The 226,485-nt window shown below is 63.3% G+C and carries 211 protein-coding genes, 1 pseudogene and 1 riboswitch (2 of these 213 running past the window's edge); of the genes and pseudogenes, 115 read left to right on the top strand and 97 right to left on the bottom strand.

Annotated elements, in window-relative coordinates:
• Positions 1-328, top strand: partial view of a hypothetical protein gene (locus NKJ00_RS02810; RefSeq protein WP_352609417.1) — the 3' portion only. Its footprint begins 155 nt before the window's first position; the window shows 328 of its 483 coding nt (coding positions 156-483); the start codon falls outside the window, past its left edge; the stop codon is at positions 326-328.
• Positions 329-507: 179 nt separating this feature from the next.
• Positions 508-897, top strand: coding sequence for a hypothetical protein (locus NKJ00_RS02805; RefSeq protein WP_352628609.1), 390 nt, complete (start codon positions 508-510; stop codon positions 895-897).
• A 160-nt stretch (positions 898-1,057) separates the two neighbouring features.
• Here the strand turns inward: NKJ00_RS02805 and NKJ00_RS02800 are convergent, their stop codons facing one another.
• Positions 1,058-1,285: a hypothetical protein gene (locus tag NKJ00_RS02800; protein ID WP_502895878.1), complete on the bottom strand. Its 228-nt coding sequence runs from the start codon at positions 1,283-1,285 to the stop codon at positions 1,058-1,060.
• 109 nt (positions 1,286-1,394) lie between these two features.
• Positions 1,395-3,770: a glycine--tRNA ligase subunit beta gene (gene glyS, locus NKJ00_RS02795; RefSeq protein ID WP_128302475.1), complete on the bottom strand. Its 2,376-nt coding sequence runs from the start codon at positions 3,768-3,770 to the stop codon at positions 1,395-1,397.
• Between the two features lie 195 nt (positions 3,771-3,965).
• On the opposite strand from glyS, the gene NKJ00_RS02790 reads away from it, so the two are divergent.
• Positions 3,966-4,142: a hypothetical protein gene (locus tag NKJ00_RS02790; RefSeq protein ID WP_164755492.1), complete on the top strand. Its 177-nt coding sequence runs from the start codon at positions 3,966-3,968 to the stop codon at positions 4,140-4,142.
• A gap of 3 nt (positions 4,143-4,145) precedes the next feature.
• On the opposite strand, the gene NKJ00_RS02785 is transcribed toward NKJ00_RS02790, so the two are convergent.
• Positions 4,146-5,066, bottom strand: a complete 921-nt coding sequence (locus NKJ00_RS02785) for a glycine--tRNA ligase subunit alpha (RefSeq protein ID WP_056581147.1) — start codon at positions 5,064-5,066, stop codon at positions 4,146-4,148.
• 218 nt (positions 5,067-5,284) lie between these two features.
• Here NKJ00_RS02785 and NKJ00_RS02780 point away from each other — a divergent pair, with 218 nt between their 5' ends.
• Positions 5,285-5,746, top strand: coding sequence for a GNAT family N-acetyltransferase (locus tag NKJ00_RS02780; RefSeq protein ID WP_023808656.1), 462 nt, complete (start codon positions 5,285-5,287; stop codon positions 5,744-5,746).
• Positions 5,747-5,824: 78 nt separating this feature from the next.
• Here the strand turns inward: NKJ00_RS02780 and NKJ00_RS02775 are convergent, their stop codons facing one another.
• From NKJ00_RS02775 to NKJ00_RS02755, 5 genes are all read right to left on the bottom strand, one after another.
• Positions 5,825-7,600 (bottom strand): tetratricopeptide repeat protein, encoded by a 1,776-nt coding sequence (locus NKJ00_RS02775; RefSeq protein ID WP_352609415.1) that lies wholly within the window; start codon positions 7,598-7,600, stop codon positions 5,825-5,827.
• Between the two features lie 256 nt (positions 7,601-7,856).
• A complete protein-coding gene (locus tag NKJ00_RS02770) occupies positions 7,857-8,300 on the bottom strand; it encodes a DUF1284 domain-containing protein (protein ID WP_352628606.1) in 444 nt (147 codons plus the stop codon).
• Positions 8,297-8,890 (bottom strand): biotin transporter BioY, encoded by a 594-nt coding sequence (locus NKJ00_RS02765; RefSeq protein ID WP_352609411.1) that lies wholly within the window; start codon positions 8,888-8,890, stop codon positions 8,297-8,299. The genes NKJ00_RS02770 and NKJ00_RS02765 overlap by 4 nt, the downstream gene beginning before the upstream one ends.
• A gap of 107 nt (positions 8,891-8,997) precedes the next feature.
• Positions 8,998-9,666 carry a GntR family transcriptional regulator gene (locus NKJ00_RS02760; protein WP_127272279.1) on the bottom strand — a complete coding sequence of 223 codons (669 nt, stop codon included), beginning with the start codon at positions 9,664-9,666 and terminating at the stop codon, positions 8,998-9,000.
• A 75-nt stretch (positions 9,667-9,741) separates the two neighbouring features.
• Positions 9,742-10,344 (bottom strand): TetR/AcrR family transcriptional regulator, encoded by a 603-nt coding sequence (locus NKJ00_RS02755; protein ID WP_128302473.1) that lies wholly within the window; start codon positions 10,342-10,344, stop codon positions 9,742-9,744.
• A gap of 100 nt (positions 10,345-10,444) precedes the next feature.
• Between NKJ00_RS02755 and NKJ00_RS02750 the strand changes: the two genes are divergently transcribed.
• Positions 10,445-11,881: an MFS transporter gene (locus NKJ00_RS02750; RefSeq protein WP_352628603.1), complete on the top strand. Its 1,437-nt coding sequence runs from the start codon at positions 10,445-10,447 to the stop codon at positions 11,879-11,881.
• Positions 11,882-11,902: 21 nt separating this feature from the next.
• Here the strand turns inward: NKJ00_RS02750 and NKJ00_RS02745 are convergent, their stop codons facing one another.
• Complete coding sequence (locus NKJ00_RS02745; RefSeq protein ID WP_352628601.1) at positions 11,903-12,919, bottom strand: polyprenyl synthetase family protein; 1,017 nt, start codon at positions 12,917-12,919, stop codon at positions 11,903-11,905.
• A 221-nt stretch (positions 12,920-13,140) separates the two neighbouring features.
• Here NKJ00_RS02745 and NKJ00_RS02740 point away from each other — a divergent pair, with 221 nt between their 5' ends.
• From NKJ00_RS02740 to NKJ00_RS02710, 7 genes are all read left to right on the top strand, one after another.
• The gene (locus NKJ00_RS02740) at positions 13,141-13,365 is read left to right on the top strand and encodes a putative signal transducing protein (RefSeq protein WP_127257011.1); all 225 of its coding nucleotides are present in this window, start codon (positions 13,141-13,143) and stop codon (positions 13,363-13,365) included.
• Complete coding sequence (locus NKJ00_RS02735) at positions 13,365-14,165, top strand: tRNA1(Val) (adenine(37)-N6)-methyltransferase (RefSeq protein WP_352609407.1); 801 nt, start codon at positions 13,365-13,367, stop codon at positions 14,163-14,165. Before NKJ00_RS02740 ends, NKJ00_RS02735 begins: the two co-directional genes overlap by 1 nt.
• 79 nt (positions 14,166-14,244) lie before the next feature.
• On the top strand, positions 14,245-15,108 hold the full coding sequence (locus tag NKJ00_RS02730; RefSeq protein WP_023808666.1) for a S49 family peptidase: 864 nt from the start codon (positions 14,245-14,247) through the stop codon (positions 15,106-15,108).
• Positions 15,109-15,236: 128 nt separating this feature from the next.
• Entirely contained in the window at positions 15,237-15,422 is a 186-nt protein-coding gene (locus NKJ00_RS02725; RefSeq protein ID WP_023808667.1) for a membrane protein, read from the top strand.
• Between the two features lie 20 nt (positions 15,423-15,442).
• Complete coding sequence (locus NKJ00_RS02720) at positions 15,443-16,342, top strand: 4-(cytidine 5'-diphospho)-2-C-methyl-D-erythritol kinase (protein ID WP_023808668.1); 900 nt, start codon at positions 15,443-15,445, stop codon at positions 16,340-16,342.
• Positions 16,329-16,883, top strand: a complete 555-nt coding sequence (gene moaB, locus NKJ00_RS02715; RefSeq protein WP_023808669.1) for a molybdenum cofactor biosynthesis protein B — start codon at positions 16,329-16,331, stop codon at positions 16,881-16,883. Before NKJ00_RS02720 ends, moaB begins: the two co-directional genes overlap by 14 nt.
• Before the next feature lie 137 nt (positions 16,884-17,020).
• Positions 17,021-17,443, top strand: coding sequence for a GFA family protein (locus NKJ00_RS02710; RefSeq protein ID WP_023808670.1), 423 nt, complete (start codon positions 17,021-17,023; stop codon positions 17,441-17,443).
• 7 nt (positions 17,444-17,450) lie between these two features.
• Here NKJ00_RS02710 and NKJ00_RS02705 read toward each other — a convergent pair whose 3' ends face one another.
• A complete protein-coding gene (locus NKJ00_RS02705) occupies positions 17,451-18,425 on the bottom strand; it encodes a hypothetical protein (protein WP_023808671.1) in 975 nt (324 codons plus the stop codon).
• A gap of 143 nt (positions 18,426-18,568) precedes the next feature.
• Positions 18,569-19,093, bottom strand: coding sequence for a glycosyltransferase (locus tag NKJ00_RS02700; RefSeq protein WP_023808672.1), 525 nt, complete (start codon positions 19,091-19,093; stop codon positions 18,569-18,571).
• Between the two features lie 149 nt (positions 19,094-19,242).
• On the opposite strand from NKJ00_RS02700, the gene NKJ00_RS02695 reads away from it, so the two are divergent.
• Positions 19,243-20,397 (top strand): PA0069 family radical SAM protein, encoded by a 1,155-nt coding sequence (locus NKJ00_RS02695; protein WP_352609466.1) that lies wholly within the window; start codon positions 19,243-19,245, stop codon positions 20,395-20,397.
• A 151-nt stretch (positions 20,398-20,548) separates the two neighbouring features.
• Positions 20,549-21,244, top strand: coding sequence for a ribonuclease HII (gene rnhB, locus NKJ00_RS02690; protein ID WP_127290952.1), 696 nt, complete (start codon positions 20,549-20,551; stop codon positions 21,242-21,244).
• A gap of 131 nt (positions 21,245-21,375) precedes the next feature.
• On the opposite strand, the gene NKJ00_RS02685 is transcribed toward rnhB, so the two are convergent.
• The 7 genes from NKJ00_RS02685 to NKJ00_RS02655 form a co-directional block, all read right to left on the bottom strand.
• The gene (locus NKJ00_RS02685; RefSeq protein ID WP_023808675.1) at positions 21,376-21,867 is read right to left on the bottom strand and encodes a F0F1 ATP synthase subunit B; all 492 of its coding nucleotides are present in this window, start codon (positions 21,865-21,867) and stop codon (positions 21,376-21,378) included.
• 10 nt (positions 21,868-21,877) lie between these two features.
• Positions 21,878-22,477, bottom strand: a complete 600-nt coding sequence (locus tag NKJ00_RS02680; RefSeq protein WP_023808676.1) for a F0F1 ATP synthase subunit B — start codon at positions 22,475-22,477, stop codon at positions 21,878-21,880.
• A 63-nt stretch (positions 22,478-22,540) separates the two neighbouring features.
• Complete coding sequence (locus NKJ00_RS02675) at positions 22,541-22,765, bottom strand: F0F1 ATP synthase subunit C (RefSeq protein WP_006206606.1); 225 nt, start codon at positions 22,763-22,765, stop codon at positions 22,541-22,543.
• A gap of 85 nt (positions 22,766-22,850) precedes the next feature.
• A complete protein-coding gene (locus NKJ00_RS02670; protein WP_023808677.1) occupies positions 22,851-23,609 on the bottom strand; it encodes a F0F1 ATP synthase subunit A in 759 nt (252 codons plus the stop codon).
• A gap of 59 nt (positions 23,610-23,668) precedes the next feature.
• On the bottom strand, positions 23,669-24,076 hold the full coding sequence (locus tag NKJ00_RS02665) for an AtpZ/AtpI family protein (RefSeq protein WP_023808678.1): 408 nt from the start codon (positions 24,074-24,076) through the stop codon (positions 23,669-23,671).
• Between the two features lie 254 nt (positions 24,077-24,330).
• Positions 24,331-25,515, bottom strand: a complete 1,185-nt coding sequence (locus tag NKJ00_RS02660; RefSeq protein WP_352609405.1) for a cell wall hydrolase — start codon at positions 25,513-25,515, stop codon at positions 24,331-24,333.
• Between the two features lie 144 nt (positions 25,516-25,659).
• Positions 25,660-26,958: an MFS transporter gene (locus NKJ00_RS02655; RefSeq protein ID WP_352609403.1), complete on the bottom strand. Its 1,299-nt coding sequence runs from the start codon at positions 26,956-26,958 to the stop codon at positions 25,660-25,662.
• Positions 26,959-27,077: 119 nt separating this feature from the next.
• On the opposite strand from NKJ00_RS02655, the gene NKJ00_RS02650 reads away from it, so the two are divergent.
• Positions 27,078-28,001: a LysR substrate-binding domain-containing protein gene (locus NKJ00_RS02650; protein ID WP_352440007.1), complete on the top strand. Its 924-nt coding sequence runs from the start codon at positions 27,078-27,080 to the stop codon at positions 27,999-28,001.
• A 28-nt stretch (positions 28,002-28,029) separates the two neighbouring features.
• Here the strand turns inward: NKJ00_RS02650 and der are convergent, their stop codons facing one another.
• Positions 28,030-29,466, bottom strand: coding sequence for a ribosome biogenesis GTPase Der (gene der / locus NKJ00_RS02645; RefSeq protein WP_352609401.1), 1,437 nt, complete (start codon positions 29,464-29,466; stop codon positions 28,030-28,032).
• Positions 29,463-30,128, bottom strand: a complete 666-nt coding sequence (locus NKJ00_RS02640) for a tetratricopeptide repeat protein (RefSeq protein ID WP_023808683.1) — start codon at positions 30,126-30,128, stop codon at positions 29,463-29,465. The genes der and NKJ00_RS02640 overlap by 4 nt, the downstream gene beginning before the upstream one ends.
• 214 nt (positions 30,129-30,342) lie before the next feature.
• On the opposite strand from NKJ00_RS02640, the gene NKJ00_RS02635 reads away from it, so the two are divergent.
• Positions 30,343-31,341 carry a polysaccharide deacetylase family protein gene (locus NKJ00_RS02635; protein WP_352609464.1) on the top strand — a complete coding sequence of 333 codons (999 nt, stop codon included), beginning with the start codon at positions 30,343-30,345 and terminating at the stop codon, positions 31,339-31,341.
• A 22-nt stretch (positions 31,342-31,363) separates the two neighbouring features.
• On the opposite strand, the gene sbmA is transcribed toward NKJ00_RS02635, so the two are convergent.
• The 3 genes from sbmA to NKJ00_RS02620 all read right to left on the bottom strand — a co-directional run bounded on the left by sbmA (position 31,364) and on the right by NKJ00_RS02620 (position 34,235).
• Positions 31,364-32,626 (bottom strand): peptide antibiotic transporter SbmA, encoded by a 1,263-nt coding sequence (sbmA, locus tag NKJ00_RS02630; RefSeq protein ID WP_352609399.1) that lies wholly within the window; start codon positions 32,624-32,626, stop codon positions 31,364-31,366.
• Between the two features lie 113 nt (positions 32,627-32,739).
• Positions 32,740-33,900, bottom strand: a complete 1,161-nt coding sequence (locus tag NKJ00_RS02625) for a YbfB/YjiJ family MFS transporter (protein WP_352628599.1) — start codon at positions 33,898-33,900, stop codon at positions 32,740-32,742.
• A 113-nt stretch (positions 33,901-34,013) separates the two neighbouring features.
• A complete protein-coding gene (locus NKJ00_RS02620; RefSeq protein WP_128302464.1) occupies positions 34,014-34,235 on the bottom strand; it encodes a hypothetical protein in 222 nt (73 codons plus the stop codon).
• A 94-nt stretch (positions 34,236-34,329) separates the two neighbouring features.
• Between NKJ00_RS02620 and NKJ00_RS02615 the strand changes: the two genes are divergently transcribed.
• The 3 genes from NKJ00_RS02615 to NKJ00_RS02605 are packed head-to-tail and all read left to right on the top strand — an operon-like array spanning position 34,330 to position 36,951.
• Positions 34,330-35,322 carry a LysR substrate-binding domain-containing protein gene (locus NKJ00_RS02615; RefSeq protein WP_128302463.1) on the top strand — a complete coding sequence of 331 codons (993 nt, stop codon included), beginning with the start codon at positions 34,330-34,332 and terminating at the stop codon, positions 35,320-35,322.
• On the top strand, positions 35,319-36,575 hold the full coding sequence (locus NKJ00_RS02610) for an aminopeptidase (RefSeq protein ID WP_352628597.1): 1,257 nt from the start codon (positions 35,319-35,321) through the stop codon (positions 36,573-36,575). Before NKJ00_RS02615 ends, NKJ00_RS02610 begins: the two co-directional genes overlap by 4 nt.
• A 19-nt stretch (positions 36,576-36,594) precedes the next feature.
• On the top strand, positions 36,595-36,951 hold the full coding sequence (locus NKJ00_RS02605) for a DUF488 domain-containing protein (protein WP_352628595.1): 357 nt from the start codon (positions 36,595-36,597) through the stop codon (positions 36,949-36,951).
• A 224-nt stretch (positions 36,952-37,175) separates the two neighbouring features.
• Here the strand turns inward: NKJ00_RS02605 and NKJ00_RS02600 are convergent, their stop codons facing one another.
• Positions 37,176-37,523: an ArsC family reductase gene (locus NKJ00_RS02600; RefSeq protein WP_023808691.1), complete on the bottom strand. Its 348-nt coding sequence runs from the start codon at positions 37,521-37,523 to the stop codon at positions 37,176-37,178.
• A gap of 159 nt (positions 37,524-37,682) precedes the next feature.
• Here NKJ00_RS02600 and NKJ00_RS02595 point away from each other — a divergent pair, with 159 nt between their 5' ends.
• Entirely contained in the window at positions 37,683-38,039 is a 357-nt protein-coding gene (locus NKJ00_RS02595; RefSeq protein ID WP_023808692.1) for an ArsR/SmtB family transcription factor, read from the top strand.
• Positions 38,036-38,515 carry an SRPBCC family protein gene (locus NKJ00_RS02590; protein WP_023808693.1) on the top strand — a complete coding sequence of 160 codons (480 nt, stop codon included), beginning with the start codon at positions 38,036-38,038 and terminating at the stop codon, positions 38,513-38,515. The genes NKJ00_RS02595 and NKJ00_RS02590 overlap by 4 nt, the downstream gene beginning before the upstream one ends.
• A 103-nt stretch (positions 38,516-38,618) precedes the next feature.
• On the opposite strand, the gene NKJ00_RS02585 is transcribed toward NKJ00_RS02590, so the two are convergent.
• The 8 genes from NKJ00_RS02585 to NKJ00_RS02550 form a co-directional block, all read right to left on the bottom strand.
• Positions 38,619-38,972 (bottom strand): nuclear transport factor 2 family protein, encoded by a 354-nt coding sequence (locus tag NKJ00_RS02585; RefSeq protein ID WP_023808694.1) that lies wholly within the window; start codon positions 38,970-38,972, stop codon positions 38,619-38,621.
• 112 nt (positions 38,973-39,084) lie between these two features.
• Entirely contained in the window at positions 39,085-39,693 is a 609-nt protein-coding gene (locus tag NKJ00_RS02580; protein ID WP_128302459.1) for a 2'-5' RNA ligase family protein, read from the bottom strand.
• A gap of 97 nt (positions 39,694-39,790) precedes the next feature.
• Positions 39,791-40,876 (bottom strand): ABC transporter ATP-binding protein, encoded by a 1,086-nt coding sequence (locus NKJ00_RS02575; protein WP_128302458.1) that lies wholly within the window; start codon positions 40,874-40,876, stop codon positions 39,791-39,793.
• Positions 40,866-41,474, bottom strand: a complete 609-nt coding sequence (locus NKJ00_RS02570) for a cupin domain-containing protein (protein WP_128302457.1) — start codon at positions 41,472-41,474, stop codon at positions 40,866-40,868. Before NKJ00_RS02570 ends, NKJ00_RS02575 begins: the two co-directional genes overlap by 11 nt.
• A gap of 69 nt (positions 41,475-41,543) precedes the next feature.
• Positions 41,544-42,614, bottom strand: a complete 1,071-nt coding sequence (locus NKJ00_RS02565) for an ABC transporter substrate-binding protein (RefSeq protein WP_023808698.1) — start codon at positions 42,612-42,614, stop codon at positions 41,544-41,546.
• The gene (locus tag NKJ00_RS02560; protein ID WP_023808699.1) at positions 42,599-43,468 is read right to left on the bottom strand and encodes an ABC transporter permease; all 870 of its coding nucleotides are present in this window, start codon (positions 43,466-43,468) and stop codon (positions 42,599-42,601) included. Before NKJ00_RS02560 ends, NKJ00_RS02565 begins: the two co-directional genes overlap by 16 nt.
• Positions 43,465-44,349, bottom strand: a complete 885-nt coding sequence (locus NKJ00_RS02555) for an ABC transporter permease (protein ID WP_023808700.1) — start codon at positions 44,347-44,349, stop codon at positions 43,465-43,467. Before NKJ00_RS02555 ends, NKJ00_RS02560 begins: the two co-directional genes overlap by 4 nt.
• Before the next feature lie 102 nt (positions 44,350-44,451).
• Positions 44,452-45,732 carry an NAD(P)/FAD-dependent oxidoreductase gene (locus tag NKJ00_RS02550; RefSeq protein ID WP_023808701.1) on the bottom strand — a complete coding sequence of 427 codons (1,281 nt, stop codon included), beginning with the start codon at positions 45,730-45,732 and terminating at the stop codon, positions 44,452-44,454.
• Positions 45,733-45,968: 236 nt separating this feature from the next.
• On the opposite strand from NKJ00_RS02550, the gene NKJ00_RS02545 reads away from it, so the two are divergent.
• From NKJ00_RS02545 to NKJ00_RS02525, 5 genes are all read left to right on the top strand, one after another.
• On the top strand, positions 45,969-47,126 hold the full coding sequence (locus tag NKJ00_RS02545) for a fumarylacetoacetate hydrolase family protein (RefSeq protein WP_023808702.1): 1,158 nt from the start codon (positions 45,969-45,971) through the stop codon (positions 47,124-47,126).
• A gap of 328 nt (positions 47,127-47,454) precedes the next feature.
• Positions 47,455-48,390, top strand: coding sequence for a substrate-binding domain-containing protein (locus tag NKJ00_RS02540; protein WP_023808703.1), 936 nt, complete (start codon positions 47,455-47,457; stop codon positions 48,388-48,390).
• 114 nt (positions 48,391-48,504) lie between these two features.
• Positions 48,505-49,491 carry an ABC transporter permease gene (locus tag NKJ00_RS02535; protein ID WP_128302453.1) on the top strand — a complete coding sequence of 329 codons (987 nt, stop codon included), beginning with the start codon at positions 48,505-48,507 and terminating at the stop codon, positions 49,489-49,491.
• A gap of 3 nt (positions 49,492-49,494) precedes the next feature.
• On the top strand, positions 49,495-50,286 hold the full coding sequence (locus NKJ00_RS02530) for an ATP-binding cassette domain-containing protein (RefSeq protein WP_023808705.1): 792 nt from the start codon (positions 49,495-49,497) through the stop codon (positions 50,284-50,286).
• Between the two features lie 190 nt (positions 50,287-50,476).
• Positions 50,477-51,499, top strand: coding sequence for a LacI family DNA-binding transcriptional regulator (locus tag NKJ00_RS02525; protein WP_128302452.1), 1,023 nt, complete (start codon positions 50,477-50,479; stop codon positions 51,497-51,499).
• 329 nt (positions 51,500-51,828) lie between these two features.
• Here the strand turns inward: NKJ00_RS02525 and NKJ00_RS02520 are convergent, their stop codons facing one another.
• Positions 51,829-52,419 (bottom strand): TetR/AcrR family transcriptional regulator, encoded by a 591-nt coding sequence (locus tag NKJ00_RS02520; protein ID WP_023808707.1) that lies wholly within the window; start codon positions 52,417-52,419, stop codon positions 51,829-51,831.
• 243 nt (positions 52,420-52,662) lie between these two features.
• Here NKJ00_RS02520 and NKJ00_RS02515 point away from each other — a divergent pair, with 243 nt between their 5' ends.
• Genes NKJ00_RS02515 through NKJ00_RS02505 form a run of 3 tightly spaced genes read left to right on the top strand, consistent with a single transcriptional unit; the run spans position 52,663 to position 57,254 of the window.
• Positions 52,663-52,917: a hypothetical protein gene (locus NKJ00_RS02515; RefSeq protein WP_352628593.1), complete on the top strand. Its 255-nt coding sequence runs from the start codon at positions 52,663-52,665 to the stop codon at positions 52,915-52,917.
• Positions 52,911-56,087 (top strand): efflux RND transporter permease subunit, encoded by a 3,177-nt coding sequence (locus tag NKJ00_RS02510; protein WP_352628591.1) that lies wholly within the window; start codon positions 52,911-52,913, stop codon positions 56,085-56,087. Before NKJ00_RS02515 ends, NKJ00_RS02510 begins: the two co-directional genes overlap by 7 nt.
• Before the next feature lie 15 nt (positions 56,088-56,102).
• Positions 56,103-57,254, top strand: a complete 1,152-nt coding sequence (locus NKJ00_RS02505) for an efflux RND transporter periplasmic adaptor subunit (protein WP_352440018.1) — start codon at positions 56,103-56,105, stop codon at positions 57,252-57,254.
• A gap of 22 nt (positions 57,255-57,276) precedes the next feature.
• Here the strand turns inward: NKJ00_RS02505 and NKJ00_RS02500 are convergent, their stop codons facing one another.
• Positions 57,277-58,209, bottom strand: a complete 933-nt coding sequence (locus tag NKJ00_RS02500) for a LysR substrate-binding domain-containing protein (protein ID WP_352628589.1) — start codon at positions 58,207-58,209, stop codon at positions 57,277-57,279.
• A gap of 102 nt (positions 58,210-58,311) precedes the next feature.
• On the opposite strand from NKJ00_RS02500, the gene NKJ00_RS02495 reads away from it, so the two are divergent.
• The 8 genes from NKJ00_RS02495 (at position 58,312) to NKJ00_RS02460 (ending at position 68,063) form a co-directional block, all read left to right on the top strand.
• Positions 58,312-59,100 carry a HalD/BesD family halogenase gene (locus NKJ00_RS02495; RefSeq protein ID WP_352628587.1) on the top strand — a complete coding sequence of 263 codons (789 nt, stop codon included), beginning with the start codon at positions 58,312-58,314 and terminating at the stop codon, positions 59,098-59,100.
• 106 nt (positions 59,101-59,206) lie between these two features.
• The gene (locus NKJ00_RS02490) at positions 59,207-59,899 is read left to right on the top strand and encodes a GntR family transcriptional regulator (RefSeq protein WP_023808713.1); all 693 of its coding nucleotides are present in this window, start codon (positions 59,207-59,209) and stop codon (positions 59,897-59,899) included.
• A gap of 34 nt (positions 59,900-59,933) precedes the next feature.
• Positions 59,934-61,040 carry a mandelate racemase/muconate lactonizing enzyme family protein gene (locus tag NKJ00_RS02485; protein WP_352628585.1) on the top strand — a complete coding sequence of 369 codons (1,107 nt, stop codon included), beginning with the start codon at positions 59,934-59,936 and terminating at the stop codon, positions 61,038-61,040.
• A gap of 1 nt (position 61,041) precedes the next feature.
• Positions 61,042-62,226: a mandelate racemase/muconate lactonizing enzyme family protein gene (locus tag NKJ00_RS02480; RefSeq protein WP_352440021.1), complete on the top strand. Its 1,185-nt coding sequence runs from the start codon at positions 61,042-61,044 to the stop codon at positions 62,224-62,226.
• 237 nt (positions 62,227-62,463) lie between these two features.
• Complete coding sequence (locus NKJ00_RS02475) at positions 62,464-64,128, top strand: ABC transporter substrate-binding protein (RefSeq protein ID WP_352440022.1); 1,665 nt, start codon at positions 62,464-62,466, stop codon at positions 64,126-64,128.
• Positions 64,129-64,199: 71 nt separating this feature from the next.
• Positions 64,200-65,153: an ABC transporter permease gene (locus tag NKJ00_RS02470; RefSeq protein ID WP_352440115.1), complete on the top strand. Its 954-nt coding sequence runs from the start codon at positions 64,200-64,202 to the stop codon at positions 65,151-65,153.
• The gene (locus tag NKJ00_RS02465; protein ID WP_352440023.1) at positions 65,150-66,028 is read left to right on the top strand and encodes an ABC transporter permease; all 879 of its coding nucleotides are present in this window, start codon (positions 65,150-65,152) and stop codon (positions 66,026-66,028) included. The genes NKJ00_RS02470 and NKJ00_RS02465 overlap by 4 nt, the downstream gene beginning before the upstream one ends.
• Positions 66,021-68,063 carry a dipeptide ABC transporter ATP-binding protein gene (locus tag NKJ00_RS02460; RefSeq protein WP_352609385.1) on the top strand — a complete coding sequence of 681 codons (2,043 nt, stop codon included), beginning with the start codon at positions 66,021-66,023 and terminating at the stop codon, positions 68,061-68,063. Before NKJ00_RS02465 ends, NKJ00_RS02460 begins: the two co-directional genes overlap by 8 nt.
• A 24-nt stretch (positions 68,064-68,087) precedes the next feature.
• Here NKJ00_RS02460 and NKJ00_RS02455 read toward each other — a convergent pair whose 3' ends face one another.
• Positions 68,088-68,990 (bottom strand): LysR family transcriptional regulator, encoded by a 903-nt coding sequence (locus tag NKJ00_RS02455; protein ID WP_352628583.1) that lies wholly within the window; start codon positions 68,988-68,990, stop codon positions 68,088-68,090.
• Between the two features lie 114 nt (positions 68,991-69,104).
• Between NKJ00_RS02455 and NKJ00_RS02450 the strand changes: the two genes are divergently transcribed.
• The 6 genes from NKJ00_RS02450 to NKJ00_RS02425 all read left to right on the top strand — a co-directional run bounded on the left by NKJ00_RS02450 (position 69,105) and on the right by NKJ00_RS02425 (position 77,037).
• The gene (locus tag NKJ00_RS02450) at positions 69,105-70,760 is read left to right on the top strand and encodes an ABC transporter substrate-binding protein (RefSeq protein ID WP_352628581.1); all 1,656 of its coding nucleotides are present in this window, start codon (positions 69,105-69,107) and stop codon (positions 70,758-70,760) included.
• Positions 70,761-70,777: 17 nt separating this feature from the next.
• Positions 70,778-71,647 (top strand): DUF427 domain-containing protein, encoded by an 870-nt coding sequence (locus tag NKJ00_RS02445; protein WP_502895876.1) that lies wholly within the window; start codon positions 70,778-70,780, stop codon positions 71,645-71,647.
• A gap of 89 nt (positions 71,648-71,736) precedes the next feature.
• Positions 71,737-72,501, top strand: coding sequence for an SDR family oxidoreductase (locus NKJ00_RS02440; protein ID WP_352628579.1), 765 nt, complete (start codon positions 71,737-71,739; stop codon positions 72,499-72,501).
• Positions 72,502-72,921: 420 nt separating this feature from the next.
• Positions 72,922-73,896 (top strand): ABC transporter substrate-binding protein, encoded by a 975-nt coding sequence (locus NKJ00_RS02435; protein WP_352628578.1) that lies wholly within the window; start codon positions 72,922-72,924, stop codon positions 73,894-73,896.
• Positions 73,897-73,972: 76 nt separating this feature from the next.
• Positions 73,973-75,058, top strand: coding sequence for a quaternary amine ABC transporter ATP-binding protein (locus NKJ00_RS02430; protein ID WP_352628576.1), 1,086 nt, complete (start codon positions 73,973-73,975; stop codon positions 75,056-75,058).
• On the top strand, positions 75,055-77,037 hold the full coding sequence (locus tag NKJ00_RS02425) for an ABC transporter permease (protein ID WP_128302439.1): 1,983 nt from the start codon (positions 75,055-75,057) through the stop codon (positions 77,035-77,037). Before NKJ00_RS02430 ends, NKJ00_RS02425 begins: the two co-directional genes overlap by 4 nt.
• Before the next feature lie 11 nt (positions 77,038-77,048).
• On the opposite strand, the gene NKJ00_RS02420 is transcribed toward NKJ00_RS02425, so the two are convergent.
• On the bottom strand, positions 77,049-78,407 hold the full coding sequence (locus NKJ00_RS02420) for a trimethylamine monooxygenase (protein WP_352628574.1): 1,359 nt from the start codon (positions 78,405-78,407) through the stop codon (positions 77,049-77,051).
• A 259-nt stretch (positions 78,408-78,666) separates the two neighbouring features.
• On the opposite strand from NKJ00_RS02420, the gene NKJ00_RS02415 reads away from it, so the two are divergent.
• Positions 78,667-79,383 (top strand): helix-turn-helix domain-containing protein, encoded by a 717-nt coding sequence (locus tag NKJ00_RS02415; protein WP_352628572.1) that lies wholly within the window; start codon positions 78,667-78,669, stop codon positions 79,381-79,383.
• 313 nt (positions 79,384-79,696) lie between these two features.
• Here the strand turns inward: NKJ00_RS02415 and NKJ00_RS02410 are convergent, their stop codons facing one another.
• The 4 genes from NKJ00_RS02410 to NKJ00_RS02395 are packed head-to-tail and all read right to left on the bottom strand — an operon-like array spanning position 79,697 to position 83,480.
• Positions 79,697-80,737, bottom strand: a complete 1,041-nt coding sequence (locus NKJ00_RS02410; protein WP_352628570.1) for a heme-dependent oxidative N-demethylase family protein — start codon at positions 80,735-80,737, stop codon at positions 79,697-79,699.
• Positions 80,738-80,746: 9 nt separating this feature from the next.
• The gene (locus tag NKJ00_RS02405; RefSeq protein WP_352628568.1) at positions 80,747-81,712 is read right to left on the bottom strand and encodes a PDR/VanB family oxidoreductase; all 966 of its coding nucleotides are present in this window, start codon (positions 81,710-81,712) and stop codon (positions 80,747-80,749) included.
• Positions 81,709-82,305 (bottom strand): dimethylamine monooxygenase subunit DmmA family protein, encoded by a 597-nt coding sequence (locus NKJ00_RS02400; protein ID WP_352628566.1) that lies wholly within the window; start codon positions 82,303-82,305, stop codon positions 81,709-81,711. Before NKJ00_RS02400 ends, NKJ00_RS02405 begins: the two co-directional genes overlap by 4 nt.
• 41 nt (positions 82,306-82,346) lie before the next feature.
• Positions 82,347-83,480, bottom strand: a complete 1,134-nt coding sequence (locus NKJ00_RS02395; RefSeq protein ID WP_352628564.1) for an aminomethyl transferase family protein — start codon at positions 83,478-83,480, stop codon at positions 82,347-82,349.
• A 286-nt stretch (positions 83,481-83,766) separates the two neighbouring features.
• On the opposite strand from NKJ00_RS02395, the gene NKJ00_RS02390 reads away from it, so the two are divergent.
• The 16 genes from NKJ00_RS02390 to NKJ00_RS02315 all read left to right on the top strand — a co-directional run bounded on the left by NKJ00_RS02390 (position 83,767) and on the right by NKJ00_RS02315 (position 101,346).
• A complete protein-coding gene (locus NKJ00_RS02390; RefSeq protein WP_352628562.1) occupies positions 83,767-84,054 on the top strand; it encodes a hypothetical protein in 288 nt (95 codons plus the stop codon).
• 12 nt (positions 84,055-84,066) lie between these two features.
• Entirely contained in the window at positions 84,067-84,444 is a 378-nt protein-coding gene (locus NKJ00_RS02385; protein WP_023808734.1) for a hypothetical protein, read from the top strand.
• A gap of 36 nt (positions 84,445-84,480) precedes the next feature.
• Positions 84,481-84,642: a hypothetical protein gene (locus NKJ00_RS02380; RefSeq protein ID WP_013532900.1), complete on the top strand. Its 162-nt coding sequence runs from the start codon at positions 84,481-84,483 to the stop codon at positions 84,640-84,642.
• Between the two features lie 14 nt (positions 84,643-84,656).
• Entirely contained in the window at positions 84,657-86,060 is a 1,404-nt protein-coding gene (locus NKJ00_RS02375) for an APC family permease (protein WP_352628560.1), read from the top strand.
• Positions 86,061-86,105: 45 nt separating this feature from the next.
• A complete protein-coding gene (locus NKJ00_RS02370; protein WP_352628558.1) occupies positions 86,106-86,795 on the top strand; it encodes a hypothetical protein in 690 nt (229 codons plus the stop codon).
• On the top strand, positions 86,792-87,115 hold the full coding sequence (locus NKJ00_RS02365) for a hypothetical protein (protein WP_127291046.1): 324 nt from the start codon (positions 86,792-86,794) through the stop codon (positions 87,113-87,115). Before NKJ00_RS02370 ends, NKJ00_RS02365 begins: the two co-directional genes overlap by 4 nt.
• Before the next feature lie 103 nt (positions 87,116-87,218).
• A complete protein-coding gene (locus NKJ00_RS02360; protein WP_023808738.1) occupies positions 87,219-88,115 on the top strand; it encodes a class II glutamine amidotransferase in 897 nt (298 codons plus the stop codon).
• Between the two features lie 4 nt (positions 88,116-88,119).
• Positions 88,120-88,845 (top strand): GltB/FmdC/FwdC-like GXGXG domain-containing protein, encoded by a 726-nt coding sequence (locus tag NKJ00_RS02355; protein ID WP_352628556.1) that lies wholly within the window; start codon positions 88,120-88,122, stop codon positions 88,843-88,845.
• A 6-nt stretch (positions 88,846-88,851) separates the two neighbouring features.
• On the top strand, positions 88,852-90,180 hold the full coding sequence (locus NKJ00_RS02350) for an FMN-binding glutamate synthase family protein (protein WP_023808740.1): 1,329 nt from the start codon (positions 88,852-88,854) through the stop codon (positions 90,178-90,180).
• A gap of 62 nt (positions 90,181-90,242) precedes the next feature.
• Complete coding sequence (gene glnT, locus NKJ00_RS02345) at positions 90,243-91,550, top strand: type III glutamate--ammonia ligase (protein WP_352440034.1); 1,308 nt, start codon at positions 90,243-90,245, stop codon at positions 91,548-91,550.
• Between the two features lie 36 nt (positions 91,551-91,586).
• A complete protein-coding gene (locus NKJ00_RS02340) occupies positions 91,587-92,840 on the top strand; it encodes a sarcosine oxidase subunit beta family protein (RefSeq protein WP_127270293.1) in 1,254 nt (417 codons plus the stop codon).
• Positions 92,841-92,857: 17 nt separating this feature from the next.
• Positions 92,858-93,133 carry a sarcosine oxidase subunit delta gene (locus NKJ00_RS02335; RefSeq protein ID WP_352440035.1) on the top strand — a complete coding sequence of 92 codons (276 nt, stop codon included), beginning with the start codon at positions 92,858-92,860 and terminating at the stop codon, positions 93,131-93,133.
• Positions 93,133-96,114 (top strand): sarcosine oxidase subunit alpha, encoded by a 2,982-nt coding sequence (locus NKJ00_RS02330; protein WP_352440036.1) that lies wholly within the window; start codon positions 93,133-93,135, stop codon positions 96,112-96,114. Before NKJ00_RS02335 ends, NKJ00_RS02330 begins: the two co-directional genes overlap by 1 nt.
• Positions 96,107-96,736 carry a sarcosine oxidase subunit gamma gene (locus NKJ00_RS02325; protein WP_023808744.1) on the top strand — a complete coding sequence of 210 codons (630 nt, stop codon included), beginning with the start codon at positions 96,107-96,109 and terminating at the stop codon, positions 96,734-96,736. Before NKJ00_RS02330 ends, NKJ00_RS02325 begins: the two co-directional genes overlap by 8 nt.
• A gap of 142 nt (positions 96,737-96,878) precedes the next feature.
• On the top strand, positions 96,879-99,248 hold the full coding sequence (locus NKJ00_RS02320) for a trimethylamine N-oxide demethylase (protein WP_352440037.1): 2,370 nt from the start codon (positions 96,879-96,881) through the stop codon (positions 99,246-99,248).
• Between the two features lie 388 nt (positions 99,249-99,636).
• Entirely contained in the window at positions 99,637-101,346 is a 1,710-nt protein-coding gene (locus NKJ00_RS02315; protein ID WP_352628553.1) for a trimethylamine N-oxide permease, read from the top strand.
• Positions 101,347-101,414: 68 nt separating this feature from the next.
• On the opposite strand, the gene NKJ00_RS02310 is transcribed toward NKJ00_RS02315, so the two are convergent.
• The 4 genes from NKJ00_RS02310 to NKJ00_RS02295 all read right to left on the bottom strand — a co-directional run bounded on the left by NKJ00_RS02310 (position 101,415) and on the right by NKJ00_RS02295 (position 108,400).
• On the bottom strand, positions 101,415-104,561 hold the full coding sequence (locus NKJ00_RS02310) for an efflux RND transporter permease subunit (RefSeq protein WP_352628552.1): 3,147 nt from the start codon (positions 104,559-104,561) through the stop codon (positions 101,415-101,417).
• 199 nt (positions 104,562-104,760) lie between these two features.
• Entirely contained in the window at positions 104,761-105,912 is a 1,152-nt protein-coding gene (locus NKJ00_RS02305) for an efflux RND transporter periplasmic adaptor subunit (protein WP_352628549.1), read from the bottom strand.
• Between the two features lie 56 nt (positions 105,913-105,968).
• On the bottom strand, positions 105,969-106,574 hold the full coding sequence (locus tag NKJ00_RS02300; RefSeq protein WP_352609368.1) for a TetR/AcrR family transcriptional regulator: 606 nt from the start codon (positions 106,572-106,574) through the stop codon (positions 105,969-105,971).
• Positions 106,575-106,759: 185 nt separating this feature from the next.
• Positions 106,760-108,400, bottom strand: a complete 1,641-nt coding sequence (locus NKJ00_RS02295; RefSeq protein ID WP_352628547.1) for an acyl-CoA synthetase — start codon at positions 108,398-108,400, stop codon at positions 106,760-106,762.
• A gap of 191 nt (positions 108,401-108,591) precedes the next feature.
• On the opposite strand from NKJ00_RS02295, the gene NKJ00_RS02290 reads away from it, so the two are divergent.
• From NKJ00_RS02290 to NKJ00_RS02275, 4 genes and pseudogenes are all read left to right on the top strand, one after another.
• On the top strand, positions 108,592-109,557 hold the full coding sequence (locus NKJ00_RS02290; protein WP_127291072.1) for a sugar-binding transcriptional regulator: 966 nt from the start codon (positions 108,592-108,594) through the stop codon (positions 109,555-109,557).
• A 90-nt stretch (positions 109,558-109,647) separates the two neighbouring features.
• Positions 109,648-111,702, top strand: a complete 2,055-nt coding sequence (locus tag NKJ00_RS02285) for a bifunctional aldolase/short-chain dehydrogenase (protein WP_352628545.1) — start codon at positions 109,648-109,650, stop codon at positions 111,700-111,702.
• A 121-nt stretch (positions 111,703-111,823) separates the two neighbouring features.
• The gene (locus tag NKJ00_RS02280) at positions 111,824-112,084 is read left to right on the top strand and encodes a type II toxin-antitoxin system ParD family antitoxin (RefSeq protein ID WP_023808753.1); all 261 of its coding nucleotides are present in this window, start codon (positions 111,824-111,826) and stop codon (positions 112,082-112,084) included.
• A gap of 13 nt (positions 112,085-112,097) precedes the next feature.
• A pseudogene (locus tag NKJ00_RS02275) lies at positions 112,098-112,364 on the top strand (type II toxin-antitoxin system RelE/ParE family toxin); the annotation flags it as partial.
• Between the two features lie 70 nt (positions 112,365-112,434).
• Here NKJ00_RS02275 and NKJ00_RS02270 read toward each other — a convergent pair.
• The 3 genes from NKJ00_RS02270 to NKJ00_RS02260 form a co-directional block, all read right to left on the bottom strand.
• Positions 112,435-113,487: a substrate-binding domain-containing protein gene (locus NKJ00_RS02270; protein WP_023808755.1), complete on the bottom strand. Its 1,053-nt coding sequence runs from the start codon at positions 113,485-113,487 to the stop codon at positions 112,435-112,437.
• Positions 113,488-113,538: 51 nt separating this feature from the next.
• On the bottom strand, positions 113,539-114,534 hold the full coding sequence (locus tag NKJ00_RS02265) for an ABC transporter permease (protein ID WP_127291078.1): 996 nt from the start codon (positions 114,532-114,534) through the stop codon (positions 113,539-113,541).
• A gap of 78 nt (positions 114,535-114,612) precedes the next feature.
• Entirely contained in the window at positions 114,613-116,124 is a 1,512-nt protein-coding gene (locus NKJ00_RS02260) for a sugar ABC transporter ATP-binding protein (RefSeq protein ID WP_352609365.1), read from the bottom strand.
• A gap of 135 nt (positions 116,125-116,259) precedes the next feature.
• On the opposite strand from NKJ00_RS02260, the gene mtnK reads away from it, so the two are divergent.
• Both mtnK and mtnA read left to right on the top strand, forming a co-directional pair.
• Positions 116,260-117,534: an S-methyl-5-thioribose kinase gene (gene mtnK, locus NKJ00_RS02255; RefSeq protein ID WP_352609363.1), complete on the top strand. Its 1,275-nt coding sequence runs from the start codon at positions 116,260-116,262 to the stop codon at positions 117,532-117,534.
• Positions 117,531-118,625, top strand: a complete 1,095-nt coding sequence (gene mtnA, locus NKJ00_RS02250; protein ID WP_352609362.1) for an S-methyl-5-thioribose-1-phosphate isomerase — start codon at positions 117,531-117,533, stop codon at positions 118,623-118,625. Before mtnK ends, mtnA begins: the two co-directional genes overlap by 4 nt.
• A gap of 8 nt (positions 118,626-118,633) precedes the next feature.
• Here mtnA and NKJ00_RS02245 read toward each other — a convergent pair whose 3' ends face one another.
• Positions 118,634-119,173 (bottom strand): Lrp/AsnC family transcriptional regulator, encoded by a 540-nt coding sequence (locus NKJ00_RS02245; protein WP_023808760.1) that lies wholly within the window; start codon positions 119,171-119,173, stop codon positions 118,634-118,636.
• Between the two features lie 49 nt (positions 119,174-119,222).
• On the opposite strand from NKJ00_RS02245, the gene NKJ00_RS02240 reads away from it, so the two are divergent.
• The 3 genes from NKJ00_RS02240 (at position 119,223) to fba (ending at position 122,380) form a co-directional block, all read left to right on the top strand.
• Positions 119,223-120,392: an MFS transporter gene (locus NKJ00_RS02240; protein WP_352440046.1), complete on the top strand. Its 1,170-nt coding sequence runs from the start codon at positions 119,223-119,225 to the stop codon at positions 120,390-120,392.
• Positions 120,393-120,457: 65 nt separating this feature from the next.
• Positions 120,458-120,602, top strand: a riboswitch (FMN riboswitch).
• A 77-nt stretch (positions 120,603-120,679) separates the two neighbouring features.
• On the top strand, positions 120,680-121,153 hold the full coding sequence (locus NKJ00_RS02235) for a 6,7-dimethyl-8-ribityllumazine synthase (RefSeq protein ID WP_352609359.1): 474 nt from the start codon (positions 120,680-120,682) through the stop codon (positions 121,151-121,153).
• 162 nt (positions 121,154-121,315) lie between these two features.
• A complete protein-coding gene (fba, locus tag NKJ00_RS02230; protein WP_013532928.1) occupies positions 121,316-122,380 on the top strand; it encodes a class II fructose-bisphosphate aldolase in 1,065 nt (354 codons plus the stop codon).
• Positions 122,381-122,440: 60 nt separating this feature from the next.
• Here fba and NKJ00_RS02225 read toward each other — a convergent pair whose 3' ends face one another.
• The 6 genes from NKJ00_RS02225 to ftsZ all read right to left on the bottom strand — a co-directional run bounded on the left by NKJ00_RS02225 (position 122,441) and on the right by ftsZ (position 131,087).
• Positions 122,441-123,667 carry a VWA domain-containing protein gene (locus NKJ00_RS02225; RefSeq protein ID WP_352628542.1) on the bottom strand — a complete coding sequence of 409 codons (1,227 nt, stop codon included), beginning with the start codon at positions 123,665-123,667 and terminating at the stop codon, positions 122,441-122,443.
• Entirely contained in the window at positions 123,660-125,909 is a 2,250-nt protein-coding gene (locus tag NKJ00_RS02220; protein ID WP_352628540.1) for a DUF5682 family protein, read from the bottom strand. Before NKJ00_RS02220 ends, NKJ00_RS02225 begins: the two co-directional genes overlap by 8 nt.
• 4 nt (positions 125,910-125,913) lie before the next feature.
• Positions 125,914-126,993 carry an ATP-binding protein gene (locus NKJ00_RS02215; RefSeq protein ID WP_027036087.1) on the bottom strand — a complete coding sequence of 360 codons (1,080 nt, stop codon included), beginning with the start codon at positions 126,991-126,993 and terminating at the stop codon, positions 125,914-125,916.
• 30 nt (positions 126,994-127,023) lie between these two features.
• Positions 127,024-128,451 carry a DUF5691 domain-containing protein gene (locus tag NKJ00_RS02210; protein WP_352628538.1) on the bottom strand — a complete coding sequence of 476 codons (1,428 nt, stop codon included), beginning with the start codon at positions 128,449-128,451 and terminating at the stop codon, positions 127,024-127,026.
• Positions 128,448-129,833, bottom strand: a complete 1,386-nt coding sequence (locus NKJ00_RS02205) for an SWIM zinc finger family protein (protein WP_352628536.1) — start codon at positions 129,831-129,833, stop codon at positions 128,448-128,450. The genes NKJ00_RS02210 and NKJ00_RS02205 overlap by 4 nt, the downstream gene beginning before the upstream one ends.
• Positions 129,834-130,052: 219 nt before the next feature.
• Positions 130,053-131,087: a cell division protein FtsZ gene (gene ftsZ / locus NKJ00_RS02200; RefSeq protein WP_023808769.1), complete on the bottom strand. Its 1,035-nt coding sequence runs from the start codon at positions 131,085-131,087 to the stop codon at positions 130,053-130,055.
• 386 nt (positions 131,088-131,473) lie between these two features.
• On the opposite strand from ftsZ, the gene NKJ00_RS02195 reads away from it, so the two are divergent.
• From NKJ00_RS02195 to fhuB, 6 genes are all read left to right on the top strand, one after another.
• Entirely contained in the window at positions 131,474-132,172 is a 699-nt protein-coding gene (locus tag NKJ00_RS02195; protein ID WP_023808770.1) for a GntR family transcriptional regulator, read from the top strand.
• 247 nt (positions 132,173-132,419) lie between these two features.
• Positions 132,420-133,775 carry a glutamine synthetase family protein gene (locus tag NKJ00_RS02190; protein WP_127268594.1) on the top strand — a complete coding sequence of 452 codons (1,356 nt, stop codon included), beginning with the start codon at positions 132,420-132,422 and terminating at the stop codon, positions 133,773-133,775.
• A 129-nt stretch (positions 133,776-133,904) separates the two neighbouring features.
• Entirely contained in the window at positions 133,905-134,789 is an 885-nt protein-coding gene (locus NKJ00_RS02185; RefSeq protein ID WP_023808772.1) for a helix-turn-helix domain-containing protein, read from the top strand.
• Between the two features lie 152 nt (positions 134,790-134,941).
• Positions 134,942-137,101, top strand: coding sequence for a TonB-dependent siderophore receptor (locus NKJ00_RS02180; protein ID WP_502906401.1), 2,160 nt, complete (start codon positions 134,942-134,944; stop codon positions 137,099-137,101).
• A gap of 22 nt (positions 137,102-137,123) precedes the next feature.
• Positions 137,124-137,999, top strand: coding sequence for an ABC transporter substrate-binding protein (locus tag NKJ00_RS02175; RefSeq protein WP_352609460.1), 876 nt, complete (start codon positions 137,124-137,126; stop codon positions 137,997-137,999).
• Positions 137,992-139,998 (top strand): Fe(3+)-hydroxamate ABC transporter permease FhuB, encoded by a 2,007-nt coding sequence (fhuB, locus tag NKJ00_RS02170; protein ID WP_352628532.1) that lies wholly within the window; start codon positions 137,992-137,994, stop codon positions 139,996-139,998. The genes NKJ00_RS02175 and fhuB overlap by 8 nt, the downstream gene beginning before the upstream one ends.
• A 36-nt stretch (positions 139,999-140,034) precedes the next feature.
• Here the strand turns inward: fhuB and cuyB are convergent, their stop codons facing one another.
• The 4 genes from cuyB to NKJ00_RS02150 all read right to left on the bottom strand — a co-directional run bounded on the left by cuyB (position 140,035) and on the right by NKJ00_RS02150 (position 143,927).
• Positions 140,035-140,832 (bottom strand): cysteate racemase, encoded by a 798-nt coding sequence (gene cuyB, locus NKJ00_RS02165; protein WP_023808776.1) that lies wholly within the window; start codon positions 140,830-140,832, stop codon positions 140,035-140,037.
• Positions 140,829-142,190 (bottom strand): dicarboxylate/amino acid:cation symporter, encoded by a 1,362-nt coding sequence (locus NKJ00_RS02160; protein ID WP_352628529.1) that lies wholly within the window; start codon positions 142,188-142,190, stop codon positions 140,829-140,831. Before NKJ00_RS02160 ends, cuyB begins: the two co-directional genes overlap by 4 nt.
• 2 nt (positions 142,191-142,192) lie before the next feature.
• On the bottom strand, positions 142,193-143,032 hold the full coding sequence (locus NKJ00_RS02155; protein ID WP_352628527.1) for a substrate-binding periplasmic protein: 840 nt from the start codon (positions 143,030-143,032) through the stop codon (positions 142,193-142,195).
• 205 nt (positions 143,033-143,237) lie between these two features.
• Complete coding sequence (locus tag NKJ00_RS02150) at positions 143,238-143,927, bottom strand: SDR family NAD(P)-dependent oxidoreductase (RefSeq protein WP_352440057.1); 690 nt, start codon at positions 143,925-143,927, stop codon at positions 143,238-143,240.
• A gap of 371 nt (positions 143,928-144,298) precedes the next feature.
• Between NKJ00_RS02150 and NKJ00_RS02145 the strand changes: the two genes are divergently transcribed.
• On the top strand, positions 144,299-145,414 hold the full coding sequence (locus NKJ00_RS02145) for an anhydro-N-acetylmuramic acid kinase (RefSeq protein ID WP_352628754.1): 1,116 nt from the start codon (positions 144,299-144,301) through the stop codon (positions 145,412-145,414).
• A gap of 58 nt (positions 145,415-145,472) precedes the next feature.
• Here NKJ00_RS02145 and NKJ00_RS02140 read toward each other — a convergent pair whose 3' ends face one another.
• The 3 genes from NKJ00_RS02140 to NKJ00_RS02130 are packed head-to-tail and all read right to left on the bottom strand — an operon-like array spanning position 145,473 to position 149,244.
• Positions 145,473-145,901 carry a GNAT family N-acetyltransferase gene (locus tag NKJ00_RS02140; protein WP_352628525.1) on the bottom strand — a complete coding sequence of 143 codons (429 nt, stop codon included), beginning with the start codon at positions 145,899-145,901 and terminating at the stop codon, positions 145,473-145,475.
• Entirely contained in the window at positions 145,898-147,289 is a 1,392-nt protein-coding gene (locus NKJ00_RS02135; protein ID WP_352628523.1) for a sigma-54-dependent transcriptional regulator, read from the bottom strand. The genes NKJ00_RS02140 and NKJ00_RS02135 overlap by 4 nt, the downstream gene beginning before the upstream one ends.
• Positions 147,286-149,244, bottom strand: coding sequence for a sensor histidine kinase (locus tag NKJ00_RS02130; RefSeq protein ID WP_352628752.1), 1,959 nt, complete (start codon positions 149,242-149,244; stop codon positions 147,286-147,288). The genes NKJ00_RS02135 and NKJ00_RS02130 overlap by 4 nt, the downstream gene beginning before the upstream one ends.
• Before the next feature lie 167 nt (positions 149,245-149,411).
• Between NKJ00_RS02130 and NKJ00_RS02125 the strand changes: the two genes are divergently transcribed.
• Entirely contained in the window at positions 149,412-150,740 is a 1,329-nt protein-coding gene (locus tag NKJ00_RS02125) for a dicarboxylate/amino acid:cation symporter (RefSeq protein ID WP_023808783.1), read from the top strand.
• 69 nt (positions 150,741-150,809) lie between these two features.
• Here NKJ00_RS02125 and NKJ00_RS02120 read toward each other — a convergent pair whose 3' ends face one another.
• The 12 genes from NKJ00_RS02120 to NKJ00_RS02065 all read right to left on the bottom strand — a co-directional run bounded on the left by NKJ00_RS02120 (position 150,810) and on the right by NKJ00_RS02065 (position 162,406).
• The gene (locus NKJ00_RS02120) at positions 150,810-151,838 is read right to left on the bottom strand and encodes an ROK family protein (RefSeq protein ID WP_352628521.1); all 1,029 of its coding nucleotides are present in this window, start codon (positions 151,836-151,838) and stop codon (positions 150,810-150,812) included.
• A complete protein-coding gene (locus NKJ00_RS02115) occupies positions 151,835-152,557 on the bottom strand; it encodes a ribulose-phosphate 3-epimerase (protein ID WP_352628519.1) in 723 nt (240 codons plus the stop codon). The genes NKJ00_RS02120 and NKJ00_RS02115 overlap by 4 nt, the downstream gene beginning before the upstream one ends.
• Positions 152,554-153,387 carry an alpha/beta fold hydrolase gene (locus NKJ00_RS02110; RefSeq protein WP_128302403.1) on the bottom strand — a complete coding sequence of 278 codons (834 nt, stop codon included), beginning with the start codon at positions 153,385-153,387 and terminating at the stop codon, positions 152,554-152,556. Before NKJ00_RS02110 ends, NKJ00_RS02115 begins: the two co-directional genes overlap by 4 nt.
• Positions 153,387-154,205 carry a sugar phosphate isomerase/epimerase family protein gene (locus tag NKJ00_RS02105; protein ID WP_352628517.1) on the bottom strand — a complete coding sequence of 273 codons (819 nt, stop codon included), beginning with the start codon at positions 154,203-154,205 and terminating at the stop codon, positions 153,387-153,389. The genes NKJ00_RS02110 and NKJ00_RS02105 overlap by 1 nt, the downstream gene beginning before the upstream one ends.
• Complete coding sequence (locus NKJ00_RS02100) at positions 154,205-155,281, bottom strand: Gfo/Idh/MocA family protein (protein ID WP_023808788.1); 1,077 nt, start codon at positions 155,279-155,281, stop codon at positions 154,205-154,207. The genes NKJ00_RS02105 and NKJ00_RS02100 overlap by 1 nt, the downstream gene beginning before the upstream one ends.
• 11 nt (positions 155,282-155,292) lie before the next feature.
• Entirely contained in the window at positions 155,293-156,114 is an 822-nt protein-coding gene (locus NKJ00_RS02095; RefSeq protein WP_023808789.1) for a sugar phosphate isomerase/epimerase family protein, read from the bottom strand.
• Positions 156,115-156,177: 63 nt separating this feature from the next.
• A complete protein-coding gene (locus NKJ00_RS02090; RefSeq protein ID WP_023808790.1) occupies positions 156,178-157,020 on the bottom strand; it encodes a carbohydrate ABC transporter permease in 843 nt (280 codons plus the stop codon).
• A 5-nt stretch (positions 157,021-157,025) separates the two neighbouring features.
• Positions 157,026-157,922 carry a carbohydrate ABC transporter permease gene (locus NKJ00_RS02085; RefSeq protein ID WP_023808791.1) on the bottom strand — a complete coding sequence of 299 codons (897 nt, stop codon included), beginning with the start codon at positions 157,920-157,922 and terminating at the stop codon, positions 157,026-157,028.
• 137 nt (positions 157,923-158,059) lie between these two features.
• Positions 158,060-159,307 carry an ABC transporter substrate-binding protein gene (locus NKJ00_RS02080; RefSeq protein ID WP_352440061.1) on the bottom strand — a complete coding sequence of 416 codons (1,248 nt, stop codon included), beginning with the start codon at positions 159,305-159,307 and terminating at the stop codon, positions 158,060-158,062.
• A 110-nt stretch (positions 159,308-159,417) separates the two neighbouring features.
• Entirely contained in the window at positions 159,418-160,563 is a 1,146-nt protein-coding gene (locus NKJ00_RS02075; protein WP_352628513.1) for an ABC transporter ATP-binding protein, read from the bottom strand.
• Between the two features lie 88 nt (positions 160,564-160,651).
• Complete coding sequence (locus NKJ00_RS02070; protein WP_352440062.1) at positions 160,652-161,602, bottom strand: PfkB family carbohydrate kinase; 951 nt, start codon at positions 161,600-161,602, stop codon at positions 160,652-160,654.
• A 3-nt stretch (positions 161,603-161,605) separates the two neighbouring features.
• Positions 161,606-162,406: a beta/alpha barrel domain-containing protein gene (locus tag NKJ00_RS02065; protein WP_127255183.1), complete on the bottom strand. Its 801-nt coding sequence runs from the start codon at positions 162,404-162,406 to the stop codon at positions 161,606-161,608.
• Between the two features lie 161 nt (positions 162,407-162,567).
• Between NKJ00_RS02065 and NKJ00_RS02060 the strand changes: the two genes are divergently transcribed.
• The 3 genes from NKJ00_RS02060 (at position 162,568) to NKJ00_RS02050 (ending at position 165,697) form a co-directional block, all read left to right on the top strand.
• Complete coding sequence (locus NKJ00_RS02060; protein WP_023808795.1) at positions 162,568-163,329, top strand: DeoR/GlpR family DNA-binding transcription regulator; 762 nt, start codon at positions 162,568-162,570, stop codon at positions 163,327-163,329.
• Positions 163,330-163,596: 267 nt separating this feature from the next.
• Positions 163,597-164,745, top strand: a complete 1,149-nt coding sequence (locus NKJ00_RS02055; protein WP_352628512.1) for a Gfo/Idh/MocA family protein — start codon at positions 163,597-163,599, stop codon at positions 164,743-164,745.
• 10 nt (positions 164,746-164,755) lie between these two features.
• Positions 164,756-165,697, top strand: a complete 942-nt coding sequence (locus NKJ00_RS02050) for an alpha/beta hydrolase (RefSeq protein WP_352628511.1) — start codon at positions 164,756-164,758, stop codon at positions 165,695-165,697.
• A gap of 10 nt (positions 165,698-165,707) precedes the next feature.
• Here the strand turns inward: NKJ00_RS02050 and NKJ00_RS02045 are convergent, their stop codons facing one another.
• Positions 165,708-166,742 carry a LacI family DNA-binding transcriptional regulator gene (locus tag NKJ00_RS02045; protein WP_352628510.1) on the bottom strand — a complete coding sequence of 345 codons (1,035 nt, stop codon included), beginning with the start codon at positions 166,740-166,742 and terminating at the stop codon, positions 165,708-165,710.
• Positions 166,743-167,154: 412 nt separating this feature from the next.
• Between NKJ00_RS02045 and rsgA the strand changes: the two genes are divergently transcribed.
• Positions 167,155-168,165, top strand: a complete 1,011-nt coding sequence (gene rsgA, locus NKJ00_RS02040; RefSeq protein WP_352628509.1) for a ribosome small subunit-dependent GTPase A — start codon at positions 167,155-167,157, stop codon at positions 168,163-168,165.
• Between the two features lie 26 nt (positions 168,166-168,191).
• Here the strand turns inward: rsgA and NKJ00_RS02035 are convergent, their stop codons facing one another.
• Positions 168,192-168,725 carry a sterol desaturase family protein gene (locus NKJ00_RS02035; RefSeq protein ID WP_023808800.1) on the bottom strand — a complete coding sequence of 178 codons (534 nt, stop codon included), beginning with the start codon at positions 168,723-168,725 and terminating at the stop codon, positions 168,192-168,194.
• 173 nt (positions 168,726-168,898) lie between these two features.
• Between NKJ00_RS02035 and NKJ00_RS02030 the strand changes: the two genes are divergently transcribed.
• Positions 168,899-169,369, top strand: coding sequence for an NUDIX hydrolase (locus NKJ00_RS02030; RefSeq protein WP_023808801.1), 471 nt, complete (start codon positions 168,899-168,901; stop codon positions 169,367-169,369).
• Between the two features lie 10 nt (positions 169,370-169,379).
• Here the strand turns inward: NKJ00_RS02030 and pobA are convergent, their stop codons facing one another.
• From pobA to pcaD, 6 genes are read right to left on the bottom strand one after another with little or no spacing between them, the layout of a single operon-like run.
• Positions 169,380-170,552 (bottom strand): 4-hydroxybenzoate 3-monooxygenase, encoded by a 1,173-nt coding sequence (gene pobA, locus NKJ00_RS02025; RefSeq protein WP_023808802.1) that lies wholly within the window; start codon positions 170,550-170,552, stop codon positions 169,380-169,382.
• The gene (locus tag NKJ00_RS02020) at positions 170,552-171,604 is read right to left on the bottom strand and encodes a 3-carboxy-cis,cis-muconate cycloisomerase (protein ID WP_352628508.1); all 1,053 of its coding nucleotides are present in this window, start codon (positions 171,602-171,604) and stop codon (positions 170,552-170,554) included. The genes pobA and NKJ00_RS02020 overlap by 1 nt, the downstream gene beginning before the upstream one ends.
• A 19-nt stretch (positions 171,605-171,623) precedes the next feature.
• Complete coding sequence (gene pcaG / locus NKJ00_RS02015) at positions 171,624-172,238, bottom strand: protocatechuate 3,4-dioxygenase subunit alpha (RefSeq protein WP_352628507.1); 615 nt, start codon at positions 172,236-172,238, stop codon at positions 171,624-171,626.
• On the bottom strand, positions 172,238-172,990 hold the full coding sequence (gene pcaH / locus NKJ00_RS02010) for a protocatechuate 3,4-dioxygenase subunit beta (protein ID WP_023808805.1): 753 nt from the start codon (positions 172,988-172,990) through the stop codon (positions 172,238-172,240). Before pcaH ends, pcaG begins: the two co-directional genes overlap by 1 nt.
• Positions 172,980-173,387 carry a 4-carboxymuconolactone decarboxylase gene (gene pcaC / locus NKJ00_RS02005; protein ID WP_127291158.1) on the bottom strand — a complete coding sequence of 136 codons (408 nt, stop codon included), beginning with the start codon at positions 173,385-173,387 and terminating at the stop codon, positions 172,980-172,982. Before pcaC ends, pcaH begins: the two co-directional genes overlap by 11 nt.
• On the bottom strand, positions 173,380-174,189 hold the full coding sequence (gene pcaD, locus NKJ00_RS02000) for a 3-oxoadipate enol-lactonase (protein ID WP_352628505.1): 810 nt from the start codon (positions 174,187-174,189) through the stop codon (positions 173,380-173,382). The genes pcaC and pcaD overlap by 8 nt, the downstream gene beginning before the upstream one ends.
• 92 nt (positions 174,190-174,281) lie before the next feature.
• On the opposite strand from pcaD, the gene pcaQ reads away from it, so the two are divergent.
• Complete coding sequence (gene pcaQ, locus NKJ00_RS01995; protein ID WP_352628502.1) at positions 174,282-175,199, top strand: pca operon transcription factor PcaQ; 918 nt, start codon at positions 174,282-174,284, stop codon at positions 175,197-175,199.
• Positions 175,200-175,217: 18 nt separating this feature from the next.
• Here pcaQ and NKJ00_RS01990 read toward each other — a convergent pair whose 3' ends face one another.
• Positions 175,218-176,144, bottom strand: coding sequence for an aldose 1-epimerase (locus NKJ00_RS01990; RefSeq protein ID WP_352628500.1), 927 nt, complete (start codon positions 176,142-176,144; stop codon positions 175,218-175,220).
• A 60-nt stretch (positions 176,145-176,204) separates the two neighbouring features.
• Between NKJ00_RS01990 and NKJ00_RS01985 the strand changes: the two genes are divergently transcribed.
• The 8 genes from NKJ00_RS01985 (at position 176,205) to NKJ00_RS01950 (ending at position 184,465) form a co-directional block, all read left to right on the top strand.
• Positions 176,205-176,996 (top strand): FadR/GntR family transcriptional regulator, encoded by a 792-nt coding sequence (locus NKJ00_RS01985; RefSeq protein WP_128302383.1) that lies wholly within the window; start codon positions 176,205-176,207, stop codon positions 176,994-176,996.
• On the top strand, positions 176,993-178,720 hold the full coding sequence (locus tag NKJ00_RS01980; protein WP_352609330.1) for an IlvD/Edd family dehydratase: 1,728 nt from the start codon (positions 176,993-176,995) through the stop codon (positions 178,718-178,720). Before NKJ00_RS01985 ends, NKJ00_RS01980 begins: the two co-directional genes overlap by 4 nt.
• Before the next feature lie 11 nt (positions 178,721-178,731).
• Positions 178,732-179,508 carry an SDR family NAD(P)-dependent oxidoreductase gene (locus NKJ00_RS01975; protein WP_128302381.1) on the top strand — a complete coding sequence of 259 codons (777 nt, stop codon included), beginning with the start codon at positions 178,732-178,734 and terminating at the stop codon, positions 179,506-179,508.
• A 34-nt stretch (positions 179,509-179,542) separates the two neighbouring features.
• Positions 179,543-180,541, top strand: coding sequence for an AraD1 family protein (gene araD1 / locus NKJ00_RS01970; protein WP_352609329.1), 999 nt, complete (start codon positions 179,543-179,545; stop codon positions 180,539-180,541).
• Positions 180,542-180,593: 52 nt separating this feature from the next.
• Entirely contained in the window at positions 180,594-181,619 is a 1,026-nt protein-coding gene (locus tag NKJ00_RS01965) for an ABC transporter substrate-binding protein (protein ID WP_352609328.1), read from the top strand.
• A gap of 76 nt (positions 181,620-181,695) precedes the next feature.
• Positions 181,696-182,799 carry an ABC transporter ATP-binding protein gene (locus tag NKJ00_RS01960; RefSeq protein ID WP_352609327.1) on the top strand — a complete coding sequence of 368 codons (1,104 nt, stop codon included), beginning with the start codon at positions 181,696-181,698 and terminating at the stop codon, positions 182,797-182,799.
• Entirely contained in the window at positions 182,796-183,668 is an 873-nt protein-coding gene (locus NKJ00_RS01955) for an ABC transporter permease (RefSeq protein ID WP_352609326.1), read from the top strand. The genes NKJ00_RS01960 and NKJ00_RS01955 overlap by 4 nt, the downstream gene beginning before the upstream one ends.
• Complete coding sequence (locus NKJ00_RS01950; protein ID WP_128302376.1) at positions 183,665-184,465, top strand: ABC transporter permease; 801 nt, start codon at positions 183,665-183,667, stop codon at positions 184,463-184,465. The genes NKJ00_RS01955 and NKJ00_RS01950 overlap by 4 nt, the downstream gene beginning before the upstream one ends.
• 15 nt (positions 184,466-184,480) lie before the next feature.
• Here the strand turns inward: NKJ00_RS01950 and NKJ00_RS01945 are convergent, their stop codons facing one another.
• From NKJ00_RS01945 to NKJ00_RS01915, 7 genes are all read right to left on the bottom strand, one after another.
• Complete coding sequence (locus tag NKJ00_RS01945) at positions 184,481-185,884, bottom strand: FAD-binding oxidoreductase (RefSeq protein ID WP_352440071.1); 1,404 nt, start codon at positions 185,882-185,884, stop codon at positions 184,481-184,483.
• Between the two features lie 145 nt (positions 185,885-186,029).
• Positions 186,030-187,289, bottom strand: coding sequence for an ABC transporter substrate-binding protein (locus NKJ00_RS01940; RefSeq protein WP_127327037.1), 1,260 nt, complete (start codon positions 187,287-187,289; stop codon positions 186,030-186,032).
• A 48-nt stretch (positions 187,290-187,337) separates the two neighbouring features.
• The gene (locus tag NKJ00_RS01935; protein WP_023808818.1) at positions 187,338-187,766 is read right to left on the bottom strand and encodes a DUF4440 domain-containing protein; all 429 of its coding nucleotides are present in this window, start codon (positions 187,764-187,766) and stop codon (positions 187,338-187,340) included.
• Complete coding sequence (locus NKJ00_RS01930; protein ID WP_128302375.1) at positions 187,763-188,818, bottom strand: aldo/keto reductase; 1,056 nt, start codon at positions 188,816-188,818, stop codon at positions 187,763-187,765. The genes NKJ00_RS01935 and NKJ00_RS01930 overlap by 4 nt, the downstream gene beginning before the upstream one ends.
• On the bottom strand, positions 188,815-189,168 hold the full coding sequence (locus tag NKJ00_RS01925) for a TIGR04076 family protein (protein ID WP_128302374.1): 354 nt from the start codon (positions 189,166-189,168) through the stop codon (positions 188,815-188,817). The genes NKJ00_RS01930 and NKJ00_RS01925 overlap by 4 nt, the downstream gene beginning before the upstream one ends.
• A gap of 1 nt (position 189,169) precedes the next feature.
• On the bottom strand, positions 189,170-189,652 hold the full coding sequence (locus NKJ00_RS01920) for a DUF3830 family protein (RefSeq protein ID WP_352609325.1): 483 nt from the start codon (positions 189,650-189,652) through the stop codon (positions 189,170-189,172).
• On the bottom strand, positions 189,649-190,383 hold the full coding sequence (locus NKJ00_RS01915) for a GntR family transcriptional regulator (RefSeq protein WP_127327034.1): 735 nt from the start codon (positions 190,381-190,383) through the stop codon (positions 189,649-189,651). Before NKJ00_RS01915 ends, NKJ00_RS01920 begins: the two co-directional genes overlap by 4 nt.
• Before the next feature lie 126 nt (positions 190,384-190,509).
• Here NKJ00_RS01915 and NKJ00_RS01910 point away from each other — a divergent pair, with 126 nt between their 5' ends.
• From NKJ00_RS01910 to NKJ00_RS01890, 5 genes are read left to right on the top strand one after another with little or no spacing between them, the layout of a single operon-like run.
• On the top strand, positions 190,510-191,307 hold the full coding sequence (locus NKJ00_RS01910) for an ABC transporter ATP-binding protein (protein ID WP_352609324.1): 798 nt from the start codon (positions 190,510-190,512) through the stop codon (positions 191,305-191,307).
• Positions 191,304-192,053, top strand: coding sequence for a branched-chain amino acid ABC transporter ATP-binding protein (locus NKJ00_RS01905; RefSeq protein ID WP_128302371.1), 750 nt, complete (start codon positions 191,304-191,306; stop codon positions 192,051-192,053). Before NKJ00_RS01910 ends, NKJ00_RS01905 begins: the two co-directional genes overlap by 4 nt.
• Positions 192,050-192,958, top strand: coding sequence for a branched-chain amino acid ABC transporter permease (locus NKJ00_RS01900; protein ID WP_128302370.1), 909 nt, complete (start codon positions 192,050-192,052; stop codon positions 192,956-192,958). Before NKJ00_RS01905 ends, NKJ00_RS01900 begins: the two co-directional genes overlap by 4 nt.
• Positions 192,955-193,938 (top strand): branched-chain amino acid ABC transporter permease, encoded by a 984-nt coding sequence (locus NKJ00_RS01895; RefSeq protein ID WP_352628750.1) that lies wholly within the window; start codon positions 192,955-192,957, stop codon positions 193,936-193,938. The genes NKJ00_RS01900 and NKJ00_RS01895 overlap by 4 nt, the downstream gene beginning before the upstream one ends.
• Positions 193,935-195,239 carry an NAD(P)/FAD-dependent oxidoreductase gene (locus NKJ00_RS01890; RefSeq protein WP_352628498.1) on the top strand — a complete coding sequence of 435 codons (1,305 nt, stop codon included), beginning with the start codon at positions 193,935-193,937 and terminating at the stop codon, positions 195,237-195,239. The genes NKJ00_RS01895 and NKJ00_RS01890 overlap by 4 nt, the downstream gene beginning before the upstream one ends.
• Here NKJ00_RS01890 and NKJ00_RS01885 read toward each other — a convergent pair.
• Genes NKJ00_RS01885 through NKJ00_RS01870 form a run of 4 tightly spaced genes read right to left on the bottom strand, consistent with a single transcriptional unit; the run spans position 195,236 to position 199,579 of the window.
• Complete coding sequence (locus tag NKJ00_RS01885; protein ID WP_352628496.1) at positions 195,236-195,904, bottom strand: GntR family transcriptional regulator; 669 nt, start codon at positions 195,902-195,904, stop codon at positions 195,236-195,238. The two genes, NKJ00_RS01890 and NKJ00_RS01885, sit on opposite strands and share 4 nt — an antisense overlap.
• 13 nt (positions 195,905-195,917) lie before the next feature.
• Positions 195,918-197,228, bottom strand: a complete 1,311-nt coding sequence (locus NKJ00_RS01880; protein WP_031212279.1) for an aspartate aminotransferase family protein — start codon at positions 197,226-197,228, stop codon at positions 195,918-195,920.
• Positions 197,229-198,287, bottom strand: coding sequence for a phosphotransferase (locus NKJ00_RS01875; protein WP_023808830.1), 1,059 nt, complete (start codon positions 198,285-198,287; stop codon positions 197,229-197,231). It abuts the gene before it with no gap.
• Positions 198,284-199,579 carry an ArgE/DapE family deacylase gene (locus NKJ00_RS01870; protein ID WP_164892806.1) on the bottom strand — a complete coding sequence of 432 codons (1,296 nt, stop codon included), beginning with the start codon at positions 199,577-199,579 and terminating at the stop codon, positions 198,284-198,286. Before NKJ00_RS01870 ends, NKJ00_RS01875 begins: the two co-directional genes overlap by 4 nt.
• Before the next feature lie 168 nt (positions 199,580-199,747).
• Between NKJ00_RS01870 and NKJ00_RS01865 the strand changes: the two genes are divergently transcribed.
• From NKJ00_RS01865 to NKJ00_RS01830, 8 genes are all read left to right on the top strand, one after another.
• Complete coding sequence (locus NKJ00_RS01865) at positions 199,748-200,449, top strand: GNAT family N-acetyltransferase (protein WP_245273050.1); 702 nt, start codon at positions 199,748-199,750, stop codon at positions 200,447-200,449.
• Positions 200,446-203,172, top strand: coding sequence for a winged helix-turn-helix domain-containing protein (locus NKJ00_RS01860; protein WP_352628492.1), 2,727 nt, complete (start codon positions 200,446-200,448; stop codon positions 203,170-203,172). The genes NKJ00_RS01865 and NKJ00_RS01860 overlap by 4 nt, the downstream gene beginning before the upstream one ends.
• An 82-nt stretch (positions 203,173-203,254) precedes the next feature.
• A complete protein-coding gene (locus NKJ00_RS01855) occupies positions 203,255-204,376 on the top strand; it encodes a histone deacetylase-like amidohydrolase (protein WP_023808834.1) in 1,122 nt (373 codons plus the stop codon).
• A complete protein-coding gene (gene urtB, locus NKJ00_RS01850) occupies positions 204,321-205,238 on the top strand; it encodes an urea ABC transporter permease subunit UrtB (protein WP_352628490.1) in 918 nt (305 codons plus the stop codon). Before NKJ00_RS01855 ends, urtB begins: the two co-directional genes overlap by 56 nt.
• Positions 205,235-206,221: a branched-chain amino acid ABC transporter permease gene (locus NKJ00_RS01845; RefSeq protein ID WP_023808836.1), complete on the top strand. Its 987-nt coding sequence runs from the start codon at positions 205,235-205,237 to the stop codon at positions 206,219-206,221. The genes urtB and NKJ00_RS01845 overlap by 4 nt, the downstream gene beginning before the upstream one ends.
• Positions 206,218-206,922, top strand: coding sequence for an ATP-binding cassette domain-containing protein (locus NKJ00_RS01840; protein WP_023808837.1), 705 nt, complete (start codon positions 206,218-206,220; stop codon positions 206,920-206,922). The genes NKJ00_RS01845 and NKJ00_RS01840 overlap by 4 nt, the downstream gene beginning before the upstream one ends.
• Before the next feature lie 2 nt (positions 206,923-206,924).
• Positions 206,925-207,626 (top strand): ABC transporter ATP-binding protein, encoded by a 702-nt coding sequence (locus NKJ00_RS01835; protein ID WP_023808838.1) that lies wholly within the window; start codon positions 206,925-206,927, stop codon positions 207,624-207,626.
• A 42-nt stretch (positions 207,627-207,668) separates the two neighbouring features.
• The gene (locus tag NKJ00_RS01830; RefSeq protein WP_023808839.1) at positions 207,669-208,838 is read left to right on the top strand and encodes a substrate-binding protein; all 1,170 of its coding nucleotides are present in this window, start codon (positions 207,669-207,671) and stop codon (positions 208,836-208,838) included.
• A gap of 44 nt (positions 208,839-208,882) precedes the next feature.
• On the opposite strand, the gene NKJ00_RS01825 is transcribed toward NKJ00_RS01830, so the two are convergent.
• A complete protein-coding gene (locus NKJ00_RS01825; RefSeq protein ID WP_128302363.1) occupies positions 208,883-210,529 on the bottom strand; it encodes an acetolactate synthase large subunit in 1,647 nt (548 codons plus the stop codon).
• Between the two features lie 86 nt (positions 210,530-210,615).
• Positions 210,616-211,953, bottom strand: a complete 1,338-nt coding sequence (locus tag NKJ00_RS01820; RefSeq protein ID WP_023808841.1) for an aromatic ring-hydroxylating oxygenase subunit alpha — start codon at positions 211,951-211,953, stop codon at positions 210,616-210,618.
• 128 nt (positions 211,954-212,081) lie between these two features.
• Between NKJ00_RS01820 and NKJ00_RS01815 the strand changes: the two genes are divergently transcribed.
• Positions 212,082-212,975: a LysR family transcriptional regulator gene (locus tag NKJ00_RS01815; protein ID WP_352440074.1), complete on the top strand. Its 894-nt coding sequence runs from the start codon at positions 212,082-212,084 to the stop codon at positions 212,973-212,975.
• A 2-nt stretch (positions 212,976-212,977) separates the two neighbouring features.
• Here NKJ00_RS01815 and NKJ00_RS01810 read toward each other — a convergent pair whose 3' ends face one another.
• Positions 212,978-214,249 (bottom strand): NAD(P)/FAD-dependent oxidoreductase, encoded by a 1,272-nt coding sequence (locus tag NKJ00_RS01810; protein WP_023808843.1) that lies wholly within the window; start codon positions 214,247-214,249, stop codon positions 212,978-212,980.
• 196 nt (positions 214,250-214,445) lie between these two features.
• Here NKJ00_RS01810 and NKJ00_RS01805 point away from each other — a divergent pair, with 196 nt between their 5' ends.
• From NKJ00_RS01805 to NKJ00_RS01775, 7 genes are all read left to right on the top strand, one after another.
• Entirely contained in the window at positions 214,446-215,438 is a 993-nt protein-coding gene (locus NKJ00_RS01805) for a dipeptidase (protein WP_023808844.1), read from the top strand.
• Positions 215,439-215,748: 310 nt separating this feature from the next.
• Positions 215,749-217,308, top strand: a complete 1,560-nt coding sequence (locus tag NKJ00_RS01800) for an ABC transporter substrate-binding protein (RefSeq protein ID WP_023808845.1) — start codon at positions 215,749-215,751, stop codon at positions 217,306-217,308.
• Between the two features lie 52 nt (positions 217,309-217,360).
• Positions 217,361-218,308, top strand: a complete 948-nt coding sequence (locus NKJ00_RS01795) for an ABC transporter permease (protein WP_352440076.1) — start codon at positions 217,361-217,363, stop codon at positions 218,306-218,308.
• Between the two features lie 28 nt (positions 218,309-218,336).
• The gene (locus NKJ00_RS01790) at positions 218,337-219,176 is read left to right on the top strand and encodes an ABC transporter permease (RefSeq protein ID WP_352628486.1); all 840 of its coding nucleotides are present in this window, start codon (positions 218,337-218,339) and stop codon (positions 219,174-219,176) included.
• Positions 219,173-220,156, top strand: coding sequence for an ABC transporter ATP-binding protein (locus NKJ00_RS01785; RefSeq protein ID WP_023808848.1), 984 nt, complete (start codon positions 219,173-219,175; stop codon positions 220,154-220,156). The genes NKJ00_RS01790 and NKJ00_RS01785 overlap by 4 nt, the downstream gene beginning before the upstream one ends.
• Positions 220,153-221,130, top strand: coding sequence for an ABC transporter ATP-binding protein (locus NKJ00_RS01780; RefSeq protein WP_023808849.1), 978 nt, complete (start codon positions 220,153-220,155; stop codon positions 221,128-221,130). Before NKJ00_RS01785 ends, NKJ00_RS01780 begins: the two co-directional genes overlap by 4 nt.
• Positions 221,131-221,179: 49 nt before the next feature.
• A complete protein-coding gene (locus NKJ00_RS01775; RefSeq protein ID WP_352628483.1) occupies positions 221,180-223,207 on the top strand; it encodes a CocE/NonD family hydrolase in 2,028 nt (675 codons plus the stop codon).
• A gap of 19 nt (positions 223,208-223,226) precedes the next feature.
• On the opposite strand, the gene NKJ00_RS01770 is transcribed toward NKJ00_RS01775, so the two are convergent.
• Complete coding sequence (locus NKJ00_RS01770) at positions 223,227-224,129, bottom strand: LysR family transcriptional regulator (RefSeq protein ID WP_352628481.1); 903 nt, start codon at positions 224,127-224,129, stop codon at positions 223,227-223,229.
• Between the two features lie 102 nt (positions 224,130-224,231).
• On the opposite strand from NKJ00_RS01770, the gene NKJ00_RS01765 reads away from it, so the two are divergent.
• The 3 genes from NKJ00_RS01765 to NKJ00_RS01755 form a co-directional block, all read left to right on the top strand.
• A complete protein-coding gene (locus tag NKJ00_RS01765) occupies positions 224,232-225,221 on the top strand; it encodes a zinc-dependent alcohol dehydrogenase family protein (RefSeq protein ID WP_023808852.1) in 990 nt (329 codons plus the stop codon).
• Positions 225,222-225,415: 194 nt separating this feature from the next.
• Positions 225,416-225,715 carry a TFIIB-type zinc ribbon-containing protein gene (locus NKJ00_RS01760; RefSeq protein ID WP_023808853.1) on the top strand — a complete coding sequence of 100 codons (300 nt, stop codon included), beginning with the start codon at positions 225,416-225,418 and terminating at the stop codon, positions 225,713-225,715.
• 68 nt (positions 225,716-225,783) lie between these two features.
• Positions 225,784-226,485: the 5' portion of a Tim44 domain-containing protein gene (locus NKJ00_RS01755; protein WP_128302361.1), read on the top strand. 285 nt of this gene lie beyond the right edge of the window; 702 of the gene's 987 nt are visible here — the first part of the coding sequence; it begins with the start codon at positions 225,784-225,786; its stop codon lies off the right edge, out of view.

The raw sequence follows: 226,485 nt of genomic DNA, 5'->3' as shown, positions 1-226,485 counted from the left end.
CAGCGATGCGCGGTCGGTGGTGGCAATAGGGGAATCGCAGCCCGACGTCACCGATGAAAAGGTAGCGGCGATCCCGGACAAGCCCGCGACCGGGCACGGCTTCCAGCCAGGCCCGATGGTCATTCGTGGCGGCGTTACCGGTCCCGACTTCCCGGCACCGGCGCCAACCGCTGCACCAGCGACAGGTACTGCGCCGGCCGCTGGCACGGCGCCGGCAACGGCCACCGCCTCCGCAGCCCCCTCGGGGACCGAGAACCAACCCACCCCGCCGAGTCCCCCGGCGCCGGCTGCAGGTCAGCGCATGCCTCCCAACGGCTACACCAAATAGCCCCGGCTTGAAGACAGGCTGACATCGATGGCGTGACTTGACGGCGGTCTGGCGCCCGGCGCACCATTGCCAAGCAAACCCCGTTTCGGTTTATGTCAGCCGCAGGACGCCATCGCCTGTATTTCGCCAGGCGGTTTTGGCAGACGGGATTTCATCACTAGGGGGTAAAGGGGGGGACCATGAGACAAGCTGGAATCGTAACCGGGGCTGGCCTTCTGCTGGCGTCACTGCTTGGCGTCGTCGCAGCTCACGCCGACGACATGCTGGGATCTTATGTCGCGCGCATTTCCGATCGCGACCATCAGGCGAGTGACGGCTATGCGCTGGACAATGCCGCGCAGATGGTGCGGCAGGACCGCGCCAACTGGCACAAATTCCACCGCCGTGACAGCGACGACGAGGGTGATGGCTGGTTCAGGACCAACGGCCAGCGCGCCGACCTGCAACGCATGCTGGAACGCGGCGGCGCGATGAGTTCCTCGACCAAGCGCGCCATCGTCAATGGCGAACCGCTGATCCAGGTCGATGTCTACGAAAACAGCGTGCGCGTCAGCATTCTCGAGAACTGACCGGGCCGTCGCCCGGGGCGGCTGACAGTCGGCTTCGGGGACGACTGACAGGGAAAGGCGGCGCCTCAGCACCGCCTTGCCATCGATGGAACCGGCGGCTGAAAAAATCAGGCCGCTTCTTCCTTGTCGTCATCTTCTTCGGACTCGTCGCCTTCAGCCTTCACGCTATCCTCGGCGTCGTCTTCGTCTTCGTCCTCGTCGTCTTCATCTTCGTCGTCATCCGAGAGCGTGGCAGTTTCGGTGGACTCTTCGCGTCGTCATCAGACAGGTCAGCGGCTTCGACCGCTGCGGCGGCGGCATGATCGAGGATGGTTTCGGAAGCGGATTCAAGCGCCTCGGCGGAAGCCGGGGTTTCTTCTGTCACTTCGATGTCGTGATCGGAATTCATAGAAGCCTCCGTGGGGTTGGGGAACATGTCCCTTTTGCCACGGAGAGATCATCGCCATATGCCTGTAAGCCGGCTCGAACGGCCGGCGGCAAAGAATATTTTCTTCGCCTTAACCTGCGATCTTCGAGAAATCCGCGACCTGGCCGGTGGCCGCGCGGATGCGGGCGAGCAGCGCCAGGCGGTTGGCACGCACCGCCTGATCCTCATCGTTTACAAGAACATGCTCAAAGAATGAATCAACCGGTTCGCGCAACACGCTAAGCGCCAGCAAGGCGGCGGAAAAGTCATCGTTTTGAATCGCTTCGCCGGCTTGCTTCTCAGCCTGATTCACCGCCGCAAACAGCGATTTCTCGGCATCCTCGCGCAAGAGTGCCGACTCAACGGTTTCGGCGACCACCGTTTTCTTCTTCTCCTCGGCGGCCAGAATGTTGGCCGCACGCTTGGTGCCGGCGAGCAGGTTCTTGCCATCCTCGGTGTCGAGGAAGGAGCCCAGCGCCTCGACCCGGCGCACGATCTGCAGCAGGTCGTCATTGGACGATTGGCCAATCTCCCCCCTTGTGGGGGAGATGCCCGGCAGGGCAGAGGGGGGTACTTGGCGCTGAGAGGACGGCGGGACAGCGCCCCCCTCTGTCGGCTTCGCCGACATCTCCCCCTCTAGGGGGGAGATCGGGCGCGAACCTGTCGCCAGCACCGCATCGATCAGGTCGTGCCGAGCGCCTTGATCGCGGAGGTAGACCTTTAGGCGATCGTGGAAGAAGGCCAGGAGGTCGCGATCCCCAGACTTTCCGTCGCCGGCGTGCGCCCGTGCACTCACATAGTCGCCACCCAACTTGACCTGCTCTTCAGCGTGCCGGCGGTCGATCTGGTCTTCAATGATTCTTCGATGTTCAGCTACGATCGAAAGAAGGCTTACCGGCGTCTCGTTATCCAGCACCAGCCTCACCACCCCAAGAGCAGCTCTGCGCAGTGCGTAGGGATCCTTCGACCCGGTCGGCTTTTCATCGATCGCCCAAAAGCCGACCAGCGTATCGAGCTTGTCGGCGAGCGCGACAGCGACCGACACTGGATCGCTCGGTACGCGATCGGACGGGCCCTGCGGCTTGTAGTGTTCCTCCGCTGCAGCGGCGACCGATGCATGCTCGCCCTGAAGCAGCGCATATTTGCGACCCATAGCGCCTTGCAGTTCTGGGAACTCGCCAACGACTTCGGTGGTGAGATCGGCCTTGGCCAAGACGGCAGCGCGCCGCGCCAGTGCCGGATCGGCGCCGATGATCGGCGCCAGTTCCTCGGCAAGCCGCGCAATCCGCTCCACCCGTTCGCCTTGCGTGCCGAGCTTGGCGTGGAAAGTCACGCCGAGATGGTCGAGGCGGGCCATGCGCTGGTCGAGCGGCTTCTTGAGATCAAGCCCGAATTTTTCCGCCGATGCCTCGAGCTCACGCAGGTCAGGCAAGTCGCCCTGGTCGGTCGTCCAGAAATAGAGCGCATCGGACAGGCGGGCGCGCACCACCTTGCCATTGCCGTGGGCGATCTCCTTGCCGCCATCCCTCGCTTCGATATTGGCGGTGAGGATGAAGCGATTGGAAAGCGCGTCGTCGAAACCCTGCGGCCGCGTCACAAAGCACTTCTGGTTGGCGCGAATGGTCAGCCGGATCACTTCGGCTGGAATGGCGAGGAATGCCTCCTCGAACTCGCCCATCAGCACGACCGGCCATTCGACCAGCCCGGACACTTCCTCCAGCAGCCCTTCGTCCTCAACCAGATCAAGCCCGTTGGCGAAGGCGAGATTGCGGGCATCGGCAAGGATGATCTCCTTGCGCCGGTCGGCATCGAGCACGACCTTGGCCGCTTCCAGCTTGGAGACATAGTCGTCGAAGCGGCGCACCGTGATGGCATCCGGCGCATGGAAGCGGTGGCCATAGGTGATGTTGCCGGAGCGAATGCCGTCGATCTCGAAATCGACCACGACAGGCTCCTCTGTTTCCGGGCCGAAGGTGCACAGGATCGATTGCAGCGGCCGTACCCAGCGCAGTGAACCGGGCTTGGCCGAGGCCGGCCCCCAGCGCATCGATTTCGGCCACGGAAAATTGCGGATGATGCCCGGCACCAGTTCGGCGATGATCTCCTCCGCCGCCCTGCCCGGCTTCGAAATGTGGGCGACATAAAAATCGCCTTTCTTCGGATCGGAATGGACATGCGCCTCGGCGATCGAGGAAAGTCCGGCCTTGCGCAGGAAACCCTGGACCGCCTGTTCAGGCGCCGATGTCGAAGGCCCCTTGATCTCTTCGCTTATATCCTTCGAGCGCGCGGTCAGGCCCCTGATGTCGAGGGTCTGCCGCCGCGGCGTCCAGTACTCGCGCGCCGCCTCATAGGTCAGTCCCGCCTCGACCAAACCGTCGGTCAGCATCTTCCTGAGATCACCCGCCGCCTTGCGCTGCATGCGCGCAGGGATTTCCTCGGAGCGAAGTTCTAGAAGCAGGTCAGGCATCGGGGTCAGCTCATGCGGGAGAGTGGTCCGGGCGGGGCATAGCAACTCGGCTGGCTGCTGTCACCCTTTACACAAATTTTGACCGCCCTGTCGGGACGAGACCACGCCACCCGTCCTTGGATCAAAGATTTCCATGAACCGAACGCAGCGCTGAAGCGACCCACGCTCAGGCAGGGAACATTTGGCTCAACGATCATGAAAACGGCATCCAGACTTCTGCAGATCCTCGCACTCGGCGCCTGCTTCACCGCGCAGGCTCACGGTGCCTTCTCGATGCCAGGCGTTCGACAGGCATTGCGCACGATCGACGGTGCCAGCAGCCAGAACATACTGCCGATCAAAGCTTCCTTCGAGATGATGAAGCGGGCCTGAGACTCAGGCCGCCAAGCCACCCGCCTGCGTCTTCAAAAATGCCTCACCGCAAGCCTTGGCCAGATTGCGCACCCGCAGGATATAGCTCTGCCGCTCGGTGACCGAAATCACGCCGCGTGCGTCGAGCAGGTTGAAGACATGGCTGGCCTTGATGCACTGGTCGTAGGCCGGGAAAACCATGCGGTGCATCGGCAGATTGTCGTTCGATGCCGGCGCGCCGGCGTCGAGCAGCGCCTTGCACTCGGCCTCGGCGTCCTCGAAGTGGCGCAGAAGCATCGCCGTGTTGGCGTATTCGAAATTGTGGCGCGAATATTCCTGCTCGGCCTGCAGGAAGACATCGCCATAGGTGACCTTGTCGGCGCCTTCGCGGCCGTTGAAATTGAGGTCGTAGACATTGTCGACGCCCTGCACATACATGGCCAGCCGCTCCAGCCCGTAAGTTAGTTCGCCGGCCACAGGCGCGCATTCGATGCCGCAGACCTGCTGGAAATAGGTGAACTGCGAGACTTCCATGCCGTCGCACCAGCATTCCCAGCCGAGACCCCAGGCGCCCAGCGTCGGGCTTTCCCAATCATCCTCGACGAAGCGGATGTCGTGCAGCAGCGGATCGACGCCGATCGCCGCCAGCGAGCCGAGATAGAGCTCCTGCAAATTGGGCGGGTTCGGCTTCAGGATCACCTGGTACTGGTAATAATGCTGCAGCCGGTTCGGGTTCTCGCCATAGCGGCCATCCTTGGGACGACGCGAGGGTTGGACATAGGCAGCGTTCCAGCGTTTTGGGCCGAGCGCGCGCAGCGTCGTTGCCGGATGAAACGTGCCGGCGCCGACTTCCATGTCGTAGGGCTGCAGGATGACGCAGCCATAGGCCGCCCAATAGTTGTGCAAGGTCAGGATCAGCCCCTGGAACGAGCGGCTGGGATGCATATGGGCGGGGATTTCAATTGTCACGGGTGGCCTCGACAGCACAGGCTAGCTTGCCGGCACGTCCTAGAGACCCAGCAGCAAAGCGTCAAGCAAAGCACGCCGATGCCGTCACCCCGACATTATGGACAATGTTGAAAGCTTTGCAGGGGCTGGCCCATTGCCCATCTCTCGGGCCTACGCTCTGTTTGCCTGTGCAGCAACGACAACAGGTTTCAGCCATGCCCAGCCCGATCGTCATCCGCCCTGTCGCGCGACAGGATTTCGAGCAATGGCTGCCGCTGTGGGATGGCTACAATGCATTTTATGGCCGCTCGGGCGAAACGGCCCTGCCGGGTGAGATTACCCAGATGACATGGTCTCGTTTCTTCGATGCCTATGAGCCGGTCCACGCGCTGGTGGCCGAAGGCGAGGGACAGCTTCTCGGCCTCGTGCACTATCTCTTCCATCGCAGCACCACGGCGATCGCACCGAATTGCTATCTGCAGGACCTTTTCACCACGCAGGCATCGCGTGGCAAAGGCATCGGACGGGCGCTGATCGAGGGCGTCTACGAGCGCGCCCAGGCGGCCGGCTCGGGCCGCGTGTACTGGCTGACGCATGAGACCAATCACACGGCGATGAAGCTTTACGACAAGGTCGCCGAACACTCCGGCTTCGTCGTCTATCGCAAGCTCTTCTGAGGCAGCCGGCCTAATACGGTTCAAACGAAAACGGGACTCCGAAAGAGCCCCGCTTGCGTTGAATTCAAATGGCTGACTTCATCCCTTCGGGGCGGGCACCGGCTCCGGCTTGACCTTCGGGGTCTCCTGCGCCGTGTTGGATTCGATCGGCGGCAGGCCCTTCATCAGCTTCTGCTGCAAGTTGGCCAGCACATCGGGATCCGGCTTCAGGTCGCGAGCCTGGTTCCACTGGAAGGTGGCTTCCAGCTTGCGGCCGACGCGCCAGTAGGCGTCGCCGAGGTGATCGTTGAGAACCGGATCTTCCGGCTTCAGCGACACGGCGCGTTCCATTTCGCGCACCGCGTCATCGAACCTGCCGAGGCGGAAATAGGCCCAACCCAGCGAATCGACGATGTAACCGTCGCTCGGCCTGAGGTCGACGGCCTTTTGAATCATCGCCAGGCCTTCCTTGAGGTTCATGTTCATGTCGACCCAGGAATAGCCGAGATAGTTCAGCACTTGCGGCTGGTCGGGGAACAGTTCCAGCGCCTTGCGGAAGTTCGGCTCGGCCTTGGGCCATTCCTTCAGGCGCTCATAAGCGATGCCGCGCTGGTAGAAGATGTTCCAGTTGGCCGCGGTCGGCGCCTTCAGCACCTCGACGGCCTTATCGTAGAGAGTGGCGGCCGAACGGAAATCGTCCTTCGAGGAATAGACGCCACCGAGCGCCAGATAGGCGCGCATGTCATTGGGATGGGCGTCGACCAAGGCTTTCAGATGGGTGATCGCTTCTTCGTGACGGTCGAGATCGGCAAGATTGAGGCCGAGTTGCAGGTCCGAAAGCTCCTTCAGCGGCGAAGCGGCGGGAATCCGGCGATAGAGCGCGATGGCACCTTCGCCGTCCTTCAATTGCTCGGACACGGCGGCGAGTTGCACAAGGGCAGCGTCGCTATCTGGCTTCAAAGCAAGCGCATATTGCAGATAGAGGCGGACGAAGGGCTCGCCGCCACCACGGTTGAGCGCGGTGGCGAGGTCGAGCAGGATTTCGGAGGCGCCATCGGATGGACCGGCAACCAGCGGCGCAATCTTGTCGCCTTTTGCAATTCGGTCGCGCAAGGCGACGATTTCCAGCTTGCCCGGCGAAAACGCCTCGGCCTGGTCGAGCACCGACAGGGCCTTGGTCTTGTCGCCCTTGCGAGCCAGGAACGAGGCGTAAGCCTGGGCGTTGCGCATCCAGGTTTCGGGAGCGGCACCACCGGCGGCGGTGTCCTGCATGGTCGCGGCATAGATCGCCTCGGCCTTTTCGGGCATGCCGGATGCATCAGCGATCAGGGCACGGTGGAACGACTTGAACAGGCCGAACCAATCCGGCCCCTGCAGCTTGTCGATGGACGCCATCGCATCGGCAGGCTCGCCGGCGCCTTGCTGCGCCCAGCCGGACATCACCCCGGAGATCAGCCGGTCGAGATCGGATTCCAGCGACAGCTTGAGCCAGTACTGCGCCTTGGTGAAATCCTTCTTGTGGAAGGAATCGACGGCGAGCGCCAACCGCGAGAAACGCTCGACGTCAGGCACTTCCTTGAGCTTGTCGGCATAGACCAGGGACTCGTCGAAGCGCCCTTGCGCGATCAGCGACAGCATCAGGCTCTGCTGCAGGCCGGTGTCGCTCGGGTCAAAGGCCAATGCTTGCTTGTAGTAGGCGATGGCGCTGTCGAGGTCGTTATCGCCTTCGGCGATCCGGGCTGCCAGATAGGCGCCCGAAAACGACGTGATCTTGACCGGTTCGCTGGTCTGCTTGGCATAGGCCGGCAAAGCCGAGATCGCCATGCCTGTCACAATTGCCAGCCTTGTCAGCCAGCGCGCACATCCTTGCCGCATCGTATCCCTTTCAGCCAGGCGCCATCTCCGCGTCAGCGGGATCGGCGTAGACTCGATCTTTCCAGGCAAAGCATGGCCTTTTTGGGGTCGCGCTTCAATCCGCCTCGAATTCACAATCCGGGCACCCGATTAACAAACCATGGCGACAGGGGGCAGTTTTCCGATTTGAATTTCGGCCATGGCCCTGCGCAGCGCCGAATATATCACAGCTTCGACCCTTGAGCTCGGCTTCGACCGCTAAGGCTCGGGGCCAATATCAGCCCTCGGCTGGCGACGCGGACCGCTGCACCAGCGCGTCGCTATATCCACCGGCCGCTATCGTGCTGCACAGTTCGTTCCATTCGCAGCCGCCGCAGGCCTTGCGTACAAGGCCAGCCGAAAACGCCTGCCGCATCCGGGCTAAGGTCCCCGTGTCGAGATCGAGGTGGGTGCCGACACGGATTGGCCGCGCCAGCAATTCCTCTACATCCAGCGCGGCGAGCCGGTCCCGCTCGACGACGCTCTCGTTGAAGCAGTGAGGTTCCGGCTCGTCGAGCAGTGGAGCGCAGACATCGTCGGGGCCGGAAACGAGGAGGATGTCCTCGCCCCGGCTCAGGCGCTCCGCGACGCGATCATAATTGGCGATGAAGGCGGGGCCGTATCCCTTGCCCACATAGGTGAGCAGGCAAAGAAGGTGATGGGCGCGCAGCCTGATCGTCACGGATTGGCCGGCTTCGCCTTGCCGCCGGGAAGGGCCATGAGGGTCGCGGCACCCAGCGCTGACTTGAGCAAGCCGCCGACGATGAACGGCAGGAAGCCGAAGGCAACGGCCTGTTCGGCTCCAATCATGATGGCAAGCCATGCTGTGCCAAGCACAAGGCAGGCAAGGTTGCCAAGCAGCATGGCGACGAAGGCAAGCATCACCCTTTTGCCGTTCCAGCCGCGTTCGGCCAGCCAGCCGACCAGCGCGCCGACAAGCGGGAAGGCGAAGAGATAGCCACCCGTCGGCCCGACGAAATACGACGCGCCCCCTACCCCTCCGGACAGAACCGGCAAGCCGATGGCCCCCTCGACCAGCCAGGCGACGATGGTCAGCGCGCCAAGCCGCCAGCCATAGAGGGCGCCGATCAGGGTCACCGCAAAGGTCTGCATGTTTACCGGGACCGGCACCATCGGCACCTCGATATAGGACGCCAGCGCCAGGAACAGCGTGCCAAGCACGACGGCTCCAACCTGCCAGGCAAGAGAACGATCCTGGAGCCGGAGCGGACTGAACGACGGCTTGCCGGGTGAGAATGCGACGTCTGTCATTGGGATTCCTTCGATCGATTGCAAATTATAGATAATTTCTGTTTTCGATCTATTATCGAATCCACACTTCCCTGGGGATTGCAAGCCCTGGCTTTGGCGGAGGCCGTCTAACCCACGATGGCAAAAGCTTCGCGCGTCGTCCCGGAGGCCGTCCTGACCGGCTTGCGGCCAATCCATTGGACGTGCCGCCCCAGTGTGACGGCCGCGGATTCGGTGTTTCCCTGCCGCAAGGCGGAGAGGATCGCGCGATGGTCCTGATCGGTGCGCGTCTCCCACTCCGAGCGCCATGCCGCGAACAGGAAACGTGCGCTTGCCGCATGCAGGTCGTCGATGGTCGCGAGCAGGCGCGGCATGCCGCATGGCGACAGGATCAAGCGGTGGAAGGCGCGGTTGGCCTCTTCCCACGACCTGACATCGCGGGACTTGTCGCCGGCCTTGGTCGCCTCTTCCGCGAGATCGAGAATGGCCGATGTCAGGTGCGGCGCGGCGTGGCGCAGCGCCAGCACTTCGAGTGCCGCCCGCATTTCGGCGACCTCCTTGACCTCGCCCAGATCGAAAGACGCGACACGCACGCCGCGGCGCGGCTCGCCGATGGCCAGTCCCTGCGCCTCTAGACGGCGGAAGGCCTCGCGCACCGGAACATGGCTGGTTTGGAATTCCTCGGCGATATGATCCTGCCGAAGCCTGGCCCCTGGCTCGATCGCACCGGAGATGATGCGGTCCGCCAGAACCTTGCTGATGCGCACCGCGATGGTGTCGTCTGTGCCCTTTGCCATGTTTATAGATAATTTGCGGCAGGGCAGCTTGTCGAGCCAATTGCAGTCGAAATCGCGAGGCGCCAGAAGCAAGACTCAAGGCTGTGAGACGAAACCGTCGAGCGCAGGCATCGCCACGGTGATAAGGTCATGCAGCCGCTTCTTCGGCACCCCGTCGCGCGCCTGCACAGAGAGGCCAAACAACAGTGTGGTGTAGTAGTCGCCAAGCGCTTCCGGATCAGTATTCGGCTTGAGGTCGCCGTCGCGAACACCCTTTTTCAAGCGCTCCACAATCAACGCATTGCGCGCCAGTCGGCGCTCGGCCAGCCAGTGCAGCACGTTATCGTTTTCCGTGGCGCAGTTGGTGGCGGCCGAGACGACCATGCAGCCTTTCGGCAAGTCCGGCCTTGTGTAGATATCGATCGCATCGCGCAGCAACCGCTCGACAAACCGCCTTGCGGTCGGCTCCTCGGCAAGCGCGCTGGTGGCGAAGCTTCCTTCGCTGGTTTCGTAGAGAACAACGGCTTCGCGAAACAGATCCTCCTTCGAGCCAAAGGCGGCATAGATGCGCGCCGAGGCTAGGCCAAGCATGGAGACGAGGTCGGCCATCGAGGTGCCCTCGTAGCCGCGCATCCAGAAGGCATCGCGCGCTTTCTGCAGAGCCTGGGCTCTGTCGAACTCCCTTGGCCGTCCCGCCATTGCAGCCTCCATTTCTTTATCGATCCACAAATAATCCGCTTGACTCCGGATTGCAAATTCAATTCTTTGTCGATCGATAAAGAATCAAAAGGAGATTGGCATGAGTTCATTCGATCAAGGGCTGCCGTTCGGCGCCATGGCGACACAGGGAGAGGTTGGCGCGAAGCTCGGCGCTACGCTGGCATTGCTCGCCTTCGCCCAGCTTATCATCGCTCTCGACATCAACATCGTCTTCGTGGCGCTGCCCGAAATCGGGGCTGGACTGGGCTTTTCCGGCCAGACCTTGCAATGGGTGGTGAGCGCCTACACCGTGTTTACCGGCGGTTTTCTGCTGTTCGGCGGCCGAGCCGCCGACCTTATCGGTCAGCGCCGCATTTTCATCTTCGCTCTCTGGCTCTATGCGCTTTCGTCGCTGGTCGGCGGCCTCGCCTGGTCGCCGGAAATCATCATCGCTGCCCGCGCTGTACAAGGCATCGGCGGCGCTTTCCTGTTCCCGGCGACGCTCTCGCTGATCAACCGCCTGTTTGCCGAAGGACCGGAACGCAACAGGGCGCTGGCGGTGTGGGGCGGTGCCGGCGCGAGCGGCCTCACCCTTGGCTCACTGGCCGGTGGATTCCTGACAGGCGCCTTCGGCTGGTCGTCGGTCTTCTACGTCAATGTGCTGCTGGCAGGCATCGCCATCATCGCCGCTTTTGCCATCATTCCACGCGACCCCAAGCGGCGCGAGCACCGCAACTTCGATCTCCCGGGCGCGCTGACCGTCACCGCAGGCGCCACATTGCTGGTCTTCACGCTGGTCCAGGGACCTGAATATGGCTGGGGTTCGCCAGCGATCATCGCCAGCGCCGCGCTGGCAGCGATCTTCATCATCGCCTTCGCGCTGATTGAGGCGAAGAGCGCTGACCCGCTGATGCCGCTGCGGCTGTTCCGCAATCGCAGCCTCGTCGCCGGCATGACGATCACCTTCCTGTTCATGGGAACGTTCGGGGCCCTGCCCTATTTCCTCACCGTCCTGTTGCAGACCGTGCATGGCTTCACCGCGCTGGAAACCGGCCTCGCCTTCCTGGTGCCGTCGATCGCCATCGCCGCCGGCACGCAGCTCGGTGAACGCCTGGCAACGCGCTTTTCAACCCGCTCGACCCTGGTCGGCGGCATGGTCATAGGGGCGGCCGGCACGGCGCTGATGGTCCTTGGAGCATCAGCCAACAGCTTCTATCTGGCTCTCGTTCCAGGGCTGATCATCTCCGGTGTCGGACAGGGCATCGTCTGGACCGCCATGTGGATCGCGGCCGCGTCGGGCGTGGCTCACGACGAACAGGGCGTCGCCTCGGGGATGGCCTGCACAACGCTCAACATCGGCAACGCGATCGGCATGGCGACGTTGATCGCGATCGCCAACAGCAATGTCGGCGGATTGAGCGGCGATGCACTGAAGGCCGCGATAGCCGACGGCATACAGATCGCCTTCTGGCTGGCGGCGGCGGGCATCGTTGTCAGCCTGCTTGCCGCAATCGCTTTGCCGGGAAAGGCGAAGTAGCCGGCAACCGGGTGACGCCGCTCAGTTCACCCGGCTGATGCAGAAATCGATGACGTCGATCAGCGCCGATTTCTGCGGCGTCGCTTCCAGCGGCGCCAGCGCGTCGCGGGCGATCTCGCCGAAATGGCGGGCGCGTCCGATCGTGTCGGCAATGGCGCCATGGCGAGTCATCAGGCCGATCGCCTTTTCCAGACCGGCGTCATCGGTGACATTGTCCTCGATGGCACGCTTCCAGAAAGTGCGCTCGGCCTTCGTGCCCCGCCGATAGGCGAGAATGACCGGCAAGGTCACCTTGCCTTCGCGGAAATCGTCGCCGACATTCTTGCCGAGATCCTTGCTGGTGCCGCCATAGTCCAGCGCGTCATCGATCAGCTGGAAGGCAAGGCCGAGATTCATGCCGTAGGAGCGCAGCGCCGCACGATCGTTGCGGGTCGCCTGGGCAATGACGGGGCCGACCTCGGCAGCAGCCGAAAACAGTGCGGCGGTCTTGGCCTTGATGACGGCGAAATGCTCGTCCTCGGTGGTTTCGAGGTTCTTGGCGGCGGCAAGCTGCATAACCTCGCCCTCGGCGATGATGGAGGCAGCACTCGACAGGATATCGAGCGCTTCGAGCGAGCCGACATCGACCATCATGCGGAAAGCCTGGCCGAGCAGGAAGTCGCCGACCAGCACGCTTGCCTGGTTGCCCCAGATCATGCGGGCGGTCTTCTTGCCGCGCCGCATGCCGCTCTCGTCGACGACATCGTCGTGGAGAAGCGTCGCCGTGTGCATGAATTCGACGGAGGTGGCGAGCTTGACGTGGCCCTCGCCGGCATAGCCGAACATCTGCGCGGCGGCCAGCGTCAGCATCGGCCGCAGCCGTTTGCCGCCGGACGAGATCAAATGGTTGGCGACCTCCGGGATCATCTCGACGTCGGAGCCGGCCTTGGACAGGATCAATTCATTGACGCGCCCCATATCCGCCACTGTCAGATCGATCAGATCCTTGATGGAGGCGGGCTCCCGCTTCCCTTTTTCGATGTTGAGAACGACACCCACAACAATCACTCCCGTCTTGGTATAGAGCGTGCGACGGCACCCTTAGTCCCTGCATGGACTCTAGGGCGGCGGACATGGCCACGGCAAGTGGCGAATTGGCGCGGCGTCGATGACGGAATGTCAACGACCCGAGAGGGAACGGGGACCCGAGAGGGAACGGGGCTCTGCCTCGGAATCCCCTCCCCGTTTACATCAATAGCGCAAACTGCGAGTTTCATACGATGATAGAACTTGTCCGCACCAACGATGCCGTGATCATCTCCTTTGTTGAATCGCTGATGCGCGACGCCGGCATCGCCTGCTTTGTCGCCGATCAGAATATGAGCATTCTAGAAGGGTCGATCGGCCTTTTGCAGAAACGCGTCATGGTCGATGCCGACCAGGCCGACGCGGCACGGCGCATCCTGACGGATGCCGGCATCGCCAACGAAATCCGCGGAAAATAATGTCCGCCGCGCCCGCCGCCCTTGTCCCGGACACGCCGGCCCATACGGTCGACGCTTTCCATCGCGGCCGATTCTGGCTCGTGCAGCCCAAACATGGCGGTCATCGCGCCGGCATGGATGCGATGATGCTGGCGGCCTCCGTGCCATCGACCTTTAGCGGGCGCCTGGCCGATTTCGGCGCCGGAGCCGGAGCTGCCGGACTGGCGGTGCTGTCACGCTGCCCGGCGGCAGAGGCGGTGCTTGTCGAACGCGCGCCGGAAATGGCGGCCTTCGCGGCGGCGACGCTTGCCCATCCCGGCAATGCCCATCTCAGCGATCGCGCATCCGTGCTGGGCGCCGATGTCACCGTATCGGGCCGGGCGCGGGCAGCCGCCGGCCTCGCCGACAACGACTTCGACTTCGTCATCATGAACCCGCCGTTCAATGCTCCCCGGGACCGCGCCACATCGGATCGCCTGCGAAAGGAAGCCCATGTCATGGAGGACGGGCTGTTCGAGAGCTGGATCAGAAGTGCGGCGGCGGTGGTGAGGCCGCGCGGCGGGTTCGCCGTAATCGCCCGGCCCGAACAGCTCGGAGCCATTCTCGATGCGATCGCCGGCCGCTTCGGCGATGCCGAGATGCTCGCCGTCCACCCTCGTCCCGATGCGGCGGCGATCCGCATCGTCGTGCGGGCAGCGCTCGGGACACGGGGAAAGCTTGCCATCCGCCCGCCCCTGATGCTGCACGCGCAATCAGGCAACGGCCCCGACGAGCGCAGCGAAATGATCACCAACGGCCTCGCCTCGCTGTTCGGAGATTGAGCTATTCTGCCCGGCCACATTGCCGTTGGCCGGGAAATCCCTACATGCCTGCAACCTATCGACCGGAGACCGCGCCCTCGTGAAACGACTCATCAACCGCCTGTTGCCGAAATCCTGGCGCTCCACCGTCGTCACCATTCCGGTCATCCGGCTGCACGGCACCATCATGGCAGGCGGTGGCCAGTTTCGGCCGAGCCTGTCGCTGGCTTCCACCGCCGGCCTCATCGAGAAGGCGTTTTCCTACGACGCGCCGGCGGTCGCCATCTCGATCAATTCGCCGGGCGGCTCGCCGGTGCAGTCTAGGCTGATCTTCAAGCGCATCCGTGACCTGGCCACGGAAAAGAACAAAAAGGTACTGGTCTTCGTCGAGGATGTCGCGGCGTCGGGCGGCTACATGATCGCGGTCGCCGGTGACGAGATCTTTGCCGATCCGTCCTCCATCGTCGGGTCGATCGGCGTCGTCTCGGCTTCGTTTGGCTTCCCGGAACTGATGAAGAAGATCGGCATCGAGCGACGTGTCCACACCGCTGGCCAGAACAAGGCGGTGCTCGATCCGTTCAAGCCCGAGAAAAAGGAAGATGTCGAGCGGCTGAAGGCGCTGCAGCTCGAGGTGCACGCAACCTTCATCGACCTCGTCAAGGAGCGGCGCGGCACGAAACTGAAGGACGATCCGGACCTGTTCACCGGCCTGTTCTGGACCGGCATCAAGGGCCTCGAACTCGGGCTGGTCGATGCGCTCGGCGACATGCGCACTGTGCTCAAGACCCGTTTCGGGGCGAAAACCCAACTCAGGCTGATCACGACACCGCGCGGTTTCCTTAGCCGCTTCGGCCTGTTCGGCTCAAGCAAGGGCTTTTCAGCGCCCGATATCGCAGCCGCTGCCGCCAGCGGCGTGATCGATGCGGCGGAAGAGCGCGCATTGTGGTCTCGCTTCGGGCTTTGAAAACCCGGCAAAACCGTCTAGCATGAGAGCTTGAGTTTCATGCATGTCGTGTTCCCAAAAGCGGGTCGACATGCATCAACCGACCCGACCGGCCGCCTTCGCCGGCCCAGCGTGGGAGGAGTTTTGGCATGCCGCAGATCATTTTCTTCGCCGTCGTTGGCGTTGCCGCCTATTTCGGCTACCGCACCTTCATTAGGGAAGCCGAGCGCGTGACCGCCAAGGTGCGGCGCACAGAAAAGCAAACGGCCAACGGCGCGATCGGCACTTTGGTCAAGGATCCGAAGACCGGCGAATACCGGCTGGCCAAGGACTGAGCATCATCCCGCAGACGATTGTGGACACCGACATCGGGTCGCGTAGCTGGCACGCACACGCCAAAATCAATCTTGCGCTGCATGTCACCGGCAGGCGCCCTGACGGCTATCATCTGATCGAGAGCCTGGCGGTGTTCACACGGTTTGGCGACAGGGTCGAAATCGCGCCCGCCGACGGCGATGAGTTTACCGTATCCGGCCGTTACGCCCCGGCCGTTCCTCTCGACGCCAGCAATCTGGTGCTCAAGGCGCGCGATGCCCTGCGGCAGACAGCCGGGCACGAGAGAACACCGCCGGTCGCTATTCGGCTGGAAAAGAACCTGCCGGTTGCCTCCGGCGTCGGCGGCGGTTCGAGCGACGCGGCGACCGTGCTGCGCGGACTGGTGGAGACATGGGCGCTGGACATCGATGGCAGCGAGCTGGCGCGGATCGGCCTTTCGCTTGGCGCCGATGTGCCGATGTGCCTGGCGGCAAAGCCGCTGGTGGCGCGTGGCATCGGCGATGAACTGTCGATGGTGCCGGATTTTTCGGCGCTTGGCCTGGTGTTGGTCAATCCAGGCACCCCGGTGTCGACGGCGGATGTCTTTGCAGCGCTTTCCCGGCGCGACAATGAGGCCTTGCCGCCGCTGCCGCGCAGCATCGATTTTCACAGCCTGCGCAACTGGCTGGAGATCACCCGCAACGATCTCGAGCCCGCGGCGCTGGAGGTGCAACCCGCAATCGGCAGGGCGCTTTCCTGGCTGAACAAGGCCGGATCGGGGTTCTCGCGGATGTCGGGATCCGGCGCGACATGTTTCGGCCTGTTCGAAACCGGCAATGTCGCCAAGCGCGCCGCCGCCGAAATCCGCGGCCGCCAGCCCGACTGGTTCGTTGCCGCGACGCGCAGCATCGCATCGGAGGGCGCAGATGGCCAGAATTGACGAGAGCCGCTCCTTCATTCCCGTGCGCATCGCGGTGCTGACCGTTTCGGATACGCGCAGCCTCGCCGACGACAAATCCGGCCAGACGCTGGCCGACCGCATCACCGAGGCCGGCCATCTGCTGGCGGCCCGCAATATCGTCACCGACGACCGCGAGAAAATCCGCGACACGGTTCTGGCGTGGTCACAGGACAAGAATATCGATGTCGTCATCACCACCGGCGGCACCGGCTTCACAGGCCGTGACGTGACGCCGGACGCGCTGGAGCCGATCTTCGAAAAGCGCATGGATGGCTTTTCGGAAGTGTTCCACCGGATTTCCTACGACAAGATCGGCACCTCGACGATCCAGAGTCGGGCGACCGGCGGCGTCGTCAACGCCACCTTCGTCTTCGTGCTGCCGGGTTCGCCAGGCGCCTGCAAGGACGCGTGGGACGGCATCCTGAAAGCGCAGCTCGACTACCGGCACATGCCGTGCAACTTCGTCGAGATCATGCCGCGCCTGGACGAGCATTTACGGCGCGGCAAATCGGCTTTGTAAAAGCCAGGCAAAGCGTCGGTTCCACGCCGCTTTTGCAGGCAGAACAGCACCGGTGCCTTCGAAACACCATTCCAAACCGAACCTCGGAAAAGTACCTTGCCTGAAGGCGATCATCGCCATCACGACAAGGCAGAACCATGACCACGCATACCGGCGGATGCCATTGCGGCAACATACGCCTTGCATTTTCAACCGAACTCGACCCATCGCAAATCGAAGTTCGCGCCTGCCAATGCTCGTTCTGTGTCAGACATGGTTCGCGCGCCATTGCCGATCCGGACGGCAGACTGACCATCTCGGTCAAGGATGAGGCGCGATTGCGAAAATATCAGTTCGGGCTGAGGACGGCCGACTATTTGATCTGCCGGGATTGCGGCGTCTATGTCGCCGCAATCGCCGGAGAGGATGACGCAAGGGCGATCGTCATCATCAACGCCCTGGACGACCGAGAGCGGTTCAATCAGGAGCCGGCTCGTGTCGACTTCGATGCCGAAAGCCGGGCACAGCGCCAAGCCAGGCGCCGCGCTCACTGGACGCCTGTCGAGATGAGCTTCGGATAGGCAGCTCTCAGCGGATGACCGGCTCGCCATGAAACCGTCGGCGCGACGGCGGCGATACGCCGAAGCCGACTTCCATCATCAGTCGCGGCGTGCGTGCCGGCACGGTGCCCATATGAAAGCCAAAGGGGTCCTCGACGAAGCCGAGACCGGCCTCGCCGGTCAGCGTCACCGGGCTCTGCTCGCCATAGACATCCAGAACCTGTTGCGCGGGATGGCCGACCAGAAGGGTAAGCTGATGCTTTAGGCTGCGGCGCTTGTGGCTGCCCCTGACATAGACATGCGGACCGGTGTCGGCGTCGACCGGCTTGAGGTAGAAGAAGAATTTCAGCATGCGCCAGTCGTCGAGGTCAAAATGATACTTGCCGAGCGAGGCGAGGTTCTTGTCGGCATCCGAAGCGGCACCTGTGGGAAAACTCCACCAGACCCGCGTCGTGATCAGTTTCGCCTGGCCGCCGAGATAGTGCGCGGCAATATCCAGAAGCAGCGGATCGCGCTGGATGGCAAGCGCCGCCGGGCAGTCGAGGATGCGCTCGAAAAAATGCCCGCTAAGCAGCGAGCGGCCAAGGCGTTTCTCGGCCTCGGCATGTTCCCCCGGCATGAATTCGAGACGGCGGTCGAAATTGCCGAAGCAAGGCGTGCGCCCGGCGAAGTCGGCGATCTCTTCATGGATATCAGGCGGCAGGACCAGGCCTGAGAACAGCCCGTCGGAGCGCAACGCATCGACGACCGCTCCCCGTTCGACACCGGCAAACATCGTATCCCCGGCATTGGCGACCGGGCGGGCGCGCTTTGCGCCGAGCCAATGCATGCGGCGTCCGGGCATGGTGCGCGCCAACACGAACATCGGCAGCCAGGCAGGGTTCTCACGCAGGTCCGTCAGATAGGTTGGAATACGCACGGCGATGCGCCGCAGCAGGCTGCCGTTGCGCGCAATGGCCTCGAGACTGGCCGCGCCGGATGTGTCGGGGGTTGAAAGCTTCATTGGGTCCTCGGCTATGAGAGCACCACCGATGCCGCATCGGTGCTCGCCTCTCGGCATGACCCAAACCCAATTCCCGCTTGAACGGAAGCTAACCCCGCGTCAAACTTTGTGCAATGCACAATGACCTGAGCAACTGCAAAAAATCACGTCGAGGGGCGGCGCTCCTGCTTGGCCGGCGCCATCCAGATTTCGGCGTCGAGCCGCTTCGTCGCGAGGCCGCGGGCGATGGCCTCGGCACTGCCGGCACTCTTGGCCGCGGCCGCCGCCTGACGCTTGCTGATCAGCAAGCCGTCGGCCAAGGCGCGGTTTCCCGAAAAGACCCGGGCCAGGAATGGCGTGCGACTGGCTCGCGTGCGCGAAAACCGTGCCGCCATGGTCTGCCTGGCCGTATGGGCGACAACTTCATCGATCCAGCCCTCCACCAGCCGCGCGCCCGGCTCCAGGAGCAGCAACCAATCCCCCTTGGCCTGGCGGATGCCGGCAGCGACACCGCCCGTCACGTACTGACAGCCGGCATGCTCGGCCACATGATGCGTCTGGTCGGTAGAGCCTGTGTCGCAGACGATGACTTCACGCACCACGCCTTCGACCGCGCCGCCAATCAACGAGGCGAGCGTGCGGGCGAGGCCCTCCTCGTCGTTGCGGGTTTCGATGAGAACACTGAGCATCCTTAGCCGAATAGCGGAAAGCGCCCGACAGCGCCAGTTTTGCATCGCACCATAGAAAGTTCTTGCTTTGTTCTTATCAACGAAATAGGAATAATTTCATGAGCAGAGCGATTCGACACAACATGGACAGTCCCTGGGAGCGGGCGAAAATGGAACAGATCGTGCGCGCCGACATTGCAGCTTTCGGAGCAGGAAGAGCCGAGATGGCCAACGCGATGGTCGAGCAGAGCGGCATGCGTGTCCGCCCGGACCGCAACCGCGGCAGGTCAGCGGGTATCAATCCGTCCGGCCGGTTCGAGCCGATCAGCCGGCACGTGTTCGACGATGGCTGGAATTCGCTGGAGGAACTGCCGCCCTTCAAGACCGAAGTGCAGGTCGAGAAGCCGCGCACAATCATCACCCGCAACGAATCGCCCGACATTTCCTTCGACCGTTCCATCAACCCCTATCGCGGCTGCGAGCATGGCTGCGTCTATTGCTTTGCCCGCCCGACGCACGCGTTCATGGGCCTGTCGCCGGGTCTGGATTTCGAATCGAAGTTGTTCGCCAAGCCTGATGCGGCGCGCTTGCTTGACAAGGAGCTTTCGAAAGACAGCTACCAGCCGCGCACCATCGCCATCGGCACCAACACCGACCCCTACCAGCCGATCGAGAAGCAATACCGGATCATGCGCGAAATTCTCGAAGTGCTGGAAGCGCGCGGCCATCCAGTCGGCATCGTGACAAAGTCCGCTCTGGTGACGCGCGATATCGATATCCTGTCACGCATGGCCGAACGCGGGCTCGCCAAGGTGGCGCTGTCGGTGACGACGCTCGACCGTATGCTGGCGCGCACCATGGAGCCGCGCGCGTCGACACCGACCAAGCGGCTGGAAGCGATCCGGCAGCTTTCGGATGCCGGCATTCCGGCGTCGGTCATGGTGGCTCCTATCATTCCGGGCCTGACCGATCCGGAGATGGAACGCATCCTCGATTCCGCACGTGCGGCCGGCGCGCGCGAAGCGGGCTACGTGATCCTGCGCCTGCCGCTGGAGGTCAGCCCGATCTTCAAGGATTGGCTGCTGCGCCATTATCCCGACCGCTACCGCCATGTGATGTCGCTGGTCCGCTCGATGCGCGACGGCAAGGACTACGATTCGGAATGGGGCAAGCGCATGAAGGGCGCCGGTCCCTACGCCTGGCAGATCGGCCGGCGCTTCGAGATCACAGCCAAGCGGCTCGGCCTCAATGCCGAACGGCGCACGCTGCGGACCGACCAGTTCGTTGCCGCCGGGAAAGACCAGGTGCAGCTGACGCTGCTTTGAGAGACAATTCGTCGCGGTGGTTTGATCCGTCGCGGCACCAGAATCCCGTCCGGCCTGCCCCGGCCTGCAGACGGTGCCCTCCCGGTCCGGCGCCCCACCCGACCCGGAGGGACTTGCGGAGAATCAGAGCCGATGCGAACCTCGCCGCAACATGGCTCGCGCGCGTTCTGATTCTCCGCCTCTCTTTGAGATCATCGAGAAGCCTGACTTCTCCTTCGAGACGAAGGCGATGGCGGAGGGCCTGTGGCCGGTCGCCGGGATGGACGAGGCCGGCCGTGGCCCCCTGGCCGGGCCGGTGGTCGCCGCGGCCGTGGTGCTTGATCCCGCCAACATTCCGGACGGCCTCGACGATTCCAAACGCCTCAGCCATTTGCAGCGTGAGGCCTTGTTCCTGCGAATTCTTGGCTCCGCGCAGGCGGTCTCGATGGCCTCAATCAGTGCCGAGGGCATCGACGGCAGCAACATCCTCAAGGCAAGCCTGGAAGCCATGCGGCGCGCCCTTGTCGGACTGTCGGTCCGACCGAAACTAGCCCTCGCTGATGGACGCGACGTGCCGCCGGGGCTGCCTTGTGAAGGGCGCGCGCTGATCAAGGGCGACCAGCGTTCGCAATCGATCGCTGCCGCCTCGATCGTCGCCAAGGTGATGCGTGACCGCATGATGTGCGGCTGCGGCAATCATCACGACCGCTACGGGTTCGAAGTCCACATGGGCTACGCCACGGTTCGCCATCGCACCGCGATCGAAGCGCATGGCCCGGTGGCGCGGCTGCATCGCGTGTCGTTTTCGCCGTTCAGGCTGGGTGGCGCTGAAGTGGTCGAAGAAGAGAGCTTTGCTGGGCTGGATTGAGCAACGGCAGCAGCGACAAGTCAATCTCCCCCTTGTGGGGAGATTGACCGCTTCAGCGTCTCACGCACTCTCCAAGCAAAAAAGCCGCCAGGTTGCCCGGGCGGCTTTAATTGTATGAGGGCTGTGAGGGCTCAGTTCAGCTTCGACTTCACGTCCGCAAGCGAAGCCTTGAACAGATCGGCACCGGCCTTGGCGTCGATCTTGCCGGCAAGCAGCGCGCGCGCTGCCTCGACGGCGATATCGACGGCGCTGGCGCGGACTTCGCTGATGGCGTCACGCTCGGCCTGGCCGATCTTCTGTTCGGCAAGCGCGGTGCGCCTGACAACATAGTCCTCGGTTTTCTTGTGCGCCTCGGCGGCAAGCATATCGGCTTCGCGCTTGGCGGCGGCGACGATGTCGGCGGCCTCCTGCTCGGCTTCCTTGCGCTTGCGCTGATACTGGCCAAGCAGTTGCTGGGCCTCCTCGCGCAGTCGGCGTGCTTCGTCCAGTTCATTGCTGATCCTGGCGGCGCGGGCGTCGAGCGCCTTGGCGATCAGGCGAGGCACCTTGATGTAGACGGCAATGCCCAGGAAGATGACCAGGGCAACCGTGGCCCAGAGCGTCGCGAGAGATGTGTAATCCATGATGCGCTCCTCACCGGGCCACGGATTTGACCGCGGCCGCGATCTCGGCCTTGCTGGCCTTGCCGCCAGCCAGGGCTTCGACGATCGCCGAAGCGGTATCCTCGGCGATGCTGCCGACTTCCTTCATGGCATTGGCCTTGATGGAAGAAATGCGGGCTTCGGCTTCGCCAAGCTTGGCGTCGAGCGCGGCCTCGACCTTCTTGCGCGCGGTGTCGGCCTCGGCCTTGGCCGCGTCGTTGGCCTGCTGGCCGATCGCGTTGGCCTTGGTCTTGGCTTCCGCCAGTTCCTGCTCGTAGGCAGCAACGGCGGCGTCGGCCTCGCCCTTCAACTTGGCCGCCTGATCAAGGTCCTGCGTGATGCGATCGTTGCGGACATCGATGATGCCGCCGACGCGCGGCATCACCACCCGCTTCAGGAAGAGATAGAACAGCCCGAAGGTGATCGCCAGCCACAGAAGCTGCGACGGGAACGTCGCCGGATCGAATGGCGGAAACGTGCCATGCGCTTCAGCAGGCACGCTGGTGCCGGAATGCGTTTCGCCTTCCGTCGCAGCGTGGCTGGTATCGGCTGATGGCGCGGACTCTTGCGCAAAGGCAGATGTCACGAACATGGACTATCCCCGAAATTCAGGCCCGCCGCTTGCGCGGCCGGCCTGTCCAATCTTCCCGAGTGCTCAGCCGAACAGGGCCAGAAGCGCGATGAGAAGCGAGAAGATGCCCAGAGCTTCGGTCACGGCGAAGCCGAAGATCAGGCGGCCGAACTGGCCATCGGCAGCCGACGGGTTGCGCAGAGCGCCCGCCAGGTAGCTGCCGAAGATGTTGCCGAGGCCAATGCCCGCGCCACCCATGCCCAGGCAAGCGATGCCGGCGCCGATGTACTTTGCTGCTTCTGCGTCCATTTGTTCAACTCCTTTGGATCTAAAATTCCGTTGCGATTCCATCCGGCGCCAATGTTGGAAATTCCTGGGCCGGAAACTTTTGGACCTAATGCCCGGGGTGCAGGGCGTCGTTGAGATACATGCAGGTCAACACGGCAAAGACGTAGGCCTGCAGGAAGGCGACCAGCAGTTCCAGTGCCGTCAGCGCCACCGCCATCGCCAGAGGCAGGATAGAGCCGGCGACGCCGACCGCGCCGAGCGCGCTCAGGCTGACCACGAAGCCGGAGAACACCTTCAGCGTGATGTGGCCGGCGAGCATGTTGGCGAACAGACGAACCGAGAGGCTGACCGGGCGCGACACGAAGGAGATCACTTCGATCAGCACCACCAGTGGCAGCAGGAAGACCGGCACGCCATGCGGCACGAACAGTTTCAGGAAGCCAAAACCATGCTTCATGAAGCCGTAGACGACCACGGTTGCGATCACCAGCACAGCAAGGCCGAAGGTGACGATGATGTGGCTGGTGACGGTGAAGAAATACGGGAACAGGCCAAGCAGATTGGCGACGAGCACGAACATGAACAGCGAGAACACGAGAGGGAAGAACTTCATGCCTTGCGTGCCGGCGGCATCGCGCAACATGTTGCCGACGAACTCGTAGGCCATCTCGGAGACCGACTGAAGCCGCCCGGGAACCAGGCTGCGGCTCGACGTCGTGAGAAACAGGAATCCAGCCGCGACGATCACGGTTGCGACCATGAACAGCGCCGAATTGGTGAAAGACAGGTCATAGCCGCCGATGTCGATCGGAATCAGCTTGTTGATATGGAACTGGTGGATCGGATCGACCTTGTCAGCTGCCACGTTCAAACCCCGTCAATGCCGCGTACGGCCTCGTTACCATTACCGCACATGAAGCGCGGTCATTTCTTGTCGTCTTGGTCACGGCGCGATTTATCGCCCTGTCCAAATTCTGCCACAACGCCGGCGGAACGCATCACATTGAGCACTCCGGCGCCAAAACCAAGCAGCAGAAACACGATCAGACCCCATGGCGATGTCCCCGCCAGACGGTCGATGATCCAGCCGATGCCGGCACCCACCACCACCCCGGCGATAAACTCGCTGGAGAGTTTGAGCGCCTGACCATAACCGGCCACACTGCCCGCTTTCGCGTCGTCTTTCCCCTCGAGCCGGCCCGGCCGCCTTGTCGCAAGCGAAGCTTCAAGGTCACGGCGGCGGCGCTCAAGATCGTCGTCGCGGATATCGGGTTCATGCTGATTGCCGCGGCCGGTTTTTCCGGTTCCGTCTGGCCCATTCTTGTCGGCCATCGCAACCCCCCTGCCCGGTCAGACCGTCACCGTCCGTCCGCTTCTAAAGTCGCCGGCAACATAGTTAGAGGGTTTGCGCCCGTCAAGCCACGGGCGGAAGTTCATTGCCATGTATTTTAGGCAATAAAATCAATCAATTAGAAAGGTGCGACATCGTGCCCGCCATGATGACGAGGATGCATGGCGCGAATCCCCTGCGCAATGGCTCTTCGATAGGCTGCGCGCCACATCAAAGATCAGCGGCTGCTCTGCACTCAGCTCCAGCCGCCGCCATAGGTCCGATAGAAGATATGCAGGCCGATCTTGGTCATCTTCTGCATCGTGCGCGCCCAGCCGGGATGGACATATTGGGCATAGTAGTGGGTCGACGATCCGACCTCCGGGATGAAGATCTTGCCGGCAGTGACGGCCATGGCGATCTCCTGGGCGGTCTTGTAGGCGGCTGGGCTATCGATGCGCTTCTTCCTGCCGTCGCAGGCGAAGGAGAACTGGCAGCGGTTGAACCAGCTGTCGTTCTGGTAGACGACGCCGCAGATCGAATTCGGATAGGTCGGATTGCGGACGCGGTTGAGGATGACCTGGGCGACGGCGGCCTGGCCGCGCACGGATTCGCTCCTCGCCTCGAAATAGATGCCGTTGGCAAGGCATGCCTGCTCCTTCTGGGAGAAGACGCTCGCCGGCAGCGGGTTCTGGATCCACGAATGATCGCCCTTGGCCATCGGCGGAATGAAGCGGCCCTCATTGGGCTGCTCGTCCTGAAGCAGGGCTTCGAAGGGCGATGCCTTGGCATAATCAGGCTCGGACTGCGCGTAGGCGGTGGCCAGCACGTCTGGATGGTCGTTGTTGACCAGCGCTGCCAGCATGGCCGGCACGCCGGGATCCGGCTTCTTGTCCTCGCGCGCATGGAATGCCGCGGCGATCTGGATTTCCTTGCCTTTGATCTGCGGCTTGGCGAAAGCCATTTTCAGGCCGCTGTCCATGCTGGGCCGCAGCAAGGAGGAGGTGCGCTCGAAGATCGAGCCGGCGTTGAAGTTCTTCGGCGGTGCGACGGGAGACATCTGGACGATGCGCCCTTTCTTCTCGGCGCGCACGACGCGGTCCTCATCGGGCGTGCCGCTGACCTTGCCGCCCTTGCCGCGAAACGACACGTTGCCGACACCGGCCAGGTGGACACCCGATCCGGAGATGGAGCCGGTGACATCGGAATCGACAAAGGGCATCTCGGCCGCATGGGTGGAGCCGGCGACGGATTTCTCGACATAGGAATTCCAGCGCGTGCTCGATGCTTCGAGGCCGGAAACCAGGCTCGTCATGTCCTGATAGGCGGCGACCGTCGGAAAGCCGATCCAGATGCCGAAACCGATGACGAGCGGAGCCAGAAAGCCACGTTTTCTCTCACCGGCGGCGGCAACCAGCCGCTTCAACACACGTCGATGCACGGAACACTCTCCAGGAACGCGACTGACCCCACTGGAGAGCAAAATGATGCATTAACCTTGATGGGACGTTAACGGCTTCGATCGGGTTTTCCCGGCCGACCCGAGGTCGTGGTTGCGAAGTCAGGCGATTTTGCGGCCGGCTATTCAGGCCGGACGCAGGAAGATCGGCCGGGCGATCAGCGCGCAGATGGCGGCCGCCAGCCAGACGCCGGACCAGGACCAGAGGTGCAAGAGCCCCGGAATGGCCACCGGCACCAGGAAGAAGCCGACAAAAACAAAGGTGTTGGCAAGGCTGAGCGCGGTCCCGACATGGCTGGCGCCGGCAAGGGTGGCAAGCTCGGTGTATGCGACGCCGTGCCAGGCGGAGACGGAGATGCCTGCGACAATAAGCACGACTGGAAGGACCGCCAAGCAGATGAGCTGGCCGCCCGGAACGGTTGGGCCGAACAGGACCAGCAGCCAAAGCATGGCGAAGGCAAGGGCGCTGAACGCGCTGCACAAGCGAAGAAATTGGCGGCGGTTGCCGTGACGGTCGGTGAAGCGGCCGCTCCAGATGCGCATGACCATGGCGCCGATCTGAACGGCGGCGAGGCTCGCGCTGATCGCCGCCGTTCCCAATCCAACGAAATCGTGCAGGAACACGGAGGCGAAGGTGAGCACGGCCACCTGCGGAAAGCAGAGCAGGCCGATGGCGGTCGCGATACGCCAAACATCGCGATTGCGCAGCGGCGCCGGTCCGGCCACAGAAGCCGCAGCGAGATGATCCTTGCCCGCCGTCGGCGGCTCGTGCAGCCAGCGCCAGGCGAACAGGGCAGACAGAGCGGATGCACCCGCCAGGACCCCGAACACCGCGCCAAAGCCGAAAGCCAGAGCAAGCGAGGGCAGTATGAGGGCGCCAAGGCCGCCGCCGAGCGGCACCGCCGTCTGCCTGATGCTCATTGCAAAGCCGCGCTCGTTTTCCCGGAACCAGCCCATGATGGCGCGGCCGCTCGAACCGTTGACGCTGCCGCCGAGCAGTCCGGTGATGAGCAGGCTCGCGGCGAGCAGCGTGACGCCGGGAGTACCGGCCTTTGTCGGCACAACCAGCATCGCCATGACCAGGAGCCACACCGCCGTCGCGCCGAGCCCGATCAGGAGCACGCGGCGATCGCCCCAGCGATCGGTGAGCAGGCCCCAGGGCAGTTCGCTGAGCGCGACCCCCAGCCCGAGAAGGCCGAGCGCCAGGCCGAGCTCGGCATTGCCCAGGTGATAGCCCTGGCGAAGAACGACCGCCGTCGCCGGGATGCCGGAGAACGTAGCCGAGAAGGCGGCATTGGCGGCGACGCCGATGCCCAGAACCTTCCAGCGATGGCCGGGCTTGAATACCCTTTCGGCGGAACCGGCTGCCGTATCTTCCAGGAGTTCTGACGGCTGCCGGTCGGCGCAATTGACAATGGCGGACATGACTTCATTTCCCGTGCTGGCCAGTGGTCCCGCCTTGACGATCTGTCCCTACCGCCATAATTTCATCCTGAAAATCAGGAAGTTTTTGACATACAATCCTGAAAATCGGGACTTCACACATGCGACGCGTAACTTTCGACCTCGACGTCCTGCGCAGTTTCGTCACCGGTATGGAACTGGGTAGCTTTGCCAAGGCCGCTGACCGGCTTGGCCGGTCGACGTCGGCGGTCAGCGCGCAATTGAAGAAACTGGAAGAACAGGCAGCGACGCCGATCTTCCGCAAATCAGGACGCGGCCTCGCTTTGACCGAGGCCGGCGAGACTATGCTCGGCTATGCGCGCCGGCTGATCGAATTGAATGACGAGGCGGCATCCGCCATCCATGATGTCGAGTTGGAAGGCTGGGTACGGCTCGGCTTGCAGGAAGATTTCGGCGAGGCGGTGCTGCCGGACGTGCTCGGCCGATTTGCCCGGGCGCACCCCAAGGTCAAGATCGAAGCCAGGATCGCACGCAGCCACGACCTTGCCGAAAGGGTCATGTCAGGCAGTCTCGACATCGCGCTCGCCTGGCACTGCGGCGAAACGCTGCCCTACAGCCAGCATGTCGCCGATGTGCCGATGCGTTGGATCGGGCCGGCAAAGCGCATCGAGACCAGCCTGCGCCACGGTGAGCCACTGCCGCTGGTGGCGCTCGAGGCGCCATGCCTTTTGCGTACGGTTGCAACTGAAACGCTCGACCGTGCCGGCCTGTCGTGGCGGATGGCCTTTTCCAGCCCAAGCCTTGGCGGCATCTGGGCCGCGGTTGCTGCGGGGCTGGGGCTGACGATCCGCACCGACATCGGCCTGCCGGCCAGCGTCAGCGCAATGACGCCGGAGATCGCCGGATTGCCCGCCCTGCCCAAGATGGCGTTGTTCCTGCATCGCAAGGACGCCGAGGCGGAGCCGGTGGCGGCCCGCCTCGGCGATATCCTGCTGGACGCCGCACGGCAAGCGCTGCCCGAAAATGCGCGGGTCAGCGACAACGGCCTGCGCAACGTGGCGTGATCATGAAGCGCCAGGTGGGCGCCGACGATCAGTTGCGTTTCTTGTTTGACCTGCCGGCGAACGGGTTGTCCGACGTGCGCAGCGCAATGCGGATCGGCACGCCGGGCATGTCGAAGGCTTCGCGCAGGCTGTTGGAGAGGTAGCGGACATAGGATTGCGGCATCGCGTCGGGCCGCGAGCACTGGACGACGAAGCCCGGCGGACGGGTCTTGGCCTGGGTGACGTACTTGACCTTCAGCCGGCGCCCGGCAACAGCAGGCGGCGGATGATGCGCCAGGATGCCCTCCAGCCAGCGGTTGAGCTTGCCGGTCGAGACGCGGCTGTTCCACACCTTGTGGGTCTTGATGACGGCATCCATCAGCTTGTCGAGGCCGCGCCCGGTCTCGGCCGAGACGGGTACGGCCTGCATGCCGCGCGCCTGGGGAAGAAGCCGTTCCGTCTTCTCGCGCAGTTCGGCCAGAAGCTCCTGGGGATGGTCGATCAGATCCCATTTGTTGAAGGCGATCACCGGCGCCCGGCCTTCCCTGATGATCAGGTCGGCGATCTGCAGATCCTGCTTCTCGAAGGGGATGGTGGCGTCGAGGACGATGATGACGATCTCGGCAAACCGGATGGCGCGCAGACCGTCCTGCACCGACATCACTTCCAGCTTTTCGTGGATCCTGGCCTTGCGGCGCATGCCGGCCGTGTCGAACAGTTTCAGGCGGCGGCCATGCCAATCCCAATCGACCGAGATCGAATCACGGGTGATGCCGGCTTCCGGTCCGGTGAGCAGCCGCTCTTCACCGATCAGCGCGTTGATCAGCGTCGACTTGCCGGCATTGGGGCGGCCGACGACGGCAATGCGCATCGGTTTGGTGTCGTCATAGGCGTGCTCGGCATCCGGATCGGCGATATCCTCGCCGATCAGCACCTCGCCGGCAGCGACGTCTTCGTCTTCGCCATCTTCTTCTTCGCCGAAGGCGCGCGCTTCGCCGAGCGCGCCGATCACGGCGTCGCGCAAATCGGGCATGCCCTGGCCATGCTCGGCCGAAACCGGGATCGGCTCGCCAAGGCCGAGCTCCCAGGCTTCCAGCATGCCGCCCTGGGCGCCCTTCGCCTCGGCCTTGTTGGCGACCAGCACGACCGGCTTGCCGGACTTGCGCACGATCTCGGCGAAGGTCCTGTCGTCAGGCAACAGGCCGGACTTGGCGTCGATGGTGAAGAAGATCAGGTCGGCTTCGCGGATGGCGATCTCGGTCTGCGCACGCATGCGGCCGGGCAAGGTCGAGGCGCCAGCGTCCTCGAAGCCGGCGGTGTCGATGACATCGAAATGCAGGTCGTAGAGCTTGGCGGCATGGACGCGACGGTCGCGGGTGACGCCCGGCGTGTCGTCGACGAGCGCCAGCTTCCTTCCCACCAGCCGATTGAAAAGAGTCGATTTGCCGACGTTAGGTCTGCCGATGATGGCGACTTTGAAGGTCACGACGCACTGCCCGACCCGCGGATCAGCTCGGACATCAATGTTGCGCGCTCGCGGGTGTTGCGCGGGGCGCCGTCATCGGCGGCGATCTGGTCGAACAGTTTCAGCGCATCCTGCGTCTTGCCTTCCTTCCAGGCGGAAAGGCCGAGTGCCTCGCGCGCCGTGTGGCGCAGCGTGTTGGTGTCGGATGTGAGCGCTTCGACACGGCTGGAGACGTCGGCAAAGGAGCCGTGGTCGACAAGCAGCAGTGCTGCCCGCAGGCGCGCCATGTCGCGAATGCCCTGGGGAATGGCCGTATCGGCGGCGACTTCGTCGAAATCCTTGACGGCGGCGGGGACGTCACCCTTGTTCGCCTTGACGGTCGCGCCGCGCATGCGGGCGAGCAATGGATAAGCGCCGTAGCCATCCTTCTCCAACTGATCGAGCGCGGTCAGCGCCTCATCGTTCTTGCCGTCATTGGCGAGCTTCAGCGCCTGCGAGAACGCATCGCCCGAGCGGTTGGCGCGCGTCTCGTCCCAATAGCGGTAGCCGACGAAGGCGGCGGTGCCGAGCACCACGAGGATCGCAACGACAATCAGAGCGGGGCCAAAACGGTCCCACAGCGCCTGCGCCTGTTCGCGACGGATCTCGTCGTTGACTTCACGGATGAAACTGTCGTCGGACATCAAATCAAACCATTCCTGCCCCGTCGGGCCTTTGTCAGCCCGCGTTTTAGCGAAATTTTGCCGGCATGGAAGGGGTTCAACCGGAAAATCGCCTATTGTCCGGGGCAAACGGATGTTTGCCCCGGACAAGCAGCCGAAAAGGCTCATCGCACCCACGCCACATTTAGGCGATAGCCGGCGTGCAGACGTTCCCCGAGTGAAGATCAGATTGCCTATGCTTCGTCCGTTCCGCGTTGTTGCGTTTTCGCTTGCCGCGCTCACCACTGGTGGCGGGGCTTTGGCCGATCCGCCGGTGCCGGCAAAGCCGAAACAGGTCGTCATCATCTCATTCGACAGCGCCCGCGATATTTCGCAATGGAAACGCAGCCGGACATTGGCTGAGCGCACCGGCGCGCATTTCACCTATTTTCTGTCCTGCGTCTTCCTGCTGTCGACGGAGACGCGCAAGGAGTACACCGCACCCGGCAAAAGCGCCGGCAAATCCAACATCGGCTTTGCCGCCTCCAAGCAGGAAGTCACCGAGCGGCTCGAACAGATCGGCCTTGCCGCGCATGAAGGCCACGACATCGCCAGCCATGGCTGCGGCCATTTCGACGGCAAGGACTGGAGCAAGGCGGACTGGCTGAAAGAGTTCAGTTCGTTCGAGCACATTCTCGAAAACGCCTATGCGATCAACGGCATTGCACCCGAACCACAGGGCTGGCGCGATTTCGCGCGGCATGCGGTGGTCGGCTTTCGCGCGCCGTACCTGTCGACCAGCAAGGCGCTTTACGAAGCGCTGCCGGCGGCCGGATATCAATTCGATGCCAGCGGCGTCTCGCAAGGCCCTGCCCGACCGACGTCCAGCAACGGCATCATGCACTTTTCCCTGCCTCAGATTCCCGAAGGACCGAAGTCGCGGCCGGTGATTGCCATGGACTACAATCTCTATGTCAGGCATTCCGGCGGCTTCGAGCGGCCAAGCCAAGCGGGCGAGTTCGCCAACCGGACCTATGCTGCCTTCCGCGCCGCCTTCGACAGGCAGTATGCGGGAAAACGCATTCCGCTGGAACTCGGCTTCCACTTCGCGCTGATGAATGACGGCGCCTACTGGAACGCGCTGGAGCGCTTTGCCGGCGACGTCTGCGTCAAGGCGGATGTCGAATGCATCAGTTTTCGCGACTATGTTTCGCGCCAGGATGCTGGCCAAAGGCAGGTCTCGGTCGGCGGCTGAGCCGCCAACTTTCACATCCCAGTCAAGCTGGATCGGGCGCCTGTGCCTGGCGGTCGAGATAGCGTTGGTCGATTTCCGGCAGCGGCTCGCCATGCAGAGTGGTTTCGAAAGCGCGCAGACGCTTGTAGATCGAGATCAGCTCAACCACAGTTGGCCACGAGTTTACAAGATACTGGAACGACGATGTCACTTGGGAGAACGCATTGCTGATTTGATTCAACAAACCTAAAGTGATCGCACCAGCCGCAATGGACGGCGCCATCAATATCAAAGAGAATATGTTGTTCGTTTGCAAATAGAGGTAGCGAAATACGTTGAAATACACGTAGTGAAAATACAGCCTAAAATAGTTTCTTCTTACATTTTCAAACAATTCCCTCACAGCAGGTGGCTGTGCTCGATTCGGATCATCTTCACCAAGGACCAATTCTTTTCGATAAGCCGCCTCAACGCGCTGGTTCCGGAACTGAAGCCCAGGCAATTTAACGCCGACCACAGCCAGAAGCACGGTGCCAAACAAGGCCCAAAAAATAGCCGACAATAGCAGCGGATGCGGTATCACACCCACGATCGGCAATTCCGTGATGTGAACCGACAGGGCTATGAGCAGCGGAGTGAAGGCGATGAGGGTCATCACCGAGTCAATCAAATTGCCGCCGAGTTGCTCCATGATCGTGGAGAAACGCATCGTGTCTTCCTGGACACGCTGTGAGGCACCCTCAATATGCCTCAGCTTCTGCCAGTTTTCCATGTAAAACTGGTTCATCGCAGTGCGCCAACGAAAGACATAGTGACTTACCAAAAATACAGTAAGCGCACTGACCACTACGGCTACACCGGCAATTCCCATGAATGTAGCAATCTGCCAGTAGATATCGGCAGCGGTGATCTTTATTTTGCCCGAAATGGTATTCTGGATCAGATCCCAAAATGGCCCGTACCAGTTGTTGATGGCAACGCTCACCTGAACCTGGAAATAGGTGATGAAGAGGATCAGCGCAGAGCCGAGAATGGACCAGATCTGCCATGGGTGTGGCGAATACCAAGCCCAAAAGACGTAGAAGAGCGCCACTACGACGGCAAAATATATGTAGAACCATAGAAACGGCAGTGACCAGAATGATGAGACACCGATGATCGGCGGCGCATCGGGAGCAGCTGGAGGCATACCGAAAACACCACCAAAACGTTCCCCTGCGTAGAACCAGAGCAAGACGGCAAGCAGGCTCCAGACGACCGCCGAGCTAAAAAACAGCTTCGGCTTTGGAAAAAACGATACGAACACTGTGGCGAATTCCTCGATCTGGGCGCAAATCAGCTGACTACGGCGGGCATAAAGTCACACATTAGTGGGAAAGAAAATGCCCGTGCCCGATGCCCGGCACAGCAAGCCCACAATCATGGCGATTTTGGCGCAGCCGACCATGTGATGGCGCCGGAGACGACCAGCACGATTGCGGCGGTGATCGAGGCGAGGAAGAAATCGCCGGACATTTGCGCCAGAAATCCGGCGGCGACCGGCCCGATGATCTGGCCAAGGCCGAACGCAGCCGTCATCAGGGCAAAGATCCGCCGCGGCGCGCTTGGCGCCTGCTGCCGGGCGGCTTGCAGGCCAAAGGCGGTGATGGCAATGAAGGTGCCGCCGAGCAGCACGCCGGCAAGCAGCGGCCCGGTGGCTCCGCCGATGGCGACGCTGGCGGTGACGCCGGCAACTTCGATGAAGCACGCCAGCGCATAGGCGGCATAGAGGCCGGTCCGGGCGGCGATCTTCTGCCAGAGCCAGACGGAGGGAAAGCCCGCAAGACCGGCGACCATCCACACCATGGCCTCGAAGATGCGGCTGCCGCCGCCTTGCCGGACGATGGCGACCAGGAATGTCGCCGTCACCACATAGCCAAAGCCGAACAGGCCGTAGGCGATGATGACCTTGACCAACGACCGGTCCATCCGCAGTGCCGGCTCGCGGGTGACTTCGCCGTTGCCGAGCGGACCCTCATTGACCAACAGAGCGACGAGGACGAAACCACAGGCCGAAATCGCCGCCGACCACAGCCAGCCTGCCGCCCAGCCCGAATGCTCGGCGACCAGCACCGTCATCATCGCCGCCGATGCCGCTATGCCGAGCCCGACGCCGCCGAAATGCCAGGCCTGCAGGTCGTTGCGACCGGCAGCCGCGATATGGCTGAACACGATGCTGGCCATGAACACCATGACGAAGGCGCTGGCCAGACCGGCCAGAAAGCGGATGGCGAGAAAGGCCGCCATCGCTTCGGTCAGCCCCATCAGCGCGGCAAGGACCGCACTGGCGCCAAGCCCCGCCAGCATCAGCAGGCGCTCGCGCCCATGCGCCCAGCCGCCCGCCGCTGCCAACGCGCCGACGAGGTAGCCGAGATAATTGGCCGACGCGATCCAGCCGGCATCGGCAGGCGACAGATGCAGTTCCTGCATCATCCCGGGCAGGATCGGCGTGTAGACGAAACGGCCGATGCCCATGGCAATCGCCATGGCAATCATGCCGGCGAGAGCGAACCGCAGCGCTGTCGAGGTGGCTGATGTCATTGCACTGCACAATAAGTGCAGGGATCGCTGAAACAATCGCCATCTGTTGGGCCAGTGCGTACGCGGGACGTGCTCGCCTCGACTTTCCTCGAGCCGGAACGCTTGGCACCTGCTCAGCAGCGACCGCCGGCGCATAGTGGAACCGTCTCGTGCACTGTCCGCCGTGCCGTCAGCCTGAACGGCACATCGCCCAGTTCGCGCTCCGACATGGTGTTCAGCACCGGATGCGAAAGCGGATCGATCAGCCATCTCTGCGTTTCGCTGTCCTGGCGCGGCTCATGCGAAGTAGTCGCAGCGAAAAAGACCCTCAGCGATGACGACAAGATCCTCAGCATTTCCGGCTCCACGGGTCTGTCTCTCCCGACAAAATCTGCCGTTTAGACATGCCTTTCAATTGAGATTTCAGCCGGATCAGTTTAGAAAAACTCAATGGCCATGCTCAACCGCGTCCATCTCAACGGCCTCCGCGCCGTCGAAACCGTTGCCCGGCTCGGATCGCTGGCGGCGGCGGCCGGTGAACTCAACGTTTCCGTCAGCGCCGTCAGCCAGCAGATAAGCCGTACCGAAAAACAGCTCGGCCAGGCGCTGTTCGAGCGAACGGCGAGCGGTCTGGTGCTGACTGAGTTCGGCACCGTCTTCGCGGCCCGCCTTGGTGCTGGATTTCGTGAGCTTTCCCAGGCCGTGGCGCTGGCCGACGAGGCTACGCAATGCACATTGGTGGTTTCGGTGGCGCCGGCCTTTGCCTCGAAGTGGCTGTTGCCCAGGCTATCTCGCCACTTCGACCGGCATCCCAACGTGCTGCTGCGCATCGACGCTTCGGTGCGGCTGGCCAATCTCGATCACTCGGACATCGACATCGCCATCCGGCTCGGCGACGGCAAATGGCCGGGCGGGCGCACGGAACTGCTCCTGGCGCAGGAAGTCTTCCCGGTCTGCGCGCCGGCGATCGCCCAAAAACTGAAATCGATCGAGGACCTTGCCCAGACCTGCGCGATTACCGACGAGCGGGCGATGATCAACTGGGAAAGCTGGTTCGAAACGGCCGGTGTCCCACCTGTCACCTTCCTCAAGGGTGCGCGTTTCACCGACCCGATGCTGTGCCTGGAGTCGGCGATTGCCGGCCATGGCGTGATGCTGGGCTGGCAATTGCTCGCCGCGGATGCGCTGGCCGACGGGCGGCTGGTGGCGCCTTTCGGAATCCGCGCCCAGAGCGGGCTCGGCTATTGGCTGGTGACCTCGTCCGTCAAGGCGGAAAGCCGCAAGGTCCGGGATTTCAAGCTCTGGATCAGGGAAGAGATCGAGGCAACCATGGCGCGGTTCGGGTCCGCGAACGCAGAACCCACCGTCGCGATCGCGGTGGAAAGGACGGAGGCACCGAGCTATGTAGAGTCGGACATCAAACTACGACAGGCAGGATCATGACCACACATTCGCGCGGCGTTTCCGCATCGATCGACCCGGTGAAGCTCGACAGGCTGGCGGAAGTCGCCATCAAGGTCGGGCTGCAATTGCAGCCAGGCCAGGATCTGGTGTTGACTTCGTCGATCGCGGCACTGCCGTTGACCAGGCGGATCGTCGAGCATGCCTACAAGGCCGGCGCCGGGCTGGTGACGCCAATCTTCAACGATGACGAGATGACGCTGGCCCGCTACCGTTTCGGCGCCGACGCGAGCTTCGACCGCGCCGCCGGCTGGCTTTATGAGGGCATGGCGAAAGCCTTTGCCAACAATGCGGCCAGGCTTGCCGTGCGCGGCGAGGATCCATCGCTGTTGTCGGCTCAGGATCCGGCGAAAGTGGCGCGCGCCAACAAGGCGAATTCGATGGCCTACCAGCCGGCGCTGGAAAAGATCACCGGCTTCGACATCAACTGGAACATCGTCGCCTATCCGGACCTCGCCTGGGCCAGACAGGTCTTCCCCGGCGATGCCGACGATGTCGCGGTCGTGAAGCTCGCCGATGCCATCTTCGCCGCGTCGCGGGTCGATGTTGAGGACCCGATCGGCAATTGGAAGGCGCACAACGCAGCCCTTCGCAGCCGCACCGAATGGCTCAACGGCCATAATTTCCATGCGCTGCACTTTACCGGACCCGGCACCGACCTGACGGTTGGACTGGCAGACGGCCATGAATGGATGGGCGGCGCCTCGACCGCCAAGAACGGCATCACCTGCAACCCCAACATCCCGACCGAGGAGGTCTTCACCACGCCGCACGCAAGGCGGGTCGAGGGTCATGTTTCCTCGACCAAGCCGCTGTCCTACCAGGGCACGCTGATCGACGACATCTCGGTGCGTTTCGAAGAAGGCAGGATCGTCGAGGCCAAGGCCTCGAAGGGCGAGGACGTGCTGAAGAAGGTACTCGACACAGACGAGGGGGCGCGCCGCCTCGGCGAGGTGGCGCTGGTGCCGCATTCCTCGCCGATCTCGGCGAGCGGGCTGTTGTTCTTCAACACGCTGTTCGATGAGAACGCCGCCTGCCACATCGCGCTCGGCCAATGCTATTCGAAGTGCTTTGTCGACGGCGCCTCGCTCAGCCAGGACGAGATCGCGGCGCGCGGCGGCAACAAGAGTTTTATCCACATCGACTGGATGATCGGCTCGGACAAGATCGACATCGATGGTGTCCACAAGGACGGCGCCCGCGTGCCCGTCATGCGCAAGGGCGAGTGGGCCTGACCCGCTTACGGAGGTTCCGATGGCCTTCGACCTGGCGGTCAAGCGTATCTACGAGCCACCCGCGCCCGATGACGGGCAACGGGTTCTGGTCGACCGAATCTGGCCACGCGGCGTCAGCAAGGAGGACGCCGCGCTGGCGCTGTGGCTGAAGGACATCGCGCCGAGCGACGATCTGCGCAAATGGTTCGGCCATGAGGCGGCGCGCTGGGCTGAGTTTCAGAAGCAGTACCGAGTTGAGTTGGACGGGAATGAAGATGCGGTGGGTGAATTGCGCGGCCTGCTTCGCCACGGCAAGGTGACGCTGCTCTACGGCGCGCATGATGAGGCGCATAACAATGCGGTGGCGCTGGCGGGGTATCTCAGAAAGACGGATTGAAGGGTGCCCACAATCTGTAAGGTCGGCGATTGGCCAATCTCCCCCCTTGCGGGGGAGATGCCCGGCAGGGCAGAGGGGGGTGCTGTCCCGCCGACCTGTCAGCCAATCACCGGCCAAATTCTGAGACGAACAGTCAAAGGGTGGCGATCCTTCACACCCCCCTCTGGCCTGCCGGCCATCTCCCCCGCAAGGGGGGAGATTGGCAGCGTCGCCTTCTCGCTACGCTACTTCACCGCCGCCTGATAAACATCAGCCTTGAACCCCACCAGAATCCGATCACCGACCTCCAGCACCGGCCGCTTGATCACGGTCGGCTTGGCCAGCATCAACGCCTTGGCCTTCTTTTCATCCAGGCCCTGCTTGTCCTTTTCCGCCAGTTCGCGAAACGTCGTACTCGCCTTGTTGAGCAGCTTTTCCCAGCCGACCTTGCCAACCCAGCCGTCAAGACGCTTGGCGTCCAGCCCCTCTGCCCTGAAATCGTGAAAACGGTAGGAAACATCATGGCCCTCCAGCCAGACGCGCGCCTTCTTGACGGTGTCGCAGGTGGTGATGCCGTAGATGATGATCGTCAAAACAGCGGCCCTTCCGATTTCGAATCTGACCGCAGATTAAGGACGCTCTGCGCGCTTTGCCAGCGGTCGCACCGGTGTCCCAGTGTTTTTGGGCTTGTCAACACTAAGGAATTTTCCTAAGTATTTTCGAGCCGCTTTCGACGACACCCGGGATGACCAATGACAAGCCTTCAGACCACAACTCCGAGCCGTCCACCGATCGACGGCATCTTTCGCGCACTGTCCGATCCGACGCGGCGACGCGTGGTGGAGCGGCTGAACCGCAGCCCTGCCTCGGTCAGCGAGCTTGCCCAACCGTTCGACATGGCCCTGCCCTCCTTCATCGAACATCTCAAAATCCTCGAAGGTTGCGGGCTGGTGCGCTCGCAAAAGACCGGCCGGGTCAGGACCTATCAACTGGCACCCGAGCCGCTGAAGCTTGCCGAAAACTGGCTGGCCGAACAGCGCACGCTGTGGGAGCGCCGCCTCGACCAGTTCGACGCCTATGTGATGACCCTCCAGGAGACAGAAAAATGATCTATCCCCTCAAGCCGGATCCCAGGCTGGACCTCGTGCTGGAGCGCGTCATCGATGCGCCGCGCGAATTGCTGTGGCGCGCCTTGACGACGCCTGAGCATGTCAAGCAATGGTTCACGCCTAGGCCTTGGATGATCACCGACTGCGAGATCGACCTCAGGCCGGGCGGTCTGTTCCGGACGCGCATGCAGTCGCCCGACGGCAATGAGGTCAACGACCGCCATTGCTGCTATCTCGAAATCGTGCCGAACGAGCGGCTGGTGTGGACGGATGCATTGTTGCCGGGTTACCGGCCGTCAGGGGAACCCTTCATCACCGCTGTCATTTCCTTGCAGCCGGACGGCAAGGGCACGCGCTACACCGCCACCGCCATCCATGGCGACGAGGCGACCCGCAACAACCATGAAGAGATGGGTTTCTTCGACGGCTGGGGCACGGTGGCCGATCAGCTTGCGCAGTACGTGAAGACCATTTGAGCCTCTCACATGGCGGCCTGGGACATCGTCCCGGCCGCCATGCTTATTTTTCAACCTTCAGCGACGAGACCGAGCTCCCGCAAGCCGATGGTATTTCACGGCCTCAATAATAGAAGCGCTCTTCGGTGATCTTGCCGTTTTTGACCGTGTAGAGGCCAACTTCATCCATGGTGACACGCTCGCCGGTAGCCTTGGGCGTTATGTCGAACTTGAAGCGCACCGCGAACTGGTCTCCGTTGACGTAGGGGCCCTCGACCGAGCCGCCATGCACTTCATTGTTCTCCTGCCACCATTGGCCCTTCTGCCTGAGCGCCTCCTTGCCATGGGAGATGGCCATCGGCCCCGCCATGGCTTCGAGACTGATTATATCATCGGCGTTGTACTTCTCGGCAGCAGCTTCGTTATCGCCCTGCTTGAGCAGCTCGGTGAAATCCTTGGCAATTTCCGCGATGGTCATTTGTATTCCTCCTGTCAGACGCACTGCAAATGGGGAACAGCTTGCTGGCCTCCATCGTCGGAACGTGCGGTAGCTGACAATCCGTGTCAGGACGGATCGCCCAGCTTGCGAACTACGATGCCAACGGCAAAGGCCAACGATCCAGGAAGAGGTATTTTGTCAGGCCGCGCAGGCTGTGAACAAAGATGAAGTCATGGGCAACGAAGCTGATCGGTTCGATGGGCTGCCGAGAGATGAACTTTTGATCGTAGGCAAGTGTCAGATGCGGAACGAAATGATCCGACGCTTTGAGCCCATTCCTGAGCATCTCGACACCAAGCAATTTGTGAAGTTCAAAAACCGGTCCATCATCGGCGAGAAGCACAAATGGGCGATGAGGTGGCCTGCCCCTTGTTGCCGGGCGACCGGGAAAGCTGCCGACGTGGCCAAACGTGACCTCGAAAGCAGGCATGTGGACACGCTGACCCGATCGAGATCCCGCAAAGACGGTCTTGGACCGCAGCCGCTTGTAGTCGCCGGCATGTTGCAGGCTCAGATGGAACCGTTCAGCCGACAGCAGCGATTCACCGACTTCATGTCGATGACAAAGCTGCGTCTGCAGATTGGCGAATGAACCATAGTCCTTCGGCTGCAAGAACAACCCGAAGAAGGCACGATCCGGCCGCTTCGGTTGCCACGGAGGCTCTGGTATGCCGAAATCGAATTCACCTTGCCGATACATACCCATACGCCCGGCGAAGAACGCTCCTGTTTCTCATCTACGGTTAGAACAAAACAGGAACAATCCTTGGAGTCAAGCGTGGATTTGATCGATGAAACTAACCTGGTAGCACCGGGCAGTTGGCACCACGGCGCAGGCTGATATGCGCCACGTCGCCGACCTGGAATTGAAAACCCTCGGCTTGGCGCGGCGCGTCTATGACAACAGGTGCGCCCTGCCCGAGTTCAGCGTGCAGACGCAACGTGCGGCCGTGAAAGACGATGCTGTTGACGCGTGCCGGCGCTGTGCCGGGCGCGGCCTCGGTCATCGCCAGGAGATCTTCCGGCCGCACGCCGACGGTGTGCATGGCGTCCTCGGCGAGAGCTTCGCCGGTTTCAGAAATGGCCTCCAGCGGTAGGGCGCCGGCGGCGAAGCGCAGGCGATCGCCGTCTCGGCCGACGAAGCGCGATTGCAGGAGATTCATGGTGCCGATGAAGCTCGCCACAAACTTCGTGGCGGGCCGGTCATAAAGTGTGGCCGGCGGCGCAATCTGCTCGATGCGGCCCTTGTTCATGACGACGATGCGGTCGGAGATCGACAGCGCTTCGGTCTGGTCGTGGGTGACCATGACGAAGGTGGTGCCGAGCCGCGACTGCAGCCGCTTCAGTTCAACCTGCATCTGTTCACGCAGATGCGCATCGAGCGCCGACAACGGCTCGTCGAGCAGTAGCACGCGTGGTTCGCAGACGATGGCACGCGCCAGTGCGACACGCTGGCGCTGGCCGCCCGACAGTTCGGAGACGCGGGCGCCAAGCTTGTCGGCGAGGCCGACCATGTCAAGGGCTTCGCCGGCGCGCTTTGCCTGTTCGGCTCCAGACAGTTTGCGCAGCGATAGGCCAAAGCCGACATTTTCGGCGACATTCATGTGCGGGAACAGCGCGTAATCCTGGAAAACGGTGTTGACCGGCCTGTCGAACGGCCGAAGTGCCGTGATATCGCGACCATCGAGCAACACCTTGCCGGTCGTCGGGCTTTCGAAGCCGGCGATGACGCGCAGGCTGGTGGTCTTGCCGCAACCCGACGGCCCGAGCAGCGTGATGAACTCGCCGCCGACAATGTCGAGATCGACGGCGTCGAGCCCGACGATGCCGCCAGGAAAAATCTTCGAGACAGCCTGTAGCCGCACAAGTGGATCAGGCGCCATCGCGAACCTCGGATGGCTTCGTGGTGTTGACCCAGAGGATCTGGCAACGCTCGGCGCCTGGATTGCGGAAGGCATGCAAAAGCGTGCTCTTGAACGCAAAACTGTCGCCGGTCTTCAGCACGTAATTTGTCGAATCAACCACCAGTTCGACCTCGCCCGACAGCACGAAGCCGAATTCATGACCGGCATGCGCATAGGCCTCCGCGGTGCCGCCGCCGGCTTCCACCGTCACCAGCATGCCGGTCAGCGTCGCGCCCGGCGGCGACAGCAGCGCCTTGGCAATGCCTTCCGACTTGACCGGGATTTGCCGTCGCTTATCGGCACGCACGCAATAGAGATCGTTGACGGCATCGTTGCCGTCGGCGATCAGCGCCGACGGCTCGATGTCGAGGGCGGCGGCGAGCGGCCAGATCACCTTGACGCGCAGCGAGGACATGCCGCGTTCGATCTGGCTCAACGCACCGATCGACACGCCGGCTTTTGCCGCAAGATCGGCCAGCGACAGGTTGCGCTCCAGCCGCAGCGCCCGCACGCGCCGGCCGACCCGCACATCGGCATCGTCCTTCGGCTTCTCAGCAGCTTCGTCCAGTATGTCCATCAATTCCCGACCTCGTTTGCAGTGTCTCGGGTGACACCGCGTGGCTGACGCCGCGCGGTGCTCTAGGGTTCAGCCGCCTGCCTTGACCTTTTCGAACATCTTGGCGAGGTCGTCATTCTGTTTCATCGGTCCGGTGAAGATGGTGGTCTTCAGCATCACTTCCGGGTCGGATGGCAGCTGCAATTTCTCCAGCTCCTCCTTCGGCACGGTGGCAAAAGCGGAGCTCAGCGAACTGCCATAGCCATAGGCCTCGATCAGGTATTTGCCGGAGTCGGCTTCCAGCCGGCTGTTGATGAAGTCATAGGCGAGGTCGACATTCTTGGCGTCCTTGAGCATGACGAAGCCGCAGGCCCAGGTCAGCATGCCCTCCTTCGGCTTCATGAACTCGACCGGCACGCCCTGCTTCTTCAGCGAGGTGGCCGACGCGTTCCAGGTCATGGCGGCGACCAATTGGCCGCTGGCCAGCGCCTGTTCGACGGAGGTCATGTCGGTGGTGTAATTGGAGAGCAGCGGGCGCTGCTCGCGCAGCTTCTCGGCCACCTTGTCCATTTGCTCCGGCGTCATGTCGAACGGATTAACGCCGGCGAGCAGTGCGGCAACGACCGGCGTGTCGTGCACCGCGTCGATCGTCGCCATGCGACCGGCATACTGCTTGTCCCACAAAAGGTTCCAGCTCGCTTCCGGGTTCTTCACCAGGTCGGTGCGGTAGAGGATCGAGGTGTTGCCCCAGTCCCATGGCACCATCCAGACCTTGCCGTCGCCGGCCTGCAGGTCGGGCAGGTTCTTGAACACCGGGAAGATCGAGTCCCAGTTCTTGATCCGCTTGGTGTCGATCGGCTGCAGCAGGCCTTCCTTGTTCCAGCGCGCCACCTTGTCATAACAGGGATGCGCGATGTCGGGGCGGAAGCCGGCCTTGACCTTGGTGAAGGCGTCATCGTCGTCACCGAAGATCGAGGCCTCGACGCCGTCGGGGTGCGCGGCGAGGAAGCTCTTGTTGAAATCGGGCAGTTCATAGCCCGACCAGGTGAAATATTGCAGCTTGTCGCCGGCGAAAGCGACGGTCGACGACAGCGCCAGCGCGAACGCCGTCAATCCAGCGCAAACAGTCTTTGCAGAGATCGATTTCAGGTCGAATGCCATTGCAGTTCTCCTCTCTTGGTTTGTTTTGGTTGTGACGGATCCGCGGGCTTTGGCGCCGTGGCGGACAAGCCGCGATGGCGCAGGATTTCAGCCGCTGCAGCGATGATGAAGGACACAGCCAGGATCGACGTGCCCAGCGCCATCACCGTCGGCAGCGACTTTGGAAAACGCAGCTGGCTCCAGATGTAGAGCGGCAGCGTCGGCTCGGTGCCGGCCAGGAAGAAGACGACAATGAATTCGTCGAAGGAGATCAGGAAGGCCAGCATGAAGGCCGAAACGATGGCCGGCAGGCTGAGCGGCAGCATGATCCGCCGGAACGTCGTCCAGTCGGAGGCGCCGAGATCGAGCGCCGCCTCGCGAATGGTTTTCGGGATGGCGGCGAAGCGGCTGCGCATGATCACCACGGTCGTCGGCAGCGCCACCAATATGTGACCGAGAACGATGGCGATGCGCGATGGCCCCAGACCAATGAGATTGATGAGGATCAGCAGCGATATGCCGACGATGACGCCGGGGATCAGGATTGGCAGCCGGGCGATGGCGCTGATGGTGGCGGCCAGCGGCGAGCGGCCGTAGAGGTCCATGTAGGATACGGTGATGCCGCACAGCGTCGCACTCGTGGCGGCAATGGCGCCGATGACGAGGCTGTTCAGGAGTGCACCGGTCAGCGCCGAATTGCCGAACAAAGTCGCGTACCATTGCAAGGTGAAGCCTTGCAGCGGAAACGCTGCCTGGATCGAGTTGTTGAAGGAAAACAGCGGGATCAGCAGCACCGGCAGATAGAGAAAGACCAGATAGGCGACGACGTAGACGCCGAGCCAGCGGCCGCCTCCCTGCGTGCGTGCAGCGCTCATGTGCGGCTGCCAAATCTGCGGTCGGCGAAACGCGCGACCAGCACCACGCACAGGATGACCAGCATGACGGCGACGGAGAGTGCGGCGCCAAACGGCCAATCGTTGGCCTTGCCGAATTGCGCCTGGATCAGCGTGCCGATCATGGTGCTGGCCGGGCCGCCGACGAGCGCCGGCGTGACATAGTCACCGACCGTCGGCACGAAGACGACAAGGGCTGCCGCCAGCACGCCCGGCATCGAATTGGGCAGCACGACACGGCGGAAAGAGGTGAAGGGCCGCGCGCCGAGATCGGAAGCGGCCTCGATCAGCGATTTCGGGATGGTGTCCAGCGCCACGTAGATCGGCAGGATGGCAAAAGGCGCGTAGGCGTGCGCCAGCGTGACGACGACGGCGGCCGGCGTGTTGAGAAAGGCCAATGTCGGCTCGGACCAGATGCCGCTTTCGATCAGCGCCGAGTTCAAAACGCCATTGTAGGCGAGCACGATCTTCCAGGCGAAGACGCGCAGGAGATAGCTGGTCCAGAATGGCAGCGTCACCAGAAACAGCAGAAGGCCGCGCCGCCGGCCGGCGTGGAAGGCAAGATAGTAGGCGACGGGATAGGCAGTGACGACGGTCGCCAGCGTGACCAGAGCGGCAATGATCAGCGAACGCAGCGTCACCGTCCAGTACAGCGGATCGGACACCACAGTTGCGAAGTTCGCCAAGCTGAAACCGGCACCGAGCAGCGAACCGTCATTGTTGCGGAAGGCGAGGAAAAGCACGAGGCCGAGGGCAAACAGGATCAGCAGGAAAGTGACCAGAGCGCCCGGGAGCAGCATGGCGACCCGGAAGCCCTGAGAAGACCGGGCCTCTGGCGCTGATGTTGCAACTAGGGTCGACATCGACCTGCCTATCGGAATTTGAAATTGGCTTAGAGTTTTTCATATCCATGAAACTGTCAAGCGGAATCCCAAACGGAAACCCATTGACAGGAATTGCTTTGGTCAGCGCTCCAACGCATCGAGCAGCCGGTACCAGGCGATGGTCGCGGCGACGCCGACTTGGCGGAAGGCGTGAAACGGGATCGGTCGGATCGGCGAGACCGGGAAGGGCAAATGCCTGGCGTCGCCACTTTGGAGATAGCCGGCGATGCGCTCGCCAAGAGCGGTCATCAGGCCGACACCACGACCCTGGCAGCCGACCACGGCGAGCAGGCCCTGCTCCGGCTCGTGGATGTGCGGCAGATGGTCCGGCGTCATCGCCACGCGGCCGAACCAGCGCTTCTCGATGGCGATGCCGGACAGCATGGGATAGAGCCGCCGCAGCGCCCGCTCGAGATGCGCCCAGTCGCTGGCGCTCGTCGGCAGCGCCATGCGACCCCGCCCGCCAAGCACCAGCCGGCCGTCGGCGCTCTTGCGGTAGTAGACGAGGATGCGCCTGGAGTCCGACACCGCCTGCCCTTCCGGCAGGATCGGGGCCGCCTGACCGGACGACAGCGGTGCTGTGGCGATCTGAAAAGAATGCAGCGGCACGATCGTCTGCGCAAGGCCGGGGATCAGACCGTCCGTATGGGCGTTGGTCGCCAGAACGACCGCCTTTGCCTGCAATTCCAGGCCATTTTCGGTCGAAATACGCCAAACGCCGGCGGTCTTGGTGAGCCGCACGACCTTTTCGCGCTCGGCTACCCTCACGCCAGCCGCGGTCGCGACACGGGCGAGTTCAGATGTGTAAGCGAGCGGATCGATAACACCGGCGCGGCGATCGAGCCAGCCGCCGAGATAGCCCTGCGCACCGGTCTTGGCCGCGATCTCCGCTGCGTTCAGCAACTGGACATCCGCGCCCCGTGCGCGCCATTGCCGGTCACGGTTTCCCGCCGCCTTCAGCGCGGCCTCGGTGTGCGCCGCCTGGATCCAGCCATTGCGAACGAACGGCACCGCCAGCTTCTCGTCGCGGATCAGCTCGAACACCGCATCGGCGGTCGACGCCGCAAAATTGACAAGCGCCTCGCCGCGCTCAAGGCCAAAATGCTCCAGCAGCCATTCCGGATCGTATTTCAGGCCGGGAATGACCTGACCGCCATTCAAGCCTGATGCGCCCTGGCCGATCTCGCCGGCGTCCAGCACCTGCACCGACAGGCCAAGCCGGGCGGCATGCAAGGCGGTCGATAAGCCCATGATGCCACCGCCAACAATGGCGAGATCGACACGTTCGCCATTGGGAAGCGATTGAAACGTGGAAGCTGCCTGTGGCTTGAGCCAGATCGGATCGGAGAATGCTGTCGCCAAGGGTCACCTGAATGCGCTGCGATTGGTGAAAATCCTAGTCAGAATTTCACATTTTTGAAAGAGCACTCCGGCTTTCGTCTGTGGACTGCCGCCGAGGCGATCGGAGACCCAGAGTTCCGATCGCCTGCGACGGGATAGACCTTTGACGGGAATCCGGTGAAAGTGCCGCGCCGATCCGGCCGCCCACATTGACGATCACTTCGCCACATTGTCGATCACTCAGAGGACAGAGCGCTATGACGAACCCGACCCACCTGCCCACCGAGGGCCTTTTTGTCGGACGCGCCAGAGGTAGCGATGCCGCATACCCGCTGGTCGTCACGGTGCGCGATGGCACGGTCTTCGACATCACCTCGCGTGCGGCACCAACCATGCGAGACCTTTGCGAGATGGCTGACCCCGCTGGGCATGTCCGCTCGGCCGAGGGCAGACCGATCGGATCGCTCGATGACATCGCCGCCAACAGTTTTGAGACCGGGCGCGATCCAGCAAAACCCTACCTGCTCTCCCCGGTCGACCTGCAGGCGGTCAAGGCATCGGGCGTCACCTTCGTCGTCAGCCTGCTGGAACGGGTGATCGAGGAACAGGCGCGCGGTTCGGCTGAAAAAGCCGACGCCATCCGCGCCGACATCGCAGGACTGATCGGCCACGATCTGTCGAAGCTGAAACCCGGTTCGCCCGAAGCGATGGAGATCAAGGCCAAGCTGATTTCGCGCGGCGCCTGGTCGCAATATCTGGAAGTGGGCATCGGCCCCGACGCCGAGATCTTCACCAAGTGCCAGCCGATGGCCTCGGTGGGCTTCGGCGCCGATGTCGGGCTGCACCCGGTGTCGACCTGGAACAATCCGGAACCCGAGATCGCCATGATCGCCGCCTCCAGCGGCAGGATCGTCGGCGCCACCATCGGCAACGACGTCAATCTGCGCGACGTCGAAGGGCGTTCGGCGCTGCTGCTCGGCAAGGCCAAGGACAACAATGCCTCGGCCTCGCTCGGTCCCTTCATCCGCCTGTTCGACGACAAATTCTCCATCGATGACGTCAAGCGCGCCGTCGTGCGCCTGAAAGTCGAGGGCGAGGACGGGTTCTCGTTGGAGGGCGCAAGCTCGATGGCCGAGATCAGCCGCTCGCCGGAGGAACTGGTCGCCGCGGCCATGGGGCCGCACCACCAGTATCCGGACGGGCTGGCGCTTTATCTCGGCACCATGTTCGTTCCGTCCAAGGATCGAGGCGAGAAGGGCAAGGGGTTTACTCACAAGGTCGGCGACATCGTCACCATCTCGTCGGAGAAATTCGGTGCGCTGGTCAACCGGGTGCGGCTCTCGCCCGACTGCCCGCACTGGACCTATGGCGCCAGCCATCTGATGCGGGAGCTAGCCAGAGCCGATCTGATCTAGCAACTGGTATCGTCGACGCCCTGCCAGGGCGCTACGGACCTGGTCCCGTGGGCGTAGGATGATCGCCGGCGTGACCCTTGTCGACGCAGGCCGCGTTCGCGCGACCCGAAACAATCCCACCAATTATCCGACAGTCGGAAAATCACCTCAACTGATGCAATCTGATGGGGCAGCTGATGACGACCCGTCAGGCGCCCACTACACCTGCAAATGGAGGCTTGCCATCCGTCGAAAAAGGGGATGCTCTGACGCATTCAACCGGCGCTGGCAAAAGATGCTGAACAAGGGACGGATTTTGAACTGACCATCTACAACGGGAGGAAATCAAATGCTGACACGGCTAAGACTTGTTCTATACGGCCTGTTGGTGGCGCTGATGGTGATACCAGCAGCGGCACAGGCCAAGACGTTCTACTGGATTTCGCATGGCGGCCCGGCCGATCCGGTCTGGACCTACTTCCTGGCCGGCGCCAAGCAATGGGCCAAGGATACCGGCAACACGGTCAACACCTCGTTCCACAATGGCGACGTCGCCTCACAGCAAGAAGCGGTTCGCGCCGCCCTCTCCGCCAAGGCCGATGGTATCGTCACCACGAGCCCTGATCCGGGCAGCCTGATCGAGATCGTCAAGGAAGCGCGGGCGGCGAAAGTGCCGATCATCAATTTCAACACGCCCGACCCGAAAGCCGACTTCAACGCCTATGTCGGCGGCGACAATGTCACCTTCGGCAAACACTGGGCGCAGTATCTGGTCGACAAAGGCCTGGTGAAGAAGGGCGACTTCGTCTGGATGCCGGTCGAGATCCCCGGCGCCACCTATGGCGTGCAGGAAGAGGAAGGCATCAAGAGCGTCTTCGAGCCGCTCGGCATCACCTATGAAATCACCGAAGCGACGCTCGACCAGGCTGAAGTGATCAACCGCATGGTCGACTACCTCACTGCCAACAAAGCCAAGGTCAAGGCGATCATCGGCCTGGGCGATCTCGTCACCGGCTCGATCAAGCGGGTGTTCGACCAGGTCGGCATCAAGCCGGGCGAAATCCCGGTTGTCGGCTGGGGCAACTCGCTCGACACCACCCAGGAAGTGCTGAACGGCTATGTCAATGCCGGCCAGTGGCAGGACCCGCAGGCGACCAGCTATGTCGCGCTTTCGCTGGCCAATATGGCCGCCGGCGGCATTCCTCCGGGCTTCAACGTCATCACCGGCGCGCTCTACGAAAAAGACACCGCGCAGATCTACGACGACATCCTGTCCGGCAAGTAACATCCAATCTCAACAGTCGCGGCCGCCCAACGGTCGCGACTGGCTCTCCATTTCGCCGAGCCCTTCGCACGCGATGTGCAACGCTCAGCCTTCCACTCATGTCGCGGATTGCCTGTGGAAAATCATTCGCTCGTCCAACGCCTGATCGCACGGCCGGAATTCGGCCCTTTCGTGCTGCTCGTCGTCGAGATCGCCGTTTTCTGGAGTTTCAACCACGACTTCCTGTCGCCGCAGAATATCTCCAATACGCTGGCCTTCACGGTCGAGCTCGGCCTGATCGCGCTGGCGATGACGCTGTTGATGACGTCGGGCGAGTTCGACCTCTCGGTCGGTTCCCTGTTCGGCTTCTCGCCGGTCTTGATGTGGACCCTGTTCAACAGCGGGCTGACCTCCCTTGAGGTCGGCTTTGTCGCCGCGCTGCTGGTCGCCGCCATCATCGGGCTGGTCAATGGCTGGTTCGTGACGCAGCTCAAGATCCCATCCTTCCTGGTGACGCTCGGCATGCTGCTTGTGGTGCGCGGCACCGCCCTTTTCGTCACCGACGGTTTTCCGCAGCGCACCTGGAGTGCGGAGGGCAGCTGGCTGGCCGAAGCGCTGGTCGGCGATTTCTTCATCGGACCGTTCCGCATCTACATGTCGCTGTTCTGGTTCATCGCCGCGGCGATCGCGCTCGGCTATGTGCTGACGCAAAGCCGCACCGGCAACTGGATCCAGGCGGCCGGCGGCAACCCGAGTGCTGCAAGGGCGCGCGGCGTCAATGTCAGCGGCGTCAAGATCGGCCTGTTCGTGCTGTCGTCGGTCATGGCTTCGCTTGCCGGCGTCATCTCGTCGCTGCGCACCTCGGCGGCCAACCCCAACAGCGGCACCGGCTATGAACTGGAAGTTATCGCCATGGTGGTGATCGGCGGTACCGCGCTAACCGGCGGGCGCGGCACGATCATCGGCACCGTGCTCGGCATCCTGATCCTGCGCGTGATGCGCAACGGCATCGTGCTGATCGGCGTGCCCGGTCTTGCCTACAACATCTTCATCGGCGCCATCATCCTTGGCATGATGGCGCTGCATTCATGGCTGGAACGCCGGCATCAGGCAGGGACTTGAACCATGGCCGAGCCACTGATCCGCATGACGAACATCCGCAAGTCCTACGGCCGCGTGCAGGCGCTGGAGGATGCCAATTTCCACGTCAATGAACGGGAGATCGTCGGCTTGCTCGGCGACAATGGCGCCGGCAAGTCGACGCTGATCAAGGTGCTCTCGGGTGCCGTTCCGCTGACCAGCGGCGACATCTTCATCCGCGGCAACAAGGTGAGCCTGCGCAGCACCAGCGACGCCATCGCCCACGGCATCGAGACCATCTACCAGGACTCGGCGCTGGTCACGCAACTGTCGATCGCCCGCAATCTGTTCCTCGGACGCGAGCCGATCAAGTCGCCGCGCTTTCTCAACCGGATGGACCAGGACGCGATGAACACGGTTGCCCGCGACTTGCTCAAGCAGGTCGGCATCTCGAAGAACATCCCGCCGACGACGCCGATCGGCTCGCTCTCCGGCGGCGAGCGCCAGGCGGTGGCGATCGCGCGCGCCATGCATTTCGACAGCGACCTGATCATTCTCGACGAGCCGACCAACAATCTCGGCGTCGCCGAAACACAGGGTGTGCTGAGCTTCGTGCGCAGCGCCCGCGATTCCGGCCATTCCTGCATTTTCATCGCCCACAACATCCACCATGTCTTCCAGGTGGTCGACCGCATCGTCGTCATGCGCCGGGGCAAGGTGGTTGCTGACGACATAGACCCCAAGAAGACCAGCGTGGCGGAGGTCGAACGGATCATTACCGGCATGTCGGACAAGGAGATCCGCGATGCCATCGCCGATGGCAAGCCATCGCACTGAGAATGGTGATGGGCGGCAATCACCCGTCACCTCAGATCGCATCGCTTGTCTGACGCGCCATCGCATGGCGAACAGGATTGCAGCATGAAAGCCACAGTCTCGGATACCGCACGCAACTGCGGGCTGTGGGTTACGGCATGAAAGCCACTGTCTCCGATATCGCTCGTAGCTGCGGGCTGTGGGTTACGGCATGAAAGCCACTGTCTCCGATATCGCTCGTAGCTGCGGGCTATCGACCGCAACGGTCGACCGGGTGCTCAACAACCGGCCGGGTGCGAGTGCGGCCAACCGCCAGCGCGTCATGGAGGCGGCCAAGCAAGTCGGCTATCTGCCGGTCGCCGATCAGGTGACGCTACCCTCGCGGCCCGCCCACCTTGAATTCCTGCTGCCGATCGGCAGCAATGCCTTCATGCGCGATCTCGCCGGGCACATCGAGGACTACGCCGCGCGCCTGCCGCTTGTTGCCTCGTGCCGGATCCATAACCTCGCCGGTATCTCGCCGAACGCGCTGCAGAGCGCTGTCGAAAACCTTTCGCTCAGGGCCAATGGCGTCGGTGTCATCGCCGTCGATCATCCGCGTACGCGCAACATCCTGCACGACATCGTCGATGCCGGCATGCGCCTGGTGACGCTGGTGTCCGATGTTCCGGCGGCACCGCGCGCGGCCTATGTCGGCATCGACAACCGGGTGGCGGGACGAACGGCGGCGCTGCTGATGGGACGCTTCCTTGGCGGCCGAATCGGTCATCTGGCGATGGTCGTCGGCTCACGTTCCTATCGCGGCCACGAGGAACGCGAAATGGGTTTCCGCTCGGTGCTCAGTGAGGAGTTTCCCAATCTGACCGTCAGCAGCGCCGTCGAGGTCAACGACGAGCCCGATGCCAGCTACACCGAGACCATGAAGGCGCTGCACGACGAGCCGGAGCTGCTCGGCATCTATTGCGTCGGAGCTGGGCATTCGGGCGTTGCAAAGGCGATCCGCGAGGCCAGGCCGAACCGCAAGCCGGTGTTCATCTGCCACGACTTGACCAAGGACACGCGTGGTCATCTCGTCGACGACCTGCTCGATGTCGTCATCGACCAGAATGCCAGGCTGATCGCGGAACAGTCGGTCATTCGCCTGCTCGGCTCGATTGCCTCCTCGGCACCCTATCTGACGCGCAAGTTCATCGAACCGCGCTTGATCTTCAGGGAAAACGTCCCCGTGCAGTAATGCGAAATGGCTTGGCTAAACCGGGTTTCCGGATTTGTACGATAATTGGCACGGCAAATCTGCACAGCAGCTATGCAAGTTTCTTTGTTGCCGAATCGTTGGGCAACTCGTAGGTTCTGGTTGTCGGCCATCTACTCCTCCCAGATGCGATGCCGACGCTGAATGGGGTGCACCTCCTCCCGCGCCACATTCGAAAATCGAGCCCGCTGCCACCTCCTCCCGGCAGCGGGCTTTTTTCGTTTGACCGGCAGGAATGGCGGTACAGCGACACCAAAGCACGCCCAGTCATCGCAGATGGAATGACGCACGTTGACAGGCCACGGGTCCCGTCAACCGGCGGCGGCGCCCCGGAAAGAAGCGATCAATCCTTCAGCCATGCGCACGAACTGCGTGCTCGGACCTTCCGAACCCACGGTCTGTACACTAACCCGCGCACCCTCGAGCAGAAGCGACAGCGTATCGGCGAGCAGTTCAGCCTGGCCGATGCCCGCGTCCCGACATAGCGTCACAAGGCGCTCGCGCTGGGCTTCTTTGAGTTCCTTGATCACCAGCCTGGCCGGATGGTCCGGCTCGGTCAGTTCAGCGGCGGCGTTGGCCATGTCGCAGCCGCGCCCGTCCGCATTGAGCATGGCAGCCGCCTTGCGAACCCAGGCATGCAGCTGGGCAAGCTTGTCACCAGGAAATTCGGCATCGAACGCATCCCACATAGCGCCGGCCTTGGCCGCATTGGCGCGCAGGCATTCGACGATCAGTTCGTCCTTGGATTCGAAGTGACGATAGAGCGTCATCTTGTTCGTGCCGGCAGCTTCGGTGATGGCGTCGACGCCGACGCCCTTGATGCCATGCTTGTGGAACATGTCGCGTGCCGTCTCCAGGATCCGATCCCGGGGACGAGAGCGCTCCACGATGCCGTCTGTCATCATGATCTCCTTTCGTTTCCAAAAAACCCTCGGCCACCTCTTGACTAGGGTGTTACCGGTCTGTAACTTCCTGAATGTTACTTACTGGTAACACCTATATCGTCCACCGTCAATAACAAGGCCGTGAACGGCCCTGCCAGACGAGAGGGGCGAGAAACTGCCAATCATGCGGCCTCGGCCGGTGAAGAGATTAAAAACGGTTCGCGAGCATGGGCTGCGAATCGACAGACAAGGAGCCGGCCAATGCCACAGCGCCGCGATCTTACCATAGATGAGGCCGTCCGGGATCCGATGATCCGGCTGGTCATGAAAGCCGATGGCGTCGACCCGCGCGCCTTCGAGACGATGCTGCGCTCGCTTGCCGATGCGCAGCGCAACGAGGTGCCGTTGCTGCATTCGCGGGACGACCTCGGTGACAAGCGCGGTCAAACACTGTCCAGCGTCGCCAGCGCCTTCGGGCGGGCAAGAGCAGCCGGGGAGGCTTGCGTCTCGTGGTAAACTTTTTCATCCACCGTCCGATCTTCGCCTCGGCGATCGCCATCATCATGGTGCTCGCCGGGTCGATTTGTTATTTCCTGCTGCCCGTCTCGCAGTTTCCCGACATCACGCCACCGCAGGTCGTGGTCAGCGCCCACTATCCAGGCGCCAGCGCACAAGTGGTGGCCGATACGGTGACGACGCCGCTGGAGCAGCAGATCAACGGCGTGCAGGGCATGACCTACATGTCGTCGACGAGCTCCAATGACGGCTCCTCGACCATCACCATCACCTTCGATGTCGGCTATTCGCTGAGCACCGCCGCCGTCGACGTGCAGAACCGCGTCTCGCAGGCGGCTTCGTCGCTGCCGGCGATCGTCAACCAGGGCGGCGTGACGATCAAGAAGCAGAATCCGAACTTCGTCCTCATCGTCAACCTGACCTCGCCCGACAGTTCGGTCGATCCGGTGGCACTGAGCAACCTTGCCTATCTGCAGGTGGTCGATCCGCTGAAGCGGCTGCCCGGCGTCGGCGATGTGCAGATCTTCGGCGAGCGGCGCTATTCGATGCGCGTCTGGCTCGATCCCGACAAGCTCGCCAATCTCGGCATCACCGCCGTCGATGTGCAGAACGCCATCGCCGAGCAGAATGTCCAGGTGGCGGCCGGCAAGATTGGCCAATCGCCGGCCCCGGCCGGCACCGCCTTCGAGATGCAGGTCAACGCCGTCGGCCGGTTGAGCGATCCAAAGGAATTCGGCGACATCGTCGTGCGCGCCAATACCGACACCGGCTCGCTGGTCAGGCTGCGCGACGTCGCCCGCATCGAGCTCGGCGCGCTGCAATATTCGTCGTCGGCCTTCTTCGGCAAGGACCCGACCGTGGTGCTTGCCGTCTACCAGATGCCCGGCTCCAACGCGCTCGATCTGCAGCAGCGCGTCAAGGACAAGATGCAGGAGCTGTCGGGCCGCTTCCCGAAGGGCGTGTCCTATGCGATGCACTACGACACGACGCGCTTCGTCTCGGCATCGATGCATGACGTGCTGATCACGCTCGGCGAAGCGCTGGTGCTGGTCGTCGCCGTGGTGTTCCTCTTCCTGCAAAGCTGGCGCACGACGATCATCCCGACCATCGCCATTCCGGTGTCGCTGGTGGCGACGCTGGTCGTCATGGAGATGCTCGGCTTCTCGCTCAACATGCTCTCCCTGCTCGGCATGGTGCTGGCGATCGGCCTCGTCGTCGACGACGCCATCGTCGTGGTTGAGAATGTCGAACGACAGCTGGAGGCCGGGCTCAAGCCGCTTGCGGCGACCAAGGCCGCAATGCGCGAGGTCACCGGACCGATCATCGCCACCACCGCGGTGCTAATGGCGGTGTTCGTGCCGGTCGCCTTCATTCCCGGCGTCTCCGGCAAGCTCTACAACCAGTTCGCGCTGACCGTGGCGATCTCCGTCGGCATCTCCGCCTTCAACTCATTGACGCTCAGTCCCGCGCTCAGTGCGGCCTTCCTGCGCCATCGCGGCGAGACGCAGTTCGCCCCGTTCCGCTGGTTCAATGCCGGCTTCGACAGGCTATCGCACGCCTACGCCAATGGCGTACGCATTCTCATCCGCTTGCGCTGGATCATGCTCGGCCTGTTCGCGGCCGGCCTGGTCGCCACCTACTTCGTCTGGCAGCGGCTGCCCTCGACCTTCCTTCCGGTCGAGGACCAGGGCTATTTCTTCGTCGTCATCCAGTTGCCCGACGGCGCGTCGCTGGAACGCACCGACGCGGTGGCGCAGAAGGCGCGCGACATCCTGCAGGCGACGCCCGGCGTCGAGATTGTCGGCTCGATCAGCGGCCTGAATTTCCTGACCAGTGCGGCGCAGTCGAATTCGGCGGTCGAATTCGCCATCCTGAAGCCCTGGGAGGAGCGCGGCCCCGACCAGAGCGCGTCGAAGCTCGTCGCCGATGTGCGCGGCAAGCTGATGCAGATCCCGAAAGCTTTCGCGCTGAGCTTCGATCCGCCGTCTATCCCGGGTATCGGCACCACAGGCGGCTTCGAATTCGTCGTCGAGGATCTGACCGGCCGCGGCAGTTCAGCCCTCAACGATGCGACGCAAGCCGTGATCGCCGAGGCGCGCAAGCAGCCGGAAATCAACCCGCAGCAGCTGTTCTCGCCGTTCTCGACCTCGACGCCGCAGTTCAACTACGACCTCGACCGCAGCAAGGCCAAACTGCTCGGCCTCAACCTGCCCGATGTCTTCAACACGCTGCAGATCTATCTCGGCTCGCTCTACGTCAACGACTTCAACCTGTTCGGCCGCACCTTCCGGGTGACCATCCAGGCCGACAAGGATGCACGTGCGGGTGCCGCCGACATTTCGCGGCTCTATGTACGCAATGCCTCCGGCGGCATGGTGCCGCTCTCGACGCTGGGCAAACTCGTGCCCTTCGTCGGCCCGGAGACCGTGCCGCATTACAACAACAATGCCTCGGCCTCGATCAATGGCGGTGCCGCACCCGGCTTTTCCTCAGGCCAGGCGGTTGCCGCGATGGAACGGGCCGCCGCCATTGCGCTGCCAAGGGATTTCGGTTTCGAATGGACCGGCATCACCTTCCAGGAGCTCAAGGCAGGATCGATCGCGTCCGTCGTCTTCGGCCTCGCCATCGTCTTCGTCTTCCTGATCCTGGCGATGCAGTATGAGAGCTGGGCGATGCCGTTCATGGTGCTGTTGGCGGTGCCACTGGCCCTGTTCGGCGCCTTCGTGGCCTTGTTGCTGCGTGGCATGCAGATTGACGTCTACTCGCAGATCGGCTTCGTCATGCTGATCGGCCTGGCGGCCAAGAACGCGATCCTGATCGTCGAGTTCGCAAGGCGACGGCGCGAAGAAGGCCTCAGCATCGTCGACGCGGCGATGGAGGCGGCACGGCTCAGGCTGCGGCCGATCCTGATGACGGCCTTCGCCTTCATCCTCGGCGTGCTGCCGCTGATGTTTGCGACCGGCGCCGGTGCGGCAAGCCGGCAGTCGATCGGCACCACCGTGTTCGGCGGCATGGTCGCGGCGACCATCCTGTCGCTGGTGTTCGTGCCGGTGTTCTACGCGGTCATCGAGCAGCTGCGCGAACGCCGCGGCAGTGACGAGCCCGCCTCTCAAGACAATGAACCAACGACTGAGCACGCTATCCCGCCCCTGGCGGAAGCGGCCGAATAAGATTGGAGACTGATCATGCGTAAATGGAAAATCGCGTTGGGAACGGCCGTCGCACTGGGAGCGATCTCGGTGGCCAGCGTCCACCTGCTCGACATGGGCAATCTCAGCCTCAATGCCGGCACGGCCGCAGCGACGCCTGCTCCGGCGGCATTCGTCATGCCGGTGCCGGTGGTCAGCGTCGTCAAGAAGACGATCCCGATCTACCTGGACTACGCCGCGCGGACGGAACCGATCCGCAGCATCACCTTGCAGGCCAGGATTCCAGGCTATCTGCAGGAGCAGGCCGCCGACGACGGTGTCGATGTCCGGCAAGGCGACCTTCTCTACAAGATCTCGCCTGACGACTTCCAGGCGGCTCTCGACCAGGCCAAGGCGCAAGTGCAGCGCGACACGGCGACGCTCGACTATGCCCGGTCCAATCTCGGTCGCGGCACCGAGCTCGCCAAGAGCGGCTACCTCGCCAAGGACGGGTTCGACCAGCGCACCAGCACCTTGCGCGAAGCGCAGGCGTCGCTGGCGGTCAACCAGGCGGCGGTCCGCACGGCAGAGCTCAATCTGGGCTATGCCGAAATCCGCGCGCCGTTTGGCGGGCGCCTGGGCCGCAACCAGGCCTCGGTCGGAACGCTGGTCAGCGTTGCCGGTACCGTGCTCAACACGCTGGTGCAGCTCGACCCGATCTACGTCACCTTCAACCCGAGCGAGACGGATCTGGCCGAGATCGAGCAAGCCCGTGCCAACGGCCCGATCGAAGTGGAGGTCCTGCTCCCCGGCCAGACCGAGGCCAGCCAAAAGGGTGAGCTTACCTTCATCGACAATTCGATCGACCGCTCGACCGGCACCATCACCGCGCGCGCGACGATCGGCAATGGCAAGTTCACGCTGCTGCCGGGCCAATATGTTCGTGTCCGGCTGCATGTGAGAGAGCAGGCCGACGCGCTGATGGTGCCGCAGACGGCGCTGGGCTCGAGCCAGCTCGGCAAATATCTCTATGTCGTCGGCAAGGGCAACACCGTCGACCAGCGGCTGGTTTCGCTAGGACCGACGAGCGGCGATCAGGTCGCCATCCTCAGCGGCGTCGCCGAGGGCGACCAGGTGATCACGGGCAATCTGCAGAAGATCGGACCCGGAGCGCCTGTATCGCCGATACCGGAAAAGCCGGCCACCTGAACACCCCCGTCAGGACCCGGCTTCAGCGCGGCGCCCCGACCTTCCCACAGGTCGCGGGCGCCGCTCGACTGAGCAGTTCCACCAGACCGGCAACATCGGCGCGGTCGGCCTTGGCCGGCGGCATAAACGCACAGTAGGGATGCCCGAGGCGCACCGAGACGGAGGAGAGCGCAATCAGCCGACCGGCCTCCAGATCGGCGCGCGCCATGACCCGCTGGCCAAGGGCGATGCCCAGACCCAGTCTTGCCGAGGCGATCGCCAGGCTGGACAGGCCGACGCGCCGCCCGTGCGACGGGTCGGGCGAGCGACTGCCGCCGGATGCCGCGAACCAGTCCGCCCAGGTCGGGTGCGAGGCATAGTTCGGCCCCCAATTGGTGTGGATGAACTGGCTCTCGTGCAAATCCGCCAGACTGGGATCGCCATTGCCGTGCCGGTGCCAGAATTCCGGTGCACAGACCGGCAGGACATCGTCATGGACGAGACGAACAAGTTTCAGCCCGGGATAGTGATAGTCGCCATAGCTGATGCGCAGATCGATGTTCTGGCGCATCAGGTCGACCGGATCGTCCTCGACCCGAACGTCGATCGCCATCTGCGGAAAGGCATCGAGAAGTACCGCCAGCCTCGGCGCCAGCCACAGTTCGGCCAACGAGAATGGCACACTGACGACCAGACGCGTCCGCACCCCGCCCTCCAGCATGCGCTGGCCTATGGTGGCGATGTCTCCCAAAGCTTTCGCTGTCTGCGGATAGATGGCGTGGCCGGCGTCGGTGAGCGCGATGCGATTGCCGCTACGCACAAACAGCTGCTTGCCGAACCAGCTCTCGAGGTTGCGGATCTGCTGGCTGACCGCCGCCGACGATACGCCGAGTTCAGAGGCGGCCAAAGTGAAGCTGCCGGCACGCGCCGCAACCTCGAAAGCCTTGATCGCATTCAGCGGCGGCAACCGTTCCACATCGAGTCCGTAAGTTTTTCTTGGCCAATCCTAACTATTTTCGACGTTGAGAGAAAGATTTTTTTGCCGTCTCATAAGCTCACAACCTTCGGAGCCATGACGATGAAAGACATCCTCGATCTCAACCGCTATCCGCTCGACCGCGAAGGCAGCGCCGAATGGCAGCGCCTTGTCGAACAATCCGTCGCCGCGCTCGAAGCCGACGGCATGTTCAATCTGGAAGGGTTTTTGCGCCCCGGCGTGGCGGAACAAGCCGTGCGCGAAATCCAGCCGGTGATGGCCGCGCGCTCGCATGCGCACAAGCGCATGCACAACATCTACTTCAAGCCTGACATTCCCGAGCTTGCACCCGACCATCCGGCGCTGCGCAAGGTGGAGACCATCAGTCACACCGTCTGTGCCGACCAGATTCCTGGCAGTGTCGTGCTCGCCATCTACGAATACGAACCGCTACTGCGCTTCCTGGCAGCGACGATGGGCAAGCCCAGATTGCATGTCATGCAGGATCCCCTGGCCCGTACCAACGTCATGGCCTATCGCGCCGGCGAGGCTTTGAACTGGCATTTCGATCGTTCCGAATTCACGACGACGCTGTTGTTGCAGGCAGCGGAGCGTGGCGGCGACCTCGAATACCGCACCGATCTGAGGTCGGACGACAATCCCAACTATGACGGCGTCGCAAGGCTGCTGGAAGGGCGCGACCCCGATTCCAAGATCCTGTGCTTGAAACCGGGCACACTCAATGTCTTCCGCGGCAAGAACACCGCGCATCGCGTCACCACCGTCGAAGGCGAGCGAGAGCGCATGATCGCGGTGTTTTCCTACTATGAGAAGCCCGGCGTGATGTTTAGCGCCGAGGAGCGCGTCGGCTTCTACGGCCGCGCCGCCTGAGACCGAAGAGGCAATATGCCAGCGGCCCCAAGAATCCGAAGATGACCTCTTGTTAGATTGTCGACAATCTGCTTGTCTTGCTTTCGATTTCCCTGGGAGCGGCCGAATGGCGAAAGCGGATTTCAGTCCGATTGCGGACACGACGCGACGCGCCGAGATCGTCGCGCTGTTGCGGCGCGCGATCCTGACCGGGCAGCTCGCACCCGGCCAGAAGCTCAACGAGCTGCGGATTTCCGAACAGATGCGGGTCAGCCGCGCGCCGTTGCGCGAGGCAATGCGCGAGCTGGTGCAGGAAGGCATCCTGACCAGCATCCCCTATGCCGGCACGTTCGTCATCGAGGTCACGGCCAAGGACATCGATGATGCCTATTCGTTCAACAAAGTGATGGACGAGCTGGCCATCGAGCGGGCGTGGCCGCTGCGCGACCAGCGCTTCTTCGATGAGCTCGACCGGCGCCACGAAGCCGTGAAGCAGGCGACCCGTGCGTTGGACACGACACGCCAAATCGAAACCGCGCTGCAACTGCATGGCCTGATCTACGAATGGGCCGACAATTCGGTGCTGCTGGAAACCTGGCAGCGGCTGACCAGCCGGTTGCAGATGTATTTTGCGCTCCACCAGCATGCCCGCAATGAGCCGGTGCCGGCCGAAGACGTTCACGAAACCTATGTGCGGTTGCTGAAGGGCAAGGACATGCGTGCAGCCCAGCGCCATGCCAGGGAGCACATCGATCTCGATTTCGAGGAGTTGCTTGCCTACGCGCGCGGCCTCGAACAACGCCCGTCGAGGGGCGCCTGACCCGTTCCCAACTCACAGACAGCGGACAAGACACGTGCAGATCGAAACCATCAAGGCCTACCACGTCGTGCAGCCCTTCGTGGACGGGCCATACCGCATGTCGAAGGGGCGCGAAGCCGACGCATTCGACGCGGTGATCGTGTCGATCACCTCAGACAGCGGCCTCACCGGCTGGGGCGAGATGGCGCCGCTCGGCAATTTCTATTCGGCAGCCTTCCCGGCCGGCACCCGCGCCGGCGTGCCCGAAATCGCGCCGCACCTTATCGGCCACGATCCGCGCGGGCTGGCAAGCATCGGGCGGCTGATGGATACGGTGTTCAAGGGCCATCCCTACATCAAGTCAGCGCTCGACATGGCCTGCTGGGATCTGGCGGCACGAGCCGCCGACGTGCCGCTGGTAACGCTGCTGGGCGGCAAGGAGAGCGAGACGGCCGAACTCTACAAGGTCGTCACCCATGGCAGCGTCGACGCCATGGCCGCGCTGGCCAAGCGGATCGTCAAAGACGGCTTCCACCGGCTGCAGGTCAAGGTCGGCGGCAATGTGCATGACGACATCGAGCGTGTCACCGCGGTCGCCGCCTCGGTGCCGAAAGGCACGGTCATCTTCTGCGACGCCAATGCCGGCTGGACGCCCTATCAGGCGCGCCAGTTCGCCGACGCCACGCGCGCCATCGACTACACGTTCGAGCAGCCCTGCACGACGATCGACGAGAACATGTCGGTTCGCCGCATGCTCGACAAACCGATGGTGCTCGACGAATCCGTCACCTCGCTCGAGGCGATGCTGGAAATCCACCGCCAGGGCGCGGCCGACGGGCTAACGCTGAAGATCTCGCGGCTGGGCGGCGTGACCAAGACCCGTCAGATCCGCGATGTTGCCGTCGATTTGGGTTTCATGATCACGGTCGAGGACACTGGTGGCGCCGAGATCGACACCGCTGCGATGGCACACCTGTCGCTGTCGACGCCCGAGGAGCGCCGGCTGCACGCCATCGCCTTCCATGAATGGGTGACGGTGCGCACGGCGTCGAACATGCCGCCGGTCACCGGTAGCCGCATGGGCATTCCGGACGGACCGGGCCTCGGTATCGACGTCGTTCCCGATCTGCTGGGCAAGCCTTTCTTCGAAGTCGGCCGCTGAGATGAAAATCCGCAGCATCAAAGCCACGCCGATCAATTTGCGCCTCGAGGCGCCCTATGCCTGGGTGTTCGGCGAACTCGACGGATTTTCGCCGACCATCGTCGAAGTCGAGACGGAGGATGGCTTGATTGGCCTCGGCGAAGCGCCGACGCCGGCGGCGGCCGCGATCATCAACGATGTCCTGGCGCCATGGCTGGTCGGGCGCGATGCCTTCGACATCGCCGGCGCCGAGCATGTCTGCCTGCCCTTCTGGACCGGCGTGCAGTCGATCAACGACCGCACCCGCATCATGGCTTTCGGCGCCATCGAGATGGCTTTGTGGGACCTGCGCGGGAAGGCGTGGAACCAGCCGCTCTACCAGTTGCTCGGCGGCGCCGTGCGCAAGGACATCCCGTTCACCGACTATTTTTCGCTGCGCGGTGACGGGCCAAAGGTGAAGGGCGAGACGACGCCGGAGGAAGTCGCCGACTATTGCGTCGAATTGCACGAGACGCATGGAACGACCTTCTTCGAAGGCAAGTTCTCGACCGAAGATCCGAAAATCTCGCTCAGGATGGTCGAGCTGATCCGCAAGAAACTCGGCGACGATGCGATGATCCGCATCGATTCCAACCAGGCCTATTCGCTCAGCACCGCGCGTCGCCTAGCGCGGTCGCTGGAAGACCTCGGCGTGCGCAACTGGGAGGATCCGGTGGCGACGATCGAGGAGATGCGCGAATTGCGGCGCCATTGCTCGATCCCGTTTTCGACCCACAACATCGACATTGCGCGCGCCATGGAAACCAAGGTGCCGGACGCCTTCGTCGGCAACCCGACGACGCATGGCGGCATAGGCCGGCTGTTGCGCTTCGTCGGCGCCTGCGAGCATGCCGGCATCGATTTCTGGTGCTACAGCGGTGACAGCGGCATCGGCAGTGCCGCCTATCTGCACCTGTGCGCGGCACTAGGCTGGATCAGGGAGCCTAACCAGTCGCTGTTTCGCATGCTGCCGATGGATGTCACCGAGGAAGGGCCGTTTTCGCCGAGAAACAATTTCGTGCGCGTTCCGGAAGGTCCCGGTCTCGGCGTCACCTTATCGCGCGAAAACCTCGCTGCCTGTCACAGAGACTTTACCGAGAAAGGACCGTGCAACAAGTATCATGACCCGGCAAAGCCCGGAACCTATCGCCGTTTGCCGCTGAACTAGATGACGGCAAGACCGACGGCCAGGCACGAGAAGCCAACCACCGCGACTTCGGCCGGGAAGGTTGGACAAAGACGATGGAAGCAGTGCAGCCAGCAATCCGGCGCGTCCGTGCCACGACTAGATACCGGGCAAAACCGCATGCTAAGATTCCGATCGACAGGCCTCTCTGGCGATCCGAAATGGAGCAATCCACGAAATTTCGTCAACCATAAGAAATAGGGGAAAGGGTAAAAACCCATGAGCAAGAACTACACCATTCTCGACCTGATCCGGCGCAATCGCACGCCGCTTGAAAATCACCTGATCGACGGCCTTGTCGACGGTCGTGTCAGCCGCCGCGACTTCGTCCGTCACGGCAGCCTGCTCGGCCTGTCGCTGCCGCTGCTGGGCCGTATCGGCATGGCAGCCGGCCTCAGCGGCATGCCGTCGCTGGCGCGCGCCCAAGGCGCGCCCGGCGCCACCATCCGCGTCGCCAGCAGCGTGCCGGCAGCGACAATCGACCCGGTCACCATCGCTGACGCAGGCGGCCTGCTGGTCATGCAGCAGGTTGCCGAATTCCTTTGCGTCGACGGCCCTGACCTCGTTCTTCAGCCGGCCTTGGCCGAAAGCTGGAAGCCGAACGACAATGGCACCGTTTGGACCTTCAAGCTGCGCAAAGGCGTAAAATTCCACAGCGGCGGCGAGATGAAAGCCGACGATGTCGTGGCCAGCATCGACCGCCTTGCCGATCCGGCCAATTCGTCCAATGCGCTGTCGGTGTTCACCGGCATCCTGCAGAAGGGCGCCTCGAAGAAGGTCGACGACTACACGGTGGAATTCCACCTCGATGCGCCGAACGGCAACTTCCCCTACATGCTGTCGTCCGACAACTATAACGCCGTCATCATCCCGGCGAGCTACAAGGGCGACTATGAAAAGAGCTTCGACGGCACCGGGCCGTTCAGAATAGAGAAATACACGGCAAAGGTCGGTGCGTCCTTCGTCCGCAACGAGGACTATTGGGGGCCGAAGGCGCTGCCGGAACGCACCGAGTTCACCTTCTTCACCGACATGCAGCCGCAGATCCTGGCGCTGCAGGGCGGCCAGGTCGACATCATCAACCAGATGCCGGTGCTGGCCGGCGTCGCTCTGCTCAACGATCCCAACGTCGACATCATCAGCTTGAAGTCGTCAGCCCATCAGCAACTGCACATGCGCTGCGACGAGGGCCCGTTGAAGGATGCGCGCGTGCGCCGTGCCATTGCGCTCTGCCTCGATCGCGACAAGCTGGCCGCCGGCCTCATGAAGGGACGCTCCGCTCTGGGCAATGACAGCCCATTCGCCGCCGTCTATCCTTCGACCGATACGAGCGTGCCGCAACGCAAGCAGGATATCGCCCAGGCCAAGCAGCTCATGGAAGCAGCCGGCTTTGGCCAGGGCTTCAAGATAACCCTGACCACCGAACGCTACCTAGAAATCCCTGAATACGCCCAGCTCATCCAGAACTGGGTCAAGGAGATCGGTGTTCAACTCGACCTCAATATCCTCGACCAGAGCGGCTATTACGGAGACGCGGTGTTCGGCAAGTCGAACTGGCTGGATTCGGTGATGGGCATCACCGACTATGGTCACCGCGGCGTGCCGAATGTCTATCTCGCGGCACCGCTGAAGAGTGAAGGCACCTGGAACGCGGCACACTTCAAGAACAAGGACTATGATGCGCTGGCGACCAGCTACATCGCGGCCCTTGACCTCGAGGCGCAGAAGGCCGACGCCGGCAAGATCCAGAAGCTGCTGCTCGAGGAAACGCCTGTCATCTTCGGCTATTTCTACGACTATCTGACGGCGACGGCGAAGGGCGTGGCCGGCGTACAGCCGACCGCCATGTCGCAGCTGTTCCTCGATAAGGCATCGAAGGCCTGAGCGGAAAGGAAAAGCCAATCCTCTAACAGCCAGCTCCCGCATGGGGGCTGGCTCCACAAGGAGTCCTAGCCATTCTCTCCTTCCTTGTCCGGCGTGTCTCGCTGTCGCTCGTCACGCTGTTCCTGCTCAGCATCATGGTGTTCCTGGGCGGCCAGGTGCTGCCCGGCAATGTCGGGCGCGCAATATTGGGTCCGTTCGCAGACCAGCGCGCGGTCGACACGCTCAATCACACGCTCGGTGTCGATCGTCCGCTGCTGGCGCAGTATTGGAGCTGGATCTCCAATTTCGTCCAGGGCGACATGGGCACGTCCTACATCTTCCGCTCGCCGGTCGCGCCTTTCGTCATCGATGCGCTCGGCAATTCGATGAAGCTGGCGGCGGTCGCCTTCGTTCTGGTGGTGCCGATCGGCATTCTCGGCGGCGTCATTGCAGCGCTCAACCTCAACCGGCCGCTCGATCGCATCATCAGCCTTGGCGGCCTGTCGGTGACGGTGCTGCCGGAATTCGTCACCGGCATCATCCTGATCCTGATCTTCGGCGTGTGGCTGCGCTGGCTGCCGATCTCGGCCGCATGGCCGCGCGATGCCGGCTTCTTCACGCAGCTCTATTACCTGATCCTGCCCTCGCTGCCGCTGTTCCTGGTGCTGTTCGGCTACATCGCCCGCATGGCACGCTCCGGCATGATCGAGGCGCTCGATTCCGACTACACTCGAACGGCCGTGCTGAAGGGCCTGCCCTGGCGCACGGTGATCTGGCGGCATGTGCTGCGCAACGCGCTGCTGCCGACCATCACTGTCATCGCGACGCAGACCGGCTACCTCATCGGCGGCCTTGTCGTCATCGAAACGCTGTTTCGCTATCAGGGAATCGGGTCGCTGATCTTCACCGCCGCGCGCGGCAAGGATTTCCCGATGCTGGAGTCGGGCATCCTCACCATCGGCATTGTCTATGCCGTGGCCACCCTTGTCGCCGACTTCCTCTATTCCGTGCTCAATCCGCGTATCCGTCTGGGGTCAGATCAATGAGCGCCGTCCAAACCAGCTCTCCGACACCAGACGACACGCGCCGGCGCGGCCCGCTGGCGGAGGTCTTTTTCTCGCTGTTGCGCTCCCGAACATTCCTTGTTGGTTTCGCCATCGTGCTGTTCTGGGTTGCCTGTGCGCTGTTCGGCGAGCATTTCGCACCTTATGATCCACTTGCGGACGACATCATCAACGCGCTGGCGCCGCCCTCTTCCGAACACTGGTTCGGCACCGACCAGATCGGCCGCGACGTCTTCTCGCGCGTCATCGTCGGTTCGCGCGACATCCTGACCGTCGCACCGCTGGCAACCTTGCTGGCGACAGTGGCCGGCACGGCGCTCGGCCTCCTTACCGGCTATTTTCGCGGTCTCGTCGACGATGTCGTCAGCCGCATCCTGGAAGCCTTCATGGCGATCCCGGTGGTCATCGTCGCGCTGCTGGCCATCGTTGCGCTCGGCACCTCGAAGACGACCGTCATCGTCGTCATCGGCCTGAGCTTCGCGCCGATCATCGCGCGCACCGTGCGCTCGGCGGTGCTGGCCGAGCGCGAACTCGACTATGTCGCCGCCGCACAGCTTCGGCATGAAAGTGCGCTGCATACGATGTTCGTCGAGATCCTGCCCAACGTCATCCCGCCGATCCTGGTCGAAACCACCGTGCGGCTCGGCTATGCCATTTTCGCCGTCGCCACGCTCTCCTTCATGGGCTTTGGCATCCAGCCGCCCTCGCCCGACTGGGGGCTGTCGATCTCCAACAATTACGGCATGATCGGCGGCGGCTTCTGGTGGACGGTGCTGTTCGATGCGCTCGCCATCGCTTCGCTGGTGATCGGCGTCAATCTGGCGGCCGACGGCGTTCACGGAGCGCTCAATGACTAACTCCGCCAAGGCCGGAAACGCACTCGAACTCACCGATCTTTCGGTTGCCTACCGCGTCGCCGGCCGCAATCGCGCCGTTCTGCGCAACCTCAGCCTCACCATCGGCCAGGGCGAAGCCTATGGGTTGGTCGGCGAATCCGGTTGCGGCAAGTCGACAGTGGCGCTCACTGTCGTGCGTTATCTTCCTAGAAACGGTTCCATCACCGGCGGCGCCATCTCCCTCGATGGCCAGAATGTGATGAAGCTGGACGCCGAGGCGCTCAGGCGGGCGCGCGCGGAAAGCGTCTCCATGGTCTATCAGGACCCGGGCAAGGCGCTGAATCCGTCGATCCGCGTCGGCCGTCAGCTGACCGAGATTTTTGAACTCGGCGGCATTTCGGGACAAGCGGCCACCGACCGGGCGATTGCGATGCTGAACCGCGTGCGCATCTCCGACCCCGTCAGCGTCATGCAGCGCTACCCGCACCAGCTTTCCGGCGGCATGCAGCAACGCGTGGCGATTGCCATGGCGCTGGCCAACGATCCGTCGATGCTGATCCTCGACGAGCCGACCACCGGCCTCGATGCGACGGTGGAGGCCGAAGTGCTCGACCTGATCGCACAGCTCAGGCAGGAACTGTCGGCCTCTATCCTGTTCATCAGCCACAACCTCGCGGTCGTTTCCAACATGTGCGACCGGGTTGGCGTGCTCTATGCCGGCATGCTGGTCGAGGAAGGGCCGACGGAGGTCGTGTTCAACGATCCGCGCCATCCCTACACGGTGGCGCTGCTGCGCTGCCTGCCGCGCGGTGGCCAGCGCAAGGATCAGGGCCGCCTCGACACCATTCCGGGGTTTCTGCCCGGCATCGGGGCCGACATCAAGGGCTGCGCCTTCGCCGACCGCTGCGCGCTCGCCGACGACCGTTGCCGCACCGAATTGCCGCCGCTCTATGATCTGAGTGACGAACGCGGGAGGCGCTTGTCACGCTGCCACTATCACGACAAGGCGCAAGCGTTGCCGCGTGCGACACCGAGCGATGTGGCGCCGGCGCCAAAGGTGGCAGCAGCACCGGTGCTGCGCGTCGCCGGGCTGAACAAGACCTATGCCAGCCACGGCCATGCACTGCGCGCCGTCAAGGACGTCTCGCTTGATCTCAGACCCGGCGAGACGCTCGGGCTGGTCGGCGAGTCCGGCAGCGGCAAGACGACCTTTGCCAGGCTGCTGCTCGGCCTGGTGCCGCCAGACGCAGGCGGCACCATCGAGCTTGAGGGCAAGGCCCTGGCGCCCAGGCTGGAGAACCGCAGCGACGACCAGATCAAGGCGATGCAGATCGTCTTCCAGAATCCGGATTCGGCGCTCAATCGTTCGCATTCGATCCGCCACCTGATCGGCCGCGCGCTGAAGCGGCTGGCGGGTTTGAGCGGCAAGGCACTAGAGGTCCGCCTCAACGACCTCGTCCGCTCGGTGCGGCTCACCGACCGGCATCTTGCCGTCAAGCCGCGCCAGCTCTCCGGCGGCCTGAAGCAGCGCGTCGCCATCGCGCGCGCCTTCGCCGGCGATCCGCGCATCGTCGTCTGCGACGAGCCGACCTCGGCCCTCGACGTGTCGGTGCAGGCGGCCATCCTCAATCTGCTCGCCGACCTGCAGTCGAAGGAAGACGTCAGCTACATCTTCATCTCGCACGACCTTGCCGTGGTTCGTTACCTCTCCGACAAGATCGCCGTGCTCTATCTCGGCCGCATCATGGAACTCGGACCGTCGGAAGACGTCTTTTCCGGGCCGCATCACCCCTATACCGAAGCGCTGCTGTCGGCCGTGCCCAAACTCGACCAGACCGAGACGGCACGCATTCGTCTCGACGGCGAAATCCCCAGCGCCACCAACCCGCCCTCGGGCTGCGTGTTCCACACGCGCTGCCCGCGAAAGATCGGCCCGATCTGCGAACAGCAGGAGCCGCCGCTCAGCGAGGCCCAGCCTGGACATTCGATCCGCTGCCACATCCCCTACGCCGAACTGGCCAGGTTGCAGCGGGCGGTCGCAACCGAGCCGGCATAGCGCTGCGCTTCCGTGGCTTGGTAGTCAGATCTGGCCTGCCATGCTCAGGGAACGATCCCCTTCTGAAAAGCCCTGCCCTTCGGCCCAGTCTCTGGCCAGCGTGCGAAGCCCAGTCAAAGCGACATCCAGGACATCCGAAGACACGGGATTCGAGGGATAGGCGAGGTAGATCGGCCGCTGGAATACCGGTGTGTTGTCGATGCGCCGCATCTCACCGCGCTCGATATGGCCGCTGACGGCGCTGAGCGGCAGATAGGCGGCGGCTTGCTGCGACAGGACATGCTGGAGGCCGATGAAGACCAGCCCGGCCGATATGGCCGGCTTGACCATGCTGGCAAAGGCGCGGTCGTGCTCGATGCGGAATTCCAGTCCCCAGTCCATCAGAATGTAGTTTTCGGTCCACGGCTTGGTCTGCGCAGCATGCTGGACAAGCACGACCTGATCGACGGCCAGCGTCTCGTAGACGATGCCGGGATGCGGTCGCGGAAGATAGAGGATGCAGATGTCGAGCAGGCCTTCCGCCAGCTGGTCGATCGCCGAGTCCGGAAAGCTGCCCTCCAGCCGCAGCGCCACGTTCGGCCGCCTAGTGCGCATCCACTCGACCCATGGCGAGGTGATGCGGTCCCACAGATAGGCCGGCGCGGTCAGCCGCAGCAAGGTCTCGTAGCCATGGGGAACGGCAATGTCCTGCCGCGATTGCTCCCAGGTGCGGGTGATCGACGAGGCATGCGGCAGGAACTGCCGGCCGGCCGGCGTCAGCGTGACACCATCGCGATCGCGCACGAACAGCCGGCGCCCCAACTGTTCCTCCAGCCCTCTGATCCGTGCGCTGACGGTGGACTGGGCGAGATTGAGCCGGCTGGCCGCGACGGTGAAGCTGCCATGGGTGGCAACTTCGAGAAAGCTGCGCAGATTTTCAGTGTCCATGCCTCGCCCCTTGCATCGAAAATTTCGATGACCCCTATCAAAAAATATCGCTTTCCGGCCGCGGTCAACAATGAACTAGATGGCTTGGCCCCACGACTAGCGAGGAATGCAGCCATGCCAAGGCATTTCAGGATAATCGATGCCGCTCGCAGGAATCTGACCGCAATCGAAAATTCCGCTATCGACGAATTGCTGGCCGGCAGGATGGGCCGGCGCGACTTCCTGCGCCATGGCAGCGTGCTCGGCCTCTCGCTGCCGTTCCTGGGCAGCCTCGTCGCTGCTGTCGGCCTTGGCACGCAGCAGGCACGCGCCGAGGGCAAGCCCGGCGGCACCGTGCGCGCCGGCGTGGCGACGCCGGGCGGCGCCATCGATCCCGTCACCTACTATGACAGCGGCAGCTACCAGCTGGTTTTCCAGACCGCCGAATTTCTCTGCATCACGCAGCCAGATCTCACCTTGAAGCCGGTGCTGGCGGAGAGCTGGTCGCCGAACGAGGACGGCAGCGTGTGGACCTTCAAGCTGCGCAAGGGCGTGAAATTCCACAATGGCGAGGACTTCAAGGCCGACGATGTCGTCGCAACCTTCGACCGGCTGGCCGATCCCAACGGCGCTTCCAATGCGCTATCGGTGTTCAAAGGCCTGCTGTCGAAGGGTGGCACCCAGAAGGTCGACGATCACACCGTCGCCTTCCATCTCGATGCGCCGAATGGCAGCTTTCCCTATTCGGTGTCGATCGATAATTACAACGCCGTCATCCTGCCGGCGAGCTACAAGGGCGACTACGAAAAGACCTTCGAGGGCACCGGGCCGTTCCGGCTGGAAACCTACACGCCCAAGGTCGGCGCGACCTTCATCCGCAACCCAGACTATTGGGGTGAGAAAGCGCTGCCCGACCGGCTCGAGTTCAAGTTCTACGGTGACGTGCAACCGCGCATCCTGGCGCTGCAGGCGGGCGAGGTCGACATTCTCGATGCCGTTCCGCTCGATGTCAGCCAGGTCGTGCTGAACAGTCCTGATATCACCGTGTTGCGTGTCGCTTCGACCGCGCACCGCCAGCTTCACATGCGCTGCGACACCGGCCCGTTCACCGACAAGCGCGTGCGCCAGGCGCTGGCGCTGTGCATCGACCGCTCCAAGCTGGTCGACGGCTTGTGCCGCGGCATGGCGGCGACCGGGAATGACAGCCCGTTCGCGCCGGCCTTCCCTGCGACCGACAAGTCGGTGCCGCAACGCGTCCAGGAGATCGCCAAGGCCAAGCAGTTGCTCGAGGCGGCGGGTCTCGCCGAAGGCTTCGACATCACGCTGACCACGCTGCGCTATTCCGACATTCCGGGCTATGCGCAATTGTTCCAGAATTTCGCCAAGGAAATCGGTGCCCGCATCTCGCTCAACATCGAGGACCAGGACAAATATTACGGCAAGGCGGTGTTCGGCCAGTCGGACTGGCTGGACAGCCCGCTCGGCATTACCGACTACGCGCATCGCAGCGTGCCGAACGTGTTTCTCAAGAGCCCGCTGGTCAGCGACGGCCCGTGGAACGCGGCGCATTTCAAGAGCCCGGCCTATGACGGCATGGTCACCAGCTATCTGAAGGCGCTCGACGTCGGCGCGCAGCGCGCTGCCGCCTCCGACATCCAGAAACTGCTGCTCGACGAGACGCCTGTCATCTTCAGCTATTTTCCCGATCTGCTGGTGCCGGTGCGCAAGAATGTCAGCGGACTGCCGCCAATCGCCGCCGGGCTGCTGCTCGATCGCGTGTCATTGAGCTGATCGTGCCCCAACGCCCGATGACAAAAGAAAAGAAACGGGAGACTACCATTCGCAAGCCCCATCTGCGCGGCCGCGGGCCGCATTTTCCGCCACTCGACTCGATCACCCAATATGATTTCGAGCCGGGCTATGTCGCCTTCACCATGCCGACGCAGAAGCGGTTGCGCGTGCAGGTCGGATCGATGATCGTCGCCGACACGGTCAACGCGCTGGTGCTCTACGAGTCCGACCATCTGCCGGTCTACTATTTCCCGATGAGCGACGTGCGCGAGGAGTTCCTGCTGCCGAGCAAGACGACGACGGAGGACCCATTCAAAGGCATAGCCAGCCACTATTCGCTCAACACCGGCATCACGCTGGTCGAGGACGCGGCCTGGCGCTATCTCGATCCGGTCAAGGGCTGTCCGCCAATATCGGACTATATGTCGTTCACCTGGAGCAAGATGGGACACTGGTTCGAGGAGGACGAGGAAATCTTCGTCCACGCTCGCGATCCGTTCCGCCGGGTCGACTGCCTGCCGTCGTCGCGGCGCGTCCAGGTCATTCTCGACGGCGAACAGGTCGCCGATTCACGCCGCGGCGTGTTCCTGTTCGAGACCGGCCATCCGGTGCGCCACTATCTGCCGATCGCCGACACGCGGCTCGATATGTTCGCGCCCAGCCGCTACATCTCGCGTTGCCCCTACAAGGGCATCTCCAACTACTACCACGTGACGACGAAGGCCAAGCGTCACGAGAACCTGGTCTGGTATTATCCCGAGCCGGTGCACGAGGCGGAGCGCATCAAGGGGCTGGTCTGTTTCCACCACGAACTGGTCGACAAGATCCTGGTCGATGGCGTCGAAATCCCGAAGGAAGCCACGGCCGCTTCGAGCGGTTATTTCTGAGCATCGACGCCGCTTGACCCGTTTGCGCGAGGGCGCTTGATCGGAGCATGGTGCAGCGCATACCCTCCCCGAGACAGGGAGGGCACTCGATGGATCTTTTCAAGCTGGACGGCAATGTCGCGCTGGTCACCGGCGCCGGCAGCGGCATCGGCCAGGCAATCGCGATCGGACTGGCCGAGGCAGGCGCCGACGTCGCCTGTTTCGGCCACGCGTCGAAGGGTGGGCTGGACGAGACCGCGCACCGAATCGCGGCACTCGGCCGCAAAGCGCTGGTGCTGACCGGTACAGTGACATCGCAGAGCGATCTCGCGGCTGCGATCGATCGCGTTGAGAGCGAACTCGGTGCGCTCACCGTCGCCGTCAACAATGCCGGCATTGCCGGCTCCGAACCCGCCGAGACGATGCCGCTGGAGACATGGCAGAAGGTTCACGACGTCAATGTCGCCGGCGTGTTCCTGTCCTGTCAGGCCGAAGCGCGCAAGATGTTGGTGCGAGGCAAGGGCTCGATCATCAACATCGCCTCGATGTCGGGCACCATCGTCAACCGCGGCCTGACGCAGGCGCACTACAACTCTTCGAAGGCCGCCGTCATCCACATGTCGAAGAGCTTCGCCATGGAGTGGGCCGATCGCGGCCTGCGCGTCAATGTCGTCAGTCCGGGCTACACGCTGACGCCGATGAACAAGCGGCCGGAGGTGGCGGAAGAAGTGAAGATCTTCAAGCGCGACACGCCGATGGGGCGCATGGCGGCGCCGGAGGAAATGGTCGGGCCGACGGTGTTCCTCGCCAGCCGCGCAGCGAGCTTCGTCACCGGCCTCGACCTGATTGTCGATGGCGGCTACGTCTGCTGGTAAGAGCTCAGCTTCGCCTGCAGTCTGAATTTGTACGTCTCGCGAAGCGTTAGTCGTTGCGCGACATGAACCTTGGTATATATAATTTCATCCTATGAAACGGCCTTGGCGAGATGGGGCTTACCAGGCGGGTAGCCGAGATCATAGGACCTTGATGGCTCGCACCTTGCAGGGGCGCCGCAGGACTGGCAATCGATCCGCAGATGACCGCTCCCGCAGCGATCCGTCGGCAGCCATGACGCCGACACTCCAATCCTGTCCCATCATCACCAGAATTGAGCACCATCTTGCCTGCGCTGGCCAAAGCCGGGGCAACAATTTGGCGCCGACGGCCTTGCGCAAAGACCAGCCTTTCCAACACAATCAAGAAAAGCCGCAAGAAGGGAACGAACGATAATTTTCACAGCTTGAAGGAGAACAAGCATGTCACTTCGCAGTGTGATTTCGAACTTAACAATGGGAGCCTTCGCGCTTGCCGCCGCAAGTGCGCTTACATCACCGGCTTACGCAGCCGCGCCGGAATCGAACGACCCGATCAAGATCGCGCTGTTCGACTGGACCAGCGTCAACCTGAACGCCAAGATCCTCGGCGGCATCCTGGAAAAGCTCGGCTACACCGTCGAGTATCCGACCGCCGACTACCTCTCCAGCCTGACCACAGGCCTCACCAATGGCGATCTCGATGTCGGCATGGAATTCTGGGACACGACCGCCGGCGAGGCCATGAAGGCCTCCGATGCGACAGGCCAGACCGAACGGCTGGGCAAGCTCGGCCCGAAGGCCAAGGAAGAATGGTGGTTTCCCGAATACATGAAGGAGAAGTGCCCCGGCCTACCCAATTGGGAAGCGCTGAAGGACCCGAAATGCGCCGAAGCCTTCTCGACGGCCGAGACCGCACCGAAGGGGCGCTATCTCGGCGGCCCGGTGACCTGGGAAGGCTTTGACGACGAGCGCGTCGAGGCACTGAAGCTGCCCTTTACCGTCATCCATGCCGGCACCGACGCGGCGATGTTCGCCGAACTGGACTCGGCCTATCAGCGCAAGGCGCCGATCATGCTGTGGATCTATTCGCCGCACTGGGCGCCGGCCAAGTACAAGGGCGAGTGGGTGGAATTCCCCGAATACACGCCAGAGTGCTACAACGACCCGAAATGGGGCACCAACCCCGACGCCAAATATGATTGCGGCAAGCCGCATGGCGAGATCTGGAAGTACTCCTGGGCCGGCATGAAGGACAAATGGCCGGTCGCTTACAAGGTGGCCAAGGCCTACACGGTCGACACCGACGAACTCAACAAGATGAGCGGCGAGGTCGATCTCGGCGGCAAGACGCCGGAAGACGTCGCGGCCGCCTGGATCGCCGCCCACGAAGCCGACTGGAAAGCCTGGGCGCAGTGATCGTTCCGACTGGAAGATGAGACCCGGCTGCTGATCAGCCGGGCCTCGGTTCTTGGTGTTCCAGAAGGACGTTTGAATGACGGACAAGACTGAACAGGGCGCCAAGGGGGCGGGCACGCCAAAAGATGCCCGCCCGATAAAGCTTGCCTGCCGCAACGTCTGGAAGCTGTTCGGATCGAACGCGGCCAACTTCATCCGCGAACGCGACGGCAAGGCCAGCATGGCAGACGTCACTGCTGCCGGGCTGGTCGGCGCGGTGCGCGCCGTCGACCTCGAAATCCGCCAGGGCGAGATTTTCATCATCATGGGCCTGTCGGGCTCCGGCAAGTCGACGCTGGTCCGTTGCATGTCGCGGCTGGTCGAGCCGACCCATGGCAAGGTCGAATTCGAAGGCAATGACCTCCTGAAAATCTCCGATGCAGCACTCATCGAATTGCGGCGGCACCGCATGGGCATGGTGTTCCAGAACTTTGCCCTGCTGCCGCATCTCAACGTGCTGGAGAACATCGCCTTCCCGCTCGGCATCCAGGGTCAGGACCGGGCGACACGCGAAGCGCGGGCGCGCGAGGTCATCGAACTTGTCGGCCTGCGTGGCCGCGAGCATTTCTATCCGCGCGAGCTGTCCGGCGGCCAGCAGCAGCGTGTCGGCATCGCCCGGAGCCTGGCGACAAAACCGGAAATCTGGTTCCTCGACGAGCCGTTCTCGGCGCTCGATCCGCTGATCCGCCGCGAAATGCAGGACGAGCTGATGCGGCTGCAGACCATGCTGCACAAGACCATCGTCTTCATCACCCATGATTTCGACGAGGCCATCCGGCTGGCCGACCGCATCGCCATCATGAAGGATGGCGAGGTCATCCAGATCGGCACGCCGGAGGAGCTGGTGGTCAATCCGGCGACCGACTATGTCGCCGAGTTCACCCGGGACGTCGACCGCGCCAAGGTTATTTCAGCACGCAGCCTGATGCGCGCCTGCGACGGCTCGGAACATGGCGGCACCGTTGCCCCGGATGCCAAGATCGCCAGCTTCTCGGCCGGCATCGTTGCCGCCAACAAGCCGTTCGCGGTGGTCAACGGCACCGGCAAGCCGATCGGCGAGGTGACGCCGCAAGCGGTGATCGATCTGCTGGCCGGCATCGATCGCTCAAGGGTCGGCGCATGACGGTGACAGCAAGCGCCAGCGAGGCAAGGCCACGGCCGATTCAGGTATGGCTGCTGATCTGGGCGGCAGCGCTTACCGTTGTGCTTGTCGTGCTCCTGCTGCAGGATCGCCTGCCCTGGGCCGTCAATTATCCGGCCAGCGCCGTCGTGCCGGTCGCCGATTGGGTCAGCGCGCTGATGCGCTGGATCAAGTCGAACCTGTCCTGGTTGACCCGCTCGATCACCGCTGTGCTCGGCGTTCCCCTCGATTTCGCGCTCAATCTGTTGGCCAAGAATTTCAAGATCGGCCACGGCGCTGACGCCTATATCCTGCCGCGCCTGTCCTGGGTCGGCGTCTGCGCCGCCGCCTTCCTCGCCGGTCATGCCGTTGGCGGCAGAAAACTCAGCCTGCTGGTAGGCGGCTGCTTCCTCTACATCGCCCTGTTCGGCCAATGGACCAGTGCCATGCTGACGCTGGCGCTGATTTCCATCGCGGTGCCGTTCTGCATCGTCACCGGCCTGTTCGCCGGCATCTGGGCGTGGCGCAAGCCATGGGCGGAAAGGCTTGTCGTCTCCCCTGCCCTTGACCTGATGCAGACGATCCCGACTTTCGCCTATCTTATCCCGATGCTGCTGCTGTTCGGCAACAGCCCGGTGTCGGCGATGATCGCGACCGCCATCTTCGCCACGCCGCCGATGGTGCGGGCAACGATGCTCGGCCTGTCGCGGGTGCCGTCGGAGATCGACGATTTCAGCGAGATGGCAGGCTGCACGGCGCGGCAGAAACTGTGGCGAGTGCTGCTGCCCTCGGCACGGCCGACACTGATGGTCGGCGTCAACCAGGTGATCATGCTGGCGCTGAACATGGTGATCATCGCCTCGATGATCGGCGCCGGTGGACTCGGTTATGACGTGCTTCTGGCACTGCGCGCCCTGAAGGTCGGCGAGGCGATGGAAGCCGGCCTTGCCATCGTGGCACTGGCCATTGCGCTCGACCGGCTGAGCCAGGCCATCGCGCACAAGCAGGCCAAAGGCCATGCCCATCAGGAGATGAGCCCGAGCCTCTGGCAGCGCTCTCCCAATCTGACGCTGGCCATCGCCATCCTTGTGGTGACGACACTTCTCGGCCTGTTCGTGCCGGCCTTCGCGGCGGTGCCGAAGGCGATCACCTTCACCACCGCGCCCCTGTGGAAAGCGGCCGTAAACTGGGTGACGATCAATTTCTTCGACATGATCGAGGCGTTTCGCGTGACGCTCATCCTCAATCTGCTGAACCCGCTGCGCGCCTTTTGCGAGGGCTTTCCCTGGCTGGGCGCCGTCTTCCTGCTCGGCCTCGCAGGCTATCAGCTCTCCGGCCTGCGGCTGGCCGTGCTGGTGGCAGCGCTGACCGCTTTCTGCGCCATCACCGGCCTGTGGGAAAAGACCATGGCGACCGTCTATCTCTGCGGCATCTCTGCCTTCATTGCCTGCCTGATCGGCATCCCCATCGGGCTGATGGCTTCACGCAGCAACCGTTTCGAGAAGATCGTCACACCGGTCATCGATACGCTGCAGGTGCTGCCGTCCTTCTGCTTCATCATCCCGGTGGTGATGCTGTTCAGGGTCGGCGACGTCACCGCGATGATCGCAACGATAGCCTTCGCCGTGGTACCGGCGATCCGCTACACCAATCACGGGATCAGGCAGGTGCCGCCGGCGCTGATCGAGGCGGCAAAGGTGTCGGGCTGCACGCCGCGCCAGACCTTCTTTCGCGTGCAACTGCCGCTTGCGCTGCCGGAGATCATGCTTGGCGTCAACCAGACGATCCTGATGGCGCTGGCGATGATCATCATTTGCGCCATGGTCGGCACGCGCGATCTCGGCCAGGAAGTGTTCATCGCGCTGTCCAAGGCCGATTCCGGCCGCGGCATCGTCGCGGGCTTGGCAATCGCTTTCATCGGCATCGTCGCCGACCGACTGTTCGGCGCCTGGACGGCGAAGGCCAGGGCGAGGCTGGGATAGCAGGCGCCGCCCTACTCCGCCGCCACGCCCTTCATCTCGAGATAGCTCTCCATCGAATCGTCCAGCGCCTGCAGCCACGGCGTATGATGCAGCGGCGCCATGGTCCCGGTCATCAGCGAGCGATAGGCGTGGTCGCGGAAGCCCATGATGTTCTCCGCCTTGTGATGTTCCCATTCCATGAAGGTCTGGTTGACCGCCTCGACGTCGAAGCCCGGATAGTCGGTCTGGTCCATCAATTCCTTGGTGTAGTCGCCCTGGAACCAGATCATCTGCTCGGCGTCTTCGAGCGTTTCCTCACGCGCCCTCCATTTCGCGCCGTGCTCGGCCATTGCCTTGGCCGACGGCAGCTTGATGCGGCCCATGATGACGTCGCGGGCGAACCAGGCCTGCGCGTCGAACATGTTGAAGGTGTAGAACTGGTCCTGCATGCCGATGAAGGACAGCTTCGGATTTTTCTCCCAGACGACACCCTCGTAGAGCCCGTCCGGCCACATGCGGTTGGCTGTCTTCAGCTTCAGGTCCTCGGTGAGGAACGGGAAAGAGTGCAGGTAGCCGGTGCATAGGATGATGGCATCGACATCCCTAGTGGTGCCGTCCTTGAAATGCGCGGTCTTGCCGACGACCTTCTGCAGCAGCGGCACTTCCTTCCAATTCTCCGGCCATTTGAAGCCCATCGGCTTCGAGCGGTAGCTGGAGGTGATCGATTTGGCGCCGTATTTGTAGCACTGCGAGCCGATGTCCTCGGCCGAATAGGAGCGGCCGATGATCAATATATCCTTGCCCTTGAACTCCATCGCGTCGCGGAAATCGTGGCTATGCAGGATGCGGCCGTTGAAGGTCGAAAAGCCCTCGAAATAGGGCACATTGGGCACCGAGAAATGCCCGGAAGCGACGACGACATTGTCGAACTCTTCCGAATAGGTGACGTCGTTGGTGCGATCATGCGCGGTGACGGTGAATTTCTTCGTCTCGTCGGAAAACGTCACCAAGCGCACCGGGCTGTTGAAGCGCACCCATTTGCGAAGGCCTGATTTCTCGACGCGTCCCTTGATGTAGTCCCACAGCACGGCGCGCGGCGGATAGGAGCCGATCGGCCGGCCGAAATGCTCCTCGAAAGTGTAGTCGGCGAATTCCAGGCATTCCTTCGGGCCGTTCGACCAGAGGTAGCGGTACATCGAGCCGTGCACCGGGTCGCCATGCTCGTCGAGGCCGGTGCGCCAGGTGTAGTTCCACAGGCCGCCCCAGTCCGACTGCTTTTCGAAGCAGACGATCTCGGGAATGTTGGCGCCCTTGTCGGCCGCCGACTTGAAGGCCCTGAGCTGTGCCAGGCCGGACGGGCCGGCTCCGATGACGGCAACGCGACTTTTCATGGCAGGCCTCCCGATCTGAATTGCTCTTACGAAACAAATTTCACTCACAGGACAGTAATTGGCCCTTTCGTGCTGTCAACAGCCCGATGCTGAAACAAGGTTCCGCGCGGGCGGATTTCCCGCGAAAAACCGGACGCTGCCAAACATCATTATCATCCGCATGCGCGTTCACGCGACTTGCCGTCGCAGTTGCGCTCCTGTATCGGCACCTGACATGTTCACCTAGAGTGAAATAAATCCCAGGAGTGCCGGGGGCGACATGGCGAAGAAGGTTTCCGATCCCAAGGCTGGTCTCGCCGGTGCGACGGCCAAGCCGCTGCCAAAGGTTTCGGCCGACGGCAAGACCATCCGCGCGCCGCTGACGCAGAACCCGCATGCCATTCGCGACACGCGCGAAAAAGTGCTGGAGGTGGCGATCGGCCGCGAGGTGCGGGCGTTCCGCAAGAAGCTCGGTATCACCGTCGCCGATCTGGCGGTCGCCACCGACATTTCTCTGGGCATGCTGTCGAAGATCGAGAACGGCATCACCTCGCCGTCGCTGACCACCTTGCAGGCGCTGTCGCGGGCGCTCGGCGTTCCGGTCACCGCCTTTTTCCGCCGCTTTGAGGAAGAGCGCAGCGCCGTCTTCGTCAAGGCCGGCCAAGGCCTCGATGTCGAGCGCCGCGGCACCCGTGCAGGCCATCAGTACAATCTGCTCGGCCATATCGGCTCCAACACCAGCGGCGTCGTCGTCGAACCCTATCTGATCACACTGACCGAGGATTCCGATGTGTTCCCGACCTTCCAGCATGAGGGCATGGAGTTCCTCTACATGCTGGAAGGCGAGGTGGTTTACCGGCACGGCAGCAACCTTTACCCGATGAAGCCCGGCGACAGCCTGTTCTTCGATGCCGACGCACCGCACGGGCCGGAACAGTTGACGAAGCTGCCGATGCGCTATTTGTCGATCATTTGCTATCCGCAGAGCGTGGGGTGAGGTTAGCTGTCCCGCAAAACTCTCTTCCTCTCCCTCCGGAGGGGGGAGAGGTGGCGCTGCGAAGCAGCGACGGAGTGGGGGAAGGCGGTCCTCAAACGCGAACCCGCCGACAAGTGGCACGACCGAGCGGGCCTGAAATCTCGGCAGGCAGCTGAACAATCGGAAGCATCGCCTGGGCGCGAACTCACAACCGCCGAATCAGGTCGACCCCCACTCCGTCGAGGTTCGCTCGACACCTCTCCCCCGATCGACGGGGTAGAGGAAGGGAGCGAAACCGTCCCGCCGGGCTCCTTTCTTTCTCTCCCAGCAGGCTCTAATCCGGCCCAAAGCCCGAACTTGTCGCACTCCCATCATCCAGCTTCGACAGCCACTCGACCAACGCCGGACGATAGCGCGTCAGGCCCTTGTAGTTGGCGAGTTCGTCGGGCAGGTCGCGGATGACGCGGTGCAGGCGCCGTGCCCATTTCGGCTGCGTCACCAGTTCGTCCATCTTGATCAGATAGCAGCGGATCGGGAAGACGATGCCGTTGGAGCGCGGCAGGCGCCAGAAACTCTGCAGCTCGACACGCAGATGTACCTTGTCGCCGACATTCTCCGGCGTCACCGTCGCCCGGTCCGGACCCCATTTGTGGTAGTTTTCCGGACTGGTGTCGAGGCGCGGATTGATGGTCATCGTCCAATTCAGGCGCCGCGCCGGCTTGCCCTGCTGGATGTTGGTGAGGAATTTCAGCGCCCTGACGAAAATCCCCTTCTCATGCGCCAGCGGCACCGGCGCATGCCATTCGAAGAAGTTCATGCCGATGTCGAAATCGAGCGACCAGTCGGCCTGGGTGGTGACCATGCCGGCATCCATCCACAGATTGCCGTCGCGCTGGTCGAGGATGCAGAAATCGCCCTGGCTCTGCCGCGTGATGTACTCCATCGGCCCGTAAGGCAGCGTCGAGGTGTCGCCGAAGGTAAAGGTGTCGTCGATGCCGAGCGGCCGGTTGATCCAGCGCCAGCGGTCGCCGTCGCGGGTCAGCGTGAAATGCTCGGGATAACCCAGCGCCTGCTGTTCCATCAAAAGCTCGAGCAGGTCCCAGCCGGCCAGCGTCATATGCGGCAGCGACTGGCAGCGCAGCGGATCCTCGGCCAGCACCAGAGCGCGGTCCTGCATCTCGGCGACATAGTGCTCGTCGACGTCGATCAGGTTCTCCAGCACGCTGCCCTTCGGGCCGACGACATGCGGCTCGATGTTGACCGCATACATGTAGGCGTCTTCGTGGAACGGAAACGGAAACCGCCTTATGTGCTCGGGGCTGTTTTTGAAGGTGAAGTCGTCGCGGAACGTTTCCTTGCGAAAGGTGATGCCCATGATTCTCTCCTACCGTTCCAGGACCAGCGACCGGCCTTCGAAGCGCGACACGCAGGGCATGATCTTCTTGCCCGAACGGTGCTCTTCCTCACTCAGCCAGTGGTCGTTGTGGATGAACTTGCCGTCGCAAGAGATGACGTTGGTTTCGCACTGGCCGCAGACGCCGCCGCGGCAGAGGTAAGGCGGATCGACGCCGGCCGCCTCGATCGCTTCCAAGAGGCTCTGCTGTTCGTCGACGCGGATCGCCTTGCCGCTGACGGCAAGCGTCACGTCGAACGGCAGTCCGGGCTGAGGTGCCGCGAAATGCTCGAAATGTACGGTCTCCGCTGGCCAGCCAAGGCTTGCGGCGCGATCGCGTACCCAGCCGATCATGCCGGCCGGGCCGCAGACATAGAGATGCGTGCCGAGCGGCTGTGTCGACAGCAGCCGGTCGAGCTCGATGCGCTCCTCGCGGTCGTCGTGGTAGAGACGCACCCGGCGGTCGTAGCGCTCGCGCAGCACATCGGCATAGGTGCCCAGCGAGGCAGTCCGGCAGGTGTAGTGCAGTTCGAAATTGCCGCCTTCGGCCGCCAGCTGCGCGGTCTGCGCCATGAACGGGGTGATGCCGATGCCGCCGGCCAGCATCAGGTGCTTTTTGGCGCGCAGGTCGAGCGAGAACAGATTGACGGGATAGCTGACCACCATCTCCAGGCCAGGCCGGACATTCCGGTGCATGAACAGCGAGCCGCCGCGGCCGACATCGTCGCGCCGCACAGAGATCGTGTATTCGCGCGTGTCGAGCGGCGAGCCCATCAGCGAATAGGGATTGAGCCTGGTCCGCTCGCCGTCGCGCATCTCGACCACGACATGGGCACCGCCGGAAAAGGTCGGCAAAAGCTCGCCGTCGCGCCGGCGGAAATGGAAGCGGGTGACGAGGTCGTTGACCGGGACGACGTCGCTGACAACGACATCGAGTTTTGTTGTTCCGGTGCTCATCGAAAAATCTCCTCCATCGGAGGAATCTCCGAGCGATCTTCCGCATTGATGCAGACGCCCTGGAAGGCTGCGATGCGCCTGGAATAATGGTCGCGCACCAGAAGCAGCAGGCCGCAATGCGCGCAGGTCGCCGGCTGCGTCGTGACATTCTCGGTGATGCCCTTGCAGTGGACGCATTGCATGCGCCGCGCCAGCGAGCCGCGGTGCTCGGTCTGGATCGAGGTGTGGTCGATGCCGGCTTCAAGCGCCACCTGCATCGCCTGGCCGATCAGGCCCTCGGTGCCCGAGAGATAGAGGCGCAGGCCCATATGCGCGTTGGCCAGTGTCTGCCGGAGCCGTGGCAGCAGGCTGGCAAAGGACGGCGCCTGGTGGAACTGTGCCGGCTTCAACGCTTCGAGCGCGACGGTGTGTTTGCCGTCCGGCCCAGGAATGAAGACGATTTCGGCGTCGTCGAAAAACCCGGGCGGCGCCCTCACGGCCATCTCCGCTATTGCCAGCGCCCCTTCCGCGTCCGCGATGAAAAGATGATGCTTGCCGGGTTGCGGAGACAAAGTTCCGTAAACCGGCCGGCTGATGATGCTTTTGGCTGCCATTTATGCCTTCGTGCCTCGAACCCCTCGCCGTTGACTATGCCTCAACCTTTCGCGGTGCGCTTGGTCTTCTTGGGATCGTCGAATGGCAGTGGCTGCGCCGTCGCCTTGATGGCACCGCTCTTGTTGCGGATTTCGAGCTTGGTGTCCTTGACCGCGCAGTCGACGTCGAGTCGGGCGATGCCCATCGATTTCTCGACCAGCGGCGAATACATGGCGCAGGTCACCACGCCGACCTTTTTGCCGTCGCGATAGACCGGCGCGCCTTCATCGGCCGGCTCCTTACCGTCGAGCAGGACGCCATAGATCTTGAAGCGCTCCTTGCCCTTCAGACGATAGTGCTCCTCGGCACCGCGAAAGCCGGTCTTGCCAGGGCTGACGGTGAAGTCGAGGCCGAGTTCCCAAAGCGTGTCGCCTGGGCCTTCGTTCTCAAACGGATATTTTTGGGAGTTGTCGTAGGGATAAAAGAGCAGATAACTTTCGACGCGCAGCATGTCGAGCGTGGTGAAGCGGCACGGAATGATGCCGGCGCTCTTGCCCTCGTCGAGGATCCTGTCCCAGATCGTGCCGGCATCCTGGCCGCGGCAGAAGATCTCGTAGCCGCGCTCGCCGGTATAGCCGGTGCGCGAGATCATCACCGGAAGACCGAACAGCTGCGTCTGCATCTGATGGAAATAGTTGAGGTCGCGAATACCCGGCACGTGCTTGGCCAGATAGTCGACCGCTGTCGGACCCTGCAGCGACAGATCGTGCAGATTGTCGTCGAAGCGCAGCGAGACGTCGCGTCCTACCGAAGCACGCTGCAACTCCTCATGGCCGGTGCCCGAACCATGCACGACCATCCATGCATTGGGGCCGGTGCGGTAGAGGATGCAATCGTCGGTGAATTTCCCCGCCTCGTTCAGCATGCAGGCATAGGCCGACTTGCCGGGATAGATCTTTTCGACATCGCGCGTCGTCGCCAGGTCGATCAGGTGTGAGGCATGCGGCCCGGTGATATGGACTTTCTTGAGGCCGGAGACATCCATCAGACCAGCCTTGGTGCGGATGGCGATGTACTCCTCGTCGGCATCCTTGTCGTAGGTCCAGGCGGTTCCCATGCCGCTCCAGTCTTCGAGCTTCGAACCGAGCGCGCGATGGCGATCCGCCAGGGTCGAAAATCTCCAGGATGCCGTCATCCGCTCGTCCTCCGTTTCGATAATGCTCTGCTGTTCCCTGCCCCCTGCGCAGCGGCGGGAGCTTTGGCCGAATATTGATCGCAAACCTCCGGGCGCCGCAATACCCATAAGCAATTAATTTCATTGTCAGGCAAAATCCGTTGCGCCAAGCAAACGGTTAACCCCGCGTAAATCGCGCTTGACAATTGCGGGATTCAGACAGAACTTATGAAAAAAATTTCACTCTGTTGAAAGAGGACGGCGGACGGGAGATTCGGAACCGGACGGCGGAAAAGGGGAGAAACCGATGTCAGACATGCAGCAGCGCATCGAAGCGCTGTACCGTTCCGACCTGCGCGGAGCCGCGCTCCTGATCGTCTGCCTGTGGGGGACGATCCTCTTCGTCCTCCTCATGACATGGCCCTACATCCCGCACGGCGGCATCAAAGCCGTCGTCGCGATCGCCGCTGGCGCCGTGCTGATCTTCAACACGGCGGCCATCCTGGCGATGGTCAAGCACTACAAGGAAGACAAGGAATTCATCTACGGGCTCGACATCAAGAACGCCGACGCGTTCAGCAACCGCAAGTCCTGAGGGGTAGAAGAAATGTCCCGCTACACGCCGCCGGAGCAAAGCAAGGCCGGGCAGGTTTTCGACATCGCCGTCGTCGTCGTCGCCATTTTCGTGGCACTGTGGCTACCGCTCAAGCTGGGCCTCGCCGGCGCGGCGAAATCCATCGACGCGCTCGACGCCAAGACCTGGGAAGCGCTAGGCCAGAACCCGACCATGGCGTCTATCTGGGAAAAGCTCGGCTATACGCCCGAGACCGCGCACGACATCATCCAGAACCGCTTCCACTATGTCATCGACTGGCCGACGCTGATCATCATGGCGGCGGTGCTGATCGGTTATTTCATCTTCCTGTTTCGTGCATCAGACCGCGAATACCGCGACGTCATCAACGAAAAATTCGACGACAAGTAAGAGTTCTGAGGACGATCTAATTCGGGGGACACGATCATGTGGGTGGCACTCTCTTACGCATGCTGGGGCATCTCGATCGTGCTCGCTTTGTGGATGCTCTACGACTGGTTCAAGGTCGACACGACCTTCTCCGAAGAGGTGCTGACCTCCTCGCGCGAAGGCGAACTGGAAGCCACTTCCGAAAAACACCGGATCTGAGTGAGGATTGAACAATGACGATCGCACTTGAACCGGCTGCCCCGGCTGCCCAAGGGGACAGAGTTTCACTCCTGCGCGTGCTCGGACCGGCCCATGTCTGGGCGCTCGGCGTCGGCATCGTCCTGGTCGGCGAATTCACCGGCTGGAATTTCTCGGCCGACAAGGGTGGCGCACTGGCCGCGCTGATCGTCTGCTGGGTCGTGGGATTGCTCTACACCTCGGTCGCCATGATCGATTCCGAGGTGACATCGACCGTGGCCGCCGCCGGCGGCCAGTATGCGCAGGCAAAGCACATCGTCGGACCGCTGATGGCGTTCAACGTCGCGCTGTTCCTGGTCTTTGCCTACACCATGCTCGAAGTGTCCGACGCCATCCTGCTCGGCGACACCATCGTCGCCAAGGCCGGCGTCGAAGGGCTCACCCACAATTCCTTCATCGCCGCGACCATCGTCGTGCTGGCGTGGCTGAACTATCGCGGCGTGCTGATGACGCTCAACGTCAACTTCGTCATCACAGCAGTCGCCTATATCTCGATCGTCATCCTGTTCTTTTCGGTCAGCCCGTGGACGCAAGGCGCCGTGCTGAAGCTGAACGAGTTGGTCACATCAGGCAATGCGCTCCCCTATGGCTGGATCGGCGTCATCGCCGCCTTCCAGTTCGGCATCTGGTACTATCTCGGCATCGAGGGCACCACACAGGCCGCCGAGGAAGTGCGCTCGCCGGCCCGCTCGCTGCCTTACGGCACCATGGCCGGCATGATCACGCTTTTGATCGCAGCCGCCATGACCTGGTATGTCTGCGCCTCGATGATGCCATGGGAATATCTCGGAATCACCTATTATCCGCTGTGGGACGCCGGCAAACTGACTGGCAGCCCGCTGCTCGAGAACCTGTTGTTCGTCGCCACGCTGCTTGCTGCAATGGCCTCCGCCAATGGCTGCATCAACGATGCGGCGCGCGCCTGGTTCTCGCTCGGCCGCGACCGCTATCTGCCGACATGGTTCTCGGCCGTGCATCCGAGATATCGCACGCCCTATCGTTCGATCCTGTTCCTGCTGCCGATCGCGCTGGCCTTCGCCTTCATCGCCGACCTCAACCAGGCGATCACCTTCTCGATCCTGTCGGGCGTGCTGCAATATACCTTCATGAGCATCAACATCATCATGTTCCGCAAGAAGTGGCCGCTGGGCTCGATCCGGCGCGGCTACACGCACCCCTTCCACCCGATCCCGGCCATCGTGCTGTTTTGCCTGTGCGTGGTGACCTTCTTCGCCATCTTCCTCGGCTTCGGCTCGCAGCTGATCGCCATGGTCGCCTTCTACTTCCTGATCTCACTGTGGTTCCATTTCTATCGCTACAAATTCGTGCGGCGCGGCGATCAGTTCACCATGCCGTGGCCGAAGCCGCAGGGTTATTGATGGGAGAAGGCCCGTCCATAGCCTGGGCGGGCCTGGCATGAGAAAATGTCCGAGGTGACATCAGCACTGCTGGCAGGGGCCATCGTCCTGGCTGTCGTTCTCCACCTTGCCCGGCAGGCGCGTGCCAGCCGCAGCAGGGCATCGATGGCGCTCGCCGTTGAGCAAGGCCGCATCCGCACAGTCATCGCCGACGCTGCCAATGTTTCGGATGGCACCGCCGGCGTCATCACCTGGGAAGGATCCTGGAACAGCAAACGTGTCCAGGTGCGCACCATCGTCGATACGCTGGCGACGCGAAAACTGCCGGCGCGCTGGCTCAGTGTTTCGATCACCGAAGAGGTCGCGGTGCCGGCGACGTTCGACATGATGATGCGGCCGGGATCGCCGACGACCTTCTCCAATTTCGATCATCTCGAGCACACGCTGCCGAAGAGCTCAGCATTTCCGGCTGAGGCCGTGTTGCGGACCGATCGCAGGGGCGTCCACTTCCCACTGGAGACCATCGCCGGCCACCTCGGGATTTTTTCCGAAGGGCGCGCCAAGGAACTGCTGATCACCCCGAAAGGGGTACGCATCGTGTGGCTGCTGGCCGAAGCCGAACGGGCGCGTTATGGCGTCTTTCGGCAGGCCGAATTCGGCGACGCCACACTCGATCCCGCGCTGATCGAAAGACTGCTGGTGTCGGTGTCGGCGCTTCGCGACGCCATCAACAAAAGCGAACGGCAGGCCGCATGACCATTCCCACCACTGCACCCACCAACCCCTATCTGGTTCTCGGCGCCGCAATCGTGTTGCCGGGAAGCGGGCATGTCATTCTCGGCGTGCCGGTGCGCGGCCTTCAGTTCCTTTTCTTCATGGTGATCCTGGCATGGGTGACGGCCAAGATCGCACCGTCGGATGCCAGCTTTGCCGGCCGTCACGCCGGCGGCTTCCTGATCTATGCCTTGTCGATTCTCGACGCCTACAAGATCGCTCGCATCCGCACCGCGAAATGGGTTCACAATGCCCGGCGAGACGGCGACAGTGCGCAGAGCGGCATTGAGCCGCATAGGTAACTAGAGGAATATTTTTTTCATACGATTGAACTTGTGCAACTCATTCGATACATCCTCTCTTAGCTACAAACGATCTCTTAGCTACAAACATCGGGAGGCTGACATGTGTGGAATTGTCGGACTGTTTTTGAAGGACAAGTCGCTGGAGCCCCAGCTTGGCGCGATGCTGTCGCAGATGCTGATCTCGCTCAGCGATCGCGGTCCCGACAGCGCCGGCATTGCCATCTATGGCGCGCCTTCCAAAAATGAGGCCAAGATCACCATTCAGTCGGCCAAGCCGGACCGCGATTTCCGCGGCCTCGAGGCGGAGCTCGCCAAGGCCATCGGCACCCCGGTGACGATCGCGGTGAAATCCACCCATGCGGTCGTCAGGACCACGCCCGCCAAGATCGATGAAGCGCGCGAAACCATCCAGACGCTGCGCCCCGACATCCGCATCATGGGCGCCGGCGACGTTGTCGAGATCTACAAGGAAGTTGGCCTGCCCGAGGCGGTCGTCGATCGCTTCGATGTCCGCAAGATGACCGGCACGCATGGCATTGGCCACACCCGGATGGCGACGGAATCGGCTGTGACGACAATGGGCGCGCATCCGTTCTCGACCGGCGCCGACCAGTGCCTTGTGCACAATGGCTCGCTGTCGAACCACAACAATGTCCGCCGCGAGTTGATCCGCGAAGGCATGAAATTCGAGACCGAGAACGACACTGAAGTGGCCGCCGCCTATCTCTCGTCGCAGATGGCGCATGGCAAGAATCTCGGCGAAGCGCTGGAAGGCACGCTCTCCGACCTCGACGGCTTCTTCACCTTCGTCGTCGGCACCAAGAACGGCTTTGGCGTGGTGCGCGATCCGATCGCCTGCAAGCCCGCCGTGATGGCCGAGACCGACCAGTATGTCGCCTTCGGCTCGGAATATCGCGCGCTGACCAAACTGCCCGGCATAGACAATGCGAGGGTATGGGAACCCGAGCCCGCAACCGTCTATTTCTGGGAGCATTGAGTTCATGCCGGCGACCACGCTTTCAAAGACCGCGGCGCACGACCCTCGAGTCTTCGATCTCGACCAGCTGTCGTTGCGCGAACTCAACCAGGCGCTGCACAATCTGGCGCCCGGCTCGAACGAAACGGCATGGGAAGTGCTGAACCCGAAAGGCAGCCACTCGGTCGCCGTCGGCGTCGACCAGCCTGTTGCCATCGATGTGCGCGGCAGCGTCGGCTATTACTGCGGCGGCATGAATTCCGGCAGCACCATTACCGTGCATGGCTCGGCAGGCCCTGGCGTCGGCGAGAACATGATGTCGGGCTCGATCACCATCAAAGGCGACGCCAGCCAGTATGCCGGCGCCACCGGCAAGGGCGGCCTGCTGGTCATCGAAGGCAATGCCTCGTCGCGCTGCGGCATCTCGATGAAAGGCATCGACATCCTCGTGCACGGCAATATCGGCCACATGTCGGCTTTCATGGCGCAGTCGGGCAATCTGGTGGTGCTGGGTGATGCCGGCGACGCGCTGGGCGATTCCATCTACGAGGCGCGGCTCTTCGTGCGCGGCAAGGTCGACAGCTTGGGTGCCGACTGTATCGCCAAGGAGATGAGGGCCGAGCATCTGGAATTGCTGCAGGGCCTGCTCGACCGCGCCGGCGTGACCGGCGTCAAGCCGGCGGAGTTCAAGCGCTACGGCTCGGCGCGTACCCTCTACAATTTCAATATCGACAACGCCGACGCGTATTGAGGCAGCATGACCTATCGCAACCCGCCGACGACGCCGCGCAAATCCGCGACCTTCGACGACTACACGCTTTCCGAGATCCGCCGCGCCGCGGCGACCGGCATCTATGATATCCGTGGCGCCGGCGCCAAGCGCAAGCTGCCGCATTTCGACGACCTCCTGTTCCTCGGCGCCTCGATCTCGCGCTATCCGCTCGAAGGCTACCGCGAGCGCTGCGACACATCAGTCGTGCTCGGTTCACGCCATGCCAAGAAGCCGATCGAGCTGAAGATCCCGATCACCATCGCCGGCATGAGCTTTGGCTCGCTGTCCGGTCCGGCCAAGGAAGCGCTCGGACGCGGCGCGACCCTGTCGGGCACCTCGACCACGACGGGCGACGGCGGCATGACCGAGGAAGAGCGCGGCCATTCCAAGCAGCTGGTCTATCAATACCTGCCGTCGCGCTATGGCATGAACCTGCGCGATCTGCGCCGTGCCGATGCGATCGAAGTCGTCGTCGGCCAGGGCGCCAAGCCGGGTGGCGGCGGCATGCTGCTTGGCCAGAAGATTTCCGACCGCGTCGCCGAAATGCGCACGCTGCCGAAGGGCATCGACCAGCGCTCGGCCTCGCGCCATCCGGACTGGACGGGTCCCGACGATCTCGAGATCAAGATCCTCGAATTGCGCGAAATCACAGACTGGGAAAAGCCGATCTACGTCAAGGTCGGCGGTGCCCGGCCCTATTACGATACCGCGCTTGCGGTGAAGGCCGGCGCCGATGTCGTCGTCGTCGACGGCATGCAGGGCGGCACCGCAGCCACCCAGGAAGTGTTCATCGAAAATGTCGGCATGCCGACGCTTGCCTGCATCAGGCCGGCGGTGCAGGCGCTGCAGGATCTCGGCATGCACCGCAAGGTGCAGCTGATCGTCTCCGGCGGCATCCGCAACGGCGCCGATGTCGCCAAGGCGCTGGCGCTCGGCGTCGACGCGGTCTCGATCGGCACGGCCGCCCTTGTCGCGCTCGGCGACAACGATCCCCGCTGGGAGGCGGAGTATAACGAGCTCGGCACCACGGCCGGCGCCTATGACGACTGGCACGAGGGGCGCGACCCCGCAGGCATCACCACGCAGGACCCCGAACTGATGAAGCGGGTCGACCCGGTGGCCGCCGGACGCCGGCTGGCGAACTACCTCAAGGTGATGACGCTGGAAGCGCAGACCATCGCCCGTGCCTGCGGCAAGAACAGCCTGCACAATCTGGAACCCGAGGACCTCGTCGCGCTGACGATCGAGGCAGCCGCCATGGCCGGCGTACCGCTGGCCGGCACCAACTGGATACCGGGGAAGAACGGCTTCTAATCAATGAAGGGCCGAAGCCCACACGCTCTGGGGCCACAATCGACAAAAAATGGGGAACTTCCGTGACAGTTGATCTTGCTGAATTCGCAAGGGCGAAAAACGTCAAATATTTCATGATTTCCTACACTGACCTGTTCAGTGGCCAGCGTGCCAAGCTGGTGCCGGCGCAAGCCATCGCCGACATGCAGAAGGATGGCGCCGGCTTTGCCGGTTTCGCCACCTGGCTTGATCTGACGCCAGCGCATCCCGACATGCTGGCGGTTCCGGATCCGGATTCGGTGATCCAGCTGCCGTGGAAGCCTGAGGTCGCCTGGGTCGCGGCCAACTGCATCATGGACGACAAGGAGGTCGACCAGGCGCCGCGCAACACGCTGAAGCGGCTGATCGCGGAGGCCGCCAGCGACGGCATGCATGTCAAGACCGGCGTCGAGGCCGAGTTCTTCCTGATCTCGCCGGACGGCAAGACGATTTCCGACGAATACGACACGGCCTCAAAGCCCTGCTACGACCAGCAAGCTGTGATGCGCCGCTATGACGTCATCGCCGAGATCTGCGACCACATGCTGGCGCTCGGCTGGGGCGCCTACCAGAACGACCACGAGGATGCCAACGGCCAATTCGAGATGAACTGGGCCTTCGACGACGCGCTGGCGACCGCCGACAAGCACTCGTTCTTCAAATTCATGGTCAAGTCGATCGCCGAGAAGCACGGCCTGCGCGCGACGTTCATGCCCAAACCCTTCCAGGGCCTGACCGGCAATGGCTGCCATGCCCATATCTCGGTCTGGGACAAATCGGGCAAGACCAACGTCTTCGCCGACAATGCGATGGAGCTTGGCCTGTCGGCCAAGGGCCGGAATTTCCTCGGCGGCATCATGAAGCATGCTTCCGCGCTTGCCGCGATCACCAACCCGACGGTCAATTCCTACAAGCGCATCAATGCGCCGCGCACCATTTCGGGCGCCACCTGGGCGCCGAACACGGTGACCTGGACCGGCAACAACCGCACCCACATGGTGCGCGTGCCCGGCCCCGGCCGCTTCGAACTGCGGCTGCCGGATGGTGCTGCCAACCCTTATCTGCTGCAGGCGGTTATCATCGCCGCCGGCCTCGACGGCATCCGCTCGAAGGCAGATCCCGGCAAGCGCTACGACATCGACATGTACCAGCATGGGCACACGGTGAAGGGCGCGCCAAAACTGCCGCTCAATCTGCTCGACGCGCTGCGCGAGTTCGACAAGGACAAATCGCTCAAGGCGGCGCTGGGTGAGGAATTCTCGTCGGCCTACCTAAAGCTGAAGCACCAGGAATGGAATTCCTATGCTTCGCACTTCACGCAATGGGAGCGCGACCACACGCTGGATATCTGACCACCAGCGCGGTGCGAGCGACCTCGGAATGAACGTATGAAATATTCGATCTTTTCGCTCGCCCGTGCTGCCCTGTCCGGCCACAAGAATTGGCAACGCACCTGGCGCGACGCCACGCCGAAGGACCGCTACGATGTGGTGATCATCGGCGGTGGCGGCCATGGCCTTGCCACCGCCTGGTTTCTCGCCAGCGAGTACGGCATCAAGAATGTTGCCGTGCTCGAAAAAGGCTGGATCGGCTCCGGCAATGCCGGCCGCAACACCACCATCATCCGCTCCAATTACGGCCTGCCAGGCAATACCGGCTTTTACGAATTGTCGATGAAGCTGTGGGAGCGGATGGAGCAGGACCTCAACTACAATGCAATGGTCAGCCAGCGCGGCGTCATCAACCTCTACCACTCCGACGCACAGCGCGACGCTTATGCGCGGCGCGGCAACACCATGCGTATCAACGGCATCGACGCCGAACTGCTCGACCTCGCTGCCGTCAAGAAGATGATACCGTTCCTGAACTTCGACAATGCGCGCTTTCCCGTGCAAGGCGGGCTGTTGCAGCGACGCGGCGGCACGGCGCGGCACGATGCTGTTGTCTGGGGCTATGCGCATGCGGCGAGCGAACTCGGCGTCGACATCATCCAGAATTGCGAAGTCACCGGCTTCGTCAGGGACGCCAATGGCAAGGTGACCGGCGTCGAGACGTCGCGCGGCAAGATCGGCGCCGGCAAGGTCGGTATGGCTGTTGCCGGAAGTTCATCGCGCGTCGCGGCGATGGCCGGCCTGCGCCTGCCCATCGAAAGCCATGTGCTGCAGGCCTTCGTCTCCGAGGCGATCAAGCCGCTCATCCCTGGTGTCATGACCTTCGGCGCCGGCCATTTCTACGTCAGCCAGTCCGACAAGGGCGGGCTGGTGTTCGGCGGCGACATAGACGGCTACAATTCCTATGCCCAGCGCGGCAATATGCCTGTCATGGAGGACGTCTGCGAGGGCGGCATGGCGCTGATGCCGATGATCGGCCGCGTGCGCTTGCTGCGCCAGTGGGGCGGCATCATGGACATGTCGATGGACGGTTCGCCGATCATCGACAAGACGCCGGTCGACGGGCTCTATCTCAACGCCGGCTGGTGCTATGGCGGCTTCAAGGCGACGCCGGGCTCCGGCTTCGTCTTTGCCCATCTTCTTGCGCGCGACGAATCGCACGAAGAAGCCGCGCGGTTCCGCCTCGACCGGTTCCGGACTGGCGCCATGATCGACGAAAAGGGCCAGGGCGCCCAACCGAACCTGCATTGAAGGCGGTCTAGAACAGCATGCGCATTGTCTGTCCCTTCTGCGGTGAACGCGAACTCGGCGAGTTCACCTATCTCGGCGACGCCAAGCCTGTGCGGCCCGAAGCCGGCGCCTCGGAAGACGAGGTCTTCGACTATGTCTATCTGCGCGACAATGTCGCCGGACAGACCAGCGAACACTGGTACCATGGCGGGGGTTGCCGGGCCTGGCTGAAGGTCACCCGCAACACGCTGACGCACGAGATTTCCGCCGTTGAGCCGGCGGCGGGTGCCGGCGCCGCGAAAGTCGGTGCGTGATGGCCGGCGCGCAGACACACCGGCTCGGCAATGGCGGTCTCATCGACCGGTCGGCGCCGCTGAACTTCCGCTTCGACGGCAAGGCTTTCTCCGGCTTCCAGGGCGACACGCTGGCCTCGGCGCTGATCGCCAATGGCGTCAAGCTGGTCGGCCGCTCGTTCAAATACCATCGCCCGCGCGGTATTCTCACCGCCGGTTCGGAAGAACCCAACGCATTGGTCGAGTTGCGCACGGGTGCACGGCGCGAGCCGAACACCAAGGCCACCACGGCCGAGCTTTATGAAGGGCTTGAAGCCGCGAGCCAGAACCGCTGGCCATCGCTGCGCCACGATATGATGTCGGTCAACCAGTTGTTCGCGCCGATCTTCGTCGCCGGCTTCTACTACAAGACCTTCATGTGGCCGGCGAAATTCTGGGAAGCAATCTACGAGCCGGCGATCCGTCGCGCCGCCGGCCTTGGCCGCGCCGCAGGCGTCGCCGATCCGGACCACTACGACAAGGCATGGGCGCATTGCGATGTGCTGATCGCCGGTTCAGGCCCGGCCGGTTTGGCCGCGGCATTGGCAGCCGGCCGCGCTGGTGCCCGCGTCATCCTGTGCGAAGAGGATTTTGTCCCCGGCGGCCGCCTGCTGTCGGATGACGGCACGATCGATGGTGTGCCGGCAGCCGAATGGCTGTCGCGGACGCTGGCTGAACTGGCTGATATGCCGGACGTCCGCATCATGACCCGCACGGCACTATTCGGCGTCTACGATGGCGGTACCTATGGCGCGATCGAGCGAGTCAACGACCACCTGCCCTCGCCGCCCGAGCATCAGGTGCGCCAGCGGCTGTGGCGGATCGTGGCCAAGCGCTGCGTTGTCGCGGCCGGCGCCATCGAACGGCCGATCGTCTTTGCCGGCAACGACACGCCCGGTGTGATGATGGCGTCCGCCATGCGCACCTATGTCGCGCGCTATGCGGCGACACCGGCGAAGCGCCTCGCGCTGTTCACCAACAATGAGGATGGCTGGCGCACTGTCGAGACGGCACTCGGTGCCGGTCTGCAGATCGCGGCGGTCATCGATGCACGGTCCGAAGTATCGCCGGCGCATCGTTCGCTGGCCTCCAAGGGCGGCTTCCCGGTGCTGCACGGTTCCGTCAGTGGCGTCGATGGCGGCAAGGATGGGGTCAGGAAAATCGCGGTGTCGCTGACCGGCGGCGCGCGCGCCGAAGTCGAAGCCGACGGGCTCGCCGTCTCGGGCGGCTGGAACCCGGCGGTTGGGCTGACCTCCTATCATCGCGGCCGGCCGAAATGGCGTGACGACATTGCCGCCTTCGTGCCCGACGGCGCGCCCTCCGGCATGGTCGCCGCCGGCGCCGCCAATGGCGATTTCGGGCTCGGCGCCTGCCTGAGCCAGGGATTTGCCGCCGGCGCGGCAGCGGCGCGTGACACGGGACATAGCGGCACAGTGGGTACCGCGCCTTTCGCCGACGACGAGGCATTCTCGCTGACGCCGCTCTGGCACGTCGCCGGCAAGGGCAAGGCTTTTGTCGATTACCAGCACGACGTCACCGCCTCTGACATCGAACTGGCGCAACGCGAAGGCTTTGAATCCGTCGAACACCTGAAGCGCTACACGACGCTCGGCATGGCCACCGACCAGGGCAAGACCTCTAATGTCGCCGGCCTTGCCATCATGGCCGCGGTCAGCGGCCGTTCGATCCCCGAGACCGGCACGACGATCTACCGGCCGCCTTACGTGCCGGTCGCCATCGGCGCCTTCGCCGGCCATCACCGCGACGAGACGTTCCATGCGACGCGGCTGACGCCGTCGCACCACTGGGCCGTGGAACAAGGTGCTGTCTTCGTCGACACCGGCCTGTGGAAGCGGGCACAGTGGTACCCCCGCGCGGGCGAGAAGGACTGGCTGGAATCGGTGACCCGCGAGGTCAAGGCGGTGCGCGGTGGCGTCGGCTTCTGCGATGTCTCGACGCTCGGCAAGATCGACGTGCACGGCCCCGATGCCGGCGCCTTCCTGGATCGCGTCTACATCAACACCTTCTCCAGCCTCGCAGTTGGCAAGGCGCGCTATGGGCTGATGCTGCGCGAGGACGGCATCGTCTATGACGACGGCACGACGTCGCGGCTGGCCGAGGACCATTATTTCCTGACCACCACCACGGCCAAGGCCGGGCTGGTGATGCAGCATCTCGAATTCTGCCGCCAGGTGCTGTTCCCGGAGCTCGACGTGCAGCTCACTTCCGTCTCCGACCAGTGGGCGCAATTCTCGATCGCCGGGCCGAAGACACGCGACCTGCTGAGGGAAATCGTCGATCCGACCGAGGACCTTTCCAACGAAGGCTTTCCATTCATGGGCGCGCGCGAAGTAGCACTTCGCGGGGGCCTGAGGGCAAGGCTGTTCCGCATCTCGTTCTCAGGCGAGATGGCTTTCGAGATTTCGGTGCCGGCGCGCTTTGGCGATGCCATGGCGCGCAATTTGATGCTGGCCGGAGCGCCATTCGGCGTGACGCCTTACGGCACCGAGGCGCTCGGTGTCATGCGCGTTGAAAAGGGTCACGTCGCCGGACCGGAACTGAGCGGCACGACGACAGCCGCCGATCTTGGCCTCGGCAAAATGATGTCGACCAAGAAGGATTTCATCGGCCGCGTGATGGCCGGACGCGAGGCACTGATCGCCCCGGATCGCCAGGTCGTGGTCGGCATCAAGCCGACCGACAAGGGCCGCCGCTTGCGCTCTGGCGCGCACATCATCCCGAAGGGTCAGACGCCCGGCCCCGGCAACGACCAGGGCTATGTCACCTCGGTCTGCTTCTCGCCGACGTTGGATCAGTGGATCGGGCTCGCGCTTGTCGAACGCGGCCGCGAGCGCATCGGCGAGATCGTCCACGCGCACGATCCATTGCGCGGCGAAGACTACGATGTCGAACTCTGCAATCCCGTCTTCTACGATCCGGATGGAGGGCGTCAGCGTGGTTGATTTTTCCTGGACTCCCCGCAGTCCGCTTGAAAAAGCGCTTGTCACCGGTGCGCATGGTGCACGCGGTATCGAGGCTGGCGTCTCGCTGACCGAGGTTCGCAATTTTGATCCGATCCAGGTGATGGCGCGGCGCGGCAAAGGAGCCGAACTGGCAAAGGCGACTAGGACCCGCTTCGGCATCGCGGCACCGGATGCGCCGAAGGCGGTACAAACTCCGGATGCCACGCTGATCTGGTCGGGGCCGGATCAGTTCTTGATCCTGTCGAAAAGTGGCAAGCACACGATGTGGACGCTGGCGCCGGCATTCACCGGTCCCGCTTCGCTATCGGACCAGTCGCATGCACGCGCGTTGATCAGCGTTTCCGGAATCCAGGCGCGCGCCATGCTCGCCAAGCTGTCGTCGATCGACCTGCATGCCGCCTCGTTTCCGATTGGTGCCGCTGCTGCGACGTCGATGGACCACACCAGCGTCACGCTCTGGCGCGGGAATGATCGGCCGGATGGCCTGGCGGTGTTCAACCTCCTGGTGTTCGCGACCTTTGCCGAAAGCCTTTGGCATACGATGCTCGACTCGGCTGCGGAGTACGGCGTTACGGTCAGCCATTCCGAGGATTTCGAATAGCGTTTGCGCGCGCCCCACCTTCTCCCTTGGGGGAGAAGGGAAGAAGTGCGCTTCGCCTTGCCAAACGCACGCGCACTGCTATTCTTACCGCTAAAATAATTTCACACACAGGCAAACTTGTTTCTCGAACCGCAAGGCTGAGATGAGCCAGTCGCCCTACCCCGCAATTGCCGCCGGACCGCCGCGGCCGAGCCTCATCCTGAGGCCCGGCCAGATCGCGCTGCCGCCGGGCATGGAGCGTTATACGATCCATGGCAATGGCGCGGTGCTCATCGATATCATGGCCGGCGACACGATCACCGTGCGCAATGTCGAGGGTGGCCAGGCCTGCGAGTTGCTGGCCTGGGACAGGACCGGCGCGACCGATCCCGGCATTTTCGGTGAAGCATCGGACAGCAACGCTGCCGGCATCAAGGCGCTGCTCATAGAGGACGACGACAGCCTCGCATCGCTACGGAGCGGGCTCGCGCGCCGGCAGGTGCAGCTTGACCATGCCAAGGCGGTGCGGGTGTTCGGCGCCACTACGCCTGCCGGTACAGAACAAACATTCACGGTCACGCGTGACGGCTCGATGCTGATTGCGGCCCCCGGCGGGCCGATGCTGGTCGACGGTCACGACACGGCGACGCCGCTGACCGCCATCGTTCGCCGCGCCACGATCCGCCCGGCGGCGAAATCGCTGTTGGCGGACCCGCTGGCCGACCCGGTGCTCGATTTGCGTGTCCATTCGGCGACGGCGGAGGCCTATTTCGTCAAGGCCGGTGACTATCTGCAGATCATCGATGTCGACGGCCGCCAGTGCACCGACTTCCAGTGCTTTTCGGCGCGCAAGCTGGACAGGGGACTGGATCATCCGCTCGACGTGACGACAACGCGCACGCTGATGGGTGCGAGCTACCCGATGCCCGGCCTGCATTCCAAATACTATGACCAGGACATGGAGCCGCTGGTCGAGGTGGTGCAGGACACATGCGGTCGGCACGACGCCTTCGCGCTCGCCTGCGCCGCCAAATATTACGACGACATCGGCTATCCCGGCCACACCAACTGCTCTGAGAACTTTAATCGCGCGTTGTTGGACAAAGGCGTCACGCCCCGCGCCGGCTGGATGGCGATCAACTTCTTCTTCAACACCGCGATCGACGCGCATGGCGTCATGGTGTCCGACGAGCCGTGGTCGCGGGCGGGCGACTACGTGCTGCTGCGGGCGCTCACCGACATCGTCTGCGTTTCCTCCGCCTGCCCCGACGACACGACGCCGGCCAATGGCTGGAACCCGACCGACATCCATGTGCGGACCTATTCCGGCCAGCACAAATTCTCGCGAGCGATCGCCAGACGCATGACGCCCGATTCGGAACCGAAAATGACCCGCGAGACAGCTTTTCATTCGAGCTTTGCCAAGCACACCCGCAACTTCGGCGAGTACAGGGGCTATTGGCTGGCCAATTCCTTCGCCAAGGACGGGCCGATCGCCGAATACTGGGCCTGCCGGCAGGACGCGGTGATCATGGACCTGTCGCCGCTGCGCAAGTTCGAGGTTACCGGTCCGGATTCCGAAGCGCTGCTGCAATACACGCTGACCCGCGAGGTCAAGAAGCTGGGCGTCGGCCAGGTGGTCTACTCGGCGATGTGCTACGAGCATGGCGGCATGGTCGACGACGGCACCCTGCTGCGGCTCGGCAAGGACAATTTCCGCTGGGTCGGCGGCGACGATCTGTCCGGCGAATGGCTGCGCGAGACGGCCGCCAAGCTGGGTCTCAACGTGCTGGTGCGCTCGTCGACCGACCAGATGCACAATGTCGCCGTGCAGGGTCCGAAGAGCCGCGACATCCTGCGAGAAGTGATCTGGACTTCGCCATTGCAGCCATCGATCGACGAACTCGAATGGTTCCGCTTCGCCGTCGCCCGCATTGGTGGCGGCAACGGCATTCCGGTCGTGGTCTCGCGCACCGGCTATACCGGCGAGCTCGGCTACGAGATCTGGTGCCATCCGCGCGACGCCGAAAAAGTGTTCGACGCCATCTGGGAAGCCGGCCAGTCGCATGGACTGAAGCCGATGGGGCTGCAGGCGCTGGACATGGTGCGCATCGAGGCCGGGCTGATCTTCGCCGGCTACGAATTCTCCGACCAGACCGACCCGTTCGAGGCCGGCATCGGCTTCACCGTGCCGCTGAAGAGCAAGACCGACGATTTCATCGGCCGCGAAGCGCTGATCCGCCGCAAGGAGCACCCGCAGACGAAGCTGGTCGGCCTCGACATCGAGGCCAATGTCGACGTCGGCCATGGCGATTGCGTGCATGTCGGCCGCGCCCAGATCGGCGTGGTCACGTCGGGCATGCGTTCTCCGATGCTGAACAAGACCATCGCGCTGGCCAGGCTCGACGTCACCCATTCAGCTGTCGGTACCGAGGTCGAGATCGGCAAGCTCGACGGCCATGCCAAGCGGCTGCCGGCGCGCGTCGTCGCCTTCGCCCACTACGATCCGCAAAAGACCAAACCACGCTCCTGACGGCCTTCCTCCCAAGACAGTGAGGCCGTGCGGGCAGTTCGTGATAGGAATTTTTTCTTGACCTGCTGAGGGCAGCTATGCTACATATTCGTCCATGGTGCTGATTTGCGCCGCGACCCGCCTCCGGCGGGTTTTTCGTTTCCAGACCCCTGGTCCTTTTCCGAACAATCCTGCCCGCCAGTGTGAAGCTGACATGTTTCGCAAGCGGGATGTGCACGGCGCGACAATTCGCTTGACCTGAAAGCGCGCCGGATCAATCTTCACTGTTAAGAAAAAAATACGACTGAGTGGAAACACCGGCAGTCGAACAATGCATGCGTCGATGGTGAAGCCTCGCGAAGCCGCGGCGGTCACGAACGGGGAACATCAAAATGGGGAACAAAGACATATGAGCACGATAGTGACTGTCCTGGAGCCGCTTGCCGAAGGCAAGTTGCACCGAAATATCGACTGGCGCGGCGCCTTCTGGGTGGCGAGCGGTGTGCCTGCCCTCGTCCTGTTCTCGATCGGCGGCATTGCCGGCACGACCGGCACGCTGGCCTTCGCGATCTGGATCTTCTCCATGATCATGGGCTTCCTGCAATCCTTCACCTATGCCGAAATCGCCGGCCTGTTTCCGAACAAGTCGGGCGGCGCGTCGATCTACGGCGCCACCGCATGGCTGCGCTATTCCAAGTTCATCGCGCCGCTGTCGGTGTGGTGCAACTGGTTCGCCTGGTCGCCGGTGCTATCGCTCGGCTGCTCGATCGCCGCCGCCTATATCCTCAACGCGTTGGCGCCGGTGCCGCTGTTCACCGATGCCTCGCCCGAAGTCGTCGCCTATATCGCCGCGCATGCCGGGACGAGTGCCGCCGAGGCCATCACGGCGGTGACCGCCGCGGCAACGCCGGTGATCCGCAACTGGACGCTCTACAGCCACACGCTGGGGCCGGTCTCGTTCACCCTCAACGCGACCTTCTTCATCGGTGCGGTGCTGATGCTGATCATCTTCGCCATCCAGCATCGCGGCATCCTCGGCACTGCCAACGTGCAGAAATATATCGGCCTGCTGGTCATCATTCCGATGCTGATCGTCGGCGTGGTGCCGATCGTCACCGGCCAGATCAACTGGGCGAATTTCTCGCCGCTGGTGCCGCTGGCGGCCGCCTATGCGCCCGAACCCGGCGCCTGGAACATTGCCGGCTGGACGCTGGTGCTTGGCGGCATGTTCATCGCCGCTTGGTCGACCTACGGTTTCGAGACCGCCGTCTGCTACACCTCGGAGTTCAAGAACCCGGGCACCGACACGTTCAAGGCGATCTTCTATTCCGGCCTTTTGTGCATGCTGCTGTTCATCCTGGTGCCGTTCACCTTCCAGGGCGTGCTTGGCCTCAACGGCATGCTGGCGACACCGATCGTCGACGGCTCCGGTGTCGCCGACGCGCTGGCCGGCATGGTCGGCGGCGGCGCACTGATCCACAGCCTCTTGGTGATGCTGATGATCCTGGCTCTGGTTCTGTGCATCATGACCGCCATGGCAGGCTCTTCGCGCACGCTCTACCAGGGCTCGGTCGATGGCTGGCTGCCGCGCTATCTCAGCCATGTCAACGAACATGGCGCGCCGACGCGGGCAATGTGGACCGATCTCGTCTTCAACCTGATCGTGCTGGCCATCGCCTCTGCCGACGCGACGAGCTTCTTCTTCATCCTCGCCGTGTCGAACTGCGGCTATATCATCTTCAACTTCCTCAACCTCAACGCCGGCTGGATCCACCGCATCGACAACGGCCATATCGCCCGGCCCTGGAAAGCACCGAGCTGGTTGCTCGGCGTCGGCGCGATCTTCGCCTATGTCAACATGATCTTCATGGGCGCCGGCGCCAAGGTGTGGAACCCGATGGCGCTGTGGGCCGGCCTGATCACCGCGGCCCTGATCATCCCGGTGTTCTGCTTCCGCCACTATATCCAGGACAAGGGCAAGTTCCCCGACCACATGCTGGCCGATCTCGGCATGACGGGGGCCGACCTCTCGGTCAAAAAGGCGGGGATGCTGCCTTATCTGACGCTGGTCGCCGGCGTGGTGGTGATGCTGCTCGCCAACTGGTTCTTCGTCATCTGACCTCGTAAAAGTGAAAAGGACCGGGCGCGCTTCGGCGCGTCCGATCCTTTTCGACTGGCGTGATCGATCTATTCGGCGGCCAGCGCCAGTTGCGGCTTTTCGGCTTCCTGGCTCAGTTCCAGATCGTCCGTCCGCCCCTCCGCCCCGCGCTTCTTCGGCTCCCGGCCGAAGAACAGGGCGTAACCGGCCGGCAGGACCAGGATGGTCAGCACCGTGGCAACGAGGATGCCGCCCATCATGGCGTAGGCGAGCGGACCCCAGAAGACGCCGCGCGAGATCGGGATCAGCGCCAGCACCGCCGTCAGCGCCGTCAGCGTGATCGGCCGGAAACGGCGAACGGCCGAACCGATGATCGCCTCGTAGCGGTCCATGCCCGCGGCGATGTCCTGGTCGATCTGGTCGACCAGGATGATCGAGTTGCGCATAATGATGCCGAGCAGCGCGATGACGCCGAGAATGGCGACGAAGCCGAACGGCGCGCCGCTGATCAAGAGTGCCGCGGCAGCACCGATAATGCCAAGCGGACCGGTCGCCAGCACCAGCATCGCCTTGCCGAAGTTCTGCAGCTGGATCATCAAAAGCACGACGATGACGGCCAGCATGATCGGCGCCTTGGCGGCGATCGAAGCTTGGCTTTCCGCCGAATCCTCCGCACCGCCCTGGATCTCGACCTTGTAGCCGGGCGCCAATCCGTCACGCAGGCCCTGCATATCCTTGTACAGTTTGGTGACGACGTCATTGGACTGCACGCCGTCGGGCAGCGTTGCCCGCACACTGATGGTCGGCAGACGGTCGCGGCGCCACTCGATGCCTTGCTCCAGCACCGGCACCACCTTGGCAACCTGCGACAGCGGCACGAAGCCACCGAAGTCGGTCGGGATATAGACCGAGTCGACCGAGGACAGCAGGCTGCGGCTGGCATCCGGCTCGCGGGCGACGATGGACACCGTCTCCTCGCCGTCGCGGAAGTCGTCGAGCGGCGCGCCGGACATCGCCGCCTGCAGCATCTGGCGGATGCGCTGCGAGGTGACGCCGAGTGCGCGGGCACGATCCTGGTCGATGACCAGCTTCATCGCCGGAACCGGCTCCAGCCAGTCATCATGCACGGCGCCAAGCAGCGGATCCTCGCGGAACTTCGCCTTCACCTGGTCGGCGATGCGGCGCACCTCCTGGCGATCCGGCCCCATGACGCGCATCTGCACCGGCCAGCCGGTCGGCGGGCCGAGGAACAGACGATCGACTTTGGCACGGATGGATGGGAAGTCTTGCGCCAGGACGGTGCGCAACTTGGCGATCAGCCGTTCGCGGGCCGGTTCGTCATTAGCCATGACGAGCAGCTGGGCGAAGTTGGGGTTGCTCAGCTGCTGGTCGAGCGGCAGGAAGAAGCGCGGCGCGCCTTCGCCGATATAGGTGGCGATGAAACGCTTGTCCTTGTCGTCCATCATCTTGGTTTCGAGCGCCTTGGCCTGCGCCTCGACTTCCTTGATGCTGGTGCCTTCCGGCAGCCAAAGGTCGACAAGGATTTCCGGCCGCGACGATTGCGGGAAGAAGTTCTGCGGAATGAACTGGAAAGCCCACAGGCTGGTGCCGAAGGTGACCAGCGTCATCACCAGGACGATGATGCGATGGCGCACGGCCCAGCTGACGGTAGCACGAAGCCGGCGGTAGAAACGTGTGTCGAAGACATCGTGATGGCTGCCGGCATGCTTGCGCTGCTTGAGGATCATGTTGCCGAGCCATGGCGTGAAATAGACCGCGACGAACCAGGAGACGATCAGCGCGATGCCGACGACATAGAACAGGGTGCGGACATATTCGCCGGCGGTCGAGGCCGCGAAGCCGACCGGAATGAAGCCGGCTGTGGTGATCAGCGTGCCGGTCAGCATCGGGAAGGCGGTCGAGGAATAGGCGAAGCTCGCCGCCTCGACCTTGACCATCCCCTCCTCCAGCTTGCGCTCCATCATCTCGACGACGATCATCGCGTCGTCGACCAGAAGACCGAGCGCGATGATCAGCGCGCCGAGCGAGATGCGCTGCAGGTCGATGCCGAGTTCGTACATGATGGCGAAGGTCGCAGCCAGCACCAGCGGGATGGCGATGGCGATGACCAGGCCGGAACGCCAGCCTATCGACAGGAACGAGACGACGAGCACGATCAGCAGCGCTTCGCCAAGCGCATGCATGAACTCGGCCACCGCATCGGTGACGACGCCGGGCTGGTCGGAGATCTGGTCGACCGCAACGCCGTAGGGCAGCGCCTCTTCGAAGCGCTTGTAGGTGGCCTCGACATCCTTGCCGACGTCGGTAACCTTGAAGCCCTTGGCCATGACGACGCCCAACTGCACGCTGTCGTGACCGTTAAAGCGGTATTTGCGCTGGAACGGATCTTCCAGCCCCGAGGTCACCGTGGCGATGTCGCCCAGCCTTGTGACCTGTCCGCCGGCGCGCAGGCGCAGGTTCCGGATATCCTCGACCTTGCCGACATCGCCCTCGACGGAGATGCGTACCGAGTTGGTGCCGGTATCGACGGAGCCGGCCGGGTCGACATTGTTCTGTCCCTTGATCGCATTCTGCAGATCGGTCAGCGTCAGGCCGCGTTCGGCCAGGGCCTTGGACGAGACGTCGATATAGAGCTTTTCCGGCTGGTCGCCGATGATGACGGCCTTCTCGACGCCAGGCGTCGTCAAAAGCATGTCGCGCGCCTGGATGGCGAACTTCTTCAGCTCGGGATAGCTGAAGCCATCGCCGCTGATCGAATGCAGCGTGATGAAGGTGTCGCCGAACTCGTCGTTGAAATAGGGGCCGAGCAGACCTTGCGGCAAGTCACCGGCAATGTCACCGACCTTCTTGCGCACCTGGTAGAAAGCGTCCGTCACCTCGGCGGTGTTGGTGTCGCCCTTGATCTGCACAGTGATGATGGCGCTGCCGGCGCGGGTGAAGGAGCGCACGAAATCGAGATGCGGCGTTTCCTGCAGCTTGCGTTCGATCTTGTTGACGACCTGGTCTTCCATCTCCTTGATCGAGGAGCCCGGCCAGATCGCCTGGACGACCATGATCCGGAAGGTGAAATCGGGATCTTCCTTCTGGCCCATACGCATCAGGCCGAGCGCGCCGGAAATGATGATCAGGCCGAACAGGAACCGCGCAATGGCGGGATGGCCGATTGCCCAGCGCGACAGGTTGAAGGGCCGCTTCTCTTCCGTGGAATTGGTCATCGACGCTGGTCCATCTATCTAGCGCAACAAAATCGAGGGTTCGTAGTGGCTTCCGGGCGGCAAGGCTCTCCGAGAGGAGAAACGCTCATCGCGGTGGGACGCGAAATCGACGTGGGGGTTACATCAATCGAGCGTCTCGGTCGGGCGCCTGCCGCCCGGAAACCAGCGACTGCGGGAACGCGCAGCCGGTTGTCTGTCGTCAGCGCACCTGCTTGGCGTCGCCGTCTGCCGCGGATGCCGATTGCAGCGCCGTCTCACCGGCGAGCTTCACCTTCAGGTTTTCGGTCATGAATTGCGTGCCGGCGGCGACCACGACATCGCCGGGGTTCAAACCCTCTGCGACACGCACCCCATCGGCGGCGAATTCGGCGACCTTGATCGGACGGGCATGAACGGTGTCGGCGCCACGATTGACGGTCCAGACGATCGATTGCGTGCCTTGCTCGGCCAGTGCGCTCAGCGGGATCGAGACCAGCTGCCGCTCATTGGCCGCCGAGGCTTCGATGCTGGCGGTCATGCCGAGCAGCACACGCGGATCGTTGGGCAGGCTGACGCGGACGGCAAAGGTGCGTGACTGCGGATCGGCGCTGCCGGCGACTTCGCGGACCTTGCCATCGAGCGCCAGCGCATCGTCGGACCAGAAGCCCGCCTTGACGGCCTTGCCCGGCTTGAATTCGGCGATTTCCATTTCGGGAACGGCGATCAGCACTTCCTTTTCGCCGTCGACGGCGACAGTGACAACCGGCGTGCCGGAACCGACCACCTGGCCGACGTCGGCGCTGACCGTGGTGACGATGCCATCCCTGTCGGCCTTGAGATCGGTATAACCGACCTGGTTCTTCGCCTGAGCAAGTGTCGAAAGGGCGGAATCACGGGTGGCGACCGCTTGGTCATAGGTCAAGGTCGCCTGTTCGAGTTGTGATTTCGGGGCAAAATTCTTGGCAAAAAGCTGCTCGGCACGCTTGCGGGCAAGCTCCACGGTCTCGACCTGCCGCTCGGCGGCATCGAGCGCTGCCTGCGCGCTCTTGACCGAAAGGTCGTAGTCAATGGGATCGATGCGGGCGAGCACATCGCCCGAGGCCACATGCTGGCCGATGTCGACGAGGCGCTCGGTGATCTTGCCATTGACGCGAAACGCCAGAGCGCTCTCGGTGCGGGCCCGCACCGACCCGGAATATGAGAGCATGCGGGTGTCATGCGCCTTCGCGATCTCGACAACCTTGACCGGGCGGATGATATCCTTGACTTCGGCTTTTTCCTGGCTGCAGCCGGCAAGCCCGAGAGTGGCGGTGACAAGCAGCACCGGGCCTACAGCCGGCAACCTGCTGATGATTGAACTGAACGAAGACACGCGCGTACTCCCGAAATGGAGATGAATCGTTGAAACCGGCGCCCGGCGGGCGGAGGCTACTTCAAGGCCTTGATTGCATAGTCGATGAGGTCGTGAGGCATTGCCCGGTTGGTCTTGGCAAGGCATTGCGCCACCATCTGCGGATGACACAGGATGACGGTCGCAGCGCCGAAGCAGCGCGACGCGGTCACCGGGTCCTGTTGTCTGAACTCACCGGCCTCGATCCCGTCGCGGATCACCTCCGCAAACAGGTCGTGGATGCTGTCGACATGCTTGTCGATCACCCCCCAATCCCGTTCGAGGGCGACGATGACCATCTCGTGGACCTTCTGGTCGTCGAGCATGACCTCCATCGTCATCTTGTATTGCGCATGCACGTAACGCCGGAGCCGCTCCTCGGCGCTGATCGGCAGGCGCGAAATCTCGTAGGCCATCTTGTAGCTCGCGCCGAGCATCCGGCCGCAGACGGCCTGGTGGATTTCGACCTTGGAGGCGAAGAAACGGTAGATGTTGGCCGGCGACATGCCGAGCTCACGCGCAACGTCGGCGACATTGGTCTTGCCGTAGCCATAGTGCCGGAACAGGCGCTCGGCGCAATCAAGAATGCGCGTTACATTTTCCTGTCGGGCGGCTTCGGCGACTATGGTGGTGGCTTCGGACATGATCCACTGTCAATTTACGAGTGACGAATTTCGATTTTCATCACTCGTAAATTGAAAAGAGCGACCTGTCAACGCGGATTCGATGTACGCGTACGAATGGTGACAGATGGTGACAGTGACCGACGAAAGTCGCGGAGGCTTTGCCTAATCGCAAAAGTCGTAACTGGAGGAGAGAAGCGAGGAGCTTAAGTCCCCCTCGCCATCTCGCGCAACCGGAATTTCTGGATCTTGCCGGTCGAGGTCTTCGGGATTTCGGCGAAGGTGACCGCCTTCGGCACCTTGAACCGGGCAAGCAGCGCGCGGCAGTGATCGATGATCTCGGCTTCGGTCGCGACCTTGCCGGGCTTCAGCTCGACATAGGCAACAGGCACCTCGCCCCATTTGTCATCGGGCCTGGCGACGACGCCGCAAGAGGCAACCGACGGGTGCTTGTAGAGCGCGTCCTCGACCTCGATAGAGGAAATGTTCTCACCACCGGAGATGATGATGTCCTTGGAGCGGTCCTTGAGCTGGATGTAGCCATCGGGGTGCATGACGCCGAGATCGCCGGAATGGAACCAGCCGCCGGCGAAGGCTTTGTCGCTCGCCTTGCGGTTTTTCAGGTAGCCCTTCATGACGATGTTGCCGCGGAACATGACCTCGCCGATGGTCTCACCATCGGCCGGTGTCGTCCGCATCGTCTCGGGGTCCATGACCGTCAGGCCTTCGAGCGCTGCATAGCGCACGCCCTGCCGCGCCTTCCTGGCGCTGCGCTCACCCTTTTCGAGATCGTCCCAGGCGCCATGCCATTCGTTGACCACCGCCGGGCCATAGGTCTCGGTCAGGCCGTAGAGATGGGTGACGGCAAAGCCGGCATCCGCCATGCCGGACAGCACGGCTTCCGGTGGCGGAGCTGCCGCGGTGTTGAAGGTGACCGTTTGCGGGAATTCGCGCTTGTCCTCGTCTCTGGCATTGATCAGCACCGACATGACGACCGGGGCGCCGCAGAGATGGGTGACGCCGCGATCGGCAATCGCATCGTAGATCGGCTTCGGCCGCACCCAGCGCAGGCAGACATGGGTGCCGGCCTGAACAGCAAGCGTCCAGGGAAAGCACCAGCCATTGCAGTGGAACATCGGCAGCGTCCAGAGATAGACCGCGTGCTTGGCCATGCCGGCATGAATGGTGTTGGTGTAGGCCATCAGCGCGGCACCGCGATGGTGGTAGACGACGCCCTTCGGATTGCCTGTCGTTCCGGAAGTGTAGTTGAGCGAGATGGCGTCCCACTCGTCGTCGGGCATCGACCAGGCGAAATCCTCGGCGCCGCCTGCAACAAACGCCTCATAGTCCAGCGTGCCAACCCGCTCGCCCTTCGGATACGGCGCGTCATCGGCGTATTCGGGATCGTCATAGTCGATGACCAGCGGCTTGACCTTGGTCAGTTCCAGGGCCTGCTTGACGACACTGGAGAATTCGCGGTCGACGATCAGCACCTTGGTCTCGGCATGATCGAGCTGGAAGGCGACGACCGCGGCATCGAGGCGAGTGTTGAGCGAATGCAGCACCGCTTTGGTCATCGGCACTCCGAAATGCGCCTCCAGCATCGGCGGCGTGTTTGACAGCATGACGGTGACGGTGTCGCCCTTGCCGATGCCGCGCCTGTCGAGCGCCGAGGCAAGCTTCAGCGAGCGCTGCCAGAAAGTGCGATAGTCGATGCGCTGGCGGCCATGGATGATGGCGATATGGTCGGGATAGGTCTTGGCCGCGCGCTCCAGATAGGTGAGCGGTGTCAACGGCTGATGGTTGGCCGCGTTCTTGTCGAGATCCTGTTCGTAAGGACTGCCCATCCCATGCTCCCCCGCGGTTTTCTTTCAGACGTTCTAATCGCAGGCTCGGGCCGCGTCACCACAAACGATGCCACGACAGAGCGCATTCGCCGCAATGATGAACCAGATTCGGCGTAAGCGGGAGTATCGCATACCTCTGCCCAGTTTGACTTTTGTCGAGAGCCGTGAATAATGTCAGCCGAGGAGACGGCATGGCGATCCGACCGGCAGAACAACTCATCCACAAGGCCGCCTGGCTCTACTATGCCCATGGCCTGCGGCAGGACCAGGTGGCGAGCCAGCTTAACATTTCCCGTGCCTCAGTCGCCATGTACCTGCGCAAGGCTCGCGAGACCGGCATCGTCAACATCTCGACTTCGACCCAGCTTTTCACCGACGACGTGCTGGCGCGCAAGCTCGAGGATGCGTTGAGCCTGGACGCCGTCTGGATCGCACCGGAGAATGATCATATTGCCGACCCGTCGACGGAAATCGCCGTGCTGGCGGCGAGTGTCTTTCTCGAACTGGTCAAGAAGGGCGACCGCATCGGCGTTGCCTGGGGCCGAACCGTCTACATGATCGCCGACGTCATGTCCTATGCCGATCTGCAGGACGTCACTGTGGTGCAGCTCTGCGGCAATCTCGGCGCACCCTATTCCTATCGGCCCGACCAATGCACCATGGAGATCGCGCGGCGGCTGAATGCCAAGGGGCTCAATTTCTACGCGCCGCTGGTGCTGTCGACGGAAGAACTCGCGCGGGCGCTGCGTGCCGAGCCGGTGATCCGGGAACAATTGTCGGGTGTCAGCGAATGCGACCTGGCATTATACTCGGTCGGCGCGGTCGACGCCGACAGCCATCTGGTCAAATGCGGCGCGCTGACGCCCAGTGAAATGGCGGATCTGCGCAGCCAAGGCGCTGCCGGCGTGATTGCCGGGCAGATCATAGACGCCGAGGGCAAGGTGCTCGACTGCAGTTATAACAGGCGGGTGATCTCCGCCGAGCTTGCCTCGCTGCGCGCCATCGCCAGGCGTTTGGTGGTGGTGCAGGAGGACAGCAAGTTCGAACCGCTGCTCGCGGCGATCGCGGGCGGCCTTTGCACGCATCTGGTGGTCGGCGCGCACATGGCGCAGCGGCTCCTGGACCATGCGGCTGCCACCATAGAAAAGGCCTCCTAGAAATCCTCCTCTCCGCTGCCGGCGCATTGTCATCAAAGCGTCGCGGCAATCCTGTTTCACCAACAAAGACAGCAACCGGACGAAGCGAACATGAAGAACTTGTGGAATGACGAAGCAGCCGAAAAACTCGTCGCCGACTACGCGAAAAAGGGTGTCGGCCGCGACCTGGCGCTGCGCGTCTACACGACCCGGCTGCTCGGCGGCGAACCACGGCTGGTCCTGCATGGCGGCGGCAACACTTCCTGCAAGACGACGGCAACCGATCTTGTCGGCGACCAGTGGGACGTGCTGTGCGTCAAGGGCAGCGGCTGGGACATGGGCGTCATCGAGCCGCAGGGCCTGCCGGCGGTCAAGCTCAAGCCGCTGCTCAAGGCGCGCGTGCTGAACAGGCTGGCCGACGAGGACATGGTTGCCCTGCAACGCGTCAACCTCATCGATCCGTCCTCGCCCAACCCGTCGGTCGAGACGCTGCTGCATGCCTTCCTGCCGCACAAATTCGTCGACCACACGCACTCGACCGCCATCCTCGCCATCGTCGACCAGGAGGACTCCAAGCCGCTGGTGAAGACGGTTTTCGGCAGCAAGATGGGTTACGTGCCTTATATCATGCCCGGCTTCGACCTCGCCAAGGCGGCCGCAGACATCTTCGATGCCGACCCTGATGTCGAGGGCCTGATCCTCGACAAGCACGGCATCTTCACCTTCGGCGACGACGCCAAACAGGCCTACGACCGGATGATACACTATGTTAACGTCGCCGAGGACTTCATTGCCGCAAGCGGCAAGCCGAAGGCGGCAAAGGCAGCCTTGCCGGCAAAGCTCGCGACACCGGCGTCCATCGCGCCGATGCTGCGTGGTGCGGTGGCGGTAGCGCGCGGCGAAGGCCGCTTCGACCGCATGATCTCTGACTTCCGCACTTCGTCGGCAATCGTCGATTTCATCAATTCATCCGAGATTGCCGATTATGCCGGACGCGGGGTGTCGACACCCGATCTGTCGATCCGCATCAAGACCGGCCCAATGGCGCTGCCGGCGCCCGATGCCGACAAGGCCGGCGACTACAAGGCGGTGATCAAGAGCCATGTCGACGCGTTCGCCAACGATTATCGCGCCTATTTCGAAACCAATGATGCGCTCGACGACGTCAAGCGCACCATGCTCGACCAGATGCCGCGGCTGACGCTGGTGCCGGGTCTCGGCATGTTCGGCCACGGCCGCACGCTGAAGGACGCGAAGATCGCCTCGGATGTCGGCGAGATGTGGATCGAGGCGGTGCGCGGCGCCGAGGCGGTCGGCCGTTTCCACCCGCTCTCCAAGGCCGATCTGTTCCCGCTGGAATACTGGTCGCTGGAACAGGCCAAGCTCGCCTCCAACAAGCCGAAGCCACTGACTGGCCAAGTGGTGCTGATCACCGGCGGCGCCGGCGCGATCGGCGCAGCGACAGCCAAATTGTTCGCCGACAATGGCGCCCATGCCGTCGTCGTCGATCTCGACGCCGAAAAGGCTGCCGACGCGGCGAAGAAGGCCGGCAACAACTCGATCGGCGTCGCAGCCGACATCACCGACCCGGCGCAGGTGCGTGCCGCCTTCGACAGAGCCGTCGCCGTGTTCGGCGGTGTCGACATCATGGTTTCCAATGCCGGCGCGGCCTGGGAAGGCCGCATCGGTGAGCTCGACGACGCACTCCTGCGCAAGAGTTTCGAACTCAATTTCTTCGCCCATCAGTCGGTGGCGCAGAATGCCGTGCGCATCATGCTCGAGCAGGGCACAGGCGGCGTGCTTTTGTTCAACACCTCCAAGCAGGCGGTCAATCCAGGTCCGAAGTTCGGCGCCTATGGCGTGCCGAAAGCAGCGACGCTGTTCCTGTCCCGGCAATACGCGCTCGACTATGGCGCGCATGGCATCCGCTCCAACGCCGTCAACGCCGACCGCATCCGCTCAGGGCTTCTGACCGACGCCATGATCGCCAGCCGTTCGGGCGCGCGCGGCGTGTCGGAGAAGGACTACATGTCCGGCAACCTGCTCGGCCAGGAAGTGACGGCGCAAGACGTGGCGCAGGCCTTCCTGCATCACGCGCTGGCCGACCGCACCACCGCCGATGTGACGACGGTCGATGGCGGCAATATCGCGGCAGCGCTGCGGTAGGAATCCTGCCTTGATCACCCTGCTGCCGCCAGGCAGCGGGGGCAAGGCGCGACGTTAACTCCTAACAATAATTGTTAACTCTTGTTAGGTGTGGTACAGGCTGGCAATGAAACCTGAACCAATGCGTACCCTTACCATATCCCTGACCCCTCAGCAGGTTGCTCGCCTGCAAAGCGCCGTCGAAGGCGGCGGATACGCCTCCAACAGCGAGATTGTTCGTGACGCCCTTCGTCTGTGGGAGCAGCGCGAAGAATTGCGAGCCTTGGAACTCGAACATTTGAAACGGGCCTATGCCGATGGCATGGCCAGCGGCAAGCCGGTGGAAGTCGAACCCGCCGAGTTTATACGCGGCCTGAAGGCAGAACGCCGCGCTCGTAGCTAGATATCGGCTCACACCACGCGCCTCGCAGGATTTGCGAGACATCTGGCACACCATAGCAATCGACAATGAAAAAGCGGCGGACAAGCTGCTCATGCGCATTTTTGACAAGCTGGAACTGGCGACCCAGCACCCCAAGATGGGCACGGCCCGACCGGAATTGAGCGTGACGGCCCGCGTGCTCATCGAAGGCCGCTATATCGTCATTTACGAGCCGCAATCGGATGGCGTGCTGGTCGTCGCGATTGTCCACGGAATGCGCGACCCGGAACACTGGCTGTAATCGGGAGAGGTGGAGCATTCACATGGAAAGAGCGGCACGAGCGCCGCCCTTTCTTTGTCAGAGGTCCAACTTACTTCGCGTTCGGGTTCGGCATCCAGGCCGGCATCGCGACATCGGCGTGGGCGAACTGCGGCAGCTTGGCCGACAGGTCCTCCATGTTCTTGATGTCCTTGTCGATGAGGTCCTTCTGGGTGATCAGCGTCGGCGGCACGACGACGTTGTGGCCGGGATCTTCGCCGGCCAGCAGCTGCGCCAGCGCACGCACCGAGACTTGGCCGACGACGGCCGGATTGGTCGCGGCGGTCGCGGCCCAGGCGCTGTCGGGCTCACGCATCGCAGCGATATCGGACGTCGAGATATCGGCCGAATAGATCTTGATGCCCTTGTTCAAGCCTGCTTCATCGACAGCGATTTTCACGCCCTTGGCGAATTCGTCATAGGGAGCGAACATCACCTTGATGTCGGGATGCGCCGTCAGCACCGAACGCGCCTGGTTGGCGACGGAGTTGGCAATCGGATTGTCGAGCGTGCCGAACATCGCGACTTCCTTGATGCCGGCATACTTCTTCTTGACGTCGACCCAGGTCTCGTTGCGGCGGTCGAGCGGCGCGATGCCGGCGACATAGACATAGCCGGCATTCCAGCTTTCGCCATTGTCCTTGACCGCCTGCTCGAGCGCGAGGCGCGCCAGGTCGCGGTCGGACTGTTCGATCTGCGGGATCTTGGGATTTTCGACATTGACGTCGAACGCCACCACCTTGATGCCGGCGTCGACCGCACGCTGGGCGGCGTCCTTCATCGATTCCGTCAGGCCGTGCTGGATGATGATACCCTGCACGCCAAGCGCGATGGCCTGATCGACCATGTCGGACTGAAGGGCGGCATCCTGGCGGCTGTCGAGGACGCGCAGGTCGATGCCGAGCGCCTTCGACTGCGCCTCGACACCCGAGAGATAGGCCTGGAAGAAGTCGCCGGTCGAGAGATAGCGCACCAGCGCGATCTTGACGCCGGGCTTGTCAAAAGGCGCCGGCTTGTCCGCGGCAAAAGCCGGGACCTGCATCAGCATGGTTGCGCCGGCCAATCCGAGCGCCACCTTCCCCAGAAGTCTTCTTGTAATGCTCACTTTGTTTTCCTCCACTCTTGTTGAACTCGAAAATCCTGTTCCGGTCGAAAGCTACCTCCTGCCCCTGCCCGAAAGCGCAAAGGTGAAGACAAGGGCGACGACCAGAACCACGCCCTTGACGAAATCCTGCGTGTAGTAAGGCGCGTTCATCATCGTCAGGCCTTGCAGCAAGATGCCGACGAACAGCGCACCGATGGCAGTGCCGAAAGCGTTCGGCTTGGCGGCGCCAAGCACCGCGTAGCCGATCAGTGCCGCGGCAACCGCATCCAGCAGCAGATTATTACCCGAGGCGATGTCACCGCGTCCAAGCCGGGCAGCGAGCAAAATACCGCCGATCGAGGCAAAAACTCCTGAAATAACGTAGGCCCAGATCTTGTATGCCTTGACAGGCGCACCGGCGAGTTCGGCGGCACGCTCATTGCTGCCTACGGCATACATCATGCGCCCGAAACGTGTGTATTCGAGGAAGAACCAGATCAGTACGGCGAGCACGAGCAGCACGACTACCGACACCGGAATGAGGTTCGGGATGAAGAAATCGAAGCGGTGGCGGCCGAGCGCCAGGAAGGCGTCGGAGAATTTGCCGTTGGCGACCGAACCGTCCGGCATGGTCATGCCGGTGGCGATCGAGCGGCCTTCTGTCGGAATGCGCTGCAGGCCGACCAGCAGGAACATCATGCCGAGCGTCGCCAGCAGATCGGGCACGCGCATGTAGACGATCAGCCAGCCATTGATCAGGCCGACAACGGCGCCGATCAGCAGGCAGACGACGACCGCGACAAGGGCGTTCTGTTCCAGCACCACCATCACATAGGCGGCCGCCATCATGGCTGATGTAGCGACCGATCCGATCGACAGATCAAAGCCGCCGACGACCAGCGTGGCGGTGACGCCGAGCGCCAGCACGCCGGTGATGGCGACTGACTGGAAGATGAAAACGGCACTTTGCGGCGAAACGAAACCGTCGGCGGCGATCGAGAAATAGGCGACGAGCCCGAACAAGAGCACGATGAACCCGTAGCGGATGGCGTGGTCGCGCAATGTCATCCGGCGCTCCCGCGCGCTGCTGCCGTCTTTACCCAACCCGAACCCATGCTCTCTCCATTCCATTCCTATCGCCCACGCTCAGGCCGCACTGTGCAGCGGCCCGCCGGCGACCTCGGCCAACAGACGGTCGAGATCGACATCGGCATTGCGGTGCTCGCCGACGATGGTCTGTTCCGACATGACCAGGATGCGATCGGCGGTCTCCAGCGCCTCATCGAGCTCGGTGACGAACAGCAGCGTGGCGCGGCCGTTTGCACTGGCCCTGAGCTTGGCGGCAATGTCGCGCCGGGCCGAGATATCGACGCCCTGAAACGGCTCATCCAGAATGAACAGTCTTGCCTTCTGCGCCATCCAGCGGGCGACCATCACCTTCTGCTGGTTGCCGCCGGACAGCTCCGACATCTCGTCCTTCTCGGAACGGCAGACGATGCTCAGTTCCTCGATCTGCCGGCGTGCCGTGGCGCGTTCGAGGCGGCGCCTCAGGATGCCGAAGCGCGACATGCGCTTGTGAAACGGCAGGCTGATATTTTCCTGGATGTTGAAGCCTTGGACGATGCCGTTCTCGCCGCGGTCCTTGGCGACGAGGAACACGCCGGCGGCGATCGCCTCGCCGGCTGTTTCAGGCGCATAAGGCCTGCCGTTCAGCGTCATTGTACCGGCGAGCGGCTGGCGCACGCCAAACAGCGTCTCGGCAAGCGCCGTCTTGCCGACGCCGACGAGGCCGGTGATGGCAACGACCTCGCCGTCGCCGAGCGTCAGCGAAATCGGCCGAGCGCCGTGTGCAATGCGCAGACCTTCTATCTTGAGGACGGCCTTGGCCGAATTCCTGACGACGATCTGGTCGAGATGGATCTTGCGGCCGAGCATGGCGTTGACCGCGCCTTCATAGTCGAGCGGCTTCTTGTCGAAAATGCCTGAGATGATCCCGTCACGCATCGAGACGATGCGATCGGCCAACCGCCTGATGTCCGACATGCGATGCGAGATGTAGAGGATCGCCACGCCCTGCTCGCGCAGCCTGTCGATCAGCGCGAACAGCCGGTCGGCCTCGGCGCTGGAGAGCGATGAGGTCGGCTCGTCGAGGATCAGCACTTTCGGCTTGTGCGCCAGCGCGCGGGCAATCGCCACCATCTGGCGATCGGCCAGCGAAAGATCGCTCACCCGCGCCTTCAAATCGATGGTCAGCCCCATGCGCTCGGCAACCGCCTTGGCCTCCCGCCGCACGCGCATTGGATTGAACAGGGTCGGCGCACCGCTGCCGCTCAGTCGGTCGAGGGTCAGGTTGGTGGCGACGTCGAGATCGGCGACGACACCGTCGTTGATATTCTGGTGCACGGTGACGACGCCGGCGCGGATCGCTTCGGCAGGGGTTTTCGGTGCGAAATCCTGGTCGGCGAGCGTCATCGTGCCGCCGCCGCGTTCGTAGACACCGGAGATGATCTTGACGAGGGTGGATTTGCCGGCGCCGTTGGCGCCCATCAGCACGGTGACTTCGCCGGCATGCAATTCGACCGAGACGCCGCCTAGCACCTCGTTATGGCCAAAGGATTTCCTCAGTCCCTCTACGCGGAACACGGCATTACCGACCATGCGTTCCTCCCTGACATGACGCTATGGGCTGCATCGGCAATTGTCAACACGATTGACAATTGCCAGATCGCTTCCTAGCTTGGCCCAGCCGCCATGCGTCCGTTATGTTCGGAGCGCATAAGCGGGAGGATGACGATGACTGAAAAATTGCCGTTCGAAGCACTATCGGTCGAAACCCTGGCTGCACGCCTTGGCGGCAACGAGGCGCTGTGCGCGAAGATCGGCAAGGACACTGGCGCCTGGAAGGTCCGCGAGGTCGGCGACGGTAATCTCAACCTGGTGTTCATTGCCGAGGGCGCCAATGGTGCAGCCGTCGTCAAGCAGGCCCTGCCCTATGTTCGCCTGGTCGGCGACAGCTGGCCGCTGCCGTTGAAGCGCTCCTTCTTCGAATATCACGCGCTGACCAGGCAAGAGGCGCGCGCGCCAGGCTCGGTGCCGGCGATCCATTATTTCGATGAAGGCCAGGCGCTGATCATCATGGAATATCTTGCGCCGCCGCACATCATCCTGCGCCGCGCCCTGATCGACGGCCGCCAGCTGCCGAACATTGCCCGGGACATCGGCCTGTTCATGGCCCGCACGCTGTTTCGCGGCTCCGACCTGCACATGGCCGCCAAGGACCGCAAGGCCGATCTGGCGCTGTTCGCCGACAATGTCGAGCTCTGCGACATCACCGAAAGCCTGGTGTTTTCCGACCCCTATTTCGACGCCAAGATGAACCGGCACACCTCGCCGCAGCTCGACGGCCTGGTCGCCGAACTGCGCGCCGACCGTGACCTGAAGGTCGAGGCGCAGCGGCTGAAGCACATCTTCGCCGCCAATGCCGAAACGCTGCTGCATGGCGATCTGCATTCCGGCTCGATCATGGTCACCGACACCGAAACCCGGATGATCGATCCGGAGTTTGCCTTCTACGGCCCGATGGCCTTCGATGTCGGCATGCTGCTCGCCAATTTCTGGATGTCCTTCTTCTCGCAGCGCGGCCACGAGCAGGAGGGAAAGCGTGACGCCATGCGCGCCTATCTGCTCGGGGTGACGACCGAGACCTGGGCGGTGTTCCGCGCCGAGTTCTCGCATCTATGGCGGACCGAACGCACCGGCATGCTCTACCAGAGGAGCCTGTTCGAGGATCAGGGCGACAGGCTCGGTGCCGAGCAGGCGCTCGACCATGTTCTGCACCAGATGTGGACCGATTTGCTCGGCTTTGCCGGCATCGAGGTGCACAGGCGCATCCTCGGCCTCGCCCACAATGCCGATTTCGAGACCATTGCCGATGAGGATTTGCGCGCCAGTTGTGAGGCAAAGGCGCTGAAATTCGGCCGTCACCTCGCCGTCAACCGGCGCCAGATCCACAGCATCGACGAGGTCAACCAACTGGCCACGCTGATCGAACAGGAGAGCAGCCTTTGAACGTCGGCGACCGCCACTATCGCACCATCTGGCTGAGCGACGACGGCCGTTCGGTCGATATCATCGACCAGCGCTGGCTGCCGCATGATTTCCGCATCGAAACGATCGGCACGGTCGACGGCATCGCCACCGCCATCCGCGACATGTGGGTACGCGGCGCGCCGCTGATCGGCGTCACCGCTGCCTACGGCGTCGCCATGCAGATGGCCGACGATCCGTCGGATGCAGCGCTCGACGCCGTGTGGGAGACCCTGCACGAGACACGGCCGACGGCGATCAATCTGCGCTGGGCGCTGGACGAGATGCGGCGCTTCCTGCGGCCTTTGCCTCCCGAACAACGCGCGGCAGCCGCCTATCGGCGGGCCAGTGAGATCGCCGACGAGGATGTCGGCCTCAACCGCGCCATCGGCGAGAACGGTCTCGCCATCATCAAGGCGATCGCTGCGCGCAAGCAGAAGGGCGAGCCGGTCAACATCCTGACCCACTGCAATGCCGGCTGGCTGGCCACCGTCGACTACGGCACCGCCACGGCGCCGATCTACCTGGCCACGGAAGCCGGCATTCCGGTCCACGTCTATGTCGACGAGACACGGCCGCGCAACCAGGGCGCCCAGCTGACCGCCTGGGAGATGGCCGGCCACGGCGTGCCGCACACGCTGATCGTCGACAATGCCGGCGGCCATCTGATGCAGCGCGGCGAGATCGACATGGTCATCGTCGGCACCGACCGCACCACGGCCGACGGCGATGTCTGCAACAAGATCGGCACCTATCTGAAGGCACTCGCCGCCGCCGACAATGATGTGCCGTTCTATGTCGCGCTGCCGTCGCCGACCATCGACTGGACGGTGCATGACGGACTGGCCGAGATCCCGATCGAGCAGCGCTCGGCCGACGAGGTCTCGCTGGTCTGGGGCAAGACCGCTGCCGGCGAGATTGCCCAGGTGCGCATTTCGCCGGAGACGACGCCTGCGGCCAACCCGGCCTTCGACGTGACGCCGGCGCGGCTGGTCACCGGCCTGATCACCGAGCGCGGCGTTGCCAAGGCATCGCGCGAGGGATTGAAGGCGATGTTCCCCGAGCGGGCGTAGCCACGTCCCTAGTACAGAGGCTCGGCCATATGCTTCGGCGTCGGCCATGTCTCGGTAATGCCCGGCTGCACCGGCCGCTCCAGATAGGTCGATAAAACCACATAGCTGCGCGTCGAGGTGACGCCCGGCGTTTCGTACAGGCGCGCCAGAAGGCCTTCGAGTGCTCTGGTGTCTTCCGTGCGGACCTTCAGCAGCATGCAGGTATCGCCGGCGACGGTATGGATCTCCTCGACCTCGGGATATTGCGAGACCGCCATCAGTTCCGGCGTCTTTCCCCAGCCCCTGGTGTCGATATGGACAAAGGCAAGCAAAGGCTTTTTCACCGCCCGGGGATCGATGATGGCGACCGTGTTGCGGATGGCGCCGCTGCGACGGAGCCGTTTGACCCGCTCATGCGCTGCGGGTGGCGACAAGCCGACGCGATCGCCGAGTTCGGCGTAGCTGATCGTGGCGTCATCGACCAGGACGCCTAATATTCTTCGGTCAATCGCGTCGAGGTCGCGGGCCGTAGCCTTGTTCTGCGGAATACCATCTGTTTCTTCATCCATGGCGAAATTCCTGGTTCTCCACTGAATAGAATACGGCCATTATGCTGATATGTCGAACATTGATCAAGTTGCGCCATTGACTGCCCGAGCCCCGATCCCGGCGCTTGCCTATCTCTTGACGGGCTGCATCGCCGTCATCGGTTCGAACTCGCTAGTGCTGGGTCCGATCGCACCGGCTGTCGCCTCGTCGTTCAGAACCAGCGTGCCTGCCGTGATGATTGCGGCGGCCGCGTTCGGCCTCGGCACCTCGGCCAGCGCCCTGTTCCTGGCCCGCTACATCGACCGGCTCGGCGCACGCCGGATGCTGCAGGGCGCACTGTTGCTGCTGGCACTAGCGCTGGTGGCGAGTGCCGCCGCACCCACGGTGATCATGCTGGTCTCCGCACAGCTGCTGGCCGGCATCGCTGCCGGCATCGCCATGCCCGCGATCTATGCCAGCGCGGCGGCCATCGCCCCACCGGGCAGGGAGAGCGGCACGATCGGCGTCGTGCTGACCGGATGGACGCTCAGCATGGTCGCCGGCGTCTCGCTGTCGGCCGTGCTTGCCGATCTTGTGCATTGGCGCGCCGTTTTCGCAGCGGTCGCGGTGCTTGCGACCCTTGCATGGATGGGGCTGACAGTGACGTCGCTTAGCGATATCAGGAAGGCCGGACCGGCGCCCGCCCCGCTGGAAGCGCTCGGCATTCCCGGAATCCTGCCGCTGCTGGTCGCGTGCGCGGCCTTCATGACTTCGTTCTACGGCGTCTATGGCTATCTCGGCGACCATCTTCATGTCGGGCTTGGACAGCCGGTTAGCGCCAATGGGCTGGCGGCGCTTGCCTATGGTGTAGGCTTCGGCACCGCTGCTCTTCTTGACGGCGTCATCGACAGACTGGGTGCGCGGCGCGTCATGCCATTCGCCTATCTTCTGGTCGCCGTCGTCTACGTCGCCATGGCTGCGGCAAGCGGCAGTTTCGGGCTGACCTTGACCATGGTGGCAATCTGGGGACTGGCCAATCATTTCGGCCTGAATGTCCTGGTGATGCGCCTGTCTGCACTCGATCCGTCGCGGCGCGGCACGATCATGGGCCTGAACAGCGCGGTGACCTATCTGGCGGTTTTCGTCGGCACCACCAGCTTCGGGCCGCTTTATTCCAACTTCGGCTTTGCTGCCTGCGCGATGGTTGCAGCGCTGCTCATGCTGATCGCCGCATCGGCGGCGGCGTGGCGCACGCGGTAGTCGACGTGCTTGGCCCAACCTTCCCACGGTTGACAGCAGCGCCCTGCCCTTTCATACAAAGCCGTTAATGTTCTCAGGGCGGGGTGAAAGTCCCCACCGGCGGTAAGGGTTTTACCCAAGCCCGCGAGCGCCCTCCGATGGTCGGAGGGGTCAGCAGATCCGGTGTGATTCCGGAGCCGACGGTTACAGTCCGGATGGAAGAGAACGAAACGCAAAACGGACCGCCCCGGCGGGCCGGATTGCGTATCGTGCGTCCTGATTCTGGTTCGAAACGGAAGGATGGACCCATGAATCAGCATTCCCACAAAGACTATGAAACGACCCGCATCGCCGTTATCAGGGCGCGCTGGCATGCCGATATCGTCGACCAGTGCGTACAGGCCTTCGAGGCGGAACTGGCTAACGTCGGAGGCGAGCGCTTCACCGTCGATGTCTTCGACGTGCCGGGCGCCTATGAGATTCCGCTGCATGCCAAGACCCTGGCCGGAACCGGCCGCTATGCCGCGATCCTCGGTACCGCCTTCGTCGTCAATGGCGGCATCTACCGGCATGAGTTCGTCGCCAGCGCGGTGATCGACGGCATGATGAACGTGCAGCTGTCGACCGGTGTACCGGTGCTGTCGGCGGTTCTCACGCCGCTCAACTACCATGACAGCGCCGAGCACCACCGCTTCTTCTTCGAGCACTTCACGGTCAAGGGCAAGGAAGCGGCGAACGCCTGCGTGCAACTCCTGGCGGCGCGGGAGTTGATCGCGGCTTAAGTCACCAAAACGGCCGGATTTCAACCCTGCAACAAGAATTGCGATCGAGAAGAGCTCTGAAGGTTGCGGTTCCGTTGAAATCCCGCCAGAAGCATCAAGGGCCGACCGGCAACCGGCCGGCCCGCGACGTTGCGCTTGAAACCAGATACGGGAGACTATTGGGTGGCTCGCATAACACTGAGACAATTGCTCGACCACGCTGCCGAATACGGCTACGGCGTGCCCGCTTTCAACATGAACAACATGGAACAGGGCCTTGCCATCATGGAGGCCGCCGAGGAGACCAAGTCACCGGTCATCCTGCAGGCAAGCCGCGGCGCCCGCGCCTATGCCAATGACGTGGTGCTGGCCAAGCTGATCGACGCGCTGGTCGAAATCCACCCCGACATTCCGGTCTGCATGCATCTCGACCATGGCAATAACGAAGCCACCTGCGTCACCGCTATCCAGTACGGCTTCACCTCGGTCATGATGGACGGGTCGCTGAAGGAAGACGGCAAGACGCCGGCCGACTACGCCTACAATTCCGGCATCACCAAGCGCGTCGTCGACATGGCGCATTGGGGCGGCGTGTCCGTGGAAGGCGAGATCGGCGTGCTCGGCTCGCTGGAGAGCGGCGGCGGCGAGCAGGAAGACGGCCACGGCGTCGAAGGCGCGATCAGCCACGACCAGCTTTTGACCGATCCCGAACAAGCGGTCGAGTTCGTCAAGGACACCCATGTCGATGCGCTGGCGGTTGCCATGGGCACCAGCCACGGCGCCTACAAATTCTCGCGCAAGCCTGACGGCGCAGTGCTGGCCATGAACGTCATCGAGGAGATCCACCGCCGGCTGCCGAACATGCATCTGGTCATGCACGGCTCGTCCTCGGTGCCCGAGGACCTGCAGGAAATCATCAACAAATATGGCGGCCAGATGAAGCCGACCTGGGGCGTGCCGGTCGAGGAAATCCAGCGCGGCATCAAGCACGGCGTGCGCAAGATCAACATCGACACCGACAACCGCATGGCGCTGACCGGCGCGATCCGCAAGGTGCTGACCGAGAATCCAAGCGAGTTCGATCCGCGCAAATATTTGACACCGGCCATGGCCGCCATGCGCAAGCTCTGCAAAGAGCGCTTCGAACAGTTCGGCACCGCCGGCAACGCGCAGAAGATCAAGCCGCTGCCGGTCGCCGAAATGGCCAAGCGCTATAAGTCGGGCAGCCTCGACCCGAAGTTCGGCTGAGCTCCAGCGATTTATCCCAGAGCTGCCAGAAGCATCCTGGCAGCTCTGGCGACGGCTGTTTTACTCCGGAGTCTCGGCCTCGGCACGAACCAGCTTGATATCTGCGCCAGCCGCCCATGCGCCGATATCTTCCCGACGCAATGCCGCCGCCATCATGTCTGGAAACAGATCCGGCGTGCAGGCAAAGACCGGAATGCCGAGGGCGGCCACCGAGCCTGCCATCTTCGGGTCATAACCCGGCCTGCCCTGGTCGGTCAGCGCCAGGAGCACCACGACGTTGACGCCGGAGCGAACGAGTGCAGCAAGCCGCTGCAGCAATTCCTGCCCGTTGCCGCCCTCATAAAGGTCAGTGATCAGCACCATATGCGACTTGGTCGGCCGTTCGATGCGGTCCGCGCAATAGGCCACGGCCTGGTTGATGTCGGTGCCGCCGCCCAGCTGCACGCCGAACAGGACTTCGACAGGATCGCTAAGCTCCTCGGTCAGATCGACGATTGCCGTGTCGAAGCAGACAAGCTTGGTCCGCACCACCGGCAGGGAGGCCATCACCGCCGCGAATATCGAGGCGTAGATTACCGAGCTTGCCATAGAGCCCGACTGGTCGACGCACAGCACCACCTCATCCAGGTCGACCAGCCTTCGCTGTTTGCGCATGAAGCCGACCAGCTTCTCCGGCACGATGGTCTTGTGCTCGGGCTGGTAATGGCGAAGGTTGGCTGAGATCGTACGCGGCCAGTCGATGTCGCGCTGGCGTGGGCGGTTGGTGCGCTGCGATCGGTCGACCGCGCCGCGTATCGCCTCGGCTGTCTTCTGTTCCAGCCGCTGCATCAGCTTGGCAACGATATCGGCGATGATCGTGCGCGCAATGTCCTTGGTCTTGGCCGGCATGACCGAGCGGAGCGAAATCAGGTCGGCGACGAGATTGACGTCGGCCTCGATCGCTTTGAGGAATTCCGGCTCCATCAGCATCTGCTTCAGGTTGAGCCGTTCGAAGGCATCTTTCTGGACCATCTGGACGACCTGTGCGGGAAAGAACGACCTGATATCGCCCATCCACTGTGCCACCCTTGGCGCCGAGCGGCCGAGGCCGCCGCGCCGCTTGCGCGGATCGGCAGCCGCATCGCCGGCACCATCGCCGTAAAGCGCATCGAGCGCCGCGGAAAGCCGCTTGTCGGTGTCGGACAGCGCTGACGAGGTTTCCTCATCGGCACCGATCGCCATGCGCCAGCGGCGCTCGCGTCCGTCGCCGGCTTGGATTGGCTCGCTGATTTCGGCCTCGTCATCCATTGCTGGCCTCGCTCATCAGCAGGGGTCCAAGCCGTTCCAGGTGCCGGCGCCACGCTTCGCCGCCATCCGGAGTCGGCGTCAGTCCGGCAGGCAGCCGTGCGGTGCGGCCGAGCACCGCTTCGATCAACCGTCGCCGCTCCATCGAGTCCAGATGCGAAAAGACCCGGCGCAGCAACGGCAGATGGGCAATGAAGGCCTCTTCGTCGAGGGATGCGAGCCAGGCATCCACCGCACCGCGCAGGCCCTGGTCGTAGATCAGCCGTTGGCCGGCAGTGCTGAAGAAACCCTCGAAGAACCCTGCAGCCTCGGTGACCGGCGTTCCTGGAGACAGACGTCGTGCGATCAGACCGGTTGCCGCGTCGGCTGACAAATGGCCGGCTTCGTAGAGCAGATGCGCGGCACAGCCTGCCACCAGCGCCGTCGAGCGCGATCCATCGAGCACCGCAGCCAGTCCATTGCGCCAGATGTCCAGCACGTCCTGTTCAGGCTCGACCAGACTGATCGCTTCGTCGGCCTTGCGCATGGCGCCGACCAGCGTCGTGGATGCCTGGGCATCGAGGTCGCGGGCGGCATAGGCAAGTGCGATCCCGCCTTCGACGATCAGCCGCTCCAGGAGGCCGGACAGACGGGCGGTTTCCGTCTTGCGAGCCTCGCCGTAGCGGATGATGTCGGCGAGCGGCGGCACCGATGTCAGGATTTCCAGGCATTCGCTGCTGCGCGCCGCCCGTTCCTCCAATGCCGCGAGACCGGCCGCCGACGCTTCCGACAGGTTTGCCGTGATGGCGCCCTGGACCAGTGCGGCCATCGCATCAAGAGACGTCGCCGCGCCGATCATCTGGATCAGCCGGCCATTGGCCGCCTTTTCGATGGTTGGTCCGTAGACCAGGTTCTCGACCAGTCGAACGGCATATTCAGGTTCCCACGACAGCATCCAGCGCTCGCGAAAGGTGCCGCGGCTGCGGCCGCTGTCGGTCAGCTTGCCCCAATGCACGCCAAGCACGGACAGCCGGTGCAGCAAGGTCGATCGAAACAGCCCGCTTTCGCTGCGCAGGTCGACCGACAATTCACGCTCCAGCGCTTCGGGCTTCAGCCGCGCCGCCTTCTGGCTGCGCTGCAGGTCCTCGATCAGCGGCGCCAGCGGCGTGTCCGGCGGAATTTCACCGACATCGGCGCCCAGCAGCAATTCGGCTTCGACCAGCGCCCACAGCAGCGCTTCCCCGTTGAACAGGGCGGCGATCGCGGCGTCACGCAATTCCTCGAAACCGGGCTTTGGCCGTTCACGGATCACAGCCAGCGTGCGGGCCAGCCGCTCGGCTTCGATCAGCGAGGCGGTCGAGACCATGTGCCCCTTGGCCCTCAGGACCGCCGCGATCTTCGCCAGCCACAGGACCGAGGAGTCGCCTTGCCCGCGCGTCTGCCACAGATGCTTGCACCAGCCGGGCGCGACAACGCCGGCGCCATAACCGAAGCCCAGCGCCAGGCGCGGCCCCGTCCACGGCGCCCAGGTCATCATGCTTTTGCGGCGGGCGAGCCCCTTGAGTAGCGCCTGGTCCTCCTTCAGCGGTCGCGTCGCCTGCAGTGCCGGCACATGGAAGGCACCGCAAACGATAGCGATCGGCCCATCGAATTCCTTTCGCGCGGCGGCGATTTCAAGTCGCATATGCGCTTCGCGCTTTGCCTCGAATTCGGCAAGCGGGCCTTCGCCTTCGCGCAACGTCGTCATCGCGTCGGCTATTGCCGCGAAGATCGGGCCGGGCTCAGGGTTCTGCTCGATGATATCAGCCCACCAGCTTTCGCCATCTTCATAGCCGGCAGCTTGTGCCAGCGTTCCGATCGGGTCCCGCAGATGCGGCGCCAAGTCAGCCTCGACGTTGGCTTCCGTTCCATCGCTATCGGTTTCCCCCACGGCCTCAATCGGCGCAGTGCGGGCTGAAGACGGCAAATCGATGAAGCGCACTGCCGCATTGTTGGTGACGGCCCAGAGCGTCGCCTGGTACTCCGGCGAGAATTCGGCGAAGGGCCAGAAGCTTGTCGAGGCCGGGTCGTCTTCGGGATAGCAGAGCAGCGCCACCGGCGGCTGCATTTCGGGGTGGGCCAGCAACGGCAGCAGCGGGCTGGCGTCGGCCGGTCCTTCGATCAGAACGGCGACCGGTTTCAACTCCTGCAACGCCTGCACCAGGCTGTCGGCGGAGCCTGGCCCGTGATGGCGTATGCCGAAATAGGAAACGTCGCTAAGCGCCATGGCGTCAGATCGCCGCGTTCAAGGCCGCGTAGTAGCCGGCATAGTCTGGCCGCTTCTTGAGCACGGTTTCCAGATACTCCTCCAGCACCAGTTTGTCCTGCACCGGATCCTTCACGATCGCACCGACGAGGCTGGCGGCAAGACCTTCGGCGCCGAGCTTGCCGCTGTCGAACCAGGCCGCCTGGCTGAGGCCGCCGACCATGGTGGCAATGGCTTCGGCCGTGGACAGCGAACCGGACGGCGTCTTCAACGTCACCTTGCCGTCGGCTGTAGCGCCGGAGCGCAACTCGCGAAAAATGGTCAGCACGCGCGCGATCTCCTCACCGACATTCTTCGGCACCGGCAGGTCAAGACCGCCGGCCATCTCGCCGACCCGCTTGGAGACGATCGCCACTTCCTCCGCCATGTCTTCGGGCAAGGGCAGTACGACGACGTTAAAGCGGCGCTTCAACGCCGAGGACAGCTCGTTGACGCCCTTGTCGCGGTTGTTGGCGGTGGCGATGATGTTGAAGCCGCGCTGCGCGTAGATCGAGGTGTTGAGTTCCGGGATCGGCATCATCTTTTCGGACAGCACGGTGATCAGCGTGTCCTGCACGTCGGAGCCCATGCGCGTCAGCTCCTCGAGGCGGCAAAGCTTGCCGTCCTGCATGGCGCGGTAGAGCGGCGTCGGCACCAGCGCGTCCTGGCTTGGGCCCTTTGCCAGAAGCTGTGCGTAGTTCCAGCCATAGCGGATCTGGTTCTCGTCGGTACCAGCCGTGCACTGCACGATCAGGGTCGAATCGCCCATGATGGCGGCGGCGAGATGTTCCGACACCCAGGATTTGGCCGTGCCGGGGACACCCAGCAGCAACAGCGCGCGATCGGTGGCGAGCGTCGCCACCGCGGTTTCCATCAGCCGGCGCCGGCCGACATATTTGGGCGTTATCACTGTCCCGTCGTCAGCCTTTCCGCCGAGCAGGTAGGTAAGGACCGCCTTTGGCGAAAGGCTCCATCCGGCAGGCCTTTGCCGGTCGTCATTGCGCGAGAGCGCCTGCAATTCGGCGGCATAGGCCTGCTCGACCGGAAGACGGATGGCTGCGTTCATTAGCTGTTCTCCGGATTGATCATGTGTCGGTTAAGGTTCGGCCAGCGCTGCGTTGAGGCGCAGAAGACCGAGTGAAGGCGCTGCCGGCGCCATACCGGCCGCAACGACGTCTCCGATCAATTTCTCCGCCGTCGCCGCCGTGGCGAGAAAGCCCATAGTTTCCAGGAGCTGGTCGACGCCCCGCTTCACAGCGTCATCGTTTCCTGCAACAGCGGAGCGAAGCGCCGGGAGCGTCTGGCCGTTTGTCAGGTCGGCCCATTCCAGCCAGCTTGCTTCGAGGCCCTCGGCCAGATTGAGCGCGCCGAGATGTTGCGTGTCCTTCAGGATCGACCTGACCAGGACGCGCTTCCTGCGGCTGTCCAGACGCGCCATGAGGTGGAGGACGAAGAGTGCGGGCTTGCCACCTTCGGCGACAAGCATATCCGCCATGTGCGTCACCGCGGCGTCGCTGCCCGACGCCGCGACCATTCGGGCAACAAGGATATCGGCGTTGTTCTCAGCGCCGAATTGCCACGCCCCGATAAACTCGGATTCGGTGGTGCCGAAGCGCGTGGCGAGCTCGACCAGGTTGCAGGTCTCGAACAGTTCGGCGCGACGTCTTTCCTGCGCCGGCGATTTGAGTTTTGCCGGCGTGTAGGTGGTGCGGCGGCGGATGAAGCCGGATTTGCCTTCCGCGATGAAGGCAGCGAGTTCGGCCGTCGGATCTTCCGGCCCGCCATCGCCTGGCGAGCCGTGCTCTCCCAATCTTGCCAGCAACCGGCCAGCGAGCTCGCGCAGCTTGCCGGAACGATCGGCGGAGAGGCTCTTCAGGAACGGCACGTCATCAGCGCCCAGGCCGAAGCGCAACAGGTCGACGAGTGCAATCCTGATTTCCGCCGGCTCGCCGGATGCCTTGGTTTCGATCAGCTGCCTAGCCGAAGCCGGTGCGGTGCGGCGCATATCGGCGAGCGCGGTGCGGCGTGCGGCGGGATAGAAGTCATCCCAGTTTTCCACCGTCAGATGCTCCTGGCTTGCAGGTTTTTCGCCGTCCGCGCCTGCCTGCCAGTCGATCCAGGGTGCATAGACGTCCGGACTGCTCTGATCCGACGCGGCTGGCATCCAGTCCATCGGATGCAGCACGAAGCCGCGGCTGGAGACGAGCGTGACCACACGCGACTTGCTTCTTGTGTCGGCGGCATGCTTTAGCGCGGCTCGCAATAGCGGCCGCAGCCGTTCCGGCAGCATCGGCAAGGCGAGTTCGGGCAATTGCGGGCGGCGTTTCAGCGTCTTTGGCGCGGCTGGCCGCAAGGCGATGTCGAGAGCTTGTGCGGCGATCGCCAGCAGCCGGCGTTCGCGCTCGTCGGGGCTGGCACCGCCGGCGATCTCCTTCCACGCGCCCGGAGCCAGGTCGAAGGTGGTCCCGCCGGTGATCCAGCAGTCGCGCATGGCCGCCAGGCCGGTCTGCTCGATCTCGTTCACGACAGGTCAAGCCTACCGAAACCGCTTTGCGCCGCCAGCAGGTCAAGCCGGCTGCCATTCCAAAGTGCTGCCGTTGCCATAAGGTCCAGCCCAAGCAGCGTTGGATTGACGGTGTCGGCAATCGGCAAGGCGATACCATGCGGATCGCCGGCGGCTTGCCACCAGGCGGCGCCCCGATCGTCCAGCAGGATCGCGCCGGGCGGCAGCATGACAGGACAATCGGTGAGCCAAGGGGCTGCGTTCTGGTGAGCAGCATGCGCCGCGAGCGGATCGGCTGTGTGAAAGCCGAAATCGGGCCACTCACCTGTCGGGACGTCGCCCTTGCGGTCCGCCACCAAGGCCCGCAGCGGCTGGCGTGCCGGGTAAAAGACCAGCCTGGCATCGAACCGGTCGCCCGGTGTGAAGGCGTTCGACCGGCGACCGGCCGAGGCCGGAAAATAGTCGAGCAAGAGAGCAAATTGCGGGCTCGCGCTCTTCAGGTCGAGGAGCCAGGTCGAATGGCTGACGAGACCGTCACGGCGCGACTCGATCTTCTCGCCAAGCACCTCCCAGACGCTTTCGACCTGTTTGGCATCGGGATTGGCCAGAACCTGCTCACGGCTTTCGGACGTCGATACGAGCCGCCTCAGTTCGGCGTCTCCTGGTGTCGATCGCCAGGCCTTGACCACCAGCACAAGCTTGCCGAGTTCGCGGAGCGCCGCGTCCGGGCGCTCCTCGCTGCGCAGCCCCATCAGCCGTGACGGAATCTCGTCGATGCGGCCGGCAAGCGCTGTCGCCTTCATGTCGACCAGCCGTGCCGAAATCCGGCGGCAACGGTCACTGCTGTTGTCGACAAAACCGGCCAGGCCAAGCCGCAACTGGTCAGCGATCCATTGATCCAGCTCATCCAACGCCGCCGACACCGCGGATTGCGTATCCAGCGTCCGCTTGCGCTGCGCTGCCTCGCGGCGCTCGACCGCAGCGGCGTCCTCGATGTCTGCGCTTTCGTCGTCGCGCGAGGCCTCGCCAATGCTCTTGCCTCCCGCACCGGGCGCTGGCGCCGCCGGCTGTGGCGAGGCCTTCCTGCGGCGGCCGAGCCAATCATTCACCCATTCCGGGGTCGAGCCTGCGGCGGTAAAACTGGCCGGCGTGGTGGCTGCAATCCACATCAGCGCCAAAGTGTGCTTGCAGGGAAATTTCCGCGACGGACAGGTGCATTTGTAGCCATGGTCGCCGGTGTCGACGACCACACGATACGGATTGGAGCCGGAACCCTGGCATTCCCCCCAGAGGAGCCCCAGCTGATCGCTCTTCTCGAGCCGTGGCCAGTTCGATTGCCTGGTCAACCTGGAAGCGGCGCTCAACGACGCCTGATCGGGCGCAAGCGCTTCGATGGTTTTCAAGTCGAATTCCAAGCCGCGCCTCTCGTCGCTCGAACGATACGGGTAGCCAGTATAGATGGCCGTCCATGACGGATTCTTGTAGCAGCAACCGTACAGAGATCGATACAGCTGAACACAATAGTTGCGCCAGTCAATCTGATCCGTCGGCAATGCCATTGCTATTCAGCGATGTCTCCCCCGAGAAATTATCTCTTGGCGAGGATAAACGCGCGATATGACTTATTGAAGCGTCCGCGCCGGCTGACCGGCGTGGTCGCGTGCGATGCCGGCTTCGGCATCCTCGGCGCCAAAAGCACGGTCGAGGCCCGTCGCCACGACCGAGACCCTGAAGCGGCCTTCCATGCCCTTGTCGAAGATGGCGCCAACGATGATGTCGGCATCCTCGTAGACCTCTTCGCGGATGCGGGTGGCGGCCTCGTCGACCTCGAACAGGGTCATGTCCCTGCCGCCCGATATCGAGACCAGCACGCCCTTGGCGCCTTTCATCGACACTTCGTCGAGCAGCGGGTTGGCGATCGCGGCTTCGGCCGCCTTCATCGCCCGACCCTCGCCGGAGGCCTCACCGGTGCCCATCATGGCGCGGCCCATGTCGCGCATCACCGATTTGACATCGGCGAAGTCGAGATTGATCAGGCCTTCCTTGACGATGAGGTCGGTGATGCAGCTGACGCCGGCATAGAGCACCCGATCGGCAATGACGAACGCATCGGCGAAGGTGGTCTTGGCATCGGCGATCCGAAACAGGTTCTGGTTCGGGATGACGATCACCGTGTCGGCGCTCTCGCGGAGCCGCTCGATGCCCTCTTCGGCCATCTGCATGCGGCGCCGGCCTTCAAAGGCGAACGGCTTGGTGACGACACCAACCGTCAGGATGCCGGCCTTGCGTGCCGCCTGGGCGATGATTGGAGCCGCACCGGTTCCCGTGCCGCCGCCCATTCCGGCGGTGACGAAACACATATGCGTACCGGCCAGATGGTCCATGATCTCGTCGAGCGATTCCTCGGCCGCGGCGCGGCCGATCTCGGGAAGCGATCCGGCGCCCAATCCTTCGGTGACGTGGGCGCCAAGCTGGATCAGCCTGGACGCCTTCGACATGGTCAGCGCCTGGGCGTCCGTGTTGGCGGCGATGAATTCAGTACCCTGAAGCTGCTCCGCGATCATGTTGTTGACGGCATTGCCACCGCCGCCACCAACGCCGATCACGGTGATCTTGGGTCTCATCTCGGAGATTTCGGGCTTCTTGAACTCGGCCATGCCTGTGTCTCCTTCGCCAATTGCGCGCGCTTCACGACCCACCCGCAGACTGCCTTGAAACCTTGCAATCGAGCGGCATGATGCGAATCACTCCGTTGCGATGGGTAGCCCAAAAAGCCAGACAGCGGCCAGAGGTGCAAGTGCATGCGAGGTCAAGATTTGTGATGACCGTTTTGCACAGCGTGGCAGAGACGCCATATGCCTGACAATCTAGCCGTCGGCCTTGGTGCGACGCGTCGGCTTGCCGCGCAACGATCGAAGCGTCTATCATGTGCTTGATAAGTCGCTGACTTCGGCGTTCTCGCCGGGCTCGGCCACGCAGAATCCCCAGCGGCGAAACCAGCCGGCCGCACAGATTTCTGAACCGATGAAGCAGCGCCCCGCCAATGGCCGACAAAACACAATTCGGGTTGACCGCCGTCGACACCGTTCCCTTGCATGAAAAAGTCTATCTGGAACTTGTGCGGGCGCTGATGTCCGGCCAGTTCACGCCGGGCCAGAAGCTGACGTCGCGAAAACTCGCAAGGGAACTCGGCACCAGCGACATGCCGGTGCGCAGCGCCTTCATGCGGCTGCAGGCGCTGCGGGCGCTCAGCCCGATGCCGAACGGCAGCGTCGAAGTGCCGGCGATATCGGCCGAGCGGTTTTCGCAATTGACCGCGGTGCGGACTATCCTCGAAGGCTCGGCGACCGAACTGGCGACAAAACGCATCAATGGCAACAATCTGCGCACGATCCGACGCCACGCCACCGACCTGACTTTGGCGGCCCGCAAAGGCGATATCGATGATTACCTGCGCAAGAACCACGACTTCAAATTCTCGATCTATCGCCATTGCGGCAACGAGCAGATGATCTTCCTGATCGAAACCGTATGGATGCAGGTCGGCCCTTTCCTCAGGAACCTTGCCATGGGTTTCGAGGATAACCTCGCCTCCATCCTCGACATCGACTTTCACGAGGAAGTCGTCGCTGCGATCGAGGCCCAGGATGGCGAGCGCGCCCGCGCTGCCATCGTGCGCGACATCGACGAAGGGGCCTCGCACATACTGCAGCAGGCGAGATTTCCGAAGGCGAGAAACTGATGCGCGTCGCGTTTGTGCGGATTCGGGCGACGCCACTTGGCTTTCCGGCCTCTTGCCTCTATGTTGCGATCGCAGATCGCGCAATTGGTTTTGAAATGCCTCCCGACATCCCGGCTAGTGACTTGAAAAAATAAGGAAAAGCGCTTGGCGACAGCCAAGTCTGTTTTCCTAAAACTCACAAGCTATTTTTATCAGGGACAGTGCAGCCGGTCAGGTTGCGGCACCTTCGAAAACCAGAGGTCATAAATTGAGCGATGCAATTGCGGACGTTTTGAACTGGCTTGATAGCAGGACCGACATCCAGAGCCTGAGAGCCGCGGTGTGCGACCTCAACGGCATCATGCGCGGCAAGCGCATTCCCGTCGAGCAGGCAAGAAAGGCGCTGGAAGGCAAGCTGCGCATGCCTTTTTCGCTGATCGGGCTCGATGTCTGGGGCGAGGACATCGAAGGCAACACACTGGTATTCTCGACCGGCGATGCCGACGGACTGTGCCAGTGGACGGGGCGCGGCATTCTGCCGGTGGCCTGGACGGCGCATCCGACGGCGCTTGTCCCCCTCTGGCTCGCCGACGAAAGCGGCGCGCCTTATCTCGGCGACCCGCGACGGGCGCTGGCCCGCATCCTCGATCGCTACAAGGCCTTGGGCCTGACTCCGGTCGCGGCAACGGAACTCGAATTCTACCTCGTCGATCCGCAGTCGCAGCGGCCGGTCGGACCGGTCTCGCCGGTAACCGGACGCCGCCTCGATTCCGACGCGGCGCTGTCGATCGACGAGATCGACGACTTCGAATCCTTCATCCATGACGTCTACGAGGCCTGCCGGACGCAAGGCATTCCCGTCGACACCGCCATCGCCGAGAACGGCGTCGGTCAGTTCGAGATCAATCTGAACCATGTCGCGGACGCCTTGCGGGCGGCTGACGATGCGGTGCTGTTCAAGCGCACCGTGAAGGGCATTGCCCGCAAGCACGGCTTTGCCGCCTGTTTCATGGCCAAGCCCTATGGCGACCGGGCCGGCAACGGCTTTCACGTTCATTTCAGCCTGATCGACGGCGAAGGGCGCAACGTCTTCGATGACGGCACCGACCAGGGTTCTGAGACCATGCGCCATGCGGTCGGCGGCCTGCTTGCGGCAATGGCCGAAAGCACGCTGGTGTTCGCGCCGCACTTCAACTCCTACCGCAGGCTGCGCCCGAGATCCTATGCGCCGACCGCAGTCGCCTGGGGTTATGAGAACCGTATGGTCGCGATCCGCATTCCCGGCGGGCCAACCGGTGCGCGCCGCATCGAGCATCGCGTTTCGGGAGCCGACGCCAATCCCTATCTGGTGCTAGCGGCCATATTGGGCGCCGCACTGACGGGCATTGAAAGACAAATATCGCCAGGCGATCCGATCGGCACCGACGGCCAGGGACTTCCGCCGGCAAAGCTGCCGCCGGACTGGGCGTCGGCGATCGCCGCCTTCGAGAGCGGGACGCATGTGGCGGAGATTTTTCCAGCCATCCTGCGCGACTCCTTCGTTGCCTGCAAACGCCAGGAATTGAACACGTTCGCGCTCAATGTCAGCGATTTCGAAATCGAGACATACCTCGAAAGTGTTTGAGGCCCGACGGCCCCAGCGGCATTGGGTTCCGGCCGATTTTCAAGCAGCCGCAAAGCACTTGCGGTGGGGTCGCTAACCGGGCATAAACATGATGTTTTTTATCATGTATTATGACTGGGATCACAGGACTTGACCTTCGTTGCGCGCATGGAAAGCCGGATTGAGGGCTTTTCAGTCATTGGCGACCTGAAATGGCATGTCTGGGACGGCGTGGTCGCCGACCTCTGGGATGTCTCATGCGGTGACAAGGCCGAAGGCTATTACGTCTCTCCCGACCCCCGGCTGTTCGTCGCGCTCGATGTGGATGGCGATGGCGCTTTCTTCGTCGAAGACGCCAAGGGCGAATTGCGCCGCCACGACCAGGCTTTTTCCATGGCCTACATACCGGCCGGCGTGCCGATCCGCGGCCGGGTCGAGGGGCTGCGGCGGATCCGGCATCTCGACCTGCATTTCGACGCCGCAGTGCTGACGCGCCGCTTCGGCCGCAGCCTTGACCACGAGGCCTTGCGGATGTCGCGCTTCCAGTTTCGCGACGACCGGATCGCCATGCTTGCCGGCCTGATCGCCGCCGAATGCGGCAGCGACCGGCCCCTGCATGATCTCTATGGCGAGGGTCTGCTCAATGCCTTGTTCGCAAGCCTGTTCCAGATCGACCGGCCTGATACCCTTAGGCGGCGGTCGCCGCTGTCGCGCCGCAAGCTGCGCCTCGTCACCGACTACATCGACGCGCATTGCCTGGAAAGGATCCGGCTTGCCGACCTCGCCGCGCTGACCGGCCTGTCCGAAACCGCGATGAGTCACGCCTTCAAGGCGGCGACGGGCGTGCCGCCGCATCGTTGGCAGATGCAGGCGCGGGTCGACAGGGCCAAGGCCATGATGGCGCGTGGCACCGCTTCACTTGGCGACATCGCCGAGGCAACGGGTTTTTTCGACCAGGCGCATCTGACGCGTGTGTTCAAGTCGATTGTCGGCGTGACACCCGGCGCCTGGATGAGGAGCACCAGTCGCCAGTGACATTTCCGCAACATCACACCGCGATGTCCCTCGTTTGGACAAGAATGGACAAACCGCCCAATTCCGTCCAATGACCAGCAGATAACTTGAGATAAATGATCAACTATCTCAATATCGACAGGCGGGGACTTCCTGATGAGCAGAACTTACCGATGAAGGCGCTTCTGGCGGCCAGCGTCGCCGCAGCCGCGATGATCCCGCCAATGGCCGCGTTGGCGCAGTCGGTGCAAACCAGCACCCAGCTTGAACCGGTGGTGGTCGAGGGCGAGGCCGGCGATGGCGCGACCGGACCGGTTAAAGGCGTCGTCGCCAAAAAAAGCAAGACCGGCTCCAAGACGGCGACCGACATCAAGGATATCCCACAATCCGTGTCGGTGGTCGGACGTCAAGAGATCGACGACCAGGGCGCACAGAAAGTCGACGAGGCCTTGCGCTACACGGCCGGGGTGTTCGCACAGCCCTTCGGCCCGGACAGCGACACCAACTGGCTGTTCACCCGCGGTTTCCAAGCCACGGCTGATGGCACCTACATGGATGGGCTGCAACTGTTCAGCTACGCCTTTGGCGGCTTCTACGTCGACAGCTTCGGCCTCGAGCGAGTCGAAGTGCTGAAAGGGCCGGCCTCCGTACTCTATGGCGGCAGCAATCCCGGCGGCCTCGTCAACTATGTCAGCAAGCGACCGGATGGCAGGCAGCGCTATATCGAGACCGGCGTCAACGATGCCGGCAATGTCTATCTGGGCTTCGACATCGGCGACGTCGACGGCAATGGTGTTGTCAGCTACCGGGTAACGGGCAAAGTCGCCGGCGGCGACACCTACAGCGATTTGCAGAATGGCTGGCGCGGCTTCATTTCGCCCAGCATCACCTGGCAGCCCGACGAGCAGACCAAGCTGACGGTACTGGCCAACTACAGCCACATCGACGAGAACCACAATGGCGGCAGCTTCCTGCCTTACATCGGCACTGTAACGGATCGGATTATCGGCGGCGTGAATTACGGTCGAATCGACCCAGACGCCAATTTTACCGAGCCGAGTGTCGATCTCTACAAGCGCGAGCAAGGTTCTATCGGCTACGAGTTCGAGCACACTTTCGACAACCAATGGACGGTGCGTTCCAACATGCGCCTCAGTGCGGCCTCGATTAATGAAGTCAACGTCTACGCCAACGGGTGGGCGAGCGCGACGCAGCTCAATCGCATCAATTTCGGTCACGATACCGACGCCACGACATTCCTGTCGGACCTGCAGATCGAGGGCAAGGTGGAGACAGGCGCTGTCGAACACACGCTGCTGGCCGGCATCGACCACAAATATTACAACATCGACCAGGTGCAATCGTCGGCGCTCTTCGGCACAACCCCTCCCATTGATGCTTTCGACCCAATCTACGGCGCGCCACTGACGCCACGAGTCAGCTACCTCAATCAGGACTTGACCCAGAAGCAGCTCGGCTTCTACGCGCAGGACCAGTTGCGCTTCGGCGACGGCTGGCTGGTGACGCTGAACGGCCGTTACGACCGTGGCTGGCTCGACGCCGACAATCGGTCGACATATTACTCGGCGAGTTCCAGCACGCAGAACCAGACTGTCGGCGACTTCTCCGGTCGCGCGGGCCTCGCCTATGAGTTTGCCAACGGCGTAACCCCCTATGCCAGCATTGCCACCTTCTTCAACCCGCTCATCGGCACCGATGCCAACGGTAATCTGTTCAAGCCGGAAGAGGGCGTGCAGTACGAAGTCGGCGTCAAATATGTTCCGACCTTTGTCGATGGCCTGTTCACCCTGTCGCTTTTTGACCTGACCCGTCAGAATGTACCGTCGAACGTTACTTTCTTCACGCAGTTGCAAACCGGCGAAGTGCGCTCACGCGGTATAGAACTGGAAGGCAAGGTCAACGTCACCGAGGATTTCCGGCTCACCGGCGCTTTCACCGCCTATGACATCGACATCACCAAGGACGCCAACCCGGCGCTCATTGGCAAGACGCCGTTCATCGTGCCAGAGGTGATGGCCTCCGCCTCAGTCGACTATACTTTTCGTGGCGGCTGGTACGACGGCATCTCGATCGGCGGCGGCCTGCGCTACGTCGGCTCCTCATGGGCAGACAACGCAAACAACAACAAGGTTCCAGCTGTCACGCTGGCCGACTTGAAGCTTGGCTACGACAAGGAGACCTGGGGTGTCGATCTGAACATCACCAATCTGTTCGATAAAACCTATGTCTCGAGTTGTCAGACCACCACTGTCGAAGCCTGTTCTTATGGCGAAGGCCGCTCATTCAAGCTGAAGGCGCATACGACTTGGTAGCCATGTGCCGAATCCGCCAGTGATGATCCATCTGCCCAACAGACGGCAGGTGCTTGCCCTGGCGGCCGCGGCATTGCTGCCACCGGTCGCCGCCAGGGCGGCGGCGATGCGCGTTGCCGCGATCGACTGGGGCATGCTGGAGACGTTGCTGGCGCTCGGCATCGAGCCGGTGGCGGCGACCGAACTGATCCAGTTCCGCAAGATCGCGGTCGAGCCGGCGGTTCCTCAATCGGCAACCGATCTCGGGCTGCGCGGCGCGCCCAATTACGAGCTGCTACGCATCGTCGCGCCTGATCTCATCGTGATCTCCAATTTCTACGAATACCAGCGCCCGATGCTCGAACGCATCGCGCCGGTGTTTGCGCAAACGGTCTACGAGGCCGGCGTGCCACCTTATGCGCTCGCCGAGGCGGCGACACTGGCCCTGGGCGAAAAGCTGGGACGGCAGACCGAGGCGAAGCGCTACGTCGATGAGACGGCGGTCGAGATCACGCAGCTTGGCGCCACCTTGCCCCCCTCCCCCGCGCGGGTCTTCGTCATCAGTCTCGGCGATAGCAGGCATTTTCGAGCCTTTGGCCGCGATTCCATATTCGGCGATGTGCTGACGCGTCTCGGCCTGGTCAATGCATGGACCGACGGGACGAGCTACAGCGCGGCGGCACCCGTCGGACTGGAGGCGCTAGCGCGCGTGCCCGAGGCGTCGATCCTGATCGTTTCGCCACTGCCGGCAGATGTCGGGCGTTCGCTTCCTACAAATGCCTTGTGGAACGCGCTACCCGCTGTCCGCCAGGGGCGTGTTGCTGTGCTGGATCCGGTCAACCATTTCGGTTGCCTGCCATCGGCACGCCGCTTCGCGCGTCTGGCGACGGCCGCCCTTGCCGGGCAGAGCCATGGCTGAGCGCACCATAAGCGATCGCACCGCGACGAGTGCCGCGCTGTCGCCAATCGCCCTGTGGGGCCTCCTGGCGGCGCTGGCTGCGCTCCTCTTCGCATGGCGCGTCGGCATGCAATGGCCGGCCGCACCGCCGGGCGACGGCATTGATCTCGACAGCGTCATCCTGGTCTACAGCACGCTGCCGCGCGCCGCCGTGGCGGTGCTGGCCGGCGCGGTGCTCGGCCTGTCCGGCCTGCTGTTGCAGCATGTGCTGCGCAACCCGCTGGCCGAACCGTCGACGCTCGGTATTTCGGCCGGCGCGCAACTGGCGATGACGATCGCCTCGCTTTACGCACCGCTGCTGATGGAGCGGTCGCAGGGCCTGGTCGCCTTCGCCGGTGGCATCGCCGCGGTGCTGCTGGTGCTGGCATTGACCTGGCGGCGCGGGCTGGAACCGGTCTCCGTCGTGCTCGCCGGGATGATGGTGGCGCTGACCGCCAGTTCCGTCAGCGCAGCACTGATCCTCGCCAATGGCGAGTACCTGTTTTCGCTGTTCATCTGGGGCGGCGGATCGCTGGTCCAGCAGGACTGGGAGCCGACCATCGCGCTGACGATCAGGCTGGCGGCCGGTGTGGTTGCCGCATTGATGCTGCTGCGGCCGCTGACCATTCTTGGTCTCGACGATGCCTCGGCACGCGGCCTGGGCGTCGCCCGTCACTCAAGCCGCTTTCTCATCATCGCGCTTGCCGTGTGGATGGCGACGTCGGTCGCGGCAGAGGTTGGCGTCATCGGGTTCGTCGGTCTTGCAGCGCCGGCGCTGGCCACGCTTTCGGGCGCCCGCACACTGCGCCAAAAACTGATCGCCGCGCCGCTGATCGGCGCCGTGCTGCTGTGGCTGACGGACGGGCTGGTACAGCTGGCCGCCGGTTCCGGTGGCGAACGCATTCCGACCGGTGCCGGCACCGCCCTGCTCGGCGGTCCGCTGCTGCTATGGCTGTTGCCGCGGCTGCGCCTTTTCGAGTGGCCGCATCTCGGTTCGAATGGTACCGCACCGCGCAAGGCCAGCCGGCCCTGGCTCATCATCCTGCTTCTGCTTGCGCTGGCGCTTGTCGCTGCCATCGTGGCGCTTGTCGTCGGGCGTGGCCCGGACGGCTGGTCTATTGCTGGGGGAGACCTGTTAACCGATCTCGCCGCGTGGCGTGCGCCGCGGATCGGCGTGGCGGCCGCCGCCGGCGCCATGCTCGCGGCCGCCGGCGTCGTCATCCAGCGGGTCACCGGCAACCCGCTGGCAAGCCCCGAAGTGCTGGGAGTCGGCCCCCGCGCCGGTGCCGGCCTGACAGCCGTGCTGATGGTCAGCGCCACGGCCAGTCTCGGCTGGCAGCTCGCCGGCTCAGCCCTGGGCTCACTGGCGGCCTTGATTGCCATGCTGGCCCTTGCCGCACAAGCAAAGTTCGGTGCCGAGCGGCTGCTGCTTGCCGGTATCGCCATGAGCGCGCTGTGCAGCGCCGCGATCACCGCGTCGATCGCCATGGGCAACGCGCAGTCCTACATTCTGTTGCGCTGGCTGAGCGGCTCGACCGGCCAGGCGTCGGCGCTCGATGCAGGGCTGGCAATCGCCTGTCTGTTGCCGCTGACGTTGCCGCTGTTCCTTGCCGCCCGCTGGCTGGACATCCTGCCGCTCGGGTCCGACAGCGCACGCGGGCTGGGCGTGCCGGTTGCCGGCGGACGGCTGATGCTGATCGTCGTTGCCGCGCTGCTGACCGCGCTGGCCGCCATGGTCGTCGGGCCATTGAGCTTCGTCGGCCTGATCGCGCCGCACCTCGCCAGGTTGGTGGGGTTTTCGCGTGCCCGCGTCCATCTCGCCGGAGCGATGCTTCTGGGCGCCCTGCTGATGATCGTCTCGGACTGGCTATCGCGCATGGCGGCCTTTCCCTACGAACTGCCCGCCGGCCTGTTCGCTTCGCTGCTTGGCGGGCCGTACCTCGTCTACCTGCTTGCCAAGGGCGTGCCGCGCCAAGGCTGACGGGTTCCGAAATGCTATGAGGTTCTATCCATAGGGCTAGACCAGTGCGGCCAAGCTGGCGCGCATCGATCGGTCATGTTCCGGCAGCCGCGATACGGTCGGCAGGCCGCGGGCTTCCTGGGCACCGAAGCCCAATCGTGTCAGACAGGCTCGCGCCAAGGCCGCATTGCTGTCGATGACGACCAATCCATTGATATCGTTGAGGCTGGCGGCCACCACCGACAGTTCGGTGCAGCCGAGCAGGGCTGCATCGGCGCCGGCCGCTTGCGCGATGTCGAGCGCGCGCTCGGTTTCAACCGCCGCATCCGCGATCGAACCCGCCTTGACGAGGCTGATCGCGCTGTCGACGCAGGCCTGAAACTCGGTGTTCGCGGGAAGGCAGAGCTCAAATCCCGCTGCCGACATCCTGTCCTGGTAGAAGCCGGAGACCAGCGTGCCTTGGGTGGCGAGAACAGCAACCCGGCCCTGATCCAGGCTGCGACGCGTCTCCGTCACCACAGCATCTCCGATATGGATGATTTCCGCGCGCGAATTCGCCGCCAGTTGGCCGTACCAATGGTGGGCGGTGTTGCACGGCATCGCGATGCGGGCGACGCCGAGCGCATTGAGCGTCGCGACCGCGGCTTTCAAAGGCGCCAGCGGCCCGTCATGGCCGGCAAGGATCGCTTCGGTCCTGTCGGGCAGCTGCGGGACACTGAGGATCACGGCAGGCACATGTTCGTTGTCTCTGAGCGCCTGGGTCATCCGGGTCAGCTTGAAGTAGAAATCAGCCGAAGCAAGCGGCCCAAGACCGCCGATAATGCCGAGCTGGGGACGGATGCTGTCGTCGATCATCTGGCAGGCTCGGCTTCGAGCTGTTCCGAGACGGTTTCAGGCTGCGTCGTCTCCCTGTGGCTGGGAGCGATCATTGCCGTGCTCGCCGCGACGGTGCAGACGCTGGCCAGCGTCATGAACGTGTCGACGGCTGCATCCACCGCGACGAACAGGACGAACGCCGCCTCGAAGGGAAGCTTCAGGTAGCCGCAGACGATGGACATCTGCGACAGGATGAGCAGGCTGCCCATGCCGCCGGTGGTGAGCGCGAGAAGCGCTGAGATAATACCGACGAGCACGAGGTCCGGGACTGCAAGCTGGTGGCCGTAGAGCTGAGCGATGAACAGCGCACCCGAGGTATAGAGCAGTGCCGGGCCTGTCCGCAGCAGTGCCGCCTGTAACGGCACGAGCAGTTCGACGACCACCAGGCTGAACCGCAGGCGCTCGCCCAACAGGTTGATGACCCATGGGAGCGAGGCGACCGAGGAGCGTGTGGTGATGGCCACCATGAGAAGCGGCTGGCAGGTCTTGATCGTCGTCCAGTAGCTGCGTCGCGACCGGATCGCGATAATGGCAAATGCCCCGGCAACGAATGTAAGGCAGGAAAGACCCATCACCAGCAGGTAACCGCCCATCAGCATGAGCGGCTTGGTTCCGGTCGACGCTGTCTGGTCCGCGATCAGGATGAAGGTTGCAAAGGGCAACCCCCAGATGAACCAGTTGGTGAGCACCGTGCAGGCCCGGTAGACCGCGTTGAGCGCCTGGGTCAGGCTCATGGACGAGGGCTGGGGAATCTTCCCCATCGCGAGCCCGAAAAGCAGGCAGAACAGCAAAACCTGGATGGTCTGGCCCGAGGCCAGCGCGTTGAAGACGTTGTTCGGCACCAGGTCGAGCAGGATCGAGTGCCCGCCATTGGGATCGCCATTGGAGGGCGGCGGCTGGAATGGGAAGGCGAGATCGGTGGACACGCTGCCTTGCGAATTGATGAACTCGCCAAGCTCGATGCGCGACTGTGGATTCTCGATCTGGCCCGGCTGCAGGATCAGCGACAGGGTGCCGCTCACCAGCACGCCCAGGAACGACACGACCAGCACGGCCATGCCCACCTTGCCGAGGTAGCGGACCGATTTGGGATCCTGGACCATTGCCGTGATGGAGAAGATGACCGACGAGACCAAATAGGGCAGGACGACCATCTTGAGGAAATTCAGGTAGAGTTGTGCGACAGGGCTGATCGCATGGGCAAAGTCTGGATAGTAGAGGCCGCACAGTATCCCTGCAGCAATCATCACAATCGTCGTCACGGGCGAGCGCAGGATGCGCCTTGCCGCGAGGCGCCAGTCGAAAGGCAGGGGTCCGGCTACGTCGGAGATGGCCATTGTCAGGCTTTGCTCCCCAGGCGATAGCGGGCGATGATCTCATCCGTGTTGAGAATCTGCTGACCCCGCGCGAGATCGAGATAGAGATCGACAAAGGCCGCGAGGTGCGGATTGTCCGGCCGCACGCCGACTGCGATCGTATCGACCTTGTCGGTCAGCGTGATCGAGCGCGCGACGACCGTCATCGACGGGTCGTCGACCATCAGCTTCTTGATCTCGAAATCATCGCGATAGGCCATGTCGATCGTCCCGTTTCGGATCGCATCGATGATCAGGTCCCAGCTTGCCAGGCGGTGGATTTGCGCATGCGGGAAGGTCGTGGCCGCATAGGTGGCGAATGAAGAGCCCTCGATCACGCCAAGATCGCCTGAGAAATCACGGACGATCTGTTCGGCCGGTTTGCCTTGCGCGATACGCGCCAGGTTGAGGCGGTTGGCGATCAGCCCTTGCCGCAGCATGGCGTAGGGGCGGGAATAGATGATCGACCGGCCGCGCTGAAGCGTCCGGCTGAGCTTGCCAATCGCCATGTCGGCCTGTCCGGAACTGACCTGTCTGACGATATCGTCGAACGTTGCGGCGGATCGGTCGAACACCGGCTCGACGCCAAGCGCCGCGGCGATGCCGTGGGCCAGTTCCATGTCTATGCCATCGTCCCCCGAGCCGTCGGCCGGGAAGAACGGATTGGAAGCGAAGGCCGGCATTGCGATGCGCAATGCATCGCCGCTCGCGATAGGTTGAGGGGCGTTCTCCGCCTGCTGACCCGGAGTGCTGGCTGCGCGGGCTTGCGAGATCAGCAACCCGCTGCTCCCGGCCGCAAGCAGTGTACGACGTGTAACCGGCATGCGCGTTCTCAATTAACCCGGGAAAGCCAGCAACATGCACAACCGACGTTAAACAAACGTATATATTACACTGAGCCTTTTTATGTATTGGACAAGCAGCTTAGCGCCACAAAATATGAGCATTGCCTAATATATAAGAAACAAGGGAAGGATCGCGTTGCTTCCCGCCGGCGATCAGCTGGCCCTTAGGCGATCATCTGGATTGTCAAAACGTCTCGACCCAAGGCCGTAACTCAAGCTCCGAGCTCCAGGCGCTGCGATGCTGGCGATGGGTTGTGAGATAGGCCTCGGCGATAGCGTCCGGCGACAGGCGGCGGTCCTGTCGGTCGGGATCGGCTGCCTGTCCGGGCGCCTCGATCTGGCCGTCGATAATGAAGTGGGCGACGTGGATGTTCTTCGGGGCGAGTTCGCGGGCCATGGACTGCGCCAGGCCGCGCAGGCCGAATTTCGGCATGGCAAAGCCGGCCGAGCCGGGAAAGCCCTTCACACTGGCGGTGGCGCCGGTGAACAGGATCGAACCGGATCCCCGGACAAGCAGCCGGCGCGCCGCCTGCTGGCCGACTAGGAAGCCGCCATAGGCGCCGACCAGCAATGCCTGTTTGACCGCTTCGGCATCGAGCTCGGCGATCGGGCCGCGTGTGCGTGCGCTGGCGTTGAACACCACGAGCGCCAGCGGGCCGGCCTTGTCGGCGGTGTCGAACAGCCTGGCGACGGACGCAGCGTCGGCGACATCCGTCTCAACGGCCAGCGCACCGGTCTCATCGACCAGAGCGCCCAGCTTCTCGACGTTGCGGGCGGCCAGAACCACGCGAAAGCCTTCCCGGGTGAGAAGGCGCGCAAGCGAGGCGCTCAGACCAGCGCCCGCGCCTGCAATAACGGCCACATCGGATGTCATGATTTTCTCTCCTTGCGGATTTCGGCGGAAGCGTTTCGCCAGATCGAGCAAGGTCGCGCCTTCGCGCATGATAGGCAAGAGGTGGCATTGCCGCTGTGTTGAGCCCAAACGACCGCAGAACCGGCGTTGCGCGGTCCAGCATCGCCTGTGGCGCTACGAAGGCCGCTCGGCCTTCAGCAACGAGACCGCCACTTCGAAAGTGGCAAGGCTTGGACCTTGCCCGCCAACCGTTTTCATCCGACCGACATTTTGACGGTAGAGTCGTTAGGCTTCGTAAAGCTGTCGGCGATCTCATCAATGGGGACTGGAGCATGGTCCCGAAAAGTGGGAAACGGTTTTCGGAAAAGATCATGCTCAACGAGGAAACGACCATGGAACCAATCTGGGCTATCGGCCTGATGACCGGCACGGTGCTGGACGGCAACATCGACGTCGCGCTGATCAAGACCGATGGCGAGCAGATCGAGGATTTCGGCACATATCGGCTGATGCCCTATCCCCCATCTATCCGCTCCCTGCTGGAAGAAACGCTGACGGAGGCGCGGGCGTGGAATTTCGTCGGGCCGGAGCCGACGATCTTTCGTACCGCGGAGCAAGCCCTGACGCGCGCGCAGTCGGCGGCCGTCAAGGAGTTGGTCGCAGGCTATGGCATGACGATGGCCGATATCGGCATCGTCGGTTTTCACGGCCAGACCGTTTTGCATCGCGCGCCGCAGGTTGGACGGCTGGGCCAGACAAGGCAACTCGGCGACGGTGAGCTGATGCATGCCATATTGGGCACCAAGGTCGCATACGATTTCCGCTCGGCCGACATACGCGCCGGCGGGCAAGGCGCGCCGCTGGCCGCGGTCTATCACACCGCGCTGATGCGCAGCGCCGGCGCCAATGGCGAGGTGGCCGTACTCAATCTCGGCGGCGTCGCCAACATCACCTGGTGGGATGGCGCCGACAATGTCGTCGCCTTCGACACCGGACCCGCCAACGCGCCGCTGAACGATTTCATCAAGTCGAAGGGGCTCGGCGAGATGGACCGCGACGGCGCGCTTGGCCGTGCAGGTAAGGTGGACGAGGCCCGGCTGGCCAAGCTGCTGCAGCACCCCTATCTCACCAAGCCCTATCCCAAATCGCTGGACCGTTTCGACTTCGGCGCCGCCATGGCGGACGGGCTGGATGCGGAGGATGGCGCGGCACTGCTCACCGCCTTCACCGCAGCAGCCGTCGGCAAGGCACTAGACCTCTTACCAAGCCGTCCGAAAAAACTGGTGGTCAGCGGCGGCGGCCGCCATAACCCGACCATGATGGCAATGCTGGCCAGCCGCGCCGGCGTCGAGGTGGTGCTGGCGGAAAGCCTCGGTTGGAGCGGCGATGCGGTCGAGGCGGAGTGTTTTGCCTTCCTCGCGGTTCGCGTGTTGCGCGGCCTGCCGATCAGTTTCCCGAGCACCACCGGCGCGCCGCAGCCGATGCGTGGCGGAAAACTCGCCGGCTAGACTCTTGCTTTGACGCAATTCCGGACGCAAAACCGCTTCACACTTTTCCTGGAATTGCTCAACCGCCAACCAGTTCCTTCTGCAGGAAGATGCGGCTGCGGCCGACAGGGAAATCGGCCAGCGAGCCGAAGGGCCGATAGCCCTGGCGCTGATAGACCTTGGCGGCGTTCGGATTGAAGGTATCGATCCAGGCATTGTTGCAGCCGCGCGCCACCGCTTCCTGTTCGGCCGCGTCCAGCATTGTGCCGGCCATGTGCCGGCCGCGCAGTTGCTCATCCACCCAGAGCCAGCGCACATAAAGCCATCCCCAGGCGGTATAGCCAGAGATGCCGGCGACGACCGCGCTATCCTCGCCCCGCACGAACACGGCAAGCGCCTTCCTCTCAGACGCGCCGACATCGCCGTCGTTGAACGCCGTCAACCTTTCGCCGAGAAAGGCGAGTTCTTCCGGCGAGGGATTTGCCGTCGTTTCAATGGTCGTATTCATCGCTTTTCCGAGATGGGTTGCGTATCGTTATCGCCGCCATTGCGAAATTCGGATGCGGCAATGCCGTAGCGCTTGAGCTTGTCGTAAAAGGTCTTGCGCGGTACGCCGAGGGCGTCGATGGCGCCGCGCACGTCGCCGCCATGGTCGCGCAGCGCGTCACGGATGAGCTGCGCTTCGTATTGGCCGACCCGTTCGGGCAATGCTGCCGCAGGCTCCGGCGCGTGCGCGGAGACCGTCCTCACCTCATCGTCCGGACCGAGACCGAGCGCGACGCGATCGGCGAAATGGGCGAGCTCGCGGACATTGCCCGGCCAGTCATGCGACTGGAGATGATCGCTGACGGCTGCATTCATCTTCGCGACGGGCCGGCCGAACCGTTCCGCCGCCTTGCCGAGAAAATGCCCGAACAGCATCGGGACGTCGCCGCGCCGTTCGCGCAAGGGCGGGATGCGCAGCGTCACCACGTTGAGGCGAAAATACAGATCCTCGCGAAAATCGCCGCGCTGGTCCGGCCGGCCGAGATCGACCTTGGTCGCCGCAACGACCCTGAGATCGATGCGCCTGATATCGTTCGAGCCAAGCGGGGTGAGGCTGCGCGTTTCGAGCACCCGTAGCAGCTTGACCTGGAGCGCCGGGGGCATGGATTCGATCTCGTCGAGAAACAGCGTACCGCCGCTGGAATGCTCGATGCTGCCGATCCGCCGCCGCTGCGCGCCGGTGAACGCGCCCGCCTCATGGCCGAACAACTCGCTCTCGATGACCGTCTCCGGAAGTGCGCCGCAGTTCAGTGCCACGAAGGGTTTTGAGCGCCGCCGCCCCCACCTGTGCAGCAGGTCAGCCACCACTTCCTTGCCGGTTCCCGTTTCTCCCTCGACCAGCACGTCGACATCCATGTCGGCGATCTGGCGCAAGGTCTCGCGCAGCCGCTTGATGGCAGGAGCCTCGCCGATCAGCGGCAGGCCGTCAGTGGCGAGCGCCGCGGCTTCGCGCAGCCGCCGGTTCTCCATCACCAGTCGTCGCTTCTCCGATGCCCGTTTCAGCGCCTCGACAAGGCGGTCGCCGGCAAAGGGTTTCGGGATGAAATCGTAGACACCATCCTTGAGCGCGGCCACTGCGAGATCGACGTCGCCATGGCCGGTGACCAGGATCACGGGTATGTCCGGGTCGATCGCCTTGATGCGATCGAACAGCTGCAGCCCGTTCATGCCCGGCATGCGGATGTCGCTGACCACCACGCCTTCAAAGGTCCTGTCGACAACGGCAAGCGCTGCCTCGGCGGCGTCGCGCGCGACCACAGTGAAGCCGGCAAGCTCGAGCAATTGCGTTGTGGCGTGAAGGAGGTCCGCATCGTCGTCGACGAGCGCCACCAACCCTGATCCCTCAATCATTCAATTCGCCTCAAGTCGACGGTAAAAGATGCGCCGGTGCCATTGCTGGGATCGAGCCGCAGCGTGCCGCCCAATTCCTGGGCAATCTCCTGCGAGATCACCAGCCCGAGACCAAGCCCCTTCTCCTTGGTGGTCTGGAACGGCATGAACAGATTGCCGGCTGCTTCCGGGCCGAGACCTGGGCCATTGTCGCGCACCGAAATCAGCACCCTGTCGTCGTGCTCGGCGAGTTGGATCTCGATGCGGGGATCAGACTGGTCCTTCATCGCGTCGAGCGCATTCTGCAAAAGGTTGACGAGTATCTGCTCCAGCCGGATGCGGCTGGCCAGGACCACCGGCGAGGCATTGCCGCGCGGCTTGACGATGGTCACGCCGGAATCACGGATGCGGCCCGACAGCAGCGACAGCGCGCCATCAATTGCCTCGCGCACCGGCAGCGGCGAAGCGGCAACCCCGGGTCGACGGGCGAAAGTCCGCAAGGTGCCGGTGATCGCGCCGATGCGCTCGGTCATCGACACGATCGACGTCAGATTGCCGCTGGCCGGTTCGGTTTTGCCGGTTTCGAGAAAGCGGCCCGCATTCTCGGCATAGGTGCGGATAGCGGCGACCGGCTGGTTGATCTCGTGCGCCACGCCGGCGGCGATTTGGCCGAGGATGGAAAGCCGGTTGGCCTGGGCGAGGTCGTCGCGCAGCCGGCGCACCTTGGCTTCGGCATTCTCGCGCTCGGCGATTTCACCGGCAAGTGCGGTGTTGGAGCGGGTCAGCTCGGCCGTTCGCGTGCTGACTCGGCTCTCCAGCTCGGCATTCATACGCGCCAGCGCCTCCTGCCTCAGCCTGCGCGTTCGCCGGCGCCGGGTCAGCACGTAGGCAAGCAAGCCCATCAGCAGAAGCCCAAGCAGCGTGGTCAGGCGCGCCGTGTTGGCGGCCGATGAAAGAGCAGCGTCGGCGGGAGTGAGCAGCCAGAGACGCCAGCCAGGAACAGCACCAGGCAAATCCTGCACCACCTCGACGAACTGGCGCGGTTTTCCCGCGTTGTCGATCGTCGCCAGGCCGTCACCCGCGCCGCGCCGGATCGGCAGCGGCTCGAAGCCTGCATCGGCCAACTGGAGCTGCTCGTGGGCTGCGGCGGTGTCCTCGGCCGACAGTGGTGCCAGCGCACGGAACCGCCAGTCGGGCTGGCTGGTAGCCAGCACCACGCCGCGTTCATCAGTGATGAACACAAGGAAACCGCTGGAACGCCAATTGGCTTCGACGCCGTCGAGTTCGACCTTCAGCACCGCAACGCCAAGCGGCTTGCCGCCATCGTCGACGCGGCTGGCAAGGTACAGCCCCGGTCTGCCGCTGATTGTGCCGAGGCCATATTGGCTGGCAGCACCCTTGCTCATCGCTTCCTGGAAATAGTGCCGAAAATTGTAATCGATGCCGACAAAGCTCGCCGGTTCGTCGGCATTGCTGGCTGATATGGCGATGCCTGCCGTATCGATGATGTAGATGGCGGATGCCGAGGCATCGCCGGCAATCGACTTGAGCTTGTCGTTGAGGGCCTTTTCTTTCATTTTTCCGGCCCGGCGCAGAGCGCCGCGCACCGCATCGTCTCTGGCCAACACCAGTGGAACCAGGCGCTGCTTTTCGATTTCGCCGGTCAGGGTTCCCGCCGCCAGCGGCAGTGCGGCGAGTGCCGTCTCGCGCAGATTATCGGCCGCCTGGCCGGAGGCGATGCGCCCGGCAATGGCGATCGCGCCGGCCAGAAAGGCAAGAGCGACGACCACGGCAACCCAGCGGCCATCGCGCAGCCGCGCCACCGCCTCGCGCAGCAATTCACGGCCGGCAAATCCAGGGAATCCGCTATCGGTGTCTGCTTGCGGCGTCTGCCCTCTCCCCTTTTGCTCGCGGCTTTCGGCCAGTGTAATGCGAAAATCCGCCCAGGCAAACACTGCCTGTGCGGAAATCCGCACAGGCTTTGCCCGCATGACGTCAGACAAAGGCGGAAATCCCGTGGTTCCGGCCTTTCCGCGAACTGGCACAACGCTTGCAAAACTCCCTGGCAGCGGCGTGCGACCGGAGCGCCGCGATGGGAGAAGTCACGCAGGGCGCTCCGCCCCATCCGGCCAGGGAGAGTTCAATGCACATCGCAGACCAATCAGGCGCGCTTGCCGCGCAGCGCAAGCCTTTCTATGCCCAACTCTACGTGCAGGTGCTCGTCGCGATCACCGTCGGCATCCTGCTCGGCCATTTCTATCCGTCGGTCGGCGAGAGCATGAAGCCGCTCGGCGACGCCTTCATCAAGCTGGTCAAGATGATCATCGCCCCGGTCATTTTCCTGACCGTGACGACGGGCATTGCCGGCATGAGCGACCTGCAGAAGGTCGGACGTGTCGCCGGCAAGGCGATGCTCTATTTTCTCACCTTTTCGACGCTGGCTCTGATCATCGGCCTTGTCGTCGCCAATGTCGTGCAGCCAGGCGCCGGCTTCAACATCGACCCGGCGACGCTCGACGCCTCGACCATCAGCACTTACGCCGCCAAGGCGCACGACCAGTCGGTCACCGGCTTCCTGATGAACATCATCCCGTCGACCATCGTCGGCGCCTTCGCCGATGGCGACATCCTGCAGGTGCTGTTCTTCTCGGTGCTGTTCGGCATCGCGCTGGCGTTGGTCGGCGACAAGGGCACGCCCGTGCTCAATTTCCTGCAGGCGCTGACGACACCGATCTTCAAGCTGGTCAGCGTGCTGATGAAGGCCGCCCCCATCGGTGCCTTCGGCGCCATGGCCTTCACCATCGGCAAATACGGCATCGGCGCGGTCATCAACCTCGCCATGCTGGTCGGCACCTTCTACGTGACGTCGTTCCTGTTCGTGTTCGTCGTGCTTGGCGCGGTCTGCCGCTACAACGGGTTCTCCATCCTGTCGCTGATCCGCTACATCAAGGAAGAGCTGCTTTTGGTGCTGGGCACCTCCTCGTCGGAGGCCGCCCTGCCCTCGCTGATGGAAAAGATGGAGAAGGCTGGCGCCAAGCGCTCGGTCGTCGGCCTGGTCATCCCAACCGGCTATTCCTTCAACCTTGATGGCACCAACATCTACATGACTTTGGCGGCGCTGTTCATCGCACAGGCGACCAACATCCACCTGTCGATGGGTGACCAGATCCTGCTGCTGCTGGTGGCCATGCTTTCCTCCAAGGGTGCCGCCGGCATCACCGGGGCCGGCTTCATCACCCTTGCGGCGACGCTTTCGGTGGTTCCGGCGGTGCCGGTCGCTGGCATGGCGCTGATCCTCGGCGTCGACCGCTTCATGTCGGAGTGCCGGGCGTTGACCAACTTCGTCGGCAATGCTGTCGCCACGCTGGTGGTGGCGCGCTGGGAAGGCGAACTCGACGAGGCCAAGCTGGCGAGGGCGCTGGCGGGCACGGCCGACGATAGCCTGCCGGCGGACGTTGTTCCCGCCGAGTAATGACGCGCGGTCAATGCGTAAAAGGCCGGAGGCGTGCTGCCTCTGGCCTTTGTCATGCAGGTCGCAACGTCAGACCGTGCCGGTCTTGCTCAGCGGCGTGTCCGGAAACGTGCTTGGGCCGACAGGCACGCGGGCTGCCAAAGTGCCGCCGTCGTCGAACAGCACAAGGCTGGCGGCGCCGACGAGCCCGGCATGGCGGCCGAGCTGGGCCTGAACGACCGGCACGTCGCGATAGGCGCGCATGGCCCGTTGCCTGATGGTCGCCTCGATGGTCGGCAGCATCAGATCGAGCCCATTGGCGATGCCGCCGCCAACGACCAGCACATCGGGCGAATAAAGATGCAGGAGATTGGTGAAGCCAACACCCAGCCAGCGCGCTTCCTCCTCCAGCAAGGCCGAGGCAAGAGCGTCCTGCAGCCGTGCCGCCTCGACGACATGGCGGCCGGTCACCTCCGCGTCCGCTGAGAAGCGTCGCAAGGTAGAGCCGTCTCCGGCTGCCGTGGCGGCGCTGGCGCGGCGGCCAAGTGCCGTTCCCGAGGCGATGGCCTCGAAGCAGCCAACGACACCGCATACGCAGCGCTCGCCTTCATTGGTGATGGTCATGTGACCGATCTCGGCGGCAAGGCCACGGCGGCCATGCAGGATGCGCCCGTCGACGACGACACCACCGCCAATGCCGGTGGAAACCGTGACGAAGACCAGCGAGCCCGCACCATGGCCGGCACCGAAACGCCATTCGCCGAGCGCCGCGGCATTGGCGTCGTTCTCCAGCCGCACCGGCAGGCCGAGCCGCCGTTCCAGGATGTCGGCAAGCGGCACGTCCAGCCAGCCGGCGAGCGTCGGCGGGCCGACGGCAATGCCAGCCAGCGGATCGAGCGGTCCCGGTGCACCGACGCCGACGCCGACGATCGAAAGTGCCGGGGCCTCGGCGTGGACTGTCGCCGCCAACGCCTCGATCTGGCCGATCACCACATCGGGACCGGCCTGCGCCTGCGTCGGCACCGCCGCGAATGCCAGGATCTTGCCGTCGCGGTCGACCAGGGCGGCGCGAAGCTCCGTCCCGCCAAGATCGATCGCAAGGGCGGCTTCTGATGTCATGCCGCGACCTTCAAGCCGTGCAGCCAGCCGATGCGGCCGGCGAGGTCCTTGTCACCGAAGGCGAGCGAACCGAGAACCACGGTTTCAGCCCCGGCGGCACGCAGCAACGGCACGGTCTCGTGGCGGATGCCGCCATCGGCCGCCAGAACCACCTGCGCCTCACGGCCGGCCCTTCTCAGGATGGCGCGGGCAGCGCCCAGCCTGTCGCAGGCCTTGTCCGACAGGCTCTGTCCCTTGACGCCGATTGCGGTTCCAAGAAGCGTCACGAAGGCGACTTCCGGGGCAAAGGCCGTCACCGCTTCCACAGGCGTCTCCAGCCTGAGTACGACGCCGGCCTCGGCGCCGAGCTCCCGCGCCAGCCGCACGGCGCGCAATCCGGCCTCGCCATTCTCGGCATGGACGCTGATCATGTCGGCGCCGGCCTCGATGAACTGGCGCGTCTGCGCCTCGACGATTGCTTCATCGACCATCAGATGGACGTGGATGGGTTTCGCCGTCAGCCCGGCGATGCGGGCGACGAGATCGGGGAAGAACAGGAAGGACGGTGCGAAATGACCGTCCGCCACATCGATATGATGAAGATCGACATAGGGCTCGATGCGCTTCAAGTCGTTTTCGAAATTGGCGAGATTGGCCGACCAGAGCGAGAATTCGGCGATCATCCGGTCGCGCGGCAATGCGGCGATGGCGGCCGGGCCTGAGAGAGGTTTCGAGATCATGACTGGTCCTGGTTGTTGAAATTTATGTCGAGAAAGTCCGCGATGGCGGCGCGAATTTCGGCGAAATGGCGCTCCTTGTCGGTGGCCTTCGGCCTCACCTCGGCAAAGGTCGCATTGGGGATGGCGTCGGCGAGGCTGCGGGCGGCGGCCAGCGGATGGACCAGATCGATGCCGCTGCCGATGACGAGCGTAGGGAACGCAAGGCTAGCGGCCGCTGCCCGCGTCACGCCAGGTCCATCCTCTGCGATCGCCTGCATCACCTCGGCGAAGACGGGCGCGTCTTCGCGCGCGAAGAAGCCGAGCAGGGAAGCAAGATTGTCCGGCGCTTCGGTTCGAAAGCGTGCGGTCGTCGCGGACGCCGCGAAGATATCTCGCGCCTCCGATAAAGGACGGCTGAGGATGAGCTCCGCCACTTCCACGTAAGGGCGCATGTTTTGCGGTGCCGCGTCGAAAGCCCAGGCAGGGCGAACAAGCACCAAACCCAGGACGCGGTCCGGGTGGCGGGCGGCAAGCTGCAAGGCAATGGCCGCACCCATCGAAATGCCGCCGGCGACGAAACGGTCGAGGCCGGCCGCATCTGCGGCGGCCAGCACATCATCGGCGAACATCGCGATCGAAAACGGGCGCTTGCTACCGGCGCCGGAACCGCCCTGCGCGCGGCATTCGACGGTCAGCCGGCGGTATGACGGGCTGTCGGGATAGTTCTGCGCGACCTGCGCTGCGTCACCGCCGAGGCCATGCTGGAAGACGACGGGAAGTCTGCCCTGCCCCGTGTCGAAGACACGAAGCGCTGCATCGTCGCGGAGCAGGATCGTCGGGGCGGCGCCCATCAGAGGAGCCTTCGCAGAAAGGCGGCGACATCGGGGGCTTCGTCGGCGGACAGCCCGTGGGTGACGAGCGATCCCTCGAAGCCGACTGCCTTCAGCCGCGCGCCGAAATCCGGGAAATCGACGATGCCTTGCCCTGATGGGGCAAAGCGGCCGTCACTATAGCGGTCCTTGGCGTGCGCCATGGCGATGTGGCCGGCGGCCTCGTCGATCGCGGCGGCAACGATGGCGCGCGCCTCGCCGGGCGTGGCGTGGTCGAACAGGTTTGCCGGATCGAGCACGATCTTCAGATGCTTCGATCCCATCTCGGCGATCAGCCGGGTCGCATCCCTGGCCGAGGTGACGATGTTGGCCTGCTCAGGCTCGATGCCGAGATCGACATTGGCACCTTCGGCCAACGCCAGCGCCTTCGCCATCTCGGCGGCCATGTCGGACCAGGCGGCCGGATCGGCATTGTCGGGATGATAGGCCCACTGATCGGCGGCGTTGCGCGAGCCGGTGCAGAGCGTGACCAGCGGGATGTCGAGGGCAGCAGCAGCCTCGATGACGACGGCGAGACGCCGAAGGCCATCGTCGCGCACGGCTTTGTCGGGATGCGCCATGTTGTAGGTGCCCGAAAGTGCTGCAAGTGAGACACCGCTCGATTGCGCTGCGGTGCGGATGGAGGCGATGGCGTCCGCCGGCACAGCATCCGGCATCGACGGCAGGCCGGCACAGGCCAGATTGAGCTGCGTCGTCTCGTATCCCGACTGCTTCACCGCAGCCAGCACGGCGGCCGGGTCGGTGCCGGCAAAGGTCTTGGCGAAAATGCCGAGACGCATCACACCGCCCCCGAAACCGAGGCGAGTTCGACTCGCTCGCCTGATACCACCGAACGCGCGATGGCGACCATGGCGCGGATCGAGCCGATGCCGTCCTCGACATTGGCGCCGCGCATCGGCGCGCCGTTCAGCACCGTGTCGGCAAGACCTTCCAGCTGGCGGCGGAAGAAATGGCCATCGGCGCCGAGCGGCCGGCGCGATGTCGCGTCCTTCTCATGAAAAATGTCGACCTCGCTGGCGCGGAAATACCAAGGGTTGAATGTCCTGGCGATAACGGAGCCGTTCTCGCCATAGAGCTGAAAACCTTCGTGCCAGTCCATGCGCACGGCAACCGTCAGGTCGAGATGGCCGAGCGCGCCGCTGGCGAACTCGGTCTCGACGAACCAGCAATAGGCGCCGAAACGCTCGTTGAGGCGCGCGCGGACCGCAAGGATTTCGCCACACAGGAAACGCGCCGTGTCGACGAGATGCGAGCCATGCGCCAGCATGAAATATTGCCTGAGATCAGCCTTGGGATTTCCCGCTGGCTTCCTGGCTAGCCTGCTGGTGACGGGCAGCGGCTGCACGGCATCGGTGTTGGTGTAGCGATGGGTGGAATCGCAGTACCAGGCCTTCAGCGCCAGCACTTCGCCGATCTCGTCTCGAACGAAGTCGCGCGCCGCCTCCAGTGCCGGATCGAAGCGCTTCATGTGCCCGACCTGCAGGATCTTGCCCGAGCGCCTGACCGCTTCGGCCAGCGCCTCGCCTTCCTCAACCGAGGTGCCGATCGGCTTTTCACAGAGAACATGCTTGCCGGCGTTGAGCGCCCTGATCGACATCGGCACGTGATAGGCGTCCGATGTGGCGACGATCACCGCTTCCAGCTCAGGATCGGCGAGCATTGCCTCATAGTCGGAATACATCTTCTGCGGCTCGTAGGTCGCGCCCATGCGCGCAAGCAGATCGGGTGCCGCGTCGCAGATGGCGTAGAGGTCGGCATTGCCGGCCTTGGCGCAGGATTCCAGATGCGCGAACTGCGCGATGGGGCCGCAGCCGAGCACGCCGACCCTGAGGCGTCTGTCCTGTTTCTTGATCATCGTCTCGTTCTTCAGGCGCCGTAGGAGCGCATCGTCTGGCGGTTGGTCTTGACCGCGCCGGCGGGATCGGCGGCGGCCGTTTCGGATTCTTCCTCCAGCACCAGCCAGCCATTGAAGCGCGGTGCGGTGCCGGCGATCTCGATGACCGCAGGCGTGTCGCAGACGCCCTTGCCAAGCATGGCCCAGGTACCGTTGGCATCGACGTCCTTGAGGTGGATGTAGCGGATGCGGTCGCGGTGGGTGCGCAGCGTGTCGGCCATGTCCTTGTGGCCGCGCAGGATATGGCCGGTATCCGGCACCCAACCGACCAGATCGGGATCGAGCAAGGCAAAGATCGTGTCGTAGTCGGCCCGGTCGAACAGCAGCGTGTTGTGGTGCGAGCTTGGATGCACCGCGACCTGGACGCCGGTCTTGCGGCCAAGCTCGCCAGCCTCGTTGTAGACCTCTGCGGCGATGGCGAATTTGTCGTCGCGCGGACCGTCGGAGACCACCGTCGCAGAGCCCATCGACACGAGCGCGCCAGGGAAGGCGGCGGCGAAGTCGATCCAGCGTTTGGCGGTCTCGAGATCGGCGCCGATCTCCTCCTTCAGCGTAAAACCACTGTTCGAGCCAAAGGCGAAGGAAACCAGCGTCAGCCCCGACGCCTTCAGCGCGGCGGCGAACTCCTCCGGCTTGTCGCCATAATGTCCGATCATGGTGTCGGTGATCTCGATGCCGGCATAGCCACCGTCAGAGATCGCCTTCAGCAGATCGTCGGGGCCGCCGGTGAACCGGTCTCCCAGCATTTCCCAGGTGAAGGTCTGGCAGCCGACTTTGAGGTCTTTCACGTTCATCCTTTCATTCCTTGGTATCGCCTATTGCTTGATGCCACCCTGCGTCGCCGTCGGATGGACGTCCTACTTGACCGAGCCCGCGGTCATGCCGGCGAGGAAGTACCTCTGGGCAACGAGGTAGATGAGCAAGAGCGGTAGCGAGCCGAGCACACTCATTGCCATCATCTGGTTCCATTCGAAGGCGTGCTGCCCCATCAACAGCTGGATGCCGATCGGGACGGTGCGCATGGACGTTGACTTCGTCAGTGTCAGCGCAAAGAGAAATTCGTTCCAGCACAACAGGAAGGTGTAGACTGACGTCGCCACGATGCCAGGCAGTGAAATCGGGACTATCACCCGCCAAAGCGCTGTCCAACTGGTGCCGCCATCGACGGCTACAGCTTCATCGAGATCGCGGGGCAAGGTGTTCAGATACCCCGTCATTAGCAGGATCGCGTAGGGCAGCGTAAACACCAGATAAGTCAGGATCAGTGCGACATAGGTGTCGAAGATGCCGTATGAGACGACGAGCCCGAAGAAGGGGATCAAAAGTGTGATCGGCGGAATCGTCTGCGTGCTGATGATGATTGTGTTGAGGCTGCCCTTGCCGCGGAAGTTGAAGCGGCTGAACCCGTAGGCCGCCAGCAGGGCGATCAGCACCGTCAGCACAGTCACCGCTCCCGCCACGAAATAGCTGTTGAAGAAGAAGCGCAGCTTTACCGGGTCGCCAAGGATGGCTGCATACGCTTCCAGCGTAAACGCCTTTGGCAGGATGGTTGGTGGCAGGGCAAAGATTTCGGTATTCGATTTGAACGAGCTGCTCAGCATCCAGTAGATCGGAAATGCCGCGAAAAAGAGCCCCGCTGCAAGCGCTACATGGAGCGCGACGGTGATCAGCCTGTCTTTCGGCGTATGCCTTTTCCTCATGATGACTACCGAGCCTTTTGATAGCGAATATAGAACAGCGTCAGGCCGAGAGAGATCAACAAGATGACCACAGCGCTCGCCGAAGCCTGCGACAGGTTGTAGCTCGAAAACGCCAGCTTGTACGTGTAGGTGCTGAGGACCTCGGTCGAGTAGATCGGGCCACCGCCCGTCGTTATCCAGATTAATGGGAAGACCTGCATGGTCCAGATGAAGTCAAGCAGCGAGATGCTGATGATGATCGGCATCAGCTGCGGAATGGTGATGAAGATCAGCTTCTGGTAGGCTTTCGCCCCGTCGATATCGGCGGCCTCGTAGAAATCCTTGGGAATGCCCTGCAAACCCGCGAGCAGGCTGACCATGAAGAGCGGATAGCCCGCCCAGATATTGGCGAAGGTGACGGCGTGCAGCGCGGTCTCAGGCGAGGAAAACCATTCGACCTTGGAACCGATGATGCCGATTTGCATGAGTATGCTGTTCACGACACCGTTCGGCTCAAGCAGCAGGCGCCAGATCACGGCGATAATCACCGCGGTGAACAGCCAGGGCAATATGTAGAGCACGCGCAGAATATTGCGCAGCGTCGGATTGATGCGGTCGCTGTTCAGCATGAGCGCGAAGGCCATGCCAATGGTCATGTGGAAAATGACACTCATGCATGTGAAGTAGAGCGTGTGCCACAGCGAAGCCCAGAACACGGGGTCGTCGAAGATCGCCTGGTAGTGTTTCAGTCCGGCAAAGGATGGGTCACGACGCAGCACCGCGCTGTTCTGGAACGAGTAGCCAATCACCGTCACCATCGGCAGCAGCATCAGAAGCCCGATTATGAGCAGCGAGGGCGACAGATAGAGGTAGGGTGCGACCGCTCGTTTAAGCTTATGGTGGGAGCGCTTTTGCCGGGTCATGTGCCAACCTTGGGATACGCCTTCAAGAGAAGGTAAGCTTCAAAAACAGGTCCACTCAAATTGCCGATCCGTTGTTGCCGGGTGGCCTGCCCGAAGTCAGGCCACCCGGTCAAAGATAGCAAACGGGAACAGGCCGATCAGAATTTCGCCATCCAGCCCTTCTGAGCGGCGGCTGCGGCTTGTTCCGGAGATTGCTCGCCGGCGAGCATCTTTTGAGCTTGCACGTCGAACTGGGTCATCAGGTCTTCTGCCACCGGCAGGCCCGTGAACTCATTGGCGAGATAACCGGTCTTGAAGATTTCAAAAGCCTTGCCGAAAGCCTTGTCCGAGGTCACGAAATCGGGCTGGGCGTTGACGTTGCCCGGGAAGGCGTTTGCAAGCGATACGAGCTTGGCGTTCACCTTTTCACTCATCACATATTGGACGAGTTTCCAGGCCTCTTCCTGATGTTTCGAGGCAGCAGAGATGCCGATGCCCCAGGAGGCATAGGGAAGGCCGCGCTTGCCGGTATAGTTTTCCACGACCGGGACCGGGATGAGGTCGAAGTTCAGCTTGGGATTGCGCTTACGGATGAGGTTCACATGCGCGAGCGAGTCGATCATCATCCCGACGCGGTTGTTGACGAACTCCTCGACCTTTTCCTGCTCGGTCTTGGTGGCGATGCCGGGCGAGATGGTTCCGGCGTCGTTGAGAGATTTGACGAAGGTGAGCATATCCACCACCGGTTTGCCCTCAAGGTCCGGCTTGCCGTCCGCCATCATCGACTGACCCGAAGCCCAAACCCACGACATCATGTCGTTCTGGACGCCGGATGGCGTTTGCAGCGAGAGGGGCAGCACCCAGCCATACTGGTTCTTGTCGGCGATCGTCATCTTCTTGGCGGCTTCGAGAAACTCCGCACGGGTCGACGGCAGCTTGGTCACGCCTGCCTGGGCGGCGAGGTCCAAATTCACGAAGACCGGATAGACGAAAGAAGCCACGGGAAACATCACCGCCTTGCCGTCCACCTTGACGATGTCCGCGACCTGGCTCTTGTCGAAACCGCTCGCATCCATCATCGGATTCATGTCGGCGAGTGCGCTCTGCGCATTCAGATTGTTCACCCAGGCACCGTCGAGACCGACGACGTCGCTGAGCGTTCCGGTTGCAGCACCAACCGAGATCTGGTCGCGCGTGGTCGCGTAGGGGCCGCTGACCAGCGTCACTTTGATTCCTGGATTTGCGGCCTCGAAGTCATCCATGATTGCCCTGAGCGAGCCAGCCGGCAATTCGGGCTCCCACCATTGGGTGAATTCCAGCGTCGTATCCGCCATGGCGCCGGTTGCGCCAAGCAACCATGCGGCTGCGGCTATTTTCAGCATCGCGGGTTTTATACGAAACGTCATCTTCTCCTCCTTCTTTATATTCGACCGCACAATGCGGCCGATCGTCTGGTTATTCACAAGTCTTCTTATGCAGGTGCCTCACCCTCACCCGCGGGTCTTATCGCTGATATTCAGATTGCCAGATGCGTCTCGGGATCGAAGAAATGGAGCTTGGTATCATCCAGGGCCAAGCTGATTTCCGAGCCGGAGCGGACTGTGCTGACCGGTTCGAATTTCGCCACCGCATTCGACGCCAGGCCGAAATCCTGCACCGCGTCGGGGTCGCCGGAGTCCACCCGGACCGCGTCGATGTCGAGATGGACGATTTGTTCGGATCCAAGTTCTTCGATCGAGGTCACCTTTGCCGGTATCGTCTGATACTTGCGGCCGGATTCGAGGCTGCTGTCATAGAGATCCTCCGGTCGTATCCCGAACACGACCTTGCGCCCCGCATACGACCTCAAGTCCGGCCTGCGGACGAAGGCTGCATCCTGCAGCCGGATGGCTAAGGCGCCGGACATCAGTTCGTCGCCCGTCAGGGTCGCCTCGAAAAGGTTCATTGAAGGAGACCCGATGAAGCCGGCAACGAAGGCGTTCACCGGCGATTCATAGAGCCTCTTGGGTGTGTCGACCTGCTGCAGCACGCCGCCTTTCAACACCGCGACCCGGTCGCCCATCGTCATGGCTTCGGTTTGGTCGTGGGTCACATATATGGTCGTTACGCCGAGCTGCTTTTGCAAACTGGTGATTTCGGCGCGCATTTGAACGCGCAGTTTCGCGTCCAGATTGGAAAGGGGTTCGTCCATGAGAAAGGCTGCCGGCTCGCGCACCATGGCGCGGCCCATGGCAACCCTTTGACGCTGTCCGCCTGAAAGGTTCGCGGGCTTGCTGTCCAGCAGAGACGTCAGTTGAAGGGTTTTGGCGATCTCGTCCACGCGCTTTTTGCGCTCGGCCTTCGGCTTGCCCGCCAGCCGCATCGAAAAGCCGATGTTTTCGAACACCGTCATATGCGGGTAGAGGGCGTAGCTCTGGAAGACCATCGCGATGTCGCGGTCCTTGGGCGGCATGTCGACAACGTCGACTCCGCCGATCCGAAGGCTGCCGCTGGTGACGTCCTCCAATCCCGCGATCATCCGCAACGCGGTGGATTTGCCACAGCCGGACGGCCCGACGAGAATCAAAAACTCGCCGTCCTTGACCGACAGGCTCAATTGGTCGATTGCGTGAAAATTGTTCCCGTATGTCTTGCAGATATTCTCAAGAACGACTTCTGCCATATTCCTCCCTCCACAAGTCTAAGCCACTGATTTTTATGATTGTCCTCGGCTTATGTTCACCTGCGAAATATTCCTCGGATAGTTCGGACTAAGTTCCGGTATCGAGCCGCGCATATTTCAGTTCGACTGCCGACGGCGCTTTCGTCGATGCCAGAAGTTCCATGACCTGGTCGTTGGTCGGAAGCGCCTCGCGTCCGCCCCGCCCCGTTATCGAAAGGGCCGCCGCCGCAGCCGCGAATGCGACCCGGCCTGCGGTGTCGGCCCCGCGCGTTAATGCAAGGGCATAGGCGCCATGAAAGCAGTCACCGGCGCCGGTCGAGTCGACGACGGCAACCCGGTGCGGAGGCAGGTGCCAGAGCCCTGTCTGGTCGCGTCCGCGATAGAAGACGCCCCTGCCGCCATCCGTCAGAACCACGGCGGACCGCGACGGCAACCACAATGCGTCGAGTATCTCGGCCGGCGACCGGCGGCCGGTGGCGGTCCGCGCAAAGCCGAGCGGAAGAATGAGATGGTCGCAGAGCCCGATCAGTCTCTCGGTGGCCGGGCCGTGGCTCCATTCGACATCACCGAGGATCGCAAGGCCGAGATCGCGAGCCCGGGCCACGACATCCAGCGACCCGATCCCGTAACTGTCGACGATCAGGACTGTCGCGCGGCTGAGAACCTCGTCCGGAAAGTCCGGCGCGGTGCCCAGCATCGCTTCGTCGTCATACGCGATGAATCGCTCGCCATCCGAACCGACGGTGATCCGCGAGCGCACCGGGCGCGCGTGCGGGTGGCGCGGCGCGAACGCGGTTTCAACGCCGCTCGCAACGAGATCGCACAACACGGCGTCGTCGGCGGCATTGCCCAGCCATCCGACGAACCCGGCGCTTCCGCCGAGCCGCGCGACGGCGGCAAGTGCCGTCGCGACATTTCCTCCGAAAGCTCGGGCACTTTGCAGAACCTTCCCCTTGCCCGCCGACAACGGCTGATCGACATAGACGATGTCGTCGATCGCAATAGCTCCGAAGCCGAGGATTGAAGGGACGGTGGGCATCGTTCAGGCACCCGCCTTCGCCAAGGCGTCTTGCGCCGAAAGGCCGTCATGGATGACGCCTCGAAAGGCGATCGCTGCCTTTTCCGGATCGCCGTGCCCCCAGAGATTGCGACCCACCACGGCACCGCGCGCGCCGGCACGGATGGCGTCCGCCGTCTGCTGAAGGGCGCCGAGCAGCGTGTCGGTCTTCGGACCGCCGGCGATCACAACCGGCACCGGGCAGGTCCGAACGGTCTCTCGAAACGACTCGAAATCGCCCGTGTAACCGATCTTGATCACGTCGACGCCGGACTCGTAGCCGATGCGTGCCGCATAGGCGATCTCGTCGGGGGTGAAGACGATTTTTGCCCCGTCGGTGAAATCGCGAGGGTAGATATGCGCCACCACCGGCATGCCGTAACGGGCCGCCGCATTCACCGAATCGGTCAGCCAGCGTATGTATTTGCCCTCGGTCGCGCCGCGCACCGGAATGGCCACGGCCAACGCATCGGCGCCAGCGCGCACCGCATCCTCGGGCGTTGCAATCAGTTCACTGATGCGATCGTCCGGGGTGAAGCAGCCGGCCTGGATCACCAGGCAAGCCTTGCCCGCGTATTGCGGCCACAGATGGCGCGCAGTGCCAGGCTGGATGCTGACGTAGTCGGGTTTGCCTACCATGACGCGTGCAAGCGCGCCCGGCAGGTCGGCAAGACCTCCTTTGCGCACGTCGCCATAGCCGACAAAGTGGTCGACCGCGCCGCCAAAAAGATTCCCCGATGGATGTGAGAAGAGGCGCGCCAGGCGCACCTTGGTTCCGAGGCTCATGAGTCCAAAACTCTCCAATCGATTGATTTCAAAATCCTAGACCTAGTGTTTGCGAAAGAAAGGACAAATGCAATCTTTCGAAAGCTTTCGAATTCGCGTATTTTTGGTAGAGTGAACCGAAGCCAGGGCGATCGCTTGGCGCATGGAGGCAAGGACAGGGCATGTTGTCAGAGCAGAGACGCCAGTCGATCCTGGGTGAAGTGCAACGCAGCGGACAGGTTCGCATCAAGGACCTGTCAGACGATTTTGGCGTGTCGGAAGTCACGGTGCGCTCCGACCTTGAGATACTGGACCGCAAGGGACTGCTGACCAAGACCCGTGGAGGCGCAGTGACCCGGACCACGGATTCGACCACGGCCGCGTTCGCCCGGCGGATGCAAACGAACCTCGATGCAAAGAAACGCATCGCCCGGGCAGCGGTAGAACTGTTCGAGGACAACCAATCGGTCATCTTCGACGGCGGCTCGACATTGATGCAGGTTGCCATGCTGTTACCGCCGCTCAGCAATGTCGTGGTCGCGGCCACGGCGATGAATATCGTGCAGCATCTGATGCATCGGCCCGGGCTCGACGTTCACATGATCGGCGGCCGGGTCTATCCAGACACGGTGAGCACACTGATCACCGATGCCGACACGGCTCTCGGCGGCTTGGTAGCGCATCAGGTCTTTGTTGGAGCGCATGCGATTGACTCGTCACTGGATGTGGTCGACGTGAACGAAGACATGGCGCGAACGAAGCGAAACCTCGTGCGCATGGCCCGGCGCGTTGTCCTCCTTGCGGATTCGAGCAAATGGGGCGTCAGCGGGACCTCAAAGGCCTTTTCGCTGTCGAGCGTCGATGTCGTGATCACGGACGATGGCCTGTCCGGCGCGATACGCAGCCAGCTTGATAGGACCGGGGCCAAGGTGATCTATGCCTGACTCCATCGCGGTCCCTGGCCACGACGGAAATACCCAATGCGCGCATGACCCACGGGATTCGCATCGGCGGTCGGCCGTTTTTTCATGTCGGTCATTTTCTCCTCCCAGGGCTGGCAGCCTCCCGATATCGCGCCAGCATTTTCGCATGTTGGATAAAAATTTTACGCGCGTCAATATTTAAAATGTTGTATAGCGCTTTGCGAAAGCGATCCGTTGCCGGCTGGGCGGATCCGGCGGAGCATGGCGCATCGGGAGGTACGATCGAAAATGCACGGGATACCAACGACGAAACTCGGGATCGGCGTCATCGGATGCGGCAATATCTCGATGACCTATCTGCGCAATGCCGCCCTCTTCGGCGGCATCGAATTGCGCGCCTGCGCCGATATCTCGGCCGACATGGCGGCGCTGCGGGCGAAGGAATATGGCATACGGGCACTCGGCGTCGATGCACTGCTGGCCGACCCCGAGATCGATCTTGTCCTCAACCTGACCATTCCGGCGGCGCATTTCGATATTTCGTTTGCCGCGCTTTCGGCCGGCAAGCACGTCTTCACCGAAAAGCCACTCGCCACCTCGGCCGCCGATGGACAGCGCCTGGTCAATGAGGCGCGGTCGCGCGGCCTGCTGCTCGGCTCGGCGCCCGACACGTTCCTCGGTGCTGCCGGGCGCCGTGCGCGCCGGTTGATGGACCAGGGCGCCATTGGCCGTCCGGTCACCGGCACCGCCTTCATGATGGGCCGCGGCATGGAGCACTGGCACCCCAACCCGCAATTCTACTACCAGCCAGGCGGTGGCCCGGTGTTCGACATGGGTCCGTACTATCTGACCATGCTGGTCAATCTGCTCGGCCCGGTCGAGCGCGTCATGGCAATGGCGACACGCGGCCAGGAAGAAAGGCTGATCACCGCCGAAGGGCCATTCAAGAACACCACATTCAAGGTCGGCACGCCGACCAATGTGCTGTCGCTGCTCGAGTTCCGCTCCGGCGCGACCGTCACCTTCGGCGCCTCGTGGGACGTCTTTCGCCACTCCAACCATCCGATCGAACTGCACGGCACGGAGGGCTCGCTGCGCCTGCCCGACCCCGACACGTTCGGCGGCACGGTGTCGCTGTCGGAACGCGGCACCGACTGGCAGGATTTCGCCAGCGAGGGCGAGCTCTACGGCGCCCGCAACTGGCCTTACGCGGCACCCGATCGCGCCAATTACCGCATGCTCGGCGTCGCCGATCTGGTGCGCTCGCTTCAAACCGGCAACACCCCACGGGCCTCCGGCAGCCTTGCGCTGCATGTACTGGAGGTCATGGAGGCTATCCTGCGCTCCGGTGAAACACAGGGCTCGGTCGCCATCGCGGGCGATGTCGTGCAGCCGGCTCTGCTGACCGAGGAAGAGGCGAGCAGCCTGCTGGCCTGAGGGTATGATCATGACGCTCGATCCGGATGCGCTGCGCGTCCTCGAAATTGGTCGTGCAGCCGGCGGCGAGCCATTCGAGACCGGCAGCGTGGCGGCGGCGCGAACTGCCTACAACGCCTCGTTCCCGGCGCTACAGGGTGAGCACGAGCCGGTCGCTGCGACCCAGGAACGGCAGATCGACGGGCCGAATGGGCCTATTGCGCTCCGCATCCATCGCGGCATCGGCGCACCGCAAAGCGGGGCGCCGGCGCTGCTCTATTTGCATGGCGGCGGCTGGGTCATCGGCAACCTCGATTCGCATGACGAGATCTGTCGCCTGATGGCCAATCTCGGCAACGCCGTCATTGTCTGTCCTGACTATCGCCTGGCGCCGGACCATAAATTTCCCGCCGGGCTCGAGGATTGTTTGGCAACTCTTCGTTTCCTGGCCGAGAACGCCGCCGATCTCGGCATCGACAAGGCGCGCATCGGTGTGGCCGGCGACAGTGCCGGCGGCAACCTCGCCGCCGTGCTGGCGCTGCTCGCCCGCGATGGGCTGGCGCCAGCCCTTGCCGCGCAGATCCTGATCTACCCCAACACCGACGCGCGGCAGACATCCGACAGCTACCGGCGTTTCGGCGACGGCTTCGGGCTCACCGCAACCACCATGGCCTGGTTCCGCGACCATTATTTGCGAACGCCCGACGATATCACGGACTGGCGCGTCTCGCCCTTGCTGGCGCCTGCCCTCGCCGGCGCGGCGCCGGCTTTTGTGGCGCTTGCCGGCTGCGACATCCTCGCCGACGAAGGGGCAGCCTATGCGGCGCGCCTGCAAGCCGCGGGCGTTCCGCTCATCCTGCGGCAATGGCCGGGCCAGATCCACGGCTTCGTCTCGATGGGACGCCATATCCCCGCTGCCCGGCAAGCGGTGGCCGAGGCGGTGGCGGCCTGGCGCCAGTTCGAGAAAAGCTGACGCCGGTCGCTCAGGCCGACTGACGCATCACCAGGGTGGCGCCGAGCTTGACGGTGCGCGCCATGCCCTGCTTCGGGGGATCGGCCTCGTCCAGCAAGGCCAGCAGGATCTCGACGCTGCGCCCGGCCATGGCGGCGAAATCCTGCGCCATGGTGGTCAGCGCCGGGCAGGTGTAGCGGCTCAGCGGATGATCGTCATGCGCAGCGACGCGCAGATCGCAATCGGGCCTGCGGCCGACCTTCAGGCCGCGCGAGTACGCGGCTGCCATCACGCCAAAGGCGAGACGATCGTTGGCGCACAGGATGGTGCGGCCGGGCAAGGCGCCGGCCTCCAGCATTTTTTCCGTCTGCTCGTAGCCGATGCGTTCGAAGTCCCAGGTGTAATCGCGGGCGGCCTCGATGACGACCGGCTTGATCCCGGCGGTCTCCATCGCGACGATGTAGCTTTCCTGGCGTTCGCCGGAGTTGTGGTTGACGTGTGGGATGTCGAGATAGACCGGCGGCTCACCCGAACGGCAGAGATAGTCGACGATGGTCGAGACGCTCTGCCGGTTGTCGTTGCCGACGAACGGCGTATCGCCCTCGATATAGGTGTCGAAATAGACAATCGGAATGTCCTGCCCGAGCTTGTCGAAGACGCCGCGGTCGGAAGCCAGACCCAGTGGGGCGATGATCGCGCCGGCGACCTTCAGGGACAGCAGCGTCCTGACCGACTCCGCCTCCAGCTTCGGCGAACCATGCGAGGAGATGACGATCGGCCAGTAGCCTTCGTCGCGGCAGCGAAATTCGATGCGGCTGACCATCTCGGCGTAGAACGGATCGGTGATCGTCGGCACGACGATGCCGATGTTGCGGGTGCGCTTGCGATTGAGATTGCGGGCGAAAAGGTTGGGCTGATAGTCCGAGGAGCGCAGGGCGGCTTCGATGCGCGCCCGCGTCGCCGGCTTCACGCTCGCCGGATCGTCGAAATATTTGGACAGCGTCGGCCGGGACACGCCGCATGCCTGGGCGAAGTCGTCCATCGTGCGGTGTGTCTTCTCCGCCATCGATATATTCCTGATCCCCTGCCATGATCGGCCCCGCCACCAGTCATGCGGCCGTTGACCGGATGCGACAATGCTCGACAGAACTTATTCAGTCAATTTTCACGGTTACCAATAGAGCGCAAAAAAATTGCATGCGTCAAATTATTTGTTAACGTTTAAAGCTGACGTGGCTCGCCGCCGTTTTCCCGCCAAACGCTTTCGGACAGCGCTGTTTCGTCGACTTGATCGTCAGTTCGACTATCAAGGGATAGGCTGCAGAAGCTTGCCGCTCGCTCTCGGCTACGGGCCTGCTTGCCAAATGTCGCCATGCCGCCCATACACGGCTTGGGCAATCGCCTCGCCCGTTCGCCACCTGCCAGGGATACTGTCCGATGTCTGCGACGCCGTGGTCAAAGCCGTGACGGATTCTTCCATGCCATCTCTCGCCAGCCTGGGCTGGACGGATTTTTTCGCTGATCAGCTCGAGCCCGACGACGCCGATCTCGTGCCGACGCGGATCGCCACCGTCCACCGCGATCGCCTGACCGGCCTGTCGCAGGCAGGGCCGGTCGATCTGACGCTGCCGGCGCAGGCGAACACCGGTGACTATGCGGTCGGCGACTGGGTGCTGGTCGATGGGCATGAACACCTTGTCCAGCGCCGCCTGTCCCGCAAGACGGTGCTGGAACGCCGCACCCAGGGCGGCAGGGTGCCGCAGCTTGCCGCGGCCAATGTCGACACGCTGTTCATCGTCACCTCGTGCAATGCCGACTTCAACCCCGCCCGCCTCGAGCGCTACCTGGCGCTGGCCAACGAGGCCGGAACGACGCCGGTGATCCTGCTGACCAAGGCCGATACCGCTGAAGACGCCGGGAGCTATGAAAGGCAGGCTGCCGCGCTGCAGCGTGGATTGCCGGTCGTGATGCTGAACCCCCGCACATCGGATGCGGCAACCGTCCTGGCTGCCTGGTGCGGTGTCGGCCAGACGGTGGCGCTGATCGGCTCCTCCGGCGTCGGCAAATCGACGCTGGTCAACACGCTGGCCGGATCGGCGCAGCAATCGCCGCAACAGACCGGAGGCATTCGCGAGCACGATTCCAAGGGACGCCACACCACCACGTCGCGATCGCTGCACGCCATTGCCGGCGGCGGCTGGGTGATCGATACGCCGGGCATGCGGACTTTGCAGGTCAGCGACGTCGCCTCCGGCATCGACACGCTGTTTGCCGAAATCACCGAGCTCGCGCCGCTCTGCAAGTTCCGCGACTGCACGCATGTGCATGAGCCGGGCTGCGCTGTGCAGGCTGCCTTAAAGGCCGGGACGCTCGATCCGGAGCGCCTTGCCCGCTGGCGAAAACTGTCCGACGAGAACCAGAACAACACGCCGGTTCAGAGCGGCCCCCGCGGAGCCAAGTCTCCCGGCGGTCGCGGGAAGAGGCGTTGAACGGTTGGGGTTGGTCTGGCCTCGGACTAGAGCCGCGCCGTCCCGAAAACCCGATCCCAGAATATCGACGTCACGCCGAAATTGGCGTTTTCGTCGACATGATGATGCACGGCGTGTCGGCGCTTGAGCGTGTAGAGATAGCTCGGATGGGCGGGGTGCCAGTGATGGATCATGTGGTGGATGCTGATGTACCAGAGGTACCCCAGCATCAGCCCGCAGCTTACCGCGCTCGCGGTTGCGAAGTCCGAGACCACCCAAACGGGCACAAACGCGATCAGCGCATGCACCCCGAGGCTGAGCCAGGTCGGGGTGCCCACCGAACTGCGCTCCTCGACATGGTGACGATCATGCAGGTCCTTGATGTAGGGAATATGGTGAAGAACGAACCTGTGCAGCACATACTCGATCAGCGTCCAGAGGCCTAGACAGGCGAGGACCGTGCCGATCCAGCCTGGTGCACTCTCTTCGCCGGCCTCGAGCAGCCCGGCCACTGCCAGCACGGCGATTACCAGCGGATACACGACGAAGTCGCTATAGTAGCCAATAAGACCGAGTTGCATCGTCACCTAGCCTTCGAGCCGCCAAATAAGCGATGGTATCAGATTGCCGGACTCGCGGGTGAGGTGCAATGCAGACGAACCTGACATAGCGTCGCAATCCCTAGGTGCAAGGTTCGCGTCAACGATTCAAGGACCATCGGCAGGCTGCCGGCTTCGCAAACGGACGTATCACAATGGCAAAACGCAGTGCGGGATTGCTGATCTATCGCCGCGGCGACGGCGATCTCAGGGTGTTGCTGGTTCATCCGGGCGGACCGTTTTGGGCGAAGAAGGACGACGGTGCGTGGTCGATACCGAAGGGCCTCATCGGCGAGAACGAGGACGAGTTGGCGGCAGCGCAGCGCGAGACCGAGGAAGAGCTCGGCATCAGGGTCGATGGGTCCTTCACGCGTCTCGGCGACTACAGGCAACCAGGCGGAAAGATCGTCATGGCCTGGTCTGTCGAGGCGACCGCCGACATTGATGTCGCCGCCATCACGAGCAACATTTTTACCATGGAATGGCCGCCAAGGTCGGGATTCCTGAAGGAGTTCCCGGAGGTGGACAGAGCGGGCTGGTTCACCTTGGCCGAGGCCGAGGTGAAGATCCTCAAAGGGCAGCGCCCGATGCTGTCGGACTTTGCCAGGCAGCAAGGCGCCGGATGATCCGCGGCCCTCAGTACGGCAGGCCGACATAGTTCTCGGCGAGCGCGGTCGATGCGGCACGTGACTGCACGAGGTAGTCGAGTTCGGCCTCCTGGATGCGCTGGCCGAACTCGCCGGTGTCTGGAAAGCGGTGCAGCATCGTCGTCATCCACCAGGAGAAACGCACCGCTTTCCAGACCCGTGCCAGAGCCTTGCCTGAATAGGCGTCGATGCCGGCCGTTGACTTGTCGCGATAGAAATCGTGCAGGCCGGCAAAGAGATAGCGCACGTCGCTGGCGGCGAGGTTGAGGCCCTTGGCGCCGGTCGGCGGCACGATGTGGGCGGCATCACCGACCAGGAAGAGCCGGCCGAAGCGCAGCGGCTCGGCAACGAAGGAGCGCAGCGGCGCGATCGATTTCTCGAAGGACGGTCCAGTGACGACATTTGCCGCCGTCTGCTCCGGCAAGCGGCGGCGCAACTCGTCCCAGAAGCGCTCATCCGACCACGCCTCCACGCGATCGTCCTGCGGGCACTGCACATAGTAGCGGCTGCGATGCGTCGAGCGCATCGAGCACAGCGCAAAACCCCGCTCGTGATTGGCGTAGACCAGTTCGCGGTCGGCTGGCGGCACCTCGGCCAGCACGCCGAGCCAGCCGAACGGATACCGCCGCTCGAAGATTTTTAGCGCACGCTCGGGCACCGATTTGCGGCTGACGCCATGATAGCCGTCGCAGCCGGCAACGAAGTCGCAGTCGATGCGATGCGTGACGCCGTCCTTGTCATAGGTGGCGAAAGGCGCGGTGCCGTCGAAATCGTGCAGAGCGACATTTGCCGCCTCGTAGATCGTGGTCAGCCCTGCCGCGTCGCGCTTGTCCATCAAATCGTGCGTCACCTCGGTCTGGCCATAGACGGTGACATGCCTGCCGCCGGTCAGCGCCTCGAGGTCGATGCGATGCAAGCGTCCGTCGAAGGCGAGCGAGATGCCAGTGTGCGGCAGCCCTTCGGCATGCAGCCTTGCCGCCGCGCCGGCCTGTTCCAGCAATTCGACGGTGCCCTGTTCGAGCACCCCTGCCCGCACGCGGCCAAGCACGTGCTCGCGGCTCGCACGTTCCAGAATGACCGTCTCTACGCCGATGCCGGCCAGCAGTTGCCCAAGCAGCAGCCCGGACGGCCCGGACCCGATGACGACGATTTGCGTGCGCATCAGTGGCCGAGACTTTCGACCTGTGCGGCCAGTTCGGCGGCAAGGCGCAGCGACGCGGCCGTTGCGACGACCATCTGCGGCAGCAATAGCCACTCCAGCGTCCAGGCAGCACCCGACCGCTCCTGCTCATGCACGAGCGCGTGATGCATGCCGGCAAGCTGCGTGGCGTTGAAGCGGGCAAGCGCCACCAGCGCTTCGGCCTTCACCGGGTTCTTCTTGTGCGGCATGGCCGACGAGCCGCCGCCACTGGAAAGCTCGATCTCGGTTCCACCTTGCGCCAGCAGCGCGATGTCCTGGCCGAACTTGCCGAGGCTGCCTGATACCAATGACATCAGGCCGGCAAAGTCGGCGAGCGCGTCACGCTGGCTGTGCCACTGCGGTGCGTCGCCAAGACCAAGCCTGGCGGCAAGTGCCGCGCGCACCGCCGGCCCCTTGTCATCAAGCTTTTCCAGCGTGCCGGCGGCACCGCCGAATTGCACCACCAGCAGACGCCTGGACTGCTCGGATAGCCTCTCCTGATGCCGTTGCAGCGGCGCCCGCCACACCCTGACGCGATCGGCCACTTTGATCGGAAGCGCCTTCTGCATGCGCGTCATCCCGGTCAGCGCCCTGCCGCCAAAACGCTCTTTGAGCGAAGCGAGGCGTATGACGGTTTCGGTCAACAGCAGATCGAGATGCTCGACGACGGATTTCAGCCGAAGCATCAGGCCGGTGTCGATCACATCCTGGCTGGTCGCACCGAAATGCACTTTCCGGCCATGCGGTTCGCCGACCGCAGCCCTGATCTGGCGCACCAGCTCCGGCACCATGACGCCGTCCTTGGCGACCCCGGCTCGCAGCAGAGCCGTGTCCGGCCGGAAGGTGCCAAGCGCCGCCACGATCGCTGCCCCGGCATCCTTGGGGATTATCCCGTTATCGGCCTCCGCTTGCGACAGCGCCTGTTCAAAGGCCAGCATGGCCTCGATTTCCGCCTCAACGGAAAAATGCCTCGCCGCTTCTTCGTCGCCGAGAAGAGCGGAGAGCAGCGGATGGTCGAAAGGCGATACAGTCATGTCACAGGCCTCCTGAGCATCAGCTATCGAAGAAGACCGTTTCCTTCTCCCCCTGGAGATGGACATCGAAGATGTAGGTATCGCCCTTGCGCTCGGCGATTAGCGTCGGCACGCGGACGCGGTGCTCGATACGCGCGAGGATCGGATCTTCAGCATTGGCCTTTTCCTCATCGGAAAAATACAGCCTTGTGTGCAGGCCGAGATTGATGCCGCGGGCGACGATCCAGAGCGTGATATGCGGCGCCATCAGGCGACCATCGTTGAACGGGACGCGGCCAGGCTTGACCGTCTCGAACGTGCAGAGGCCGGTGTCCATATCGGTCGGGCAACGGCCCCAGCCGAAGAAATTCGGATCGGCAGCACCACGCAGTTCGGCCGGCGAATTGTAGAGCCCATCCGCATCCGCTTGCCAGATCTCGATCAGCGCGTCCTTGAGCGGCGTGCCGGTGCCATCGAGCACCCGGATGCGCAGGCCGATGCGCTCGCCCTTGGTCTTGTCGTTGACCATGGTGGCGCCGAGATCACTGGGATAGACGCCGCCGATGCCGCAGAAATTGGGTGTCAGCCCGATATGGACGTAGGGTCCGGCGGTCTGCGAAGGGCTTTCCCTGAGCCGGTCGAGCGACTGGGCCATCAATTGCCCTCCAGCCTGTTTTCGAACAGCGACGCGCGGCGCCCGCGCAGCACGATGTCGAACTTGTAGGCGCGCGCGTCGAAGGGGATCGTCGCTTGCATGTCGAGCGCGGCGATCAGCGTCTCAACGGCTGCCTTGTCGGGAATGCCGCGCGCGATCGGGCACTGCCAGATCAGCGGGTCGCCCTCGAAATACATCTGCGTGATCAGCCGCTGGGCAAAGCCGTGGCCGAACACCGAGAAATGAATGTGCGAGGGGCGCCAGTCGTTCGGCCCATTCGGCCAGGGATAGGGTCCAGGCTTGACGGTGCGAAACGCATAGCCGCCGTCCTCGGTGGTGAGGGCTCGGCCGCAGCCGCCAAAATTCGGGTCGAGCGGCGCCAGATAGCCATCCTTCTTGTGGCGATAGCGGCCGCCGGCATTGGCCTGCCAGAATTCGAGCAGCGCGCCGGGCACGCCAACGCCTCGCTCGTCGAGCACTCGGCCATGGACGATAATCCGCTCGCCGAGCGCGCTCTCGCCGGGCCTGGCGAAATTGTGGATCAGGTCGGCGTCAAGTTCGCCCAATATTGCGTGGCCGAAAACGGGGCCTGCAATCTCCGACAGCGTGTTGTCGAAGACGAGGGGGGCTTTTTGCGGCGAGCGCAGCATCGAGGTCTTATAATTCGGCGTCAGAGCCGGCGGATGCCAGGTCCGATCGCGCCGGAAGAAGGCGCCGGTCTCGGGCCTCGTCGAGCCGGACTCAGCGGGCATTCCTGGCTCCGTCCATTTCCGAAAACACGTCCTTGGCTATTCTGAAGGCACGGTTGGCGGCCGGCACGCCGGCATAGATGGCGACATGCAGGAACGCCTCGCAGACGTCGTCGCGCGACGCACCGGTGTTGACGGTGGCGCGCACATGCATGGCGATCTCCTCATCATGGCCGAGTGCGGCCAGCAGCGCCAGCGTGACGATCGAACGCTCACGCTTTGTGAAGCCCGGCCGCGCCCACACGGTTCCCCAGGCAGCCTCGGTGATCAGCTCCTGGAAAGGCTGGTCGAAATCGGTGGCGGCAATTTCGGCCCGGTCGACATGCCGGTCGCCGAGCACCGAGCGCCGCACCGCAAGCCCCTTGCGATATCTGGCTGCGTCGCCGGGGACTTCATCCATGGGTTTCTGCTCCAGGGGCAAGCGACGCGATAAAACTGCGGATCAGGGCGACCAGCGCTTCGGGTTGTTCGACGCAAGGAATGTGTCCGGCGTCGCGGATGATCTGGAAGCGCGCGGCGGGGATCAGCTCGGCCAGCGAGCGGACGAGATCGGGAGGCGTCGAGCCATCCTGGTCGCCGGCGACGCAGAGCGTCGGCACCGCGATCCGGCGTGCGGCATCGGTGAAATCCGCATCGCGAACGGCCGCGCAAGTGCCGACGTAACCTGCAAGCGCTTGCCTCGTCATCATGTTCCAATAGCCGTCGAGCTCGGCCACACGCGCCGCGTGGAAGGCGGCGGTGAACCATACTTTGAGCACGCCATCGGCAATCGCTTGGATGCCCTTGCTTTCGACCGTCGCGATGCGTGTATTCCAGCTGTCCGTCGTGCCGATCTTGTGTGCCGTGTCGCAAAGGATCATGGCCTCTACGATATCGGGGCGCCTGGCATAAAGCCCCTGAGCGATCATGCCGCCGACCGACAGGCCGCACAGCACGACCTTGCTCAAGCCGAAATGATCGATGAGCGCCGAAAGATCATCGACATGATCGTCGATCGACCTGATGTCGCCGATATCGGACAGCCCATGGCCGCGCTTGTCATAGACCAGCAGCGGCATTTCACCATCGAGCGCCGAGACAATTTCGTCCCAGATCCGGAAGTCGGTGCCCAGTGAATTGATGAATATGATAGGGCGCGCATTGCCGGCCGCCTTGGTGTGGCGATGGTGCAGCGTGATGCCGCCGATGGTGACGAATGGCACGGTTTTGGTCCTCCGCCTCCACATTGCACAAGGCGTTTGGTTCGGTAAAATGATATTTTGCGTCGTTTCATTAACTCATGGGTTATCAATCCATGTCCCATAGCCGCATCCGGTTCCGTCACCTGCAGGCATTCCTGGAAGTTGCGCGGCAGGGAAGCGTGGCACGAGCGGCCGACTTGCTGCATGTCAGTCCGCCGGCTGTGACCAAGACATTGCGCGAACTGGAAGAGGCGCTCGGCGTCGCTATGGTCGAACGCGATGGCCGCGGTATCAAGGTGACACGGCTGGGCGAAATCTTCCTTGGCCATGCGGGTACTGCGATCACAGCATTGAGACGCGGCGTCGATTCCGTCCGCCAGGACGGAGCGGTCAGCCGGCCCCCGATTCGCATCGGCGCGCTGCCGACAGTGTCGGCGCGTGTGATGCCGCTTGCCATGAGCCTGTTCCTCGAAGAGGGCACCGGTGCGGCGATCAAGATCGTCACCGGCGAGAATTCGGTGCTGCTCGAACAGTTGCGCACCGGCACGTTAGATCTCGTCGTCGGACGGCTGGCGGCACCGGAGAACATGACCGGCTTCTTCTTCGAGCACCTCTATTCTGAACCAGTGCTGTTCGTGGTGCGCGCGGGACACCCGTTACTCGATCCGGGACAGGATGTGTTTGCACGGCTCGACGAATTCCCGATGCTGATGCCGACGCGGGAATCGGTCATCCGCCCCTTCGTCGACCGCCTGTTCATCACCAACGGCATGACGGCGCCGGCAACCGAGATCGAAACCGTCTCGGACTCCTTCGGCCGCGCCTTCCTGCGGCAGAGCAATGCCGTCTGGATCATTTCGGCTGGCGTCGTTGCCAACGAACTCGGCAGCGGCGCCTTCGTCGCCTTGCCGGTCAACACCGAGGAAACCAAGGGACCGGTCGGCCTGACCATGCGCACCGACACGGCCCCCTCGCCGGCCTTCTCCATCCTGCTGCAGACCATCCGCGAAGCGGCAAGTCAAAGCAGTTGATGCGGCTCAGATTGGCGATCAGGCCGCCTGCGAAGGCGTGAAGCGAACGCTTGCGGATCGCATTTGCCCGGGTGCAAGTACCATGCAGCCAGTGTCGATGCCCGCGTTCCTGCGATTGAAGGCATCGGTGATGTTGCTGACCGGTTCGGCGCAAAAGAACGGCTCGCCGGGCGGCGTGTAGAGGACGAGGAAATCGAGCGGCGCTTCGGCCTCGATGTCCAGTTGCCGCCCACGCTCCGGCCAGGAGATCCGGGCGCGGCGCGTCCATCCGGTGAAGACCGTGTCGAAGTCCGTCTCCAACACGTCGAAGCCCGTGGTCGGGTTGGAACCAGCTGGCGGAAGGACGTGCCGGGTGGGCAGGATTTCCGCATCGGTCTCCCACATGCCGGATACCTGCGCCTGGACATGTGTCCACGGTGTCGACGGGAAATAGGGATGGAGGCCGAAGCCTGCCGGCATCGGCATGTCCGAGAGATTGCGCAGCGAAAGGGCAATGATCAGCCCGCCATCGACCAGCGAGATCGCTTGCCTTGCCTCATAGCTCCACGGCCAGGAATCGGCGGCATGGCGATAAGATAGGAGGGTGGTGCTGGCTTCGTGCCGGACGACTGTCCATGGCCGACGCCAGCCATGGCCATGCTCATGATGCGGATCTTCCGGGCTGGTCGGCAGTTCGACGGTGCGGCCCGCGAATGCGAAGCGCCCGCCCCTTATGCGATTGGAATAGGGAACCAGCGGGAAGCAGGCCATGGCGCCGGCATCGCGGCTGTCGATCGCCGCCTGATCCGCAGGACGCAGCCAATCCACGACGGATCCGTTTTGCCGCCAGCGATACGACGCCAGCGCGCCGCCGGCGGCCGGGGCAATCTCTACAGTCGCAATGCCATCGCTGATCGAGACCAGCTCTTGATGCCGCTCGGCAACGGCAGCGGAATTCTTTGTCACCGGCATTCCCCCTCCCTTGACTCCAGTCGCAATGCCGATAAGACATATCATATGAATAGTATGAAGAATAAGAAATCTTTCAGCACGGCGCGCACGTCGAGGGTTGCGGTCGCGGTCTCCAGCGGCTCGACGGCGTTGCACGCGACCGTCGTCGAACAGATCGGATTGCGCATCGTGCAGGGCGATTTCCTGCCCGGCGAGGCACTGCCCAATGCCGACGATTCCAGCGAGATGCTGGGGGTCAGCCGCACGGTGCTGCGCGAGGCGATCAAGGTGCTGGCCGGCAAGGGACTGGTCGAATCGCGGCCGAAGACCGGCACAAGGGTGCGTCCCCGTGCCGACTGGAATTTCCTCGACCCGGACGTCCTGTCATGGCGCTACGCAGGCGGCGTCAGCGCCGACGATGTCCGGGCGCTGTTCGAGCTGCGCCGAGCCATCGAGCCGATGTCGGCCGCACTTGCCGCGCAACGCGCCACGCCGGCGCAGATTGCCGAGATCAATGCCGCGCTGGCCGAAATGGAAGCGGTGGTTGACGACGGCGACCGCTTCGCCAAGCCCGATCTTTTGTTCCATCAGACCATCCTGCGCATGACCGGCAATGAGCTGATCGGCTCGCTGGCGGCACTGGTCGAAACCGCATTGGTGATGAGCTTTCGCCTCTCCAACGACAATCCGGACGGGCAGCGTCATTCTTTGCCGCTGCATCGGGAAGTGGCCGAAAAGATCGCATCCGGCGACGCCACTGGTGCGCAAAACGCGCTGCTGGTGCTCATCGACAATGCCGAGGAAGACGTGCGCCGCAGCGTCCAAAGCCGCAACAAGCGCCGCCAGGATCGGGAACAGACATCGTGACCGACACCAAACGCAAGCTGCGGTCCGAGGCCTGGTTCGGCGGTGAGGGCAAGAACGCCTTCATGCACCGCAGTTGGATGAAGAACCAGGGCATCCCCGCCGACGCTTTCGATGGCCGCCCGGTGATCGGCATCTGCAACACCTGGTCGGAACTGACCCCATGCAATGCCCATCTGCGGGCGCTGGCCGATCACGTCAAACGCGGCGTCTATGAAGCGGGCGGCCTGCCGCTCGAATTCCCTGTGATGTCGCTCGGCGAGAGCAACATGCGCCCCACCGCCATGCTGTTTCGCAATCTGGTCAGCATGGATGTCGAAGAGTCCATCCGCGGCAATCCGATCGACGGCGTCATCCTGCTGGTCGGCTGCGACAAGACCACGCCGGCACTCTTGATGGGCGCTGCGTCGTGCAACCTGCCGACCATCGCTGTTTCCGGCGGGCCGATGCTAAACGGCAAGTTCCGCGGACAGGATATCGGCTCGGGCACCCATGTCTGGAAATTCGCCGAGGAAGTGAAGGCCGGCCGCATGCCGGTCGCCGACTTCCTCGCCGCCGAGCAGGGCCAAAGCCGATCTGCGGGCAGTTGCATGACGATGGGAACGGCCTCGACCATGGCCAGCATGGTGGAGGCGCTCGGCATCGGCATGCCGGACAATGCCGCGATCCCGGCGGTGGATTCGCGCCGTGGCGTGCTCGCGCAAATGGCCGGACGCCAGATCGTCGACCTCGTCCGCAGGGACGTGACAATCGCGCAGATCCTCACCCGGGAAGCATTCGAGAACGCCATTCGAGTCAACGGCGCGATCGGTGGCTCGACCAATGCGGTGCTGCATCTGATCGCCATCGCCAACCGGATCGGTGTCGATCTCAGCCTCGATGACTGGGACCGCCTTGGCCGGGACATTCCAACTATTGTCGATTTGATGCCGTCGGGCCGGTTCCTGATGGAAGATTTCTACTACGCCGGGGGGCTAGCTGCGGTCATGGCGTCGCTTGATGAAGTGGGGCTTCTTCATCGCGACGCCATGACCGTCAGCGCCAAGACCATCGGTGAACTGATCGACGGCGCGCCCAACTACAACAGCGAGGTGATCCGGCCGCTGAGCCAGCCGCTGACCAAGGAAGGCGGCATCTCGATCCTGCGCGGCAATCTGGCGCCTGACGGGGCAGTCATCAAACCGTCCGCGGCAACGCCCGCGCTGATGCAACATCGCGGCAAGGCGGTGGTGTTCGAGAACATCGAGCACTACTACGCCCGCATCGACGATCCGGAGCTGGACATCGACGCCTCCTCGGTGATGGTACTAAAGAATTGCGGACCGCGCGGTTATCCAGGAATGGCCGAGGTCGGCAATATGCCGCTGCCGGCAAAACTGCTGAAGCAAGGCGTCTCCGACATGGTGCGCATTTCGGACGCGCGCATGAGCGGCACCGCCTACGGCACCGTGGTTCTGCATGTGGCGCCGGAAGCAGCCGCAGGTGGCGCGCTGGCTCTGGTGCGCGACGGCGACCTCATCGAACTCGATGTCGCCGGTCGCCGGCTGGAGCTTTTGGTGTCGGATGAGGAGCTGGCGATCCGCCGGCGTGACTGGCAGCCGCCGGCACCGCCGGAAGGCGGCTATCAGAGCCTTTATGTCGAGCGCGTGCTGCAGGCCGACAAGGGCTGCGATTTCGACTTTCTCGTCGGTCGGCGCGATGCCGGCATTCCTCGGCATTCGCACTAGAGAGGCGCGCGATGACGGATGAAATCGGCTATGCGATCTATCCAAGCCTCAAGGGCCGCAGCGTCTTCATAACCGGCGGCGGCAGTGGCATCGGCGAAAGCCTGGTGCGCCATTTCTGCGCGCAAGGCAGCCGCGTCGCCTTCGTCGACATGGCCGAGGAGCCTTCCCGGCGTCTGGTCGACGCGATCTCGGCCGAGGGACATGCCGCGCCGCTGTTCATTCCCTGCGACCTGCGCAACGTCGAAGAGTTGCAGGCGGCAACCGTTCAGGCGATGCAGCACAACGGCCCTATCCAGGCGCTGTGCAACAATGCCGGCAATGACGACCGCCACCAGACCAAGGACGTGACGGTTGCCTACTGGGACGACCGCATGGCGGTCAATTTGCGCCATCAGTTCTTCGCGGCGCAGGCGGTGCGTCCACAGATGAACGCGCTGGGCGGCGGCTCGATCATCAATTTCGGCTCCATCACCTGGATGGTCGGCGATCCGGATTGCCCAGCCTATGTCACCGCGAAAGCGGCTGTTTACGGCATGACGCGGGCGCTGGCTCGCGAACTCGGCCCCGAACGCATCCGCGTCAACTGCATGGTGCCGGGATGGGTGATGACAGAGCGCCAGATGCGGCTGTGGCTGAACTCGGCCGGCGAACGCCAGATCGCGGAAAGGCAGTGCCTGCCCGACCGGCTGCAACCCTCCGATATCGCGCGCATGGCGCTGTTTCTCGCCGCAGACGACAGCCGCATGTGCACGAGCCAGCAGTTCATCGTCGATGCGGGCTGGGTGTGACCCGTACGGCTCCAAGGGAAGAAGGTTAGTATTCATGCGTCTTGTTCAGTTCAGAATGGCCGACGGCAGCAGAGGGGTTGGCCGTGTCTCGGATGACGGCAATCATCTGCACCCGCTCGAAAAGACCGGCAGCGTGCTGGAGCTGGCCGAAGCGGCAATTGCCCAGGGCACGTCGATCGCAGCGCTGGTTGAGAAGCAGACGGGCACAGCGAAAATCGACTACGACCAACTGTTGCGCGATGGCCAGGTGCTCGCTCCGGTCGACCATCCGGAACCGGCGCGCTTCCTGGTCACCGGGACCGGCCTGACCCACACGGGAAGCGCCGCCGCGCGCAACCAGATGCATGTTCTGACCCATGGCGAAGGCACCGAGGAATCGGATTCGCTGAAGATTTTCCGTATGGGCCTGGAAGGCGGCAAGCCTGCCGCCGGGCAGATCGGCATCCAGCCCGAATGGTTCTTCAAGGGCGTCGGCACCTGTGTCGTGCCGCCCGGCGCGCCGCTACCGATGCCGGCCTTCGCGCGCGCCGGCGCCGAAGAGGCCGAGATCGTCGGCCTCTATCTCAACGGGCCGGACGGCCGCCCCTATCGGATCGGCTATGCGCTCGGCAACGAATATTCCGACCATGTGACGGAGGGCGAGAACTACCTCTACCTCGCCCACTCCAAGCTTCGCTCCTGCTCCATCGGACCCGAGCTGCTGATCGGTGACCTGCCCGAAGAAGTGCGCGGCCATTCGCGCATCCTGCGCGACGGCACTGTCATCTGGGAGCAGGAGTTCCTGTCGGGCGAAGCGCACATGTCGCACTCGATCGCCAATCTCGAACACTTCCATTTCCGCTACCCGATGCACCGCAGGGCGGGCGACCTGCATGCCTATTTCTTCGGCGCGGCGGTGATGAGCTACGCCTCCGGCGTCAAGACGGCTTCCGGCGACGAGTATGAAATCCAGGCACAGACATTCGGCAAGCCACTGCGCAACCGGATGGTGTCGGTGCCGGACGAGGGACTGGTCGCTGTTACCCAGCTGTGACGGCGCAGGCCCGAAAATTACGGTCCACCAGAACGACAATGGGAGATTAAAAATGGGACTGAAGAAAGCGTTTCTAAGACTAGCGACAATCGGGCTCGGCATCGGCCTGATGACATCGGCGGCGCTCGCCGCGAACCTGCGGGTACTGGCCTGGGACGGCTACGCCGATGCCGACTGGGTCAAGGACTTCACCGCCGCGACCGGCATCGGCGTCGATGTCGTCTTCATCGGCAGCGACGACGAGATCTGGGCCAAGATAAAGGGAAGCGAAGGCCAGGACTTCGACGTCTTCGCCGTCAACACCGCCCAGTTGCAGCGCTACATCAAGGCCGACCTGGTGTCGCCGATCGACGTCACGAAGCTCGCCAACCAGAAAGAAGTGCTGCCGCGCTTCCGCGATCTGACCGCGGTGAGCGGCGTGACCAAGGACGGCAAGGTCTACGGCATTCCGTTCTGCTTCGACTCCATCGGCCTGATCTATGACACCGACAAGGTCAAGCCAGCACCGACCTCGATGTCGGTTCTGTGGGACCCGGCCTACAAGGGCAAGGTTCTGGCCTACGACAATGGCGAGCACAATTTCTCGTTCACGGCGCTGACGCTCGGCTACAAGGATCCGTTCAACCTCAACGAAGAGCAGATGGCGGCAGTCAAGGCCAAGCTGGTCGAACTCAAGCGCAACGTGCTGAGCTTCTACACCACCGCCGACGAGGCGCAGCAGATCTACCAGAACAATGATGTGGCCCTGATCTGGGCCAATTACGGCCAGCAGCAGGTCAAGGCACTGCAGAAGATCGGCGCTCATGTCGCCTACGTCAATCCAGGCGAGGGCGCGCTCGCCTGGCTCGACAACTGGGTCATTTCCAAGGGTGTCCGCGACAATGCGGCGGCCGAGAAGTGGATCGACTTCATGCTGAGCAAGAAGGTCAGCGGCGAGCTTTCCGAGCGCACCGGCTTCGGCAACACGGTGACGGAAACCGGCAGCGCCGGCGGCAACGACAAGCTGGTCTGGCTCAACAATGTCGAGGACCCGCTCAAGCGTTCGGACATGTGGAACGAGGTCAAGGCTACGCCCTGATCTTTCCGCTCTATGCCTTCGAAGGACCCGGCGGTCCGGAGGTTCCGGACCGCCGAAGCGTATGCGAGAGTATTTCATGAACCAGAACACCGACCTCTTGACGCTGCGGTCCGTCTCGAAATCCTACGGCACGGTCCCCGTGCTGCACGACATCGACCTGTCGATCCGGGATGGTGAGTTCCTCACCGTGCTCGGGCCTTCGGGCTCCGGCAAGACCACGGTGCTGCGGCTGATCGGCGGACTGGAACCGCTGACGTCAGGCGAGATCCGCCTGGATGGGCAAGACATCAGCCGCATGCCGATCAACCGACGGCCGTTCAACACGGTATTCCAGGACTATGCGCTGTTTCCGCACCTGACCGTTTCCGGCAATGTTGGCTACGGGCTTTCGGTTCGCCATATCCAGCGCAAGGAAATCGCGCGCCGTGTCGCGGAGGCGCTGGACCTGGTCCAGCTCGGACGTTTCGCCGACCGCTTTCCGGCGCAGCTCTCCGGCGGCCAGCGCCAGCGTGTCGCGCTCGCCCGTGCACTGATCTGCCAGCCGCGCCTGATCCTGCTCGATGAGCCGCTGGCGGCGCTCGACCTCGAACTGCGCAGGCAGATGCAGGTCTTCCTGAAATCCATCCAGCGCGAAATCAAGACCACCTTCCTGTTCGTCACCCATGACCAGGAGGAAGCCATCGGCATGGCCGATCGGATCTGCGTCATGGAGGCCGGCCATATCCGCCAGCACGGCACGCCGCACGACCTTTACTACAGGCCGAATTGCGAGTTCGTCGCGCGCTTCTTCGGCGAGAACAATCTGATGTCCGGAAAACTTGGGCCGGTGCAGGGCGAGCTGCGATCGATCGAGACGGCGCTCGGCCGCCTGGTCTGCTCGATCAGTGACCAGCCGCATTTGAAGGCCGCAGCAGATGGCGCCAGCGCCTACGCTGCGTTCCGTCCCGAGGCCTTGCATCTTGCAGACGCAAAGGACACCGACAACCGTTTTTCCGGCACGATCTCCGACATGGCCTTTGCCGGCTCATCGAGCGTCGCCACCATCGCGGCAGGCCCAGACAATGCTGCGCAACGCTTGCGGCTGCGCGTGCCGAGCCGCATCGACGGCAGCGCGCTCAAATCCGGCGAGGCTGTATCGCTTTCGTTTGCGCCGCATGAAGGCCATCTGGTGCTGGCATGAGCGAAGCCGGCTCGACACTCACTGCGGAAAGACGACTGTCGCTGCTGGTCACGGTGCTGGCGTTTGCCTTGCCGGTTGTCTTCGTCCTGGTGCCGCTGGCGATCTTCCTCGGCTACAGCTTCTTCAGTGTCGACCAGGGCACCATCGTCTACGGGTTGTCCCTGGGCAACTATATCAGGTTCTTCACCGATCCGGTCTTTCTGCCGGTGTTCTGGAACACCATCGTGCTGTGCGTGTCGGTGGCCATCATCTGCATCCTACTTGCCTATCCCGCCGCCTACTTCCTGACGACGCTGAAAGGCCGTTGGCGCTATGCCTTGCTGATGCTGCTGCTGGTGCCGCTGCTGATGAGCTACGTCATCAAGATCTATGCGATCCGCAGCATCCTCGGCCTCAACGGCTTCCTCAACAAGGCGCTGGTGGCGCTCGGCATCCTGCAGGAACCGTCGACGCTTTTCGTGTTCAACATGAACGCCATCCTGCTGACGCTGACGCTACTTTTGATTCCCTTCGCCATCCTGCCGATCTTCCTGTCGCTGGAGCGGATTCCGCAGGTGCTGCTGCGTGCCTCGGACGATCTGGGGGCCAGCAGCTTGCAGACCTTCCTGCGCATCACCTTGCCGCTCAGCCTGCCCGGCGTCGCTTCGGCGGCGAGCTTCGTCTTCGTGCTGGCGATCGGCGATTTCCTGACGCCGCAAATGGTCGGCGGCATCAGCGGCTTCACCTTCGGCCGCATCCTCTACAGCCAGTTCGGCACGGCCTATAACTGGCCGTTCGGCGCGGCGCTGTCGGTGGCGCTGGCCGTCGTGGTGATCGCCGCAATCCTCGTCGGCGAACGCTTTGGCCGCAACCGGGGGACTTCGGTATGAGCGCCCTGCCCCGACTGTCCACGATCTTTCTGGCCGCGATCACGACACTGGTTGCGGTGCTGCTCTACAGCCCGCTGTTCGTGCCGATCGTGTCGTCGTTCTTCACCATTTCGCATGGCTCCGTCGACTGGTCGGCGCCGACCCTGTCGACCTATGTGGCGCTGGCTGAAAACCACGACATACTGGTCGCCTTGCGCACCACGCTGATCGTCGGCGTCTGCACCGTCATCCTGTCGGTGGTCAGCGGAACGCTGCTGGCGCTCTATTATCATGGGCGCCGCTCCGGACGCTCGCTGCTGCAGTTCATCATCTTCCTGCCGTTCCTGATGCCTCCGATCATCAGCGGCCTGGCGCTGCTGATCTTCTTTCGCGAAATCGGTCTCGAACGCTCGCTGCTGACGGTCGTCATCGGCCATACGGTTTTCGTGCTGGCGATCGTCTACCGCACGGTGCTGATGCGGCTGCAGTCGATGAGCCGCACGCTGGTCGAAGCGTCCTACGATCTCGGTGCCACGGGCTGGCAGACCTTTTGGCGCATCATCCTGCCGAACCTGTCGAGCGCCATGGTCGGCGGCGCCATCCTGGCCTTCGCCCTGTCGTTCGACGAGACCATGATCACCATCCTGGTCACCGGCACGCAAAGCACGCTGCCGGTCAGGTTGTGGGCGATGATGCGGCTTGGCTTCTCACCCGACATCAATGCGCTGGTGGCGCTGATCCTGATGTTCACCGTGCTGCTCTGCGTGCTTGCCGCCCGCTTTCTCATCCCCAGACAGCTCGCAACGGAACGGACTTGAGATAGCGGGCAATCGTCATCGGGAGAAGGCGGTCGGGTTGAGGTCGAAGACCCGTCCCCGATTGAGGATGTTTCTGGGGTCAAGGGCTGTCTTCAGCCGCCGCATCGTGGCGATCTCGGCGTCGCTGCGGACCAGATGCAGCCACTTCTTCTTGTCGAGGCCGATGCCGTGTTCGGCCGAAACGCCGCCGCCGGCCGCCGCCACGCCGCGATAGACGATGTCATATGCCGCCGCCGCATCGACCGTGCGGACCTGGTAATGCAGATTGCCGTCGCCGAGATGGCCGAAGAAATAGATGTCGGCGCCGGGATCGACGGCGTGGATGGCTGCGTCCGCCTCTTGCAGGAACGCTCCCATGCGGGCCAACGGGATGCTGATGTCGACGCCGATCAAACCCTTGATCGAAAACAGGACGCGATTGGCGTCCTCCCGCACGTCCCACAGAGCGCGAAACTCGCGCGGCGATTGCGAGACCACCACATCGTCGATGACACCGTCTTCGACCAACTGCATCAACACCTCGGCGAAGCGCTCGCCGTCGCGTTCCGGCTGACTGCCCTGGATCTCGGCCAGCAGATAGACGGGCGAGCCTGCCGGCAGCGGCGCCGGCATAGCCATGCTGGCGACCATGAGGTCATAGAGCGGTGCGAAGTTGACCTCATAGGCGGACAGGAGCGGGCCGAGCTTTTGCCGCAGCAGCCCAAGCAGGGCGATTGCCGCATCGAGCGAAGAGAGCGCGCAGAAAGCGTTCACCTCGGACGCCGGCTTGGGATGCAGCCTGAGCGCGGCGCGGGTGACCACGCCGAGCGTTCCTTCCGTGCCGATAAAGAGCTGACTGAGGTCGTAGCCGGAATTGTCCTTGGGCAAGCCCTTGAGCGAGGTCATCACGCTGCCATCGGCAAGCACGGCTTCCAGTCCCAGAACCTGAGCGCGGTACATGCCGTAACGCAGCACGCGGATGCCGCCGGCATTGGTGGCGATGTTGCCGCCGACCGTCGCGGAGCCGCGTGCGCCGATATCGACGCCGAACATCAGCCCGGCGCTGTCGGCCGCCTCCTGCACCGCCTGCAGCGTCGCGCCCGCTTCGGCGACGATGCTAGCAGCCTGGCGATCCGGAACGGCGAGGTCGGTCATGCGCTCCAACGACAGCACCACCTCGCCCGGCTGCACACGGGCGGCGCCTGCCAGGCTGGTGCGTCCTCCCTGGACGACAACCGGCTGGCTGAGATCGTTGCAAACCGCCAGCGCTGCCGCGACACCTTGTGTGTCGCGCGGGCGCAGCACCGCTTCGGGAAGCGCCCCCAGCTTGCCGTCGGGATCGTCACGATAGCGCTGATCCACCTCCGGACCGGCGAGCACGCCGCCCGCGCCCAGCCGGTCGCCGAGCGCAGAGAGGAGCTGTTGGATTTCAGGCGACATCGGCCGATCCTATCCATGATCGCCTGCCGGTCAAACGCTCGTCCACGCAAAGCGACGTCGTCCGTGCCCGTGGTAATGCAAAACAGGACAATCGTCCGGTATCGACCACGATGGGATCGTGATCGATACCGGAGAATAGGTAGTCTTACTGAAGTTTCGCTTGCAGGGCGTTGACGTCGTCGGTGGTCATTTCACCGTCGGTCGCCACCTTGCCATCGACGATCTTCCACAGCCGGAACGGGCCGGTGATGTCGCCATATTTGTCGAAGGCGACAGGGCCGATGACGCCTTCATAGCGGATCGGCTTGCCGTCCTTGATCAGGCCAAGCGCCTTGGCGAACTCTTCCTTGCCGGCAAAGATCGGCGTGCCGGCCGGATCGACCGCCTTGTACATCGCGTCCTTGATCTTGGCCGGATCCTCCGAACCGGCAATGGCGATGGCGAGGCCAACAATCGCGCCGGCGTCATAGGAACGGTCGGCTGCCGGATTGGTCGGTTCGATGCCGGAGAATTCCTTGTAGTTCTTGGTGAAGTACTCTGTCGAAGCGGTCGGGCTGGTGCCGGACGAGGTGCCGTAGGCTTCCTTCAGATAGTCGGCGCCGACGGACTCGATGAAATCAGGGCTGTTCATGCCGTCATTGAGGAGGAATTTCTGCACGCCGCCCTGCGAGATCCAGGTACGGGCGACCGTTGCACCGTCGACCGGCGTGCTGACGAGATAGAGCCCGTCCGGTTCGCCGGCCATCGCCGCCGTGACTTCGGAGGCATAGCTCGACTGCTTCTCGTTATAGGGCGTGTCGGAGACGATGGTGCCGCCGAGCGCTTTATAGGCACGCGAGAATTCGGCCACCATGTTGACGCCGAAATCGTTGTTGACGTGGATGATCGACAGTTTCTTGAAACCCTTGTCGACGGCGTATTTGGCGGCGGCGACGCCCTGCAGCGCATCCGAGGTGATGGTGCGGAAGAAGATGCCGTTGGTCTTGCCGTCGCGGCCGAGCGCGGTCAGCGTCGGCGAGGACGAAGCCGGCGAGACCTGGACGATCTTGGCTGGCGCGGTGACGGAGGTCAGGATCGGGATCGACACAGACGAGATGATGCCGCCGATGATGACCGGCACCTTCTTGACCTGAACCAGCTGGGTGGCTGCGTCGACCGCTATGTTGCCCTGGCTCTGGCTGTCGCGCGTATCGGTGACGAGATCGCAGCCGCGCACACCGCCGGCTCCGTTGATGTCGCGGAAGGCCATCTCGACCGACTTGGCCCCGGCCTGACCGTATTCGCCGGCCGGGCCGGTCAGTTCCATGACGAGGCCGACGGTGATCTTGCAATCGGCTGCCTGCGCGGCACCCGCCATCGTGACGAGGGCGAGCGCGGTGGTGAGTTGGAGTATCGTCTTTGTCATTGTTGTTCCCCTTTCGTTACTCTACTGTATTTGAATTCTGGAGCCTGTTCAGCGTTCCGGCACCTGCAGCCAGGTCTCATGCAGATGTCGCCATTCGACGCCGTTGGGCGCCGATGAACTGGTGGTGAAGACGGCGCTCGACTGGCGGCGGCTGTGCTTGCCTGCGCGCAGCTGCGCTTCGACATAAAGGACGACGATGGTATCGGCGTCCTGCCAGCCGGGCCGGATGTCCTCGATCGAAATGGCAAAACCGTCGTCGCAAGAGGCGCGGCTTGAGCGGACATGGTCGACGACCGCTTCGCGATCGAGGACCTGCCCGTCCGGCGCCACCATGCTGAGGTCTTTACCCATGGCGCGTTCGAAGCGGCCGAAGTCCACCGTGTTGGCGCGCGCGGCGACGAACCAGTCGACGAAGAAGCGGTGCAGGTCGATGATTTCGGCGCTGGCGCGTGAAAACAGGGAGGGTTCGCCGCTCATTTCTTCCCCGCATTGAGGTTGTAGTGCATGATCGAACCGTGGCGTCCGTGGCGGTCGCGCTCCAGCGTGTAGACGTCGCCCTCCAGGCCCGTGCCTTGCGCGATGACGGCCGCAATCCGCGCCCGGTCCTCGGCGTCAAGCGCCACGTCCATGATTTTCGCATTGGCAATGGCGTGCGCCTGGTTGCGGGCACCGACGATGACAGCCGCCACTTGCGGCTGTTCCAGCACCCAGGCGCTGGCGATGGTGGCAATGTCGACGCCGTGGCGGTCGCCAATGGCTTTCAGTGCCTGAAGCAGGTGCTGGAACAGATCCCAGCCGCCGAAATCATCGATGATCAGCTTGTATTTGACCAGCGAGCGGTTTTCGAGCGGCGTGGCGGGTTCGGCCGCACCGAGCCATTTGTCGCTGAGGAAGCCGCCGGCAACCGAGCCGTAACAGAGGAAGCCGACGCCGTTCTGTTTTGCGAGTGCCGCCAGGCTGTTGCCCGGCCGCTGGTCGAGCACGGAATACTGCAGCTGTTGACTGACAAGCGGGATGCCGGCGGCGAGGATTTCGGTGAGCCGCGGCGTATCGAAATTGGTGGTGCCGAGATTGCGCACCTTGCCTTCCAGCCGAAGCTCGTTGAGCCAGCCCATCGCCTCGACATAGCGAGGCTGCGCATAGTCCCACCAGTGGAACTGGACGAGATCGAGCCGCTCGGCCTTCAGCCGCCGCAATGACTGGTCGACGATGCCCCTGATGTAGTCGCGGCTGATGCTGGCCAGCCGTTCCAGGTCGGGCACCAGCTTGGTGTGCACCTTCATCCGGGCGGCGACGTCGAGGCCGCGCTCGCTGGCCAGCCGCAGGCGCGCCGCGCCGATGAGCTCCTCGACACCGGTGTAGATGTCGGCGCAATCATAGGTCCAGATGCCGGCATCGAAGGTGGCGATCAGATCGGCAACCGCTTGGCTGCGGTCGATGGCGCCGTGGCCGCCGGCCAGCTGCCAGCCGCCGCGAATGACGCGCGAGATGGTGTAGCCGGGGCCGAGTTCGAAGGTCTTGGCGGTCATGTCAGGTCATCCTCCTTCGGCAGCGGCACCGCTGTGGTCTCGGCGTGGCTGAACCGTCGCTTGGCCACCCTGACAATCCGGAGGCGGCTGGCGCAATTGGGATCGGGACAAGCGATCTCGGCGTCCGATGTCATCCAGTCGTTCGGGTGGGTCGGGCGCTGCTTGGCCGCCAGCAGCGGCAAGACGGCGGCGAGCGAATAAATCGAAAAGCCCTGCCCTGCCGGCATCGACAGCATCTCGCCCTTGAGCTCGAAATAGTCACCGGCCCTGGCGCCGCAATAGATCGGCTTGCCCTCCGGGATGACCACCTCGACGCGAAGATCGAACAGCTCGAAACTGTCGTCGGCCATGTCAAGCCTCCACCAGACTGAAGGTGACATCGCAGGCGCCGTTGCGCCGGATGCCGCCGCAAGCGGCGGCGAACTGATCGCGCTCCCCGGCACGCACCTGCGCCACCACGCTGCCGGCCAGCCAGCCGATCGGGAACAGGAGCCGCGCACCCTGGCCGTAATAGAGGCCGATGTCGAAGATCGCATTGGGATTGCCGCCCCACATGCGTGGCGGCACATAGGACAGCACGATGTCGCCCGGCTGCGGGTTCAGCGTTGCGTTCTCGGCCGGCAGCGGTTTTGCATAGGCCTGGTCCTCGAGGTCGGCTGGTGGAACCGGACAGGAAATCTCCGGCCCCGTCCACATCGCGTGGATGCCCGGAACAACGCGTGGCGTGCCGAGATAGGCCAAGAGGAAGGCAGCGTTTTCCGGTGCCTTCTCGGGCAGCAACAATGCGGTGACGGAAAGCTGCGAGCGCGGCTCGGTGATCCTGATGGCGGTCATGTCTGGTCTTTCGCGGCGGCGGCCTGCAGCTTGCTGCGCAGGAAGGTGAAGGGGCGGCTGATGTCGGCGACCAGTGATTCACGCGCGGCCTGCGCATCCTGCGTGGACAGCGCCGTGACGATGCGGCGGTGATACTGGGCGGTGTCGACTTCGCCGGCCTCCGAGAAGGCATAGATAGCGACGCGGATGCAGGGGCCCGATTGCAGCCACAGGCTCTCGATCATCGGGATCAGCACGGCCGAGCCGCAGGAGCGGTAGATCTCGAAATGAAAGCTCTGATTGAGCGTCACTTCGCGATCGACGTCCTTCTTGTGTTTCAGCGCCCGCATCTCGTCCCATTCGCCGAGAATGGTTTCGATGGTGGCGATCTGGCGCGGACCCATGCGGGCGGCGGCCAGCGCGATCGCTTCGCCCTCGATCAGGATGCGGGCACGCAAGAGATCATCGAGGCGTTCCAATGTGATCGGCGGCACACGCACCGAACGGTTGGGCAGCGCCTCCAGCGCCTTTTCCGTGATCAGCCGGCCGAGCGCCTCGCGCACCGGCATGGTCGAAGTGACCAGCGCATCGGCCAGGCCACGGATGGTCAACACCTGGCTCGGCTCGAACAGGCCGCCGATCAAGGCACGGCGCAGTTCGGAGTAGACGCGGTCCTGCACCGTTTCGCGGCCGACCGGCGCAAGTTGGGCCGCGATCGCCTCGTTGTTCTTTTCGATGGCAGCCTTTTGCATGGAATTCCGTTCTTGGCCGGTTTTCGGCTTGCGGATGAAATTAAAGCCGAATAGCGTGATCAAAGCAAGTGTGATCACAAATCATAATCAGAAGGCGGCAACGATCGTCTTCGGCCAGAGGGTTTGATGAGCGAGGCAACCAAACGGCAAGGGGAAACCCGCGCGCCGGTTCTGACGGCAAGAAATGTCGTCAGGCGGTTCGGCGGCCTTGTCGCGGTCAACGATGTCTCGTTTGAAGTCAAAGCGGGAGAAATCCTCGGCCTGATCGGCCCCAACGGCGCCGGCAAGACGACGATGTTCGACCTGCTTGCCGGAAGCATCCTGCCGACCAGCGGTGAAATCCTTCTCAACGGTACGCCAGTCTCGGGCGAAGCCGCACATCTGCGCATCGGACGCGGTCTCGGCCGCACCTTCCAGATACCGCGCCCGCTGCCCAATCTGACGCTGATCGAAAACATCATGCTGGCGGCACAAGGTCAGGCCGGCGAAAAGCTGCTCGCCAATTTCGTGACGCCATGGCGCGTCGCCGCGCAGGAAAGAGCCGCCAGGACAAAGGCGCTCGAACTGCTGGAACTGGTCACCCTCACCCGCCTCGCACATGAGCCGGCGCGCGTGCTTTCCGGCGGCCAGCGCAAGCTCCTCGAACTCGCCCGCGTCATGATGGCCGACCCGGCGATCATCCTGCTCGACGAACCGGCCGCCGGAGTCAACGCGACGCTGCTCGAAGTCATCATCGAACGCATCCGCGACATCAATGCGCGCGGCATCACCTTCCTGCTAATCGAGCACAATATCGACATGGTGACGCGGCTTTGCCATCGCGTCCTCGTCATGGCGAGCGGCCAGCTGCTCAGCGAAGGCACGGCAGAGGAAGTCGCCCGCGACCCACGTGTCATCGAGGCCTATCTCGGAGGCGCGGCATGAGCGAGATCGTCCTCGATGTCCGCGACCTCGAGGCCGGCTACGAGCCCGGCGTGCCGATCGTGCGCGGCGCCTCGATCATCGTCGCCAAGGGTGAGATCGTCGTCGTGCTGGGCCCCAACGGCGCCGGCAAGTCGAGCTTCATCAAGGCAATCGCCGGCCTCGTCCCGATCACCGGCGGCACGGTGTTTCTGGACGGCAAGGACATCACGGCCGCGCCTGCCCACACCATGGTTCGGCTCGGGCTTGCCTTCGTGCCGCAGACCGAAAACATCTTTCCGCTGATGTCGGTCGAGGACAATCTCAAAGTCGCCTGCGGCATCCTCGAACGGCGCGAGATCCCTGGCCGCATCGAGGAGATGTATTCGGCCTTCCCCGATCTCGTGCGCCAGCGTCGCACCGCCGCCGGCAATTTGTCGGGCGGGCAGCGGCAGATGCTGGCCGTCGCGCGCGCGCTGATCGTCCACCCCAAAGTGCTGGTTCTGGACGAGCCGTCGGCCGGCCTGTCGCCGAAATTCGTCTCGATGGTGTTCGAGATGCTGGCCGGCATCCGCAAGTCCGGCGTCACCATCCTTTTGGTCGAGCAGAATGCCAAGGCGGCACTCGCCATCGGCGACCGCGCCTATGTGCTGGTCGAAGGCAAGGACCGGCACGAGGGCATCGCCTCCGAACTATGGAACGATCCGGTGGTCGCCGAACTCTATCTTGGCCAGCGCCCCCGTAAGGCCGACACGGGAGGTGCGGCATGAGCCTGCAATTTGTCGTCGACGGATTGCTGACGGGTTCGATGATCGGCCTCGGCGCCATCGGCGTGACGCTCACCTATTCGATCCTGCGCTTCTCGAACTTTGCCCATGGCGACTTCATGGCCTGGGGAACCTATGCGACGCTGGCCGTCGTCAGCGCCATCGGCGCGACAGTCGGCAAGGTGGCGCCGATCGCACCGTTGTCCTTCGGCTGGCCGCTCATTGTTGCGCTCGCTATCGGCATGGCCTTCACCGCGCTCTTGGCGCTGCTGCTCGACAAGGTGCTGTTTTCGCGGCTTCGCTCGCAAGGCCAGGCGATCATCGTGGTGATGGCGAGCTTCGGCGCCTCGATGGCGCTGAGAAGCTTGCTCGAATTCACTTTCACCTCGCGGCCGACCTATTTCAGCCGGGCAATCCAGATCGCCATGCCGGTCGGCTTCGGCATCCGCATCACGCCCGACCAGATCGCCCTGCTGCTACTGACCGCGGTGCTGGTGCTCGGCGTGCATCTGTTGATGACGCGCACGCAAACCGGCCGCTCGATGCAGGCCCTGAGCCAGAACGCGGCACTGGCCCGCATCGTCGGCATCGATGTCGCCAGCGTGGTGCGCGTCACCTGGGTCATCGGCGGGGCGCTGGCCTGCGTGGCCGGCGTGATGATCGGCATTCTGGTGCAGATCCGCCCGTTCATGGGTTTCGACATGCTGCTGCCGATGTTCGCTGCCGCCATTCTCGGCGGCATCGGCAGCATTCCTGGCGCGGTGCTCGGTGGCTTGATCATCGGGTTCGCCGAAGCCGGTGCAGTACAGCTGATCGGAGCCGAGTGGCGCGCCGCCGTCTCCTTCATCATCCTGATGGCGGTGCTGTTCGTGCGGCCTATCGGCCTGTTTGGTGTGAGGGAACGCTGATGGACCTGCTCGGCTACGGCGCCTTCTTCCTGACCACCGCGCTGATCTTTTCGCTGGTCACGCTGGGGCTCAATCTGCAATGGGGGCTGACCGGCCTGTTCAATGTCGGCCTCGCCGGCTTCGTCGCCATCGGCGCCTATACATCGGCGCTGCTGACCACACCGGACGATGCCGCGCGGCTGGGCGGCTTCGGCCTGCCGATCCTTGTCGGCTGGGCGGGCGCCATGGTCGTCGGCGGCATCGCCGCGGCCCTTACCGGCATGGCGACGCTGCGGCTCAGGTCCGACTATCTGGCGATCACCACCTTCGGCGTTGCCGTCGTCGTGCAACTGGTCGCGCTCAACGCGCAGAAACTGACCGGCGGTCCGTTCGGCATCGGCTTCATTCCGCGCCCCTTCGGCAGCCTTGCCGAGACGCCTCTGCTATTCAACCTATCGAACCTCGCCGTCGTCTCGGTGGTGACACTGATCGCCTATCTCGCTCTGGAGCATCTGTCGCGCAGCCCGTGGGGACGCGTGCTGAAAGCGCTGCGCGAGGATGAGCGGGCGGCGATCTCGCTTGGCAAGAGCGCGCGTTTCTATCGCGTCCAGGCCTTTGCCGTGGGCGGCGCCATCATGGCGCTGGCCGGCGCGCTGCAGGCGCATTTCACCGGCTTCATCGCGCCGGACAATTACCTGCCGATCCTCACCTTCCAGGTGTGGGTGATGCTGATCGTCGGCGGCTCTGGCAGCAATCTCGGCGCCGTCATCGGCAGCATCCTGGTGTGGGCGATATGGGCCGGATCGGGCACGTTGACCAGCATCCTGTTCCCGCCGGAACAGCAGGCGCGCGCTGCCGCGCTGCAGATCGCCGCCATCGGTGTCATGCTCTGCGTCATCCTGCTGATCCGGCCCAACGGCCTGTTCGGCGACAGGCCGCGGCGGCCATGGTTCGGCAAGCGGGCGAAGGTGGCTTCGACCCAGAGCAGTTCCGGCTCATGAATGCCGTGATCCGGCAGGAGGCGCGAGGCGCGTCGCTGTGGCATGCCGTCAGCCGCAACCGCCGCGAGCGACCGACGCTGCAAGGCGGGCTCGATGTCGACCTGGCCATGGTCGGCGGCGGCTTTTCCGGCCTTTCAACCGCGCTGCACGCCGCGGGCAAAGGACTTTCCGTCGCCGTTCTCGAAGCCGAAATCATCGCCTGGGGTGCGACCGGCAGGAATGCCGGCTTCGTCGTGCCGAACTTCGCCAAGATGGATCCGGGCGACATATTGGCCCAGCTCGGACCTTCGCGCGGCGAAAGGCTGATCGATTTCGCCGCCGGCAGCGCCGACCTGGTTTTCCGCCTGATCCGGCAGCACGGCATCGACTGCGACGCCGTGCAGAACGGATGGATCCAGCCGGCGCATTCGCCTGCCGCCTTCGAGAAGGTCAAGTCACGTGCCGGGCAATGGGCACAGCTTGGCCGGCCGGCAGTCCCATTGGATCGGCAGGAAGTCGAAGCCCTGACGGGCGTGCCAGGCTATGTCGGCGGCTGGATGGATCGCTCCGGTGGCGTGCTCAATCCGGTCGCCTATGCGCGCGGGCTCGCCGATGCGGCGGAGAAAGCCGGCGCGAAGATCTTCGAGCAGACGCGCGTCACCTCGGTTGATCGCACAGCCGATGGCTGGATGCTGAAAACGCCGGCGGGATCGGTGCGCGCCGCAAAGGTGCTGATCGCCACCAACGCCTATGGCTGGTCCCTCAATCCATCATTGCAGCGAACCTATTTCCCGCTCAAGGTTTTCCAGATCGCCACGGCGCCGCTGCCGCCCGAAATCCGCGCGCGCCTCTTGCCCGGTGGGCAAGGTGTCGGCGACACCAGGCGCAATCTCTTCACCTTCCGCTTCGACGCCGACAACCGGCTGATCAGCGGCGGCATGCACATCCTTGGCACCGGTGCCGACACGCGCGTACCGCAGACGATCTGGCGAAGGCTTGGCCGACATCTCAATCTGCCCGACCTGCCGCCACTCGCCTATAGCTGGTCGGGAATGGCCGCGGTCGAACCGGATTTCCTGCCGCACCTAATCGACCTCGGCCCAGGCCTGATCGCCGGGCGCGCCTGCAACGGCCGCGGCATCGCCATGACCACGGCGATGGGCAAGGTTTTGGCGGACTGGGCCTCTGGAACCGAGGCCCGCGACCTGTCGCTGCCCTTTGCGCCGCCGGCGCCAATCCCGTTCCATGCCTTGCTGCGGCACGCGCCCAACATGCTGCTCGGCTGGAGCATGCTGCGCGATCGGCTGGACAGGATGAGCTAGGCCGACAGTAGCTTGGCAGCGTCAAGGTTTGCCGACAGCACGGCGGCCGCCATCGCGATGTCCTCTTCTATGAAGACCCGCACAGTGGGACCGCTGCGCCGCTCCAGCGCGGCGACGATCTTGCGATGCGCGTCGTTGGACTGCGGGATGTAGCGATCGGCCTGCATCAGCAGCTTGAGATAAGGCCCAACCCGCCCCCAGAGGTCGCGGATCATGTTGAGCAGGATCGGCGCGCCGGCATGCTGGTAGATGGCGAAGTGGAACGCCTCGTTCAACGAGAGATAGGCCCTGGCGTCGCCGGCCTCGATGGCACGCTGCATGCCGGCGAGCGTCGCCTGTATGTCAGCCAGTCCGCTTTCGCTCATCCTGGTCGCCGCCATCTCGCCCGCCAGTCCCTCGACGGCGATACGGATGCGCGTCAGTTCCTCGAAGGCGGGCGCGGACAGCAACGGCACGATGACCGAGCGGTTGTTCTGCATCTCGAGCAGTCGCTCGGCGACAAGCCGCTGCAGCGCCTCGCGGATTGGCGTCGTCGAGATGCCGAACGTTTCGGCGAGCTTGCGGATGACCAGCGTCTGCCCCGGGCTGAAGCCGCCTGAAATCAACTCCTGCTTGAGCGCGCCATAGGCGCGGTCATTCAGGGTTTGATGTTCGAGCTTCAGCATGCGTTCGGCCCGATCACCAGTTCGACAGCGCGCGATCGAGCGTCTCGGCCAGTTGCTCGGCATTGTCCCTGGCAAACGGCAGTGGCGGCCTCATCTTCAGCACATTGCCGCGCGGACCGCAGGACGAGATCAGCACGCCGTCCTCGCGCATGGCTTCGACGACCGCCGATGTCTTGGTGGCGGCCAGCGCCTCGTCACCGTCCGCCGTCAGCTCGACACCGAAATAGAGGCCGTTATGCCTGATATCGGCGACCGCGCCATGCCGGCTCTGCAGGGTGCGCAGCAGTTCACTCGTATACGCGCCGACATTGCGCGCATTCTCGATCAGCCCCTCGCCCTCGATCACCGCCAGCACGGCGAGACCGACGGCGGCAGCAACCGGATTGCCGCCGAAAGTGTTGAAATAACCGGTGTTCGAGCCGAACGAAGCGACTAGCTGCGGCCGCACGAGCACGGCGCCCATCGGGTGTCCATCGCCGATCGGCTTGCCCATCGTGACGATGTCGGGCTCGATGCCATAATTGGCGAAACCCCACATGCCTTGGCCAAGCCGGCCGAAGCCGGACTGGACCTCATCGGCGATGACGATGCCGCCGGCCTTTCTGACGTGATCCACCGCCTCGCGCATCACCGCCGCATCGGGAAAGAAGATGCCGTCGCTGGAAAAGGCCGAGTCGAGAAGGAGTGCGGCCGGCTTGATATCTTTTACGCGCATGTCCTCGATGGCGGCGGCGACATTTTTTGCGAAAACATTCGCGGCCCGGCCATGGTCGCGGAACGTGTCCGGCGCCGACACGGTGCGGTGCTGCGCGCGCACGCCCTTTGCTCCGACCGCCGCCGGCGACAGTTGCGCCGTCGCGATGGTGGCGCCGTGATAAGCGAAGTCGGTGATGATCACGCCGGTGCCGCCGCTGGAATGCTGGGCGATGCGGATGGCGAGGTCGTTGGCCTCGCTTCCGGTGCAGGTGAACATGGCGTGGCCAAGATGGGCCGGAACGGTGCCGAGCAGTTTTTCCGCGTAATCGAGGATGATCTCGCTGAGATAGCGCGTGTGGGTGTTGAGCGTGGCGGCCTGTCCGGACAGCGCCTCGACAACGCGCGGGTGGCAGTGGCCGACCGAGGCGACGTTGTTATAGGCGTCGAGGAATTTACGGCCCTGGGCATCGTAGAGCCACACACCGCTGCCGCGCACCAGATGAATAGGGTTGCGGTAGAAGGCGCGATAGGTCGGCCCAAGCAGCCTGGCGCGGCGTTCAAGCAGCGCGCGCTCCGATGCAGCCGCGTCGGCATTTGAAGGATATGGCGAGGACTGGGACACGAGCATTTACTCCGGATTGGAATGGTCGAGAAAATAGCGGCGGGCATCGGTGGATGACAGACCATCCAGCTTTTCGAGCGAGGCCCAGACCTCGGTGGCGAGGCGCAGCACATAGTCGCGCTTGGCCGGGAAGCGCTCGGCCTGCCAACTGGCGATGTTGACGATGAGCGCAAGCCGGGCACGGATCAGATCGAAGAGAATGCCGATCTCTTCCTCCTCCAGCAGCTGAACCGATTGATAGCCGGCGACGAAGCGCGCGGCCGGCGCCAACGGATGGCCTTGCGCCGGCCAGCGATAGACGGCGCCGATGGCGAGGTCGCAGATCAGCGGCGAATGGATCATGTCGCCGAAATCGAGGATGCCGCTGACGACCTCCGGCCGCGACGCGTCCATCACCACATTGTAGGAGTTCATGTCGTTGTGGACGATCTGGGCGCGCAGGGTCGGAATGATTGGCGCCGCATGCTGCTCGAAGGAGTCGATCGCGCGCTCGACCATCGCCCTCCGGCCCGGATCAGTGATGTGCACCGTCATCGGTCGTATCTTGGCGACCTTGCGGATATCCCAGAGCAGGTCGCTGCCGGCGGCCGGGTGGAAGAAACCGCGCAGCGCCCGGCCAAGGCGGGCGAGGAAGATCCCGAGATTGCGATCCTGCGCATCGGAAGTCGGCGAGCGCGACAGCAGCTGACCGGGCAGATAAGTCACCAGCCGGACGATGCGCGGTGCCGATCCACCAACACTGGCCGTAAATTGCGCTTCGCCCTCAAGGCTTTTGCGCACCGAGGGAACCGGCAAGGTGGGGTCGACTGCAAGGATGTGGTCGAGCGCCTTGTTCTGGAAGTCGGTGAAGCCGGCCTCTTCCGCCGGATGGGAAACCTTGAGGACGAACTCGCCCTCGCCGTCGGTCTGGATGTGGAAGTTATGGTCGCGTTCGCCAGGCAATGGACGCGCGGTGCCGGTCAGCCCGTAGTGCCGGCGCACGATGGCAAGCGCGTCGGTCGTCGAGACATGGGGCGCGTCCTCGGCGAGCGTTTCGCCGAAAGCATCGGGGACGGCTGCATTCATGGCTTGGCCTCGATAGGTTCGAGGCCGCACCAGTCGGCGATGAACAGCGCGATCGTCTGGGTGACCTTGCGCACCGAGTCGAGATCGACGGCCTCGTCATAGCCGTGCGGCATGCGGCAGATCGGGCCGTAGACGATCGCCGGCGTTTCAGCATAGAGGCCGAAGAAGCGCGCATCAGTGGTCGCCGAGGTGACGTGCTCCGTCAGCGGCTCGCCCCACACGGCGGTGTGGCTGCGGCGCAGCACCGCTTCCATCTCGTCGGCGCCTTCCAGCACATAGCCCTCGGCCATGAAGCCGTTGTAGGTCATCATCGGTGGGCGATTGGCCAGGAACGGATCGGCACGCGCCGCTTCGGCGATACAGGCCTCAAGCTCGGCCCTGGCGTCTTCGAGCCTCTGGCCGGGATAGGTGGCGACGCGCATCTCGAAGACACAGCGCGCCGGAACGCTCGATGTCCATTCGCCCCCTTCGATCTTGCCGAGATTGAAGCGGATCGGGTGCGGGTGATCATGGAAATGCTTGTCGTCGACCTTGCGCGCGTTCCAGACGATTTCGAGCTGCTTCAGCGCCTGGATGATGACAAATGCCTTTTCGATGGCATTGGCCCCGGCAGAAAATGCACCCGACGCATGCTGGGGATCGCCGTCGACCTCGACCCGGAACCAGATCGGCCCGACCTGCGCCCGCATCAGCCTCGGCTCCAGCGGTTCGGGAATGAAGGCGGCGTCGGCGCGGTAGCCGCGCTGCAGACAGGCAAGCGCGCCATTGCCGGTGCATTCTTCCTCGACCACCGACTGGAGATACAAGTTCGCGGCCGGCTGATAGCCAAGGCTGCGCAATGCGGCCAGCGCATAGAGGCAGGCGGACAGGCCGGCCTTCATGTCGCCGGCGCCGCGGCCATGCATCCAGCCGTCCTCGATCACCGGATCGTAGGGATCGCGCACCCAGCGGTCGAGTGGCCCTGTCGGCACGACATCGATATGGCCGTTGAGGATCAGCGAGCGGCCGGTCGCGTTTCGCGGCGTATGCGTGGCAACGACATTGAAGGCGTCGTCATAAGAAACTGCCACGGGTGAAAAACCCGGCAGGTCGCGAATCGCATCGACATCGACGCGCCACATGTCGACGGCATAGCCGTCAGCCTCAAAGGCAGCCGCCATGAACGATTGTGCGGCATGTTCCTCACCACGCTGCGAAGGAAAACGCACGAGGTCTTGCAGAAACGCTACCTGCCGCGCGAAGCCGCCATCGACCGCGCTGAGAATGGCCTCGTCCGCAATCCGCTCAGGCATTATGTTTCACTTTCATCTGAATGGTGTATCATATCTCATATGCCATTTTTGTGAAATGCAAGAGGCATACGCGCCAAACTTTCAGTCCAGGACTTGCCGTTCAATGCTGCCATGGTCTGGGGAGTTGGCATCGGATGCAGCAAGCCGATACTGCTATCTCTGGAAGACATGACGAGGAATGCGTTGATCACCGAAGACACGATGCCGGCCGAAATCACCGATCTCGCCATTGGCTACCATCGCCTGCCGGCGGGCAAGCTTGCCAATGCGGTGACGTGGATGGAGGCGCGCTCGCCGCAGCCCGATCTCGCGCACCCCTTGGCCATGACACGGATCACGCCCCCCGACTGCGCTTCCTACCGGGCGATTTTCCTAGAGATCGGCGCGCCCTGGCTTTGGGACCGTGTTTCCGAAATGTCCGATGCCGAAATCACCGAGCATTTCGCCGACCCGCGCCAGCATCTCTACTACGGCCATGACGAGACCGGCGCGCATCTCGGTATGGTCGAATTCTTCGTCGCCGACAGCAGCGAGATCGAGATCACCTATTTTGGCCTGTTCCCGTCCCTGACCGGCAGGGGTTTCGGCAAACGGCTGATGGCCGGGGCACTGGACCTCGCATGGCGTCTCAACCCGAGCCGCATCTGGCTGCATACAAGCAGCTTCGATCATCACAGTGTCATCGGGTTCTACAGTGCCTGCGGGTTCGTCCCCTTCGCGACCGGATTTGAGATCATCGACGATCCCCGGATCAAGGGAACCTTGCCGCGCGATGCCGCACCGCAGATTCCGCTGATCGAAACGGAGTGGAGCAATGGCAAGGGAGCCGCGCTTTCGCGGAAAAGCGGCAGGTTGCACGGACCTAGATGAGAACAGCTCCGCAATCCGTCAGCCAAGCGTCGCCGCACCATCGCCGATGGGTGCGCCGCGAGACCATCCTGTCGACGCTGGAGCGCCACATCGACACGCGGATCGTGCTGTTCGCCGCGCCCGCCGGCTTCGGCAAATCGACGACAATGGCGCAATGGGCCACGGAGGTCGCGCGCCACGGTCGGCTGACCGCATGGCTATCCTGCGAGGCAACCGACAATGACGAGGGCGCCTTCCTGTCGCATCTGGTGGGCGCGCTCCGCCATCTCGTCCAGAGCCCAGCGGAACTCGACCTTGCCTTCCAGTCCAGCCCGATCCCCCAGCTCGATGTCATGCTCGCGGCACTGGTCACGGGCCTTGCAGCGCGCGAAGCTGACATCACGCTGTTCTTCGACGACTACCACGCTGTCGAGGCGACGGCGGTGAAGCGGTTCATGGAGCGCCTGACCCGGCAGGCGCCGGCAAACGTCGCCTTCGTCATCGGCTCGCGCAGCCTGCCCGATCTGCAACTCGGCAAGCTCAGGGTGCTGGGCGACATCTTCGAAATCGGCCCCGACGATCTGCGTTTCGCCTCGTCCGAGGCCGAGGCTTTCTTCAACGAGAAGCTGGGCCTGAGCGTCAGCAGCGGCACAGTGGAGACCTTGTGCTCGCGTACCGAAGGATGGGCCGCCGGCCTGCAGCTCGCCTCGCTCTCGCTGAGTGCCGCACACGCACCCGAAACCTTCATCGGCAATTTTACCGGCGCCAACCGCAACGTCGCCGACTTCCTGATGGGCGAAGTGTTTCTGGAGCTGCCGCCGGCAATCGCAAAATTCCTGCTCTACAGTTCGATCTTCGAACGCTTCAGCGCCGAAGCCTGCCGGGCGGTGATGCGCGCGGCGGATGCCGAGGCGGCGATTACCGAGATCGAGACGCGCAACCTGTTCCTGGTGCCGCTCGATGAAGAGCGACGCTGGTTCCGCTACCATCATCTGTTCCGCGATTTCCTCAGCCGCGAAATGGAACGGCGCGAACCGGAGATGATCGCGCCGCTGCATCTGGCGGCCGCCGAATGGTTCGGCGAACGCAAGATGCTGACCGAGGCGATCGGGTACGCGCTGGCCGCCGGCGACCAGGCACGCGCGGCGGTATTCGTCGAAAACAACGCGCTCGACCTCATCGCCCAGTGCCAGCTTCTCTACGTGCGCCAGCTGCTCGCGCTGCTGCCTAGGAAACTGATCGACCAGCGCATCCGGCTGCAACTGGTGGTGCTTTGGCTGGCGGTGCACAGCAGCCAACCCGAGATTGCCCAGCAGACGCTGAGCAATGCGCGCAAGCTGGTCGAGACCGGACCGACTGACAGCAATGACCCAGGCACCATGACCGGCACAACGATCGAGGCCGAACTGGTGGTTCTCGCCGCTGCCGTCCACAGCACGCTGGAGCAGTTCGATCAGGCGCGCGACACAGCACTTGCGGCCCTGCGCGTCATCTCACCCGATGCCTGGTTCATGGAAGGCGCGACCGCCAATGTCATCGGCTACAACCTCTATGCGCTGGGTGACCTCGAAGGTGCCCGCGCCGCGATCGATGCGGCGCGACGGGCGCATGAGCGAAGCGGCAGCCTGCTCGGCGTCACCATTGCCAATTGCTACATGGCCGTTGTCGAGCGTTCGGCGGGCCGCTTGCCCGCCGCCGAGCGGCTGCTGCGCAACGCCATCATCGAGGCCAGGGCGCGGATCGGTGCTAATTCCTATGCCGAGGCCTTGGCCGGAACGCTGCTAGCCGAGCTCGCCTACGAGACCAATGCGTCGGGCGAAGCGCTGACCCTGGTCGAGAATCTCGGCCCGCAGATCGAGGGCGCGGCGGTCATCGTCTATCCCCTTGCCAGCGTGCCGACCTATGCCCGTGTGCTGCAGCTGACCGGTCGCACCGAAGCCGCACTGGACATGCTGGAGCGCGTCTATCAACGCGTGCGCGGCACGGTGTATCGCCGCCTGGCATCGATGATCATGCATGACCGCGTACGTGTGCTGCTCGACCAGAACCGCAATGCCGAGGCGCGCGCGCTGCTGGCCGAGCATCGCGGCGAAGAGACCGAGACTTCGACGGTCATCACCACCGCAAACGAGTTCGAGTTCTTTGCCGAGGGCCGTTTGCTGACGGCGGAAAAATCCTATGCCAATGCAGCGGGGGTTTTCGACGCGCTTCTGGAGCGCACGAGAACCAGCGGGCGCATGCGTCGCCATATATTGGCGCTGATCCTGCGAGCCAAAGCGGCCAGCGCTGCCCACGACCAACGCGAGGCAGACCGCAATCTCCTCGATGCGTTGCGTCTCGCCCAACCTTCCGGCTTCATCCGTTCCTTCGTCGACGAGGGAAGGTCTGTCGTCGAAGGGTTGATGCGGCTGCGTGCTGCCCAGGCGAAGACCGACCCCGCGCTGTCAGCCTATGCCACGCGCATCATCGATGCAGCGCAGGCGATGCCCGTGGCGGCGCGCAAGCTGGCCGCACCAGCCGCTGAGAAGGAACAGCTCACCCAGCGCGAGGCCGAACTGCTGCGCTATCTCACTGAGGGCATGTCCAATCGCGATATCGCCTTGGCGCTGTCGGTGAGCGAAACCACGGTGAAATGGCACCTGAAGAACATTTTCGGCAAGCTTGCGGTATCCAACCGGGTGCAGGCGGTGCGCGCCGCGCAAGGGTCAGCAGGCGCCTATACCCCTCCGAAAGGAGGGGCATAGATACAGGCGCAGCCCCTCTTTCGGGTCGGGCCACATGATCGTTAGCCTGCTAGCGTCACCTGGTTTTTAGAGGACGCTGCGAATGGCGACAGGCTACGTTTTTCACGAACAGCTGATGTGGCATGACACCGGCTCCAGCGCCGACATGATGCCTCCCGGCCGTTTCGTGGAACCCGGCCGCCATCTGGAATCCCCTGGCTCGAAGCGGCGGCTGAACAACCTCATCCAGGTCAGCGGCCTGTCGCGCCATCTCGTCCCGATTATCCCCGAGCCGGTCTCGGTCGAGGACCTGTTGCGCGTCCACACGCAACGTCACGTTGACGACATCAGGATGCTCAGCGAGCGCGGCTCCGGTTTCGCCGGGCCGCAGGCGCCAATCGGCCTCAACAGCTTCGACATCGCGCTGCTGTCTGCCGGCACCACCTATGCCGCGATGCGCGCCGTGCTGACCGGACGCGTCGACAATGCCTATGCGCTGGCGCGGCCGCCGGGGCACCATGCCGAGCCTGATCAGGCGATGGGCAACTGCCTGTTCTCCAACATCGGCGTCGCTGTCCGCCGGCTGCAGCATGAAGGCCTGCTTGGCCGCGCCGCAGTGGTCGACTGGGATGTGCACCACGGCAACGGCACCGAGACGGTGTTCTATTCCGACCCGTCGGTGCTGACCATTTCCTTGCATCAGGACAATCTCTACCCGACCGGGCGCGGTGCGCTGGCCGACAACGGCAAAGATGCCGGCGAAGGCTACAACATAAACATACCGCTGCCGGCGGGCAGCGGCACCGGCGCCTATGAAGCGACTTTCGACCGTGTCGTCGCGCCGGCGCTGCGTGCCTACAGACCGGACCTCGTCATCGTCGCGTCCGGCTTCGATGCGTCCGGCTTTGATCCGCTCGGCCGCATGATGCTCAACAGCGAATGCTTCAGGCGGCTCGCCGCGCGCATGGTGGCGCTGGCCGCCGAAACTTCGCAAGGGCGCCTGATGATGACCCATGAGGGCGGCTACTCCGAGGGCTATGTGCCGTTCTGCGGCCATGCCGTCATCGAGACTCTGGCCAACCATCGCACCGAAGTGGTCGACCCGTTGTCGGAGCATATCGACGAATGGGCGGGGCAGGATCTGCAGTCGCATCAGGCCGCGGCGATCGATGCCGCCGAAGGCCTGCTCGCCGGCCTGCGCCAACGTCTCGCCAGTGCGGCCTGACGCGATGGATTTTCTCATCACCACGCTGCTCAATGCGCTGACGCTGATCAGTATCCTGATGCTGGTCGGGCTCGGGCTGGCGATCAGCTTCGGGCTGATGAACGTGACCAATTTGGCGCATGGCGAGTTCGTCACCGTCGGCGCTTTCGCGGTTTATTTCGTCCAGAGCGTGGGCGGCTCGTTCTGGCTGGGCCTGGCGGCGGCGCCCGTTGCCGGCGCGGTGGTCGGCTGTATCCTCGAGTTCGCCATCATCCGCCATCTCTATTCCAGGCCGGTCTCGACCGTGCTTGCCACCTGGGGCGTCAGCCTGATCCTGCAGCAAGGGCTGGAACTGATCTTCGGGCTCGGCGCCAAGCCGGTGACGCCGCCGATCGAGGGCACGCTCGATCTTTTCTTTACCGTCTATCCGGCCTACCGGCTGATCCTGATCGGCATTGCCATGCTGACCTTGCTCGGCGTCATCCTGTTGATCAGCCGGACGCCCTTCGGTCTCGACATCCGCACCGTCATCCAGAACCGCGAGATGGCCGAAGGCGTCGGCATCAATACCCGGCGCACCTACGCCATCGCCTTCACCTTCGGCGCGGCAATCGCCGGCCTTGCCGGCGGACTGGTCGCACCGCTGGCAATCGTGCTGCCGCAGATGGGGGTGAACTATCTCGCCAACGCCTTCTTCGTCGTCATCGTCGGTGGTGTCGGCTCGATCGGCGGCCTTGTCGCCGGCAGCGTCTTCGTCGGCGGACTGACCAGCATCCTCAATTATCAGATTTCGCCGTCGCTGGCGCAGGCGATCGTGCTGCTGGCTGCCATCGTCGCTGTCCGTCTGCGGCCCAACGGCCTGTTCAACGGAGCGTCGCGATGATCGCCCGCGACCGCAACTGGCTGATGATCTTTGCCGTCTGCGTGGCGCTCGCGATCATCTATCCGTTCTTTGCCGGCGGCTATCAGTTGACGGTGATCCGCGACGCGCTGATCTTCGGCCTGTTCGCGGCGAGCCTCGACTTCTTCTGGGGCCGCACCGGAATCCTGTGTTTCGGCCACGCCGCCTTCTTCGGCATCGGCGGCTACATCATGGCGCTGGTTACGCTCAATGATGCCATCCCCTTCGGAAGCCTGCTTGGCATCATCGGTGCGGTGGCGGGTGCGGCCTTCGTCGCCGCCATCATCGGCTACTTCCTGTTCTTCGGCGGCATTCGTGGCAGCTATTTCACCATCGTCACGCTGGCCATGGGCGTCATCTGCCAGCAGGCCGCGGTTTCCTGGAGTTCGGTCACCGGCGGCGACAGCGGCCTGATCGGCATTCCGCCGATCGAGTTCGATCTTGGCGGCCTGCATGTCGATCTGAGCCAGGATCTGCCCTCCTATATCTTCGTCTCGGCTATCGTCGCCGTGACGGTGCTGGCGCTGTGGTCGATCAGCCGCGGCCGCTGGGGCACGGTGCTGACCGCAATCCAGGACAATGAAGTCCGGGCGGCCGCGCTCGGCCACAATGCGCCGTTGCGGCTGCTCGTTACTTTCGTCTTGTCGGCGGCGATCGCCGGACTTGCCGGCGCGCTCTATGTCTGCATGGCAGGACTGGTGGCGCCCGACCTGTCCGGACTGCTCCTGTCGACGGAGGTGATCGTCTGGGTGGCGGTCGGCGGGCGCGGCACGCTGCTTGGGCCAGTACTGGGCGCCATCTTCATTCAGCGCGCGCAGCAGACGATCAGCAGCTTCAACCCGAGCCTGTGGCCCCTTCTGCTCGGCTGTGTCTTCGTCATCATCGTCTTCGTCCTGCCGGATGGCATCCTGTCGATCTACGCGCGGCTGAAAGGCCTGTTCAAGGGCGGGAGGCGCGCGCAATGAGCGACATCCTGCTGCAGGCCGAGAACGTCGGTATCCGCTTTGGCGGGCTGCAGGCGCTGGAGGCTCTGAACCTCACGGTGCGCGACAAGGAACTCTGCTGCATCATCGGGCCGAACGGCGCTGGCAAGAGCACCTTCCTCAACGTGCTGACCGGCACGCTGCGTCCGACCAGCGGCAGCGTGCGCTTCCTCGGCCACGACATAGCCGGCTTGCCGCTGCATCGCATCGCCCGGCTCGGCATTGCCCGCAAGTTCCAGATCCCCTCTGTCTTCCCGAGCCTCTCGGTGGAGGATAATCTCAAGGTCGCGCGCTGGGGGGCGCCTTCGCCTGCGCGCCCGGTTGGCGAACTCTTGGAGCTGGTCGCGCTGACCAACCGCGCCGCCACGTTGGCCGGCGAACTCGCGCATGGCCAGAAGCAATGGCTGGAGATCGGCATGGCGTTGGCGATAGAGCCGCGCCTGCTGTTGCTCGATGAACCCACTGCCGGCATGACGCCGCAGGAGACGCTGGCGACGGCGCAGATGCTGCTGCGACTCAAAGGTGAATTCTCGATCGTTGCCGTCGAGCACGACATCCGCTTCGTGCGGGCGCTGAACTGCGAGACGTTGGTGCTGCATCAGGGACGCCGGCTGCGCAGCGGTCCTTTCCATGACATCGAGACCGACGAGATGGTCCGCGATGTCTATCTGGGGAGGCGCTGATCATGCTGCGAACAATGGCGGTGTCGGCCGGCTACGGTCTGCTCCCCGTGCTGAACGGCATCGACCTCAGCGTCGCGCTGGGCGAAGTCGTGGGCTTGCTCGGCCGTAACGGCGCAGGCAAGACAACGCTGCTGCGCGTCATCTCCGGCGGCTTGCGGGCAAGCGGCGGGGCGGTGGTTCTCGGAGACAAGGATCTCACCAACGCGCCGGCTTTCCGCCGTGCGCGCGCAGGCATCGCGCATGTGCCGCAGGGGCGCGGGATCTTTAACCAGCTGACGGTGCGGCAAAACCTGGAGGTCGGCACCCGCGCTGCCAAGGACCGTGGCGACGGCGGCATTCCGGCCGACATCTTCGGCTATTTTCCAATCCTGCGCGAACGCGAAGCGCAGGTCGCCGGCACGCTTTCGGGCGGCCAGCAGCAAATGCTGGCGATCGGCCGCGCGCTCTGCGGCCTGCCCTCGGTGCTGCTGCTCGACGAGCCCTCGGAAGGCATCCAGCCGAACATCGTGCAGTCGATCGCCGAACTGGTGCCGCGCATCGCCCGCGAGCGCGGCATCGCGATCATTCTTGTCGAGCAGAATCTCGATCTCGTTCTCAAGGCATCGGACCGCTGCCTGGTGATGGAGAAGGGCAGGATCGTCCACGAAGGTGCGCCTGAGACCTTCGCCGACGAGACCCTGCTGAAGGACCTGTTGGCTTTGTAAGGCGTGCATGGGGCGCGCCTGGGACTGGAAGGGAACACAACAATGATAAGCAGAAGAACTGTCTTGAAATCGGGCGGCGCTGCCGCCGCCTTCGCCATAGTCGGCGCGCCGTCGATCCTGCGCGCCGCCGACACCGTCAAGGTCGGCCTGTCGATCCCGATCACCGGACTGCAGGCGATCCTCGGCGAGACGTTGCTCAATTGCTACAAGCTCGCCGCCGCCGAACTCAACGCCGCCAACGGCATTGGCGGGCGCCAGGTCGAACTCATCATCGAGGACAACCAGACCACGACCAAGGGCTCCATCGACAAGGCGCGCAAGCTCATCAACGAAGACAAGGTCGACGTGATCATGGGCACGATCATTTCGCCTGAGCGCAGCGCCACGCTGTCGGTCACCTCGAAGGCCAAGAAGCTGTTCTTCTACCCGACCAATTTCGAAGGCGGCGAATGCAACCGCTACTTCGTCGCCACCGGCCCGATCCCGATGCAGCAGGTCGACCCGATGATGCCATGGGTGGCAGAGAACCTCGGCAAGACGATCTATGTCATGGCTTCGGACTATGCCTGGCCGCAGAAGATGACCGAGGCGATCACGGCGGCCTATGAGAAGGCCGGCGGCAAGATCATCGGCGCCGATTACTATCCGTTCGGGACCACAGATTTCGGCCCGGCCTTCCAGAAGATCAAGTCGCTGAAGCCCGATGTCGTCTGGTCGATGGTGGTCGGCAACGACGCCGTCACCCAGCTCAAGCAGTATCGCAGCTTCGACATCAAGCAGCCGCTGATCGCCCCGCTCGACGAGGTCTTCAACAAGGACGCGCTGCCGCCCGGCGTTGCGGCCGGCACCTATGCGCCGCAGCCCTACTGGATGGCGCTGGACAATCCGGTCAACAAAAAGTTCATCTCCAGCTTCCGTGAGAAATTCGGCCAGGAGAAGATGGTCAACGGCATCGGGGAGGCCGGCTACAACGGCCTGCATCTCTACGCGCTGGCCGCGGAGAAGGCGGGATCGCTGAAGGACGACGATGTATTGGCCGCGCTGCCGTCGATCGAGTTCGACGCACCGCAAGGCAAGATCCGCGTCGACGCCACCAACAACCACACACTCTGCCATTCCTATGTAGGCAAGGCGGCGGCCGACGGCATCGGCTACGAGATCGCTAAGGATTTCGGCACCATCGCGCCGGTAACGCCTTACTGCAAGGTGTAGGGTCTTCCGCCCAAGCAATCCTGACGGCGGCTTTGTCGCTGCCGTCAGGGCGTCTGCGGCGCAGGCAGACGCTCGCGCAATTCGTCGACGAGCACCCTGGTGTTTTCGGAATAGTCGATAGGCACAACGACGAGATGCACGCCGCCGCCGGTGAAGGCCTGTTCCAGCGCCGGCCGCAAGTCGGCGATCTCTGCAACCCTGGTTCCCTTGGCGCCATAAGCCTCGGCATACTTGACGAAATCGGGATTTCCGAAGGTCATGCCGAAATCCGGAAATTCGTCAACCGCCTGCTTCCAGCGGATCATGCCATAGGCATGGTCCTCGAGCAGCAGGACGACGAGGTTGAGCTTGAGCCTGACGGCGGTCTCCAATTCCTGGCTGTTCATCATGAAGCCGCCATCGCCGCAGATGGCCATGACACGGCGCTGCGGATAGAGCAGTGCCGCCATCATCGCCGACGGCAAGCCCGCGCCCATGGTGGCCAGCGCATTGTCGAGCAGGATCGTGTTTGCCATGCGCGTCCGGTAGTTGCGCGCGAACCAGATCTTGTACATGCCGTTGTCGAGGGCGAGGATCCCGTCGGCCGGCATCACGGCGCGCACGTCGTGCACGATGCGCTGCGGCGTGAAGCGATCTTCGGTGGCCCGCGCGGCGATCCGGCTCAGAATGCCTTCCCGCAGCGGCAGCAGGACCTGCGCGTTGGGGATCTTGCCCTCGATGCGGTCGGCCAGCAGCGCCAGCGAAGGGCCGAGGTCGCCGACGATTTCGGCTTGCGGGAAATAGACCTGCTCGACATCGGCTGATTGGTAGCCGACATGAATGACCTTCGGCCCCTTCGCCCCCATGATGAAGGGCGGCTTCTCCACGGTGTCGTGACCGATGGTGATGATCAGATCGGCCTGCTCGATGGCCTCGTGCACGTAGTCGCGCTCCGAAAGGGCTGCCGTTCCCATATAGAGCTCCGTGCCGCCGGGCACGGTGCCCTTGCCCATCTGCGTGGTGAAATAGGGAATTTGCGTCCGCAGCACGAACTGCGCGACGTCGGGGGTCACGCGCGGTCGCGACGCCGCCGCGCCGAACATCAGCAGCGGGCGCCTGGCTTCCAGGATCATACGGGCGGCGCGATCAAGCGCGCCTGGACTGGCCAGCGGCAGTTCGACCGGGTGCGTCGGCACCAGCGCGATCGGTTCGCACTCGGCCGCCGCAATGTCTTCCGGCAGTTCCAGATGTACGGGACCGGGACGCTCTTCCTGGGCGACACGGAAAGCTTCGCGCACCAGCGAGGGGATCATCTTCGGCGAGACGATCTGGCGCGACAGCTTGGTCAGCGGCTTCATCGCCGCGACGATGTCGACGATCTGAAAGCGCGCCTGCCGGGATGACAGGATGCCCTTCTGGCCGGTGATCATGATCATCGGCATCGCGCCGAGCAGCGCATAGGCCGAACCGGTCGAAAGGTTGAGCGCGCCTGGGCCAAGCGTGGTGATACACACACCCGGCTTGCCGGTAAGCCTGCCATAGGTGGCGGCCATGAAAGCGGCTGCCTGCTCGTGACGGGTCAGGATCAACTGGATCGAGGAGCGGCGGATGGATTCGACGATATCGAGATTTTCTTCGCCCGGAATGCCGAAAATCCGTTCGACCCCTTCGTTCTCGAGGGCCGCGACGAACAGATCCGAACCTTTGGTCATAAACTGTCTCTCCCGCAACATTCCGTCGGCCCCCCTTCATATGGCATCGGAATGCGACGCCTCAAAGAGGCATCTTCGGCCGCGGGTCAGAGGCGCGTGTTGCAACTCGCCGCTTTCGGCGAAGCGAAAAGTTCCTTCGGCGCAGACCATTGGCTGACGGTCGCGCCGCGCGTGCCGGTGATCAGCGAGCGCAGTTCCGACAGATAGGTCTGCACGAAGAACGAGGTCTGGCTTTCCAGCGGCGTATAGGGCCCCGGCCGGTAGGCGCGCGACATGATGCCGTCGGCATTGTCTTCGGTGATCTTCTTGTCCTGCACCGTGGTGATGTCCCACATCCAGCTGATCGCATCGGCGTCGACGTCGTTATCGGCATCCTTGTCGACGAGCCAAGTCAGGATGACGTCTGTTTCCATGGCGTTGCGCGGTATCATCTGGAACAGCGTGACATAGTCATTGGCAGCACTTGCAAACGACAGGCGTCCGAGGCGAAAGCCGCTTTCGCCGCCATCATAGGCACGACGACCACCCATCAGGCACGAGACCCCCTCGCCCGTATTGGACAGCGTGTTACGGCCGGAGCCGATCGGCTTGCGGTGCATGGCGAACGGCATCGTGTCCAGGTCGCCAGCCTGCCACGCGCCCTTGTGGAACTCGGCATCGCCGATGACGCTGTGCCAGGCCTCGATTTCGTTCTGCCACTCGACCGCCTTGTCGGCATCGCGGGTCGCGGTCACTTTGACATGACCGTTGACGCGGTAATATTCGGGGTGAGCCGGACGGCAGTGATAGCATTCAAGGAAGTTCTCGAGCACCAGCTTCCAGTTCGCCTTGGTCAGGTAATTCCTGCGCGCAACGATGCGTGCGCGGTCGAGGCCGTTCTCGCGCAAGCCACCGGTCAGCCCGTCCGCGACAGGCTGGATGTCGGGCAACGACTTGGCATCGAGGCCGCAGAATACCAGGCCGCCGAAACTCTTGCAGGGCACCCGGTGCAGGCCGAGCGTTTCCGGATCGGCGCTTGTAGGAAGGTCCTGCCGCGACTGCAATTTGCCGGTCAGCCTGAACGACCAGGCATGATATGGGCAGACCAGAAGCTTGCCGCGACCATCCTTGGCGCAGAGCCGCGAGCCGCGATGGGTGCAGACATTGTAGTAGGCCGCGATGTCCTCCTCGCCATCGCCGAAGCGCACGACGATGATCTCTTCGTCGAACAGCTGGCGCACGATGTAGCGGCCCTTTTCAGGGACCTCGCTGGCATGGGCGACAAGCATCCATTGGCGCGGAAACCACAAGTCACGTTCCAGCGCGAAGATCGTAGGGTCGGCATAAAAGGCCTGTTCCAGCGACCAGTCCGGACGTTGCCGGTCGATCAGCCTGACGGTCTCGCTTCTGTCGATAGGCTGGCTGTTCGGTGTATAGGCCTGCACTGCAACACCTTTCTGCTCGCTGGCGTTAGGATGACGTTTCGATAGGAATGTGCGATGCGGAAAGGCTTGCGGCAAACACAGAAATGATAGACCTTCATATCGAAAAGGCATGAAGGCAGGTTTGGATTGTGAAAACCCTCAAGACATCGCTTCCCCTGCTGAACGCCATGGTCGTCTTCGAGGCTGCCGCCAGGCATGGCGGGCTGACGTTGGCCGCTCAGGAGCTGAACATCGCCCAATCGGCGGTCAGCAGGCACGTCGCCAATCTCGAGCGCCAGCTGTCGGTCGAGCTGTTCGCGCGCAAAGGCAACCGCGTCGCCGTCACCGGGGCCGGCAACACGCTAGCCGAAGCGATCCGCGAGGGTCTCGGCACCATCAGGCAAGCGGTCGAGGATTTGACCGCGCACGACAGCGATACATTCGTGGTCGGCTGCAGCCACGACTTCGCGCAGGCATGGCTGATGCCGCGCTTCGGCCTCATCACATCGCAGGTTGCCGATGGCCGGGTGCTGCTGCAGACATCCACCGACTACAGGGATTTCGACCAGCCTGAAGTGGCGCTGTCGATCCGCTTCGGCGAAGCCGGGCAATGGTCCGAATTCGTGACCGAAAAACTGCTCGACGGTGAATGGTTCCCGGTCTGCGCACCGGCGTTCCTGGCGCGTTATCCGGCGCTCGCCTCGGAAGACCCAGAGGCTTTCATAGCAGTGCCGCTGCTGCATCAGGTGACGCCGCCGGGCGCGATCGACAGCTGGCAATCGTGGATCGGAACCGACCGGAAACTCGATGGACCTCGGTTCACGGGCTACATGTCGATGATCCACGAAACCATCGCCGGGCGCGGCGCCGCGCTCGCCTGGGCCGGGTTTGCCGACGAGCATCTGCGCCGCGGCCAGCTCGTCCGGCTGACGAAGACCTCGCGTCGTCACGCCGGCTCCTTCCACATCGTCACGAGGAAGAATGCCGGCCCGGTGGTCAGGGCGGTGGCGCAGGCGCTGCTCGGCAGCGTCGACGACTGCTGACATCAAGCCTCGCGGCCAAATCGCGACGCCTCATGACGCGCGCCCCAGGCCGGCATGGCGGCCTCGATCTCTGCTTCCGACTTGAAGGCATCGGAGGCGTAGCGATCGACACGGAACCGCTCCGCGGAAACGAATGGGGTCTGCCCGAGGACCAGTTCGCAGGAGAGCCGGCCAAGACCCGGCCCATGGGTGACGCCGCTCTCATTATCGCCGCCGACGACCACGATATTGTCGCTGCCGGGGACCTTGCCGACGATAAGACCGTTGTCGGGCGTGTAGCACGGCACACCTTGCGCCCAACTCGCGATCGTCGAACCGCGCAGCGGCGGGAACACCGTCTGCAGCTCGGCAAGCTCCTGCTCGAATGTCTCCTGCATCAGTTCGAGATTGTGCGGTTGGCCGGGTTCGATTTCGCTGTCATTTGTTTTGTACAGGGGTTTGTAGTGCCGGCCGGTTCCCCACATGACGGCCCCGAATGTCTCGCGCAGCCACAGCCGCAATTCGCGGCACTGGACGGTGGGGATGGTCGACGGCAGCCCGCGATCATCGGTGACGATGCGTGTCGCGACGACCCGCAGCAGCGGCAACTTCCAGCCGAGGCCCGATATGATCTGGTTGTCCCATGCGCCAGCGGCAACGATCACGCCGTCAGCCTCAAGGCTGCCCTGATCGGTCTCGATCGCCACCCGGTCGTCGGCATCATGGACGGCCGTCACGCGTGTGTTGCTGCGGAATACGCCGCCCAGCTCGCTGATCTGGCCGGTCAGCACACCCATTGCCAGCTTGGTGTCGAGCTGGATGCCATGCGGATTGTAGGCCGCCGAATGGACCCGCGCCGGATCGATGAGACCTTGCATCTTCTGGCCGATCTGCGCGGCGTTCAGATCCTGCATTTCCGTCGGGGCATAGGAAGAGTCCAGCACCGGGCGGACAAAACGCTCGCGCCCGTCCTCGGTCAGCGCCATGATCAAGGTGCCGTTCGGCCGATAGCCGATCTCGACGCCGACCTCGTGCAGCCGGCGATAGAAATCGAGGCCATATTGCTGCAGCTGAAGACCCTCTTCGCCAAGCGGAATCATGCCGGCGGACCAATGCGAGACAAATCCCGCGCCGGCGCTGGTGGTCGCGGCACCCGGCTGACCCGCATCGATGACCGTCACCCGGCGCACGCCGGACCGCAGCAGATGGAAAGCCGCGCTGCAGCCGATGATGCCGCCGCCGATTACCGCGATGTGCCTGCTATCGCTCCCGCCATGGCTTCCGTTTGAACTCATCTTTGTTCTCCCTTTTGCCGATGGTCCGATCGGAGCGACATGCAGCGACGGCGACCATACAGGCCCGTTCGGAGCTGTATAGACACATGTGTCTGTGGCCTGATACTTGATGCGTACTGCATCTGGATCACACGTCCGGAACGCCGCTTGATCCGGCCTTCCGTCGTGTTGGCGTTGCCAAGAGAGTGAGAAAAAAGTGAGCGTTTCGACTGCCGCCAAGGCCATTTTCGACAGTGAAATCATATGGGACGCGCATTCCGGCTTCATGCCGGACCCGGCTGCGGACCTGAACAATCTGCAGATCTGGCGCGACGCCGGCATCGACTATCTGTCGATTGATGTCGGCTTCGACCTGTTGCCCTGGGAGCAGACAGTGCGGACGCTCGCAAATTTCCGCCACTGGATCCTTGCCAATCCCGAGCACTACACGCTGGTCTCCTCGGTAGAGGAAATCCGCAAGGCAAAGCTTGAGGGCAAACTGGCAATCACCTTCGACGTCGAGGGCATGAACGCGCTCGACGGCCGCATCGAAATGGTGGAGTTCTATCACCATCTGGGTGTGCGCCAGATCTTGTTTGCCTACAACAGGAACAACCTCGCCGGCGGCGGTTGCCACGATGTCGAGACCAGCCTGACGGCGTTCGGCCGCCAGGTCATCGACGAGATGAACCGTCTCGGCATGTTCGTCGACGTCACCCACACCGGCTATCGCACCTCGATGGAGGTGATGGAATATTCCAACCGGCCGGTGATCTTCTCGCACTCCAACGCCAAGGCCTTGTGCGGCCATGGCCGCAACATCACCGACGAGCAGATAAAGGCCTGCGCGCGCACCGGCGGCATCGTCGCGATCGTCGGGCTCAATCGTTTCCTGGGAGAGGGACGCACGGACTCGGACAGGTTGGCCGACCACATCGAATATCTTGTCGATCTGGCTGGCCCAGATCATGTCGGCATCGGGCTGGACTACGCCTTCCCCGTCGACATCAAAGGCATCGACCGTATCATTTCCGACAACCCGCAATTCTGGCCCAGGAGCGAGTATCCGGAAGGGGCGACGACCTACGCGGCTCCCGGCCAGATGAGCGAACTGACCGATGTGCTTCTGCGCCGCGGCCAGTCCGAGCAGACCGTGCGCAACGTCCTGGGCGGCAATTTCGTGCGCCTGGCGGCCGAAATCTGGAAGTGATCGGCCGCGGAGAGGCGCATGTCCGCTACAGCTCTTGATCCAGGCCCCACCGAATGGCGGGCCAAGCCGCGCCGTGTGGGCGATCACATTTAGCCCGCGTAGGGCCCAAGCCGACGCGCTGGCGCGGTCGGAACAGATGTCGATATTTCCCGCAAGATCGTCCGTATTCAAGATTCGGACATGCCGGCAAAATTTTCGCTAGACATACATGTCTATTATTAGCAGTTTTAGCTGACAGACACATTCGGCCCGGCTTGGAGAATGGCCAACGGCCGGAAACAAGACAACGAAAACAGCAGAGGGGTAGAGCATGTCCATTCTAGCCGACACCAGGGTTTCGCGCCGCAGCCTGCTCGCCGGAGCCGGCGCTTTCGGCCTCGCCTCAATGGTCAATCCAAAAGTTTCCTGGTCGAGCGACGGGCCGATCCTCAAGGTGCGCTCCTACGCCGACATCCAGACGCTCGACCCTTGCTTCCGGCTGGCGGCACCCGAAGGCGACATCACCAGCGTCATCTTCGCCGGCCTCGTCGTCACCACGCCGGGCGACAGCTGGGGCTGGCGGCCGATGGCGGCGGAGACGATCAAGCAGCTCGATCCGCTGACCGTCGCCTTCCAGCTGCGCGACAATATCGGCTTCACCGATGGCTACGGCCAGATGACGGCCGAAGACGTCAAGTTTTCGATCGAACGCATCGCCGATCCCGCCAACAAGAGCCCCTACTCCGGCGACTGGGCGACGCTCAAAGAGGTCGAAGTCAAGGACAAGCTGTCGGGGCTGATCCACCTGAAGCAGGCCTTCGCGCCGCTGTGGACGTCGACCTTGCCGACGCCTTCCGGCACCATCCTGTCGAAGCGCGCCATCACCGAGCTCGGTGGCAAGATGGGTGTCAAGCCGGTGGCCCAGTCGGGGCCCTACATCCTGAAGGAATGGCTGCCCAAGCAGCGCACGGTGCTGGTGCGCAATCCCGACTGGAAGTACGAGCAAGGTGCCTTCGCGGAGATCCACATCCATCCGATCGAGGATGAGAAGACCGCCGAACTCGGCTATGAGGCCGGCGACCTGGATTACACCTGGACCGCGGTCTCCTCGATCTCGCGCCTGAAGCAGACACCGCCGCCAAAGACGACCGTGGTCGAGAAGCCGTCGCTGGCCTTTGTCTGGCTTGGCATGAACCAGGATGTCGCGCCTTTCAACAATCCGAACATGCGCCGCGCGGTTCAGTACGCCGTGGACCGCAAGGCGGTGGTCGATGCCGCCTATTTCGGCGCCGCCGCCACCGCCACCGGCATCATCGCGCCCGGCCTGCCCGGCCATCGCGAGAAGAACCTGTTCGATTTCGATCCGGACCGCGCCCGCGACATGATCGCCAAGGAAGGACTGGCCGGCGCGACGATCACGCTCGACATCCTCAACAAGACCGAGCGCCTGACCGCGGCGCAGGTCGTGCAGTCGAACCTGCAGGATGTCGGCCTCACTGTGGAGATCAAGCAGAACGACAGCGGCACCTTCTGGACGCTGGGCGCCAAGGAAGGCGACTACTACAAAAAGCTGCAGATGATCATCAGCCGCTTCTCCATGCAGCCGGATCCGAGCTGGGCCACTGCCTGGTTTACCCGCGACCAGATCGGTGTCTGGAACTGGGAGCGGTTTTCCAGCGAGGAATTCGACAAGCTCAATGCCGAAGGCATGGTCGAGCTCGACCCGGCAAAACGCGATGTCATCTACAAGAAGCTGCAGGACCTGATGGAGGAGAACGGCAACTACGTTTTCCTGACGCATGAGGTCACCGGCATCATGAATCGAGATACGCTTGTGGCCGGCCTGAAGCCGAACGGCGAACCCGTGTTCACCGACTTCAAACCCGCATGATATCGGCGGGCGGGGCTCGTCCCCGCCAAAGACCGTCCGACAGGTACTGGAAATGATCCGCTACGCCCTCAAGCGTCTGTGGCTTGGCGCCATCATCATCAGCGTGGCCATGATGATGATGTTCGCCATGGTTTACCTCATTCCCGGCGACCCGGCCTCCGTTGCGCTGGGGCCGCGCGCGACGCCGGAGATGATGGAGGCGCTGCGCGTACGCATGGGCCTCGATCAGCCGGTGTGGCGGCAGTTCCTACATTTCTACGGATCGGTCCTGCGCGGCGATCTCGGCACAGAGGTGCTGTCAGATCGGCCAGTTCTGGACGTGGTGATGGAACAGCTTCCGTTCACGCTGGCGCTGGTGGTCGGCGGCATCACGTGGTCGGTGGCGCTCGGCATTCCGCTTGGCTGCATCGCGGCGGTGCGGCGCGGCGGCTTTGTCGATCAGGTGATCGGGGTGCTGTCGGTGGCGATGATCGCCGTGCCGTCCTTCGTCGTCGCCATCTATTCGCTGCTGGTGTTTGCGGTCGCCCTGCAATGGCTGCCGGCGATCGGCGCCGGCGAACCGGGCGACCTCGCCAGCCAGCTCCAGCACCTCATCTTGCCGTCGCTGGCGGTTGGCCTTGGCTGGATCGGCTATATCTCGCGCATGGTGCGCGCCTCGATGCTGGAGACGCTGGAAGCCAGCCATATCCGCACGGCGCGCGCCTTCGGCCTGACCGAGCACAGGATCGTCTACACCTACGCCCTCCGCATCGCCGTGCTGCCGACGATCACCTTGCTCGGCGTCGGCATCGGCCACATGCTGTCGTCTTCCGTCTTCGCCGAAATCGTCTTTGCCCGTCCCGGCATCGGCAAGCTGGTCTATGAGGCGATCTCGGTGCGCAACTATCCCATCGTCTCCGGAGCCGTGCTGGTCACCACGGTCTTCTTCGTTCTCGTCAACGTAGCAGCCGACATCCTCGTCGGTATCTTGGATCCCCGTGTCAGATCAAGTTTCAACTGAGCTGCCATCCCGCAGCTTCCGTCTCGGCATGATATGGCGCACCTTGCGCCGCATCATGCGCGAGCCGCTCGGCGCGATCGGCCTGACGCTGGTGACGGTCGTGGTGCTGTCGGCGGTCTTCGCCAGCCTCCTGACCAGCTATGCGCCGAGCAAGATATCGCCGGCCGAACGCTTCGCTTCGCCGAGCCTCCTGCATCTGCTCGGCACCGACCATCTCGGCCGCGATCTTCTCACCCGGGTGCTCTATGGCGGACGCGTCGCGCTTTTGATCGCGCTGGGCGCGACAGCGGTGTCGCTGGTTGTCGGCGTCGTGCTAGGGCTGATCGCAGGCTATGGGCCGCGCTGGCTCGACAATGTGCTGCTGCTGATCTTCGACGCCGTGAAGAGCTTTCCCACCGTTATGCTGGCGCTGACGCTGGTCACCCTGTTCGGCCCCTCGCTCTACGCGGTGGTGCTGGTGGTGATGCTGGTCAATGTGCCGGGTTATGCGCGCATCATCCGAACCCAGACGCTGGTGCTCAAATCGGCCGAACACGTCATGGCGGCGCGCTCGATGGGGGCAAGCGCCGGCCGCATCCTGCGTGTCCATATCCTGCCCAACATCATCGGCCCGATCCTGATCCTGATCTCGATGGACATTCCCGTGGTGGTGGCGATCGAGGCGGGCATGAGCTTCCTCGGGCTCGGCGTGCGGCCGCCGACGCCGAGCTGGGGTGCGATCCTCAATGACGGCTTCGCCAACATCCGCGATTCCTACTGGATCGTGATTGCCGGCGGCCTGCCGATCGTGCTGACCACGCTCGGCTTCACCTTCTTCGGCGAGACGCTAGGCGACCTCTTCGATCCCAGGCTGAAGGGACGCTCATGACGGTTCTCGAGGTCAAGGATCTGAGCGTCGCCTTCCACACCGAGGCCGGGCGACTGGAGGCGCTGAAGCAGGTGAGTTTTTGCGTGCCGGCCAACCGCAGCGTCGGCGTGGTCGGCGAATCCGGCTGCGGGAAATCGACGCTCATCAACGCCATTCTCGGCCTGCTCGCCGACAATGGTGAAATCACATCGGGCGAGATCATCTTCGAGGGCGACAAGGACCTTGCCCGGCTCGACCCGACCGCGATGCGCGGCCTGCGTGGCCTCAGGATCGCCACTGTGTTCCAGGATCCGATGGGCGCGCTCAACCCGGTGCTGTCGGTGGGGCGGCAGATGCGCGACATTCAGTATCGCTCGGGTCTGTCGAAGCGGGACAAGGATGCACGCTCCGTCGCCATGCTGCGCAAGGTTCGCATTCCCGATCCGGGAAGCCGGCTGACGCAGTTTCCACACGAGTTCTCCGGCGGCATGAAGCAGCGCATCGCCATTGCGATGGCGCTGATGATGGAGCCGGCGCTGCTGATCGCCGACGAGCCGACGACGGCACTCGATGCGACGCTGGAGGTGGCCACCATCGAACTGCTCAAGGATCTGCAGCGCGACATCGGCTGCTCGGTGCTGTTCATCTCGCATCATCTGGGCGTGATTGCCGAACTCTGCGACGAGATGATCGTGATGTATGCCGGCGAAGTAGTGGAGAGCGGCACGACCCGCGAGATATTCCACGATGCGCGTCATCCCTACACGCAGAAGCTTTTGGCTTGCGATCCCGCCCGGCTGTCGCAGCGGGTTGCTCGCCTGCCGACCATTGCCGGGACCTTGCCGGATTTGCGCCGCCGGCCGAGCGGCTGCGTCTTCCAGCCGCGCTGCGATCGCGCCGACGCCCAATGCCTGACGACGCCTCCCAGCGCAGTCCTCGGTGGGTCTCACATCGCCCACTGCTGGCATGCGGACATTCCCTTGGGAGCGATGAACGCATGAGCTCCGAAGACCTGCTCAGCGTCAATGATTTGCGCGTCGCGTTCCGCGCTGGCGGCCTGTCCGCCAGGCTCGCGGGGCGGGCCACCGAGATCGAAGCGGTCTCCGGCGTCAGCTTCACGCTTCAACGAGGCAGCACCTTCGCGCTGGTCGGCGAATCCGGCTCGGGCAAGACGACGCTGGCGCGCACGCTCAACGGTCTTCAGCCGGTGAAGGCGGGCACGATCCTGTTTGAAGGGCAGGAACTGCAAGGCCTGTCTAACACCGCCATGAAACCGGTGCGGCGGCGCATGCCGATGATGTTCCAGGATCCTGTGGGATCGCTGTCACCACGGCTCAGCGTGCGCTCGCTGCTGTCTGAGCCTTTCGTCATTCACGGCTTGTCCGATCGCGATCTCAACGCCGAAGTCACACGGCTTCTTGCGCTGGTCGGGCTGCCGCGCGATTTCGCCGACCGCTACCCGCACCAGCTTTCCGGCGGCCAAGCGCGCCGCGTCGGTGTGGCGCGGGCGATCGCTCTGGACCCGGTGCTGGTCGTCGCCGACGAGCCGACCGCCGGCCTCGACGTCTCCGTGCAGGGAGAGGTGCTGAACCTGCTCAACGACCTGCGCGACCGAATGGGCCTGTCGATGCTGATCATCACCCACAATCTGCATGTCGTGCGCCAGATCGCCGACCGCATGGCGGTGATGTATCTCGGGCGCTTCGTCGAGCAGGGTGAAACCGAAGCGATCTTCCGCGCGCCGCATCATCCCTATACGGCGGCCCTTCTGTCCGCCAATCCCGAGCCGGACCCAGATCGGGTGCACCAGCGCATCACGCTGCCGGCCGACGTTCCCTCCCTGCTGGCGCGCCCTTCAGGCTGCGAATTTCACACACGCTGTCCGCAGGCCCAGCGCTGCTGCGCGGTGGATGTCCCCATCCCGGTCGCGGTCGGAAACGGCCGCCTGACCTGCCATTTCCCGCTGAACACATAAGGATCGCCACCGGCGCAAGTTGTCGGCCGGGGCGTCGAGAGGAGCCGCCATGCAAGATATCCGCGTCGTCACCGATTTCCCGCGCAAAATCCGCGAGATCGAGAATTTGTGGATTCCGATGCCTGACGGCGTCAAGCTGGCGGCGCGTGTCTGGCTGCCGGAAGACGCGGAGGCCGATCCGGTGCCGGCGATCCTCGAATATTTGCCCTACCGCAAGCGCGACGGAACGGTGGAGCGCGATGCGCTGACGCATCCCTATTTTGCCGGTCACGGCTATGCCGGCGTGCGGGTCGACATGCGCGGCTCAGGCGACAGCGAGGGATTGTGCAAGGGTGAGTATCTGAAGCAGGAGCAGGATGACTGTCTGGCGGTCATCGAATGGCTGGCCCGGCAATCCTGGTGCTCGGGTAGTGTCGGCATGATCGGCATCAGCTGGGGCGGCTTCAACGGGCTTCAGGTCGCCGCGCGGCGACCGCCAGCATTGAAAGCGGTTGTCTCGCTGTGCTCCACGGATCATCGCTACAATGATGACGTGCATTATCTCGGCGGCGCCATGATGTGCGACAATCTGATGTGGGGAACCACCGCCTGGGCCATCGCCATGACCCCGCCCGACCCGTTCATTGTCGGCGATCGCTGGCGCGATCTTTGGGAGCAACGGCTGAACGGCAACGGCATCTGGATGCAGGACTGGTTCGAACACCAGCGCCGCGACGATTTCTACAAGCACGGCTCGATCTGCGAGGACTATTCCGATGTCGAAATCCCGGTCTATGCCGTCGGCGGCTGGGCCGACGGCTATCCCAATCCGATCTTCCGGATGCTGGAAAAACTGAGCGGTCCTCGCAAGGGCCTGATCGGACCCTGGGGCCACAAATATCCGCACTTCGCCATGCCCGGCCCGCGTATCGGCTTCCTGCAGGAGTGCCTGCGCTGGTGGGATCAATATCTCAAGGGCATCGACACCGGCATTGCCGACGAGCCGATGCTGCGCGCCTGGATTCAGGACCCCGCACGGCCGGCGGCGATCTATGACGAGCGGCCCGGCCGCTGGGTGGCGGAGCCGGCGTGGCCGGGACCAGGCGTTGGCGAAAAGGTGCTGAACCTTGCGCCGCATGTGCTGAGCGAGGCCAGGGGCGAAGATACGATCCTGGAGATTTCGTCGCCGCAGACGGCCGGCCTGTCGTCCGGCGCCTGGTGCGGTTATGGCGTCATGCCGACTTTGCCGGTCGACCAGCGCACGGAGGAAGGCAATGCCCTGATCTTCGAGACCGCGCCGTTGACCGAAGCCATCGAGATCCTTGGTTTCCCCGAATTCGAGGTCAGGCTCTCCTCTGACAAGCCCGTCGCCCTTCTGTCCGCCACGCTGTCGCAAGTGTTCCCTGAAGGTGCTGCCTCGCGCATCAGCTATGGCATCCTCAACCTGAGCCATCGCAACGATGATCTGGACATCGCACCCATGGTGCCGGGCCAGGCGGAAACGGTGCGCATCAAGCTGCGCTGCTGCGGGCAGCGTTTCGAGGTTGGCGAGCGTATCCGGCTGGCACTGGCGACATCGCATTGGCCCATCGTCTTCCCGACCGCCGAGCAGGCGACGCTGTCGATCCATTGCGGCGACAGCCGGCTGATCCTGCCGGTGCGCCCACCGCAGAAGCTGGACGACACGCTGGGGGCTTTCCTGGCTCCGGAAAGCGCTGTGCCGATGGAGCAGGAGGTTCTGGCCAAGGGCGACGGCTTTCAGCGCTCGGTGTCGACGGACCAGGTCACCGGCGAGACCGTCTATCAGGTCGTCAATGATGGCGGCACGGTGCGGCATCCACATACGCAGATGACCATTGCGGCGAGGCATGTCGACCGGTTCACCATCCACCCCGACGATCCGAACTCGGCGGTCGGCACCTGCACCTGGGAAAAGTCCTATGGCCGCGGCGACTGGCAGGCGCGCCTTTCGGTGAAGGCGACCGTGCGCGCGCTGCGCGATGTCTGGCGGATCGAGACCCACATCACTGCCCATGAGGGAGATGAAGTGGTCGTCGACCGCAGTGAGGTCAAGGAGTATCCGCGCGACCTCAACTGAAAGCGGCTGCGATTGGCAATCAGGCCATCGATCTCGGCAAGGCGGCAGCCAGCGCATCGACGGCCAGCCGCACCTTCAGCGGCAGATGCGGCGTCTGCAGCCAAAGGGCATGGCAGTCGTAGAGATATCGCGGCTGGTCCGGCAACAGTGCTACCAGCGCGCCGGCTTCAATGCGCTCGCGCACCAGCCACCAGGGCAGCCAGGCAAGCCCCATGCTCTCAACAGCCGCATCGGCGATGGCATCGAGATCGTCGAGCCGCAGCCGCCCGGTTGGCGTAATCTCCTGTACGGATTGCCCCTCGCGCGCAAACAGCCACGGCTGAACGACTTGGCCGAGCCGGCGGTAGACAATCGCCTGATGATCAGCGAAGTCTTCGATACGCTGCGGTTCGCCATGAACTCTGAGATAGGAGGGTGCCGCGCAGACGACCATGTCCTGGCGCGCGACGCGGCGTGCGATCAACCCCGCCTTGTCGCCCAGAGCACCGGTTCGAATGGCGAGATCGTATCCGTCTTCGGCAAGATCGGCGAAGCGGTCGGTGAGCGACAGGTCGAGCTCCAGCATCGGATATTGCCGCGCCAGCCGCAGCAGCACGGGTGCAACGCAATGGCGGCCGAAATGCGCCGGCATGGTGACCCGCAGTTTTCCACGTGGTTCGGAGAACTGGTCGGCGGCGAGCGCATCGGCGGCTTCGGCCTCGGCCAGCACCACCCGACAGCGTTCATAGTAAGCGCGCCCGAAGTCGGTCAGGCTTTGCCGCCGCGTGGTCCGATTGAGCAGCCGCACGCCCAGCCGCTCCTCGAGGAACCGCACATGCTTGCCAACCATTGGTCCGGACAGATCGAGTGCGACTGCGGCGGCTGCGAACGAGCCGAGGTCGACGGCCCTGACGAACACGGCCATGCTCTCAAGCCGATCCATATTCAAAACTCCTGGTTTCTACTGTTCTTCCCTTACAGCCATTTATCCCCGGCAAGCCTAGCTGCATAGCTCATTCGGTTCAGATGATTTGGAGTATCCCGAATGACACGCGTAGTTCGCTTTCACCAGCATGGTGGCCCGGAGGTTCTGCGCATCGAGGATGTCGCGCTTTCCCCACCGGGGCCGGGCGAAGTTCAAATCCGGGTCAAGGCACTCGGCCTCAATCGCGCCGAAGCGCTGCTGCGCGCGGGGGCCTATATCGAGACGCCGACGCTCCCCTCGGGGCTTGGTCTTGAAGCGGCGGGTGTCGTCGAGACTATTGGCGACGGCGTGAAGGATTTCGCGCCAGGTGACAGCGTCAGTGTCATCCCGCCGCAATCGATGATCCGCTGGCCGGCCTATGGCGATCTTGCCACCTACCCCGCCCGACTTGTCGTCAAGCATCCGCAGTCGCTTGACTGGCAAACGGCAGCGGCGGTCTGGATGCAATATCTCACCGCTTATGGCGCGCTGATCGACATCGCCGGGCTGCACAGCGGAGACGCCGTCGTCATCACAGCAGCATCGAGCAGTGTCGGGCTTGCGGCGATCCAGATCGCCAACAAGGTCGGCGCGACCGCGATCGCGGTGACGCGGACATCGGCGAAGATGCGGGCGCTGCTCGAGGCCGGCGCGGCCGACGTCGTGGCCTCGACGGAGGAGGATCTGGCGGCGCGATTGAACCAGATCGCCGGGCCGCGAGGCGTGCGCGTCGTGTTTGATGCGGTCGGCGGCCCGATCTTCGAGCCGCTGACGGCGGCCATGTCGCATAGCGGCATCCTCATCGAATATGGCGGACTGAGCCACGCGCCGACGCCATTCCCGCTGCCAGCGGTGCTGAGCAAGACGCTGACACTGCGCGGCTACCTCGTGCACCAGATCACCGGTAACCCGGTAAAGCTGGAGGCCGCCAAGGCGTTCATCGTCGAAGGCCTGCAGAGTGGGGCACTAAGACCGATCATCGACCGGACCTTTGCGTTCGACCAGATCGTCGAAGCGCATCGGTATCTGGAATCAAACGAGCAGTTCGGCAAAATCGTGGTGATGATTTGAGCGGAGTTGACAAACAAATCGTTCCTGGGGGCGATATCGCTCTTGAAGGCGCCGAGTTGCATTCCTAACTGTCTCACGCGGGCCGGGCCCCTCTGACTATCGCTTTTGGCGATCGTGATGTCGGACCGCTTTAACGGGCCCGTTTCCATGTTTTCGGTCAAGCGGGCTCAATCTTTTTCGGTTTGGAGCCCCGTATGACATCTTCTCTTCTTGGCATGACTTGCCCCTCCTGCCGCGTTGCGCTCGTGATGAGCGAACGCCAGGGTATCGAAATCGACTACTGTCCGCAGTGCCGCGGCGTCTGGCTTGATCGGGGAGAACTCGACAAAATCATCGAGCGTTCCGGCAGGGAAGCGGCGCCCGCGCCGCAGCCACAGCCGGCAGCATTCTCCCAGCCGCAACACGGCCAGGGCCGCGACGACGATTATTCCCGCTCCCACGGCCACCGCTATCCGAAGCGGAAGAAATCATTTTTCGAAGAGTTGTTCGATTGACCGCATGACGCCGGCACCCGGCGGCGGCTGAAAACTTCCGAAACCGCAGAGACAAAGGTTCATCTCCGATGACTTCCCGTACAAGCCGATTTGCAGCCCTCTTTGCAGGACTGTTCCTGGCGTTTTCGATGGTTGCGATAGACCATGCCGAGGCGCGCCGCGGCGGCAGTTTCGGCAGTCGTGGCATGCGCACGTTCCAATCGGCACCGCCGACCAGGACCGCACCGGCCCCGACCGCTCCAGTCGAGCGTTCGATGACGCCCAACACCGGTGCGAACAACGCGGCCCGGCAGCCGCAGGCCGGCCCGCAGAGGCCCGGCTTCATGAGCGGTTTCGGTGGAACGATGATGCGCGGCCTGCTGCTCGGCGGCCTGCTCGGCCTGCTCGTCGGCCAAGGCTTCGGCGGCCTGGCCGGCGTGTTCGGTTTCCTGCTTCAGGCCCTGCTCATCGGTGGCGCGATCATGCTGGCTATCCGCTTCTTCCGCTCGCAATCGGCGCGTGGTCCTGCGCCAGCGCTCGCCGGTGTCGGCAATGCCCAGGCTTCGCAATTTGAGAACCGCGCAACGGCAGGGCAGCAGACTGCAGGCTCCTTCACAATTCCCGGCTTTGGCGGTGGTTCGGGCGGAAGCTCTCCGGCCATCGGTTCTGATGAGATCACGCTGGCTCAGACCGACCTCGACGCATTCCAGCAGCTGTTGACCGATGTCCAGGAAGCATTCGGGCGCGAAGACCATGCCGCTCTGCGCCGGGCTGTTACCCCCGAAATGGTG

This window comes from Mesorhizobium sp. M0227 (assembly GCF_040321855.1).
Classification (GTDB): domain Bacteria; phylum Pseudomonadota; class Alphaproteobacteria; order Rhizobiales; family Rhizobiaceae; genus Mesorhizobium.
The sequence above is the reverse complement of the archived record's forward strand: the minus strand, read 5'-3'. Positions and strand labels throughout refer to the sequence as shown.

What these genes read in the sequence shown, in the direction of transcription:
- NKJ00_RS02245 (WP_023808760.1), bottom strand. Translation starts at nt 119,173, where the DNA reads ATGGATGAAGAAACAGATGGTATTCCGCAGAACAAGGCTACGGCCCGC.
- NKJ00_RS01915 (WP_127327034.1), bottom strand. Translation starts at nt 190,383, where the DNA reads ATGCAAAAGGCTGCCATCGAAAAGAACAACGAGGCGATCGCGGCCCAA.
- NKJ00_RS02775 (WP_352609415.1), bottom strand. Translation starts at nt 7,600, where the DNA reads ATGCGGCAAGGATGTGCGCGCTGGCTGACAAGGCTGGCAATTGTGACA.
- NKJ00_RS02620 (WP_128302464.1), bottom strand. Translation starts at nt 34,235, where the DNA reads ATGCTGAGGATCTTGTCGTCATCGCTGAGGGTCTTTTTCGCTGCGACT.
- NKJ00_RS02725 (WP_023808667.1), top strand. Translation starts at nt 15,237, where the DNA reads ATGCCGCAGATCATTTTCTTCGCCGTCGTTGGCGTTGCCGCCTATTTC.
- NKJ00_RS02175 (WP_352609460.1), top strand. Translation starts at nt 137,124, where the DNA reads ATGATCCATCTGCCCAACAGACGGCAGGTGCTTGCCCTGGCGGCCGCG.
- NKJ00_RS02220 (WP_352628540.1), bottom strand. Translation starts at nt 125,909, where the DNA reads ATGGCGCTTAGCGACGTTTCCTATTTCGGCATACGCCATCACGGGCCA.
- NKJ00_RS02465 (WP_352440023.1), top strand. Translation starts at nt 65,150, where the DNA reads ATGAGCGCCGTCCAAACCAGCTCTCCGACACCAGACGACACGCGCCGG.
- NKJ00_RS02565 (WP_023808698.1), bottom strand. Translation starts at nt 42,614, where the DNA reads ATGGCATTCGACCTGAAATCGATCTCTGCAAAGACTGTTTGCGCTGGA.
- NKJ00_RS02140 (WP_352628525.1), bottom strand. Translation starts at nt 145,901, where the DNA reads ATGAATACGACCATTGAAACGACGGCAAATCCCTCGCCGGAAGAACTC.
- NKJ00_RS01960 (WP_352609327.1), top strand. Translation starts at nt 181,696, where the DNA reads ATGAACCAGAACACCGACCTCTTGACGCTGCGGTCCGTCTCGAAATCC.
- NKJ00_RS02555 (WP_023808700.1), bottom strand. Translation starts at nt 44,349, where the DNA reads ATGTCGACCCTAGTTGCAACATCAGCGCCAGAGGCCCGGTCTTCTCAG.
- NKJ00_RS02355 (WP_352628556.1), top strand. Translation starts at nt 88,120, where the DNA reads ATGCCGGCGACCACGCTTTCAAAGACCGCGGCGCACGACCCTCGAGTC.
- NKJ00_RS01885 (WP_352628496.1), bottom strand. Translation starts at nt 195,904, where the DNA reads ATGCTGAAGCTCGAACATCAAACCCTGAATGACCGCGCCTATGGCGCG.
- pcaH (WP_023808805.1), bottom strand. Translation starts at nt 172,990, where the DNA reads ATGCCCGCTGAGTCCGGCTCGACGAGGCCCGAGACCGGCGCCTTCTTC.
- moaB (WP_023808669.1), top strand. Translation starts at nt 16,329, where the DNA reads ATGGCCAGAATTGACGAGAGCCGCTCCTTCATTCCCGTGCGCATCGCG.
- NKJ00_RS02215 (WP_027036087.1), bottom strand. Translation starts at nt 126,993, where the DNA reads ATGAACGCAGCCATCCGTCTTCCGGTCGAGCAGGCCTATGCCGCCGAA.
- NKJ00_RS02420 (WP_352628574.1), bottom strand. Translation starts at nt 78,407, where the DNA reads ATGAAAAGTCGCGTTGCCGTCATCGGAGCCGGCCCGTCCGGCCTGGCA.
- NKJ00_RS02580 (WP_128302459.1), bottom strand. Translation starts at nt 39,693, where the DNA reads ATGTATCGGCAAGGTGAATTCGATTTCGGCATACCAGAGCCTCCGTGG.
- NKJ00_RS02575 (WP_128302458.1), bottom strand. Translation starts at nt 40,876, where the DNA reads ATGGCGCCTGATCCACTTGTGCGGCTACAGGCTGTCTCGAAGATTTTT.
- NKJ00_RS02390 (WP_352628562.1), top strand. Translation starts at nt 83,767, where the DNA reads ATGTCAGACATGCAGCAGCGCATCGAAGCGCTGTACCGTTCCGACCTG.
- NKJ00_RS02300 (WP_352609368.1), bottom strand. Translation starts at nt 106,574, where the DNA reads ATGTCCGAAGCCACCACCATAGTCGCCGAAGCCGCCCGACAGGAAAAT.
- NKJ00_RS02760 (WP_127272279.1), bottom strand. Translation starts at nt 9,666, where the DNA reads ATGGCAAAGGGCACAGACGACACCATCGCGGTGCGCATCAGCAAGGTT.
- NKJ00_RS02435 (WP_352628578.1), top strand. Translation starts at nt 72,922, where the DNA reads ATGTCACTTCGCAGTGTGATTTCGAACTTAACAATGGGAGCCTTCGCG.
- NKJ00_RS02330 (WP_352440036.1), top strand. Translation starts at nt 93,133, where the DNA reads ATGGCCGGCGCGCAGACACACCGGCTCGGCAATGGCGGTCTCATCGAC.
- NKJ00_RS02340 (WP_127270293.1), top strand. Translation starts at nt 91,587, where the DNA reads ATGAAATATTCGATCTTTTCGCTCGCCCGTGCTGCCCTGTCCGGCCAC.
- NKJ00_RS02700 (WP_023808672.1), bottom strand. Translation starts at nt 19,093, where the DNA reads ATGCTCAGTGTTCTCATCGAAACCCGCAACGACGAGGAGGGCCTCGCC.
- NKJ00_RS01840 (WP_023808837.1), top strand. Translation starts at nt 206,218, where the DNA reads ATGAGCGACATCCTGCTGCAGGCCGAGAACGTCGGTATCCGCTTTGGC.
- NKJ00_RS01770 (WP_352628481.1), bottom strand. Translation starts at nt 224,129, where the DNA reads ATGGATCGGCTTGAGAGCATGGCCGTGTTCGTCAGGGCCGTCGACCTC.
- NKJ00_RS02610 (WP_352628597.1), top strand. Translation starts at nt 35,319, where the DNA reads ATGACCACACATTCGCGCGGCGTTTCCGCATCGATCGACCCGGTGAAG.
- NKJ00_RS01860 (WP_352628492.1), top strand. Translation starts at nt 200,446, where the DNA reads ATGAGAACAGCTCCGCAATCCGTCAGCCAAGCGTCGCCGCACCATCGC.
- NKJ00_RS02120 (WP_352628521.1), bottom strand. Translation starts at nt 151,838, where the DNA reads ATGACATCAGAAGCCGCCCTTGCGATCGATCTTGGCGGGACGGAGCTT.
- NKJ00_RS01985 (WP_128302383.1), top strand. Translation starts at nt 176,205, where the DNA reads ATGAAGAATAAGAAATCTTTCAGCACGGCGCGCACGTCGAGGGTTGCG.
- NKJ00_RS02065 (WP_127255183.1), bottom strand. Translation starts at nt 162,406, where the DNA reads ATGAGCCTCGGAACCAAGGTGCGCCTGGCGCGCCTCTTCTCACATCCA.
- NKJ00_RS01875 (WP_023808830.1), bottom strand. Translation starts at nt 198,287, where the DNA reads ATGAATGCAGCCGTCCCCGATGCTTTCGGCGAAACGCTCGCCGAGGAC.
- NKJ00_RS02570 (WP_128302457.1), bottom strand. Translation starts at nt 41,474, where the DNA reads ATGGACATACTGGACGAAGCTGCTGAGAAGCCGAAGGACGATGCCGAT.
- NKJ00_RS02315 (WP_352628553.1), top strand. Translation starts at nt 99,637, where the DNA reads ATGAGCACGATAGTGACTGTCCTGGAGCCGCTTGCCGAAGGCAAGTTG.
- NKJ00_RS02180 (WP_502906401.1), top strand. Translation starts at nt 134,942, where the DNA reads ATGAAGGCGCTTCTGGCGGCCAGCGTCGCCGCAGCCGCGATGATCCCG.
- NKJ00_RS02640 (WP_023808683.1), bottom strand. Translation starts at nt 30,128, where the DNA reads ATGTCCGACGACAGTTTCATCCGTGAAGTCAACGACGAGATCCGTCGC.
- urtB (WP_352628490.1), top strand. Translation starts at nt 204,321, where the DNA reads ATGCCGCCGAAGGCCTGCTCGCCGGCCTGCGCCAACGTCTCGCCAGTG.
- NKJ00_RS02740 (WP_127257011.1), top strand. Translation starts at nt 13,141, where the DNA reads ATGATAGAACTTGTCCGCACCAACGATGCCGTGATCATCTCCTTTGTT.
- NKJ00_RS02525 (WP_128302452.1), top strand. Translation starts at nt 50,477, where the DNA reads ATGAAAGCCACTGTCTCCGATATCGCTCGTAGCTGCGGGCTATCGACC.
- NKJ00_RS02110 (WP_128302403.1), bottom strand. Translation starts at nt 153,387, where the DNA reads ATGGGCGCCGCCCCGACGATCCTGCTCCGCGACGATGCAGCGCTTCGT.
- NKJ00_RS02650 (WP_352440007.1), top strand. Translation starts at nt 27,078, where the DNA reads ATGCGACGCGTAACTTTCGACCTCGACGTCCTGCGCAGTTTCGTCACC.
- NKJ00_RS02800 (WP_502895878.1), bottom strand. Translation starts at nt 1,285, where the DNA reads ATGAATTCCGATCACGACATCGAAGTGACAGAAGAAACCCCGGCTTCC.
- NKJ00_RS02455 (WP_352628583.1), bottom strand. Translation starts at nt 68,990, where the DNA reads ATGGACACTGAAAATCTGCGCAGCTTTCTCGAAGTTGCCACCCATGGC.
- NKJ00_RS01830 (WP_023808839.1), top strand. Translation starts at nt 207,669, where the DNA reads ATGATAAGCAGAAGAACTGTCTTGAAATCGGGCGGCGCTGCCGCCGCC.
- NKJ00_RS02375 (WP_352628560.1), top strand. Translation starts at nt 84,657, where the DNA reads ATGACGATCGCACTTGAACCGGCTGCCCCGGCTGCCCAAGGGGACAGA.
- NKJ00_RS02675 (WP_006206606.1), bottom strand. Translation starts at nt 22,765, where the DNA reads ATGGACGCAGAAGCAGCAAAGTACATCGGCGCCGGCATCGCTTGCCTG.
- NKJ00_RS02050 (WP_352628511.1), top strand. Translation starts at nt 164,756, where the DNA reads ATGACGCTCGATCCGGATGCGCTGCGCGTCCTCGAAATTGGTCGTGCA.
- NKJ00_RS01935 (WP_023808818.1), bottom strand. Translation starts at nt 187,766, where the DNA reads ATGAGCGGCGAACCCTCCCTGTTTTCACGCGCCAGCGCCGAAATCATC.
- NKJ00_RS02100 (WP_023808788.1), bottom strand. Translation starts at nt 155,281, where the DNA reads ATGATCAAGAAACAGGACAGACGCCTCAGGGTCGGCGTGCTCGGCTGC.
- NKJ00_RS02685 (WP_023808675.1), bottom strand. Translation starts at nt 21,867, where the DNA reads ATGGATTACACATCTCTCGCGACGCTCTGGGCCACGGTTGCCCTGGTC.
- rsgA (WP_352628509.1), top strand. Translation starts at nt 167,155, where the DNA reads ATGCCATCTCTCGCCAGCCTGGGCTGGACGGATTTTTTCGCTGATCAG.
- NKJ00_RS02790 (WP_164755492.1), top strand. Translation starts at nt 3,966, where the DNA reads ATGAAAACGGCATCCAGACTTCTGCAGATCCTCGCACTCGGCGCCTGC.
- NKJ00_RS01950 (WP_128302376.1), top strand. Translation starts at nt 183,665, where the DNA reads ATGAGCGCCCTGCCCCGACTGTCCACGATCTTTCTGGCCGCGATCACG.
- NKJ00_RS02060 (WP_023808795.1), top strand. Translation starts at nt 162,568, where the DNA reads ATGTTGTCAGAGCAGAGACGCCAGTCGATCCTGGGTGAAGTGCAACGC.
- NKJ00_RS02290 (WP_127291072.1), top strand. Translation starts at nt 108,592, where the DNA reads ATGGCGATCCGACCGGCAGAACAACTCATCCACAAGGCCGCCTGGCTC.
- NKJ00_RS02365 (WP_127291046.1), top strand. Translation starts at nt 86,792, where the DNA reads ATGACCATTCCCACCACTGCACCCACCAACCCCTATCTGGTTCTCGGC.
- NKJ00_RS02080 (WP_352440061.1), bottom strand. Translation starts at nt 159,307, where the DNA reads ATGACGTTTCGTATAAAACCCGCGATGCTGAAAATAGCCGCAGCCGCA.
- NKJ00_RS02805 (WP_352628609.1), top strand. Translation starts at nt 508, where the DNA reads ATGAGACAAGCTGGAATCGTAACCGGGGCTGGCCTTCTGCTGGCGTCA.
- NKJ00_RS02425 (WP_128302439.1), top strand. Translation starts at nt 75,055, where the DNA reads ATGACGGTGACAGCAAGCGCCAGCGAGGCAAGGCCACGGCCGATTCAG.
- NKJ00_RS02155 (WP_352628527.1), bottom strand. Translation starts at nt 143,032, where the DNA reads ATGCCGGTTACACGTCGTACACTGCTTGCGGCCGGGAGCAGCGGGTTG.
- mtnK (WP_352609363.1), top strand. Translation starts at nt 116,260, where the DNA reads ATGACTGAAAAATTGCCGTTCGAAGCACTATCGGTCGAAACCCTGGCT.
- NKJ00_RS01890 (WP_352628498.1), top strand. Translation starts at nt 193,935, where the DNA reads ATGAATGCCGTGATCCGGCAGGAGGCGCGAGGCGCGTCGCTGTGGCAT.
- NKJ00_RS02380 (WP_013532900.1), top strand. Translation starts at nt 84,481, where the DNA reads ATGTGGGTGGCACTCTCTTACGCATGCTGGGGCATCTCGATCGTGCTC.
- NKJ00_RS02460 (WP_352609385.1), top strand. Translation starts at nt 66,021, where the DNA reads ATGACTAACTCCGCCAAGGCCGGAAACGCACTCGAACTCACCGATCTT.
- NKJ00_RS02450 (WP_352628581.1), top strand. Translation starts at nt 69,105, where the DNA reads ATGCCAAGGCATTTCAGGATAATCGATGCCGCTCGCAGGAATCTGACC.
- rnhB (WP_127290952.1), top strand. Translation starts at nt 20,549, where the DNA reads ATGGCTCGCGCGCGTTCTGATTCTCCGCCTCTCTTTGAGATCATCGAG.
- NKJ00_RS02710 (WP_023808670.1), top strand. Translation starts at nt 17,021, where the DNA reads ATGACCACGCATACCGGCGGATGCCATTGCGGCAACATACGCCTTGCA.
- NKJ00_RS01765 (WP_023808852.1), top strand. Translation starts at nt 224,232, where the DNA reads ATGACACGCGTAGTTCGCTTTCACCAGCATGGTGGCCCGGAGGTTCTG.
- NKJ00_RS02695 (WP_352609466.1), top strand. Translation starts at nt 19,243, where the DNA reads ATGGAACAGATCGTGCGCGCCGACATTGCAGCTTTCGGAGCAGGAAGA.
- NKJ00_RS02035 (WP_023808800.1), bottom strand. Translation starts at nt 168,725, where the DNA reads ATGCAACTCGGTCTTATTGGCTACTATAGCGACTTCGTCGTGTATCCG.
- NKJ00_RS02750 (WP_352628603.1), top strand. Translation starts at nt 10,445, where the DNA reads ATGAGTTCATTCGATCAAGGGCTGCCGTTCGGCGCCATGGCGACACAG.
- NKJ00_RS02145 (WP_352628754.1), top strand. Translation starts at nt 144,299, where the DNA reads ATGGAACCAATCTGGGCTATCGGCCTGATGACCGGCACGGTGCTGGAC.
- NKJ00_RS02495 (WP_352628587.1), top strand. Translation starts at nt 58,312, where the DNA reads ATGAAAGACATCCTCGATCTCAACCGCTATCCGCTCGACCGCGAAGGC.
- cuyB (WP_023808776.1), bottom strand. Translation starts at nt 140,832, where the DNA reads ATGATCGACGACAGCATCCGTCCCCAGCTCGGCATTATCGGCGGTCTT.
- pcaG (WP_352628507.1), bottom strand. Translation starts at nt 172,238, where the DNA reads ATGGCCCAGTCGCTCGACCGGCTCAGGGAAAGCCCTTCGCAGACCGCC.
- NKJ00_RS02295 (WP_352628547.1), bottom strand. Translation starts at nt 108,400, where the DNA reads ATGGGCAGTCCTTACGAACAGGATCTCGACAAGAACGCGGCCAACCAT.
- NKJ00_RS02045 (WP_352628510.1), bottom strand. Translation starts at nt 166,742, where the DNA reads ATGGCGGAGAAGACACACCGCACGATGGACGACTTCGCCCAGGCATGC.
- NKJ00_RS02480 (WP_352440021.1), top strand. Translation starts at nt 61,042, where the DNA reads ATGAAAATCCGCAGCATCAAAGCCACGCCGATCAATTTGCGCCTCGAG.
- NKJ00_RS02335 (WP_352440035.1), top strand. Translation starts at nt 92,858, where the DNA reads ATGCGCATTGTCTGTCCCTTCTGCGGTGAACGCGAACTCGGCGAGTTC.
- NKJ00_RS01760 (WP_023808853.1), top strand. Translation starts at nt 225,416, where the DNA reads ATGACATCTTCTCTTCTTGGCATGACTTGCCCCTCCTGCCGCGTTGCG.
- NKJ00_RS01905 (WP_128302371.1), top strand. Translation starts at nt 191,304, where the DNA reads ATGAGCGAGATCGTCCTCGATGTCCGCGACCTCGAGGCCGGCTACGAG.
- NKJ00_RS01790 (WP_352628486.1), top strand. Translation starts at nt 218,337, where the DNA reads ATGATATGGCGCACCTTGCGCCGCATCATGCGCGAGCCGCTCGGCGCG.
- NKJ00_RS02765 (WP_352609411.1), bottom strand. Translation starts at nt 8,890, where the DNA reads ATGACAGACGTCGCATTCTCACCCGGCAAGCCGTCGTTCAGTCCGCTC.
- NKJ00_RS02530 (WP_023808705.1), top strand. Translation starts at nt 49,495, where the DNA reads ATGGCCGAGCCACTGATCCGCATGACGAACATCCGCAAGTCCTACGGC.
- NKJ00_RS02705 (WP_023808671.1), bottom strand. Translation starts at nt 18,425, where the DNA reads ATGAAGCTTTCAACCCCCGACACATCCGGCGCGGCCAGTCTCGAGGCC.
- NKJ00_RS01910 (WP_352609324.1), top strand. Translation starts at nt 190,510, where the DNA reads ATGAGCGAGGCAACCAAACGGCAAGGGGAAACCCGCGCGCCGGTTCTG.
- NKJ00_RS02115 (WP_352628519.1), bottom strand. Translation starts at nt 152,557, where the DNA reads ATGATCTCGAAACCTCTCTCAGGCCCGGCCGCCATCGCCGCATTGCCG.
- araD1 (WP_352609329.1), top strand. Translation starts at nt 179,543, where the DNA reads ATGCGTCTTGTTCAGTTCAGAATGGCCGACGGCAGCAGAGGGGTTGGC.
- NKJ00_RS02520 (WP_023808707.1), bottom strand. Translation starts at nt 52,419, where the DNA reads ATGACAGACGGCATCGTGGAGCGCTCTCGTCCCCGGGATCGGATCCTG.
- NKJ00_RS02095 (WP_023808789.1), bottom strand. Translation starts at nt 156,114, where the DNA reads ATGAACGTGAAAGACCTCAAAGTCGGCTGCCAGACCTTCACCTGGGAA.
- NKJ00_RS02310 (WP_352628552.1), bottom strand. Translation starts at nt 104,561, where the DNA reads ATGACCAATTCCACGGAAGAGAAGCGGCCCTTCAACCTGTCGCGCTGG.
- NKJ00_RS02545 (WP_023808702.1), top strand. Translation starts at nt 45,969, where the DNA reads ATGACGAACCCGACCCACCTGCCCACCGAGGGCCTTTTTGTCGGACGC.
- NKJ00_RS01785 (WP_023808848.1), top strand. Translation starts at nt 219,173, where the DNA reads ATGACGGTTCTCGAGGTCAAGGATCTGAGCGTCGCCTTCCACACCGAG.
- NKJ00_RS02055 (WP_352628512.1), top strand. Translation starts at nt 163,597, where the DNA reads ATGCACGGGATACCAACGACGAAACTCGGGATCGGCGTCATCGGATGC.
- NKJ00_RS02515 (WP_352628593.1), top strand. Translation starts at nt 52,663, where the DNA reads ATGCCACAGCGCCGCGATCTTACCATAGATGAGGCCGTCCGGGATCCG.
- NKJ00_RS01810 (WP_023808843.1), bottom strand. Translation starts at nt 214,249, where the DNA reads ATGAGTTCAAACGGAAGCCATGGCGGGAGCGATAGCAGGCACATCGCG.
- NKJ00_RS01965 (WP_352609328.1), top strand. Translation starts at nt 180,594, where the DNA reads ATGGGACTGAAGAAAGCGTTTCTAAGACTAGCGACAATCGGGCTCGGC.
- NKJ00_RS01795 (WP_352440076.1), top strand. Translation starts at nt 217,361, where the DNA reads ATGATCCGCTACGCCCTCAAGCGTCTGTGGCTTGGCGCCATCATCATC.
- NKJ00_RS02285 (WP_352628545.1), top strand. Translation starts at nt 109,648, where the DNA reads ATGAAGAACTTGTGGAATGACGAAGCAGCCGAAAAACTCGTCGCCGAC.
- NKJ00_RS02280 (WP_023808753.1), top strand. Translation starts at nt 111,824, where the DNA reads ATGCGTACCCTTACCATATCCCTGACCCCTCAGCAGGTTGCTCGCCTG.
- NKJ00_RS01775 (WP_352628483.1), top strand. Translation starts at nt 221,180, where the DNA reads ATGCAAGATATCCGCGTCGTCACCGATTTCCCGCGCAAAATCCGCGAG.
- NKJ00_RS02400 (WP_352628566.1), bottom strand. Translation starts at nt 82,305, where the DNA reads ATGGCAGCCAAAAGCATCATCAGCCGGCCGGTTTACGGAACTTTGTCT.
- NKJ00_RS01945 (WP_352440071.1), bottom strand. Translation starts at nt 185,884, where the DNA reads ATGTCGCCTGAAATCCAACAGCTCCTCTCTGCGCTCGGCGACCGGCTG.
- NKJ00_RS02665 (WP_023808678.1), bottom strand. Translation starts at nt 24,076, where the DNA reads ATGGCCGACAAGAATGGGCCAGACGGAACCGGAAAAACCGGCCGCGGC.
- NKJ00_RS01845 (WP_023808836.1), top strand. Translation starts at nt 205,235, where the DNA reads ATGATCGCCCGCGACCGCAACTGGCTGATGATCTTTGCCGTCTGCGTG.
- NKJ00_RS02150 (WP_352440057.1), bottom strand. Translation starts at nt 143,927, where the DNA reads ATGACATCCGATGTGGCCGTTATTGCAGGCGCGGGCGCTGGTCTGAGC.
- NKJ00_RS02505 (WP_352440018.1), top strand. Translation starts at nt 56,103, where the DNA reads ATGCGTAAATGGAAAATCGCGTTGGGAACGGCCGTCGCACTGGGAGCG.
- pcaC (WP_127291158.1), bottom strand. Translation starts at nt 173,387, where the DNA reads ATGGATGAAGTCCCCGGCGACGCAGCCAGATATCGCAAGGGGCTTGCG.
- NKJ00_RS02625 (WP_352628599.1), bottom strand. Translation starts at nt 33,900, where the DNA reads ATGACATCAGCCACCTCGACAGCGCTGCGGTTCGCTCTCGCCGGCATG.
- NKJ00_RS02590 (WP_023808693.1), top strand. Translation starts at nt 38,036, where the DNA reads ATGATCTATCCCCTCAAGCCGGATCCCAGGCTGGACCTCGTGCTGGAG.
- NKJ00_RS02370 (WP_352628558.1), top strand. Translation starts at nt 86,106, where the DNA reads ATGTCCGAGGTGACATCAGCACTGCTGGCAGGGGCCATCGTCCTGGCT.
- NKJ00_RS01880 (WP_031212279.1), bottom strand. Translation starts at nt 197,228, where the DNA reads ATGCTCGTGTCCCAGTCCTCGCCATATCCTTCAAATGCCGACGCGGCT.
- NKJ00_RS02475 (WP_352440022.1), top strand. Translation starts at nt 62,464, where the DNA reads ATGAGCAAGAACTACACCATTCTCGACCTGATCCGGCGCAATCGCACG.
- NKJ00_RS01780 (WP_023808849.1), top strand. Translation starts at nt 220,153, where the DNA reads ATGAGCTCCGAAGACCTGCTCAGCGTCAATGATTTGCGCGTCGCGTTC.
- NKJ00_RS02265 (WP_127291078.1), bottom strand. Translation starts at nt 114,534, where the DNA reads ATGACATTGCGCGACCACGCCATCCGCTACGGGTTCATCGTGCTCTTG.
- NKJ00_RS01865 (WP_245273050.1), top strand. Translation starts at nt 199,748, where the DNA reads ATGACGAGGAATGCGTTGATCACCGAAGACACGATGCCGGCCGAAATC.
- NKJ00_RS01925 (WP_128302374.1), bottom strand. Translation starts at nt 189,168, where the DNA reads ATGGCCGACGACAGTTTCGAGCTGTTCGATCTTCGCGTCGAGGTGGTC.
- NKJ00_RS01835 (WP_023808838.1), top strand. Translation starts at nt 206,925, where the DNA reads ATGCTGCGAACAATGGCGGTGTCGGCCGGCTACGGTCTGCTCCCCGTG.
- NKJ00_RS02415 (WP_352628572.1), top strand. Translation starts at nt 78,667, where the DNA reads ATGGCGAAGAAGGTTTCCGATCCCAAGGCTGGTCTCGCCGGTGCGACG.
- NKJ00_RS02030 (WP_023808801.1), top strand. Translation starts at nt 168,899, where the DNA reads ATGGCAAAACGCAGTGCGGGATTGCTGATCTATCGCCGCGGCGACGGC.
- NKJ00_RS01800 (WP_023808845.1), top strand. Translation starts at nt 215,749, where the DNA reads ATGTCCATTCTAGCCGACACCAGGGTTTCGCGCCGCAGCCTGCTCGCC.
- NKJ00_RS02260 (WP_352609365.1), bottom strand. Translation starts at nt 116,124, where the DNA reads ATGGTCGGTAATGCCGTGTTCCGCGTAGAGGGACTGAGGAAATCCTTT.
- NKJ00_RS02235 (WP_352609359.1), top strand. Translation starts at nt 120,680, where the DNA reads ATGAATCAGCATTCCCACAAAGACTATGAAACGACCCGCATCGCCGTT.
- ftsZ (WP_023808769.1), bottom strand. Translation starts at nt 131,087, where the DNA reads ATGGCCGAGTTCAAGAAGCCCGAAATCTCCGAGATGAGACCCAAGATC.
- NKJ00_RS02490 (WP_023808713.1), top strand. Translation starts at nt 59,207, where the DNA reads ATGGCGAAAGCGGATTTCAGTCCGATTGCGGACACGACGCGACGCGCC.
- NKJ00_RS02560 (WP_023808699.1), bottom strand. Translation starts at nt 43,468, where the DNA reads ATGAGCGCTGCACGCACGCAGGGAGGCGGCCGCTGGCTCGGCGTCTAC.
- NKJ00_RS02735 (WP_352609407.1), top strand. Translation starts at nt 13,365, where the DNA reads ATGTCCGCCGCGCCCGCCGCCCTTGTCCCGGACACGCCGGCCCATACG.
- NKJ00_RS02225 (WP_352628542.1), bottom strand. Translation starts at nt 123,667, where the DNA reads ATGGATGACGAGGCCGAAATCAGCGAGCCAATCCAAGCCGGCGACGGA.
- NKJ00_RS01940 (WP_127327037.1), bottom strand. Translation starts at nt 187,289, where the DNA reads ATGACAAAGACGATACTCCAACTCACCACCGCGCTCGCCCTCGTCACG.
- NKJ00_RS02395 (WP_352628564.1), bottom strand. Translation starts at nt 83,480, where the DNA reads ATGACGGCATCCTGGAGATTTTCGACCCTGGCGGATCGCCATCGCGCG.
- NKJ00_RS02635 (WP_352609464.1), top strand. Translation starts at nt 30,343, where the DNA reads ATGCTTCGTCCGTTCCGCGTTGTTGCGTTTTCGCTTGCCGCGCTCACC.
- glyS (WP_128302475.1), bottom strand. Translation starts at nt 3,770, where the DNA reads ATGCCTGACCTGCTTCTAGAACTTCGCTCCGAGGAAATCCCTGCGCGC.
- NKJ00_RS02020 (WP_352628508.1), bottom strand. Translation starts at nt 171,604, where the DNA reads ATGACTGTATCGCCTTTCGACCATCCGCTGCTCTCCGCTCTTCTCGGC.
- NKJ00_RS01930 (WP_128302375.1), bottom strand. Translation starts at nt 188,818, where the DNA reads ATGACCGCCAAGACCTTCGAACTCGGCCCCGGCTACACCATCTCGCGC.
- NKJ00_RS02085 (WP_023808791.1), bottom strand. Translation starts at nt 157,922, where the DNA reads ATGACCCGGCAAAAGCGCTCCCACCATAAGCTTAAACGAGCGGTCGCA.
- NKJ00_RS01920 (WP_352609325.1), bottom strand. Translation starts at nt 189,652, where the DNA reads ATGACCGCCATCAGGATCACCGAGCCGCGCTCGCAGCTTTCCGTCACC.
- NKJ00_RS02605 (WP_352628595.1), top strand. Translation starts at nt 36,595, where the DNA reads ATGGCCTTCGACCTGGCGGTCAAGCGTATCTACGAGCCACCCGCGCCC.
- NKJ00_RS01900 (WP_128302370.1), top strand. Translation starts at nt 192,050, where the DNA reads ATGAGCCTGCAATTTGTCGTCGACGGATTGCTGACGGGTTCGATGATC.
- fhuB (WP_352628532.1), top strand. Translation starts at nt 137,992, where the DNA reads ATGGCTGAGCGCACCATAAGCGATCGCACCGCGACGAGTGCCGCGCTG.
- pobA (WP_023808802.1), bottom strand. Translation starts at nt 170,552, where the DNA reads ATGCGCACGCAAATCGTCGTCATCGGGTCCGGGCCGTCCGGGCTGCTG.
- NKJ00_RS01955 (WP_352609326.1), top strand. Translation starts at nt 182,796, where the DNA reads ATGAGCGAAGCCGGCTCGACACTCACTGCGGAAAGACGACTGTCGCTG.
- NKJ00_RS02680 (WP_023808676.1), bottom strand. Translation starts at nt 22,477, where the DNA reads ATGTTCGTGACATCTGCCTTTGCGCAAGAGTCCGCGCCATCAGCCGAT.
- NKJ00_RS02655 (WP_352609403.1), bottom strand. Translation starts at nt 26,958, where the DNA reads ATGTCCGCCATTGTCAATTGCGCCGACCGGCAGCCGTCAGAACTCCTG.
- NKJ00_RS02090 (WP_023808790.1), bottom strand. Translation starts at nt 157,020, where the DNA reads ATGAGGAAAAGGCATACGCCGAAAGACAGGCTGATCACCGTCGCGCTC.
- NKJ00_RS01855 (WP_023808834.1), top strand. Translation starts at nt 203,255, where the DNA reads ATGGCGACAGGCTACGTTTTTCACGAACAGCTGATGTGGCATGACACC.
- NKJ00_RS02585 (WP_023808694.1), bottom strand. Translation starts at nt 38,972, where the DNA reads ATGACCATCGCGGAAATTGCCAAGGATTTCACCGAGCTGCTCAAGCAG.
- NKJ00_RS02160 (WP_352628529.1), bottom strand. Translation starts at nt 142,190, where the DNA reads ATGGCCATCTCCGACGTAGCCGGACCCCTGCCTTTCGACTGGCGCCTC.
- NKJ00_RS02440 (WP_352628579.1), top strand. Translation starts at nt 71,737, where the DNA reads ATGGATCTTTTCAAGCTGGACGGCAATGTCGCGCTGGTCACCGGCGCC.
- NKJ00_RS01870 (WP_164892806.1), bottom strand. Translation starts at nt 199,579, where the DNA reads ATGCCTGAGCGGATTGCGGACGAGGCCATTCTCAGCGCGGTCGATGGC.
- NKJ00_RS02070 (WP_352440062.1), bottom strand. Translation starts at nt 161,602, where the DNA reads ATGCCCACCGTCCCTTCAATCCTCGGCTTCGGAGCTATTGCGATCGAC.
- NKJ00_RS02135 (WP_352628523.1), bottom strand. Translation starts at nt 147,289, where the DNA reads ATGATTGAGGGATCAGGGTTGGTGGCGCTCGTCGACGACGATGCGGAC.
- NKJ00_RS02405 (WP_352628568.1), bottom strand. Translation starts at nt 81,712, where the DNA reads ATGAGCACCGGAACAACAAAACTCGATGTCGTTGTCAGCGACGTCGTC.
- pcaQ (WP_352628502.1), top strand. Translation starts at nt 174,282, where the DNA reads ATGTCCCATAGCCGCATCCGGTTCCGTCACCTGCAGGCATTCCTGGAA.
- NKJ00_RS02755 (WP_128302473.1), bottom strand. Translation starts at nt 10,344, where the DNA reads ATGGCGGGACGGCCAAGGGAGTTCGACAGAGCCCAGGCTCTGCAGAAA.
- NKJ00_RS02385 (WP_023808734.1), top strand. Translation starts at nt 84,067, where the DNA reads ATGTCCCGCTACACGCCGCCGGAGCAAAGCAAGGCCGGGCAGGTTTTC.
- NKJ00_RS02410 (WP_352628570.1), bottom strand. Translation starts at nt 80,737, where the DNA reads ATGGGCATCACCTTTCGCAAGGAAACGTTCCGCGACGACTTCACCTTC.
- NKJ00_RS02615 (WP_128302463.1), top strand. Translation starts at nt 34,330, where the DNA reads ATGGCCATGCTCAACCGCGTCCATCTCAACGGCCTCCGCGCCGTCGAA.
- NKJ00_RS02595 (WP_023808692.1), top strand. Translation starts at nt 37,683, where the DNA reads ATGACAAGCCTTCAGACCACAACTCCGAGCCGTCCACCGATCGACGGC.
- NKJ00_RS02360 (WP_023808738.1), top strand. Translation starts at nt 87,219, where the DNA reads ATGTGTGGAATTGTCGGACTGTTTTTGAAGGACAAGTCGCTGGAGCCC.
- NKJ00_RS02430 (WP_352628576.1), top strand. Translation starts at nt 73,973, where the DNA reads ATGACGGACAAGACTGAACAGGGCGCCAAGGGGGCGGGCACGCCAAAA.
- NKJ00_RS02105 (WP_352628517.1), bottom strand. Translation starts at nt 154,205, where the DNA reads ATGCGTCTCGGCATTTTCGCCAAGACCTTTGCCGGCACCGACCCGGCC.
- NKJ00_RS01975 (WP_128302381.1), top strand. Translation starts at nt 178,732, where the DNA reads ATGACGGATGAAATCGGCTATGCGATCTATCCAAGCCTCAAGGGCCGC.
- NKJ00_RS01825 (WP_128302363.1), bottom strand. Translation starts at nt 210,529, where the DNA reads ATGACCAAAGGTTCGGATCTGTTCGTCGCGGCCCTCGAGAACGAAGGG.
- NKJ00_RS02445 (WP_502895876.1), top strand. Translation starts at nt 70,778, where the DNA reads ATGACAAAAGAAAAGAAACGGGAGACTACCATTCGCAAGCCCCATCTG.
- NKJ00_RS02350 (WP_023808740.1), top strand. Translation starts at nt 88,852, where the DNA reads ATGACCTATCGCAACCCGCCGACGACGCCGCGCAAATCCGCGACCTTC.
- NKJ00_RS02320 (WP_352440037.1), top strand. Translation starts at nt 96,879, where the DNA reads ATGAGCCAGTCGCCCTACCCCGCAATTGCCGCCGGACCGCCGCGGCCG.
- NKJ00_RS02785 (WP_056581147.1), bottom strand. Translation starts at nt 5,066, where the DNA reads ATGCATCCCAGCCGCTCGTTCCAGGGGCTGATCCTGACCTTGCACAAC.
- NKJ00_RS02195 (WP_023808770.1), top strand. Translation starts at nt 131,474, where the DNA reads ATGGCCGACAAAACACAATTCGGGTTGACCGCCGTCGACACCGTTCCC.
- NKJ00_RS02125 (WP_023808783.1), top strand. Translation starts at nt 149,412, where the DNA reads ATGCACATCGCAGACCAATCAGGCGCGCTTGCCGCGCAGCGCAAGCCT.
- NKJ00_RS02075 (WP_352628513.1), bottom strand. Translation starts at nt 160,563, where the DNA reads ATGGCAGAAGTCGTTCTTGAGAATATCTGCAAGACATACGGGAACAAT.
- NKJ00_RS02240 (WP_352440046.1), top strand. Translation starts at nt 119,223, where the DNA reads ATGTCGAACATTGATCAAGTTGCGCCATTGACTGCCCGAGCCCCGATC.
- NKJ00_RS02540 (WP_023808703.1), top strand. Translation starts at nt 47,455, where the DNA reads ATGCTGACACGGCTAAGACTTGTTCTATACGGCCTGTTGGTGGCGCTG.
- NKJ00_RS02780 (WP_023808656.1), top strand. Translation starts at nt 5,285, where the DNA reads ATGCCCAGCCCGATCGTCATCCGCCCTGTCGCGCGACAGGATTTCGAG.